98 protein-coding genes, 2 tRNA genes and 2 pseudogenes (1 of these 102 cut by a window edge) are annotated in these 177,194 nt (G+C 66.7%); 54 read left to right on the top strand and 48 right to left on the bottom strand.

The features are described 5' to 3' along the window. The first annotated feature begins 225 nt into the window (after window positions 1-225). The 7 genes from ABZ827_RS21150 to ABZ827_RS21120 all read left to right on the top strand — a co-directional run bounded on the left by ABZ827_RS21150 (window position 226) and on the right by ABZ827_RS21120 (window position 7,486). Window positions 226-1,191, top strand: coding sequence for a UTP--glucose-1-phosphate uridylyltransferase (locus ABZ827_RS21150; RefSeq protein ID WP_357238981.1), 966 nt, complete (start codon window positions 226-228; stop codon window positions 1,189-1,191). A 37-nt stretch (window positions 1,192-1,228) separates the two neighbouring features. Next, window positions 1,229-2,488 (top strand): gephyrin-like molybdotransferase Glp, encoded by a 1,260-nt coding sequence (glp, locus tag ABZ827_RS21145; RefSeq protein WP_357238979.1) that lies wholly within the window; start codon window positions 1,229-1,231, stop codon window positions 2,486-2,488. Between the two features lie 11 nt (window positions 2,489-2,499). Beyond that, a complete protein-coding gene (locus tag ABZ827_RS21140; protein WP_357238977.1) occupies window positions 2,500-3,150 on the top strand; it encodes a GNAT family protein in 651 nt (216 codons plus the stop codon). A 262-nt stretch (window positions 3,151-3,412) separates the two neighbouring features. Beyond that, complete coding sequence (gene glpR / locus ABZ827_RS21135) at window positions 3,413-4,438, top strand: gephyrin-like molybdotransferase receptor GlpR (protein WP_357238975.1); 1,026 nt, start codon at window positions 3,413-3,415, stop codon at window positions 4,436-4,438. A 122-nt stretch (window positions 4,439-4,560) separates the two neighbouring features. Further along, window positions 4,561-4,633, top strand: a tRNA-Ala gene (locus tag ABZ827_RS21130). Window positions 4,634-5,050: 417 nt separating this feature from the next. Continuing rightward, the gene (locus ABZ827_RS21125; protein ID WP_357238973.1) at window positions 5,051-6,757 is read left to right on the top strand and encodes a hypothetical protein; all 1,707 of its coding nucleotides are present in this window, start codon (window positions 5,051-5,053) and stop codon (window positions 6,755-6,757) included. Window positions 6,758-7,015: 258 nt separating this feature from the next. Further along, a complete protein-coding gene (locus tag ABZ827_RS21120; protein ID WP_357238971.1) occupies window positions 7,016-7,486 on the top strand; it encodes a DUF4254 domain-containing protein in 471 nt (156 codons plus the stop codon). A gap of 44 nt (window positions 7,487-7,530) precedes the next feature. Here the strand turns inward: ABZ827_RS21120 and ABZ827_RS21115 are convergent, their stop codons facing one another. The 6 genes from ABZ827_RS21115 to ABZ827_RS21090 form a co-directional block, all read right to left on the bottom strand. Further along, window positions 7,531-8,658, bottom strand: a complete 1,128-nt coding sequence (locus ABZ827_RS21115) for a glycosyltransferase (RefSeq protein ID WP_357238969.1) — start codon at window positions 8,656-8,658, stop codon at window positions 7,531-7,533. A 90-nt stretch (window positions 8,659-8,748) separates the two neighbouring features. Next, window positions 8,749-10,584, bottom strand: coding sequence for a bifunctional diguanylate cyclase/phosphodiesterase (locus tag ABZ827_RS21110; protein WP_357238967.1), 1,836 nt, complete (start codon window positions 10,582-10,584; stop codon window positions 8,749-8,751). A gap of 43 nt (window positions 10,585-10,627) precedes the next feature. Beyond that, a complete protein-coding gene (locus ABZ827_RS21105) occupies window positions 10,628-12,772 on the bottom strand; it encodes an Rv1355c family protein (protein WP_357238965.1) in 2,145 nt (714 codons plus the stop codon). After that, complete coding sequence (locus tag ABZ827_RS21100) at window positions 12,762-13,538, bottom strand: hypothetical protein (protein WP_357238964.1); 777 nt, start codon at window positions 13,536-13,538, stop codon at window positions 12,762-12,764. Before ABZ827_RS21100 ends, ABZ827_RS21105 begins: the two co-directional genes overlap by 11 nt. Window positions 13,539-13,811: 273 nt before the next feature. After that, on the bottom strand, window positions 13,812-14,267 hold the full coding sequence (locus tag ABZ827_RS21095; RefSeq protein WP_357238962.1) for an effector binding domain-containing protein: 456 nt from the start codon (window positions 14,265-14,267) through the stop codon (window positions 13,812-13,814). Next, window positions 14,264-14,707, bottom strand: a complete 444-nt coding sequence (locus ABZ827_RS21090) for a GyrI-like domain-containing protein (protein WP_357238960.1) — start codon at window positions 14,705-14,707, stop codon at window positions 14,264-14,266. The genes ABZ827_RS21095 and ABZ827_RS21090 overlap by 4 nt, the downstream gene beginning before the upstream one ends. A gap of 489 nt (window positions 14,708-15,196) precedes the next feature. On the opposite strand from ABZ827_RS21090, the gene ABZ827_RS21085 reads away from it, so the two are divergent. Further along, the gene (locus tag ABZ827_RS21085; protein WP_357238959.1) at window positions 15,197-17,389 is read left to right on the top strand and encodes a hypothetical protein; all 2,193 of its coding nucleotides are present in this window, start codon (window positions 15,197-15,199) and stop codon (window positions 17,387-17,389) included. Window positions 17,390-17,486: 97 nt separating this feature from the next. Beyond that, window positions 17,487-18,401, top strand: coding sequence for an SDR family oxidoreductase (locus ABZ827_RS21080; protein ID WP_357238957.1), 915 nt, complete (start codon window positions 17,487-17,489; stop codon window positions 18,399-18,401). Here the strand turns inward: ABZ827_RS21080 and soxR are convergent. Continuing rightward, a complete protein-coding gene (soxR, locus tag ABZ827_RS21075; protein ID WP_357238955.1) occupies window positions 18,322-18,897 on the bottom strand; it encodes a redox-sensitive transcriptional activator SoxR in 576 nt (191 codons plus the stop codon). The genes ABZ827_RS21080 and soxR overlap by 80 nt on opposite strands. A 130-nt stretch (window positions 18,898-19,027) precedes the next feature. On the opposite strand from soxR, the gene arcA reads away from it, so the two are divergent. Continuing rightward, a complete protein-coding gene (gene arcA / locus ABZ827_RS21070) occupies window positions 19,028-20,311 on the top strand; it encodes an arginine deiminase (RefSeq protein ID WP_357238953.1) in 1,284 nt (427 codons plus the stop codon). A gap of 88 nt (window positions 20,312-20,399) precedes the next feature. Further along, window positions 20,400-20,759 (top strand): GntR family transcriptional regulator, encoded by a 360-nt coding sequence (locus ABZ827_RS21065; protein WP_357239002.1) that lies wholly within the window; start codon window positions 20,400-20,402, stop codon window positions 20,757-20,759. Window positions 20,760-21,176: 417 nt separating this feature from the next. Here the strand turns inward: ABZ827_RS21065 and ABZ827_RS21060 are convergent, their stop codons facing one another. Then, window positions 21,177-22,796: a phospholipid carrier-dependent glycosyltransferase gene (locus ABZ827_RS21060; RefSeq protein WP_357238951.1), complete on the bottom strand. Its 1,620-nt coding sequence runs from the start codon at window positions 22,794-22,796 to the stop codon at window positions 21,177-21,179. 220 nt (window positions 22,797-23,016) lie between these two features. On the opposite strand from ABZ827_RS21060, the gene rsmI reads away from it, so the two are divergent. Continuing rightward, a complete protein-coding gene (gene rsmI / locus ABZ827_RS21055; protein ID WP_357238950.1) occupies window positions 23,017-23,862 on the top strand; it encodes a 16S rRNA (cytidine(1402)-2'-O)-methyltransferase in 846 nt (281 codons plus the stop codon). 19 nt (window positions 23,863-23,881) lie between these two features. Here rsmI and metG read toward each other — a convergent pair whose 3' ends face one another. Then, the gene (gene metG / locus ABZ827_RS21050; protein ID WP_357238948.1) at window positions 23,882-25,447 is read right to left on the bottom strand and encodes a methionine--tRNA ligase; all 1,566 of its coding nucleotides are present in this window, start codon (window positions 25,445-25,447) and stop codon (window positions 23,882-23,884) included. A 266-nt stretch (window positions 25,448-25,713) separates the two neighbouring features. On the opposite strand from metG, the gene ABZ827_RS21045 reads away from it, so the two are divergent. From ABZ827_RS21045 to rsmA, 3 genes are all read left to right on the top strand, one after another. Further along, the gene (locus tag ABZ827_RS21045) at window positions 25,714-26,547 is read left to right on the top strand and encodes a TatD family hydrolase (RefSeq protein ID WP_357238946.1); all 834 of its coding nucleotides are present in this window, start codon (window positions 25,714-25,716) and stop codon (window positions 26,545-26,547) included. 151 nt (window positions 26,548-26,698) lie between these two features. Next, window positions 26,699-26,887 carry a hypothetical protein gene (locus ABZ827_RS21040; RefSeq protein WP_357238944.1) on the top strand — a complete coding sequence of 63 codons (189 nt, stop codon included), beginning with the start codon at window positions 26,699-26,701 and terminating at the stop codon, window positions 26,885-26,887. Between the two features lie 415 nt (window positions 26,888-27,302). Then, window positions 27,303-28,205 (top strand): 16S rRNA (adenine(1518)-N(6)/adenine(1519)-N(6))-dimethyltransferase RsmA, encoded by a 903-nt coding sequence (rsmA, locus tag ABZ827_RS21035; protein ID WP_357238942.1) that lies wholly within the window; start codon window positions 27,303-27,305, stop codon window positions 28,203-28,205. Here the strand turns inward: rsmA and ABZ827_RS21030 are convergent. Then, window positions 28,187-28,396, bottom strand: a complete 210-nt coding sequence (locus ABZ827_RS21030; protein WP_357238940.1) for a copper ion binding protein — start codon at window positions 28,394-28,396, stop codon at window positions 28,187-28,189. The genes rsmA and ABZ827_RS21030 overlap by 19 nt on opposite strands. Before the next feature lie 166 nt (window positions 28,397-28,562). Here ABZ827_RS21030 and ABZ827_RS21025 point away from each other — a divergent pair, with 166 nt between their 5' ends. After that, window positions 28,563-29,534, top strand: a complete 972-nt coding sequence (locus ABZ827_RS21025; protein ID WP_357238938.1) for a 4-(cytidine 5'-diphospho)-2-C-methyl-D-erythritol kinase — start codon at window positions 28,563-28,565, stop codon at window positions 29,532-29,534. Window positions 29,535-29,664: 130 nt separating this feature from the next. Continuing rightward, the gene (locus ABZ827_RS21020; protein WP_357238936.1) at window positions 29,665-31,476 is read left to right on the top strand and encodes an ABC-F family ATP-binding cassette domain-containing protein; all 1,812 of its coding nucleotides are present in this window, start codon (window positions 29,665-29,667) and stop codon (window positions 31,474-31,476) included. Window positions 31,477-31,529: 53 nt separating this feature from the next. Here the strand turns inward: ABZ827_RS21020 and ABZ827_RS21015 are convergent, their stop codons facing one another. After that, the gene (locus tag ABZ827_RS21015; RefSeq protein ID WP_357238934.1) at window positions 31,530-32,345 is read right to left on the bottom strand and encodes an Abi-alpha family protein; all 816 of its coding nucleotides are present in this window, start codon (window positions 32,343-32,345) and stop codon (window positions 31,530-31,532) included. Continuing rightward, entirely contained in the window at window positions 32,336-33,658 is a 1,323-nt protein-coding gene (locus ABZ827_RS21010) for a hypothetical protein (RefSeq protein ID WP_357238932.1), read from the bottom strand. The genes ABZ827_RS21015 and ABZ827_RS21010 overlap by 10 nt, the downstream gene beginning before the upstream one ends. Before the next feature lie 225 nt (window positions 33,659-33,883). Here ABZ827_RS21010 and ABZ827_RS21005 point away from each other — a divergent pair, with 225 nt between their 5' ends. Both ABZ827_RS21005 and ABZ827_RS21000 read left to right on the top strand, forming a co-directional pair. Continuing rightward, window positions 33,884-34,867 (top strand): Abi-alpha family protein, encoded by a 984-nt coding sequence (locus ABZ827_RS21005; protein WP_357238930.1) that lies wholly within the window; start codon window positions 33,884-33,886, stop codon window positions 34,865-34,867. A gap of 384 nt (window positions 34,868-35,251) precedes the next feature. Further along, window positions 35,252-35,707, top strand: a pseudogene (locus ABZ827_RS21000) (nuclear transport factor 2 family protein); the annotation flags it as partial. A 178-nt stretch (window positions 35,708-35,885) separates the two neighbouring features. Here ABZ827_RS21000 and ABZ827_RS20995 read toward each other — a convergent pair. Then, window positions 35,886-37,529, bottom strand: a complete 1,644-nt coding sequence (locus tag ABZ827_RS20995; RefSeq protein WP_357238928.1) for a peptide chain release factor 3 — start codon at window positions 37,527-37,529, stop codon at window positions 35,886-35,888. Between the two features lie 297 nt (window positions 37,530-37,826). Between ABZ827_RS20995 and ABZ827_RS20990 the strand changes: the two genes are divergently transcribed. The 4 genes from ABZ827_RS20990 to ABZ827_RS20975 all read left to right on the top strand — a co-directional run bounded on the left by ABZ827_RS20990 (window position 37,827) and on the right by ABZ827_RS20975 (window position 39,629). Beyond that, entirely contained in the window at window positions 37,827-38,423 is a 597-nt protein-coding gene (locus ABZ827_RS20990) for a 50S ribosomal protein L25/general stress protein Ctc (RefSeq protein WP_357238926.1), read from the top strand. 19 nt (window positions 38,424-38,442) lie between these two features. Further along, on the top strand, window positions 38,443-39,018 hold the full coding sequence (pth, locus tag ABZ827_RS20985) for an aminoacyl-tRNA hydrolase (RefSeq protein WP_357238924.1): 576 nt from the start codon (window positions 38,443-38,445) through the stop codon (window positions 39,016-39,018). A gap of 69 nt (window positions 39,019-39,087) precedes the next feature. Then, on the top strand, window positions 39,088-39,312 hold the full coding sequence (locus ABZ827_RS20980; protein WP_357238923.1) for a hypothetical protein: 225 nt from the start codon (window positions 39,088-39,090) through the stop codon (window positions 39,310-39,312). Continuing rightward, window positions 39,309-39,629 (top strand): type II toxin-antitoxin system PemK/MazF family toxin, encoded by a 321-nt coding sequence (locus ABZ827_RS20975; protein WP_357238921.1) that lies wholly within the window; start codon window positions 39,309-39,311, stop codon window positions 39,627-39,629. The genes ABZ827_RS20980 and ABZ827_RS20975 overlap by 4 nt, the downstream gene beginning before the upstream one ends. Window positions 39,630-39,638: 9 nt before the next feature. On the opposite strand, the gene egtD is transcribed toward ABZ827_RS20975, so the two are convergent. From egtD to egtA, 4 genes are all read right to left on the bottom strand, one after another. After that, the gene (gene egtD, locus ABZ827_RS20970) at window positions 39,639-40,610 is read right to left on the bottom strand and encodes an L-histidine N(alpha)-methyltransferase (protein WP_357238919.1); all 972 of its coding nucleotides are present in this window, start codon (window positions 40,608-40,610) and stop codon (window positions 39,639-39,641) included. Next, window positions 40,610-41,437, bottom strand: coding sequence for an ergothioneine biosynthesis protein EgtC (egtC, locus tag ABZ827_RS20965; RefSeq protein WP_357238917.1), 828 nt, complete (start codon window positions 41,435-41,437; stop codon window positions 40,610-40,612). The genes egtD and egtC overlap by 1 nt, the downstream gene beginning before the upstream one ends. Further along, entirely contained in the window at window positions 41,437-42,774 is a 1,338-nt protein-coding gene (egtB, locus tag ABZ827_RS20960; protein ID WP_357238915.1) for an ergothioneine biosynthesis protein EgtB, read from the bottom strand. The genes egtC and egtB overlap by 1 nt, the downstream gene beginning before the upstream one ends. Before the next feature lie 117 nt (window positions 42,775-42,891). Next, entirely contained in the window at window positions 42,892-44,229 is a 1,338-nt protein-coding gene (gene egtA / locus ABZ827_RS20955) for an ergothioneine biosynthesis glutamate--cysteine ligase EgtA (RefSeq protein WP_357238914.1), read from the bottom strand. 201 nt (window positions 44,230-44,430) lie between these two features. Here egtA and ABZ827_RS20950 point away from each other — a divergent pair, with 201 nt between their 5' ends. Further along, window positions 44,431-45,603 (top strand): aminotransferase class V-fold PLP-dependent enzyme, encoded by a 1,173-nt coding sequence (locus ABZ827_RS20950; protein ID WP_357238912.1) that lies wholly within the window; start codon window positions 44,431-44,433, stop codon window positions 45,601-45,603. A gap of 96 nt (window positions 45,604-45,699) precedes the next feature. Here ABZ827_RS20950 and ABZ827_RS20945 read toward each other — a convergent pair whose 3' ends face one another. Beyond that, window positions 45,700-46,611 (bottom strand): NADP-dependent oxidoreductase, encoded by a 912-nt coding sequence (locus tag ABZ827_RS20945; RefSeq protein ID WP_357238910.1) that lies wholly within the window; start codon window positions 46,609-46,611, stop codon window positions 45,700-45,702. Between the two features lie 114 nt (window positions 46,612-46,725). On the opposite strand from ABZ827_RS20945, the gene ABZ827_RS20940 reads away from it, so the two are divergent. Continuing rightward, complete coding sequence (locus tag ABZ827_RS20940; protein ID WP_357238908.1) at window positions 46,726-47,175, top strand: helix-turn-helix domain-containing protein; 450 nt, start codon at window positions 46,726-46,728, stop codon at window positions 47,173-47,175. A gap of 20 nt (window positions 47,176-47,195) precedes the next feature. Here ABZ827_RS20940 and ABZ827_RS20935 read toward each other — a convergent pair whose 3' ends face one another. The 9 genes from ABZ827_RS20935 to ABZ827_RS20895 form a co-directional block, all read right to left on the bottom strand. Further along, a complete protein-coding gene (locus ABZ827_RS20935) occupies window positions 47,196-47,720 on the bottom strand; it encodes a bleomycin resistance protein (RefSeq protein WP_357238906.1) in 525 nt (174 codons plus the stop codon). Window positions 47,721-47,829: 109 nt separating this feature from the next. Then, on the bottom strand, window positions 47,830-48,591 hold the full coding sequence (locus tag ABZ827_RS20930; RefSeq protein ID WP_357238904.1) for a thioredoxin domain-containing protein: 762 nt from the start codon (window positions 48,589-48,591) through the stop codon (window positions 47,830-47,832). Between the two features lie 106 nt (window positions 48,592-48,697). Continuing rightward, a complete protein-coding gene (locus ABZ827_RS20925; protein WP_357238902.1) occupies window positions 48,698-49,615 on the bottom strand; it encodes a ribonuclease Z in 918 nt (305 codons plus the stop codon). Window positions 49,616-49,721: 106 nt separating this feature from the next. Further along, window positions 49,722-50,903: a hypothetical protein gene (locus ABZ827_RS20920; RefSeq protein ID WP_357238901.1), complete on the bottom strand. Its 1,182-nt coding sequence runs from the start codon at window positions 50,901-50,903 to the stop codon at window positions 49,722-49,724. Between the two features lie 63 nt (window positions 50,904-50,966). Then, on the bottom strand, window positions 50,967-51,215 hold the full coding sequence (locus ABZ827_RS20915; protein WP_357238899.1) for a hypothetical protein: 249 nt from the start codon (window positions 51,213-51,215) through the stop codon (window positions 50,967-50,969). A 143-nt stretch (window positions 51,216-51,358) separates the two neighbouring features. Continuing rightward, entirely contained in the window at window positions 51,359-52,339 is a 981-nt protein-coding gene (locus tag ABZ827_RS20910; RefSeq protein WP_357238897.1) for a ribose-phosphate diphosphokinase, read from the bottom strand. Further along, on the bottom strand, window positions 52,339-53,826 hold the full coding sequence (glmU, locus tag ABZ827_RS20905) for a bifunctional UDP-N-acetylglucosamine diphosphorylase/glucosamine-1-phosphate N-acetyltransferase GlmU (RefSeq protein ID WP_357238895.1): 1,488 nt from the start codon (window positions 53,824-53,826) through the stop codon (window positions 52,339-52,341). Before glmU ends, ABZ827_RS20910 begins: the two co-directional genes overlap by 1 nt. Before the next feature lie 247 nt (window positions 53,827-54,073). Continuing rightward, window positions 54,074-54,643, bottom strand: coding sequence for a hypothetical protein (locus ABZ827_RS20900; protein ID WP_357238894.1), 570 nt, complete (start codon window positions 54,641-54,643; stop codon window positions 54,074-54,076). A 204-nt stretch (window positions 54,644-54,847) separates the two neighbouring features. Then, a tRNA-Gln gene (locus ABZ827_RS20895) sits at window positions 54,848-54,918 on the bottom strand. A 360-nt stretch (window positions 54,919-55,278) separates the two neighbouring features. Here ABZ827_RS20895 and ABZ827_RS20890 point away from each other — a divergent pair. The 4 genes from ABZ827_RS20890 to ABZ827_RS20875 all read left to right on the top strand — a co-directional run bounded on the left by ABZ827_RS20890 (window position 55,279) and on the right by ABZ827_RS20875 (window position 61,276). Beyond that, a complete protein-coding gene (locus ABZ827_RS20890) occupies window positions 55,279-55,941 on the top strand; it encodes a TetR/AcrR family transcriptional regulator (protein WP_357238999.1) in 663 nt (220 codons plus the stop codon). 162 nt (window positions 55,942-56,103) lie between these two features. Continuing rightward, window positions 56,104-56,751: a TetR/AcrR family transcriptional regulator gene (locus ABZ827_RS20885; protein ID WP_357238892.1), complete on the top strand. Its 648-nt coding sequence runs from the start codon at window positions 56,104-56,106 to the stop codon at window positions 56,749-56,751. 56 nt (window positions 56,752-56,807) lie between these two features. Beyond that, the gene (gene mfd, locus ABZ827_RS20880) at window positions 56,808-60,422 is read left to right on the top strand and encodes a transcription-repair coupling factor (RefSeq protein ID WP_357238890.1); all 3,615 of its coding nucleotides are present in this window, start codon (window positions 56,808-56,810) and stop codon (window positions 60,420-60,422) included. Window positions 60,423-60,622: 200 nt separating this feature from the next. Then, on the top strand, window positions 60,623-61,276 hold the full coding sequence (locus ABZ827_RS20875) for a MazG family protein (RefSeq protein ID WP_357238996.1): 654 nt from the start codon (window positions 60,623-60,625) through the stop codon (window positions 61,274-61,276). Window positions 61,277-61,426: 150 nt separating this feature from the next. On the opposite strand, the gene ABZ827_RS20870 is transcribed toward ABZ827_RS20875, so the two are convergent. From ABZ827_RS20870 to ABZ827_RS20815, 12 genes are all read right to left on the bottom strand, one after another. Next, complete coding sequence (locus ABZ827_RS20870) at window positions 61,427-61,774, bottom strand: hypothetical protein (protein ID WP_357238888.1); 348 nt, start codon at window positions 61,772-61,774, stop codon at window positions 61,427-61,429. A gap of 24 nt (window positions 61,775-61,798) precedes the next feature. Then, window positions 61,799-62,797, bottom strand: coding sequence for a WXG100 family type VII secretion target (locus tag ABZ827_RS20865; RefSeq protein WP_357238886.1), 999 nt, complete (start codon window positions 62,795-62,797; stop codon window positions 61,799-61,801). A 36-nt stretch (window positions 62,798-62,833) separates the two neighbouring features. Further along, window positions 62,834-63,157, bottom strand: coding sequence for a hypothetical protein (locus ABZ827_RS20860; RefSeq protein ID WP_357238884.1), 324 nt, complete (start codon window positions 63,155-63,157; stop codon window positions 62,834-62,836). A gap of 167 nt (window positions 63,158-63,324) precedes the next feature. Further along, window positions 63,325-63,900 (bottom strand): TerD family protein, encoded by a 576-nt coding sequence (locus tag ABZ827_RS20855; protein ID WP_357238883.1) that lies wholly within the window; start codon window positions 63,898-63,900, stop codon window positions 63,325-63,327. A 56-nt stretch (window positions 63,901-63,956) separates the two neighbouring features. Next, window positions 63,957-64,442, bottom strand: coding sequence for a pyridoxamine 5'-phosphate oxidase family protein (locus tag ABZ827_RS20850; RefSeq protein WP_357238881.1), 486 nt, complete (start codon window positions 64,440-64,442; stop codon window positions 63,957-63,959). Between the two features lie 202 nt (window positions 64,443-64,644). Further along, entirely contained in the window at window positions 64,645-65,100 is a 456-nt protein-coding gene (locus tag ABZ827_RS20845) for a flavodoxin domain-containing protein (RefSeq protein ID WP_357238879.1), read from the bottom strand. Between the two features lie 37 nt (window positions 65,101-65,137). Next, window positions 65,138-66,541 (bottom strand): MATE family efflux transporter, encoded by a 1,404-nt coding sequence (locus tag ABZ827_RS20840; RefSeq protein ID WP_357238877.1) that lies wholly within the window; start codon window positions 66,539-66,541, stop codon window positions 65,138-65,140. Continuing rightward, the gene (locus tag ABZ827_RS20835) at window positions 66,538-67,683 is read right to left on the bottom strand and encodes a cysteine synthase family protein (protein ID WP_357238875.1); all 1,146 of its coding nucleotides are present in this window, start codon (window positions 67,681-67,683) and stop codon (window positions 66,538-66,540) included. The genes ABZ827_RS20840 and ABZ827_RS20835 overlap by 4 nt, the downstream gene beginning before the upstream one ends. 62 nt (window positions 67,684-67,745) lie before the next feature. Beyond that, the gene (locus ABZ827_RS20830) at window positions 67,746-69,122 is read right to left on the bottom strand and encodes an alanine racemase (protein WP_357238873.1); all 1,377 of its coding nucleotides are present in this window, start codon (window positions 69,120-69,122) and stop codon (window positions 67,746-67,748) included. Beyond that, window positions 69,113-70,123 (bottom strand): ornithine cyclodeaminase family protein, encoded by a 1,011-nt coding sequence (locus tag ABZ827_RS20825; RefSeq protein ID WP_357238871.1) that lies wholly within the window; start codon window positions 70,121-70,123, stop codon window positions 69,113-69,115. Before ABZ827_RS20825 ends, ABZ827_RS20830 begins: the two co-directional genes overlap by 10 nt. Continuing rightward, window positions 70,095-71,273 (bottom strand): TauD/TfdA family dioxygenase, encoded by a 1,179-nt coding sequence (locus tag ABZ827_RS20820; protein WP_357238869.1) that lies wholly within the window; start codon window positions 71,271-71,273, stop codon window positions 70,095-70,097. The genes ABZ827_RS20825 and ABZ827_RS20820 overlap by 29 nt, the downstream gene beginning before the upstream one ends. 302 nt (window positions 71,274-71,575) lie before the next feature. Continuing rightward, the gene (locus ABZ827_RS20815; protein ID WP_357238867.1) at window positions 71,576-72,784 is read right to left on the bottom strand and encodes a hypothetical protein; all 1,209 of its coding nucleotides are present in this window, start codon (window positions 72,782-72,784) and stop codon (window positions 71,576-71,578) included. Window positions 72,785-72,927: 143 nt separating this feature from the next. Here ABZ827_RS20815 and ABZ827_RS20810 point away from each other — a divergent pair, with 143 nt between their 5' ends. After that, window positions 72,928-74,523: an FHA domain-containing protein gene (locus ABZ827_RS20810; protein WP_357238865.1), complete on the top strand. Its 1,596-nt coding sequence runs from the start codon at window positions 72,928-72,930 to the stop codon at window positions 74,521-74,523. A 726-nt stretch (window positions 74,524-75,249) separates the two neighbouring features. Here the strand turns inward: ABZ827_RS20810 and ABZ827_RS20805 are convergent. Then, complete coding sequence (locus ABZ827_RS20805; RefSeq protein ID WP_357238863.1) at window positions 75,250-76,683, bottom strand: metallopeptidase; 1,434 nt, start codon at window positions 76,681-76,683, stop codon at window positions 75,250-75,252. Between the two features lie 114 nt (window positions 76,684-76,797). Here ABZ827_RS20805 and ABZ827_RS20800 point away from each other — a divergent pair, with 114 nt between their 5' ends. The 11 genes and pseudogenes from ABZ827_RS20800 to ABZ827_RS20750 all read left to right on the top strand — a co-directional run. Further along, window positions 76,798-79,467 (top strand): FHA domain-containing protein, encoded by a 2,670-nt coding sequence (locus ABZ827_RS20800; RefSeq protein WP_357238861.1) that lies wholly within the window; start codon window positions 76,798-76,800, stop codon window positions 79,465-79,467. 91 nt (window positions 79,468-79,558) lie between these two features. Next, the gene (locus tag ABZ827_RS20795) at window positions 79,559-81,310 is read left to right on the top strand and encodes a hypothetical protein (protein ID WP_357238994.1); all 1,752 of its coding nucleotides are present in this window, start codon (window positions 79,559-79,561) and stop codon (window positions 81,308-81,310) included. Window positions 81,311-81,461: 151 nt separating this feature from the next. Beyond that, complete coding sequence (rplM, locus tag ABZ827_RS20790; protein WP_357238859.1) at window positions 81,462-81,905, top strand: 50S ribosomal protein L13; 444 nt, start codon at window positions 81,462-81,464, stop codon at window positions 81,903-81,905. Window positions 81,906-81,967: 62 nt separating this feature from the next. Beyond that, a complete protein-coding gene (rpsI, locus tag ABZ827_RS20785) occupies window positions 81,968-82,414 on the top strand; it encodes a 30S ribosomal protein S9 (RefSeq protein ID WP_357238991.1) in 447 nt (148 codons plus the stop codon). Window positions 82,415-82,609: 195 nt separating this feature from the next. Continuing rightward, entirely contained in the window at window positions 82,610-83,995 is a 1,386-nt protein-coding gene (gene glmM, locus ABZ827_RS20780; protein ID WP_357238858.1) for a phosphoglucosamine mutase, read from the top strand. Between the two features lie 140 nt (window positions 83,996-84,135). Further along, window positions 84,136-84,327 carry a PspC domain-containing protein gene (locus ABZ827_RS20775; RefSeq protein ID WP_357238856.1) on the top strand — a complete coding sequence of 64 codons (192 nt, stop codon included), beginning with the start codon at window positions 84,136-84,138 and terminating at the stop codon, window positions 84,325-84,327. A 165-nt stretch (window positions 84,328-84,492) separates the two neighbouring features. Further along, window positions 84,493-84,801: a DUF6802 family protein gene (locus ABZ827_RS20770; RefSeq protein WP_357238854.1), complete on the top strand. Its 309-nt coding sequence runs from the start codon at window positions 84,493-84,495 to the stop codon at window positions 84,799-84,801. A 130-nt stretch (window positions 84,802-84,931) separates the two neighbouring features. Continuing rightward, window positions 84,932-85,249 carry a hypothetical protein gene (locus ABZ827_RS20765; protein WP_357238853.1) on the top strand — a complete coding sequence of 106 codons (318 nt, stop codon included), beginning with the start codon at window positions 84,932-84,934 and terminating at the stop codon, window positions 85,247-85,249. A gap of 2 nt (window positions 85,250-85,251) precedes the next feature. Beyond that, window positions 85,252-87,003 carry a hypothetical protein gene (locus tag ABZ827_RS20760; protein ID WP_357238851.1) on the top strand — a complete coding sequence of 584 codons (1,752 nt, stop codon included), beginning with the start codon at window positions 85,252-85,254 and terminating at the stop codon, window positions 87,001-87,003. A 52-nt stretch (window positions 87,004-87,055) separates the two neighbouring features. Beyond that, the gene (locus tag ABZ827_RS20755; RefSeq protein ID WP_357238849.1) at window positions 87,056-87,568 is read left to right on the top strand and encodes a hypothetical protein; all 513 of its coding nucleotides are present in this window, start codon (window positions 87,056-87,058) and stop codon (window positions 87,566-87,568) included. Window positions 87,569-87,989: 421 nt separating this feature from the next. Then, window positions 87,990-88,169, top strand: a pseudogene (locus tag ABZ827_RS20750) (type II toxin-antitoxin system Phd/YefM family antitoxin); the annotation flags it as partial. 40 nt (window positions 88,170-88,209) lie between these two features. Here ABZ827_RS20750 and ABZ827_RS20745 read toward each other — a convergent pair. After that, complete coding sequence (locus ABZ827_RS20745) at window positions 88,210-88,344, bottom strand: hypothetical protein (protein ID WP_357239005.1); 135 nt, start codon at window positions 88,342-88,344, stop codon at window positions 88,210-88,212. 202 nt (window positions 88,345-88,546) lie between these two features. Between ABZ827_RS20745 and ABZ827_RS20740 the strand changes: the two genes are divergently transcribed. The 4 genes from ABZ827_RS20740 to ABZ827_RS20725 all read left to right on the top strand — a co-directional run bounded on the left by ABZ827_RS20740 (window position 88,547) and on the right by ABZ827_RS20725 (window position 158,710). Then, a complete protein-coding gene (locus tag ABZ827_RS20740; RefSeq protein WP_357238847.1) occupies window positions 88,547-90,064 on the top strand; it encodes a hypothetical protein in 1,518 nt (505 codons plus the stop codon). 12 nt (window positions 90,065-90,076) lie between these two features. After that, a complete protein-coding gene (locus tag ABZ827_RS20735; RefSeq protein ID WP_357238845.1) occupies window positions 90,077-90,445 on the top strand; it encodes a hypothetical protein in 369 nt (122 codons plus the stop codon). 4 nt (window positions 90,446-90,449) lie between these two features. Beyond that, window positions 90,450-90,977: a YbaB/EbfC family nucleoid-associated protein gene (locus ABZ827_RS20730; RefSeq protein WP_357238843.1), complete on the top strand. Its 528-nt coding sequence runs from the start codon at window positions 90,450-90,452 to the stop codon at window positions 90,975-90,977. A gap of 104 nt (window positions 90,978-91,081) precedes the next feature. Beyond that, complete coding sequence (locus ABZ827_RS20725; protein WP_357238841.1) at window positions 91,082-158,710, top strand: LuxR C-terminal-related transcriptional regulator; 67,629 nt, start codon at window positions 91,082-91,084, stop codon at window positions 158,708-158,710. A 175-nt stretch (window positions 158,711-158,885) separates the two neighbouring features. Here the strand turns inward: ABZ827_RS20725 and ABZ827_RS20720 are convergent, their stop codons facing one another. Next, window positions 158,886-159,641 (bottom strand): IclR family transcriptional regulator, encoded by a 756-nt coding sequence (locus tag ABZ827_RS20720; RefSeq protein WP_357238839.1) that lies wholly within the window; start codon window positions 159,639-159,641, stop codon window positions 158,886-158,888. A 270-nt stretch (window positions 159,642-159,911) separates the two neighbouring features. Between ABZ827_RS20720 and ABZ827_RS20715 the strand changes: the two genes are divergently transcribed. The 8 genes from ABZ827_RS20715 to ABZ827_RS20680 are packed head-to-tail and all read left to right on the top strand — an operon-like array spanning window position 159,912 to window position 167,578. Beyond that, entirely contained in the window at window positions 159,912-160,970 is a 1,059-nt protein-coding gene (locus ABZ827_RS20715; RefSeq protein ID WP_357238837.1) for an NrtA/SsuA/CpmA family ABC transporter substrate-binding protein, read from the top strand. Window position 160,971: 1 nt separating this feature from the next. Next, complete coding sequence (locus tag ABZ827_RS20710) at window positions 160,972-161,835, top strand: ABC transporter permease (RefSeq protein ID WP_357238835.1); 864 nt, start codon at window positions 160,972-160,974, stop codon at window positions 161,833-161,835. Further along, window positions 161,832-162,629 carry an ABC transporter ATP-binding protein gene (locus ABZ827_RS20705; protein ID WP_357238833.1) on the top strand — a complete coding sequence of 266 codons (798 nt, stop codon included), beginning with the start codon at window positions 161,832-161,834 and terminating at the stop codon, window positions 162,627-162,629. The genes ABZ827_RS20710 and ABZ827_RS20705 overlap by 4 nt, the downstream gene beginning before the upstream one ends. An 11-nt stretch (window positions 162,630-162,640) precedes the next feature. Then, window positions 162,641-163,690 (top strand): ABC transporter substrate-binding protein, encoded by a 1,050-nt coding sequence (locus ABZ827_RS20700; protein ID WP_357238832.1) that lies wholly within the window; start codon window positions 162,641-162,643, stop codon window positions 163,688-163,690. Continuing rightward, on the top strand, window positions 163,687-164,733 hold the full coding sequence (locus tag ABZ827_RS20695) for an LLM class flavin-dependent oxidoreductase (RefSeq protein WP_357238830.1): 1,047 nt from the start codon (window positions 163,687-163,689) through the stop codon (window positions 164,731-164,733). Before ABZ827_RS20700 ends, ABZ827_RS20695 begins: the two co-directional genes overlap by 4 nt. Continuing rightward, window positions 164,730-165,887, top strand: coding sequence for an LLM class flavin-dependent oxidoreductase (locus ABZ827_RS20690; RefSeq protein ID WP_357238828.1), 1,158 nt, complete (start codon window positions 164,730-164,732; stop codon window positions 165,885-165,887). The genes ABZ827_RS20695 and ABZ827_RS20690 overlap by 4 nt, the downstream gene beginning before the upstream one ends. 10 nt (window positions 165,888-165,897) lie before the next feature. Next, window positions 165,898-166,605 carry a class II aldolase/adducin family protein gene (locus ABZ827_RS20685; RefSeq protein ID WP_357238826.1) on the top strand — a complete coding sequence of 236 codons (708 nt, stop codon included), beginning with the start codon at window positions 165,898-165,900 and terminating at the stop codon, window positions 166,603-166,605. A 25-nt stretch (window positions 166,606-166,630) separates the two neighbouring features. Then, a complete protein-coding gene (locus ABZ827_RS20680; RefSeq protein ID WP_357238824.1) occupies window positions 166,631-167,578 on the top strand; it encodes an ABC transporter substrate-binding protein in 948 nt (315 codons plus the stop codon). A 170-nt stretch (window positions 167,579-167,748) separates the two neighbouring features. Here the strand turns inward: ABZ827_RS20680 and ABZ827_RS20675 are convergent, their stop codons facing one another. From ABZ827_RS20675 to ABZ827_RS20655, 5 genes are all read right to left on the bottom strand, one after another. Then, window positions 167,749-168,750, bottom strand: a complete 1,002-nt coding sequence (locus ABZ827_RS20675) for a formamidase (protein WP_357238822.1) — start codon at window positions 168,748-168,750, stop codon at window positions 167,749-167,751. Further along, window positions 168,747-170,243 carry an amidase gene (locus tag ABZ827_RS20670; RefSeq protein ID WP_357238820.1) on the bottom strand — a complete coding sequence of 499 codons (1,497 nt, stop codon included), beginning with the start codon at window positions 170,241-170,243 and terminating at the stop codon, window positions 168,747-168,749. The genes ABZ827_RS20675 and ABZ827_RS20670 overlap by 4 nt, the downstream gene beginning before the upstream one ends. Beyond that, window positions 170,240-171,592, bottom strand: coding sequence for a cytosine permease (locus tag ABZ827_RS20665; protein ID WP_357238818.1), 1,353 nt, complete (start codon window positions 171,590-171,592; stop codon window positions 170,240-170,242). Before ABZ827_RS20665 ends, ABZ827_RS20670 begins: the two co-directional genes overlap by 4 nt. Window positions 171,593-171,669: 77 nt before the next feature. Further along, complete coding sequence (locus ABZ827_RS20660) at window positions 171,670-173,835, bottom strand: amidase family protein (RefSeq protein WP_357238816.1); 2,166 nt, start codon at window positions 173,833-173,835, stop codon at window positions 171,670-171,672. A gap of 347 nt (window positions 173,836-174,182) precedes the next feature. Beyond that, window positions 174,183-175,067, bottom strand: coding sequence for a hypothetical protein (locus ABZ827_RS20655; RefSeq protein WP_357238814.1), 885 nt, complete (start codon window positions 175,065-175,067; stop codon window positions 174,183-174,185). A gap of 36 nt (window positions 175,068-175,103) precedes the next feature. On the opposite strand from ABZ827_RS20655, the gene glmS reads away from it, so the two are divergent. Continuing rightward, a complete protein-coding gene (glmS, locus tag ABZ827_RS20650) occupies window positions 175,104-176,987 on the top strand; it encodes a glutamine--fructose-6-phosphate transaminase (isomerizing) (RefSeq protein ID WP_357238812.1) in 1,884 nt (627 codons plus the stop codon). Between the two features lie 64 nt (window positions 176,988-177,051). Here glmS and ABZ827_RS20645 read toward each other — a convergent pair whose 3' ends face one another. Further along, a protein-coding gene (locus ABZ827_RS20645; protein WP_357238810.1) for a plastocyanin/azurin family copper-binding protein crosses the window boundary here: on the bottom strand, window positions 177,052-177,194 show its 3' portion. Its footprint extends 259 nt past the window's final position; 143 of the gene's 402 nt are visible here — the last part of the coding sequence; its start codon lies off the right edge, out of view; the stop codon is at window positions 177,052-177,054.

Below are 177,194 nucleotides of genomic sequence, written 5' to 3'. Positions count from 1 at the left end.
AGAGCGAAGGAGCGCAGCGACTGAGCGCCGGGAGTGAAGAACGAGACCAAGGGGGCCCCGAACCCGCGCCGCCGCAGGCGGCGCCAAAAACACAGCACCTTCACGAATGGCCTCGCTTCCCCCACCTCCACGGCCCACCCCGCAAACCCGAGACCCAACCTCCCCCCCCCGGACCCCCGGACACACCACAGTTTGAACACAGGTTCAGGTGGCTAGGGTGTGTATATGACAGCAGAGGCCGCAGAACAGGGTATCGGGGGAGTCCATCCGTCGGGACCGGATTTCCGGACAGCCGTAGTACCCGCGGCCGGGCTCGGAACCAGGTTCCTGCCCGCCACCAAGACCGTCCCCAAGGAATTGCTGCCCGTGGTCGACACCCCGGGTATCGAACTCGTCGCCAGCGAGGCCGCCGGATCCGGTGCCCAGCGGCTGGTGATCGTGACCTCCCCGGGCAAGGACGGCGTCGTCGCCCATTTCGTCGAGGATCTGGTGCTCGAGAGCACGCTGGCCGAGCGCGGAAAGTTCGCGCTCCTGGAGAAAGTACGTAAAGCGCCGGGCCTGCTCGATGTCACCTCCGTCGTCCAGGAGGAGCCGCTGGGGCTCGGGCACGCGGTCGCCCAGGCCGAGGCCGTGCTCGACCCGGACGAGGAAACCATCGCCGTTCTGCTGCCCGACGATCTGGTGCTGCCCTGCGGAGTGCTGGATGTGATGAACCGGGTGCGGCGAAAACGCGGTGGTTCCGTGCTCTGCGCCATCGACGTACCCAAAGATCAGGTGAGCGCTTACGGGGTTTTCGATGTGGCCCCGGTTCCCGATGCCGTCAATCCGAATGTGCTGCGCGTGAAAGGAATGGTCGAGAAGCCGAGTTTGGCCGAGGCCCCGTCGACCTATACCGCGGCCGGCCGTTACCTGCTCGATCGTGCGATCTTCGACGCGCTCCGGCGGATCGGTCCCGGTGCCGGTGGGGAACTGCAACTCACCGACGCGATTTCGCTGCTGATCGACGAAGGACATCCGGTACATGTGGTTGTCCACCGTGGGTCGCGCCACGATCTGGGTAACCCGGGCGGCTATCTTCGTGCTGCGGTGGATTTCGCGTTGGAGCGTGACGAGTACGGTCCCGCGTTGCGCGAGTGGCTCCAGCACCGGCTGAGTCCGGACTGGGATCCGCAACTCACCGTGGACGAATGAGGTCGCCTGTTCCGGCGAGGACATCGGGAAGGGCTGGATGCGCTCTGTCGAGGATCAGCAGATCAAAGTGACGGCCGCGGCCGTCGCGCCGCGGCCGGTGCGGGTCGCGATATCGGAGGCTCACGGGCTGTTGTGCGCCGAGGACGTCGTGACCGAGCGTCCGCTGCCCGGTTTCGATCAGGCCGCGATCGACGGATATGCCGTGCGCAGTGTGGATGTCGCTTCCGCGGGCGCCGATATCCGCGATGAGGACGGCGATCTGGTCGATCTGACGCTGCCGGTGGTCGGTGAGGTACTCGCCGGTTCCCGCCAGCCGATCCGGTTGCAGCCGAGGCAGACGGTGCGGGTGGTGACGGGGGCGCCGCTACCGACTCTCGCGGACGCCGTGCTGCCGTTGGATTTCACCGACGGCGGCCGCGGCCGGCTCAAAGTGTACGAACCGGTGCGTTCCGGCGACTATGTGCGCCGCGCCGGTGACGATGTGCAGCCGGGGGATGTGGCGGTGCGCGCGGGCACGATCATCGGGCCTGCTCAGGTGGGGTTGCTGGCCGCGGTCGGGCAGGACAAGGTGCTGGTGCATCCGCGGCCGCGGCTCTCGGTGATCTCCATCGGAGAAGAGCTGGTCGATATCGATCGGACACCCGGGCCGGGGCAGGTCTACGACGTGAACTCTTACGCGCTGGCCGCTGCCGCGCGCGATGCCGGTGCGGATGTGAACCGGGTCGGTATCGTCGACGCCGACCCCCGCCGGCTGCGTGATGTGGTCGAGGGCCAGTTGGTGCGGGCCGAGGTGGTGGTGATCGCCGGCGCGGTCGGCGGCTGGGCTTCCGAGCAGGTGTCCGAGGCTTTGGCCGGGCTCGGCGATCTGGAGATCGCCCGGGTCGCCATGCATCCGGGGTCGGTGCAGGGGTTCGGCCGGCTCGGCCGCGACGAGGTGCCGACCTTCTTGTTGCCGTCGAACCCGGTGGGCGCCCTGGTGGTTTTCGAGGTGATGGTGCGTCCGCTGATCCGGATCGCGCTGGGCAGGCGGCAGCCGATGCGCCGTATCGTGCGCGCGCGGACGATAACGCCCATCCAGTCGATGGCCGGGCGTAAGGGTTATCTGCGGGCTCAGTTGATGCGAGACGAGGCCACCGGTGAGTATCTGGTGCAGGCCCTGGGGAATACCGCGGGCGCTTCGTCACATCTGCTGGCCGCCATGTCGGAGGCCAACAGCCTGATCGTGGTCGAAGCGGATGACACCGAAATTCGCACCGGCGACAAGGTTCGGGTCGCGTTCCTGGCGCAGCGCGGCTAGAAGTGGAGTCCATGAACGTTTTCCGGGCCGCGCAGCATCCCGGGTGGCCCGCGCACCTGGGTCCGGTGCGGGTGGCGGCCGGGGAGGTGACGCTGCGGCCGGTGCGGTTGCGGGACGCGGCGGCGTGGAGCCGGATCCGGTTGCGGGATCAGGACCATCTGGAGCCGTGGGAGCCGACGGGGCGTGGTTCGTGGGATGCGCGTAATCACGCGTCGAACTGGCCGCCGCTGTGGTCGAGCCTGAAGGCCGAGGCTCGCCGCGGTGTCATGATTCCGCTCGTCATCGAGGTCGACGGTGCGTTCGGCGGCCAGCTCACGGTGGGCAATATCGTGCGCGGGGCGTTGCGTTCGGCGTGGATCGGGTACTGGGTGACCCGGGATCTCGGCGGACAGGGTGTGGCGACGGCGGCGCTGGCGCTGGGACTCGATCACTGTTTCGGGCCGGTGGGGTTGCATCGGGTGGAGGCCACGGTCCGGCCGGAGAATCTGGCGAGTCAGGCGGTGCTGCGCAACGTCGGCTTCCGTGAAGAGGGTTTGCTGCGTAGGTATCTCGATGTGGACGGTGCCTGGCGTGATCATCTGCTGGTCGCCATGACGGCGGAAGAGTTGTCCGGCAGGGTTATCGATCGGCTGGCCCGGGAAGGGCGGTTGACGCTGCGCTGACAGGCCGCTGGGAAGCGGCCTGTTCGAGCCGGTATTGGTGGAAATGTGACTCATGTGGCGTATGTGCACGGCGCGCCTGCCGTGTCGTACCCCTACTCGGAATTAACCTACGGACGTCGGTGGTGCGCCTCGCGTCACCGATCGGAAGCTCGTACCACGATCTGCGAGACGTACCCGCGGGGAAGGAACTCCGGCGTCGGGACGCCTACGGTCATGGCGTGGGCTTGGACGACGACCATGCCGGACGGAGGTGCTGACGACGATGCCGAACTCGATCCTGTGGATCGGTCTGGTCGTGCTCTGGGTCTTCGTCCTGTTCCCTATCCTCGCCGACCGGCATCCGAGAATTCGCCGGACGACCGACACCGCACTGGCTACGCGGGTGCTGCATCGTGGAGATTCCAAACGGCGCAAGGGAAGTGGGTATGTCCGCAAGAAGCGGTCCGGCCGGTCCCACCGGAAGCGTCACCACGGCAACGATGCGGAGGATCGCATGACGACAACAGCCGAGGAGACCGTCGCCGAGACCGAAGAGGAGCACCTGGACACCGGTGCCGGCGACCACGGACCCGACGACGAGGGGTTCGACGATATCGGCGACACCGGCGACACCGGGTTCGCGGAAACCGCTGACGACACCGGAGTCGATTCCGGCGGCGATATCGCGGCCGATAACGAGACCGCGCCGTCGTTCGAGGACGCCGCGCCCGCGCGGATTCCGCCGGTACGAGTGAACGCGCGGCGCGCGCCGGCGCCCGAAACGGCAGCCGACGAGTCCGAATTCGTTCCCAGCCGGCGGGGTCGCGGCGGCTACGACCCCGAGGCCGATGCCATCGCCCGCGCCGCGCGCTACACCTTCCGGCAGCGGGCCGTGGTCGCGCTGATTCTCGGTGCGGTGCTGTGCGGCGGACTCGCGGTGGCGATCAGCCCCCTGCTCTGGTGGGGGTGTGGCGGCGCCGCACTGTCGCTGATCGCATATCTGGTCTACCTGCGCAAACAGGTGCGCATCGAACAGGAGATCCGGCGGCGGCGCAGTGCGCGGCTGGCCGACCGCGACCAGATGCCGGCCGCGGAGTCCGCCGATTCGGATGAAACAGGCCAGGTGCCCGCCGCCCGCCCGGGTATGGACCGCGATACCGCTCGCGCTCTGCGCCGCCGCTCCCAGTTGCTCGAACGGGATGACGAAGATCCGGCCTTCGAGCATCTGGACGCCTACGACGCGACAATTGCCCGGACGGTGCGACACCGGGCCAGCGGTGGAGATGTCCGGCGGGCAGCCGGGGCGTGACCGGGCCCGGACGATGTCGTCCGGCCGGGGCTTCTCTGGGGATAACCGCAGGTCAACACCCCGATTCGGTGTACGGCAACCCGGTTTGCTAGAGTGACACAGCGCGGTTCACCGAGCCGCACGGGGCTATAGCGCAGTTGGTAGCGCGTCTCGTTCGCATCGAGAAGGTCGGGAGTTCGATTCTCCCTAGCTCCACCCTGGAAGACTTGCCGGAACACAGGGCGTTCGGGTTCCTGGATTCGTCGTTACCTATAGCTGCGGGACCGTCGCCTGATTCGGGCGCGGTCCCGTTCGCTTCGGCGGGTCCGGTACCGGCCCGGACACCCGGGAACCCTCATCTCGCCCTTCGGGGCGGCGTGGATGTTGTCGATCCCGTGCGAAGCCTGGCTCTGTATCTCGGTCGGTATGGCGGTGTCATAGCCGGACGGTCCCATATGCGGGTGGCCGGTGGCCGGTATCGACCGAGGGGCGCGGGGAGGGTGCCAATACAAGGGGCACAAGGTGTTTCGCTGCTCCGTTTGCATTCTGCTGCCGGAATCGGCAGGCTGGCCGATCGTGCGGTGCGTCGATTTCGGACGGCCGCGCGAGCACGATCGGGCGGAGGGTGTTGCGGTGCTGACGGCGGATCTGCCGGCTGTGGTCGAGGTTTCGGAGGGGGTGCCGCAGCGTCGTGGCCGGTCGTGGCCGGCTCCGACGGCAGCGGTGCTGGGCGGCGCCGCACTGCTGGGATGGCGCGCGGCCGAGTACGGCAACTGGATAGTCGACGATGCGGGCATCACCTTCGCATACGCGCGCAGTGCCGCCGAGGGGCTGGGGCCGGTGCTGCAGCCCGGCGCGGAGCCGGTTGAAGGATTCTCCAACCCGACCTGGCTCTTCGTGCTGATGGTGGGCAGATGGTGTGGTCTTTTCGACCGGGGAGCTCTCTTCGGTATCCCCGACTATGCCCTTTATCCGAAGGCGGTCGCGCTGATCTGCTGTATGGGGATCCTGGCCGCGTGCTACGCCGCCGCACGCCGGGTATCACGGTGGCCCGCGCTGGTGACCTTCGCGACGGGCGCGACCCTGGCCGCGATCCCCTCGTTCGTGATCTGGTGTTTTTCCGGCCTGGAGAACGCGTTGTTCGCCCTGGTGGTGTGCGTTCTGGCCGTCCACTTGTTTCTGGCTGTGCTGGATGAGCGGTTGTGGACGCCGTTGACAGCCGTGACAGCCGGTGCGCTGGCGGCGTTTGCCGCGTTGACCCGTCCGGACGGCCTGATCTACCTGGCCGCTTACCCTGTGGTTTCGGTGATACTGGTGCGCCGGGCCACGTTACCCGCCGCTGTTCGGTGCGGACTGTATTCAGGAATCGCGTTCGCGATTCCCTTCGGGACCTATCTGCTGTGGCGGATCATCGAGTTCGGCAGGTTTGTGCCGAATACCGCCGTCGCCAAACATCAGGCGCCGCCGACCGTGTACGACCTGGCCAGGGCGCGCGAGCTGGTGCACTACGCGGGCGCGCCCGCGGTGATCGCGGCCCTCGCGGTGATCGGGCTCGCGCTGTGGCCGCCGAGCAAATGGCGTGACGGCGCTGCCGCGCTGTTGGTACCGCTGGCGTTGGCGGTGACCGCCTACTGTGTCCTGGAGCCGGACTGGATGGCGCAATTCCGGTTCGCTACTCCGGCATGGGCTCTCGGTGCGGTTGTTCTCGTGTTCTCGACCGGGCAGGTGCTGGCGAGGTTGCGCAAATACGGCCGGACCGTGGTCGTGCTGGTGCTGGCCGTCGCTCTGATCCCGTCCGGCGCCGCGTTCGCCGAAGCATCCGAGTCGTATCGCGCCGACGAGGATGTACCGGTGTGCTGGATCGCCCTGCGGTTCGGACGCCTGTTCAACGGCTACGCGGACATTCTCGGTTTACAGCACGGCACATTGCTCACCCCCGATATGGGCGGAAGCTCGCTGACATCCCGCTTACAGATGATCGATATGGCGGGCCTCACTCATACCCGGATGGCAGACATCATCGCCGGCAACGACCACACCACCTTCGGCGACTATGTGTTCGAGGAGCTCCGGCCCACCTTCGTGCATACGCACGGACCGTGGCTGGAGAACAACATCACCACCGACGCGCGGATCAGGCGCGACTACTACGTACTACAACAATCCCAGGACCCGGCTGTGCCGGACGAGGACTGGGTCCGCAAAGACGTTGTGCGCGACCGGCACCAACTCGAGCGACTTCGCGACTACGCGGGCACAGCCATCCCTCCCCTTGTGGAGGTTCAGCAGACAGAGGGTTGCGGGCCGACGCTGCGTACGGGGCAAACTCTCGCGGGCTGAGATGCCTCGCGACACCGGATAACTTCCTGGGTCCCTGCTGGATTCGCGCAGGTACCGCCCTCGGCCGAGATCGGCACGGGTCGTTTGCTGCTGCGCGGCGGCGGGATTGGGCAAATTTTACTCCAAAACGCGAACGCAATAGTGCGTTTCTACAGCGAGCGGTGATGTAGATCAACTATTGTCAGCGACTGAACAAAACCTGTCCGATGTGCGGTACGACCGAATCGAGAGCCGATCATGTTTGAACAGAGTGTGATGGTGCCAGGCGACGTTCGAGTGGGGAGGCAGGTCGCGCCCCAACGGGGCATTCTGCCGACAGCGACACAGTTGCTGTGTAGTTTCCAGGGGACCAAGTTCGCCGATCACGATCTGCTGCGGTCGGCTCATGCCCTCGCCGCGCTGCACGCGCGCCGGGCGACGATGCGCGACGCACGCCTGGTGGTCGAGGTCGACCACCGCCGCCGGGAACTAGTCGAGGATATCGACGACTGGATCATCGAACGAGCACCATTACGTCACGAAGGATTGATCCATACCGAAACGCTGGGCGCGGTGATCGACCGTATGGCCTCGGGGTGGGTCGATGCCAACCAGGTGGTCGAAACTGACGGATCCCGCGACCATCACGCCCGGAAACGCTGGCACCGCCTCGCCGAATTGATCGACGGTTACACCGAACTGATCACCGAGATCGTCGGTGGCCGCCGGCGGCTTCCGGCCCGGGCCTGACCCGGCCGCCGGTGCCCGGCCGCAACGGGGCGGGGCACCGGCGATCAGCGGTCCAGGACCGCCAGCATTCCCGAGACAGCCGCCGGCCAGGTGAACTGTTCGGCTCGCCGGCGGGCCGCACCGCGCCGTAACGCCGCCGGCCGGGCGAGAACATCGGTGACAGCGTCGGCGAACGCCGCCGGGTCGTCGGCGGCTACGGCGCCGCAGTCGGCGGTGACGATATCGGCGAGCGCCGAAGATCGGCTGGCCACCACCGGTGTACCCGCGGCCAGGGCCTCCAGCGCGGCCAGCCCGAAGGTTTCGTGCGGGCCGGGCGCGAGCGAGATATCCGCTGTCGCCAGAAGTGTCGCCACCGCCGCACGGTCGGTGATGAACCCGGTGAAATGGACGGCGGGCAACCCACCGGGCAGTGCGGGTACCGTCCGAGCCCGGCGTTCGAGGGCATCCCGGCGGGGGCCGTCGCCCGCGACCACCAGTCGTGCCTCGACCCCGGCCCGGCGTAGTTCGGCCACTGCTTCGATACTGCGGTCGACGCGTTTCTCCACCGACAGCCGGCCGCAGTGCACCAGGAACGGGTGTCCGGGAAGTCCGAGGTCGGCGCGGAGGCCGTGATCGTGCCGTCGCGGGCTGAAGAGGTCCAGATCGACTCCCAGCGGCACCATTTCCACATTCGGCGCGGCGATCCGGCGGAATTCCGCCTGCGCGAATTCCGTGGTGCACACGACCATGTCGTACTCGGCGGCGGTGCGCCGGTTGGCGATATCGGCGAAACGGCGGGCGTACCGGCCGGGCATGATCTGGCCCAGCAGCCGGTCCAGCCGCTCATGGGAGATCATCACGCCCGCTACATCCCGGCGCCGGGCCCAGCGCCCGAAGCCGCGCAACGTCAGCCGGTCGGATACCTCGAGCGCGTCGGGTCGCAATCCCGTCAGGGTGTCGGCGACTCGCCGGGGGTCGGCGGCACGGTAGCCGCCGGTCCCCGGGATCGGCAGCGCGGGCAGGGTGATCCGTACGACCCCGTTCGGCAGGGTTTCCTCGCAGCGGCGTGAACCCGGGACGATCAGTACGACCTCGTGCCCGGCCGCCACGTATCCCTCACCGAGATGATGCAACGCAGTACGCAATCCCCCCGAACGAGGTCCGTAGAAGTTCGCCAATTGCACAATGCGCACGCCGCCGATCGTCGCCGGGCCCGGGTGACCGATGGAACCGTGCCGTTGAATTCGTGGTTAAGGCCTGGTGTTATTTGCGCGCCCGGCCCGCTACGAGGCGGGCAGGGCGCCGCCGACCCGCGGCAGATCGAGATTCAGCGGAATCCGGCCCACATGCAGGTGTTCGCTGACCTCCTCGGCCGGTAGCGGCCGGGCGATGAGAAACCCCTGTGCCCGGTAGCAGCCCAGTCCGACCAGGGTGCGGGCGGCGACCGGGGTTTCCACACCCTCGCCGACCACGCCGAGGCCGAACGACCCCGCCAGCCCGATGATCGATTTCACGATCGCGAGGTCGTCGGTGCTGGCGCCGAGCCGCTGCACGAAACCGCGGTCGATTTTCACCGCGTCCACCGGGAGCGCCTTCAGATGGGAGAGCGAGGAGTAGCCGGTGCCGAAATCGTCTATCGCGATCTGGACACCCATCCGTTTGAGACCGCGCAGCGTGACCTGCGTGCGGGCCAGATCCTGTACCACCACGTGTTCGGTGATCTCCAGGCAGATCGAGCTGCCGTCGATCCCGAACTGGCGCAGAATGTCCTCGATCCGCTCCACGAAGTCCAGGCTCACCAGCTGTACCGGTGACACGTTGATCCGCATGACCATATTCGCCGCCAGGCCCTGCCGCCGCCATTGCGCGAACTGGGAGCAGGCGGTGCGGATAACCCAGCGGCCCAGTTCACCGGCCAGATTCGTGGCTTCCGCCACGGTGACGAACGCCCCGGGCGGGAGCAGGCCGCGGGTGGGGTGCAGCCAGCGGACCAGGGCTTCCATCGCGACGATACGGCCGGTGCGCAGATCTACCTCGGGCTGATAGTGCAGGATCAGCGAGCCGTCGGATACGGCGGTGCGCAGATTGAGCTCGACATCGTCCTGCAGTTCGAACTGGGCGCGCATGGCATCGGTGAACAGCGCGACGCCGTTGCCGCCGCCGGATTTGGCCGACAGCAGGGCGTGGTCTGCGCGCCGCAGCACATCGGCGACCGTGGTTTCGCCCGGTATTCCGACGGCCACGCCGACACTGGCGCCGCGGCTCACCGATTCACCGCCGACGGTCACCCGGCGGCTGATGAGTTCCTGGATCCGGGACGCCTCGTGTTCGGCGGCGACGGTATCCATCGGTTTGGCGGGAACGATCACGAACTCGTCACCGCCGAGGCGGGCGATCATATCGTTGGGATCGAGATTGTCCTGGAGTCGCTCGGACAGGGTGCGGATGAACTTGTCACCGGCGGTATGGCCGAGGAAGTCGTTGAGTGCCTTGAGCCGGTCCAGGTCGAGGAAGAACGCCGCGACCGGGCCGGGACTGCCGGCCCGCAGCCGGTGTTCCATATGTTCGAGCAGCGCCCGGCGGTTCGACAGGCCGGTCAGATCGTCGTGCAGGGCGATGAACCGCAGCTTCTCCTCGGCCTCCACCCGGGCCTGCAGCTGGGCGAAGAGGGTGGCGATCGCCTTGAGCACATTGAGCTCGCGGTTGCTCCAGTCCCGGTCGCCGACCTTGACGAAACCCAGCAGTCCGGTGGATTTGCCGCGCGATACCAGCGGTACCGCCGCGGAGCTGATATCGCCGAGTCCGGACGCGGAGTGGATGGTCTGCTGATAGTCGGCGGCGCTGGCCGGGATCAGGAACGGCTCGGTGGCGTGCTCGAGCGACCGGAACACCGAATCGGCCTGGTCGAAGTACACGATCCGGAGCGGATCGGGGTCGGGGACGTCCTGCCGGGGCGGCCACTCGGCCACCAGTACCGTCGACCGGTTCCTGGGGTCGTTGTGGCGTAGATAGCTGAAGTCCACATCGAAGTAGTCGATCAGCATCGCCAGTACCTGCTCGGTCGCCGACACCATGGTCGCCGAATCGACGCCCATCAGCTCCGCGGCGACCTCAGTCACCAGCGAGTCGAGTGTCCGCCGAGGCACCTGATCTCCGATCACACTAACTGCGGGGGTCCCCGCCCGGTATCGGGCGACGTCGGCTCCGCACGCTGGCAGCTGCCGCGTAACTCAGGCGTAGTACCAGCGCCACGCTTTCTTTTTCCGGCACTTCCAGTACTTCCAGGAAACGACCCTGAAGTCTGGACAGTCTATCCGCGTATGCCGGAGAAAGGGCATCCAGATCGGTACGGTTTTCAGAAAACAGGAAGACCGGGGACATCGGCTGCACGGCCAGCCCCGACCGTTCGGCCTGGATCCAGAGCCGCGCGACCGCCGCTCCGGCCCGGGCGTAGCCGCTCAATCCGCCGCCGTCGGCGCCGGGTTCCGGGCCGAAGGTGACCGCCACGACGGCGGAACTCGAACGCACCCTGTCGCGGGCGTAGTCGCCGAGCGCGGCCCCGGCCGACCAGCTGTGCAATTGGGCCATCACATCGGCGCGCCGCCCGATCTGCAGGGCCACGCGTTCGTCGGGGGCCAGTTCGAGCGATTGTGTATCGATACCGTCGGTGAGGTCGTCCCCGGACCAGCGCATCTCCGCGAACATCTCCCGGTGCAGCTGCGGGGTGAGATAGCGGATTCGGTCCGATTCGGCGAGGACCACGGCCAGCTCGCGCAGGGCGCGCGAATCGGTGGCGGCCCGCATCTGTGCTCCCTCGGCCGCCGCCGCGGTGGCCAGCCCGGCCAGTATCGGCGCCGGTATCTCCCCGCCGTAACCGAGCCGCCGATTGGTCTCCCGGGCGAGCGCGTACGGATAGTCGGCGGCGAGATCGGGGTCGGTGCCGGTACCGTGCCGCAGCACCGCGGTCAGCGGGGCGCCGGAGTCTTCGACGAAATCGTGACCGCCGAGAATATCGTGGGCCGCGGCCGCGACACGGGCGTTGTACAGCGCGGCGCCGACCGCGACGGCGCTGCCCCGATAGCCGATATCCATAGTGGTGGTGTACCGCGGGTCCAGGGCGATCCGGATCTCTCGTGCAGTGGTGTGCAATGACCAGGGCTGGATATTTCCGCCCGAGGGTGCGCGCTGGGCACATTCGAGGACCCGGTCGAGCGGCGCGGTGGCCGGGGGATCCGCCTCGATATCCGCCGTATCGTCGTCGATATCGATATCCGGGTCCGCCAGCGCGTCCAGGGCCTGTTCGATATCGAGGCGCGTTCGTCCCGAGCGCAGCGGCCGGCCCAGCCCGATCCGGCGGACCGCCGTGGCGACACTGGCCGCGCCGAGCATCACATCGCCACCCAGTTGGGGCCAGCTGTTCAGTGTTTCGCCCACCTCGACCAGGCTGCCCGCCATCCGGGCCGACAGATCTCGGGCGCCCAGCAGTCCGACGACATAGGGGGCCTTGTCCCGGGTGGACAGGCCGCGCAGCTGGGCGGCCGCGGTATCGCCGAGCAGGCCGTGGAACGGCGGGCGGTCCGGTTCGAGGTCGAAGCGCTCGACGTCGAGCAGACCGCGGTCGCTGGTCTCCATGATCAACGGCAACTTCCGGCGCCGGGCCGCTTCCCGGACGAGCAGTTTGACATCGAGGGAATCGCATTCCTCCACAACGATGCCGATACCGTCGACGAATTCGTCGACCGTATCGGCATCGACCCCGCCGCCGCGCACCTCCACCGGCAGGTACGGATCGAGTTCGGCGATTCGGCGGGCCGTGACGATCGCCTTGTTCACCCCGATATCGAACAGTGTGGCGGGCACCCGGTTGAGATTGGACAGTTCGAGCTCGTCGAAATCGGCGAGGCGGAGGGCGCCGCACACCCCCTCCTGCGCCAGCGTGTACGCGATGGCATGTCCCACACTCTGCCCGACGATCCCGACCGTCTGGGTGCTCAGCCGCTCCTGTTCGGCGCGGGTGAGCTTGTTGCGGTTGCGGTCCAGCCGGATCGCGCGGAAGGTCCGCGGGCCGGGCACGACGATTACGCTGCGCCGCCACGGGTAGTACACCCAGCGGTCGTCCGCCGGGCCCTCGGCGGTATCGGGTGGGTCATTGAGCCGGCCGAATTCGGCGGCCAGCAAACCGCGCAGATCGTTGAATTCGATATACGGTATGCCGCGAAGGCCGGCGAGGGCCCTCTCGTCTTCGGGATCCCCTGGATCCAGGACCAGCGGCCGGTATTCCACCCCGAGATCTGCTTCACCGACCATATGCCCGGCGTTCCTCCCCACCGTGGCGCAGCGGCCGGATGGACCGCCGCGACCTCGGTTCAGCTAATCCCATAGCGCGAAGTTCACCACGCATCAATAGATACTGCAACTTATCGGCAAATACGCGATAAGTCCGGGTATCCCACCAAATCGGCACGGTGCGGTAGCGCTCGTCCGGGTACGGCACCGGCGGGATCGCCTGCGCGACCACGGCGCCGCTCGCGCGGTGCCGATCGGCGGTGAAGGAGGCGACCGTCGCGAACCCGTAGCGGGCGTTGAGCAGATGGGGAGCATGGGCCATACAGCGGGAAATAGCGGCGGCGAGCTCGTCGCGGTGCGGCACGTCGCGGGCGACCCACAGCGCCCGGGATTCGACCACACCGCGTGGGATACGCCGCGCCATCATGAGACCCAGGTCCGCCGCGCCCGGCCGGCCGATCCACGGTGTGAGGGAGGAAACCTCCGACACCCAGGTGTACGGCCCCTGTACCCGGAGACCGCCGACCACTTCGCCGGACGGGTCGGTGGCGGCGAAGAAGAGTGTGGTCGAGGCGCCGTCCACCACCGCGTCGTATTCCAGAGCCTGCTCGTTGCCGAAGTGCCGGTAGGCCATCCGCGCACCGGCGAGGTAGCGATGCCAGAGTTCGGGGGATCGATCCGGGGTAGTGGCGCAGATTTCATAGCCGGAGAGGTTGTCGCGAAAACCCGCAGCGCGGCCGTCGCACGGGTGATCTTCCTGGCCGACTGCGATCGTTTCGACAGTCATGCAGTTCCTACTCTATCGCCCGTACGCCCGGTAGGCGCGCGGGATTATTTGTCCAGCAGCTCGTCCGACGCCCCGGCTCGTCGGCGTGCCCAGTGCAGTATCCGCCATCGAAACACAATTAACCAGAACTCTGGTTACTCTTCCGAAAACTCACCGCGGGCCGAACTATTATCGCAGGTCAACCCGGGTGATTCGATAATCACCGGTTACCACCAGACCGGTTGGTTCTGAGATGGTTATCGACCGGCAACGAAACTGTGCCGGCCGGAGCGCTCACGCGGTGATCGAAATGAAGAGCTCCACCGACTCCGACCCGTGCCAGATCTCTATCTCCTCGCGGTAGGCGCGGGTTATCTCGGCCGATGCGGTGGCATCGTCGACCTGGGCCCATACATCCTCGACCGGATCGTGGTAGTCACCGTTGGGGACGAATCGCGCGTAGACACCCCGCGGGACGCGAACCAGGATGTCGCCCACCGGTGCGCCGTAGGGCTCCTGGTACTCGAAACACACCAGCGCGTTGTAGGTTCCGGTCGGTGTGCGGACGTACACGGTGTACATGGGCCGCTCGGCGTCGGCCGAGCCGGCGAACTCCGCTACCCGTTCGCTCAACCGGTCTTTGAGGAACTCGATGAGCTCGCTGTTGCTCACCTTGAAGCTGGGCCGGACCTTCGGGACGACCAGGCCGGCATACACCGACTCCCCGCGCACCACGATCGTGTAGCTCATCGCGGCTCGACCGCCAGATACAGGTCGATCTTGTAGGCGTGCGGATAGAACTCGAAATCACCGGTGAAGGTCCGGTTGATCTGATGATGCTCCTCGGCATACGAGATCTGGGTCCACAGGCTCGTCATGATCTGCGGGAAGTTGCCCACCGAGGAGAATTTCGCATAGGTGCCGCGGGGGAGCCGGGCCACCATATGGCCGCGGGTGACCTCGTCGAAGGAGTCGCATCGGTAGCCGACGATCTGCGTGTTGTAGGTGCCCAGGTCGGGTGAGTAGTCCGTATACGCCGTGGCCAGCGGCCCACCGAGTTCATGATGGAGTACCGACGACCAGGCGCCCTCGAGATCGCGGTCGCGTAGTTCGCCGAGTGCGCGTTTGGGGCTGCGTACCGGAAGTCCGGCCACCCATGTCTCGTCCCGCTCGACTATTTCGAACTGCATACCAACGGCTCTTCCGAGGTGTCTCCAGGTGGGCAAGCCGACCGGATGGTCGGCCGGATTCGCCATGCTATCAACCGGGGGCGGTGCCGGTGGTTTGCCCGCATCCGGCTCGCCGGGCCGGACCCCGGGCATCGGTCGCCGGCGTTTCGTGCGATCCCGGCCGTGTTCGGTGGGTAAACCCGCCATCATTCATCGGAATCGGCGAACCTGCCACCGATGGGCAACGGGTGAGTAATTCCCCGATCCGGTCCGGAATATGACTTGCCCGCAGTGTAATTCGCGCATTCTAGCGGTATTCTCAGCACTGGGTATGTAACGGTATATTCCTTCTCAATTCACCGTCGCGGGCACGATAAGCCACTGTCAGTTCAGCTGAACTTCATTCCGCGGGATTACCAATGCGAGCATGATCGGCAGAGCAGACCGGCGGGCGCTGCCCGCGAATCCCGGGCCCGCGATACCCACGGCACAGTAACCGGATCGATTACTGTGCGCATTCTCGGCAGCCGCGCAAGGGGCGCATCACGAGCGCGCCGGCGCTTCCTGTGCTTCGTCGCGCTGTTGCTGACGTTCACGGTTTTCCCGGGGACCGTGGGCGCGGTCGCGGTCGCGCAGGACGGATCGGATACGACCGGGCTGAGGCGGATGGACGGTGTCGCCTGGATGAATATCCGGGATTCCGCCGGAGTGAACCTCGCCGACTACATGTTCGTGAGCGATCACGGCGGCCTGGCCGATCCCGGGGGGTCAGTTGTGTGGGCGCTGATCGGCCTGGAATTCGTCGGATACATGATCATCGTGGCCACCGCGACCTGGTTCGTCGGTTTCGTCCTGCGCATGGCCTGGCTCGACCTGTTCGCCGACGCGCTGCGTGGAATCGCCGATGCCCTCGCCGCGCAGATCGCGACGCCGGCCGTGCTGGTGACAGCCGCTGCCATCGGGGCCTTCTTCGTGGCCTGGTTCACGGCGCGCGGTTTCCACGGCCGGGCCGTCGTGCAGACGGTGACCATGCTCGCCGTGGCGGTCCTGGGGCCGCTGTTCCTGGCTGCGCCGCTGGCCGGTGCGCTGAGCTCCGACGGTCTACTGGCCCGCGGCCGCGATGTGGGTATGGAGATCGCCGCCGGACTGAACGGATCGGACGACCGGAATCCGGACCGGATGGTGAGCACGCTGCAGGCGGAGATGGCCGATAACTTCGCGCGGCGGCCGGTGCAGGTATGGAACTTCGGGCATATCGTCGACGATCGCTCCGCCTGCGCCGAGGCGTGGTCGGCGGGGATGACCGCGGGTGATGCCGAGCGGACCCAGCGCGCGCTCGGAGCATGCGGTGATACCGACGCGGCGGCGGCTGCCGCGCATCCACAGATGGGTCAGCTCGGCACCGGATTGCTGCTGCTGGTCTCGGCGGCGGTCCTGCTGCTGTTCGCGGCGGTGCTGGCGATGCGGTTGATCCGGGCCGCGCTCGATGCTGTCTACCAGGCATTCATGGCGATATTCGGTTTCGCCGCAGGCGGTTTCGTTTTCGGCCCGACCCAGACGTTTCTGGTCCGGAACCTGGTGAACTCGGGTATCGCGGCGATCCGGATGTGCGCGTACACCGTGTTCGTCGGTGTCTACCTGCTCTTCCTGGGCAATCTGTTCCAGCAGGCGCGAGGCCGGGTGATCGCGGTGGTCGTGATCGCGGCGTTCGTGGAAATCGTCGCGATCCTGCAATTCGGTCAACTATCCAGGGGTCTGACTCGTGGTTCGAGCTGGGTCGCCAACCGTTTCTCGCTCACGATCCAGGGGGCGTCACCCGGCGCCGGCGGTACCGCGCTCGGAATGGCCGGCGGGGGCAAAGGATCCAGCGGCTCGGGCCTGGGTGTGCTCGGGGGCCTGGCCGCTCTCAACACGATCAACGCCTCGCCGGTGCCCGCCTGGCTGACCCGCACAGTGAACCCGCTGACCCCACTGGCACTGGGCCGGATGCACAACGAACGGGTGAATATGGCCACCGCGGCCAGTCGGCAGGAGTCCGCGCAGTGGGGTGCGCTGGGCCGGCAGAACTGGCGGCTGCTGGCCCGCCGCGAAGCCGACGCATGGGGCGGTATCGCCACCGAACTCGGTCTCTCCCGCGCCCTGAGATATCTCGACAACAACCGGGTGCCGGCCCGGTACACCGCGGCCGTGCTGCTGGACGCGGGAGCCGACCACGACCGGATCGCCAACCATCTGCGCGCCCGGAAGGTCCGCGACGACACCAGGGTCCGAAGTCCCTACGGTTTCCCGCCGCTGCAGAAGGCCGTTGCCGCCGGGTACGCGGTGATCAACCATGCCGGATCCGATGCGGAGATGGCGTTCGCGGCCCAGGCCGTCACCGACGCCGACGGCCTGGCCCGCCACACCCTCGCGCCCGTTCCCGGAGCTGAGCTCGATCAGGGGTTCATCGCCCGGGTGCGCGAACACTGGGACTCCGACCGGGCGCTACGCGCGAATATCAGTCCCGGCGAATGGAACGGGGTCGGCCGCGATACGCGTACCGCGATCGCGCACCAGGTGGCTACCGAGCACTACTCGATCGCTCGTGCCTACTGCGACGACCCCACCCCGGCGAATCGCGACCGGTTCGAGCTCTCGGTCAAGCGGCTGTCCAATCTGGACCACACCGTCCCCGAACTCGGGCAGGACCCCTGGGACCTGTGACCCGGCCGCGCGGCGCGGCGCTTTCACTGTGCCGCCGGGGTCGCGGCTCGGTACGCTTCAGCCCGACAGTGCAGTCGCCAGGATCGGGAGTTTCAGCATGGGGCGGGTCAACCGCAGAAAATCGGTGGCGGATGCGAAGACGCTGGTCACCGGAGCTGCCAGTGGTATCGGAAAAGCGACCGCGCTGGCCGCGGCCGCGTACGGGGCGCGCCTGGTGCTGACCGATATCGATGCCGACGGGCTGGCCGCTACGGTCGCGGAGGTCGAACAGGCCGGTGGGACCGTGCTGATCTCGCGGGCACTGGATATCTCCGACTACGACGCGGTCGCGGAGTTCGCCGCCGCCGTGCACGAGGCGTTCGGCAGCGTCGATGTGGTGATGAATGTGGCCGGCACCTCGGTCTGGGGGACCGTCGACAGCCTGGAGATCCGGCATTGGCGTCGGATGATCGATATCAATCTGCTCGGGCCGATCAATGTGATCGAAAGATTCGTTCCGCCCATGGTCAAGTCGGGCCGGCCCGGCGCGCTGGTGAACGTTTCCTCGGCGGCGGGGCTGCTGGCCTTGCCGTGGCATGCCGCCTACAGCGCCAGCAAGTACGGGCTGCGCGGTTTGTCGGAGGTGCTGCGGTTCGAGCTCGCCGAACACGGGATCTCGGTGCATCTGGTTACGCCGGGCGCTGTGGCCACGCCGCTGGTGCGGTCCTTCGATCTGGTCGGTGTGGACAAGGAACATCCGCGGGTCCAGCGGGTCACTTCATTGTTCACCCGTCACGCGGTGCCGCCGGAGAAGGTCGCCGCGGCGATATTGAAGGGGATCGAACGCAATCGGTTCCTGGTGTACAGCTCGTTCGATATCCGGTTCGGTTACTGGTGGAAGCGTAAGTTCGCCTTCCCCTACGAACTGCTGATGCGCCAGGCAAACCACCAGTTCAGCACACTGAAGCGGTCGGTGAATCAGGATCGGACAGCGGGGAACACGCTGAGCTCTGAGTCTCCGGAAGCACACTGACCGGATCGCCGGGGTCGCAGGCTCCCGGTTCCGGGCAGTTCAAGTGGACATCGAGGACGCGGGCGCCCGGGCCTTCGGCGCCCAGCCGGTCGTATTCGTTGACGAGTTTGCAGCTACCCAGTGACAGGCAGCCGCAACCGATACATCCGGTGAGGTTGTCCCGCAACCGGACCAGCTGGGTTATCCGGTCCTCCAGGTCCGCACGCCACGCCGTGGACAGGGTCTCCCAGTCGCGGCGGGTGGGTGTGCGACCTTCGGGCAAACGGTCCAGGGCCTCGCGGATATCGCTCAGCGGGATACCGACGCGCTGGGAGATCCGGATGAACGCCACCCGACGCAGCGTCTCCCGCGTGTAGCGGCGTTGATTTCCGCTGGTCCGACGGCTGGAGATGAGACCTTCGCGTTCGTAGAAGTGCAACGCGGACACGGCGACTCCGCTACGCTCGGAGAGCTGACCCGGGGTCAGCTCCTTGGTTTTCCAATCCGCTGTCGGCATCTGCCCTCCTCCATCACTCTCAACCATACTTCAGGTTGCTGGTCGCTGTGGGTGGAATCGCGGCAAATATGCCGCGAACCCGATGGTCGCCCGTGTGCCCCGAGGCGGGCCGGCGCACTACTGTCGGGACATGGGACCAGACGCCGTATCCGATACCCGGCACGCGAACCACCCGGCCCCGGCCCACGGGGTGACCAGCGAAGTCGGCAACCTGCGTGCGGTCCTGCTGCACCGGCCCGGTGACGAACTGCGCCGGCTCACCCCGCGTAACAACGACCAACTCCTCTTCGACGCGATCCCCTGGGTGGAACGTGCCCAACAGGAACACGACGCCTTCGCGGAGGTACTGCGCCGGCGCGGAGTCGAGGTGCTGCTGGTCGCCGACCTGCTGGCCGAAACACTCGCGGTCAGCGGCGCGGCCCGCATCCAAGGTATTTCCGCGGCCGTCCACGCACGCCGCCTCGGCCACGTGCTGGCCGGCGAACTGGCCGCCCATCTGCGCAAAACACCCGCACCCGAGCTCGCGCGAATCCTGATGGCGGGTATGACCTTCGACGAGCTACCCTTCGCCGCGGACGACACCTCGCTGGTCCGCCGCATGCACCACGGCGGTGATTTCGTTATCGACCCACTGCCGAACCTGCTGTTCACCCGCGACTCCTCGTTCTGGGTGGGACCCAAGGTCGCCATCACCGCGCTGGCGCTGCCCGCCCGGGCGCGGGAAACCTCGCTGACCGACCTGATCTACGCCTTCCACCCGCGGTTCCTCGGCGTGCGGCGCGCCTACGAATCGCATACCGCCCCGATCGAGGGCGGTGACGTACTGCTGCTGGCTCCCGGTGTGGTGGCGGTAGGAGTCGGTGAGCGCACCTCCCCGGCCGGTGCGGAAGCACTGGCCCGCAGCCTGTTCGACGACGGGCTCGCGCATACGGTGCTGGTGGTCCCGATCGCGCAGAATCGCGCCACCATGCACCTGGACACCGTATGCACCATGGTCGACACGGACGCCGTGGTCATGTATCCCGGAGTTCGCGAAACCCTCACCGCGTACACGATCCGGCGCGCCGACAACGGCGACGGCTGCCTGGTGAGCGGCCCCGAACCGTTCCTGCCCGCGGCCGCGGACGCTATGGGGATCGGGAAACTGCGCGTGATCGACACCGGACTCGACGGGGTCACCGCCGAACGCGAACAGTGGGACGACGGGAACAACACCCTCGCGCTGCGCCCCGGCGTCGTGGTCGCCTACGAACGCAACGAGATGACCAACGCCCGGCTCGAGGACTCCGGTATCGAAGTACTGCGGATACCCGGCTCGGAACTCGGCTCGGGCCGCGGCGGGCCACGCTGCCTGTCCTGCCCGCTCGCCAGGGACGCTGTGTCTATCGGCGCGCCTCCGGCGCGCGGGGGTTGAGGCCTCGCTGGACTCCGCGGTCGGTTTTCCGGTCGCGTGATGGCGCGTTTTCGGATGGCAGGGATGCCGGATGCGGTATGAACGAGCCATGCTCGAGATCACGGTGTCGCACGATTCGGGCGTCCCACCCTACGAACAGCTACGCCTCGCCGTTATCGCAAAGGTCCGCTCGGGTGAGCTCCCCGCGGGGACCAAGATCCCGACGGTGCGCGCTCTGGCAGCCCAATTGGGCCTGGCACCCAACACGGTCGCGCGGGCCTACCGGGAACTGGAACAGGACGGAGTCCTCGAAACCAGCGGCCGCCGGGGCACATTCATAGCCTCCTCCGGCGACCCCACCGCCGACGCCGCCGGCCGCGCCGCCACCGAATACGTCGCCACCCTCCGCCGCCTCGGCCTCGACAACGCCGCCGCCCTCCACTACATAAAGATCGCCCTCACCAGCTGACCCCCGCATAGCTCACCTTTGCGGGCGGGGCCCGCCCGGTTCTGGAGCGACCAGAGGAAGGGAGCGCAGCGACCGCCCGGCGGGAGTGAAGAACCGGGTTAACAGGGCCCCGCCCTCGAGCCGCGGAGCGGCTCCAATAACACAGCCCGCCCCTTCACGGATGGTCCACGCCGAGAGCCTCTTCGCCATGGTCCACGGCGAGAGCCCTTCACTGAAGGTCTACGCCGAGAGCAGGGTTGAGACCACGCCCGACCCCGCGACCCCGAAGGCGGCGCAATAGATACAACGCCCCGCCCTCGAGCCGCCGAGCAGCTCCGAATAACACAGCGCGCCCTCCACGGATGGTCTACGCCGAGACCACGGTTAACAGGGCCCGACCCGCGCCCCCCCCGGAGACGGCGCACTAGATACATCTCATTACCTCCAGCTCGGCAGCCAGAGGTGATCCTGCCAGGTGCCCGTGGTGATGGGCAGAGCCGTCAGAATCGGCCACAGCCAGATGAAATTCGCGATGACCAGAGCCATATACAGGCATACCGCGAGTAGGCCCAGACTGTGTCGTTCGCTGGGTTCGGCCGGGAGGAACGTACCGCCCGGAGCCCGGGCCACCCGTCTCCGGGCGGTGCCCAGTACATCGCCGAGCACCAGCGCCACCGCCATCACCAGGAACGGGGCCAGGGTGACCGCGTAGAAGTAGTACATCTGCCGGTCCAGTGTCAGGAACCAGGGCAGCAGCCCCGCGCCGTATCCGGTGAGAGCCGCCGCGTAACGCCAGTCGCGGCGCACCACACAGCGCCACAGCCCCCACGCCAGTACCGGGAGCGCGACCCACCACAGCGCCGGCGTGCCGATCAGCATGACGGCTTTCACGCATTCGGTCTGCCCGCACCCGGTGACCCCGTCGTCGGCGTAGTAGTAGAGCATCGGCCGTAGCCCCATGGGCCAGGTCCACGGTTTGGATTCCCACGGGTGATGGTTGCCGGCCGAATTGGTGAGTTCGGAATGGAACGTGAGCGTGCGGGAGTGGAAGTACCACAGCGAACGCATCGCGTCGGGCACCAGATGGGACCAGAAACCGCCCGTGCCGATCCCGTCCTCGGGAGCCGACGGGTTACCCGCCATATAGCGGTAGACGGCGGTTTCGCCGCGGAACCAGGCGGCGTAACTGGCCAGGTACACCCCCAGCGGGATCAGTACCAGCGCGTACAGCGCCGGGCCGATATCGCGGACGGCCGTCCCGAGCAGCGGTTTGCGTACACCGTAGGTGCGGCGGGCCGAGAGATCGAACAGCACACTCATCAGGCCGAAAGCGGCGATGAAGTAGAGACCCGACCATTTGGTCCCGCACGCCAGCCCCAGCAGGATCCCGGCGCCGAACCGCCACCAGCGCACACCGAGCCGCGGCCCCCACGGAGTCTCACCGGCCCGGCCCTCGGCATCGGCTCTGGCCAGCCGGGCCCGGACCTCGTCACGATCCACGATCAGGCAACCGAAGGCGGCGGTGACGAAGAAGGTGATGAAAATATCCAGCATCCCGATCCGTGCCGAGACGAAGCTCGCCCCGTCGGCGATCAGCAGGATCCCGGCGAACGCGCCGAGCAGGGTGGAACGGGTCATCCGGCGGACGATCCGGATCACCAGGAGCACCAGCAGAGTGCCGAGCAGTGCCGCGGTGAATCGCCAGCCCCAGCCGTTGTAGCCGAACAGGGCTTCGCCGATCGCGATCATCTGTTTACCGACCGGCGGATGCACCACCAGCCCGTAACCGGGATTGTCCTCGATACCGCCGGTCAGCATCTGCCATCCCTGCGGCGCGTAGTGCTTCTCGTCGAAAACCGGGGTGCCGGCGTCGGTGGGGTAGTTGAGCATGGTGAACCGCGTGATTGCCGCGATCGCCGTCAGGAACAGGCTGACCACCCAGCCGCGCACGGTATCGGTGGGACCGAAATCGGGCGCGGGCCGCAGCGGTGCCGGGCTGGACCACGTGCGCGGAGACCGCCACGACGAACTCGGGCGCGATTGGGTCACCTGTGTCACGGCGTCGAGTCTATTGTTGTGCCTTTCGGTGCGGTCTGCGGTGTCGCGGGTGGGGTCTCGAGGAGGGCTGCGGTCCGTCTGGGGAGACAGGTTTACTGTCCTTCACGAACCGCCCCGCCTATCACCTTTTCCAACAGGCCGCCCTCGACCGGCGTGATCCACTCACTACGTAGGCTGAATCGGGGCGGGCCCGGATGTGCTGGGCCGGGTGAGGAGTGTGGTGACACAGGGTCGGCTGGTTCTCGCGGCGACACCGCTGGGGCAGATCGGGGATGCTTCCGCGCGGCTGCGGGAGGCGCTCGGTTCCGCCGATATCGTCGCGGCGGAGGACACCCGGCGCACTCGGTCGCTGGCGGCTGCGCTCGAGGTGGAGATTTCCGGGCGGGTGGTGAGTTTCTACGACCACGTCGAATCCACGCGAGTGCCCGCTCTGCTGGACGAGATCACTGCCGGGCGGACCGTGTTGCTGGTTACCGATGCGGGGATGCCGTCGGTGAGCGATCCGGGGTACCGACTGGTGGCGGCGTGTGCCGAGCAGGGGCTGCCGGTGACCTGCCTGCCCGGCCCGTCCGCGGTGACGACTGCGCTCGCGCTTTCGGCGCTACCGGTGGACCGCTTCTGTTTCGACGGTTTCGCGCCCCGTAAGTCCGGGCGGCGCAAGGAGTGGCTGGGCACGCTGATTTCCGAGCGGCGGGCCTGTGTGTTCTTCGAGGCACCGCATCGGCTGGCCGAATGTTTGACCGACGCCGTCGAGATCCTGGGTGGAGACCGCCGGGCGGCAGTATGCCGGGAGCTGACCAAGACCTATGAGGAGGTCGTGCGGGGCACCCTCGCCGAGCTGGCGGAATGGGCGGCGGACGGTGCCCGCGGTGAGATCACCGTGGTGCTGGAGGGTGCGAGCGCCACCGTTGCCGATCCGGAGGATCTGGTGGCGCAGGTGGAGGAGCGAGCCGCGGCCGGATTGCGTTTGAAGGACGCCAGCGCGGAGATCGCCGAGGTCGCCGGGGTGTCCCGGCGTGAACTCTATGACGCTGTGCTGGCGGCCCGCCGCGCCACGGTGGACTGAACGCGGCGGGTGCCGGACCTCACTCTTCCGTCTTGGGCTCCACATAGCGCGGGTACACCGGTTCCGGGGCGGGCAGTGGGGTGCCCGGCGTCAGCGGGGTGGCGATATCGGCGAAATCGCGGCCCTGCTGGGCGAGCAGGTCCAGGATCTTCGCCGCTGAACCCGGCATCGCGGGCTGCGCCAGGATCGCCACGATCCGGATCACCTCGAGGGTGACGTAGAGGACCGTCGCCATCCGTGCGAGATCCGCTTCGGTACCGGATTTGCGCAGCGTCCAGGGGGCCTGGGCGGTGAAGTACCGGTTGGTTTCGCCGAGAGTGAGCCAGATCTGCTCCAGCGCCAGATGAATCTGCTGGCTGTCGAATTCGGTGCGGCAGCGTTCCAGCAGTCCGTTCGCGCGGTCGAGCAGTGCGCGGTCGTCCGCGGTGAATTCACCCGGCGTGGGAACCGCCGCGCCGCAGTTCTTGGCGACCATGGTGAGGCTGCGCTGGACCAGGTTGCCGAACTCGTTGGCCAGATCGGCGTTGATCCGGGAGACGATCGCCTCGTGGCTGTAGCTGCCGTCCTGGCCGTAGGAGATCTCGCGCAGCAGGAAGAAACGGACGGCGTCGAGCCCGTAGGTGTCGACGAGTTCCAGCGGGTCGACGACATTGCCGACCGATTTCGACATCTTCTCGCCCTTGTTGTACAGGAATCCGTGGACGAAGACCCGCCGCGGCAGTTCGATACCGGCCGACATCAGGAAGGCGGGCCAGTACACCGTGTGGAATCGGGTGATGTCCTTGCCGATGATGTGGACATCGGCCGGCCAGAACTTCCCGAACGCGGCGGAATCGGTATCCGGGAAGCCGACTCCGGTGAGGTAGTTGGTGAGCGCGTCCACCCAGACGTACATCACGTGATCGGGGTGATCGGGAACGGGCACACCCCAGTCGAAGGTGGTCCGGGAGATCGACAGATCTTTGAGCCCGGCCTTGACGTAGCTGACGATCTCGTTGCGCCGGGTCGCCGGGGCGATGAATTCCGGATGTTCGTCGTAGAGCGCGAGCAGTTTGTCCTGGTAGGCGGAGAGCCGGAAGAAGAAATTGGATTCCTCGGTCCAGGTGACCGGGGTTTTCGTTTCGGTCGAGATACGGCTGCCGTCGTCGAGCAGCGTGGTCTCCTCCTCGGTGTAGAACGCTTCGTCGCGCACCGAGTACCAGCCGGAGTAGTTGTCCAGGTAGATATCGCCGTTGTCCAGCATCCGCTGCCAGATCGCCGCGCTGGCGGCCTGGTGATCGGCGTCGGTGGTGCGGATGAAGCGGTCGAAGGAGACGTCGAGGGCTTTGTCCATCCGTTCGAACACATCGGAGTTGCGTGCCGCCAGTTCCTCCACCGGAACGTTCTCGGCGGCGGCGGTCTGCTGCATCTTCTGGCCGTGTTCGTCGGTTCCGGTCATGAAGAACACGTCGTACCCGTCGAGCCGCTTGAACCGGGCGAGCGCATCCGAGGAGATGTACTCGTAGGCATGCCCGATATGCGGCGCACCGTTCGGGTACGCGATGGCCGTGGTGATATAGAAGGCGGGGCGATCGACTGCGCTCATGGTGCGTCGATTCCATCATGAGGACCGGAGTGAACCCGACTCGACTGCGTGTTCATGCCATCAGAGGTTACTGGCCCGGGTTCGGGCACCGGAATCGAATTCGGCGGCGTAGCGCGTCCGGGCGCTGTCCGGGATACAGCGGTGCTGTTCCGGAGCGTGTTCTCTACTGTGGTGCGCGTGCCTTTCCTCGACCGTGTGCGTATGCCCCGTCCCGCCCGCGTCGCGGGCCCTGTCCTGCGTGTCCGGCCGCGACGGGTTGTGGCCCGGTGAGCGCGAAACGTCCCGCACCCCCGCTGCCCGAACCGCTGGCGCCCCTGGTGGACGCGCACACACATCTCGACGCCTGTGGTGCGACCGACGCGGCCTCGGTCGCGGAGATGGTCGACCGGGCGGCAGCGGCCGGAGTGGGCCGGGTGGTGACAGTCGCCGACGATCTGGCCGCCGCCCGCTGGGCTGTGCGGGCGGCGCACTGGGACGACCGGGTGTACGCGGCCGTGGCATTGCATCCGACCCGGGCGAACGCGCTAGACGATGCCGCGCGGGCGGAGATCGAGAAATTGGCCGCTGATCCCCGGGTGGTGGCGGTCGGCGAGACCGGGCTCGACTACTACTGGCCGGGCAAACTCGACGGTTGCGCCGATATCGAAACCCAGATCGAGGGGTTCCGCTGGCATATCGATCTGGCCAAGCGGATCGGTAAACCGCTGATGATCCACAACCGGGAAGCCGACCACGATCTGCTGACCGTCCTGCTGGACGAGGGCGCCCCGGAGACGGTGATCTTCCATTGCTTCTCGTCGGACGCGAATATGGCGCTGTCCTGTGTCGCGGAAGGGTATGTGCTGAGCTTTTCGGGCACCGCGAGTTTCAAGAACGCCCACGAGTTACGGGAAGCGGTCCGGGTGGTACCGGACGAGCAGTTGCTGGTCGAAACGGATGCGCCCTACCTGACGCCGCATCCGTACCGGGGCGCCCCCAACGAGCCGTATTGCCTGCCTTACACGGTGCGGGCGGTGGCGGAACTGCGTGCGCAGGACCCGGCCGAACTGGCAGAGATCAGTACGGCGAACGCGCGCCGCGTGTACGGATTCGCTCCGTGAAACACGATCCGGCGAAAAGTGATTTAAATCACAGTTTCATCGGTTGCCGTTTCGTCTAGCAGGCCCTGACCGTGGTTCTCGAGATATCGAACCGCCACGCCGATCCGCTGCGGTTGTCCTCTCCTCCGGGCTTCGTTATCGTCCCGTGACCGTGTCACCCTTTGCGAGGATCAACTCCTCACGCTCGCCTCTGCTCTACGTAGCGATCGCCGCCGTACTGCTGGCTCTGATCGCCAGTGCCGGCGCGGCCATCGCGCACAATTCGCACAGCGACCGCGCCCATTCGGCCCCGGCCGGAATCTCCTACCAACTGCCGCCGCAGCAGCCCGCACTCGTCTAGCTGTGCAGGCGGTCTCTGCCGACCGGTAGGCGCGGCGATCAACCGCCGGAACACCGGCCCGAGGGTCATCGCCCCTGGGTGGGGCCCGCCCCTGGTCTGCAGCGACGGAGCGAGGGAGCGCAGCGACCGAGCGCAGGAGTGAAGACCAGGGGTTAATAGGGCCCCACCCTCGAGCCGCGGAGCGGCTCCAAAATTACAGCCCGCCCCTTCGCGGAAGGTGTACCCCGAGTCACCGAATAGAACGTCCGGCCCGGGATCCGGCCCTCCAGCGTCGAGAGAATCGACGCCGCCGACCACATACCGCGGGCGACCGTGCGCGGAAACGCGGAAGGTACCCCCGGGCCCGGGCATCAGCAGGGCCCCGACTCCGCAACGCAAGAGGCGGCACCGATAACCCAGTTGGTAAGTTCACCCGGTGTCGGATGCCGAGATGATTGCGCGTGGCGAGGCAGCTCTGCTCGGCCCCGCGCAGGTACGGGAGCTCGCCGAGCGGCTCGGTGTCCGCCCCACCAAACAGCTCGGGCAGAACTTCGTCCACGACGCCAACACCGTCCGGCGGATTGTGAGCGCGGCCGGCGTCGGGCGCGCGGATACCGTGCTCGAGGTGGGCCCCGGTCTCGGTTCACTGACCCTGGCGCTTCTCGATGTGGTCGATTCGGTCCTCGCGGTGGAGATCGACCCCCTGCTGGCGCGGCAGTTGCCCGATACGGTGCGCGAGCGGGCCGGCGCGCTGGCCGGCCGGCTGACGGTGGTGCCCGGTGACGCGTTGCGGATCCGCCCCGATATGTTGCCGGCGGCACCGACCGCCCTGGTCGCGAATCTTCCCTACAACGTCGCCGTTCCGGTGTTGCTGCATCTGCTGGCCGAATTCCCGAGTATCCGCACGGCATTGGTGATGGTGCAGGCCGAGGTCGCGGATCGGCTCGCGGCCCGGCCGGGTGGCCGGGTGTACGGCGTGCCGAGTGTGAAGGCGGGCTTCTTCGGGACGGTGGCCAAGGCCGGTTCGGTGGGCCGGCAGGTGTTCTGGCCGGTGCCGCAGGTGGAATCGGGTCTGGTGCGGGTGGATCGGTTCGCCGAACCGCCGTGGCCGCTCGACGAGTCACATCGGAAACGTGTTTTCGAGGTGATCGATCTGGCGTTCGCGCAACGCCGTAAAACGCTGCGGGCCGCGCTCGCGGGCTGGGCGGGTGGCCCCGCGGAGGCGGAGCGGCGGCTGCTCGCCGCCGGAATCGCGCCGACCGCCCGCGGGGAAACCCTGGAAACAGCGGCTTTCGTGAATCTCGCCGCGCAGTCGGGGCGTCAGCCGGCGATTTCGTAGCCGGCTTCGTCCACCGCGGCGGCGATATCGGTCGCGGCGATATCGGTGCCGGAGGTGACCGCGACCCGGCCCGTGGCGAGATCGATATCGACGCCGGTGACACCGTCGATTTTGCCGATTTCGGTTTTGACGGCCTGGACGCAATGGTCGCAGGTCATGCCGGTGACGGTATAGGTGCTGGTGGCGGACATGGTGTCTCCTTCGCGCTCGTGTCCCGGCGGGACGCCGACGAATATACCCCCCTGGGGTAACAGGCGACAAGGGTTCCGGCTGCCGGGACAGCGGCGTCACAGTGTGCCGCCCGATCCCGGTCTTCGGATGGGCTTCCCCCAACGGCGCCCATTAGGCTAGGGCACCGTGCTGTCCGTTGTGCCCAGTCCCGTCACCGTGCGGGCGCCCTCGAAGGTCAACCTCCATCTGGGAGTGGGTGACCTGCGCGCAGACGGCTACCACGAGCTCACCACCGTTTTCCAGGCGCTGTCCCTGGCCGACGATCTGGAACTCGCGGCCGCCAACTCGCTCACGCTGCGGGTCACCGGAGAAGGCGCCGCGGAAGTACCCACCGACCGGACCAATCTGGTGTGGAAAGCCGCGGTCCGCCTCGCTCAGCTCGCCGGTCGCGCACCACTGGTGGAGATCACCATCGACAAAGGTATTCCGGTGGCCGGGGGGATGGCGGGCGGCAGTGCCGATGCGGCCGCCGCGCTGGTCGGCCTGAACGAACTCTGGGAACTGGGTATGCACCGCGACGAACTCGTCGCGGTGGCGGCCGAACTCGGTAGCGATGTGCCGTTCGCCCTGCACGGCGGCACCGCACTCGGGACGGGTCGCGGTGAACGATTGCTACCGGTGCTGTCGCGCAACGCCTTTCATTGGGTCCTGGCCCTGGCCAAGGGTGGGCTGTCGACTCCTGAGGTGTTCACCGAACTCGACAGGCTCCGCGTTCAGGGCGCCCCGCCCCGGCTGGGTGAACCACAGCAGCTCATGCAGGCGCTGGCGTCCGGGGACGCGGAACAGCTCGCACCGTTACTCGGCAACGATCTGCAGGCCGCGGCGGTATCGCTGCGGCCGGATCTGCGCCGCACATTGCGCGCGGGAGTGGAGGCGGGGGCGCTGGCCGGTCTCGTCTCGGGGTCCGGTCCGACCTGTGCGTTTCTCTGCGGGTCCGCGGAATCGGCTGTGGCGGTCGCGGCGGAGCTCTCGGGGGCGGGGGTGGCTCGTAGCGTGCGGACGGCGACCGGGCCCGTTCCCGGTGCGCGGGTGACGAGTCAGGGGGAGCCGCACAACCCGATGCCGGAGCCGCCGGAACCCGGTCCGCGGCGGGCCTGAGGGGGACGGGGACTGGGCTGTAGGTGGGCTCACACGAAGTGCGGCCGTGGTCGGCGGGTTTCTCGGGGGTCGATAGGCTGATCAGGGGTCGCGTATCGGTGCGGTCCGGTAGCCGGAGGCGGAAGGATTCATGTCCAACCTGATCAATCTCGAACAGGTCAGCAAGAGTTTCGGGATCAAACCGCTGCTCGACGGTGTTTCGCTCGGTGTACATGCCGGCGAACGGATCGGGGTGGTGGGTCTCAACGGCGGCGGTAAGACCACGCTGCTGGAGGTACTGACCGGTATCGAGGAGCCCGACAGCGGCCGGGTGAGCCGGCTCGGCGGGCTGCGGATGGCCGTGGTCACCCAGCGTGGAGTGCTACCGCAGGGCGCGACCGTGGGGGAGGTGGTCCTGGCCGGGTTGGCCGAGGACGCTCCGACCGGGGACCTCGCGGAACACGAATGGGCCGCCGATCCCCGGATCCGCTCGGTACTCGAGGGAATCGGGATCGCCGGGCTGGGCCTGGACACCTCGGTGACGAACCTCTCCGGCGGGGAACGCCGCCGGGTCGCGCTGGCCGCCGCCCTGGTGCGCGAACTGGACCTGCTGGTGCTGGACGAACCGACCAACCATCTCGATGTCGAGGGTGTGCAGTGGCTGGCCGAGCATCTGCTGGCCCGCCGCAGCGCGCTGGTCGTGGTCACGCACGATCGCTGGTTCCTGGATACCGTCGCGACCCGCACCTGGGAAGTAGTGGGTGGCCGGGTGGAGACCTATGAGGGCGGATACGGCGATTGGATTTTCGCCCGCGCCGAACGAGCCCGGCAGGCCGATGCCACCGAGGCCAGGCGGCGGAACCTGGCACGAAAGGAACTGGCCTGGCTGCGGCGGGGGCCGCAGGCGCGCACGTCCAAACCGCGCTATCGGATCGAAGCCGCCGAGGCGCTGATCGCCGATGTACCGCCGCCGCGGGACAGCGTTTCGCTCAGCTCGTTCGCGAAGAAGCGGCTGGGACGAGTGGTGGTGGAACTCGAGGACGCCACCCTCACCACACCCGACGGCCGGGAACTCGTGCACGATCTGACCTGGCGGCTGGCGCCCGGCGAGCGGGTCGGTCTGGTGGGGGTGAACGGATCGGGTAAGACCACCCTGCTGCGGGCCCTGGCCGGGGATATCGCGCCGGATCCGGGGAAGCGGGTACAGGGTCAAACCGTCCGGATCGGCTGGCTGCGGCAGGAACTCGATGATCTGCCCGTCGATATGCGAGTGCTCGAGGCGGTCCAGGAGATCGCCATGCGCATCACCTTGGGTGAGGGCAGCAAAGCGCTGGAACTATCCGCCGGTCAGCTCGCCGAGCGGCTCGGATTCACGCCGGCCCGTCAGCGCACGCCGGTCCGGGATCTATCGGGTGGCGAACGCCGCCGCCTGCAGCTGACCCGGATCCTGATGTCCGAGCCGAATGTGCTGCTGCTGGACGAGCCCACCAACGATCTCGATATCGACACTCTGCAGCAGTTGGAGGATCTGCTGGACAACTGGGCCGGGACACTGGTGGTGATCAGCCACGACCGCTATCTGATCGAGCGGATCTGCGATACCACCTGGGCCCTGTTCGGTGACGGCGCACTCACCAACCTGCCCGGCGGGATCGAGCAGTATCTGCGCCGCCGCGCCGAATCCGGGGCCGGTGAATCCGCCGGCCGCAAGCCCGCGGCCGGTGACCGGACCGCGGTGCCGCAATCCGATTCCGCCGCCTACCGGGCGGCCCGCAAGGAACTCACCCGCCTGGAACGCGCCGTCGAGAAACTCGGCGAGCGCGAAGCGGCCCTGCACACCGCACTGGCCGCCGCGGCCACCGAGCCCGACAAACTGGTCACGCTGGGCGCCGAATTGAAGGATGTGCAGGCACAGAAGGAGACCGCCGAGGAACGCTGGATGGAACTCGCCGAGCAGGTGTGAGCCGTGCGGTGCATCCGCACCTGATGCCCGGCTCACACAGGGGTGGCGGGCGATCAGCGGGTTTCGGCGGCCGGTCCGTCCTCACCCTGGATGGGCAGGCTCGCTTGTACGAACTCGCCACCGAATGTGGTGAGGGTGATTCCGCGATGCTGGAGTTTGCCGCGGCCACCGCTCTGCTTCAGCAGTTCGGCCACCGCCGACTGAGCCTCCAGTAGTTGATAGCGCTCCGGGGTGCCCACCGGTTCGCGCAGTATTTCGATCAGGCCGATCCGGCGCAGATTGGTCAGATAGCGCTGCACGCGGTCGGGATACCGGAGCCCGGCGCGTTCGCCGATCATGCTCACGCCGAGATCGTCCGGTCCGGTCGCCGGTTCGGTTTGTCTGCGGCTGCGTCGGGACGAGCGGCCCCCGCGCACGGTGACGGTCGGCTGCGGCCCTTCGAGTCGTAACAATCGCAAGATGCGGGCCTCGTCGGAGGTGAGTTCGGCGAGGATCCGGGCGAAGGCGGGATGTCCCTCGTCGGGCGCCCGGGTGCTGGCGGCCAGCCGCAGCAGTGCCGCGCCCTGTTCTCGTAGCGACCGCTCGGTCGGGGATGTGGTGGCGGATGGTTCGGCGGCCGTGACCCCGAGCGCCAGGCGCAGCGCCTCTCGGACCTGCCCGATCGCTTCCGTGCGGATCTCGGCCTGCGGGGCTCCGGCCAGGCTGCCGCGCACCACCGTCTCGGTGACGTCCAGCGCGGTGTGCACGCCCCAGCGTGCCGTGCCGGACACCACCGACGCCGTCACCCGTGCGATCCCGCCGACGGCACGGACCGCCGCGACAGGGCCGATGGGCCTGCCGGACTCGTGCGGTTCCTCGTTCACAGCCACGTCGTTGCCACCCCCGTTCCGAAGACCAGGATATGCGCGTATCCCGCGAACAGGCCGAGAACGCCGCCGTGCACGAACAGCAGCCACTCGTCCTGCTTGATCGCCGCGCGCAGCATATCGACGAAATCGTTCGGCGACAGCTCCGACATCTGCTTGGCGATATAGGCGCCGATCTGTTTACCCTGCCGCTCGTTGAAATCCGCGTCGGCGAACGCCAGCGGCGCGATGGCCATCGCCTCCGAGGTCAGGGTCTGGGTCAGTGACTGATAATCGCGATTGCCGAGTACCAGTTTCACCGCGCCGCGGGCCGGGCCGAGAGCGCGGTCGGCGGCGGGACGCAGGGTGTCCTCCAGCATCTGCAGGGTGCGATCGGATTTGGGTCCGTTGAGCAGTTCGTCGCCGATATTGGCGACCGTCATCACCTGGGTGGAGACGAGCTCGGCATAACCGTCGGTGATCTCGTTCTGCCGTTTGATCAGCAGACCCTGCCGCCACGGGCACCACCATTTCGGCTGGGCGGGCGCGAAGATCATATTGAGGCCCACCCAGTTGACCACCCAGCCGATGATCACCCCGCCGATCGGCAGAACCGCCAGCGTCGGCCACCCGGTCACGTGCAGGATCCCGACCAGGACGACACCCATCGGCGCACCGAAATAGAGACCGAAATTCTGCATGAACCGCAATTCTTTGGCACCCAGCACCTGGAACAGCTGATTCAGCAACTGCGGGCGGGCCTGGAAATAGCGGATGACCATTTGTTTGACATCGAGCAGCTGGTCGATGTTTGCGCCCAGTTCATCGGTGAGTTCGCGCAGGATATCCGGCAACTGCTGGCGCACCCGTTCGTGCACCATCTCCCGGACCTGGGTGGGCAGGTTGTACCAGAGCTGCGGATGGTCGCGGCGCAGAATATTCTCGACGATATCGCGGATCTGGGTTTCGGCGGTCAGGGCGAGATGTTCGGCGAGCGCGTCCGGTTCCAGTTCCCGATAGAAATCGGCGACACTGCCGAGCTTCGAAAGCCCTTTGTCCACCGCGATACTGGCCATCTTGTCGGCCCGCGAGGGCACGATGCCCTGCCAGCCGAACCGGCCGTCGTGGCTGAGCAGCGGCAGGATCTGGATCCGTTTGGGTAGGTACGGGTACAGGTACCGCAGGCCCGGTACCCGGATTCCGTGAAAAGCGATCGGCCGGAACAGCATCAGGACGCCGGTCCAGTTGGTGATGTAGCCGATGACTCCGGTGAACAGCGGAATGGTCAGTAATTCCAGGAGGATCGTCGGGTGTATCCCGAACACACTCTCCAACACGACACACCCTCCTGCTCCGGTGATCGCCGCCTCACCGGGACCTCGAAATTAGCACCACTGCCGATCGCCCAGCGCTCGGCGGCGGACATCCACCGGCAGCGCGACCGGGCGCGACACATTAGTGTCTCAGACGTGAGCCGGATCCATGGTCCGGCGCCGGGCAATCACCGTCGATGGGCAATAATCGGTGGGCGGATTCGTTCATCTGGCGATATCGGAGTAAACGTGGCAGACGACAGGACCGGACAGGAGTTCCCCCGGACCGGTTCCCGAGCCGTGCAGTGGAGTACCCCGCCGAGTACCGGCCGCGACGCGGAACCGGGCACCACGACCGACCCCGCGGCCGGTGTCGTGCGCCGGCCGCCGGCGGCTGTCGAGCGCAGCTCCGATGTCGAGCAACGGCAGATCAGCAATGAGGCCCGGCTCATCCGCGGGGTGTTCCGGGCGGCCGGTCTCGCGGCGGGCAGTGTGGTGCGCGGCAGCCAATGGGCGGTCAACACCTCCTACGAGGTGACCCGGGAGATCACCCAGGCCGCCCTCGACGGTGAGTCCTCCGCCGAGATCGCCGAACGCACCGGTAACGCCCTGCGGTCCATCGCGCGCAGCGCCCTCGGAGTCACCGAGGGATCGGTGCGCGAGATCGTCAGCTATGTGCCCACCGGGCAGACATCCGCCCAGCAGACGGTCGCGGTGGGCTCGTATATGCGGTCGGCCACGGTCGCCGAATTGCGTAAACGCGGTGATGCGTTGCTGGCCCGTTCGGCCGATGTCTACTTCACCGAAGAGGTGCATCCCGCCTACGACCGGATTCTCGACGAAATCGCCCCCGACGAGGCCCGCATCCTGCGCTATATGGCCCTCAACGGTCCGCAGCCGACGGTCGACGTGCGCACCAACCGTCCGCTGGGTATCGGGTCGGAGCTGATCGCCGGCGGCTTGACCTCGGTCCCGGAACAGGCCGGGGTGCGCTACATCGACCGGGCCCGCTCGTATCTGATCAACCTCAGCCGGCTGGGACTGACCCATAATTCCGACGATCCCGTTGTCCTGAGCCGGTATATGGTGCTGGAAGTCCAGCCGATCGTGGAGGACGCTTTGAAAAAGGCGGGCCGAGCTCCGAAAATCGTCCGCAAAAGCCTGCGGCTGACGGAGTTCGGCGAGGATTTCTGCCGTACCTGCTTCACCATGGGCAACGGCGAGCGGCCCTGATATCGCACCGGCCGCATACCCCGTCCGACCTGCCCGGACAGGCGATATCAGCCGCTGACCGGCGTGAATCCCGCCCCCGTAATAACGCCGACGCAGGATAGCAATCCGATACAGATCTGAATATCCTCCCTATTTGTCCATTTCAGGTGGGATGGTGGAGTTATGGACCAGGGCGAGGAGCGCAACGATCCCGGGCCACACCCGGGTGGATTTCCGCGGCGGCCGGGCCAGAGCAGTGAAACCATGGCCTTCTCGGGCGCCGCGCTCGCCGCGGCGCTGGGAGCCGGGCTGGACGTATCCCTTCCGCCACGGCTCGAGCCCGAGACGGACGTACCGCTGACGATGGGGCCGGTACGTCCGGACACCTCACTTCCCGCACCCCCGGTGGCGTCCGAGGACGTGCTGGAGATCCATCGCCTCAAATTCCGCTATATCCGCGCGCTGGACACCAAATTCTGGGAAGACTTCACCGAAACGATGATCCCGGAGGCCACGGCCACCTACAGCGAATATCTGCAGTTCGAATCCCGGGAAGCATTCCTGACGTTCATGCGCAATACCCTGGGCCCGCATGTGATCACCGAACACCGCTGCGATCACCCGGAGATCGACGTGAACGGCGATCGGGCCACCGGGATCTGGTATCTCTCCGATACGGTGCTGATCCCGGAGAACAATATGCTGCTGCGCGGTGCCGCCTTCTACAACGACGAATACGTGCGGTGCGACGACGGCCGCTGGCGGATATCGCATACCGGCTACCAGCGCACCTACGAGGTGGTGCTCTCGCTCAGCGACCTGCCCAGCCTGCGACTGACCGCGAACCGTTGGGGGCTGATCCAGCAGGCGAGCGGGGTCGAGTCGGTCGAGCGGGACCCGCGCGTGGACGAGGCGAACCGCGAGACCACGGCGAACGCGCAGACTCCGCCCGAGGCCGAGCCCGGGCCGGAGAGCGAATATCCGGGCCCCGACTATCCGGGTTCCGAGGAACGGGCCGCGGGCTGAACGAACGGCCGGATCAGTCGGCCGCGGCGACCAGCGGTTCCAGGGTGAGCTCCGGCATTTCCTTCTGGATGTACTGCAGCCGCCACTTATCGCTGAACACCGCCAGGATCGCGCCGTCACTGCGGGTGAACACCTCGACTCCGCGCTGGCGATCCAGCTCGGGCGCCGAGGCGGCATCGGTGCGGCGGGCGATTGTGTAGGCGAGGTGGTCCAGCTGGGTCTCGACGCCGAACTCACCCTGCATCCGGGCCGTCACCACCTCGAACTGCATCGGGCCGACCGCGGCGAGCACCGGTGAGGCGTCACCGCGGGCGTCGTTGCGCAGCACCTGCACCACACCCTCGGAATCGAGCTGGTCGATCGCCTTGCGGAACTGTTTGTACTTACCCGCGCTCTGCGCCCGCAGGGCGGCGAAATGTTCGGGCGCGAAGGACGGTATCGGCGGGAACTCGACCTTCTTGTCGACGAAAAGGGTGTGGCCGGGGGCGAGTGCGGTCGCGTTGACCAGGCCCACCACATCCCCCGGATAGGCGGTATCGACGGTGGCGCGTTCCCGGCCGAAGACGGTGAGCGCGTACTTGGTCGCGAACGGACGGCCGGTCTGCGCGTGCGTGACCACCATGCCGCGTTCGAACTCCCCGGATACGATCCGCATGAACGCGAGCCGGTCGCGGTGCGCGGTGTCCATACCCGCCTGCACCTTGAACACGACCGCGCTGAACGGCTCCTGCGGTTCCCGCGGGCTACCGCCGATATCGGCGCGCGCGGCCGGGGCGGGTGCCAGAGCCACCAGGGTTTCCAGCAGCTGCCGGACACCGAAGTTCAGCATGGCCGACGCGTAGATCACCGGGGAGGTCTGGCCGGCCAGGAAAAGCTCCTGGTCGTGATCGGCGCCGGTGGCGGACAGCAGTTCGCTCTCCTCCGCGGCGGTCGTCCACGGTTCGCCCTCGCGAGCCTCGGCGGATTCGGGGGTCAGGGATTCTTCCGGCGCGATGGTGGCACCACCGGCGGTCCGGGTGAAGTGGATGTATTCGTCCGCCGCGCCGTCGGCCCCGCGGCGCAGCAGTCCGCGGAAATCTCCCGCGATGCCCACCGGCAGGAACAGCGGGGTCGGGGTGAGACCGATCCGTTCCTCGATTTCGTCGAGCAGCTCCAGCGGGGCGCGGCCGGGCCGGTCCCATTTGTTGATGACGGTGATCACCGGTATCCCGCGGTGGCGGCACACCTGGAACAGTTTCAAGGTCTGCGGCTCGAGCCCCTTCGCGGCGTCGATCAGCATGACCGCGGCATCCACCGCGGTGAGTACCCGGTAGGTGTCCTCGGAGAAATCGGAGTGGCCCGGCGTATCGACCAGATTGATCACATTGTCGATCTCGGACCCGGCGGCCCGGTAGTTGAACTGCAGCGCGGTGGAGCTCACCGAGATACCGCGCGCCTTCTCCATCTCCATCCAGTCCGAGACGGTGGATTTACGGCCCGCCTTGCCGTGAATGGCACCCGCCTCGGAGATTTTGCGAGCGTGCAACGCCAAGGCTTCGGTGAGCGTCGATTTACCGGCGTCGGGGTGGGAGATCACGGCGAAGGTGCGCCGCCGCGACACCTCGGCGGCCAACCCGCGCGCGGCGGGCGCGACGGAGCCCTCAGGAGAGGCGGTCAACGGATCGAACCTTTCGGCGGAAAAACGGGCGGGTGGCAACCTGTCCAGAGTACGTGACAGTTCTGACCAGCCGACTACGTGCCGCTTACCACCCGATTCCGGACTTTTGCGGCCGCTGAGTTACAGTATTCAGGTTGTCTCGGCGAGGGTTCGCAGATTTTGCGGCACCGTGATCGACGCGGCGCGGCTTCCGGCCGCCTCCGATCGGTCTTCGCCTGACGAGCAGACCACCGACCAGGGGCGCGATTTCCCTGGCACCGCCCACCAGCCCGGTAGAGCCGTAGGAGTTATCCAGTCATGTCCGACGTCAACCTTCTCGAAGCGAAGATCCGCACCGAGTTCGGCAAGGGTGCCGCGCGCCGTACCCGCCGCGCGGGCAACGTTCCGGCGGTCCTGTACGGGCATCAGTCCGATCCGCAGCATCTGTCGCTGGACGCCCTGTCCTTCGCCGCGATCCTGCGCCAGCACGGCACCAACGCCGTGCTGAACCTGAACATCGAGGGCAAGAAGCAGCTCGCGCTGACCAAATCGGTCGTGGTGCATCCCATCCACCGCTACATCGAGCACGCCGATCTGCTGATCGTGGCGCGCGGTGAAGAGGTCGGCGCCGATGTGCCGATCACGCTGGTCGGTGAGGCCGGCCCCGGCACCCTGGTCACCCAGGAGGCCACCACCATCGCCGTTTCGGCGGACGCGCTGAACATTCCCGAGTCCATCGAGGTCTCGATCGCGAACGCCGAGGTCGGTACCCAGATCACCGCCGGCTCCGTGACCCTGCCCAAGGGTGTCAGCCTGTCCGGTGATCCCGAGCTGCTGCTGGTCAACATCGTCGAGGCCCGCGCCACCACCGAGCCGGAGGCCGAGGGCGAGGCCGAGGGCGAGACCGCCGAATAAGAACGGGTCACCGCAGCCGATGGCCGATACCGCGCCGGCGCTCGTCGTCGGCCTGGGCAATCCGGGTCCCGATTATGAACGTACCCGGCACAATGTGGGCTTCCTGGTCGCCGATTCGCTCGCGCAGCGGATCGGCGGCCGTTTCACTGTCCACAAGAAGTCGGGTACCGATCTGCTGCAGGCCCGGCTCGACGGCCGGCAGGTACTGATCGCGAAACCGCGGTCGTATATGAATCTGTCCGGGCGGCCGGTATCCGCGCTGGCCCGGTTCTTCTCGGTCCCGCCGACCGAGGTCATCGTGGTCCACGATGAGCTGGATCTCCCCTTCGGGGCGATCCGGTTGAAACGCGGCGGCGGCGAGGGCGGGCACAACGGTCTGCGCTCCATATCCGGTGCCCTGACCACGAAGGACTACCTGCGCACCCGGATCGGCATCGGACGCCCACCCGGACGCCAGGACCCGGCCGATTATGTGCTCAAACCGTTCGCGTCGGCCGAGCGCAAGGAACTCCCGGTCGTGGTCGAGCAGGCGGCCGACGCGGTGGAACTGCTGCTGCGCGTGGGTTTGGAAACGGCGCAGAATCAGCTGCATTGATATCGAGGTGCGAGAAACCGGCGAGGTCCGCTCGATATCCTGTGACACAATTTGTGTTACATTTGATTTATGGGAACGCTCAACGTACGGACTGACGAGGCGATGGAAACCGCGTTGGCCGAACTGACCTCTGGTACCAACCGAACCCGGTCGGAAGCGGTTCGTTACGCGCTCTTGCACACCTATAAGGAACTCGTCCTGCAACAGGCGTCCGCCGACGCGGAACGTCTCGCCGAGGACCCGGACGATCAGGCCGAGATGCTGGCGATCCAGCGCTTCATGGGCGTGGCGTGATCTTCCGGGGGGCGATTTACGAAATCAAGGCCATACCCGGCGCCCGGGGGCACGAACAGCAGGGGCGCCGGTGCGCCGTCATCATCCAGTCGGACCGATTCCCTTCCAGCACAGTTGTCGTCGCTCTGACGTCGACCAGCGCCGGCCCCGCCATCTACCGGCCCGAAATCGAACTGGCCGGCACTCGAACCCGCATACTCGCTGACCAGATCTACACCGTCGCGCCGGAACGGCTGGGAGATTTCAAAGGCAGCCTCAGCGGTAGAGAACTGGCCGCATTGGACCGTGCCCTGATGCTGAAGCTAGGCCTCTTCTGACGTTTGCGGTCAGACGCGGGCGGCGAGGACCAGGGCGAAGCGGTTGTCCGGATCGGTCCAGGTGTGTTCCAGTACGAAGCCCGCGGCACGGAGTTCGGCGTCCAGGCCGGTCGGGCGGAATTTCGCGGAGATCTCGGTACGCAGTTGTTCGCCGCGGGTGAAGTGCACCGTCAAGCCGAGATCGGCGAGGGTGACGTCCATCTCCGCGGTGGCTTCCAGTCGCATTTCGATCCATTCGTTGGCCGCGTCCCAGTGCGCGATATGGCGGAATGCCTCGGGTTCGAAGTCGGCGCCGAGCCGGGAATTGAGGACGTGCAGGACATTCCGGTTGAATTCGGCGGTGACGCCGGCGGCGTCGTCGTAGGCGGGGATCAGGATCGCCGGGTCGACCACCAGGCCCGCGCCCAGCAGCAACTGTTCACCGGGTTCGAGGACATCGTGGATACCGCCGAGGAATTCGGCGCGTTCGCCGGGGGTCATATTGCCGAGTGTGCCGCCGAGGAAGGCGATCATCCGGCGGCCGCCGCGCGGCAGGGTCGCGAGGGTGTCGGTGAAATCGCTGACCACCCCGTGTACGGCCAGGCCGGGGAAATCGATCGCCACCTCAGCTGCCGACGCGTGTAGTGCCGAGGCGGAAACATCCTGCGGTACATAGGTTTTCAACGGCCCCTCGGCGGTGAGGGCGGTGAGCAGAATGCGGGTCTTCGCGGCCGACCCCGACCCCAGTTCGACCAGCACCTCCGCCTGCGCGGTGCGGGCGATCGCTCCCGCGACCTTTTCCAGCAGCGCCCGTTCCGTGCGGGTGGGGTAGTACTCCGGCAGCGCGGTGATCTGCTCGAACAGTTCGCTGCCGCGCGCATCGTAGAACCATTTGGGGGGCAGCCATTTCGGGCTGTCGGTGAGCCCCTGCCGGGCGTCGGCGCGAAGTGCCGCGGTGAGATCGGCATCGGTGAGATGGACTTCCACGGTCGGTTCGTTCATCAGGGCACCTTTACGGTCGCGGGGGCTTCGGCGAGTTCCAGGGGTTCGACGCTCAACCAGCCGGGTTCGGCACGGACGAGACTGCGGTCGGGCAGCGACTGCCACCGGGGGTCGTCGTCGTACGGTTCGGACGACAGGATCGCGAACTCGTCGGTGACGAGCGCGGACAGGGAGTGATAGCAGGTGGTGGCCCATAGGGCGGTGCCATCGCCGATCAGCAGGTTCACCCGGGCGTCGGGGGCGTGGTTCAGCACCGTGGTGACGAGCAGACGCAGTGCGGTACCCGGGTTTTCGGCGAGGCCCGCCGGGGTGTCGGGGTCGAGCAGGCGGCGCAGCAGGACCCATAGGGCGGCCGAATCCGTCGGTGCCTCCGCTTCGAGTAGATGGCTGGTTTCGTAACGGCGGGTCATACCGGCGCGGGTCGCGGCGACATCGAGATCGGACAGTACGGCGGTGAGCACCGTCCGCCACTGCGGTATCACCCCGTTATGGCTGAACGCCCAGCGATCCCACAGGAACGGCGCACAGGACGACCGCTGGACCGGCATCCCGACGGTGGCCGACCGGACCACCCCGAGGACAGCGTGGGAGGTGAGTTGCGGCAGCACCTCCTCTACCGCTGGATCCGTCCAGATCGGGTCCGGATTGCGGTAGCGGGTGACCGGCCCCGGCCCCCACCAGGCGACCCCGAATCCGTCGGCGTTGATGGTTCCGCCGCCCCGCATCTCCCGCGGCGCCCAGGATTGGGTGCGCAGCGAATGCGGACCGCGCAGCAGTATTTCGCCCACAGACACCGGTGGGCCCACGTAACCCAGATGGCGGCACATCACGTCTCCCGTGGGTCGAGGGTGCGGGCCAGCCGGAACCCGGAGAAGATCTGCCGGCGGATCGGATGGTCCCAATTGCGGAAGGTGCCCCGGCACGCGACGGGGTCGGTACCGAACGACCCGCCCCGCAGCATCCGGTAGTCGCCGCCGAAGAAGACCTCCGAATATTCGCGGTAGGGGAACGCGCGGAAACCGGGGTAGGGATGGAAACCCGAGGACGTCCACTCCCACACATCGCCCATGAGCTGGTGCACCCCGGCCGGTGAGGCTCCCGCCGGGTAGGCGCCGATATCGGCCGGTTCCAGATGCCGCTGGCCGAGATTGGCGGTGGCCGGGCCGGGGTCGGCATCGCCCCACGGGTACGCCCGGGTGCGGCCGGTGGCGGGGTCGTAGCGCGCGGCTTTCTCCCATTCCGCCTCGGTGGGCAGGCGTTTGCCCGCCCAGTTGGCGTACGCCTGCGCTTCGTACCAGCACACATGCACCACCGGCTGCTGCGGTCGCAGGGGCCGGCGCACGCCGAACACCCGACGCCACCACTGGCCGCCGGAATCCTGTTCCCAGAACTGCGGTGCGGTGAGCCCCGCCTCCTGCCGATGCGACCAACCGCGTTCGGACCACAACTCGGGCCGGTCGTAACCGCCGTCGGCGAGGAATTCGAGATACTGCGCGTTGCTGACCGGGGCGGCGTCGATGGCGTATGCCGGCAGGTGCACCCGGTGCGCCGGGCGTTCGTTGTCCAGCGCCCAAGGGTCGGTGGAGGTGCCCATGGTGAATTCGCCCGCCGGTATCACCACCTCGCCGCGCACCGCGGCCGTGGCCGCCGGTGGGGCGGGCGCGGACAGTGCCGGGCGTCCGGACCGCAACTGATGGGTTGCCAGCATCGTTTCGCCGTGCTGCTGTTCGTGCTGGGCGATCATGCCGAAAGCGAAACCGCCGTCGACGAGTTCGCCGCCCCGTAACGGACTGCGATCGAGCACATCCCACACCTTGTCCCGGACGGTGGCCACGTAGCCGCGGGCCTCTCCCGGGTCGAGTAGCGGCAGCTGCGGACGATCGGGCCGGGGGTGCTTGAACGCGTCGTAGAGCTCGTCGATATCGGCGCGCACCGGATCCCGGCCGCCGACATCACGCACCAGCCACAGCTCCTCCTGGTTTCCGATATGGGCCAGATCCCAGACCAGCGGGCTCATCAGCCGGGAATGCTGGGCCACGAGTTCGGCCTCGTCCACGCAGTCGGTGAGCGCGGTGGTGCGTTGCCGGGCCCGGCGCAGCGTGGTCGCGATCTGCTCGCGGAGCCGCTCGGTACCGGATCGGTCGGTGTGGTGCTGGACGGTCACGAGATTGCTCCGCTCGACGGCATGAACAAGGTGGGCGGCCGGGGAACGGCCGGACGGCGGGCGATAGCGCCCAGCGGGATCGGCGGTGATCCGGGCGGGCGGTACACGCGGGACGGATCACCGTGCGGATTCATGACGGTCCTCGGCGCGGGGCGGTTCGCCCGCCGCGCAACGGCGCACGGCGGCGTGCAGCTCCGGCCCGGGTGCCTCACTGTGCGCCACGGCAGCTTCCAGCACGGCCACGGCCGCGGCTCGCAACTGCGGGTCGGCGAGGCCGTGGCGGGCGGCGTCGCGCCACCGGTCCGCCGTATTCGCGGTGGCCGCGGTCGCGTCGGCGACAGCTGCCGGCGTGGACAGCAGAGTGTGGATCACCGCGATCGGTAGTTTCCAGCCCTCACCCGGCTGGGCGTCGAGATAGCGGATCTCGAAGTATCCCGCCGGCCGTACGGGCGGGAACAGCGTGGTCAGGTGATATCGGAGGTCACCGATATCGGGCCGGCGGCCGATTTCGGTATCCAGACCACCCGATAACCAATCGCTGAACGTGGCGCCGGGCGGAGCCTGCCACGCCACCGATCGGCCGGGAGGAACGGATTCGGGCCGCCGTACACACAGCAGCGGCGCCTCGAGAGCCCAGCGGGCGTAGCCGGTGACGGGGTCGGACCAGTCGGCGACAGGTGGGCAGGCGCGCGCCGGGTCCAGATGCAACCAGGTGCGCATGCGTTGCGAGGCCCAATCACCTGCCGGGGCGCCACGCAGGACCGGTGAGCACGCGAACGCGGCGATCAGTGCCGGACCGAGAGCGTGCAGTGCTGTCCAGCGTGCGGTGAGCTCGGCCGTATCGGCACCGATATCGACGCTGATCTGGGTGGCCGCGGTATTGCTCATCATGAGCCGGCCGAACGGCCCGATCCGGCCGAAATAATCCTCCATCGCCTGGTAGCGCGGCAATCGCAGCTGACATCGGGGCGCGCGGGCCGGATCAGCGGCGGCGGAGATCATCCGGATGGACTGGGTATCGAGGAGGTCGCGCAGACTCCGGTAGTCCGTACTCAGCCGGGCGCACAGGTCGGCGGCGTCGGTGACGGCGGCGCTGGAGAGTTCGATCTGCCCGCCGGGTTCGACGGTGACCCGGCTGCCGCCGGACAGCGGCTCGGCGGGGGAATCGGGGGCGATCGAGCGGGGTGCGTGCGGGCCGAGGGCCTGCGCGAGTAGAGCTGCAGTGGGACGGCGGCCGGTGAACGAGGCGTGCTCCGCCGGATTCCGGCCTTTCCGCGGTACCGAAGTACCCGGACGGTACACGGTGAACCATTCCAATTCGGCGCCGATGAGTGCCGGCGGCCCGAGTTTGAAGCAGACGCCGCCGAGATAGGCTTCGGCCGCCGCGCGGCTGGTCAGTGCCGGGTGTGGGGTCGAGTCGCTGGTCGATTCCGGATGTTCGAGGGTGACCGCCATACCAACCTCCATGCGGCTACTCACTGGTTCGTTCTCACGTACTCGGTCGCCGGTGCAGTCCGGGCTCGTATTCCGTTGTCGAATCCGGTCCAAGCGTTACAGCGGCCACCGGTGCGGCCGCGCGTGAAATCCAGAGTAGCGACGGGGGCAGACACGTTTTGGGCGCGAACGTGTCACGGATCCGGCACTAGGGTCGGAGGAATGGTGGATGAGCAGCGCGTACGTGCCGATACGCCGGGCGTCGGAACCGGCGCCGTTTTTCTGGACAGTGCGGGGTCGTCGCTCCCGCCGCGGGTCGTGACCGAAACTGTTATCGGTCATCTGCGCCGGGAGGCCGAGATCGGCGGGTACCGGGCCGCGAACGAACGGCTCGACGATCTGGCCGGGGTCAAGGAGGCGATCGCGACCCTGCTGAACACGACTCCGGACACCATCGCGCTCAGCGACAGCGCCACCCGTTCCTGGTCCGATTTCTTCTACGCGGTGCCGTTGCGTCCCGGCGACCGGATCCTGATCTCGGGCGCTGACTACGCGAGTAACGCCATCGCGGCGCTCCAACGGGCCCGAGCCACTGGAGCCCGGGTGGAGCAGATCCCCGACGACGACACCGGTCGCCTGGACCTCGAGGCCCTCGCCGCGATGATGGACGATCGGGTGCGGCTGGTATCGCTGCTGCACGTGCCCACCAACGGGGGCTTGGTGAACCCGGTGGCCGAAGCCGCGCGGATCGCCCGGGCCGCCGGAGCGCTGGTCGTACTGGACGCCTGCCAGTCGGCCGGGCAACTCCCGCTGGACGTCGCCGAACTCGGTGTGGACGCGTTGTCGGCCACCGGACGCAAATGGTTGCGCGGACCTCGCGGCACCGGGTTCCTGTACCTGCGGCCGGAGCTGGCGGCATCGATGGAACCCGCCCGCCTCGATCTGCACAGCGCCGCGTGGACGGGCCCGGACGAGTACCGGATGGCTTCGGACGCTTCCCGTTTCGAATTCTGGGAACACGATGTGGCAGCCCGGCTCGGGCTCGGTGCGGCCGTGCGCTATCTTCTCGATCTCGGACCCGATCAGGTCTATGCCGCGATCGCCGAGCGCGCCGATCATCTGCGGGGCGCGCTCGGCGAATTGCCGGGAGTCGCGGTGCGGGATCGCGGTATCGAGCACAGTGGAATCGTGTCCTTCACGGCCGCGGGCGCGACCCCGGTCGAGGTCCGGGACCGGTTGCGGGACAAGGACATCACGGTCACTGTCAGCCATGCGAGTTCGACACTTCTCGATATGTCGGCCCGCGGCCTCGACTCGGTTGTTCGGGCCTCCCCCCACTGCTTCGTCGGCCGCACGGAACTGGACCGCTTCGTCGCCGCCGTCGCAGCGCTGTAGCGACGCCGGCGCGCCCGACTGGTCACTGCGGTCGATCACACCCGTCCGCTACCGGGCGGGTGTAATTCTCCGATCGCCTCGCCGGAAGCCCGCGTATCAGGGTTGGAGGACGTACCTGCCGCGGACGCCGCCGCGCGCGACCGCCCGGTGCGCCGCGGCGACCTGGTCCAGCGGGACGAGCGCGTGGACACGCGCCGGGAGTCGGCCGGTCGCGGTGTCTTCGAGTATCTCGGCCAGCCGTGCGCTGTCGGGCCGGACCGAAACCGAATATGTGGTGGTGCCACGCTCGGCGGGCGGTTCCGCTCCCGGCCGGACGCCCACGAACACACCGCCGTCGCGGACCAGTGCGAGGCCCTTCTCCTGGAAGGCGGCGGTATCGGCCACCGCGTCCCAGCCCGGAGTCGCCGCGGCGGTGAAATCGGCGCCCAGGGTCCGCACGAATTCCTCGTCGGCGGGCCGGGCCAGTCCGGTGACCCGCCAGCCGCGGTCCTGGGCGAATGTGAGGACATATCCGCCGACCGCACCGGCGGCCCCGGTCACCAGCAGGCTGCGGCCTGCGCCGTCGCCCAGCAGGTCGACTATTTGCGCCGCCGTGAGACTGTTGAGCGGGACGGTAGCGGCCGTCGCCAGGTCGAGGCCTTCGGGGACCACGGCAATATCGGTGGCCGAGATAACCAATTTTTCGGCGTAGGTGCCGAAATCGCGATCGAATCCCTCGACGATCCCCGCCACCCGGGTACCGACCGGGATATCCATCACGTCCGGGCCGGCGGCGTCGACGATGCCCGCGAAATCCATGCCGAGGCCGGTGTGGTGAGGCTGATCTATGATCCCGATTCCGTGGAAGAAGCCGTCGGTAACGGCCAGGTCGGCGGGGTTGACGGTGGCTCCGGCGATATCCACCCGGACCTGTCCCGGACCGGGCTCGACGACGGGGACTTCGATGATCTCGATGGAATCGGGCCCGTTCGGGGTGCGGACGACGGCGGTGCGGAAAGTTGCGGACATCGGTGCCTCCTCTGGAGTTCTCGCTGCTGTTACTCCACAATGAATGGGTAACTCTCTATCAGGAAGTAGGCACTTGAAAGTGCGTAACCCACCGGCAGGTAGGAAGGAGTGGTCATGCCGACGATGACCGCGGCACAGCAGCGAACCCAGCAGAAGATCGATTACGACGCGTTCTTCGCGGGCTGCCCCAGCCGGCAACTCCTCGACCGGATCTCCGGCAAATGGGTGGCCCTGGTACTGGCAGCCCTGGGCAGCGACGGTCCGAACCCCGGTGGGGACTGCGGCGGGGAGCCACGTCCGATGCGCTACTCCGAACTATCGCGCCGACTGGCCGGGGTCAGCCAGAAAATGCTCACCCAGACCCTGCGCTCTCTCGAACGCGACGGCTTGGTGACCCGCACGGTGACGCCCACCGTGCCGGTCACCGTCACCTACCAGCTGACCGACCTGGGCCTCTCACTCCACCAGGTCATGCGTGGCATCAAATGGTGGGCCGAAGCTCATATGGACGAGGTACTCGCCCACCGGGACAGATTCGACAGCGAATCGACCGGCCCGGTGTAGCCCGGGGCGGCTCGGACTCGCTACCGCGGCGGCCGCAGCTCTCGCATAGCCCGGCATATGGTCGCGTGGATCATCGACTCCTCGCTCGCCGAATCGGGGTCCCAGACCGGTTCGGGCGCGCCTTCGATCGCGGGCCCGAACAGCCACCACACATTGCTCCACGGATCGATGAACCGCGCGAGGGTCGAACCGCCGTAGAACGGGGTGGTCTCGGTGATGATGTCGGCCCCGTGTGCCGCCGCCCGCCGCAGCACCTCGTCACAATCGGTGACATTGACCTGCAGCAGTGCCGGTGTGAAAGCCCAATCGGGCTTGGAGTCCACCACCATCAGGCACGAATCGCCGATCCGCACCTCGGAATGGATCAGCAGGCCGTCGGTATCGTCCGCGTGCGCCTCCGGAGTCTCGCGCCCGTCGAAGACTCGACCGAGGAATTCGATGAACGCCCGAGCGCCGCCCGGCCCCTTGACCGCGGCGAACGCGTTGAGGCTGCCGTATCCGTTGCCGAGTTCGGCGCCGGGCCGGATAAGAGATGAGGATGTCATGCGGCGAGCATGGCATCGCTTCCGGCCGGTTCTTGTCCGCTACATCGAAGCGACCGCGTGGCGGCGGGATGTCTGCCTGGTGCCGTTCGGATCCGAATCGGTGGTCGGCTCAGCGGGCGGCGGATATCACCGGGGCGAGGCCGTTTTCGCCCAGGATCGTGGCGGCGTCGGAGATTTCCTCGTCGTTGACGTAGACGGTGGGGGTTCCGTTCACGCCGGAGTCGAGTACCTCATCGGTTTTCGTGCCCAGGTAGGTGTCGTAGTGGCGGTCGGTAATGCATTGGGCCACAGCCGGTTCGGTATAGCCGGCGGATTCGGCGATATCGATCAGTTCACTGTCGGGCAGGCCGTCGCCGCCCTCCGCGGGTTGCCGGGCGAACATTTCGGACAGCCAGGGCTGATAGTTGTCCACACCGGAGTCCGCGACGCAGAACGACGCGTTCCCGGCTCGGGACGAGTACTCGGTTGTGCTGGCGCGGTCCAGGAAAGAGATAACGCTGTATTCGACCGCGGCGGTGCCGTCGCGGACCGCGCCTTCCAGTACCGCGCCGTTGGCCTCCTCGAACGCCTTGCAGACCGGACACTGCAGGTCCATGACGACCCGGACGGTCACCTTCGCGTCCGGCTCGCCGATCCGGACCGCACCATCGGCCAGGACGTTCGCGGGTGCCGAGCCGCCGGTGGCCGCCATTGCCGTCCCCGCGATCTCCTTCGTCATCGCAGTGCGAGTCAGCAGCCCGACACCGATCGCGGCGGCGACCACCAGCAGCACCACGAAGGGAGCCAGTACGACGAGAAGTTTGCGGTTCGGCCCCGGGGTCTGCGGCGGCGGGTACCCGCCCGGATAGGTGCTCAATTCATACGCTTCCACTCGCCGGACATTGCGTCGTCAGCCTAATGGGCCGCACCCTGCCTTGGTGCGTGGCTCCGCTCGCCACATCGGCGGGTCGACGAGCCGGCATGCCGGGCCGTCTGGGTCAACGGCGGGGCGGCAGGGGGATTCGGGCCAGGTCGGATGCGATCACCACCTCCCCGTCGAACTCCCGGTGTGCCTCGGCGAGGTGAGTGTCGAGTACGCGGTAGCGCTGCGAGAAATGCGTCAGGACAAGGGTTCGCGCTCCGGCCTCGGCGGCGATGCGGGCGGCCTGGCCGGCGGTGAGATGACCGTGTTCTTCGGCGAGGGCGGCGTCGGCGTCGGTGAAGGTGGCCTCGATGACCAGCATGTCCACTCCGGCCGCGAGTTCGTGGGCGCCGGCGCAGACGCGGGTATCCATGACGAAGGCGAAGCTCTGCCCGCGCCGGACCGTGCTCACTTCTTCGAGTCGTACCGTGCGGCCCCGCCAGGTGATTTCGCCTTCGCGTTGCAGGCGGCCGACGAGTGGTCCGGACAGGCCCAGTTCGGTGAGCCGGTCCGGCAGTATCGCGCGATAGTCGGGTTCGGTGAGCCGGTAGCCGAAAGCCTCCACGGGATGGTCGAGCCGAGCCGTTGCGAGCCGGAAGGGTGCGCCGGGAGCCTGGAGAGGGCCCGGTTCCGAGATCGGGTGCGTGCGGAGTTCGACCGTTCGGTGGTAGGCGGTGGCGTCACACAGGTTGTCGAAATACCGCTGACCCGACGACGGATAGTAGGCGTCGATCGGGTGCGGCACGCGGTCCAGGTTGATCCGTTGCACGACCCCGGCCAGCCCGAGACTGTGGTCGCCGTGGAAATGGGTTACCGCGATCCGGCTCAGATCGGTCGCGGAGATCCCGGCATGGATCATCTGCCGCTGAGTGCCTTCGCCGGGGTCGAACAGGATCGCCTCGCCGCCCCAGCGCAGGACGTACCCGTTGTGGTTGCGGTGGGCGGTCGGTACCTGACTCGCGGTGCCGAGCACCACGAGTTCTCGCTGCGACATCTATCCGCCCCGCTGCCCAGCGACCGCCGGCCCTGGTCGGCACTTGTCCTCGATCGGCATGGTGCGAAGAATATCTGTTCCGGGCGGCCACCTCGGATGAGCGAAGTCACGGTGCGGATTCGTTGGGCACCATATCCATTCCGGAGAGGGTCAACGCCAGGATCACTCCGACAACGAGGCATACGGCGGCCGCGATCGCGGCCCATTTCCCGAGTGTTTCGCCGCGGATATGCCCGACCACGCCGAGAATGATGCCCGCCGCACCGAAGACGATCGGGCAGAACAGCAGGGATACCGCCGCGCAGACGAAGCCGATGATGGAAAGGACCTGCGGTCCGGAGCGTTGCGGTTGCTGGGTGGCGCCGTAGGGCTGGTATTGCTGCTGCTGTGGATAGGCCGGATAGCCGCCCGGTGGTTGCTGTCCGCCGCCCCAGCCCGGTTGCCCGGCCGGGGTGCCGCCCCAGCCCGGTTGCCCACCCTGTGCGCCCCAGCTGGGTTGCGCACCGGGTGCGCCGCCCCAGCCGGGCTGATCGCCCGGCGCGCCCGGTTGCCCGCCGTACCCGCCGGGCGGGGGATAAGGCGTGCCACCCTGCGGATAGCCGGGTTGCTGCCCGGGCGATTGCGGCTGCCACGCCTGCCCCGGCGACTGCTCTTCGGGACGGGCCGACCACGCCTGGGGCGGTACTTCGCCGACCGGATAGTCACCCGATTGCTGTTCCGGTGAACCGGGCTGCCATCCGTGGGCGTAGGCCGCGCTCCCTTTGTCCAGCCGTGGTGTTCCGGTACCGGAATCGCCGGGTGCTCCCTGCTGCTCCTGCTGTTTCGGCATCAGGTGGGTGGGGTGGTCGTCCGCCGGGGGGCCCGCCTGCCCCGGTTGAGCGCTCTCGGATGTGCCCCCGGTGTCCCCGGAACGGCTCGAACCTGAATCGCGTTGCAGCAGTTTCGGGAGATATTCGGTGGGAGGGTCGTCGGAACCGGCCGGTTTTCCGCTGTCGGGCGGTCGCTGCGATCCGGTATGTCCCGGTTCTTCGCGCCCGGTGTGCGGTGGCGGCTGCGGGGCGCCCGCCGCGGGACCGGATTCCTCCGGAGGCTGCGGTACGTGGCGGGGAGTCTGGGTTTCATCCGGCGGCTGCGGGGCGCCGGGGGCGACGACCGGTTCATCCGGCGATCGCCCACCGGTTGCTGGTTCGTGGGGCCCGGGCCCGCTGTCGCCGGTGTTGTCGTCCTCCGGCGATTCGCCGTGACGTGGCGTCTCGCGGGGGTTTCGCGGGTCCTGCGGTGTGCTCATCACGTCTCCTCGTTCGGATCGTCGAGGGCTCGTAGTCGGTACCGCGGTGGGGCGAGCGTGCTGTCAGCTGTCGGGTTCGTTCTCGATATGTATGGCGGCGGATTCGGCCGGACGGTTGTCCTCCTCGGCCCGGTCGCGGCGGTCCGGGTCCTGCTCCAGCGACTCCTTTATCCCGAGACGGCCGTCGTCATCGCCTTCCCGGTTACGGATCCGCAGGTCGGCCGGCGGGTCCTCGATATAGCGTTCGTAGGCGCGCACCTCGTCCTCTTGGTCGTCGTCGCCCATATCGGGCTCTCGTGGTTCGCGATCCATACCACCCAGTATGCGCCGCCGCGCGGTTCCGTCGAGAGACCGCGACCAGCGATGGCGAGCCATCCGGTCGTCACGAGGCGAGCCATCCGGGAAATGCGGCGGCCCCCGGACCAGAAGGTCCGGGGGCCGCCGCGTGCGGTAGATCAGGCGTTGCCGTTGAACAGTCCGGTCACCGATCCGTTCTCGAATACCTCGCGGATCGTCCGGGCCAGCAGCGGTGCGATGGAAAGCACCGTGAGCTGCGGGAACTTCTTGTCTTCGGTGATCGGCAGCGTATTGGTCACCACAACCTCCCGGGCACCGCAGGAGGCCAGGCGCTCGGCCGCCGGGGCGCTGAGCACGCCGTGGGTGGCCGCGATCACCACATCGCCGGCACCGGCCTCGCGCAGGACGTTCACCGCGCCGGCGATGGTGCCGCCGGTGTCGATCATATCGTCGATGAGGATGCAGGTGCGGCCCTCGACGGTGCCCACCACCCGGTTCGACTTCACCTGGTTGGGGACCAGCGGGTCACGAGTTTTGTGGATGAAGGCCAGCGGTGCGCCGTCCAGCGAATCCGCCCACTTCTCCGCCACCCGGACGCGACCGGAATCGGGGGAGACCACGGTGATGTTGTCGAGGCTGTAGTTGGTGCGGACATACTCGGCGAGCTGCAGCTGCGCGTGCATATGGTCGACCGGGCCGTCGAAGAAACCCTGGATCTGATCGGTGTGCAGGTCGACCGTCACGATCCGGTCGGCGCCGGCGGTCTTGAGCAGATCGGCGACCAGCCGGGCGGAGATCGGCTCGCGACCGCGGTGCTTCTTGTCCTGGCGGGCATAGGGGTAGAACGGCAGAATCGCGGTGATCCGCTTGGCCGAACCGCGCTTGAGCGCGTCGATCATGATGAGCTGTTCCATCAGCCACTGGTTCAGCGGCCCCGGAAAGCTCTGCAGAACGAAGGCGTCGGAACCGCGTACCGATTCCTCGAACCGGACGAAGATCTCCCCGTTCGCGAAATCACGCGCGGTCTGCGGGGTGACGTGGACATCTAGTTCCTTGGCCACCTGCTCGGCCAGTTCTGGGTGCGACCGTCCGGCGAAGAGCATCAGGTTCTTCTGGTTGTCGATCCATGACGCGGTCACTACTGGTTGCCATCCTTAAGCTCTGTTGCCCGATCCGGTGTTTCATCGGCCGCGAGTGCCTTCGCCGCCGCATTCGCTGCAGCGGTACCTGGACGTTTCCGCTGCACCCAGTTATCGATATTTCGCTGCGTACCCCCGGACACGGCCAGCGCGCCCGGCGGGACGTCTTCCCGCAGCACAGTACCCGCTCCGGTATAGGCGCCGTCACCCACGGTCACCGGCGCGATGAACATCGTATCGCTGCCGGTGCGCACATGTGACCCCACGACCGTGCGATGCTTGCTCACCCCGTCGTAGTTCACGAACACGCTGGATGCTCCGATGTTGCTGTGCTCGCCGATGGTCGCGTCGCCGACATAGGTGAGGTGCGGGACCTTGGTGTGCCGGCCGATCTCGACGTTCTTGGTCTCGACGAATGCCCCGATCTTGCCCGATTCGCCCAGTACCGTGCCCGGACGCAGATAACTGAACGGCCCGACTGTCGCATATGCGCCGACCTCCGCGCCTTCGCCGTGGGTGCGGATCACCCGGGCGCCGTCGCCGACGATCGAATTGGTGAGGGTGGTGTCCGGCCCGATCTCCGCGTCCGCACCGACGACCGTGGTGCCCAGTAACTGGACCCCCGGACGGACCACGGTGTCGCGGCCGATCTCGACATTGGTGTCGATCCAGGTGGTGGCCGGATCGACGATCGTCACCCCGGCCCGCATATGCCGTTCCAGGATGTAGCGGTTGAGAGTGCGCGCGGCCATCGACAGCTGCACCCGGTCGTTGACGCCGGTGACCTTGGCCGAATCGACCAGCCGCGCCCCCTGCACCGGGTGCCCGGCCTCGCGGGCGAGTCTCAGCACATCCGTCAGGTACAGCTCGTGCTGGGCGTTGGCGGTGGACAGCCGGCCGAGCATGGTGCGCAGCACCGCGACGTCGAAGGCGTACACACCGGAGTTCACCTCGGTGAGCGCGGCCTGCTCGGGGGTCGCGTCGGCGTGCTCGACGATTTCGGCGACCTCGCCGTCGGCGTCGCGCACGATTCGCCCGTAGCCGTTCGGATCGTCCGGGACGAAGGTGAGCACGGTGACGGCGGGTCGTTCCGGATAGCTGCGGTGCTCGTCCAGCAGCGCCGCGAGGGTGTGGCCGTCCAGCAGCGGGACATCTCCGGAGGTGACGATGACGTCACCGGTGAACTCGGCGGGTAGCCCGGTCAGGCCCACCTGCACCGCGTGCCCGGTACCGAGCTGTCGGTCCTGGACGACCGGGACGATGGTGCGGCCCAGTTCGAGCGCCACGGCCGCGGCCTCGGCACCCACCTGTTCCCGGTCGTGCCCGACGACGGTCACCAGATGGTGTGGGTCGATGGCGTGCGCGGCATACAGCGCGTGTGCCAGCATGCTGCGCCCGGCCAGCGGATGCAGCACCTTGGGCTTCTTCGACCGCATTCTCGTACCGGCACCTGCGGCTAGCACGATAACGGCGGTCTGCTCCTGCATGAATCTCCCTCGGGCCGACGATGGTCATCGTGCACGCGAGCCGCTCCGCCGCCGGGACCCGAACCTGCCCAGGTCGGATCGGGACCGAGCGATGGGATTTCCCGGGCATACGAAGAGGCCGCCATGGGTAGGGGTTACCCAATTCGATGACGGCCCCTTGTCGCGCTACACGGGGGATGAGCGTATCAGCCTCGCGGGGGCCGGGCCCGATGATGACGACGGCGCAGGATCCGGGCGCCCGCGTCCGTCACGACAGTGAAAATTCCGGCGGCAGGCTGGAGTACTGAATATTCGAACTGGTGATGCCCACGAGGGTTGCGGTGCCGTCGCCGTTCGGCCGATACACCGGTCCGCCGGAGTCGCCGATCCGAATGCCCGTGTAACCGTCACAGCGCGTCCCACTTCTCTGCCCCCACCTGCACAGGTCCCCCTCGGGCGCACCGACGGCCGTCAGTCGCTCACCGCTCGGGAGGTTGTTATGGGTCGGGGTGCCGGGAAGTAAGGGGATCATGGCCCAGTCCTCGTCGGGTAGGCGGATCACCCCGAACAGTCCGAGCGTGCAGTGCCCGGCGGTGAGTGCGACCGGCCGCCCGTCCGCGTATCCCGTCGCCGTGATCGAACACAGACCGAGTGACGTGCCCGGTCCCACGGCGAACTCTGCCGATAGCGAGCCGGACCCCGACGAGCCGGACCCGTCGCCGGACCCCGACGAACCGGACCCCTCGCCGGACTGTGCCGCTGCCTGTCCGGCGGAGAGGACCGCGGCGGCGAGGGCGGCAGTGGCGATCAGGGGAAGTGCCTTCAGTGTCCTGGACATGGCATTCCTCGGCGGGAGATGTCGAGCTGCGGCGGGCCTTGACAGTCTGCACCGACGGTATAGAGGTCGAGGTGGACCGACACGCACCTTCGGCCCAGCGAGGGGCACCCGACCCGCGACGCCGCCGACTTGCTGTTGTGAGTGACGGGATCCGGGCGCACCCGCCGTGTCGAGTAGTTGTAATCCCAGGTCAGGGATTTATTGCTCCGCCGCCAGGACTCGAACCTGAACTATCTGAACCAAAATCAGAGGTGCTGCCATTACACTACGGCGGACTGTCACACCGGTGGGTTGTCGGTCGACCCGCCACTGTGCCCAGGCACGGCAACGATAATCGCATGCGCCCCCGGTATTCGTCGAACCGTGGGCCCCGCGACACGGCAGATGAGTCTCCGTCTCGTCGTACCCGTGCCCACGGATCTTCGGTGTGCCCGGGTGAACACGGTAACGGCGGGTCTGGGACAGTTGATCTCGATGGTTTTGGTCGCTGGTCCGGATCCAGCTGTCCGGCGGCGGCCTCCGGTAACCAGGGAGGCGGGAACGTGTCGTCGGGAGAGCCGCGAGCGGTCGAGGATTCACCGGCCGGTGCGGCGGCGAAAGAGCCGGCCGAGCAGGTACCACCGGTTCGGCAGCGGATGACCGGTACCCAACGGCGGCAGCAATTGATCGAGATCGGGCGGGCGCTGTTCGCCGAACGCGGTTACGACGCCACGTCCATCGAGGAGATCGCCCAGCGGGCTCAGGTCTCCAAGCCCGTCGTCTACGAGCATTTCGGCGGTAAAGAGGGCCTGTACGCCGTGGTGGTCGACCGGGAGATGTCGATGTTGCTCGATATGATCACCTCCTCGCTCACGAACAACCGGTCCCGGGTCCGGCTGGAACAGGTGGCGCTGGCGCTGCTCACCTATATCGAGCAGCGCACCGACGGCTTCCGCATCCTGGTGCGCGATCAGCCGGTCTCCTCGACCGACGGCCGGTACTCGAGCCTGCTCAACGAAGCGGTCAACCAGGTGGCGCATCTGCTGGGCGGTGATTTCGAGCGCCGCGGTTTCGATATCAGCCTGGCCGGCCTGTACGCGCAGGCACTGGTCGGAATGGTGGCCACGACCGCGACCTGGTGGCTGGACGTGCGTAGTCCCTCCAAAGAGGTTGTGGCCGCCCACCTGGTCAATCTGTGCTGGAACGGGCTCAGTCACCTCGAGGCCGACCCGCAACTCAGCTCGGAATGGCCCGCCGTTCCCGGGGCCCTGCTGGCGAACTCGCCCGGCGGGCAGCAGAGTTCGGATAACCGCGAATGAACTGCCCGCGAACTCCGGTGGGCCGGCGAATCGAGAACCGTAGCCGGGGCGGATGGTACGGTTCACCCATCCTTTGGGTGCTGTTCGGGCGGTAAGTCGGTCTACTTCGACAATGTCGGTCTACTTCAGGATGGCTGGTTATTGGGATGACAGGCGGAGCTGATGGCTAGGCAAGCGCGCGCGGAGATCACCCGCGATTCCGTCCTGGCGGGCGCTGCCGATGTCTTTCTGCGCTTGGGCTACGCCAATGCGAGCCTCAGCGAGATCATCGCGCAGTCCAATGTGACCAAGGGCGCCTTGTACTTTCACTTCGGGTCCAAGGAAGAACTGGCCCGCGCGGTGGTCGATCAGGGGCAGGAACGGCTGGTCGCGTCCTGTAAGGGGTTCTTCGACTCCCGGGTGCCGGCGCTGGAGGCGGCGATCGGTATCACCTATGTGGTCGCGGATCTGTCGATGAACGATCCGATGGTCGGCGCGATGCTCAAACTGACGCATCAGATCGGCGACTACCGCGGCGCCAACGGCGACAATATCGCCAAAACCTGGGGCGAGACGTACAAGCTGCTGGCCGAGCGCGCGATCACCCAGGGCGATCTACTGCCCGATCTCGACCCCGAGACGATCGGCCTGCTGCTGTACGGGCTCACCACCGGTATGCATATCGTCGCGGTCGGCACGGATTCCATGGATCAGATGGCGTCGCGAATGGAACGGGCATGGTACTTCCTGCTCCCCTCCATCGTCCCCGATGACAAGGTGTCGTATTTCCGCGAGTTCGCGTCCCGCCGACTGCGCCGATACGTTCCCTGATTCGGAAAACGCAACCCCGAGACCTCGCGCACCTGGGCGCGCCATAAACTCGGTCCATGTCTGCCCCACGTCCACCACTGGCAGGACTGGCTGCGGCGGCCGGTGCGGATACCGCACTGCGGACCGTCTCCGGAATGCTCGGGAAATCGTCGGTCGAGTTGGTGGCGCCGGCGGCGGCGCGTTCGTTCGTCGCCGCGACCGTGGCCGCCGACCGGCCCGTTGTCGTGGTGACCGCGACCGGCCGGGAAGCCGATGATCTGACCCTCGAGCTCACCGAGATGCTGGGCCCGGCGGTCGCGCAGTTCCCCTCCTGGGAGACCCTGCCGCACGAGCGGCTGTCGCCGGGCGCCGATACCGTCGGGCGCAGGCTCGAGGTGCTGCGCCGGCTGGCGCATCCCGATGATCCGGTATTCGCCGAACCGCTGCGTGTCGTGGTGACCACGGTGCGTTCGCTGATGCAGCCCATGGCGGCCGGTTTGGGGGATATCGAACCGATCGTGCTGCGTATCGGCGGCGAAGCCGATTTCGACGAATTGGTTTCGCGGCTGGTCGAATTCGCTTACACCCGGGTGGATATGGTCGGTAAGCGCGGGGAGTTCGCGGTACGCGGCGGCATCCTCGATCTGTTCCCGCCCACCGCGGACCATCCGGTGCGCGTGGAGTTCTGGGGTGACGAGATCACCGAACTCCGGTCGTTCTCGGTGGCCGATCAGCGGTCCCTCGGGGAAACCTCGCTCACCACTGTGGTGGCGGCGCCGTGCCGGGAACTGTTGCTCACCGGAGCGGTGCGGGAGCGTGCCGCGGCGGTGGCGGCGGCCAATTCCGCGGATGCCGCGCTGGTGGAGATGCTGGAGAAACTGGCCGAGGGGATCGCCGTCGAGGGGATGGAGGCGCTGCTGCCGGTGCTGCAACCGGGGCAGCTGCAATTGCTCACCGAGCAGTTGCCCGCTGACACCCATCTGCTGGTGTGTGATCCGGAGAAGGTCCGCACCCGCGCCGCCGACCTCGTGCGTACCGGTGAGGAGTTCCTGGAGGCGTCGTGGACCGCGGCCTCGTTCGGGAGTGACGCCCCGCTGGGCGCGCACGGCCTGGATCTGGCGGCGTCGGCGTATCGCCCGTTGACCGAGATCCGCGACAGCGCCGAGCAGCGGGAACTGTCCTGGTGGACGTTGAGCCCGTTGGCGTCGGGTGATCCGGCCGAGGTGGAGCTGCCGGTGCAGGCCGGACCCACGGCGCGCGGGTCCGATGAACTGGTCGCGACGATTTTCGCCTCGCTGCGGGCCCATGTCATGACGGGTGGGCGCGCGGTCGTCGTGCTGGCCGGGCACGGGACGGCGCAGCGCACCCTGGAGCGCCTCGGGGAGGCCGAGGTACCGGCCGCGCAACTGCCGGCCGGCGAGGAACCGGCGCCGGGTGTGGTGGGTGTGCTGTGCGGTTCACTGCACGACGGGGTGATCTTCGGCGACGCCGGCCTCGTGGTGGTCGCCGAATCCGATCTCACCGGTAACCGGGTGACCGCGCCGGGCGACGGGAAGCGCCTGCCCGCCAAACGCCGCAATCAGGTGGATCCGCTGGCGTTGAACGCCGGCGATATGGTCGTGCACGATCAGCACGGTATCGGCCGGTTCGTGGAGATGATCGAACGTACGGTCGGCGGTGCCCGGCGCGAATATCTGGTGATCGAATACGCGCCGAGTAAACGCGGCCAGCCCGGCGACCGCCTGTTCGTGCCGATGGAATCGCTGGACCAGCTGTCCAGGTATGTGGGCGGGGAGCTGCCCAGCCTGTCGAAGCTGGGCGGTGCCGACTGGGCGAATACGAAACGTAAGGCGCGCAAGGCGGTCCGGGAGATCGCGGGTGAACTGGTACAGCTCTACGCCGCTCGGCAGGCCGCGCCCGGACATGCCTTCGGCCCGGATACCCCGTGGCAGCGGGAGATGGAGGACGCGTTCGTCTTCACCGAGACCGTCGATCAGCTCACCGCCATCTCCGATGTGAAAGCGGATATGGAGAAAGCGGTGCCGATGGACCGGGTGGTCTGCGGTGATGTCGGGTACGGCAAAACCGAGATCGCGGTGCGGGCGGCGTTCAAGGCGGTGCAGGACGGTAAACAGGTCGTGGTCCTGGTGCCGACCACGCTGCTCGCGCAGCAGCATCTGCAGACCTTCACCGAAAGGCTCGCGGGCTTCCCGGTCAGCGTGAAGGGTTTGTCCCGGTTCACCGACCCCGCGGAGTCGCGTGAGGTGATGACCGGCATGGCCGAGGGCGAGGTCGATATCGTCGTCGGCACCCACCGGTTGTTGCAGACCGGGGTCCGCTGGAAGAACCTCGGTCTGGTGATCGTGGACGAGGAACAGCGCTTCGGGGTGGAGCACAAGGAGCACATCAAGGCGCTGCGCACCCATGTGGACGTGCTGACCATGTCGGCCACCCCGATTCCGCGCACCCTGGAGATGAGCCTGGCGGGTATCCGGGAGATGTCGACCATCCTCACCCCGCCGGAGGAGCGCCATCCCGTACTGACCTACGTCGGCGGCTACAACGATAAGCAGGTCACCGCGGCGATCCGGCGCGAACTGCTGCGGGACGGCCAGGTGTTCTACGTGCACAACCGGGTGTCGTCGATCGAGAAGGCGGCCCGCCGGATCCGGGAACTGGTACCCGAGGCGCGCGTGGTGGTGGCTCACGGGCAGATGAACGAGGACACGCTGGAACGTACCGTGCAGGGGTTCTGGCAGCGCGAATACGACGTGCTGGTGTGCACCACGATCATCGAGACCGGGCTCGACATCTCCAATGCCAACACACTGATCGTGGAACGGGCCGACGCACTCGGACTTTCGCAGCTGCATCAGTTACGCGGCCGGGTCGGTCGCAGCCGGGAACGCGGTTATGCCTATTTCCTGTACCCGGCGGAGAAACCGCTCACCGAAACCGCCTACGACCGGCTCGCGACCATCGCGCAGAATTCCGATCTCGGCGCCGGTATGGCAGTGGCCATGAAGGACCTCGAAATCCGCGGCGCCGGCAATGTTCTCGGTGCCGAACAGTCCGGGCATGTGGCCGGTGTCGGTTTCGATCTGTATGTACGGCTGGTCGGGGAGGCGGTCGAGGCCTACCGGGCGGCCGCCGACGGGAAGCCGATCACCACCGAAGAGACCAAAGAGGTCCGGATCGATCTGCCGGTGGACGCGCATATCCCGCCCGACTACATTGCCAGCGACCGCCTGCGCCTGGAGGCCTACCGCAAACTGGCGGCCGCCCACGATGATCCGGCGCTGGCCGCGGTCGTCGAGGAACTCGTCGACCGATACGGCCCACTCCCGGTGGAGGTGGGCCGGCTCGTCTCGGTGGCCAAGCTCCGGCTGCTCGCCCGCGAATACGAGGTCAGCGAGATCGCGGTGACCGGAACCACGGTCAAGATCTCGCCGCTGTCGCTGCCCGATTCGAAACAGATGCGGCTCAAGCGGATATATCCGAGCGCGGCCTACCGTGCCGCGAGCGGGACCGTGCAACTGCCGTTGCCGCGGGTACAGGACAGTGTGGGAGCCGACCGGCTCCGCGATGTCGCACTACTGCAGTATCTCGCGGATCTGCTGCTGGCTCTGGACGGTAAAGCAGCCGGCGCGGTGGACCTCACCGTCGCGACCGAGGTGTCACCGGCGCGATGACCCCCGACCCCGGTTCCGGCCGCGATCCCCAGCCCGGGCAATCCACTGCCGCGCCGTCGCGGCGGGAACAGTCCGCCGCCGCATCGCACCCGCCCGGGCAATCCGTGGTACCCGATGCGCATTCGGCGCGTCCGGCACCAGGCGTTCTCGAAGCCGAAACAGCTACTGTCGCAGCCGGGTTGGCCGAAGCCGTCGATGTGATGGACCGGTTGTGGCGGTTCGGCGGCTGGGAGGTCACCCAGACCCACGATTCGCTGCGGCCGTATCTGCTCGAGGAAACCTACGAACTCCTCGACGCAATCCAGGAGCAGGACCCCGGCACCATCCGTGAGGAACTCGGCGACCTCCTGCTGCAGGTCCTTTTCCACTCCCGGATCGCCGAAGCGGCAGGCGAATTCACCATCGATGATGTCGCCGCCGCACTGGTGGCCAAATTGGTGAACCGCAGCCCCCACCTCGCCGACCCGGCGGCACCCGGTTTCGACCCGCACGCCTCCGTGACCGAGAAGGTGGCCGCTCAGGAAAAGGCCTGGGAGGAACGTAAATCCGCGGAGAAGGCCCGCCGTTCCTGCCTCGACGGTATCGCCATGGCCCAGCCGGCCCTGGCCCTCGCGGAGAAGATCCGCTCCCGCAGCGCCCGCGCCGGGCTACCGGACGAACTGATTCCGGATGACCTGCGCGTTGTCGGACTGGGCGGCCCGGAGAGCGCGGAAGAACGGTTACGTCAAGCAACCCTGGCCTTCGCCGCCGCCATCCGCCGAGCCGAGGACACCGCCGAAGCTGCCCGGGGCACTCGCTCACCCCTGTCAGCAGAAGACTGGCACAGGTACTGGCCGGTCGAGAGCCAGAAGTAGTTTTCAGCATTCCGGTCGACCACGCCGTTCGACGGACCGGTCCCGCTGTTGTTCGCCCACCTCGGGGCATGACCGGCGGTACTCCCGGTAGATGAAACCAGGGCGGGTGTTGCCGCCACCTCGGTCCCGCCGGCCGGCCCGTTCTTGCTGCTACTCGACTACGTTGGGCGCGGGTTCGGCCGCGATTTTCCCCCTGAGTTCTCCACCGTATCGGGCTGCATTCGTATCCATAGTGGGAAAGAGCAGAGCGGAGTTCGCCGAACGGCCGGACAACAATGAGTCCCAGGTTTCCGCTCCACCGGCGACCAACCCGGCTGCCTGTTTCATTTCGGCCCCGAGCTCACCGGACTCCGCCAATTCCTGCAGTTGGCGAGCCTCGTCGGGGGTGGTCACATTTGCTTGGGCGAGGCTTTCCACATCACGCCTCAAATTATCCAGTGCCGTAGTGAGCTCGGCCAAGATGGAACCGAATTGGTCCCCCTTGTTCGCGATGGCCACAACCATCCTCCTGTTTTCGAGATGTTACGCCTGCGGCGGCTTGGGCAGGGACTCGCGGCTGAATTCGCCGACGGCGGCCACCAACAGGTCCTTGATCGTGCGCAGGAGGGTGAAGAATATGTTCAGCACTGTAACGACGTTCTTGTACAGCTTGAACGCTTCCCATCCTTTCTTGGCCAGATACGCCTGGCCGTAGATCGGTATCGACGCCTTTGTAAAGGCAGCAACGAGCACGCTGACGATCAGCACGAAAGTGTCGGTGGCGACTTGAGCCAGATCCACCGCCTGCTTGGCCGCATCATCGAGTGATTGGGAAGTTCTTTTCATAATCGACTCGACTTGTTCGAATTTCGTATCCCACGACCGGAAGTGCCCGGCCGCTGCCGAGGACGCATCGCCTGTCCAGGTCTTCGATATCGATGTTTGCCCACTCGAGAGATTGCCCTGCACACCACCCACGAACTCGGCCAGCATTCGCCAGGCGTCCGCCTGGCCGGTGGCCTTCGGAATATCCCCCGCCAGCTTCGTCGCTACCGTCTCGCGGGGATCGGACGCCCCCAATGTCACCAGCAGATCGCATACCCTGTCCCATGCGATACCGAACGATACCTCCGGCATTTTCTGGTCACCGCGCTTGGGATCCTTCAAGTGTTCTGTGGGAGCGGACAGATCACCGAATCCGTCGGCGACTCCATCGTCGATAACACTGACTCCAGCGTTTCCATCCAACCCGGCGAGCGATCCAGCGATCTGCCGATCGACATCGACATAATCGTTGGCCGTCGTCTCCAGTACGATCTTCGCCCTGTCCATGTTCTGCCCGGCTGCGAGCAGCATATCGTGCAGAGCGGGAAGGAGTTTCTCGTAATCACCCTTGATGAGGTCCATAATTCGCCCGAAATCCGGGTCATTGATATTCCGGGTAGCATAATTATGACCCTCCAGGAGATGGCCGCCGGAGCGCCCTACCTGCCCGTACCAACCTCTGAGATCGCTTATTTCGACCGCGATTTCCGACGCCAAGGTTCTTCCTTCCCCGTGCTGGGCGTCCGGCGGGTGTCAGACCTGATCGAAGATTCGCCCATGAACGACCAGCAATATGCCATTGAATGCCAAGACGCCGATCGAAAACAACCACTGCAGTTGCCATTTCCTGCGCATCCCGACGAAGGACGCGACGATGCCCGAGCCGCCGGCGACACAGTATCCGATCTGCCAGGCGAGGCTTTCCGAACTGAGGCCGACCACGATCGTCAAAGATGAGAAGAGAACGGCGCCCACCATGAGTTCGCGGCGCAAGAGCCCCTCAGCAAGCAGAGCTCCCAGTTTGGCAGCGCCAGAGCCTGTTCCGCCCGAATCCCGTGATCGGCGCGCGCCCCCCATAGCATCCCTTCCTTCCCGCCGCGCCGATACATCGACGGCCCAGCAATCCGGCCGGCCCATTCAAACACGGCCTCGGTACACGGGCAAGGGTCGCGTACAGACCGCTGCGAGGAATCCGGGCTCAGCCGGCGGCCCCACCTTTCGTCCGAGGGCGAGCCACCCGGCGTCTAAACGTTCACGCCGTAGTCGCGGGCGATCCCCGCCAGCCCCGACGCGTACCCCTGGCCGATCGCCCGGAATTTCCATTCGCCGCTACGGCGGTACAGCTCACCGAACACCATCGCCGTTTCGGTGGAGGCATCCTCGGAGAGATCGTAGCGGGCCAGTTCCGAGCCGGTGCTCAGATCCACGATGCGGATATAGGCGTTGCGGACCTGGCCGAACGACTGGCCCCGCGCGTCGGCGTCGTGGATGGAGACCGGGAAGAAGATATTGGTGATCGATTCCGGCGTATTGGCCAGATCGATATTGATCACCTCGTCGTCGCCGTCACCTTCACCGGTGAGGTTGTCGCCGGTGTGTTCGATGGAGCCTTCCGGCGAACGGAGGTTGTTGTAGAAGACGAAATGCTCATCCGAGAGGACCTTCATACTCGGGCCCGTGGCGAGGGCGCTGGCATCCAGGTCGTAGTCGGCGCCCATGGTGGTGCGTACATCCCAGCCGAGGCCGACAGCGATCTTGGTCAGATTGGGGGCCTGTTTGGACAGCGAGACATTGCCGCCCTTGGCCAGAGTGACGCTCATGATCTCCTTCCCCGCGGCGCAGGTGCGCCGGATATGGTGGCGCGGCGCGCCCGATCTCAGTTCTGTTCTTCGTTCTCCGCCCAGGATTTCAAGGTGGCCACCCGGTGTTCCAGGTAGCGCAGCTCGGAGGAATCGTCGAGGATGGTGCGCTGAATACCCTGGGCGACCGCGAAGGCCCCCTGCCGGTGGTCGTCGATGACATCCACGTCCAGGCGAACCGCCACATAGTCGTCGGCGCCGGGCATTTCCTCGGCGATGACCTTGGCCGAGCCCCGCGCGCACAGCGCCACATCGCCGCCGCCGAGGATCAGCAGCGCCACCTGCGGGCGTTCGCGTAACCGGGCCAGCGAGCCCCGGTCGAATTTGAGGCTCAGCAGGATTCGCCGGTCGCCGGCGCGGACGGGCCACGATACCGGGATTGCGTGGGGTGCCGGATCGGTGGTGACCAGGACGGCGATGGTTTCCTGTGGCCAGTGCGGCAGCGCTTCCAGCTCCGGATGGTCGGTTGCTGGATGTTGCGCTGAGCTGACTCCGGCTGCCATATCGTCCCCTCCTGGATCGACGTGCTGCGGCGGAGGAAGTGCCGCACCGGCCACCAGTCTAGAGGCCGCCGCCGCCACGTGCCGGGGAAGTATCGGCTCCGACCTGCACCGGAACGTCGTGCTGCCGACCGGAATCCGCCTTCCGCGGGGCAAGGCGAACCTCAGAAATGGAGGTCAGCACGGCCTTTCGCGCCGGGGGCGATCAGGCGCCGGCGAGGGCCGAGTCGAGCGGGAGGGTGTGTACCCAGTCGCGGGCCATCGCGGTGGGTTTCGTCTCGCCGGATGCGTCGTGCCGGGCGTGTTCGCCGAGCTGGGTGCCGCCGAGGGCGGTGAGTTTCGCGGCGGCGATCTCCCCGCCGCGATTGAACGTGTTGTCGTAGACCGAATCGCCGAGGCCGAACACCGCGAAGCGCAGGCCGGTCAGGTCGGGGCGGTGCGCGTCCAGGGCTTCGAACAGGGGTTCGGCGCCGGTCGGCAGATCGCCTTCTCCGTATGTGGAGCACACGATGATGTGGAAGAGGCGCGGGTCCAGTTCGGTGACGTCGAACTCGGACATATCGGAAACCGAGACCTCGTATCCGGTCATTTCCTCGGCTATCGCCTCGGCGACCTTCTCCGCTGTGCCCATTTCCGAACCGAACAGGATCACAACACGCACCGCGCCACTCCTTCCAGTGAACTTTGGAGAGGCAATCCTAACTTACGGGCTCCCGGTGCCGGGGAGCCACCACCGATTCGTGCTCGTCGAGCAGGCTGAAGTATTTGCGAAGCATCAGCGCGGCCGTAGCGGCCAGCCCCGCCGTCAGCCCCCACCACACGCCCGCGGCGCCGAGCCCGGCCGGGAATGCCAGCAGCAGAGCCGCGGGCAGGCCGACGATCCAGTAACCGACCACGGACAGCCGGAACCCCGCGTTCGTCGCTTGCAGACCGCGTAGCAACCCGGTCCCGATGTTCTGCGCCGCGTCGAAGAACTGCAGCACGATACCGATCAGCAGCAGCGACCGGGCCACCTCGACGGTCGCGGAATCGTCCAGGTCGAGGAACGGGCGCAGGACCAGATCGGGGACGAGGACATAGGCCAGTCCGGTGATCAGCGCGACCGCTCCGGCGAACTGCAGCGAAAGCCAGGCCAGACCGCGGGCGTGCGTGGTTTCGTCACGGGCGACACTGTGGCTGACCAGGATCGAGGCGCCGTGCGAGATACCGATGGCGATCTGGAAGACGATATAGATCACCTGGTACACGACATTGTGCGCGGCCAGCGCGGCCGGGCCCAGGGCGCCCATGACCAGCGCGAGTACCGAGAACATCCCCGCCTCGGATCCGTAGGTGAGGGCGATGGGCGTACCCAGCCGCAGTTCGGCGCGCAGAGTCGCCGATTTCACCGGCCACGGACGTATCGGCAGCGTGCGACCCAGTTCGGCGTCGCGGCGCACCATCGTCCAGAAGACCGCGAACATGAGCAGGAAGACCAGGGAGGTCGCGACGCCCACACCGGTGAGGCCCAGCGCCGGCAGCCCCGCCCAGCCGTGGATCAGGCTCGACGCCAGCACCAGGTTGACAGCGACGGAACCGAGGGTCACCAGAAGTAGTGCCTGTGGCCGCTGCATACCGACGGTGTACTGGCGCAGTACCTGGAACCACAGGCAGGGCAGCAGCCCTGGAGCCAGCGCGACCATGAGCGGACGCGCCTGTTCCAGAACGCCGGTGTCCTGGCCGAGCCATTGCAGCGACCAGCCCAGGCCGATGAGGATCGCGCCGCCCAGTAGTCCGGCGGCCGTGGCGATCAGGAAACTCGACCGCACCACATCGCGGACCTCGGGGTCGGGATCGGTACCGCGTTTACCCGCGGCGCCCACGGCGGCGGCGATCTGATTCCCGCTACCGGTGATCAGCCCGACACACATGGTGCGGATCTGGTTGAACAGCACCAGCGCCAGACCGCCGGCCGCCACCGCCGTGACACCGAGACTGCCCATCAGCGCGATATTGGTGGTGGATACCGCGACCTGAGCGAGTTGTGTGAGAGCGATGGGAGTGGCCAGGGCGGCGAGCCGCCGGGCGTCCGGGGTATATCGCGACAGCGGTGTGCTGATCACCGGGCCCGCACCATGGTGTCCGAATCCTCCGTGTGGTCGTCGTGGTCGTGCTCCCGCGGCCGGTCGGCGCGGGCGGTCGTAGCGTTCGCCGCGGCGGGATCGCTCAGGACGGCGTCGCCCACCGGTTGCGCACCTCGGCCCGCGGGAGCATATCGGGTCAGCAGGGCGTGGACGGTGCGTTCGGCGCCGGTGTCGAGCAGATCGCGTTCGGCCATCCAGTCGTCGTCGAATACCGTGTCGAGGTACTTCTCGCCGCCGTCGCAGACGATGGTGACCACGGTCGACCCGGCCGGGAATTCGTCGAGCCTGGTCAGCGCGGCGTGGACGGAGCCGCCGGCCGAACCGCCGAGCATCAGGCCGAGCTGCCGCGATACCGCGCGGCAGGTGGCGAACGCGTCCCGGTCCGAAACCTTGACCCCCTCGTCGAGCAGTTCGTAATCCACGGCGGTGCCGATGGTGGCACCGGGCGGGGTGCCGGTGCCGGACTGCCAGTAGGGCCCGCCGGGCCCGCCGAACGCGATGGACCCGACCGGTTCCACCCCGATCACCCGCGGAATACAGCCCAGTTGCCGTAATCGGGTCGCGGTGCCGAAGAGGGAACCGCCGGTGCCGACTGCGGAAAGCAGGATATCGACCCGATCCACCTCGGCCAGTAATTCCTCGGCCACCGCGTAATAACCGACGGCGTTGGCATCGTTGTTGTGCTGTTCGGTGAAATACGCGTCGGGCTGCTGTGCCGCCATGGCCTCGGCGTGATCCTCGCGCGCCGACGTGGCCAGCGCATCGTCACCATCGTCGGCGACGAATACCAGATCAGCGCCCATGGCTCGCATTGCCCGTAATTTATCCCTGCTCGCGTGATGGTCGACCACCGCGGTGAACCGATAGCCGCGTTCGGCGGCCACCACCGCGAGGCCGAGCCCGGTATTTCCGGACGTGGATTCGATGATATGCCCGCCCTCGGGCAATAGACCCCGGCGCTCCGCGTCGAGCACCATTTCGCGCGCCATCCGTATCTTCGCGGCGCCCGTCGGGTTGAACTGTTCGAGTTTGAGCAGTAACCGGGTACCGGACCGGGTTGTCGCCAATTCGAAGAGGGGGGTGCGGCCGATCAGGTCCGTCACGCGGGTGACGAGGGGCATGGCAGAACTCCTGGGCGTCGATTGCGGTCGGTGCGATGCGGCCGGAGCTGACGGCCGCATGGTCAGAATTGGTCGAGGGCCCAGCGAAACCGGCCGCCCGGTGCCTGTGAAAGCACGACCTTCGGCGGTATGGGTAACTCGTGAAAGGGCGATTCGTTGGAATCCATCTGATATCCGGCGGTATTCGGGTAAACCAGCAGATCGCCGGTAACGCCTGCCCGGGGCAGCGGAATCCGCCGCCAGCTGAGCATGTCCGATTCGAGGCAGGTCGTGGCACCGGCGACGGTGGGTGTCGGTGTTCCGGGTCCGGCGGGCCAGAGCACGGGGTCAGGGAGGTATTCGCTGTCGAACCACTGCTCCGACAGGCTCAGGCTGGTTCCGTCCACGGTCAGCACCCGGTACGGCTGCCCGTGCTCGTGCCGGGTCTTATGACCCTGAACGCGGAAAACCGTGCTTCCCGCTCGATCGAGCAGCGCGCGACCCGGTTCGACGGCCAGCGTGGTATCGGTTCGCCGTAACTTCCCGGCGAGGTCGTCGCGTTCCAGGACCGCGGCCAGCATGGCCGGGCCGGCGTCGGGAAAGGAATACGGGTAATACGATTCGAAGGTTTTTCCGGAATGGAACCAGCGCCGGTTCACCTCGTCCCGGAAGGCGGACCAGTGTCCGGCGGGGACGTAGTCGACGCCGAATCCGCCACCGATGGAGATCATCGTGGCGGGATGTCCCTGTGCTCGTGCCGCACGGATGCGGTCCAGCAACTGGACGGCCAGATCGGCGCGGGGTATCGGGTCGTAACCGGAAAGGTGAAAACTGAAACCCGCCAGCGAAATCGAGGGATGTTCGGCGGCCGCTGTAACGGCCTGATCGAGTTCGTCCGCCGGCATACCGAACCGGCTGGCCGAAGCCGCCGGCAACGCGCGCAGCAGTATCCGGACCGGAATATCCAGCGCGGCCAGCCGTTTCAACTCACCGAGACTGTCCACCGCCACCAGGCATCCGTGCCGAGCGGCCAGCCAATGCAATTCGTCGGCTTTCTCGGGGCCGGTGATCAGGAGATCCGCACCGCGAATTCCCTGACCCAGGGCGGCCACGAGTTCGCCTGTGCTGGAAACGTCGATCCCCGCACCCGCGGTGGCGCAGGCGCGGGCGACGCAGGCGGCTTTGTTCGCCTTCTTGCCGTAGAAAATCTCACCGGAAATTCCGGCGGCGGTGATCACCTGCCGAAATGCACTGATATTCGCCGCGACGCGCGGCGGGTACATCAGATGGAACGGGCCCCCGATCGCGAACGCGATATCACCGAGCAGACGAGGATCGTCGAGAACGTCCTGTTCCCAGCGATCACGGTGCGCGGGAAGCGGTGCGGCCACCGTCCCCGCGTGCTCACCGCGAGAGCCCGGACCGGTTCCCGCGGGGGCATCGGCGCCGGTCAATCCCATAGCGAGACCTCCGTGCCGCGGCCCTCGGCGATGGCCTGTTCGGCCAGGGTATGGGCCACCGCGATATCGGTGAGTACCAGGCCGCTGTTGTAGACGAAGATCCGTTCGTCGGGTCGGCGGCGGGCGATAGCGCGCCGGCTCAGGATCTGTGGCAGTTCGGCGTCCACCGGGCGCAGTTTGCCGTGCTCGTCGGCCATATCGGTCCCGGTCACCGCCATCTGCTCGGCGCTGGTGGCGATCACCCGGTCGGCGTCGCCCAGGGTCGAGGGTGCCAGGCCGTAGCCGACCAGCACCACCACCGAACCCGGTTTCAGGTGTTCGGATTCGATCGCGACCTCGGTCCCCGGGCCGGCGGTGGCCAGCACCACATCCGCCGTCCGGGCCGCGGCGTAGGGATCCTCGACGTTTTCCAATAGCGCGTGCGGGGCGTACTCGGCGAGCTTCCGGTGCACCGCCTCGATACCCTCGGGGTGGGTGCCGTAGAGCATCAGTTTGCGCAGTTGGGGATTGGCGGCCAGCAGATGTGGTAGCGCATTGCGACCCTGGGTGCCGGTACCGATCAGCAGTACCGAATCCGCTTCCCGGCTCAGCGTTTCCCGCACCAGCAGTGCGGAGACCGCCGGTGTGCGCAGGGCCCCGACCCGCGAGCAGTCCATCATCGCGATGGGTGCGCCCGTGGTGTCGTCGTAGAGCGTGATGGTCGTGTAATAGCGCTTGGTGGTGCGGTCGTGGCCGGGATCGAATTTGTAGGACGTCTTCATGGCCACCACCCGGCGCCGGCCGTCCCGGCCCAGCATCGCGTAGGCGACCGACCACCCGTCCGGGTTGGCGACGCTGAGCTTGCGCGGATTATCGGAATCCCCGGCGGCCAGAGCGATATAAGCTTCCTCCACCGCACGCACCACCTCGGCCGGGGCGACCGGCACATCGGCCAGATCGCCGCGGCTCAGGATGCGCAGTGGAGTTATTCGGTCACGTATGCCCAATGGATCCTCGATCATCTATTGCACCGTTCCGCTCTGCACGCACCCCTGGCGCCGCCGGCGTTCGGTTCTGCGCCGTCGGCGGGAAGGGTGCGACGATCTGCTGACCGTATCCATTCTCCCTGGATTCGGCTGCGCGGCGCGGGCGTTCAGGTAGCCGGATATTCACTCGTTTGAGCCAGCGATCGGTGCCGTCGTAGCGGGCGGTGAACGGTACCCGGCCGTGGACGGCGATATCGTTGTCCACCAGCAGCAGTTCACCGGGCCGGAGCGCGGCCACCAGGCACACTCGTTCGAGTTCGCGTTCCAGCTGCGCGTAGGCCTCCCGGAAGTCCGTGCCGGCGTCGTCGAGGGGGGTGTAGGCGGGGTCGAATCGCATTGTGAGCGAACCGGCGTCGCCATCGAACCCGGGCTCGTTCCACAGCGTGGGGACCGCGACCGCGGTGGCGCGGTCGACCGCCGACCCGTAGGAGACGTCCGGCAGGATCGGCAGGGTCGGGGTGCGCAAGGTGTCCTGTTGCGCTCCGCTCAACCGCACCCGGCGTACAGATGACACGGTGGTTCCGACCAGATCGGGATTGCGCAGGCAGAGCAGCATCAGCAGATTCGCGCGTTGCGGGTGGAAGGCGTCCTCGGTGTGCGGGCTGAGCAGGACGGTGCTGCTGGCGCCGGACTGTTCGAGTTCGTGTCCGGCCGCCGGGACGATGTTGTTGACCAGCCGTCCGTCCTGTTGTCCGGCCCAACCGAACGGTTCGCCTGTCGCCGCGGCCAGTAGCAGCATGGCGATATCCAGTTCGAACGAGCAACCGGGGCGTTCCGCGTCGATGCTCCATTGCGCCGCGGTCTGCCAATCCGGTGGGGTGGGCCCGATTTCGTTGTCGTACAAAGGCAACCGGCGGACGATACAGGCCCCGGTGGCGGTATCCGGCGGACGGAAAACCGCGCGGACCTCGGCGGGAAGCTCCCCGGCCCGGTCGGCGATCCGGGCCAGGAGCGCGGGGTCGGACAGGGGAGGGGTCGCCCGGCCGGGTTCCCGGGTCGATGTGAGAGCTATCTCAGCGGCCAGTTCACGTACCGCCCGTCCGGCGGTCTCGGGTAACTCACGGTGCTCGATATCGTCGATATTGGGTGGGTGAAGCGCATTACGTTCGGGGAGAACGCTTTTCACCAAAGTTTCCCTTCTCGGAATCGTGGATCGCGGTACCGGTGCGGACGAGTCGATGTGCGAAGTTAGTGTGTGACCGCGCCCGTGGCAAGGGTTACCTAACTGCGGCATGTGATAGCGATTGTGAATAATTGGCTCAACGTACAGGTGGGTGGGTATTCGGTCGTCGGGTGTGGCCGCTGCGGTGAGACGCAGAACACGGTAAGGGTAGCCTGGCCTTGCGGAAAAATCGGGTCGACGCGCCGGTGATGAGAACGTGCGCACCACAACGATTTACGGCCCGGACGACCGCACTCGGATCCGGATTACAGACTGTTCGCCAGCAGTGCGTACTGCGCCGCGGTCTTCTGCCGGATCTCGGCGTCGCTATCGCTGGACACCACGCCCACATACCGCTTGTACGGTACGAAACAGCGATACCGGTACTGGCGTTCCGGATCGCCTTTATCGTTGAGCTCCAGGCATTTCGCGCCGGGCACATCCGCGGGCGCCGCCAGCGGATCGTAGGCGTCGCCGGCCGATTCGATGAAACCGTCCACCAGGATCGGCGCGCCCGCCGCGTCCCGGACCCGGGCCACCGAACTTCCATCGGCGTACGCGGTGCTCTCGAAACCGGATTCGTCGAGGAGCCGGGCCCGGGTGTTCTGGTCATCGGCGGAATTGATCAGATAGTTCCGGCCGTATACGGCGAACTTGTCCGGATCGGGGACCTGACCGGAACGGTCGGCGACCACCACCCGCGACAGCAGGTTCTCGGGATCGACCGCCAGATCGGCGATATCGGCCGTCGGTGTCGGCTCGAACCGGTCCAGCTGGGCGAGCTCGGCCGTGAAAGCTTTGTCCACCCAGGACACCAGATCGGCGTGATCGGGCGTCGGGCGCTGCACGAACAGGGATATGACGAACTCCTCGTGCGCCAGAAAAGCGCCGATATTCGCGACTCCGGGCCGCCAGTGCAGCAACGCCTGCGGGTATTTCGCCGAACTCAGCTTCCGGTTCTCGGGTGAGACCGCGATATCGGCGCTCTCCAACTCCGTCGCCGCCTTGGTAGCGCTATCGGAATCGGGGAAACGCAGAGCCACCACCGTGAGTGCGGTGGCGTCGGTAGTCGGCCGGGTCTGGCCCTCCGGATCGTCGCGATCGGCACCGCTGGCCGCATAACCGACCACCAGCTTGCGGTTCTTCAAGATCGGTTCGGAGACATTGGCCAGGAAATCGATCGCGGTCGCCGGATCCGGGAGCACTTTCGACCCGCGCCCGAACTTCAGTGACGGATCGACCTGGCTGCTGGTCACCACGGCCTCCGACATCCGGATACCCTCCAGCATCGGACCGTCCGCCCCCGCGTCCTGCGAATAGCTGAACCGGTCGACCGGGAAAGCGCCCACGTCGAGGGTGCGCACATCGATCTCGCCGGGGACCGGCATCCCCGGTACCGATCCGCATCCGGACAATCCGGCAACAAGAAGAGCGACGAGCACGGTGACGGTGCCGCCGCGCGCTATCCGAACCATGGGCGGGCCCCTCGTTCCGATCGAAGATGCACTGTCGAAGTTACCCGACGGGCGGATATCTCGGCGAGGCCGCCGCCGGCCGTGCAATACCCTGGTGTGGTGGCAGACAACCCGGGGCAGCACTCAGGCGGAGACTGATCCGCATGCGGGACCAGCAGGTCGAGGTGGTGCCCGGGTCGCATGCCGCGGCCCGGGTCGCGGGCGCGGTGGTGCTCGTCGCGCATCGTGGGCCGGGCCGGCCCACCGAGAACTCGCCGGCTGTCCGGGCGCTGGTGGCCCTGGTTGCCCTGGTCTACGAGGCCGCCGCGCGGCAACCCGACGGCCCCGGCCCGGCCATCGCCCAGGAAGCGACCAGATGGCTCATGGCCAGAGCCGAGCGGACAGGTCCGGAGAACTCGGTCGACTTCGGGATCCTGTCCGCCGCGGCGCCCGGTCAGGTCGCGATATTCCTGCACGGCGGCATCACAGCGGTGGTGGCCGGTGCGGACACCGAGTACTTCCACGGCCGCGACGCGGTCTTCACCGTCGACCGGGCCGCGGCCGTCCCGTCCCGCGCGATGGCACTGTTCGTCGACGACCCACCGGTTGCCGACGGCGACGATTCCCGTCCCGAGCTGCCGGTCGCCCGGGGTATCGGCCGGCTGGTCGAGGGAATCGCCGAAGCCGGCGGAGTGATCGCCTGGTCGCCGTCGAACCGGCACCCCTCCCCGGCCACCGGAACGGACCGGGCCGGCGGGGTCGTGCTCGGGAAGGCGGTGCCCGCCGCGGACGAGACCGCACGGAACGGCGAGGATTCCGAATCGCCGGAGCCCGATGCGGACGACAGGCCGGCTGCCGGGACCGACGATGATCGCGAATCGTCGTCGCGACGGCCCGAGCCGGGGGAGGCGGTGACCGCCGCCGCCGAGACACCGGTGAACAGTGTCCAACTCTCCGAACGGGAGACCCTCGTCTCCGGCAGCGATGACAGTGGCACGGCGGGGCGTGGCGGCACGGACGGCTCACGGCCTCCCGAAACCGACCCCCACCGCGCGCAGACCGAGATCAGTGGACGGCAACGCTCGGCGGCAGGCGGAGACCACCGGCCCGACGAGGGCACCGACGAGACGGCGGACTCCCGGCCGCGCCACCCCTCGGTGCACCCCACCCCGCGCACGGATCTGCCGGTACCACAGCACGGTCCCCCGGAACGCGCAACGCCGCCGATGGACGCCGAACTGCGGCGCCGCACCGAGGACACCGCGAAAGGTAAGGCGCTGACGGTGAAGGTCAGGGGGTTCAAATGCGCGCGCGCCCATCCGACGGACCCGCGCTCGGCTTTCTGCAGTGTCTGCGGGATGCCGGTGGATCAAACCCAGCCGCTCATCGAAGTGGTGCGCCCCCCTCTCGGCATCCTGGTACTCGACGACGGGGCCACCTACCTGCTCGAATCCGATTCGGTCCTCGGCCGTGACCCGGAGAAATCCGAGCAGGTGCGGCGCGGGCTCATTCCGCTGAAGGTCAGTGACAATTCGGGCGGAATGTCGCGCGCGCATGTGGATCTGCTGCTGGTGGATTGGGATGTGACATTGGTCGACAGGGGGTCGACGAACGGAACTCGTACGCGCGTCGCCGGGTACCGGGAATGGGTACGGGTGCCGCCGCACCAGCCGGTGGTGCTGGTCGCGGGGACGGAGATTCTGATCGGGAACCGGGTGGTGCGGTTCGAATCCGCGGCGCCGCCGCCGTTCGGGACATGAAGGGTTCTCGGCGTCGGGGGGCGGCTCGAGGGCTTGGATCTTGCGGTGTGCCGGACCGGTAAGGTGCGGGGTGGACGGGGTTGTGAAGGTGGTAAGCGGGGCCGTTCGTGGAGGTTCTGTGTTTTTGGCGTCGCCTCCGGCGCCGCGGGGTTCGGGGCCCCCTTGGTCTCGTTCTTCACTCCCGCCGGTCGGTCGCTGCGCTCCCTTCCTCTGGTCGCTCCAGAACGAGACGGGTCCCGAACCACCAAGGTTGACCGGCCGCATGCGGGAAAACGGGGTGGGGATGGGTGTGGACGGACTGGCGGTAGTGGATCAAACGCGCCCAGGGGGGCGGCGGCGGTCCGGCTGGTCGGCGAGGTTCGGCGCGGTGGTCACCGATCTTGCGGGCTCAGGTTCGCGTAGCGCGGTTGGGCGGTGTCGCGGGTTGGGTGCGGGCTATGCGGATGCTGGAATTGGGGTTCTTCTTCCTCCTCCGCATGGCTCACCTTTGCGGGCGGGGCCCGCCCGGTTCTGGAGCGACAGAGCGAAGGAGCGCAGCGACTGAGCGCCGGAGTGAAGAACCGGGTTAATAGGGCCCCGCCCTCGAGCCGCGGAGCGGCTCCAAATAACACAGCCCGCCCCTTCACGGATGGTCTACGTCGAGACCACGGTTACCTTCACGGAAGGTATACGCCGAGAGCCGGCCCAACAGGGCCCCCGCCCTCGAGCCGCGGAGCGGCTCCAAAATTACTGGTATCGGGCGGTGCAGGTTTGTTCGCCGCCGAGGACGCCGGCGCGGAAGGCGTCGACGCGGGAGAATCCGCTCGGGACGGTTTTGCCCTCCACATCGCTGGCGGCCAGGCCGTCGGTGAGAAGTCCGGATACCGCTTCGTCCAGGTCGCCGGCGGCCAGTGTTATATCGCCTTCGGCGCGGCCGGTGTCGGCGAGCTTGCCGGTTGCCACGCCGGAGAGGCAGGCGGCGCGGAGGCCGGTTTTCGCGCCGACAAGTTCCTGGTCGCGGCTTCGTTGCACCGCCAGGGTGTAGCGGGAGATGAATACCACGTAGCCGTTGTAGTCGCCCGTGACCTTCACCGGTAGTGAGGCATCGGCATCATCGGCCGGCGCGCCGCGGTCGGAGAGTCCTTCGACATTCGTCGCGATCGTATTGTTCGCCGGGCAATAGGTCACCGGCTCGGTGGAGACACCGTCGCTGCAGTCGATTTCGGCGCCGTCGTAGCGGTATTTCGGCTCGTCGGGCGTCGGCAGGATCACCGACAGGGCCTTGCCCAGTTCGACCAGGCTCTGCTCGGTGATCTCGAATTCCCCGGATTCGCCGTCGAAGCTCTGCGGCAGATCACCGCGGCGCTGCTCGATCTCGTCCATATCGATTCCCTTGCAGGCCTTGGCGCCGTCGGTGAAACCGAGCTGCACCGCGGTGACCCGTTCGAAGGCCGAGCCGTGCACGCTTTCGGGGTCGTCGGGATCGGAGTCGCGGATCGCGACCGTGGCGGCCAGTACCGAGTTCAGGCCGTCGGAGGTGTTGATGGTGAAGTAATCCGATTTACCCTCCGCCACCCAGCGCATGTACGCGCCGGCGAAACAGTCGGCCTGTTGTTCTTTGACGATCACCGGATCATCGCGGTCGACGAGATCGGCGTTGTTCTGGATCGCATGACCGTATTCGTGCGCGATCACCATCACCACTGCCATCTGGCCGAATGTCTCGGACATCGTGGGCAGCAGCATCGCCCGGTCCCAGCCGATGGAGTTGTCGAGCCGGCAGTAGGCGGCGTTGACCATCCGATAGGTGGATTCGTCGCAGAACTCCACGGATTTGCTCCGGGAATCGCGGGCGCTCCAGGAGGTCAGTTTGTCCACCGGTGCGAACTCGCCCTCGAACTCGGCGTCGAAGTGTTCGTCCCAGTAGGCCTGGACATCGGTGACCGCGTTGAGCGCCAGGGTGTCGATCTCGCCCCCGTCGCTGTTGTCGGCGCTCAGGTCGCTGGGGGGAACGTTTTCGCGTGGCCCGCTCGGCCCGCTCGTGGTCGGCAGACCGGCGACCTGGAACGGGTTGTCGTAGATGGAGACCGCCCGGCCGTCCACTCCCCGGGTACACCCGGTGACCAGCAGCAGCGTGCACAGCGTCGCCACGGCGAGTGCGACGGCACGAAGTTTCGGCATGGATCCTCCCCCATTTTCGGCCGGTTCGGGTGCTGGTAATTCCCGTTGGAGCGGGGAGATCACCCCCCAACGGGGGCATCTCCGATGCCCGGGTAATGGCATAGTATCCGCTGCATGTCTGCACCGGGGGTGCGCACTATCACGGTGCGCCATGATGGAACCGAACGTGTCTTCGATTCGAATCAGCAGATCACCCTGGGCCGTGCGCCCGAGGTGACGCTGTTCGTCGACAGTCCGCTGGTTTCGCGGGTCCACGCGATACTGGCCTGGCAGTCGGGAGCCTGGGTGCTCACCGACAACGGCAGCACCAACGGTGTGTTCGTCGACGCTCGCCGGCTCGGGGGGCCCGTCCCGGTCGACCGGCCCACGCAGGTCCGGCTCGGCGACGCGATCAGCGGGCCGTTGCTCTGGCTGGTTCCGTCCGGAGTTCCACAGCAACAGCAGCCCCAAGCGCAACAGCCCCCAGCGCAGCAGCCCCCGGCCCAGCGGCCGCCCGTTCCGCAACAGCCGTATCCGTCGGGCCAGCAGCAGTATCCGTCCGGACAGCAGTGGCAACCGCCGCAACAGCCACCGCAGCGACCGCAGTCCGCCCCGCAGGCCCAGGTTCCGCCGGTCGGAATACCCAGCCGGTCGAGTGCCGAGCAGCCGCCCGCGCAGCGCCCGCCGCACCAGCCGCAACAGCAGTGGCCGCCGAGCGGAGGACAGCCCGGATGGTCGCCACCCGGCGCAGCCGGTCAGCAGCCACAACCGGCGAATGTGAATATGACCGCGAAGGCGAGCGTGGCGGCCGTACCGCCGGTTCGGCACCGGGTCAGCGAGGGGCCGGTGGCTCGTGCCGACCGGATCCCGCCGGGTGGTCTGGCCATCGGGCGCACCTCGGACAACCAGATCGTGGTCAACGATCCGCTGGCTTCGCGTAAACATGCCCGTCTCGTCGGCGGCTCCGAGGGCCTGGTCCTCGAGGATCTCGGCTCGGCCAACGGAACCTTCGTCAACGGTGTCCGCCAGCAGCGCACGGTTCTGCGCGAACGCGACATCATCACCATCGCCAATATCGATTTCGAGGTTCAGCAGGGCGCCCTGGTCCACCGGCAGCGCCCCGTCGCCGAACAAGGGCTGACCGTGCACGGGGTCGGGTTCACCGTCGAAGGCAACAAGCAGTTGCTCGTCGATGTGAACATGCAGGCGGGGCGCGGGTCCCTCACCGCGCTGATCGGACCCTCCGGTGCCGGGAAGTCCACGCTGTCCCGGCTGATCGCCGGCAGCACCCAGCCGTCGGGCGGGCGGGTCACCTTCGAGGGCCGCGATCTGCACGGCGAGTACGAGGCGCTGCGTTCACGAATCGGCATGGTTCCGCAGGACGACGTCCTGCACCGGCAGCTCACCGTGCGCCAGGCGCTCGGCTTCGCGGCCGAACTGCGGCTGCCGCCGGACTCTTCGAAAGCCGATCGCCGGCAGGTCATCGACGGGGTGCTGCGGGAACTGTCGCTCACCGAGCACGCGGATACCCGGGTGGACCGGCTCTCGGGTGGTCAGCGCAAACGGGCCTCGGTGGCGCTGGAACTGCTCACCGGTCCCTCGCTGCTGATCCTGGACGAACCGACCTCCGGCCTGGATCCGGCGCTGGACCGGCAGGTCATGATGATGTTGCGCGAACTGGCCGACGCCGGGCGCGTGGTCATCGTGGTCACTCATTCGGTGGCCTGCCTGGATATGTGCGATCAGGTGGTGCTGCTGGCCCCCGGCGGGAAGACCGCCTACGCGGGTAACCCGGCAGGTGTCGAATCCGCCCTCGGAACCAGCGATTGGGCCAAGATCTTCGCCGATGTCGCGGCCAACCCGGATGCGGCGTTCGCCCACTATCGATCCCGGCAGGCCGCGCTACCGCCGCCGCCACCCCCCGTGGCCCGCCAGAGTGGCGGGGGTTCGCCGCCGCAGTCGGGCGCCTGGAAACAGTTCTCCACGCTGGCCCGGCGGCAGCTGCGGTTGATCCTCGCCGACCGCGGTTACCTGACCTTCCTGCTGTTGCTGCCGTTCGTACTCGGCGGCTTGTCCCTGCTGGTACCCGGTAGCAACGGATTCGGGCGGCCACCATTGGTCCAGCTCGAGGACGGGTCTTTCGTACCCAACGGTGATTCGGAACCGCAGATGCTGCTGGTGGTCCTCATCCTGGGGGCCTGTTTCATGGGCTCCACGCTGACCGTGCGAGATCTGGTCGGGGAACGCACGATCTTCATCCGGGAACGCGCTGTCGGGCTGCGGTCCGGTGCCTATCTGAGTTCGAAGGTCATGGTGTTCGGCCTTGCCGCGCTGCTGCAGTCGGCGGTACTGGTCGGCTTCGTACTGCTGGGCAAGAAGCGGCCGCAGGAGGGGTCGGTTCTGGCGCTGGGCGGCGCCGAGCTGTACATCGATATCGCGGCCACCGCGGTGTCCTGTGTGGTGCTCGGGTTGCTGCTGTCGAGTCTGGCCCGCTCCAGCGAGCAGGTGATGCCGTTGCTCGCGGTGGCGATCATGGGCCTGCTGGTGATGGCCGGCGGGATGATCCCGGTCACCGATCGGATGGGCCTGGAACAGGCCACCTGGATTTTTCCGTCGCGGTGGGGCTATGCCGCGGCCGCGTCCACGGTGGATGTCCGGGAACTGTTCTTACAGGCGCAACAGGACGGGTTCTGGGAACATACGCGTGGTGCCTGGTTCCTGGACATCGGCATGGTGGTGGTCCTCACAGTGGTGATCGCCTTGCTCACCTGGACCCGCTTGCGGCTCAAGAAGTCCGCGAGATGAGACCGTTGACCGGCCGCATCCGCCCCCTGCGCCGCTGGTCGCCGGGGGCGGCGAGCGCGACGACCGCACACCAGGCACACTGATGCCTGTGATGGTGCGAGTTGGTGCGGTACACCTCGGGTGGGATGTGGTGTCCGTGGCTGCGGGCGGATCCGGCGTGCCCATCCGCCCGGTACAGGTCGAGGGAAGCTACAACCCACCCGCCTATTTGCTGGCCGATGCTTCGGGCAAGCTCTTCACGGCCGGAGCGGGTAGGCAACGGCCCGATCTGGGGATGGCTATCCCCGATGTCCGGGAGATACTCGGTCACCCCCAGATCGTGATCGCCGGGGCCACCTGGCCCGCGGAGCTGGTCTTCCGGGCCCGCCTCTACAACCCGCTGGCCGCGATCGGGTCCCATCTGCGCGGCAAGCCCGATGTGGTGGCGCTGCCGTATCCGGATGATTGGCCGGAGCCGAAGATCGAGGCCTATGCCCGGCTGGTCGAGCAACTCGACGTCGAGGTCGAGCCGATCCCGGAATCCATCGCCCTGTCCGGCTATGTGCGCGCCCTGGGCCTGGTCCGCGCGCCCGATCATCGGCTGCCCGACGGGCTGGGCGCGACCGCGGTCCATTTCGACGGCCAGGTGGTCGACGGTCGCGCCGATATCCTGGTCGTCGCGGTACACGGTGACGAGGAACGGCCCACGGAATCGGTATATGTGCCGATCGACCCGGAATCCACCCGCGACCCGCGGGTCGCCGACGATACGGTGATCGAGGTGATGGCCGCGGCACGCGCGATCGGCGCGGACAATTCGACGGTGCTGCTGGCCGGGCAGGTGGTGTTCAACGAAACACTGCGGTTCGCGTTCCGCAACCACCTCGGACAGCGGCTGAAAAAGGCCGAGCATCCCATGCACGCCCTCGTTCTCGGCGCCACGCATCTGCTGGTCAGCGAGAACGAGGACGACGAGGAGGAAGATCCGGGGCCGTATCCGCATCCCGCACCGCCCACCGGTGGAGGGGGGCCGAACTACGCGGCACCCAGCCGAAGGGACGAGTCCGGTCCGGCCCGGAATCCGGCACCGGCGCCCACGCAGAATCCTTCCGCGGGTGGTCGTGGTCCGCACCCGTCCGCAGGTCCCGACCGGGCGATGACGAATCCGCCGGTACCGCCTCCGGCGCGGCCGGGTCAGGAACCGCCGCGGCCCGGGCAGTTCCGTCCCGGCGACGCCCGCGGTGAACTGCCACCCCCGATCAGCGGCCCGCCCGGCCGGTTCAACCGCGCGCCCGACCCGCACACCGGCAGCCAGCCGGCGCCGCAGTCACCACCCGTCGGACAGCCGGGTCCGCGTCCGCACCCGGCCGGGCCCGCGGACGGTGGATCCCGGCCCGAGGCCGAGCCGGACGACGACCGGGGCAAGGGCAAGATCTGGAACAAGATGAAGGACAACCTGTTCGGCGCGCATGCCGTGGTCGGTCTGGCGGCGCTCGTCGCCGCCGCGACCTGGGCCGCCGGCGGGGCGGGGACCGCGCAGGCGCATCCCGGCCCGGCCGGTGTCGTCGTCCGATCGGTGACACAGAGTCCCGAGGCGGCGGCGGTATCGCACAGTGCCGCGGCTTGTGTGCCGATGCCCCGCGTCCTGGTGGAGCCCCCTGCCGCGGCCGGACCCGGCACCGAGCTTCCGGGTCAGCCGCTCTATGCCCGCGAGCCGGCCCCCGAGGCGGGCGAGTCAGGGCAGGCTCCGGAATCTTCCGAGCCGGGTGCCGGCGAATGCGGCCGGTCGGGGATCGACACCTTGCGCTACCTGGTGCCCGGCCTGCCCGGGGTCACCGACCCCGGTCCGCCGATCGATATCTGAGCCGGTCACCGGCGGTTTCCGGTTGCCGCCGCCCGGCTGGTATCGTGGTCCGCTGGTGTGCGGAACACCGAGGCCCGGGTCTCAACCGGCCGCCGGGAACACCTCGACCGCATACTTGGCCGGCAGCATCGACGACAGACAGGGAAAAACTGTGCCGACGTACAGCCCGAAGGCGGGTGACGTGACCCGTAAGTGGTACGTCATCGACGCCACTGACGTAGTGCTCGGCCGTCTTGCCGTTCAAGCAGCGACTCTGCTGCGTGGCAAGCACAAGCCGACCTACGCTCCGCATATGGACGGTGGCGATTTCGTCATCATCATCAACGCCGACAAGGTTGCCATCAGCGGTAACAAGCGCGACGGCAAGCGCATCTACCACCACTCCGGGCATCCCGGTGGCCTCAAGTCCCGCACTGTCGGTGAGGTGCTGGATACCCGCCCCGACCGTCTGGTGGAGAAGGCGATCAAGGGCATGATCCCCAAGAACAAGCTCGGCAATGCCATCGCCGGCAAGCTGAAGGTGTACGCGGGCCCGAATCATCCGCACGCCGCCCAGCAGCCCGTTCCGTTCGAGATCAAGCAGGTGGCCCAGTGACCGCTCCCGAGGAATTCACCGAATACGACGAGGCCGTCGTCGAAGATGCTGCCGCCGAGGTTCTGGACGAAGGTGTGGTCTACGAAGACGACGCCGAATTCGTCGAGTTCGCGGCCCCGCTGGACCGCCCGGTCCAGACCGTCGGCCGTCGTAAAGAGGCCGTGGTCCGGGTTCGCCTGGTGCCTGGCACCGGCAACTTCGTGCTGAACGGCCGCACGATCGAGGACTACTTCCCGAACAAGGTGCACCAGCAGCTGGTGAAGTCCGCGCAGGTCACCGTCGAGCGCCTCGAATCCTTCGATGTGTTCGCGCGTCTGCACGGCGGCGGCCCCTCCGGGCAGGCCGGCGCCCTGCGCCTGGCCATCGCCCGCGCGTTGATCGTCGCGAACCCCGACGACCGTCCCGCGCTCAAGCGTGCCGGGTTCCTCACCCGTGACCCGCGTGCCACCGAGCGCAAGAAGTACGGCCTCAAGAAGGCCCGTAAAGCGCCGCAGTACTCGAAGCGCTGATATCACCGATACCGGCCGTCTGCTCGCGGTATGCGGGTGGGCGGGCCGGTGTCGATATCGAGAGCAGGCAGCCAGCCGCAGTCTGGTGGCCTGCTCTCGTGCTATATGTACCGCGGTGTTCGTCGGCCGGCCGTCTCGAAGGTGTTTCCGGCAGGGTTCGTCGCACGCTGTGGACTCACTGATGAGGGGCAAGGTATGGGACGTTTGTTCGGCACCGACGGAGTACGCGGGCTGGCCAATGATTCGTTGAGCCCGGAACTGGCGTTGCGGATCGCGGGGGCGGCCGCGCAGGTATTGGGTACCGAGGTTCGGTCCGGTCGCCGCAATGTCGCGGTGGTGGGCCGGGACCCGCGCGCCAGCGGCGAAATGCTGGAGGCCGCGGTGACCGCGGGGCTCACCGCCGCCGGGATGGATGTGTTACCGGTCGGTGTGCTGCCGACACCGGCTGTCGCGTATCTGACCGCCCTCTATGACGCCAGCCTCGGCGTCATGATCTCCGCCTCGCACAATCCCATGCCGGACAACGGGATCAAGATCTTCGCCGCGGGCGGGCACAAACTCGAGGACGCCGTCGAGGACCGTATCGAGGCCAAGGCCACCTCCGGCGACTTCACCCGGCCGACCGGTGCCGGTATCGGGCGGGTACTCGGCGCATCGGGTTCCCGGCAGCCCGGGTTCGATATGCCCGATCAGTTCAGTGTCGGCGGGACCCACGAACGCTATATCGAGCATCTGACCGAGGTCACCGGCCGCGACCTCAACGGTCTGACCGTGGTCGTGGACTGCGCTCACGGCGCCGCGTCGGAGGTCGGGCCGGCCGCCTACCGGGAGGCCGGTGCGCAGGTCATCGCGATCAACGCCGAACCCGACGGGCTGAATATCAACGACGGGGTGGGGTCCACCCATATCGAACAGGTGCAGCGCGCGGTCCGCGAGCACGGCGCGGATCTGGGCCTCGCCCACGACGGCGACGCCGATCGCTGCCTGGCCGTGGACGCCGACGGCAATCCCGTCGACGGTGACGCGATCATGGCGATTCTCGCCCTCGGTATGCACGAAGCCGGAACGCTGGCCGAGAGCACCCTCGTCGCCACCGTGATGAGCAACCTCGGACTGCATATCGCCATGCGCGCGGCCGGTATCACCGTGCGCACCACCGGTGTCGGCGACCGCTACGTACTGGAAGAACTGCGCAGCGGCGGCTACACACTGGGTGGTGAACAATCCGGCCACGTGGTCTTCCCGGGCTTCGGCACCACCGGCGACGGAATCCTGACCGGTCTGCAACTGATGGCCCGGATGTCCGCGACCGGAAAACCGCTGGCGGAGTTGGCGAATGTGGTGCAGAAGGTGCCGCAGGTGCTGGTGAACGTACCGGTCCTGGACAAGGCCGCCGTCACCGCCGATACCGGAATCCTCGAAGCGGTGCGTGCGGCCGAGGTTCTGCTCGGTGACACCGGTCGAATCCTGCTGCGCCCCAGCGGGACCGAACAGCTGGTCCGGGTCATGGTGGAAGCCACCGACAACGACCAGGCCCAGAAACTCGCCGACGACCTCGCGAAACTGGTCGCCGCGGTCTGATCACAACTCCCCGGCTCAGGGTCCGACCCTGAGCCGGGAGCGGTGAAAGATCAGGGTCGGGGTCGGTATCGCTACCGATGCGGGGTTCTCCCGGTGTGCGGATAGTGGACTGTGTAGTCCCCGTTACCGAAAGGACCACCATGACCGCCCCCGCACGCCGCTTCACTCGCTCCACCACCGACAAGTGGGTCGGCGGAGTCTGCGGCGGTATCGCCGAATACCTGGGCTGGAGCTCCGGAATCGTCCGCCTGCTCTTCGTCCTGTCCTGCATCCTGCCTGGCCCGCAGTTCGTGATCTACCTGGTGCTGTGGCTGATGATGCCGAAACGCTGATCGCGCCCGGCAAACTTCCGGCTTTCCACGAGCCGCTACCAGGCCCCGTTCCCGTATGGGAACGGGGCCGCGCTGTGTCGTCCCGGGGGCTGCGTTCTGTCGGCCGGGATGGAAAGATGGGCGAAAACCTGTATCGCCGCCGACTTATGGAACTCAGGAGGACCCATGCCGACATCCGGAGAGTTCCCAGGTCTCGGAATGCCGGGCTTCGACACCACCTCGTCGCTGGACGACCTCGGCGCGGTGGAGATGGAACCCCCCACCCAGGACCTGGACGGCGACGGCATCCTCGACACGTTCACCACCTCGAGTTCGGACTCGATGAGCGTCTGGACGGACTCCGATCTCGACGGCTACGCCGACCAACTGAGTGTGGTGGAGAACGACGGCGACTACGCTGCCTGGGAGTACCACCGCAACCCGGACGGCACCGGCGAATGGCGGCAGACGGATCAGGGGACAGTGGGGGAATAGGCAAGTACGGAACGTTCGGGGTCGGGTGGAACCGGAACTCGGGCGGGCGCGTCGAATCAGATAGCAGCAGAGCGCCGCAGGGCCGATCGGGGAGCTCCCGGGAGGGGCGGGCAGGACGGAGGGGAGACCCATGAGTACGGGTGATCAGTCGGTCGGGATGGATGGCCCCGCCCTGACGAAGATGGCAAATGATATGCGTACCAGCGCCGGTGTGGTCAAAGGGCAGGTCGGGAGCGTCGTCGACCATATGGTCGGATCCGCCGACACCGGGTTCGCGTACAAGACGCAAGGCGATAACATCCACGCCGGACTAGAGACTGTGCAGGCTTGGTTGAACGATTGGTCCGAGGCCACCCAACTCTCCGGTGACGCGATGGGACAGACGGTACTGGAGATATCGACTGTGGACCAGGAAAATGCCGTCGGCACTCAGCAGGCTGCGAGCTGACCGTGCAGACTTGGACATGTACCGAAATCCTCGAGTTCGGATCGCGGGCACTGCGGTATTTCGAGATCCTCGAGGTGCGCTATCTACGGTGGGTCGGTGACGCGAAGCCGCCTGAATTCAAGTCGTACAATGAACTCCATTCACTTTTTTATCAGCAGAATGGTTTGAAAGATCAGCCGTTCCGCGACTCCGCGGATGCATTGAAGGCTGTACTGGAGAAGGTCGCCAACGAGCTCAACCAGCAGACTACATTTGCGAATAACCTACCCTCGGTGTGGTGGGGCGAGGCAGCGACCAAGGCCTCGACTATGCTTGCGACGCAAACCCGGTTGGCGCAGGCCGATCTCGCCATTGTGCGTAGGGTCTATGAGAATATGGATTCTGCACAGCAAGCCCTGCGCGAGGCGGTTTCAATAAAATCTGAAGCCGCCAAAGGGATTTTGACAGGTGAAGAAATAGAGGTCGACGGTAAGACCCCTGACGATATCGACAGTATAATAACCTTCGCCAAAGGCTTCGATAAGACCACCACCGATTGGTTCGGGGACTCTTTGCTGGACAAGGTCAACAGAATATTTCCCGAATGTAAGTTCACTGCCTCCTCGCTCGAGTGGTCCGATGTGACGGGAGAAGGGCTCGACTCGTCCGGGGGAGCGGGGAAAGACGGGGACTCCCGGCACGCTAACGACGTAGACCTTCATAATAAGGCCGTCAAAATGAGGAATCGCTGTATCGAATGGCTCAATAACCCATTCAGGACAGAGTACGAATCGAATATCACCGAATTCGTGAATGCGTGCAACGAATCCAATAAGCAGGTGGGACATATCTATGACGAGCTGGTGAAGGCATTCCAGGGTTTGAACGCGACCAAGTATCCCTGCCCAAAGGTTGGGCAGACACCGCAGACCACTAACCCGGCCGGGACCACAACCGGGCAGCCCACCGGTACCGGAACCCCCACGACCCCGGGGACTCCATCGACCCCAGGGACTCCGTCGACTCCGGGGACTCCATCGACACCCACCACACCGTCGACAACCACTCCCAGCGCCGACAACCCACTGTCAACGGTTGCCGCGTTGGGTACACAGCTTGCTTCGTCGGGTATAGGCACCCAGTTGACCGAAGGGCTGAACGGTTTGGTGAGTTCGGCGAGTCAGCAGATCACCAGCACGCTCGAACAACTCCGGGAACAAGCCGAGAACGTCCTCGATCCTGATGGCGACGATGAGCCCGACAAGGATCTGGACGGTGACGGGGTCCCGGACCAGGACGCCGACGGTGACGGCGAGCCCGACAAGGATCTCGATGGTGACGGCAAACCGGATAAAGACGCGGACGGTGACGGCAAACCGGATGCCGACAGTGACAAGGGTGTCGAGTTCAACGGTCAGAACTACAAACTCGAAGTGGGTTCCGACGGTCAGTTGAAACTTGTGGTGGACAGTCCCGATGGTGAGCCGGTGACCTACAAGGTCGAAATCGGCCCGGACGGTAAGCCGTCCATCGTCGGCGAGAACCCAACCGGCGAGGCGCCACCGGAAACCGAGAACCAGCAGCCCGCCGGTCAACCCGCCGGAGTTCCGGGCGCTCCGGCCGGGAGGCCGCAGGAAGACGGAGAGCATCAGCCGCAGAACTATCCGCCGCCACCGGAACCGGAAGACGAGTCCCTCGATCCAGAGGCGCCGGCTCCTCCTCCCGCGCCACCGGTGGACACCGGTGCCCAATTGGCCGAGGCAGGTCCGCTGTGATCACCGGGCAGGAATACGGTAATGGCTCCCGGGCGCGATCGGTGAGGTAGATATGGCGAGCGAAGTCGAACGGATCGGCGAGGAATGCCGTCGGTACTCCGAGCAGATGGTGGCGCGGATGACGGAGGCGAAGGCTCAGCGCGAAGCGCGGAGTCGCGAGCGAGCCGAGCAGGTAGCGGCCGAAATGCGACAGTTTCAGCAAGAGATGGCGGAGCGCGCGGCCGAGGAGGGCCGACAGGGCAATGAGCAGGCGTCCCCGACCGGGCGACAGCACGAGGTGGAGTCGTTCCGACTGCGGGAGAACGAGATTCAGCGGCTGCGGAACGAGGAATTGCGCAGGCAGCACGACGCGGCTCCGCCGCAGGCTGGAGGCGGCGGAATACCCGTGCAACCGGGTGATGGGGGTGGGTTCCCAGCCCAGCCGGTGCCAGTCGGCGAACTGGATACACGCGAAGCAATCGCGCGCTCCGCGGCCGCCCGTCGCAGGAACAATATCGTCGCACCGATAGACGACGATGGTGACGACGAGGCCGACTACTACCGGCGCAATAGCTGGCTGGTTTGATGTGTTTCGGGCGCACCCGAGCGTCGCGCGAGGGATTCGGTAGGTAGTGTGTCGCCGCGCTTCCCGGGCTCGCTCGCGCGGCCCTTGCCCACGATCTCGCGTACGCGAGTCTCCGGTTGATCGGAACTGCAGTTCACCTTCCGGTAGAACGCGCGTGCGACTGTCAGGGGGCGCTGGAGGTCGCGCAGTACGGTCGGGCGTTCGATGTGTTGGCGAACGAGTCGGTGACAGGCCGCAGTGCCCGGGAGCTGATCGCGACTGCGATCGCACGCCGCGCCGACGGCCGTTGGCCGGACGGTCAGACTTCGGGTTCGGCCCCCGCCGCAGCGCCTCGATCGCCCGGCCGCGACCCCTCAGGTTTTCCGTACGGGATTCTGTACGGAATGTGTAGGACGGTGGTGGCTGCTGACAAGGAGATCCAATGCGTGCAAGGAACGCCACCGAGGCTCGGGACAACTTCGCGGCGGTCCTCGATGCCGCTACCGAGGACGATGACGAAGTCATCATCACGCGATCCGGAGGTCGAGAACCCGCGGTCGTGATCAGCCTGCGCGAATACGAAGCCTTGAAGGAGACCGCCTACCTCCTGTCGTCGCGTGCCAATGCGCGGCCGGCCCCGGCGGTGGTTGGCGGTGTGGGACCTAGTACTCGAAGGTCACCTGGTCCGGCCAGATCCCGTCCGTGCTGTTGCGCCGCCGGACGGCGGCGATTCGTTCCAGCAGACCGCGGTTGTGCCAGATCTGCGGTCGAGGAAGATACCGCGTGATGCTTCGCACTGCTCGAGCAGTCAGTGACAGGCTGCGACGCGCGGGGTCTGATAACGGTCGCGATCGTGCGCCGAGGCTGCGGCGGTCAGTCGATCGCTTCAAGCGACCGGTGACTGTGCGTCCGAGTTCTGGGCTTCCCACAAGTGGGATGTCGTCGTGAGGGTGTCAAAATTCAAGGCGAACGCAATTCGGGGATCGGTGGAAGTGGACTGTGAGCGACCAGAGCAGCGGAAAGCCCGGTGCGGGCAACGACGATGACAAGGCGCCCGATATCGGGTTCAGTCTGTCGCCGGACGGTCCTGCCGAACCCGAAAGTGCCGCTGAACTGGGCGAGGACACCGTTGCCGAGAGCCGGGACAGGGTGCTGGCGCGCGGGATCGCCGATGCGCTGGGCGAGGTCGGCCCGTCCGGATGGCAGCAGCTCGACGCGGTATTCGTACTGACCACGTCGACCGGGATCGCCGAGGTCGTCTATACCGGTGAGGGCCGGACCATGCGGACCGAACCGCCGGCGCCGGTGCTGGAACAGGTGCGCGAGCAGCGGGCGCTGGTCGCGGAGCTCGACGGTGAGCCGTGGTGGCGGTTGCTGGTGCGGTTGAGTTCCGCGGGTGAGTTCGAGGTCGACTACGACTTCGGTGACGAACCGTTCCCGGAGGGGCAGCTGTTCGACCCGCAGGCCTATCGCGCCGACCTGGAGGAATATCCGCGCGAAACGCTGCCGGTGTGGCTGGCCGCCTATATCGGTCACGGCGATCGCCAGACCCGGACCCCGCAGGACGCCGCCACCGCCGCGCGGGCGGATAAGGCCGCGAAGGTATGGCCGGTGCTGGCGGAGAACGAGTTCCCCGATTTTCCGGAGATGTGGGCGCGGTGGGCAGTCGTTTCCGCGGCGTTCGTGGCCGCGGGATCGGACTGGGGGCCGCGTGTGCTGCCGTCGATGGGGTGGTTCGAGAGTTCGCGGCGTGGTGGTAGCACCCTGTATTCGCTTCCGGGTGGCAAGGCGGTGCTGTCCGGTGGCGTGTGGGAGTCGCCGAATCTGGACGCCGCCTATAACGACGGTGCCGCGATGCCGGACTTCTACGCGGGTGCCCCGGAATGGGTTGCCAACCCCGTGCTGAATCCGCGTGCGGCGACCGGCTTGATGTCGTTCGTCTACTGGTGGGAGGGCGGCCGCTGGTATCGGGCCGAATCGCCGGCCGCCGAGCAGTGCGCGACCGCTGTCCCCGGTGTGTGGACCGCGGATACCGTGGTCGGTATCGTCGCCGGATTGGCCGCGCAGCCGCCGAGCGCCGAACAGCGTGCTGCCGCCGCGGCTCTGGTGTCGGCCGCCGAGGTCGGTGTGGTCACCAGGGAAACCCTGGAGGTGCTGTTCGCGGACGACCGATTCGATATCGACGGTGCGATGTACCAGCTCACCCTGGCCGGTGTGGTGGCCTCGCTGCCGCAGGAGATGCCGGAGGAAGAGGCCGTCTTCCGGGTCCGCACCTATGTCGAGAGTCGTGGTCTGGACACCACCGGGTACCCGTTGGACCAATTGGTCGCCGACCGTTTCAGCTGTGGCTGGATGGTGTACGTGCCGGTGCCGCGCGGAGAGATCGCGATCGGGCGCGCCATCTTCTACATCGCGGACGACGGAGTGCTGGAACATTCGTCATCGTCGGTTGCTCCCACCACCTTCGTGAAGGGGTTCGAGCAGCGTTTCCAGGAGCGCCAGGGAGCGACAGCATGACGGTGACACCGCATGAAGGTCTACGAGGGCGGTAACGCAATGTCTGGAGAAACACGAAAAGTTCAAGCCGATCTCGACGGCTTGGAGTCGGCAGCCCGGCTACTCGACGATCTCCGCCGTGATTTCGGCAAGATCGGCGATCGCTCGGCGGATATCATGGGCAACCTCACCACGGCATGCGGTGACGACCACTTCGGGCACCAGTTCACAGACGGTGACCGGGGTTTCAAGAAGAAGTGCGTCTCGGCCGGTGAGGCTGTCCACACCGTATCCGTATCGTTCGATCGGTATAGCGAAGGGATCGGCGGAAGCAGGGGCGCGAGCACCGCGTTGCGCGGAACCGATCACACGTCCAGCGAGAATTTCCGGCGATCGGTCTGAGTCGATGACCTCGCAACAATCCGCTGCGGAAGCCGCGGCGATCGAGAGTTACCAGCGGCAGATGAAGCTGGTCGCGCAACTACAACAGGAGCGTGCCCGGCTGACCGCGACCGCATCGGTGCGGGACAAGAAGGTGACCGTCACCGTGAACGCGAACAGCGTGGTGATCAAGACGGAGTTCGCCGACGACATCGCTGAATTGAGCTACGGCGAGATCGCCGAGGCGATGACCGAGGCTGCACAGAAAGCGTCCGAAGCGGTCAACCGCCGAGCGCAGGAGTTGGCGCAGCCGTTACTCGGTGAGCGAGCCGAACGGCCCAAGCTGTCGGATATGTTCGAGGGGATGCCCGAATTCGAGATGCCCGTGGCTCCGGAAGTATCCAGTGCCGCACCGGGTTCGGCCGAACGTGAAGCGTTCGACGCGCAGGTCGAGAATACGGCGGCCGAAGAACCGGAGATGACGTTCACCGACGTCGAGCAACGTGAGAAATCCTCCGGTCGTAGTGCTGAGGTCACCGAATCCACTTGGTGACCTTGCGACTGTACGGCGTGACCGTTGAACAATCGCCGAACCGGGTGAGTGCCGGTCCGGCGATGGCTGTGTGCGCGGTGCCGGAACGGTCGTCGTGAGCTGATATGGCCATTGATTTTCCCCCCGACGAGCTCGCCTACCTACTCGGTTTTGTTGCGGGTTCGGAAATCCCGATCGGCAATGAGGATGTCGCCGAGGTCATGCGGGAGGGGTACCAGGATCTGCGTAAGCAGATCATGGATGAAGAACTGCCGAAGATCGACGCTGCCATTGGCCGGATCCAAGAGGCCTACCCGCACGGAGCCGGTGGTTCGGAGATCCTCAAGGGTCTGAAAGATCTTCACAACCAGGCCGAAGCGGCGGCCGACAACTTCAATGACCTCGCGACCGGGATCCACGAATTCGGCGGTCAGATCGTCTCCGCGAAACTGAATGCCAACATCAGTTTGGCGTGGTTGGGCGCGGAACTCGCGTGGGCGGTATTGATGGGACCGGTCGGCCCCGAAATCCAGATCGCGGCGATTTCCTATACCCAGATGACGTTCCGGCTCATCGGCACGCGGCTGACCTCATGGATCGAAGGGAAGCTGGGTCGCTTCATCTCCAACGCCGTGGTGAAAGAATTCCTCGCCAAAACTGCCTACGAGATGGGGCAGGAAGGCGTCGTCGAAATCTTCCAGGGCACCAGCCAGGAAGTCGCGGTGCAGGGGTGGCTGCAGGCGGATGGCTATCAAAAGGGCTGGGATGGCGGCGCACTCTGGAACAACGCCTGGATATCCGGTCTCGCCGGTGCGGGCGGTGGCGCCGGTGGCGCCTTCTTCCACCGCTACGCGGAAAGGCTGCCGTGGCGCCCCAACCGCATGGGTGGTCTGGGCCGTGGAGCCATCGTCGGTGCCGGCGCCGGTTTGGCGGGTGCCATCACGGCCTGGGGAGCAACCGGAGTAAGTAGCGGGAACTGGGAACTGGACCCGCGATCGCTCACCGGCGGTGTGCTCGGTGGTATCGGGCCCAGTATGTATTACGGCTGGCACGGTGGATCGGATTACTCCGGTAGGCCGATGCGCGACTCGGACTACATGCTCATCGGCCACCAGGATTCGGGCGCCGGTGATGGGACCACGCCCCCTCCGGGGTCTGGCGAGGGCGCGAGTACGCGGGGTGAACCGGATACGCAAGATGGCTCGGATGCGGGCGCGCAGGCTGGTGCGGGACCCGCTGCGGATACGCAGCCCGGTGCTGGGGTACAGGCTGGTGCGAATACGCAGGCCGCTGCGGGTCAGCAGGCCGGTGCGGACACACAGGATGCGAATGCCCAGGGCAGTACCGCTACCGGTGACGCCGATGCATCGGGTCACGGGGAGTCAGAAGCGACGGGTCAGGAACCGGCCGGACAGAATCCCGGTAGTCCTGATGTGCAGGAAAAGAGTGAATCCGAGGGTGCAACCCGCACCGGGGGCGGCGATGGGGGGACCGATTCGGCCGGGGCCGGCGCGGATACGTCAGGCGTTACGGCGGCCGATTCCGCGGCGGGGGTCGCGAACCCGGATGGAGTAGCCGATACCGCTGCTACCGATGCGGGTACGAACGAGGGGTCCGATGCGTCGGACGCGACGATATCCACTGATCCTGATTCGGCCACCGGTGCGGACAAGGCTGATCCGGGCGACTTCGCCGGTTCGAGCGGTACTTCGGCCGGTGCCGGCACTGCCGCGTCCGGTGCCGGCGGCTCACCGGCCTCGGCCGGCAGTGCCCCAGCCGGTCCGAACAGTTCGTCGGCCGCGTCCGGCCGGTCGCGTGATCCGGGGGCGCCGCGCGGCGCAGCGAGTCCGGGCACCACACCTGGCGCGTCGAGTGCCCGGCGCCCGGCTTCGTCATCGGGTTCGGAACCTCCGGGACAGACGACACCGGGACAGCCGGGAGATCCGGCCGCTCCGGGTGCGCCGGACTCGGAAAGTACGGGTACGGCACCGCAGACACCGCAGGTGGGCGACGGTGGGCAGGTACAGGCGGGTCCCACGAGCGGGGTGGCACCGGTCGCCGATACGACCGGCATCAACCCTGATGTCGACCGGGCCGGAGTCCCGGAAGGTGAGAGCACCGGCCGGGCGGCGACTCCCGAAGGAGAGAACACCGGTCCGGCGGTGAATCCGGAACGGGAGAGCACCAGCGGGGCGGTGAACCCGGAAGGGGAGAACAGCGATCCGGATTCGGCTGACGATGACGCGTCTGTGCCGGACGGTGATCATTCGCCCGCTCCGGACAATGACGACGGTGCGCCTGCTACGAATGATGATGCCGCGAGTGCCTCGAGTGATGCCCCCGGAAGCGTTGATCCGCAGGCCGATCCGGATCCAGCCCCGGACCTGACCGATCAGTGCGCTCCGCAGACCGCAGCCGTTGTGATCAACCGACACCCCGATGCGGGAATTCAGCCGATGGGGAATGTGGGGCTCGGCGGGATTTCCTCGACGAAGTTCCAGAACCACTTCGGTGGCAAGCTGGTGCGGGCGGGTAGCGATCGCGGTGTTTCGCCGGCGCAGGAATCGATGCGGCTGCGGCTGGCTGCCCAGATGGAATACGAGCGCAACGCCGGCATGGGCCACCAGGTGGCGGGTGAGGCCGAGAAGCGGGCCAAGAAGCGGATGAAGCGGGTGGAGAAGGCCCGCGGCCGGGTGGTGGAACTGCAAAGTCGGCTGCTGCAGCCGGGGCAGGATACGGATACGGCGATTCAGGACCTGCGGACGCAGCTGACCCAGCCGGACAATGCGGATCCGGCGGTGCAGGCGGAGTTGCGGCAGCGCATCGATCGGCTGCGGAATCTGCAGGCGCGACTCGACCGGCTCGACGTGGTACCGCAGACGCGGTTGGCCGCGGAACGGGAGGCGGCCGCTGAACAAGCGCAGCACCTGCAGCAGACCGCCGAGTCCGAGCGGGCCCGGTTGCAAGATTTGGCGGCCGACCGCAAACAGCTGGTCAAGAAGACCTGGAAGAAGGTGGCTCAGCACGCGAAGCTCGCTGAACATGTAGAAGAACTCGGCGAACACGGAACGTTGGTCGTGGTCTATTCCTTGACCACGGAGAACGAGGAAGGAGTGGGCCTCGGCCACTCCTGCGCGATGTACCTGGACAACGGCGTCGTAATGATCGACGACCCGGTGAACGGTCCGCCGAAAGCTTTCGATCCGGACAATGTGCCTGAGCATATGAAGCAGATCTGGATCATGGGTATCCGCCACGACGGTTCCCAGGTGAACCCGTTGGCGGCGGGGTCGGGGTCGAACGAGGATCCCACCGATGAAGAGCGTGCCTCCGCGTTCACCTTCTTCCAGGAAGAACAGGCCCGGCGGGCACAGCAGTTGCTCGACCAGGGTTCGGCCGCCCTACGTGCCGAGTACCGCAGCGCGCTCGACGAGTTGGCCGATGCGGCGAGTGCCGGCCGGGTCACCCCGGCGGATCTGGACCGGCTCCGCGATCCGGCCCGATACGCCGAGACGTTGAACCAGTTCACCGCGCCCGCGGTCGACGATATGTCGGCCGACGAGATGGAGCAGGTCATCGCCGCCCGCGAAAAGCTGCGGGAGGTGGTGCCGCGGGTCCACGAACTCGGCCAGGGGTTGGCGACTTTCGCCGAACTGTATTCGCAGTCCGATCCGGCGCAGCAGTTGCGGACCATGCAGGCGTACGCGCACGCCGATGCCATTTCGCAATGGTCCGGATCGCTGAGCGATGTACGGAATTTTGCCGGGAAGAGCGGCCTGGAAGCTGGTCTCGGGCAGTTGTTGTCGCAGGATTTCCAAGCGGAATTGACCCGGTTGCGCGAGGCGGACGTGGATGCGGCGACGCTGCAGCGGCTGGAAGCTGTTGTCCGGCGACACCATGTGCTGGTCGAGAACATGCGCGCGGCCGCCGAACAGCTGACCCGGGTTCCGGACCCGGCCACACGCTCCACGGCGGACCAGGAGATCTCGCGCCACCGTGCGCACGCACGACAGCAGTTGGCCACGACGCTGACACAGCTGAACACCCAATTGGATACAGCGCGCCGGGAGATGGAAGAAGCGGCCGCGCGGCTCGCGCGCGCCGATCCTGCGGACCCTGCTGAGCCGGTAGCCCCCGCCGCAGTTCTCCTGGCGTTGTCGTCGCCGGATTTCGAAGCCGAGCTGGCGCGGCTGCAGGTTGGGTCGCCGGAATTGCAGGTGCTGCAGGCGAATACACACCTCTACCACGAAATGGCCGCAATCGTCGACCAGTGCACCAACCTGCTCGCCCAAGTCGAGTCCGGTGGCCCGCACTCCGTGGCCTGGCTGAGCGCGGCCGCGCAGCACGCTGCTCTGACCGCGCGATGCGCGGCCGCGTTGCGCGCGGCCCGGGACGGGACTTTGTCCCCGGATTCGGATCCCGAGACTGCCGCCCAGACCATGCGCGACGCGGTTCGCGATGTATTCGACTGGACCGATTCGCTGGAGCGCAACTGGGAGGTCCTCGGCCGGGACACGCTGGACCGAGGTTCGGTCGTGGGAACGAGTGATCGGGGACCACAGCAGGGCGCGAACCAGGATGCGATGGCCGGCGGCGTCATAGTCGTAGACGGACGCGCGGTCCGCTTTGCCATAACTGCCGGCGGGGTCCCGGATTCGATCGATGGTCACCGTGCCGCCGGAGTAGCGACCGCGGCTGCGGAGGCGAACCTGCGCTATGCGTTGCAGCGACATGAGCCCGGTATCCCGATCACCGAAGAGATCCGGGCGCGGATGGTGCGTGACGCCATCGACGCGGCGCAGGCGGCGGTGCTGAAACTGGTCGACGACGAGTACACCCGCGAGCGCGACCGCGCACAACGGGGGATCGACGCGGGGGCCCAGTTCGTCGTCCTGCCGCCGCAGACGTCTATCGCGGTGGTAGTGGTGGATCCGGGTCGCGACGGTGAGCCGGGGAATTACACCGCGGGCTGGGTCGGCGACACTCGGGTCGACGTGATCGACCCTGCCGATCCGGATGCCGCGTTCACGGTGACGTTCGACCATTCGGCGATCGGGAATTCCATGCGGGAGGCCGCGGCGGCGGCCGGGGATACCGCCGCGGGCGGGGCCGCGCGTGTGGTCGACGGGAGCGAAGCGGACGCGGAAGTCGCCGCGGATACGGCCCGGGAGCGCGGGCCTCGCGCCGCCCGGAAACTCGAGTACGCGCTCGGCTTCGGCGCGCAGGCCGATTCGGCCACAGCGGTCGATGTCACGATCGGCGGTCCACCGGCGGATGCCGGTCGCTACATCACTACCGGCGAGGTTTCCGGCACCCAGATTCTGCTGGCCCGCACCGCCGGTCTGGGCGACACCAACCGCCGAGCCCCGGCACTCGCGCAGGGTTTTGCCGACAATCCGGGCAACCTTCCCGCAGCGCTGGCCGGCCTGGCCGATAGCGCGCGAGCCGCCGGGGCGACCGGCACCGTCACCGGTGTCGCGGTACTGACCACTACGACCGAGCCCGATCCTGCCGAGCCCGCTGCGGCGGTCGTGCCGCAACCGGCGCCCTCGACACCTGGGCCGGCGCGTCCCGACGCGGCGCGGCCGTCGATGAGTCCGGATGATCTGCCTCCGCCGCCCGAGCGGATTCCGGTCGAGTTCCGGCGTCACTACCGGGTGCTGGCCGCCGAATTCGCGCGCGCCCGAGCCGAGCTGTGGCGGTTGGCCGGGCAGGCGGGGGTGAACCCGGAACGTCTCGCGTCACCGGACCGATTCCTCGCCGTGATACATGGCTTGGGCGACGATCTCGCCGTGGAGCGGTTGGAGTCCGCGGCACGGCACTTCCATGCGTTCGACGAACAGCTGGCCAGGTTCCGGCAGTGGCTCGATAGGCTCGAGGGCCGGCCGCAGGGCCAGTGGATCGCGGACGACGCGAGGTATCTGGTCGCACTGTCCGATTTGTCGGTGACGCTGCGAGAATCGCGGGAAGCGACGCAGGTTGCCATCGACGAAGCGTGGGAGAACGAGGATTCCGGCCAGTCGGCGGTGCTGCGCGAGCAGCCCAACTCGGGGCTCGCCGTGGCCGTGCGCGATCCGGATGTGGTGGCCGCGGCGCGGCGTTACGCGGATTCGCTGGCTGAAGTCCAGCGGACTGAAAGGGCGCTCGACGGAAGATCGAGGATCCCGGCCGGGTTGCGGAGCCAGTACCGCGGGCTCGTGGCCGAACTGCGGAGGGCGCGCACAGACCTCGCTCATTTCATCGGCTCGTTGCCGGTCACTGCGGCGGATCTGGTGGGCGAGGACTACCGCAGCACACTCGACGCCTTGGGGCAGATGGCGAGCGAGGCATCCGGCAACCAGGATGTATTGCGGCAGCTGATAGCCGAGGCGTCGGGTGAACGGGATGCGCTGCAGCAGTCGATGGCCGAGGCGGCCGGCGACGAGGCTGCGCTGCGGCTGCTCACCAGGGACCTGGCCGAGACCGAGCAGACACTGCGGAAGCTCGCCGACGACCTGGCCAGAAGTGAGGAATTGGGACGCCGGATCGCTTGGGTGGTCCACTCGACTCGCCGATTCCATCTGGCCGTCGACCGGGTGCGAGCGCTGGAACAGCGCATCAGTACGCATGGCGACGGTATGGCAGCACAGGACAGCCGGCCACGACCGCTGGTGTCCGAGGAGGTGCTGGCGGCCGAGCGCGCGCTCACCGACCGGCAGCGTGATGAGCTGCGGACGCGGGCGGTGCGACGCTGGCGGACCATCCAGATGTTCGCGGAAGCGCCCGCCGATTTCCAGTTCATGTGGGCGATGACCGACCATGCGACGCAGCGGGCGCTGATGCAGGTGAATCCGGAGTTGCTCGCTCGAACCGAGGGACTTCCGCGGGAGGTCCGGGACGAGGCGGCGCGGTTGAACGTGCACCGCGCCCGGGAACGGGGGCGGCAGCTGACCGATGCGGACCCGCGGCAGTCGGCGCTGGTGAACTTGCGGGCGGATCTGGTGACCGCGGCCGAGCGGTGGACGGCACAGGTGCCGGGGCATCCCGCGGTACAGATGACCGGTCGCGCCGGATCGCTGTTGGTGATCGGTGATCTGGAGGCCGCGCAAGAGGTTCACTACCACGCGGTCGACCGCAACAGCCAGGATGTCGTAGCGACGATGATGCAGGCGGCGGCGGCCGCGGTGGACGGTGTCGCCGGGGCTGGACGGCCCGCCGCAGCGGTGGTGTGGCTCGGGCCGGACGGTTCCGCCCTGGCCGGTGAAGTCGCGGCACTGTTGAAAGAGCGCGATGATACCGGGCTTTCGCAGCCGGATGTGGTTCTGGTGGGGCATGACGACCCCGCCACGACCGGGCCGCGTACCGATGGGACGCCTCGGGCCGACCCGGACCTGGTGCTGCACGCGTGGGACGACGACCTATTGGCCACGTATCAGGACCGTATCGAGATCGACGCGCCGGATCCGGGTGTGGCGCACTGGGAACCGTCCCATCGGCTGGAAGGTACGGCCAACAACTGTTTCCAGGAAGCGGCCGAGGCCGGGTTGGCGCGCATGCTGGCCGAGCTGGAACGCAATCCCGACGCCGATCCCGCGGTGATCGACGATCTGCGCGACAAGTTGAGTTTGGTGCGGCTGTTCGGCACGCCGGAGAACGGGATCGATGGTGCGATGGCCGCGCATCTGATCGGCGCGGACTGGGAGCCGGACGGGTTCGCGGATTTCGACGCGATGGCCGAGGCGGTGCCCGAGGGCGGGGTGATGATCGGTGCGGTGGCATTCGACGGCTTCCAGCAAGAAGGTGTGGTCGGTGCGCACGCGGTGATGCTCTACCGCGCGAACGGTCAGGTCTGGGTACGGGACGGTGATCGGCCCGCGGTCACCTTCGAGACGTGGCGGGCAGGGCTGACCGGTGTGGTCGGGTGGCACGGCATCGTCATCGATGCCGACGGGTCACCGGCTGTCGCGCTCGATGAGAACCGCCGGTCCACGGGGATGGCCGGTACCGCGTTCCCGATCGCGAATATCGGTGGCCTGCCGGGTACTGCCGACTTCGGTGCGGCCGCCCACCTCGGTGTTCCACCTGTCCCGTCTCCCGGTCCACCACTGACGCCCGAACGTACGCGGACCCGGTTGCACGCGGCGCTGGACGACCTGGAAACGCGTCTCGACGACGCGCATCGGGAGCTGGACACCGCGATGGACGCGCTGGACGTGGTGCGGGGCGACGAGAATTCCCGTACCGCGCTGCGTAACTCGGAGGTGTTCGCCACTGAACTCAACCGTCTGGCCGGTCTGACGACCGAACCGCGGACCGGGCGGCCCGAAAGTGTCCCGGCCGATCAACCGGACAGGCCGGTGGACGGCCCGGCGCAGGACCCGCCGCCCGGATGGCGCGAGCTGGCCGCGCACGCGAACCACTACCACGAACTCGCCGGTAGAGCGGCCCAGGTGAGAGCGCTCCTCGACGAGCTGGGGAAGCCTGACATCGGGGCGTCCGCAGCGGGAGAACAGCGCCGGCACTCACCGCAGTGGCTTGCCGCGGCGACACGTTACGCCGCCGCACTGCCGGCCTGGGCTCCCACCGTGGGGGCCGTGCGCGACGCGGTGTTGAATCACATCGATCCGGCCGAGGGGCGTGCACTCATCCGCCGGGTGAGCGCCGCCGGTGACATGCTGCAGGAGACGTGGGCGCAACTCTCCAGGGAAACAATCAATCTGCCGCATCGAACCGGGGGAGATTCGGAAGGTACCCAGCCGCGCCCGGCCCTCCGGGAGGACCCCGGGTACGGCAGCCGGGAGCAGCAGACCCGGGCGGCGCAGCGGTGGGACGATATCCGGTCGTGGGCGCGAACCCCGCAGGATTACGCGATCGCCTGGGAATGGACCGACCCGGGCGACCCCGCCGGTACGGGCAAGAGGTTCGACGGTACTCAGGCGGCGATGATCCAGGTGACGCCCGAAGCTGTCGCCGGCACCGAGGGGTTCCCCCGTGCGGCCCGCGATGAGGCGAGGCGGTTGATATTGCGCCGCCGCTCGGAAGCGTTGTCGATGCGCGGCATCTCGACCCTCGAGCAGCAGCACAGTCGCCGGCTGCTGAATTCGCAGCTGGATCTGCTGAACGCCACCGAACGGTGGGTTGCGCAGGTACCCGGGCATCCGGCGGTCGAGATGATCGGTACCACCGGCAGGGTACTGGTGATCGGCGATCCGGATACCGCCGAAAGTATCAGTTTCCATGCGGTGGACGGGAATTGCCGTTCACGGGACGAGGCACTGATGCGGGCCTCGGCTGCTGCGGTCGCTGATGTCGCGGCGTCCGAGGAACCGGCAGCGGCGGTGGTATGGATCGGGCCGGAACCCGGTACCGATGCGCAGCGTGCACAAGCCGCGATCTTGGCGCGGGCGGTTGCCGATACGCTGGCCGACCGTCCCGAAGGGCAGCCGGCGCCGGCGGTGTGTCTGGTCGGACACCACGACGCGATCACCGCTGACGAAACTGTGCCCGATACCGTGGATCCGGATCTGGTGTTCGACGCTCGCGCCGACGAAGCGCTGGCGGGACAGCGAAATCAGATCGTCGCCGAGCTCCCGGACGAGGCTGTCCTGGCGTGGCTGCCCTCGCATCGGGTGGCAGGTATTGCCAACAACTGCTTCCCGGACGCGGCCCGGTTCGCGCTGGACCGCGCCTTGCGGTCCCGGTTGCGGGACCCGCGCGTGGACCCCGATACCGACGCCGTGGTCGCCGGCTTGCGTCGTCGGATACAGCGGCTCGAGACGATGTCCGCGTGGGACACCGGCGTATCCGGCCAGTTCGGTGCGATGCTCGTGGGGGCGGACTGGGATCCGGAAGGGTTCGCGGATTTCGACGCGATGGAGGCGGCCGTACCCGAGGACGGGGTGATGATCGGGGCGGTGGCGTACGACGGTTACCAACGCGAAGGTGTTGTCGGTGCGCACGCGGTGGCGATATACCGGGAGAACGGCCGCGTTATGGTCCGCGACGGGAACCGCAGGCCGGTGACCTTCGAGCAGTGGCGCAGCACCCAGGCCGGTGTGGTCGGATGGCACGGTATCGTGTTCCGTTCCGGCGGGACGGCGGCTGTTCCGCTCGGTCCGGGGCAGTGGTCGGCGGCCGAGCCGGGTAGGGCGTTCGCGGTCTCGAATATGGGCAGTTCGCAGAGGCCTCGGGCCCCGGGCGGCACCGTCGTGTCGGAGGAGGGGGCGGTCGATCTCGGACCCGGCCTGACCCGGATGATGCGCGAATCTATCAACACGGCACCGGGTTTGGCGGCAGCGGTCGGTGAAAATCTGCAGGTACGTCGAGCGGAGTTGCTTGCGCAGGGGGTGCGGGTGGATCCGCGTGTGCTGCTGTCGCCGGATTCGCGGGCGCACGCGGGTTCGGTTGCGGGGGCATGGGTTGATCCGCGTGAGCTGGTGGCGCCGGCTTCCGGGGCACGTGCCGGCTGGAACACCGAATTCGCGGCGGTACGAGAGCGGTTGGCCGATCAGCTCGGGATATCGCCCTCGGTGCTGGCCGACGATGTGCTGGTCGCTCAGGAACTGGCCGACCTGCGCGAGTGGACCGATAAACCCCCGGGACTCGACGCGGCGGAGCAGGAATTCCTGTGGCGATACGAGATCACGCGGCTGCTGCAGCGCATCGACCGAATCGAAATGCGGGCAAGTCGGCTCGCAGAACTGCAGCAGCGGTTGCAGGCTGCGGCCCGCGGCGGCGATACCGAGGTCTACCGCCGGTTGAGTGCCCAGGTGACCCGGCTCGAGGAACTGGCCGGCGACCGGGACCGGCTGGATGCCGAGCCGGCCGCGCGTGGGATCCATCTGAGCCGGGCCGCGCAGCAGGAACTACGTGCGACTCTGGGAAGTCACTACCACAACACCGGCATGCTGTTGGCCGCGCTTCTGGATACCGACACCCCACCGGATCTGCTGCCTCGCGCGCAGCTGGAAGAGCTCGCGCAGTTACCGGCCGGGCGTGAATCCCACACGGGTGATGAGGAGTTCGCGGCCGGCCGGGCGAGGCTGGCAAGGGAATTCCTGGAGCTCCGCGACCAGCTCGACTGGGACCGCGAACTCGACGGAAATGCCACGACTGCCCGGGTACTGGACGAGTTGCTCGACAGCGGACTCGCCGACGCTCTCCGCGGCCCGCAGCGGACACCGGTCCGGCGTCGCGGTGTGGTGGGGCCGGAGCTGGTCCGCGCCCGGCGGGCGGCCGCGACCGAACGCCTGCGTTACCGCCAGAACCGGATCGCGGAACCCGGGACACCTGATTTCACCGGCATAGGTCCCGAGCAGCTGGCGGCGCTGCGGGCCGAACGCTCTCGGATGGCCGCACCACTGGAACCATTGCTGCGCGCCCTGGACGTGCCCATCCCGACCGCGGCCGAGCTGCGGCGCGGTTTCGGTGAGTGGGAGCAGCGGATACGTGCGGCGGCGGGGGACCGGCCACTCGGAGCGGACGAACAAACCCGGTGGATCGAGCGCGAGCTGCAACATCTGCGGGCCCTGCGCGACCACGACATGGCGGTGAGCGAACTCGAACGGTTCCTCGCCGCCGGCACCCGGATCGGCCGGATCGAAGCCGTGTCCGAGGCACTGCGCCGAGCCCGGATCGAAGATTCCGGCGCACGGAAGAATTTCGACGACCAGGCGCGCATCGCGGCAGCCGACCCTTCGGCAGAACTCGCCGAAATCATCGGCATCGAGCGGGACTGGGCGAATCAGCGGTGGCGGCGCGACTTGCGAAGGCAGGGGGTGTTACTCGGCAGGGCCCGGTCGGATCCGGAGCGGCTGCGGATATCCCGCATCCTGCTCGGCCTCGCCGATGCCGCCGATGCGCGCGCGGACTGGGCGCGCAGGTCGGTCGCCCTCGACGGGCGTATGCGAGGCCTCGAGAACGCGGCCGGGCTGCTGCGCCGGGCGCAGGACCTGGCCGCCACCGTAGGACACGGTCTCGATGTGCAGGCCACCATGGACCGTCGCCGTGAATTGTCCGAGCAGGTATCCGAATTGGATGCGGCGCTGACCGAGGCACTGGATGAGGCCGGCGCCTATATAGAACAAGAGCTCACCGGTCCTCCGGACGGCAGCGACGGGGTTCGCGACCCGGCCGGTGGCATACCTCGCTGGCCGGGAGCACACGCCCGCCTGTCGACCGAGGCGGGTGCTGCCCCCGTGCTCCCCGGGCTACCGGACGTCCCGTTCGGCCGGACCGGTCAGGCGTCCTCGACGGATGGGCGCCCGGCCGGCCGGCACGCTCGCCCGGTGGAATCACGCCCTGACGGCCGGGAGGACACACTCGCCGACCGTTCAGTGCGCGCCGACGGCACGGCTGCCCCGCAGCGCCCGACCGCGCCACAGCTGATGCACCTGTTCGGCAACACTCCGCAACTGTGTGCGGGCGAGAGCTTCTGGTTCGGTGAGAAGGTGCTCGGCCTGCCGGTGCGCGCGCCGTCCTTGCAGGACCGCACCCTGCAGCTGGAGGGTATGAGCCCGCTCGATGCCGCGCTGCGGGCGGGGGCGAAATGGCAACCGGGCGGTTTCGGATCGCTGGATGAGATGTATGCGATCGCAGAACGGGGCGGCACGGTATTCGGGGCTGTCGATTTCGGTGCTGCCGGCGCGCATATGTTCGTGGTGTACCAGGGCAGCGACGGTGAAGTCCGGGTGCACGAACTGGTGGGGTACTCGGAGGGCGGCGTGGTCGTCAACCGGGTGAACGATATGCGGTTCGACGATTGGGACAAGCCTGAAGGCCCGCTGTACGGCATCGTTTTCGACGAGAACAAACAACCACTGCACAAGCTGGCGCCGGGCGAAACACCTCCCGACAATCCAGGCGCCGATCACCCGGAACGAAATTTGGGCCGCCGCTCCTATTTCCACGGCCCGGACAGGAATCCGGACGCTCACGACAGCCCGGGCCCACAGGGTAAGGGCGAACAGGGTGTCCTCTGGCGTGATAACGCGGTCGCCTCCGCTTTATCGACTCCTGAAGCGGTGCGGAGTCGGCAGGGAATGAACGCCGACGCGGTGTTCGCCGGCACCGACACCGTGGACGGCACTGCTTTCCGGGTCCGAGTCGACGGTGTCGAAAACGCGATGGCCGGACCGGCTCCGGCGGTGTCGGTGAGCATGACGCTGGAACTCGACGGTGGTGGTTCGGCGCGAATTGTCCTGCAACTGTCCGAAAGTGGCGCGCGGATTCAGCGGTTCGACCCCGGTACCGATGCCGCGCGCGTCGCCCCCGCCGTGCGGCGTCTGCACGAGCGGCTCACCGGCTGGCTGGTGGCATCGAATGTGGAGTGGGCGCAGGACAGCGCCGCGGCGCCGAGCGAGATCAGGGTGGATCCGGATGCCTGGCCCGAGGGAGGATCCGGGGTTTCGCTGTGTGCTGCTGAAACCCTCGTTCCCGGGGAAAGCCGTCGCGCGCATGCGGCGGTGTCGGCCCAGCTCGCCGAACAGTTGTTCGGGTGGTCGCCGTGGGACGCGGACCGCGCGACCAAAGTAACCAACTCCATTTTCGGGAATATGATCGCAACCACCGGCAGACCTGTTCAGGTCCGTGTGGAGACGGTGGACGGCCTGGTCCGGGTGACCCTGTCGGACAGCGGCAGCGACCTTGCCGGCCCACCGGAACCAGCTACGAACCTGCGCCCTTGGTATCGGTCCGGAGCACGGCGGACGGAGTCGGGGCGTGAAGTGTGGTTCGAGCTATCCGCCGACGCGCCGGAACTCATTCCCATGGTGCAGGATGCCCTGCGCGAGGCAGACGTGCGCACCGTCGACGAGCTGCTGCCGCCGATCGAAGAGTGGCGGCTCGATATCGCGTTGGCGCGGACTGTCGGCCGAGTCCTCACGCGGCTGTGGCGGGCCGCGGACGACGCCGGCCTGTCCGCGGACCTGAACGCCAGGCATCCGCAGTTGCGGAAGGCTATCGGCGTACTGCCCGCCGATGTACTGGACCCGCTGGTGCGGCAGGAGCTGAGGGAGCGGCTGGCGTCCCTTCGGGGCCGGGACGAGAGCACGTTCGGCGAGCCGCTGCAACGGAGGCTGCGCCAGTTCTCGGCGGTCGAAAAGGATTTCGTGCCGAAGGTGCCGGAGGCGCTGCGCCGGGCGGTTCCCGATGTGCCGGTTCAGTTGTTGTCGGCCGAGGACCTTCAGGATGTGGACCAGGACGGCCTTCAGGCACCGATAGGCGGTCGCCATCAGCTTCGTCTCGGTGTCGGAGATATCGCCTACGCCGACACCTTGATCTGGTTCCAGGCCGGCGCGGTATCCGATCAGGAAGGGATCAGGCAGGCCGCCGCGGAGGCGGCCGAGATCCTGCGTAACCAGCAGAAGCCCGGATCCACCGTCGCAATGATCATGACGGCCGACTACGACTTCAGCACCGTCGAAGGCGCGCCCGGCCGCTGGGACGCCGTTCTCGATGCCCGGCAGAGACGGGATGCCCAGCAGCTGGTGCAACACGTCGCGATGGCGGACGCGGCCTACGAGACTCGGCACGGCAAGCGCCGGCCGAACGTGGTGCTGGCCGGCCGTCGCGGTGGCAGCGATGTGATCGAGGCCGCGGCCCCGGGCCTGGAGGGGCAGTTCCAGGTGAAGGACGTCGACGAACCGTGGGATCCGCGCCGCGTCTTGCGGCAGATCGCTCTGGACCCCACGATCGACGATGAAACATTGGCCGCCGCGCGCCAGTTGGCCGAGGCGATACGCGCGCGGGGGCCCGTCCCCTCGGCATGGGAGCTCATGTCGGTGCTGGCCGATCGGGATCTCGACCCGAACGTGCTGAAGTACGTAGCCTTTATCGCTCCTGACCTGGTCGCGAACCTGCCGGGTGCGCCGATTTCCGCCCGCCGTATCGCCACCATGGACCGGTATGACGAACAGCTGCGGCAGGCATCCGATCGGGTGCGGCAGCAGGAACACGATTCCGGCGAGGCAACTGTCGAAGCGCGGCAGCAACTGGACCGGCTGCTGTCCAGGCATAACTCGTTGCAGCGGTTCTTACGTTCGATCGAGCGACTGCCCGGGTCGCCCGACGTCTCGGTGGTGGAATCGGACGGTCCGACGGTTGCCGTCGGTAATACGGAGGATGCCGAGCGCTACCGGATCTACGTCCAGGTCGGCAGCGGCTTCTCACTGGACGACGCACTGCAGTGGACGGCCAGGGAACATCACGAGCACCTCGCGAAGGGCGACGGGCTGGTGACAATGCTGAGTGCGGGTGACGATCTGGAAGGTCTGCTCGGTGCGATCACTCCGATTTTCGAAGCGCAGGCGGTGAAATCGCGCCTGACGAACGCCAGTTACCCACCCGTTGTGGTGGGGCCCGGACCCGATAGGCGGGAGCCGCTGTTCGCCCGGAGGCTGGTATCGGCAGCCGTGTCGACTGCTCGGCTGCGCGCCATCACTATCCGCGACCTGTACGCGGCCGCCACGTTCGTGGGGATGACAGGCGATGATCTGGTGCATCCGGGATCGGGTCGCGAAGAGCTGAGGTCACGGATAAGCACCGCGCGAGATGAGTTCGCTGAGGTTCTGGCTCATCGCAAACTCGGCGACGATGTCCCGCGGCTGTTCATCGAAGAGGAAAAGCTGGCCGAGGCGGCGGTACTGGCCGACCCGCTGCTGGCGCAACAGGAATTGAACGATCCCTCCTGGTTGCTGGCGGGTGGGGAACAGGCAGAGGCACGTGCGAAATTCCGTCGCTACCACCGGGCTTCAATGCTGCTCGCGCGTATCGAACGCTGCGAGACGCAGCTGCGGCAACTCGTCGGCCTGGACCGGGCGCTGTCGCGAATGCAATCGGAGGTATCCGAAAACCGCGACACCGGCCACGAATTGACACAGCTCGCCGAGCAGACCAGTGAACTGGCTGTGCTCAGGGAGAAACTCCAGGAAGCAGAGAATCGCCGACCGGAGCCGGGAGAACCGGCAGGCCAGGCCGAGACCACCGCCTATCTGTTGCGCGAATTGTTCGACAGCCGGTTGGCCGATATCACCCGGCAGCTCGAGGGGCGGCCGGCCGCGCCGAAGCGGATCCAATTGGCGGCCAACCTGCGCGCCTTGCATGCCGTCGGCCGGGACGCGGGTGCACGGGGGAAACCGCATCCGCGGAAGCTGGACGGACTGCCGGAAGCGCCTACTACGGATCCCGACACACTCCGGGCCCGGCAGATCGGAAAACTGCATACCCTGCTGGAAGAGGTGCAGGACCGGCTACACGACACCAAGCGGCGGTTCTTCCACGAGTTGGAACAGCTGGTGAAGCACTCTCCCGCAGACGCCGAATATGTGCACTGGGGACGACCGGACACCCGGCAACAGTTGGAGGCCCGGCTAACTGTCGACACCGGGACACCGCGCGGGCAGTCCTGGCGACTCGGCCAGCTCGACGCGCTGATCGACTACCACCAGACCCACATACGGCTAAAGGAGCAGCTCAACCTGCTGGCCGAGGAGAATCGCCGGCTGGACACCAAGGCGGGCGACCTCGCCATCGCCCGCGCCGATGCGGATGCCGACGCCGTAGCCCTACTCGGCCGGCGTTTCGACAGAGCTCTGGCACAGACCCTCTCGACTCCGGCCGACGAGCCGGTCGCGCGCCGCGCGCAGGCTTCGCAGATGCCCACCGATGGGTTCCGGGATGTGCCGGCCACACCGGTGCCGGTCGGTCGGGCAGCCGATTCGCGGGCGGATATTTCCGACGGTTACGTGGAATGGGACGGGTTCCCGAGCGATGCGCAGCAGCACCTGGCCGGGGCGCCGAAGATCTGCGCCTCGGATTCGATGTGGTTCGTCTCGGAAGTTCTCGGTGTCGAAGGTATCGACCCACCGCCGTTATCCGACCGGGAGATCTACACCCAGGGCATGCTGCCCTCCGAGATCGCGAAACGTTCCGGCGCCAAATGGCTGGAGTACGGGTTCGACGGACTCGACGATATGCGTGAGCGCGCCGCGCGTGGCGAGGTCGTCATGGGCACTGTTACGTACGGCGTTGTGGGTGCGCATATGTTCGTGCTGTATCGCGATGCGAGCGGCACGGTCTGGGTGCACGAACGCAAGGGCCACGAGGTCATCGATACGCCGTTCGCGAACTGGGAGGACAAGCCGAGCGGGCGGCGGTTCCACGGCATCGTCTTCCGCGTCGATCCCGACGATCCCGAGGGCGGCCTGAAACCACTGGACAAGCTGGGCGAGGGGGAGTCGCCGGGGCTGGTCTGGCGGGATATGCCGGGGTTCGAGGATGCCGAGGGCCGGTTCGTCGAGGCGCTGGTGGCCGGGGATCCGGACGAAGAGCGGGCGCGGCAGGAGCGCCGCGATGGTATTCAGGCTGCGGCGCGCGCCGCGGGCCTCGTGGACGTGGAGGAGTTGATACCGGACGGGTCCACCGTCGATATCGGTGTCACCCGGGCGGTGGCGCGCGGTGCCGTCGCATTCTGGGATCACGCCACCTCCGACCATATGGAAGGCGATATCCGCCAAGCCTTCGCGCAGGAATATACGAAGGTTTTCGCTACCGCCGAAGTTGTGCCCAGCGGTCCACAGACCCTGACCCAACGTGCGGAAATGGCAGAAGAACTCCTGAGGCTGGAGGATCTGGCACTCGCGCAGAAGCTGGATCCTGACCAGTTGGCCTGGTACGAGAAACTGTCCGAGATCGACAAGGCGGTGGGGATCGCCGAGACCCGTGGCAAAAGGATGGGCGTGCCGGTGCACGTGGTGTCCTACCGCGACGGGGTGTTGATCATCGAATTCGGCGACCGTAAAGCCGCTGCGCAACACCAGGTGTGGGACATAGCCCCCTGTGCTGCCCGAGCTCATGAGCTGAGCACGCGGGTGAAGGATGCTGCTGATACCGCACAGCTGGAGAACCATACCCACCGGGTCACCTCCACGATTGCGGTGATGCCCTACGGCCCCGAGGGGAATGCGGCGGAGACCGTCGAGGCACTTCGCGAGAATTTGGTGCACCGGATCGTTTCGAATCAGGCGATATGGGAGGTTCGGGCCCCGGAGGAGGCGCTGCCGACGGTCGAGGTCGTCTGCCACGGAGACGGCGCTCTGGTGTGGAATGCCGACGCGAGCCGCCGCGTGCCATATGCCGGATTCGGCCTCGATGATTTCGAGGTCAGGGGCAAGCAGTGGGCGAAGGCGCTCCCCGATTCACCGGCGTTCGAGCTGCGCTCGGCGGGATCCGCGAACTACGCCACCATCGGCGATCCGCGCGAGGCCGACCAGGTTGTGGTGCTGGTGAACGGGCAGCAGAGTGAGCTGTCGTTCCGCGAAAGTCTGCGGGACGCGTTCGATGTGTACGCCGAAGAACTCCGGGTAGAACCGGGCCGGAAAGTGGCGGTCGTGGTGGCGCAGACCACCGATTCGGGCAGCCTGGCCGCCGATCTCGCGAACCTCGCGGCCGAACATCCTGCGGCGAACCGGATCCTGCTACTTGCCGACCGCCGCGACGACACGCTCGTACGGGACGCGCGGCGCGATGAGCGGCTGGCCGGACACCGCGAGAGCTTCACCCGGCGGGAGTCGCTCGCCGCTCGTCGGCGTAGGTATCGGCTCGCTGATTCGCTGGAGGCCGAGGCTCGGTCGCACGGGATTTTGGGCAACCGGTCGACCCGGACCGATACGGCCGCGCCCGCGGTCGGCCGATTCTTTCTGGACCAGATGAGTCTGAAAATGCGGGCGGTTCTGCGCCGGCTCTCGCCGAAGTTCGATATCTGGTTGGACCGGGTGCCGGGAATGGCGCGTGATGTGCGGGCGGCTCTCGACGACGGCCGCCCCGTGCCCACCACCGACAGCCCGGCGATGGGCGCATTGGCGCAGATGTTCGTACAGCAGTGCGTCGACCTGTACGTCCAGCTCGAGAACGAGTCCATCGACTTCGACAGGATCCACCCACATATCGTGGAACTGGCGAGACGCCGCGATATCCGCCGCGGACAGGCAGAGGAACTGGCGCGGGTCTCGGGTATTCCGGTGTCACGACTCGACCCGGCTCGGGTAGCGCAGCTGGCCGATCGGTTCGCGGCCCAGCACGACTTCGAGCGCACTATGGCGGCGTCGGCCTGCCGGGCCACGGATTTCGATATCGCGACGCAGGAGCAGGTCGTCGCGGTCGCGGAGCGGGCTCGTCAGCTGCGCATCCTGGATGCGGCCCTGGAACAGGCACGGCAACGTGCTGATACGGCTGCCGGGCGACAGGACGACGAGCAGCGGGAGGCCGCGGATACCCAGCTGCGCCGATTGGAAGCACATATCGCGCGCCTCGAAGTGCTCGCGGGGGAGCGGGTTCGGGTACAGGATGAGCTCTTCCTGGCCGGTACCGCAGCGTCGCCCGACGTCGGTATCACCGCCGAACAGCAGGCCGTCATCAAAGAGGTAACTGAACAGTTGTCTCGCATCGACAAGGAGATCGATGCCGCGCTCGGTACGGAACTGCCTGTGCAGCGCACCGTTACTCGCCCCGAGGACATCGTCGACTACAAGCTTCCGGACACCGCCGAGCGTCCGGGTGAGGCTGTTCGGGCGCATCTGAGCGGCGCAGATATCGCCGGCAATCAGCCGCGGGGCACCTGTTTGGTGGATGCGACAGACACTGCCTACCGGATACTCGGCAAACCACCGCCCGCCCGGTCCGTCGATCCCTCCGAGCTGGCGGGGACAGATGCCAGGCTGGCCCCGCAGATCGTCGGAGCCGATTGGGAAGAAGGCGGTTTCGACTCGTTCCAGGCGCTGCACAAACGGGTGCGTTCGACCGGGGACGTGGTGGTCGCGGTGCTCGGATATCGCGGTTTCGACAACCCGGATGAGATCGGATCGCACGCCGTCACCGTGTACCGGGACGGCGATACCGTGCTGGTGAACGACGGCGGCAAGGTGTCCACGTTCGAGGACTGGGCGTCGCGCCAGCACGGTGTGGACCACCTGGCCGGTATGGCGTTGAAAGCCGAAGACGGGACCGCGGTCACGCCGCTCGGCCGCGGTGGTGTCTCGCGGGCGGTCGCGGGCCTCGACTTCAAGAACGTTCGTATCGGTGCCCACAGGGACGAGTTACCGGGGTACGTGCCGCCGCATCCAGGGTTACCGGCCTTCACACCCATCGACCCCGCGTTCGTCGACACCTACCGACGCGGGGCGCAGCAAGGGTGGCGGAGTCTGTTGCGGCAGGCCGATGCGCTGGTCGCGGCTGCCGAGGCCGAGGGCAGGTTCGATCCGATAGAACTCACCGCCCGCGCAGACGCCCGCCGCGCCATGCGTCTGAAACAGATCGAACAGCGTTGGAACGCAGACGGATTCGCGGAATCCCGAACAGCGATCCTGCACACCATGGTCGATGAGCTGGCCGGCCGGGATCTGCCGGACTCGGTGCGCGACGAGGTGAACCGGGCGAAGCTGGTGCACGAACGCAACGACCTGCGCGCCGTCGAACACCCCACCCCGCAGGATGTGGCCCGGCTCGCGGAACTCGACAGCTGGGCCGACCGGCTGACTGTCGCAGACCGCTGGGCCGCGCAACTGCCCGCGGATCTGCCGGTGCGACTGCTGGAGTTCCCGGGTGCGGATGAGCCGAGGATGGCGATGCTCGCCGTCGGCGAGGCGCAGATGTCGTGGGATCAGTTGCACGACACCATGGACGCCGCGGCCCGCACCTCGGAGGACCTCGACCGGGTGATCGCCTCCGCCGTGGCGTGGGCCGGAATCGTCGATCTCGCGGAACTACTGGTGCCGCCGGGCGCCGATCTGGGCGAGATACGCCATCGTGCCGCGGGTAACGATCGGCTCTGGCGCACCTGGACACCGGACGAGCGCCGCATCCTGCTGGAACGGCGGCCGGACATCCTGGCCGAGGCTCCTGGTCTGCCGGTCGCGGTGCGCGCCGCGGCCCATGAAGCGGTCCGGAACGCGGCACTCGATTCGCCGCGGGCTGATGAATCGCCTTGGGTTCCACGTGGTCATCGAGATATCGACGATGCGCTGCAGGCGATGCCGGTAGGCGAAATACCGCAGGTGCTGTCGCGCAGTGTGGATGATGACACCTGGGAAACAGAACTCACCGTTACCTTCGGCGACCCCGATAAGGCGAAGCGAGTGCAGTGGGCGGTTTTCGACGAGGCCGAGCTGCGCACGGGGCTGCTCGCGGCCGCCGATATGTTCGATGAGATCACCGATCCCGATACCGCGCTGGTGGTGGTGGTTCACGGCCATGGGCGCAACCCGGTCACCTTCGCCGAGGAACGGGCCGCCCACACCGCGAGAAAACTGGAACGCCTGATCGCGGAGCGTAATGCGGCGCGCCGCGCACAGGACCCGTACGGCCGACGACCGGAAAACCACCTCGTCGATACCTCCGACGCGGTCACCTCGGTGCGGATGGACGGCAACCCGGCCGCCGATATCGACTCGGCGCCGAGTCGATCGCATCGGGAGATCCGGGACCGGCTCGAACTGGCACGCGACGTCCGCGCCGATGCCGTCGCTCGTCTCGGCGAATTGGTGGGCAACCTGCGGATCGATGGGAAGCCCGTCGCGGTGGATCCCGCCGACCTCTCGCCCACCAAGGTGCTGGAAACGGTTCGTGACCTGTCGGCGACTCTCACCGATCTCGACCATCTGGGCATCTTGGCGGATCTGTCCGATGTTGCCGTGGGTCTCGTTCTCGCGGATGGCGACGTGCGCCGGTTCGAGCAATACTTGGCTGCCGCCGGCGCCCTGCCGGCATCGGAGACCGAGGCGATACGGGGACTTGTTGCCGCACAGGCTCGTCGCCTGATCGCGCATCGGCGGATTGCCGAGAGCATCGAAGGTATGACTGCCGAGGTGAACCGGCACCGGGGTGGGCCCGATAGCGCGGAGCTGGCCGACCCGAGTGTGGGTCTGCCTCCGGATCGGCTGGCCGATATCCTCACGTCTATCCTGACGCGGCCGATATCGGACGGCGACCTGAGCGGGACCACGCAATTCATCGAAGCCCACCTGGATCTGGCCATAGCCAATGCCGACATAGCGCATTACCAGGGGCGGACCCGCAGCGAAGGTATCGCCTCCCTACCAGAGCAGGTGAGCCGGGCGATCGAGGACCGCGAACGTGCGCGGCGGGGTCTCATCGAATACGGCATCGCCCCCGAGACGCTGGATCCTGCCGCCGCGTTGCGCCGGGCCAGGGAGCGGCGTGCCGAACTCCTGCGGGACCTTGCCGACCGTCTCGGCAGGCCGGTTCGGGCCTTGACCGACAGGTACCTGGCTGCCCGGCGACAGGACCCCGGCCTGGCCGGCGCGCAGGATGTGCTGCGGCGCTACGAAGAACAGCGGAACAGGACCGCGGCGATCGAAGCCTATCTACGGGCGGACCGCCGCTACGACGAGCTGATGAAGCAGGCGCGGCAGCTCGTCGCGCTGGCCGAGGAGCGCACTGACGATGCCGATGACGAAATGCATGTCCTCGTATCCGATATCGCCGGGCAGTTCGAGCAGGTCGATCCGACGGAGATCGTGCCGGACCTTCCGGTCCATGAGGTCAGACCGAACTGCGCTCCGGTGTCGGTGCGGCGCCTCCTGCAATTCCGGGTGCGCCGCGGTGGGATCGACGAGATGCCCGAGACCGTGCTGCCCTATGTTCCGCTGGCCGGGGTGTCGGAGGATGCGGTCGCGGAAGAAGCCGATGCCGACTGGCAGCGCTTCACGTCGCTCGACCAGGTGATCGACCATGTGCAACGACATGGTGGCGCGATCGCGGGGGCGATGACCTTCCGGCACGGCCGGCGCGTGGGCGGGCATATGTTCGAGGTGGAACTGGACGACGACGGACACGTAGTGCTGCACGAATGGGTCGACGGACACTACGAATGGGTCGACGGGAAACGCGCATGGGTCGAAGCGCACGAAGAGATCTACCGCGACGGCCAGGTGCTGGACTGGCTCGAGAAACGTAAGAAGCTGAATATCCTGCGGGTACACGGCATCGTCGCCGACGCGGACGGTAACGCCGCGATCCCCTACGTGGAACGGCAGCGGTTCGCGCGGGAAGACGATAAACCGAACGTCGCACTCGCCGGTCTACCGAACGACGCGCGTGGTCCGCCGGACGATTCCATCCCACGAGACTCCCGGAACCGGCAGGAGCTGATAGACGAAAATCCTGACCCGAGCGACGAGGTGCGTTGGGCCGAGCTCGAAGCTGTTGTCGAGGTCGTGAAGGACACCGAGCGCGCGGGTGCCGAACAGGGCACCGGACCATTGCGGCTACTGGATTACCACCGCGCCGGCGCGGCCGACGGCCGCGGCCGGATCATGCTCCAATCCGGCAATGCGGCCACCGCGGATATCGTGATCGGGTATGTGGCCGAAACGGCGACCGACCTCTATACGCTGTCGCAGCAGGCACAACGACTCGTCGCCTACATCGCGCGGCAGCAGCAGGCGCGGGGCTCGGTGGCGATCATCGTGGAGCTCCGCTACGACGACGATCTCGAGGCCGGGGGCCGCGCCTCGCATACCGTCGATCTCGACGCCGCCGATACGGATGCGCTCACCCGGGAGTTGAGCCACGTGCGCGACCGCCGCGCCGCGTGGGGTGCACCCGCAATCGAAATCGTCGGTAGTGGCGACGGTTTCGCGGTAGCTGAGGCGGTGCACGATCGGCTCGGCGATTCGAGCGGCGGTGTGTGGGAAATACCGGGCGCGCCGCAGACGCCCGCCTTCGATTTATCGGAGTATCGAACGCGCCCGGTCTTGCCGGCCGAGGACATCGAAGCGCTCGAAGGCGCTGAGGAGTTGCCGGAGAATCTTCCGGACCTCATCCTCGCCGCCGACCTCGCCGAGCGGACCGGCATGGGGGACAGCAATCGGGTGGCTGCCTGGATGCATTGGCTCGCACTGACGGTGAACCAGCAGCGGGACGCCGGGGCCACGGCAGACCTCACGCGGCTGCACGCACTGCTCGCGTGCCTGAACCGAGCCGGTCGATTGATGACCGCCATGCAAGAGGAATGGATTGCCGAGGGCGATCCGGCTGTCCGTGTCCGTCCATTGGCGCTGCCGGTTGTCGAAAACCGAACTGCCAGATCCTTCGTGACGATGGGAATCGATGCCCCGGAGGAGATCACGGTATGCGTTACCGCCACCGAACCCACCCCGGAGGCGTTGCGGACCGGGCTACACGGTGCCCGCCGCCGGCTCGACGACCAGGGAGCGTACGGGGAGCGCGGGACGCAGGCCGTGGCGGTCTGGCAGGGAACCGACCCGCGGCGGCTCGCCCAGGACCTGGCCGACCTGGCCGCGGCCCACCCCGGCGATGTAGCGATTCGACTCGTTACCCCTGCGCCCGCCGACAGGGATCTGGTCAATGCCATGGTCGCAGATCCGCGTGCCGCGCATGACGAGAACGTCACGGTCGACGGGGGGCGGCAAGTCGCCGACGACGGTTCCGCCGATACCGCGGTCGACGAGCCCGCTGACCCCTTCGAGCCGATCGAATTCGATCTAGATATCGGCGAGCCGCAGTTCACCGGTGCCGTCCCGGACTCCCACCGCGTACAGCCACGACCGGTGCTGCCCGAGCTGCCGATAGCTCCGAATGCGGATGTCCTTGCCCGTACGCTGTGGCTGCAGCTGTTCGATGCCCGCACCTTGATCGACGTCGACCACTTCCAGTCGGTCTGGGCAGGGCTGAGCCAGGACCAGCGCTGGCTGCTGGCGCAGTGGGCGCCCGAGAAGATCGCCGAACGACCGGGGGTTCCCGCGCGGTGGCGCGACCGTGCCAACCGGATGCTGCTCGCCCGGCGGCTCGACGTTCTGATCAAAGAGCAGATATTCGGCGTGATCGACCAAATCCCCGGTCATGCCGAAGAACTGAAACTCCTGCAAGACCGGTTGTTTGCCTTGGAAACCGCTGCGCGCCGCGCCACGACCTTGCCGGGCCACCCCCCGGTGCACGTGCTGATGCTGGGTATGGATATACCGGAGCTGGGCTTGGTCGGCGACGGGCGTCCCGAACGCATGATCGCCACGTTCAACGATATCGATACCGCACACAGGATCAAGGTGTCCGTTGCGGGGCGACTCGGAGAGCTGGCGCCGGTGGCGGGAATCGATGCGGCCGCGGATGCCTTCGAGTCGAATGGACCACAAACCCCGAGCAGTTCCCTGGCGACACTGGGGTATCTCGGTGCGCTCGCGCCGGCCCAGGACGCAGGCCTGGAATTGGTCTACGACCTGGAAAACATCATGGAGGAGCAACTCCACACTCGCTCGGAACTCGGCGCCGCCGGGCTCGAGGTGTCCGCGTTGCCCGCCGGACAGGACATCGTCGACTCCGCGAAAAACTTCGCGGTACTGCTGCCGGGCGAGATCAATATCGAGTTCGAGGGGCAATATCTCGCTTCGGAAGGCAGCGACGGCGTAGCCGGGCATCGAGCGCCGGACACCATCGACTTGACGATGTTGGAGGAGGTGCTGGAGGGTCCGTCGGCCAATTGCACCACCCACGTCTCCAATTCCCAGCGCGAAAGGTGGCCGCATCTGCGCCTGCCGGTGGCGCGCGACGCCGGCCCCGACGGCCGGTCGGCCGACGAGCTGAGCTACCTCCTGCAAGCCGGCTGGCACCCCGAGTCCTTCGGTAAAGAGCTGATCGGCGGGCTCACCGCGCACGACCGGATCGCCGCACATCTGCGGACGATGGGCCCCGGAGCCACTGCCGTCGTCGTCGACGAGAACGCGCACTTCGATCCGGAGAACCCCACAAAGGTCGGTGCGCACGCCTACGAGATGTACCTCGACGACAAATATGTCGTCCGAGTGCGTGACTGGAAGCCGGCCCCCCGCACCGACCGCCACATCATCGATCCCCCTGCAACCACCCGTACCGACGATCCCTATACCCCCGTCGACGGAGAACCCAAGGAAGGCATCCCCCAGGAAGGCGTCCTCGATGCGGGCGTCGAGGAAACCTTCGTCATCTTCCGACAGGCCGATGGCACCCCGACCGAGGCCTGGGACCGGGCCGCGGAGGTTCCCAAGCCGAAGACCCGCATCGGCCGGGCCACGTCGGTTGCCCGAGCCAGGAGCACATTCGACCTCGCCCGGCACGAGATCCCGTGGGTCGGTGACGGTGCGGCCGCGGACCCACCGTCGACCACCCTCCCGTCCGGTGATTACGACGCTTCGCGCAAGCCCACCGGGCGGCGGACCCGTATCGGTGACAACGAAGTGGCCGGCCGCCGGGCACTGGAGCGCGAGAACGAGGCGGCCGAACTGCTGGCGCAACTCGGTTTCGATATCGAGCAGAACCCGGATGTTCCCGGCATCAAGAACCCCGATTACCGCATCGAAGGCCGGATCTTCGACCATTACGCACCCAGCACCCGCAATCTCGGCAGCCTCACGCGCCGGGTATGGGAGAAGGTGACCGAGGAACAAGCCGACCGGATCGTCGTCAACTTGTCCGATACCACGATCAACGCGGAGCAGATCGGTGACAAGTTGCGGCGCTGGCCGATTCGCGGCCTGCGTGAGCTGATCGTGATCGATCAGGACCACGTCGTCCATATCGACCCGAAGGCACCGCACGCGGGCAGCGACGGCGCGCGTCCTTCGATGCGACCGCCGGCCGGGTGGGTTCCGAAACGGGCCGGATTCGCCAGCACCCTCTCTGCGGACCCCGACACCTCGATGATCGCCAAGCCGGAAACCAGGCCGGCGCATCACCATCTGGAGGGCACGGGCCCGTTGAACTGTGGCCCGGTAGCGCTGCACTTCGGGCAGCGGCAGCTGGGCCATCGCGTGGACCCGCCCCCCATCGACGATCCACGAATCGCAACCTCCGGGATGGGATGGGGTGAGTTCGCCGAGGCCGCGCATGCCGACTGGCACGAACCCGGATTCGAATCCGTGGCCGCGATCGGCAAGTACGTCGAAGACAATGGCGGGACGGTATACGCCGCGTTCCAGTACGCCGGGCGCCGGCGGAAGCGGCGGGTCGGCGGGCATATTGCCACTGTCTACGAAGCCGCCGACGGCGAGGTGATGGTTTACGAGGAAATCAACGGCGAGGTCGTCCACTGCGCCTTCAAGGACTGGGATCAGCCACAGGGGGTGATCAGTGCCGACGGCGTCATCATCCGCCGCGACAAGACCGCAAAGTACCCGCTGGCCGACGGCGAGAAGTCGGTTGTGGCCGTGCGCCGGCGCTTCAACAAACGCGGGAACCTGGGTGCCCGGGAACCGGGTGACCTGGACGCGTCGATCCGGGGCGAAGTCCGTAGTGAGCTGGAGCGGCTGGAATCTCCGGGGCGGCCGGCCCCACCCGAGGATGTGCAACGCGCTGTCGAACTACGCGCAGCGGACCTTACTTTCCACGCGTTGGATGATCGGCTCGAAGACAACCGTGTGACCACGCCGGCATATGTGCGGTCCGTCGAGGACGGCGGCCGCGGGCAGATCGTGGTCCGGCTCGGCGATCCCGCCACTGCGGAGACCGTTTTCGGCTACGTCACGGACACCGCGAACAACGACGGCGAGATCTTCGCGAGCGCCGAATCCGTCGTCGATTTCTTTACCTTCGAACAGGCATGGCGCGGGCCGGTGGCCATGGTCGCGATCTTGCGTATCGACCATGATGACGCCGCCCACGGCCGAGTGCCCTACACCGTCGACCTGGAGGGTCTCGACGAGGACGCACTGGTGGGTCACCTGACCGAGGCGGTCGGTGACCGACAGCCGCAGGTAGTGCTGGTCGGCCAGGGCGACGGGTTCCATGTCGTGCACGGGGCGCAGCGGCGGTTGGAAGAGGTCGTCACCGTCGAAGACGGAGTCACCGTCGTCGAGGATCTGCGTGCCGTCGACCCGGAGCTGCCGGAGTTCGGTCTGCCAGAGACCGAACCGGACGATCTGGCTCCGACCGATCTGCTGCGGGTGGCGTTCGCGAAACTCGGTGCTACGCCGGAGGAAGCCGCGGCACTGTGGCAGGACCTGCAGCCCGAGCAGCGCCGCGCACTCGCCTATGCCGCGGCGGATCTGGTCACGGAGACCGACGGCATCGTGGACACCTTTCGCGCGAAAGCGGTGCTGCGGAAACTCGCGCGCGCGGCGGACACCGCGGACGACGGACTCGACTGGCAGCAGGCGGCCCGGTTGCGCGCGCTGACGGCGGCGTTGAACCGGGCGCACCGATCGACCGGCGGGTACCCGCGGATCCTGCCACTCGCGCTGCCCGTGGGTGAATCGAATTCGGAGCAAAGGTCTTTCGTATCGGTCGGCGAGGTGACGGCAGCCGAGGAGATCACCGTATTCGTCACGGCGGGGGAGCCGACTCCCGACGCCCTCCGCACCGGCCTGCACCGTGCGAATCATCAGCTCGTCGAAGCGAAGGGGCTGTACCAGGCTCGCGCCGGACATATCCCGCGCGCCGCCGTGGCATGGCAGGGGGCCGACCCCGAGCGGCTGGCCCGCGACCTGGCGGCATTGGTGCAGGACCGCCGGGTTCGCGCGGCCCGAGAGGGGGTCGCTGAGCCGCAGATCCGCATCGTCGTCGTGGACGACGCCGATAAAGCCCTGATGCGCGCCGCCCTCGCCCACGAGCGGTTCGACGGATACCGTGCGGAATTCGAGCAGGAAACTCACCGGAGAATCGACGGGTACCTGCGTCCGCGGCGCACTATCGATGATCAGCGGGAGGAAGCCGCTGATTCCGAGGGGGCGGGGCGTGCGGATGACCTCTCTGCCGGTGCGTCCGATCCGGCGCAGCCGATTCCGAGGCGGCCATCTGGTCACCCCGGCGTGCGGGCTGTCAGCGTACGTGCGATAGCCGGGGTGGACTCGACAGCAATCCGAAACAAGATCAAGAGATTGCTCCAGGATCTGCGGATCGCGGGCACCACTCCCTCACTGCCTGCACAGGCCTTGGAGCCCGGCAGGATCGAGCAGACGCTGCAGGAGCTCGCCGCTCTCGCCGACCATTCCGGTATCGGCGACCAAGAAGAGACGACTGCGGCGGCCAATGCGGAGATTCTCGACGAATGCGCCGCGCTTGCGCACCACTTGTCAGCTGCTGCGGCCGTGCACGAGCGTCTCGAGCAGTATCAGAATTCGGAACGTAATGCGAAGTTCTGGGCCGGGTTGGACAGCCGGCAGGAGATCCGGGAAGCGGTGGGCGCGTTGGCCCGGCGTCAGGCGCTGGCCGTCCGGATGGCCGAGGTGATACGGGAAGCGTTCGCCGCGGGCGATATGACCGTTATCGATCCCGAGCAGTATCCGGACGTCGATTCCTGGCCGCTGGGGCCGTCCGACGACCCGGATCTGCGGCAGGCCCGGCATTGGCGAATGTTGGATGTGCGCCCGGTTACACCACGAGGCCGGGCGCAGTTTGCCGAATTGATCGGCTTTGCTGCCGAATTGACCGTGCTCGATATCGAAATCGAGTACCTGCAGTCCCGGACTCAGGGCGCGGAGGAAATAGCGACCCTGAAGAAAATGGCGCAGGCCATGTCGCGTGCCTATCAGGATCGCGACGAATTCCTCTCGGACTTGGAAGGCCCCTGCTCTGACCTCGACTTGACCCCGGATATCGGGACCGATCCGGAGCAGGTGCGCAGGCGGCATATCGAAGTGCGGCGGAAGCTGGCCGACGGGCTGGGGTTGGACCTGGCGAAGCTGACGCCGCCACGAATAGCGGACGAGATCGGCAAGCGGACAGGCCCGGACGCAGACTCGCTGCAGGAGTTGGAAAACCGGCGCCGCGGTCTGAAAGCATTGTCCGTTCTTTCACGGAAGTACGCCGGAGCCGAATCGCAGCTGCGGGGTTTGCTGCAGCGGGCCGACCTGCTGGCCGCCCTGGCCGAAGCCGCCGCACCTGCCACCGACGTCGAGGCCGACGACGAGCAGGATCGCTTCGCCGCCGCCATGGGCGTCCCTGTGGACGAGTGGGCGCAGGACCAGCTGGCCGACGTACTGCGCGAGACCGCCGAAGAATGCACACCCGTACCGCTCGCCCCGCCACCCGTACCACCCACAGCGCAATCGAACGCCACACCCGAATCCGAACCGGCGACCGCTGCGTACAGCTTCGATGACAACCATCCACCGGAGCGGCTGTGTGCCCCACGGGTGGAGCACGTGGTCGTGGTCGGTGCCGGGGAGCAGAGCGCTGGAATGACGCCCTCCTCGGTCGATGATCGGACGATCGCGACGGAGGGTTTGGCCGGTTCGAGATTCGCGAAAGACCTGGACTCCAACTGGGATTCGGAGCAGTCACCGGTGGGCCGTGCTGGGCTGGCCGATGTGGTACGGCTGGTGCGTACACCCGGCAATGACATCGGCATGATCGCGGCGGCATTGGACGTCAGCGGTCAGGGCTTCGCGCACGCGGTGGCGGTTGTGCGGGTGAATGCCGAGTTGGCGGCGGAGTTCCCGGATCAGTTGGGGGGCCACGTCGGCGAACTCGCCGTATTCGACGACGCCTATGACGAGACCGACGGCGGCTGGATCGTCGGTGATTCCGCGATAGCGCGGTGGGTGGATCGGTCCGGTCCAGGTGTGCAGAAGGTGCATCGGCTCGTGTTCCGTGACAACGGCGCACCGAAGGAGCGGTTGGGCGTCGATGGGCAACCGTCGCCGTTGCACGGTCCGGATAAACCGCTCGGCGTTCGGATGGTCAGGCCGGTGCTCGACGAGTCAGGCGAACTCGGGGTGAAGCTGGCCGAGTTGCCGGGCGGCAGCACGTTCATTCGTGACGCCACCGACGTGTTGCAGGCTGCCTATACGGCGGTAGGCAACGAATATACGTGGGCAGCGGCAGAAGTGGTCAAGGCAGCGGCCCGGGTGGACGCCGATGTGGATGAGCTGAGGTCGGACCGGCGCGAGCAGGAGCTGACAGCCGTACAGGGACGTCTCGACGAACAACGGGTTCAGCACGCAGAACGCTATATCGCCGAACTCCGGGCGGCGGTTGATCGTGAGAGTGAACTCGCTGCGATGGTCGGCCGGCTCAACGAGTTGACGACGGTGTCGAATACTTCGACTCCGTGGCGATACCGCCTCTTGATCGAACACGCTGAGGCAGTGATCTATCGGTTCCGGGCGTCGGAGGAGCTTCGGGAGGCGGCCTCGGCGGGCGCTGATCTGGCGGCGCTGGATCGGCGGTTCCAGGCGTCCACAGAGCGGGTTCGGTCGCTGGAGGATGCCCTTGTAGAGCATCAGGCTGTAGTGGAAAGCCGCATCGGCACAGTGGATCTGAGTGATCCTCACCTAGAGGAAATTCGGCGGCATCTGTCCAGTGGTGATCGAGAACTGACCATAACGATCGTCTGGGGTTGCGAAGGAGGAGTGGAAAAGGTTGCGGCCCTCCTAGGGGATGTGCTGCGGGAACAGGGTTGGCGAGACGCGGAGAAGATCGCGGCGGCGACGGAGCTCGTTCGTAGCGCGGGTCTGGACGCATTGCGGTTCATCACAGACTTCCCCGCAAAATCGGAACTGGACCTCGAGGGCCGGCACTTCCGGCTGAGCGGCACACTCTCCGCCTCTCGGCCCGGGTATGCCCGCGAGGACGTGGGTGTGTTGGACATGCTGGAGCCGAAGGTCGACCTGACGGTGCGACTGCCCGTCGGGGGTGACGTCCGATCCCTGCAACTGGCGGTCGAATGCGATCAGTACCGGCCGATGGGGCCGGTGTGGTCGCCCGTGGGGTATGCGGTTCCGCAGCACAGCGCGGCCGCGGTCGGTGATGATGTCCGGCGGTCATTGCGGGCCGCCACCCGGTCGGATATCGATCAGCACGGTGAAGTGTGGGCATGTTTCGAGGAGTCGCGTAGTGCGGGTGAGCCCCCGGGAAATTCCGACGATAGTGCCGTGCCGGCTGCCTCTCTTGACCCGACAAGCGAGTGGACGGCCAAAAAACGGATTGTCGATAAGGCGTACGACGATGACCATATTCGGTTCATCGGATGGGAGGCCGACGATATCCGGGCGGACAAGCTGGCGTCCGCAGCGCGCGTGCTGCACGACAGGGTCCGGGAATACAACGGCCGAAACGGCCTTCGAGAAGTTCATTTCGTCGAACAAGCTCGACTATGGCATGACGGCCGGATTGCCGCGGGCCTGGCGAGTGCTCGCGGAACTCGATTCGACGACGGGTACGAGAATTTCTACACGGTCCTCGAGATCGACCGGCGAGTACTGACCGACGAGGAGTGGTCCGAGGAGCTCCTGCGGGTGAACGAGGAACAGCGCTGGTTGGGCTGGTCGGGAGACCTCGTGTCATACATCCTGTACCACGAATTCGTCCATGTGGTGGACCTGTTCCACCGGATCAGCGACGGGCACTACGACCTCATACATCATGGGCTGTTCCTGGCCCACAGCATCTATCGAGACCACTCGTTGATGTCGCAAGACAGTGCCTCCAGTTGGTTGGAGGAGTTGCTGCCGCTCTATCCACAAAAGAATGTGAATGCCCAGGGCGAGCAGTACAGCGACTGGAAGAAGAAAGAGGCTCTGGCCGAGGGGGCCGCGTCCGGGGGGCTCGATACGACGTTGCCCCTGACCCATCCATCGCGGGTGATGCACGCCATGTCGCATCGATTGGACGTGGAGGTATTCGCGAGGACCATGGTCGCGTGGGAGCTGGCGCGCCGGCGCAACCAGAAGCAGGTCGCAGCCGCCAGGGCCGAACAGGAGCAGGTCGACGCTGCCGGGAACCGCGGATTGCTGCGACGGTTGTTCTCGAAGGTGCGCGGCCGGGGTGACGGAACGTCCGAGCCCCTGGCGAACATCAGTGCTCAGGATGACGGCGCGTCGGAGACCTCCGAGAACGTCAGGTGGCCGCACCAGGACAACCAGTGTCTTCCATTGACCTTGCAGGACATCGGTGCAGTGACGGGCCGTGACGATCTGGGTGGTTTCACCGCCGGTCTCGGCGGTATGCAGGTCAAACCCGTCGAGAAGGCGATGGGCGGACGTAAACAGAAATTCGCGGATATCGACGAGGCCGTCGGCCGTTTGAAGGCGTGGGGCTTGCGCGTCGACGCGGAGAATCAGGGCATCGACCCGGACGGTGATCTCAGCGCAGTCCGCCCCGAGGCAGAGGTCGGCCTGCTGGTCTTCGAGCCGACGCATGGCGACAGTGATGGCGAGCGCGGGGAAATCGGGCACGCGTATTGGCTGGTTCGTAAGGTGGACCCGGACGGGACTGTTCGGATCGAGAAGCGTGATCCGGGCATGGGGGTATTGCAGCCCAATATCGTGCCGTCGCCGGAAGCGGCTGGGCATCGGGTATACGGCATATTCCTCGACACCGATGGTCAGCGGGTGGAAGTCGCCGACGCCGACGGTGTGGTGCGGTCCAGCCGCCGCAACTTCTCAGTCGGTGCGTCCGATCCAGCGGCACCGAGTTCCGCCGCGAACTTGCTGGGCGAACACCTTGCCGAGATGCGGCGCAGGTCCGTCGGCCAGGCGAACGCCTTGCGTAATGAGGTAAGAGATGACTTCGCCCGACCTGGCAGCGCCGGAGACGCCGCCGAAATCCTGACGTTCGGGTCCCCGTCGTGGGCGGAATTCTATGCCGAACTCGACCGACGGCGTGTTGTTCTGGCCGCCGTGATGGAGATCTCGCCGGAGCGATTGATCGGCGAGCTCGAGGTCGAACAACAGGTCGGGAATCTGCGGGCACAGCAGGACAAGACAGAGAGTCTGAATCTCGCGGAATTCCGGTTCATCAGCCAGTATCGAGTGGCCGAGAAGGTCGGGCGCATTCACCAACTCGAGCTGCGGGTCCAGCGGATTCGTGCGCTGGAGGAGGCGCTGTACGAGGCTGCCGTACGAACTGAGCAGGGTGTGGGATCGCCCGACGAATACCGCTTGTTGACCGTCCAGGCTGCTCAGCTCGACGCGTTGGCGCACGAGGTACAGGAAGCAGAAGTCGAGATCGTTCTCTGGCCGGCTGACGATATCCGTGGTAACTGGACCAGCCTCCGGCAGAAATACGGGGTGCGCACCGATGGCACGCGGAAGGCCGAGCAATCCGTGCTCCAGAGCGAGCAGACCGTCCGGCGTTGGCGCGAGATGCACGACCGGGCCGGCGAGCAGCTGCACGCGCTGACCGGAGAAGATCCATCCGAGCTGTCGGATGCGCACCTGGCCGCTCTCGCGTCCGAATATGTCGAATCGACGGACGACCGGGCCGGTCTGGATGCACACCAGAGCCGGAATTACGAAATAGCTGAATGGGCACTCGAGTTCGTAGAGACGCGACTGCTGCTCGATACCGAAAGTAAGAGGATCTACCGGGACACTCGGCGCCAGTTCGCCAACCGGCTCTTCGATGACCTGGTCGCGGAGGCCGTCGAGGATTCCTCGAGCGTTGATCGAGTGGATGACAATGATGTGCTCGGCCCCGAGCTGTCCAGGTTCGGTCATGAGGCGGTACACCGGCGTGGTTTCGCTCGTAATGAGCTGATAAAAGGTCATTCCGAGGTTCCTGTCGATCTCGACAACGCCCGCGCTGAACTCGAACGATTGCGGCCACTGCAGCGGTCCGCTATTGCAGCGACAGCGACCCTGCTGAAGCGGGACCCAGTGGAGCTGACCTGGAAGCAGCTCGAGAACCTGTCCTGGGACTTCGATGCTCTCGATGAGCCGATGCGTCGTGCCGCGGGGAACTGCGCACGTCTTGTGAAGGCGGTCGACCGGCTGGAAGTCATGATCGCCGCGGACAGCCGGACGCGGAATGTCGATGCGGCGGAGCCGGCCGCGCGTCGAGCGCAGGCGAAATACACGATCGCTTCCATCAGGTTCGGCGATATCCGACGCGAACATCTCGCGCTGTCCGGGCGGAATATCGAGCCGGGTAACCCTGGGCTGCGTGAGTTGAACCGAGCTGCCGCGGAACTGGCGCAGCTGACCGCCCGGATCGCGGACTCGCGCGAATTGGCCGCGAAGTTCTACAGGGTCAGGAGCAGGCTGGGGGTCGCGAACCTGCAGATCGACAACCTGGGTCGGGCCAACTCGATGAGGGCGGCGGATCTGGTAGGGCTCGAGTGGACACCACAGCGGGTGCATCCGTTCCGCGAACGAGCTCGGCAGGAACTGTCGGAGGTTCTGGGGCCCGACGGCGTCATAAGGCTGCCCGGGGGCCCGGATGACGTCGTCACGGTGCAAGTCGACAGCATCGCTGCCGACCAAGTGCAACAGCTACTGCTTCAGCTGCACGACGAGCGCCGCCCCGAGCATGACCCGTTGCTCCAAGCGGTCGAAAAACTGCACCGTTTCGACGAAATGATGACTCTCGCGGCCGAATGTGTCGAACTCCAGGCACAGATGGTCACGCACGAATCCGATCTCGACACCCGTCTCGCGACGCTGACCACAAGCGCTGCGGTAGACACGGTCGCTGACGGGCGAGCACGGTACGAACCCCCCGACTCCGCCGATGACTCGACGGCTGCGGAACAAAGCGGGACCGGCTCGGATCATCCGGCCGCCACGATGCCGACAGACAGCCAAGAGGCGTGGTTGATCCGCCGGTTCGGCGATCTGGAACAGCTGCGCGAATTGCCGACCACGCAAGAGGAACCCGACGTCGCGGCCTACGCGATCCCGGTGCGTGGTGAGGTGCCGGAGTTCTCGCGTGGCGGGCCGAAGAATTGTTTGCCGGTGGCGGGCCGGGATGCGTGGGTAGCGGCGGGTCGTCCGATGCCGGAGGGATTGGCCGGTTTCGATGCGGGACTCGATGGGGTTCTGCTGAGGGATGCGCCCGGTGTGGTGGGTGTCGGATTCGACGAGGGCATCAGGTCGTTGGTGGGTGCGCGTGACCGGGTGGCGGCCGAGGGGGGTGCGGTTGTTGCGGTGTTGGTGTACGAGGGGGTGGATGGGCGGCCGCCGGAGTGGGGGCATGCGGTGAATATCAAGCGTGGTTCCGATGGTGTGGTGCGGGTGTTCGAGGAGGGGATGCCGGGCGAGGGGGTTGCGTTCGATGAGTGGAAGCCGCCGGAAGGTGTGATCCTCGGCGCCGACGGGGAGCCGTCGGTACTGGCGATGCGGGTGGCGACCTTGCGTGCTGAGGATTCTGATGGTGTGTTGCCTTCTTGGGCAAGGGAATTCGAGAGTGTGCGGGTCGGTGTGCGGGCAGAGGTCGGCGCAGTGCCGTTCAACGAGCGGCTGAGCATGGCATACAGGTCTGGTGAGCCGGTCGTCACTGTGCTCGGCGAGTCAGGCGATATCAGGGTGGAGTTGGCCGAGTTCCCGGACGGCAGCAAGTTCATTCGCGATGCCACCGACAGCGAGGACTTGTCCGGCGCGCACCTCGCGAACCGCATCGAGCAAAAGGCGGCGGGCGCGGTTGCGCGGATGCTGGAAACCAGTCGGGAAGACCCGGATCTCACCCCCTGGGCTGAGGCGGCGCGCGCAATGGCCGACGCCGCCGCTGACACCAGGGTATGGGGTCCTCCCCCTTGGAGATTTGCGGATCCGAGCTTCTACAAGGGTATGGAGCTCTACCGGGATATGGACGAGGCGGAGTACCGTCGTCGCCTGGCCGCAGATCCGCCCGAGCCTGATTCGCCGGCTGGGTTGCTGCGCGGCCTGGTGGACGTTGTGACCGGAGCCGCGGACAGTCGTTACACCGCCCGGTTCCGTGCCGATACCGCGAGCGGCGAAGAATGGTTGGACCACGGTGTCCCGCGCCGGCTCGTCGCCGAGATGTGGCGGTATGTGGCAGCCCTGCGGCACGAGTTCTTGGACCAATGCCCGCCGGATTCCGAAATCGAGATGGCAAGGTACCTCGCATACCAGCGGGCCATGACCACTTTCCAGCAGCTGGAGCGACATGGTCCGCAGACCCCCGAGGAAGCACTGGCCTCGGCGCATTTCCTCGCCGAACCCCAGGCGCGTGAGCGCCGTATCGCGGAGCTGGTAGGAAACCACCCCGAACTTGCGCCGCTTGCCGGCCAACGGCTCGAGCACGAGGTCAGCGCGGCGCTCGGCGAGGAATTCGACGGTGTACACGCCGCCGTCGAACGGCTCGAGCGAGAGGAGGGTCGGACTTACCCGCCTGCGGACCCTGCCGAACGGGACCGATTCATCGCCCATCCTCGCGAGCGCGAGCGCATGATGGTGGATCTGGCTCGCCGGGACCCTGTTTTGGCTGCCGAAGCCAAAGCAACCCTGGTCCGAGAGTTTTACGGGGAACTCCCGCGACCGTACCCGGATCTGACGATCACTGGCCATGAGTACGCCGATGTCGATGTCGGCGCGGTCCGTGACGCCTTGCGCGGCTTGGCGACGATGCTCGCGCGGCTCCCCGATCTAACCGGCCATCCCCTGAAGATGTGCTTCGAGTACCCGTCGATATTGCGTCGACATGGTGAGGCCCAACCTCTCGAGGATGGGTCGTACGTCATCAGGCTCGACAGGTGGGATGCGGCCCACCCGGATGAGTTTGCCGGCAAGGCCCGTGGAAGTGCCGAGACCGGTTTTCACGGCTATGGCACGGGACGCAATTTCTACAACATCGTCCTGCACGAGGCGACCCACGTGCTCGACTTCATCTGGGGCAAGGCTTTGGGGCTGGATTTCGGTCTGAGCCACGATCTGGAGGATGTGCTGATCGCGGTGCACTCGATCGTGGAGAAACGCACGGGAATATCGCGCTTGGACTGGTTCTCGCTGCTGTCCGGATATTCCTTCACTATCGCTTTCGATCCGGATTCGAAAACCCTGACCTTCATCAACATCCTCAATCCTCGCGAGGCGCTCGCCGAGGGCATGGAACAGGGGGAGACGTTCGGTGGGATGGTGGGTTCCCCGCAATGGGCGATTCGCGAGTATGCCGCCACCGGGCGTGTCCCCCACATTCCCGACGATGTGCCGATTCATTTGCCGCCGCATCCGCTGGATTCGCCGCTCGTCGGCTCGCCCGCCCGAGTCGCAGAGGTTCTGCGCGCCCAATACTGGCGCGATGTACTGGACCCGATATCGGTCGGCGATGCCGAGACCCTGCGTGACCTCATATCCGCGGCTTCCGCCGCGGATAACACCCGGTTGCGTCACCGGCAAGCAGTGGCCCAAGAGCTTCGCGATCTAGGTCCCGGCGCGTCCGCACTGGTCGCGGACGTGAGTTATACCTATGGACGCGTCGGCTTCCGATCCGAAATCTATGTAATGCGCAACATTGCCAACAAGATCTATCGAAGCTTGGAATCCGGTGAACTGCAACAGCTTTCCGAAGCGGAATCCTCCCTGGTCGAGCTCGAGGAAGAACAGCGACGGCCGGGCGTATATCAGACGCGGTCGATAGTCTACGACCCCCGCGGTGAGATCGTCCCGCCGCGGCGGCGTTTGGTGGTGCCCAGCCCCATCCCGCCGGAACGCATCCGGACACGCGGCATGGATTCCGCTCCGGACCGTTCAGTCCCGCCTGTCGAGGGCGGGCGGCCTTTGCGCGGCACACCGGACTCCCACGCTTCGCCGGGAATGCGTCCTGCCAGGCCTGCCGCGGTGCTCGCCGAAGCGTTCATCGCGCTGACCGGAACCGCCGAATCAGACCCCGTTGTCGCATTCATTGCGAACCTGTCGAACGCTGCCTACACCCGCGCTCTGCAGTCACTGACACCGATCCAACGCGAAGCTCTTGCCACACACGTTATTGCGGGCCGGACGCTAGTGGAGACCGGCCGAATCCTGTATGGGTCGGGTTATGCGGCGAGACCGCGCGGGGAAACCATGGTGCGAACCACCGTGTCGGGTGCCCTACGTCGCTTCGCTCGCTCGGTCGCCGAGGAGCATCGGCTGCCCGGTTATCGCCCGCATCTCACCGGGCGGGAGATTCGCGTCTTGGCGGGCATCGCCGATGGCCTGCAACCCGTCGATATCGCGGCCGTCGAGGTGGTATCGAAGCCTACGGTCACCAACACCACCAGGAGGATCGCGCAGAAACTGGGAGTCAAGGGGCAGGCCGCCTCGATTGCCGAAGCAGTCCGGCAAGGATTTGTCGATATCACCGGTCTCGGGCCCACCACCGATTCCGAGACGGTGGGGCTGTCTGCCGACCAGGTGACCCTGCTGACCCTGGTTGCCATGGGGCTGAGCGATGAGCAGATCGGTCCCCCTCTGAAGATGACCGAATCGCAGGTGAAGAATCACTTGGACAGCATCGGCGAGCTGCTCGGCATCCGTGATCGTGCGGCAATGGTGGCGATCGGTATCGGCATCGGTGCGGTCGACGTCAATGCCGGCGACTGGGCAACCTATGCCGGGCTGCGGCCTGCCGGAAATATGCTGTCTGCGCGCGAGCGATCCGTCCTGGAACTCATGGCACAGGGCATGTCGAATTCGGATATCGCACAAGACCTGGATATATCGATCGACACCGTAGAGACCTACGCCAAGCGGGTCTTCGCCAAGCTCCGGGTATCGAGTCGTGCCGAGGCGGTCCGGGTGGCTGAAGACCAGCTCGGCGACGGTAGCGCAATCGGCGTCGCCGATCGGGGTGCGGTTCCGCCCAGCAGCGACGGCCTCGATACGCACGGTCGGCCGCGGATGGTGGATATTCCGCCCCAACCTGGGTCTGTGGACAGCCGTCGCTGGTGGGGACTCGGCCCGAAACCCGGCGCGCTGCCCGACCCGATGCCGCCGCTCGCGGAGCTCGGGTATCAGGGGCAGCCGTTGCGTGGCGACCCCGATCGGCTCGACGATGCCGTGGGACCCGACCGGGTCGACTTGATCACGTATCTCGGCCGGCCCCTCGCGGTGGCCAAGACTCGCCGGGAGAGCAGGCAGGATGGGACCAACCGCAGAGCCCGTATCGCGTGGGAATTCGATCGAATGGCTCAGCTGGGAGTCGTGCCCGAAGTTCGTGAATGGGAAGGCAAGTACGGCCCGGCGCTTCTGGTGGAGTACGTGCCGAACGAGGGTGACCACAGTGCGGAGAACCTCGAGGCCCTGGACATCTCGGAACTCTGGCTGGACCCGGTCGCTGTGCTGCACATCGTGTTGGCGGAAAGCGACGGGATGTCTCCCAACACGCCGCTGGTGCTGAACCGGGACGCGCCCGAGGACGCGCCGGACCACGAGCGGCGGGGGATCATCAGTTACGACCACGAGGGAATCCTCGAGGGGCTGGATCCGTCCGAGCGAGCCGCCGAGGGTTTGCCGGACGACGATCCGAGCATCTGCTCGCCGGTGGTGCTGGCGGTGATCGGCAAGCGGATCAACGAAGGGCTGTTGGAGCGGCTTCGCGCGATCGACCTCGAGGATTTCCGCCACTTCGTTCAGGGGTACGGATTCTCGGAGACGGTCGCGCGCGGCGCGGTCGGCCGATTGGCGGAAATTCAGCGGTATGGCCGCATCACCGGCGAGAGCTGGCCGTATCCCATCTCGGGGAACTCCCTCGGTGACGAGCTCGGCGAAAAGCCCAGCGACGCCTATCTCGCGCTGGAGAAGGCGATGCGCCGCCTATCGGACGAGCTGGCGGGATACGGGGTGTCGACGGACGGCCTCGGTGACGACGAGCTGGCCGCCTTGATCGACAGCGAAACCGACGAATTCCGGCTCGGCGCGCTCGTCGCGTACCGGGGCGTCACCGGCCGTTTCCGGATAGAGGCGGAGAAGCTCGACCATCGGCGAGCGCACGCGGCCTGGTCGGAGCGCGAGCGCGCCGCGACACAGGAGCAGGGCCAGGCCGTCGGGCCTGTTGTGTCCGTGGAGTCTGCGCTGGCGGGTCTCGAGCGGGCGGGTGTGCGGGTCGATGATTCGGTATCGGATACGCAGCTGTCCGGCGAGGCTGTGACCGAGCTCGCGGATGCGTTGCGCACGGCCGAGATCGGCGCGATGTTCCCGAATCTCTCCTTGACGGTGCGGGAGACTGCCGATGGTGGGCCGTTCGAGATCCTCCGCGACGGCGAGCAGGTGCGGGGGCTCGCGGTACATCCAGACGTCCTGACCCCTGGCGAAGAGTCGCCGCTGCTCCCGAACGCCATATGGGGCGATCACCTCGAATTGTTCGAGGGTCGACCGGTCTATTGTGCGACGCTGGAGGTGTTCGGACGGCTGCTGGCGGGCCGTGTCGCACCGGGTCGGCTGCTCGAAGAGCTGCAACGCGGCTACGACGGGTTCTCCAAATCCCGCAGTACCGTACCGGATTTCGCAGCCTGGGCGGGACCGATTCCGGTCGGCGAGCTGGACCAGGATGCGGCGCTGGGCGTCGCCTTCGCCGTGAGCTTCCAGGATCTGCTCCGGCCGCGTCGCCCGCTGGGTATCGCATACACCCTGATATCGGAAGCCGTCACGGGTGGCGGTGACGGCACCGATCCGTCGCGACACCCGCAGGGCGACCGACGCGGCGCTGAGGATCAGGGGAAGTTCTTCGCGTTCGACGAGCAGTTGAATCCGGACGCATGGGCCGTGCGGCACGCTGCGTTGCTCGATGACCCGGCCGGGGTCGAGGATGTGCTGGGAGAACTCGCGGGCAGGTCGAGGCAGATATCGCCGCCTCGGCCATACGGTCAGGACACGTGGTTCTGGGCGGACCCGAATCTTCCCGGGGCCGGTGCGTACGCGTTCGGGCCACGCGATCCGGGCGCGGCCGGTATCCCGGGGATCGAGAGCCTCGCCGGGACGCTTCATCCCCATACGAGTGAGGCCGCCCGGGCCGGCTTCGGTCGTACAACGACCGAACCCGAGGTCGCAGGGAAGGGGCAGGAGGCCACGCCACCGGCCGAAGGTGACGGTGTCGTGCAGTGGTTGAACGTCGAAGACGACAAGCGGGACGGTTCCCGTGGACTCTTCAACTGTGGTCCGCTGGTGCAGTGGTTCGTGCGTGATGCCGCACCGGGTGATGCGGGTGTATCGATGCGTCCGAAGGATACGCGCGACCGGTCGATCGCTGTGTCGGGTATGGACAAGGTCGAATTCGTCGACGATATGAATATCGGCTGGGCTGAAGAGCATTTCGGTCACGGAGCCACCGGTCTGAAGAAGATGTACAAGCATGTCCACGACCACGGTGGTGTGTTGGTCGGTGGTGTGGATCGGTCGGGTAAGGGTCTCGGTCACGCTTTTGCTGTCGCGAGGGTGGATGAGGATTTCGCCAGGAAGTTGAACGCGTTGCCTCCCGAGGTGCGCGGGCCCGACTTCGAGATCGGTGAAGTGGTCGTCTTCGACAATGCCGCCGGTGGTTTGCTACGCGGTGATGTGGTCGACGAATGGCTGGCGTCGGGCTGGGCGGGGTCTGCGGAAGTGCATGTGGCGGGGCTGGACGTCAACGGTCGCGTGGCTCTGGTGGATGCCGATGAGCTCGCCACTGAAGTGCAGCGGAAGCGCGGTCCGGCGAGCAGGGTTGGTGTAGGACCGGAGGAGTCGCCGGATCCCGCGGATGTCGGGCTCTCCGACGGCCCGTTATCGGATCAGCGGGCCGACGGTCCACGCGCTGGACCACGTATTCCGCCCAAGTTGAGCGGGTCGTTGGTACAGCATTCGGCGAAGGAGTTCGCGGCCCTCGCGCGATTCAAGCCGTTCAGCGACGATCCCACCGGTCTGGTGATCGGTGTCGGACCGGACGGGGGTGATGCCACGGTCATTACGGAGGAGACGACAGCCGAGGGCAGGCAGCAGGCGTCACTGCAGGTGCATGTGCTCGAGAAGCTCGGAGTCCTGCCCGAGGATATGCATCGGGAGTTGGGGCTTCCCGGCTCGTTCCGGATCAGCTACGGGGATCTGGTTGTCGATGTCACGGCCGCCAGCTATCGCGTCATGCCGGACTCCGACATCGTCAGCGTTTATATCGCCTACCGGGATGTGGATCGTGGGCATCCGGATTTCCGTCGTTTGCGTCGAATGATCATCGATCCGATTGTCGAGCGCTTTCCTGGGCGAGTTCTCGATGTCGCGGAGTTGGTCGAGTCGGAGGCAACCCAGCCCAGCAGTCGAAAGGTCTACCCACTCGAGCCGATTGCGAAGGCCTCTGATTGGACTCTGGTCGGTGACGATTTGTGGCGCAGTGAGTTGACTCTGGGTGGGGAGGGCCTTTCGGCTTCGCAGCGTGTGGATGGGCTGAAAGTTCTGGGCACGTGGTTGGTCGAGGCGCTGCAGGACTGGGGTCTGCTGGCTGGTGATCAGTTGGGCGCGGCATGGCTTGCGGCCGGGGATCTGGTGTCGGAGTCTGTGGAGGAAACCACTGGTCCGGTGCGTATCTCGGTGGTGGTATCGCAGCGTTCGGGGGCGGTGCGGGTCGAGGTGTTCGACGGCGGCAGCGCAGAGCGAACCCCGGCCGTACCGAGTGGCATCGATGAATCCGGGACGAGAGTTCTGGCCGACGGCTCGGGTCGGTCGAGCTGGTTCGTGCTGCGTCCGGACGAACGGGCGCCGGGATCGGATTCGGCGCAGTCGCAGAGTGATGGGCGCACCGCTGCCATGCCCGCCGGTCCTGAGTCCTTCGACGCAGCCTCAGACGAGGTGATTGATGCGGTCAAGTGGTTGTGCATGTACTGGAGATTCACCAACCACGGTGTTTACGATCTCAGCCCGGACCCCCGCGACTCTTCGCGAGATCCACTGCCGACCACGCTTATCCAACCCGGGGAGCGGAGCAACAAGGAGGCAGCCGCCGCTGATCCTGTGCTGGCCGCGTTGTATCGGGCCTACCGGATCTATAGCAAACGCGATATGTCGGTTCGGCCGTCCTTCGGTGCGGTGCTGCAGAACACGGGTGACGGACCGGAGCAGATTGCGGTACCTGAGGGAGACGCGGACCTGTACGAGAGAGACGGCGTCGGGTTGCCGTTCAATGCCCCGGCGGAGGCCGTGCGGAAGGTTCTGGAATTGGTTCACCCCGGTCGGTTGACTGCTTTGGCGGCCGTGTCTCATACCGAGCGCCCGTCGTGGGCGGATGAGCACACGGAGGTTGCCAGGATCCTGGCCGGCCTCCCCGGTGATTCGGGTTTCCTCGGCGAGGCGTTGCGGGCTCCCTACCCCGGCACTTTGACCTGGCCGGTTCCGAAAATCGGCCCCCGAGTGGAATTCACTGAGCGGCAGATCGAGGTCGCGCTCGACTTGTCCGGTGGCGAGCCTGCCGTTACGGAGACGGCGCGGGCCGAGGCGTCGGAGGCGCGGCCGGTTCCCTCCGATTCGCCGGAGAACCAGCCGGTGCCGGCTGACGAGCCTGCCCGGATACCGGCACCGGCGGACGTGCCGATGTTCGCGAAGCCGATGGAGACGGTCGGTGATCCGGCGTCGCTTCTCAATGCCGGACGCAACGCACCGGCCCAGGTCTCCGACATACCCACGTCACGGCCGGACTCCACTCCTGATACGTCGCATGAGTCGCCCGAACCTGCGCAGCAGAGCGACGATGTGCCGGAGGAGGCCACCGCGATCGTTGATGATCATCCGCCGATCGCGACCGACGTATCGGGGCCCGCCCGTGGCGCTGCCCTGGAGGTAGTCGAGCTCGCGGCCTTCGGTGCGGACGAGAAGACCCAGGCCGCGCTCTGGGCCGCCGTGGGCCGGCTGGATTCCGAGGGGCAGCGGTGGGCGATGCGGCTGTGGTTCGGCCGAACAGAGCAGGCGAGGTCGACAATCCCGCAGATCGCGGACGAAATGTCCACAAGTCCCGAGGCGGTCGCGGGCATGCTGACGCGAGCCGTTCGTCAGGTGGCGGAGTGGCTGACTACCGGACCGTTGCCCAGTACCCTCGAAACTTCGCAAGCCGACGAAGCCACCCCGTCCGAGTCGCATCGATCGGAGCGGGTCGAGCCGGAACGACCGGCGCAGCCGCGCACTGCCGACGCGTCCCCGCACTCTCCGGTTCCCAGCCCGCGCGACGTGCGCCGACTCCAGGAACAGGCGGCGGCGAGGCAGGCAGCCGGGGTTCGGGGACACCAGGCCGTTGATGGGGTCGCGGAGAAGCCCATCAGTGGTGATCCCTCGGCCACGGCGGTTGAGCCGCGGCTCGCCCGTGCCGCCGCGCTGGAGGTGGTGAAGCTTGCGGCGTTCGGGGACGAGGAGGCCAAGGCAGAGTTCTGGGATGCCGTGGCCGGCTTGGATTCTGTGCGGCAGCAGCGGGTGATGAAGCTTCGGTTCGGTTGGGAGGGCCAGCCGGAGTGGACGATGGCCCAGATCGCGGACGTAATGTCGCTGAGCCCGCAGACGATCCGGGGTTTGCAGCGGGAAGGTGTTCGTCTGGTCGCGGAGAAGCTCACCGGTGGGCCGCTGCCCGCCGCGCCCGGAAGTTCGCAAACTCCTGCCGGCGCAGAGTCGACGGAGGTCGGCCACGATAAGCCGGTCGATGGCGAGGGCACCGTGGCTGTGCCCGGATACGACCTGCTGGTTCCCGGCCGTCCCGTTCCACCGCATCGTTCGACAGCTACGGGGTTCCGTTTCCGAGTGGTCCGCGATCGGCAGTTTGCTGATGGACGCCGCGGTACGGCGTTCCTACGGCCGGACGGCAGGCCACACACCACCGCCAGTGAGATGGCGGGCGACCCGATCATCCTCGGGCAGAACCCGCAGGACTACTACACCGCCGACCACGCCGACCCGGCTAGTTACGCCACTCACGCCGACGCATACGCCAACTATCTGTGGCAAGGCAACGGGCCCGGTGTCGCGGCTGCCGCGACGGCATGGTTCGACGAGGGACGGCTCACCACCGTCGACCCCATGGCCGGAGTGTTGACAAGTGTGTGCGCCGACCCGAAGAACGCCGCGACCCTCCTCTTCGATTTGGTCGAGGCCGGCGTAGATTTCGATACCGCCGAATTCGATCCGATGGATTATGCGCCGCAGGGTTTGCTGTGGCGGGATGAGTTCGCGGCGGTGTCCTTCGACCAGGTGCTCGCGGGGCGCGGCCGTGATATCGCGAGGTTGCTCATCGGCTACGGCCGGGGCTTCTCGGTAGACCTCATCAATATGGAAACGTCCGGGGATGGCCTCGAGGTGACACTGAAACTCGACCCGGTCCGCGGCGAGCACGGCCGGGTCACGGTGGTGCTGCGACAGGTGGCCGGTGTCGCGACGGTCGAGCTCCGCGATGTCGATCTGGGTGCGGATCCGGATCGCGTTGCCGCCGTACTGAGTGAGTTGCGGCAGCGACTGACCGCGTGGATGACGGAATCGGGCGCCGTGTGGTTCGAGGCCGGCGAAGTACCGCCGACCTCGAACCAGACGGCGCCCGCGGCCTCGACCGCACCCGCCGCGGACGGATCGACCCACCGCGCGCAGCGTGTCGTGCGACGTGCGGCCGGCACCCTCGACCACCGGGCGTCGACGGCGGCGTCGGTGTCCTGGCTGGCAGAGCAGCTGGCCGGCTGGCCGCAGTCGGAGATCGAACACGCCGGGGCCGTGCTGGGAACACTGGTGGAGAACGCGCTGCGGCATACCGACGATAAAGTGCAGGTCGCGGTGGAGACGACCGGTGGCCTGCTGCGCGTCGCCGTGTTCGATGAGAAAACGGTTCTCGATACGGAAAAGGATCTGCCTCCCGTGCCGGGCCGGGTCGACGGGACCGGTGAGCCATGGATGCGGTCGGGTGTCGATCTGCTGCGGCACGACGAGGGGAATTGGCAGAAGCGGGTTTGGTTCGAGCTCTATCGGTCTGATCGGGTCGAGCCGGATCGACCGGCGCAATCGGGCAATGCCGACGTGTCCCCGCCCTCGCGATTTCCCACCCCGCACGACGTGCGCCGGCTGCAAGAACAGGCGGCAAGGAGGGCTGCGGCAACCCCGACTCGGGGACAGCAGGATCCGGCTGTCACCGATAAGAAGTCCAGCGGTGCCACTGACGCTTTCACCGGTGTGAACGATTGTGTGCCGGTGGCGTTCGAGGAGCTGAAGGAGGTGCAAGGCGATGGGTTGGTGAATTGGGATGAGCTCGGGGTGGTGGGGCCGGATGGCGCGTCCGGCGGCCGGATTGTCGCCGCGCTGAGGGAGCGACGACCGACCGGTTTCACCGATAGGGATGCGGTTGTTCGAGAGCTGGCCCGCCGCGGTAAGGATGCTGCCGCGGTGCTGTTCGAGGTGTATGACGACTCCGGTATGGGGCATGCGGCGTTGTTGGTGCACAAGGGCGGCGGCCGGGTTGTGGTGCGTCCGGGTCATGGACGCGAAGAGCAGGATTTCGACAAGTGGGTGGGGGAGCGTGATGAGCAGGGTCAGGTGCGTGCGGTACCGACCGGGGTGTGGGCGGTGGTGGTCGAGAACCAGGAGATAGTGGAGGTGCCCGGCGATGATCTGGCGCCGGAGTTCCCGGACGATCGAGCCTTCGGACGCGATCCCGATGGTGACGGTCCGAGGCCGGCCGAGCGTCCTCGGAAGTTACTTGGACCCTATGCACATCGGCTCGGGTTGTCGGAGCCGCCGGAGGTGCCTCGCGCACCGGTCGGTTCGACCGATTCCGCCCCCCGCACCGGATGGCAGCTGCGCTGGACCGATGTCGAGCTGGGGCGGTATCTGAACCAGCAACCGGAGCTGAAGGCGATAGCGGCAAAGATATTGGATCGGATATGGGCTGTCGACGAACGCCTGCATCCGACCGCGACCGAGGCGCAGCGGCGCGCCGCATTCGGCGCGATTCAGCGGCTGCGATGGGGCGGCGTCGTCTCGGACGAGGTGCCGCTGTCCGAGCTGAAGCGCGAGGGGAACCTGCGCGAATTGTGGTCCGCCGCGCAGAATGCGCTGATCCGAAATGCCGAACTGGAGGAGCAGGACCGTGCGGGGACCACGGTGCTGGAGGGTATCGCGCGGATACTCGATCAGCCCGACTGGAGAGCCGCCGCGGCCGCGGCAGGGCTGAATGTCGCATCGCTCGAGCCCGTGGTCGCGGCAATCCGCAATGACAAACCCGGCGAGACGATCACCGCCGAGGATCTCCTTCTGGTCGAATACCTCCGTGCGCGCGATCCCATCGCCGACGCCGTGTTCGAAGGCGAGTACGTTTCACGCCACCTCTTCGCACCTGTGCGCAATCAGACCGAGCAACGTCGCCGGCAGCTCACACCGCGGGAATTCGAGCTGCTGGGTAAAAAGCTCTCACCGAGAGAATTCGCGGCATTCTCCGGAACGATGAACGTACTGGTCATCAAGAAGATCGCGCCACACTCGGGGATTCCCCGCCGTCCTGACGGGAGCATCGACGAGCAGGCGTTGGATTTCATATTGCAGCGCGATCCCAGCGTTCAGTACTGCAAGGCCATTTATGTGCGTGACGAGCACGGCGGGTACCCGTTGGACAGCAACGGGCACCGTATCGTCGACACGATCCAGGTGTATCACCGTGTCGACGAGGTCACTCCGGAGGAAGCCGCGCAGCTCGATTCGTCCGAATACATCGTTGAACTGCCACTCCGACCGGGAATGGCATATGCCGGACTGAATCCGGAAAACCCTCAGTATCACGAGTTGGTGCTGGGGCGTGGACTGTCGAGTATCACAGGCGTCTCCGGTACCGCGACCCGGCTGTGGCGCTATCTCGAATGGATAGGGCTGGATGTGCCCGCACGGGACCTCATCGCCTCGATGATGGGTCTTATGCTCCCGGAGCACCATACGACGTATGAGTTCTTCCGGGGCTTGGATATGGCCGGTGTCCACCTCTTCGACGAATCGGTCTACCACAGCCCGGGGGCACGTGATCTCTACCGCGCCGTTTCGCATAACTTCGGCCCCCCGCCGCACGGGAGCGAAGCATCCCACGACACGGCGACGACTCCAGCAGCCGACGGGGCGATCTCAACTGTGATCGACGAGCGGTTCAGGGCCTTGGGAGTGGACAGCGCGGCAGAGCGTCTTCTGGTGGCCAGCTTGACTACACCGCCGGCCGTAGTGTCCATGGCCGTTATCGCAGGCCACCCTCAGGCCGAATCGGTGCGCGGCCCAGAGATGTTGGCGGAGGATCTCGGTGCCCGCCTCTGTGCCGCGGAATATCAGGAACTGACCGTGGATTTCCTGGTCGACTTGCACAAGAAGCTGACCGAATTCACGACTCCGGAACGAGGCGGGGATCTCACTCCCGCACCAGAGGTATCGGGTGCCCGGGACACGCGGGGCGAGGAAGGGGACGACCCCGCGGTCGAAATTTGGACACTGGGGACCAAGGGGGTCGACAGCGCGATATCGGGGGTCCGGGTTTTCACCACCGCGGCCGAGGTTCGCGCGGAACTGCAACGATCGGTGTGCGATTGGTACAACGCTGCACGCCGGACCGAACGTGATCCCTATCGGCTCGCCGCGGAATTGAAACGCCGGTTCGATACGGTGCGGCCTTTCGACGGCGGCCGGATCGACGACAACGAACGGGTTTCCCGGGCCCTGATGAACTGGGCGCTGGAGATCAGTGGTAGGTCGCCGATCATATTCGAAAAGTTCGAATACGGGCCCTCTGTCGAATCGGTCGAGAAGGGCAGCCTGCTGTATGGCGAGCGGGCGGAAATGCTCAGGCGGAGCGGCGTGGGGATCGACCCGGTCGATCTGTTCGATCTGGATGACCAGCGCCGAAAATTCCGTCTGCGTGGTCATGCTTTCACGTTGGACGATTTGCGTGATGAATACAAATGTTGGCAGATGCTCAATTCTCTGAAGGAGCAGCCTGGAGGTCGCTCGGCGGCCCAGCTCAGAATCGCCACCAGAGATGCCGATGAAGTCGTAGACGAGGAATCCTCCAGGCCACACCGGGCAGTGCGCTTCGGTAACAGCCTTCTTCTCGGGACCGTGCATTACAGCAACCCTGAACATGTGCATTCACGAGCGTTCATCAACACCGTGGACAGCGAGATCGACAAGATCCGTGAAATGTCCGCACCGGACGTGGTGTTCCTGTTCGAGGGGCGAGTCCCGGACGTCAGTCTGTATGATAGCGCGATCGAGGCGATGAAAGGCCCACGGAACGAGTTGGCCTACCCGGCTCACCGTGCCCATGCACTCCGTGCCGAAATCGGTGCGGAACATATCGCACTGGACACATTGGAGGAAGGGGTCGAAAGCCAGGCTCCGAAATTGATCGACAGCATCCGCGACCTTATCTATGAAGGTAGGAAACTCTCGTATCGAGAACGGCGGGAATTGGCTTTCCTGTATTATGTGTTGCGTATGATGCCGCAGGGATTGCGGGCAAAAACAGATGTGAATATGGACGAGCATCTGGCGGAAGCGGTCACCCTGTACAAGTTCCTTCTGCCTACCGATGTCCTCCTGTCCAAGAACGTCGAAGACCATGTGGCCGAATTCCACAGGCTGCTCGTTGTCTGGGGATACCGCGCAGAAGGGAGAACCGGTCCTTTCAATCAGTCGGATGAGGACTGGTTACTGCGGGAAACGGTGGATGTACTCGAAGGGGTCGAGCCGGAGACTCCGGTTCAGCACATCGCCAAGGCATGCCACCAACGTCGGCAAGCGTTCGCAGCACAAAAGATCAGCGATCTCATCGCGGCCGGAAAAACGGTCGTCGCCGCCTTCGGTGAGCCTCATCTCGATCATGTTCTGCCGCACACGCCGTTCGCGGGCTCCCCTGTTTTCGTGGTCACGGTGGATGTCGAGAACGGTACCGCTGCCCATCCGGACGGTTCCGCACACGGGGACGGCGATGTGCGTGCGGAAGCCGCCCCCGGAACACCTTCGGACCCGGTGGGTGATGCCCGGAATCGGGGTGTGCCGGCGCAGCCGGCGGGCGACCCGATGGGTCGCCGCGGTGCGGGGGTGGATGTCGATGGTGTCGGCGGGTATGTGGAGCCGGCTGATGCGACCGGTGCGCAGCAGGAGGGGCATGTTCGACATGAGTGTGCTCGGTTGGTGTTGGAGCAGTGTGGGTGGGTGAACGCGGACGAGTTGGCTGCGTTCTTGCCACAGGATTTTCCGGCTCGCGGTCTGCCGTTGCGGGCGGTGTTGACTATTGCGGCGTTGCCTCGAGTAAACAACGGTCTGGTGCCGGAGGGAGAAGTTCGGAGGGTAGGCCTGGGCGCGGAGGGCCCGTATGTGGGTGCGGTACGCGAGTTCGAGCGACTGGCCGAATCGAAGGAAGAGTTGGGGCGCGAGGGCGCATCGATGCTGGTTGCGGTGCGGACTCCCGGTGGTGGACCGGTTCCTGGCCATGTGTTCCGGGTGGTGCGTCGTGGTGATGCGGTGGTGGTCGAGGATCCCGGGTTGTCGGGTTCGGCCTCGCCGGAGGTCGACCTGAATGCGCCCGTGCCGGCGGAGTTGAACGGTGCGGAGGTCGCGTATGTGGTGGCATTCGCGGATGGGCAGGGCACACTGGTTGCCGATCTGCCGGGGGTAGCGCCACCGCGGGAGGAGTTGGAGTTCCGGGTCGGCACCTCCCGAGATCCAGACCCGGAGGTCGTCGCCGCCGCCATCCAAAGCGCGCTGGAGGAAGAGCTTGCCGGAAACCCGGGTGGTGAGCAGCTCACCGGTCGGGTCGTCTGGTTCCCGGAGCAGAACCAGCTGTTCGTGGTGGCGCGGCGTGACCAGCATGTCGCGGCGTTGAACGAATTGATGAGCGAGCATGGGGAATTCGCCGATGCCCTGTGGCGGCCCGGATTGGCGATCCGCTACGTGCGAGCCACACCACGGCCGAACGGCAGCGTAGACCTGGACCCGATCACCCGAGATGAGGCGGAGGGGCCGTATCGCCGTCCGACATGGGAGGAAGCCTGCGCGGCCTTGCTCGCCGGGTATGTGCAAGCCAGAAAAGCAGGCACCACCGCGGACCCCCTCGAGGACTGGTTACAGCTGCTCGGCGACGATGCCTTCTACCAGAGGAGGGATACACCGAGCCGGTTCCGCAAGGGTGCGTACGACCCGAAGAAGCCGGAATACGATGCGCTCCGCCACGATCCCACCGCGATCAACCATGTCAACGACGAGTCGACGGCCGACCTTCACGACCGGCACGATATCGTCGCCGGTCGGCTCCGCGGCAATATCATGGGCATCGGCTACCGGATGGCGGAGACAGACCCGATGGTGGGGCCGGGGCATCCCGCGGAGATACTGCAGCGACTCTATCTGCGTCAGATACCACTGCCCGAGGTGACTCGGCCAGGGTTCCGGCGTGACCAGGAGCTGACGCTCCACGTGCCCGCCCTCGGGAACCCCAGGGTCGCGATCAGTAAGGAATTCAGCGGCCTCAAGGTGCGTGTTTCCGATCGACAGAATGCTTTGTCCGCGTTCCTTGCTCGTGAAATGGTCTTTTCGGACGACTATTACTCGGATGTGATGTCCAGGATCAACGCGGCGCTGGAAGGCGCTACCGATGACCTGCCCGCGCGCCGCCGCGCGGTCGCGCCACCACCGAGCGAAGCGCCCGCGCTGCCCGCCCCAGCCGAACCGCGGTCGCCCGCACCGACCGAGTCGATCGGAGAAAAGGCCTGTAGCCAGGTTATCGACGCCGAGATCAGTAGCCGCCTCCGCCGAAACGATGGCTGGAACAAGAACCGCAGACTCAGCCCCCAAGTCGTGTCCTATGACGGAATCGGGCTTCTGTATGTGGTAGCCGCCGAGAAGGGGAAGCATCTCGAGGCGGTCACCGAACTGGCCCTGGTCAGCGACTACTACCGCGACCTGCTGTGGCGTCCCGGCACCTACATCCAGTACCTGGAAGTGACCGCACACCCGGACGGCGTCGTGCATTCTCGGCCGATCAGCCGAGATGAGGCGGAGGGGCCGTATCGCCGCCCGACATGGGACGACGCGGTCGCCGGGCTGATATCGCAGTACCTGACGATGTGCTGGACCCTGCGGCAGGACGGTAAGGCTCCGCCCCGCTGGAGCAAGTGGCTGGGTCAGCTCGGCACGGACGCGTTCTACACCGAAACCGACGAGGCGCGGCGCAGGCAGCGCAACGAAGCGGAGTTCAACGAGCAGAAGGAGAAATACGAAGCGGCTCGCCGCGACCCGTCGGCGCTGAACCACATGAACGAATCGTGGCAATCCGATCTCCCGTTCTGGGACGAGGTCGTCGCGGGCCGGTTACGCGCCGATATTCTCGATTTCGGCTACCAGCTGGCACGAGACAACCCTGAGCTGCGGCGGCCGGATAATCCCGCGGGCGTGCTCTACAGCATGGCGATTCGGGAGCGACCGCTGCCGCTCTGGACGGACCACTCGGCCGTGCCGGACGCAGAAGAGGTAGCCGGCGACACCCGATATCCGGTCGCGATCCCCGGCCTCGGCGAGGGAATCGCCCTGGCGATGGATACCGACCAGGGTCGGTATCGGGTTTCGCGTGTTCAACCCGGGACGTCACGCGGTGCCGCGGTGCCCAACGTCTTGGCGCAGTGGTTTTCGGGGATGGACCACGAGAAACCGCAGAGCCTGGCGCGCAAAATCGGCAAGGCTGTGGGCAAGCCCCGAAGCAGGGACCTGTCCTACGGTGGATCTGGTGATCTGGATGCCGCGACGGCCGTTGCGCGCCTGGTCGGCGTTCCCGTCGATTTCGATCATGGCGTCCTGGAGCAACAACTGGATGTCGCGCACCAAGAATACGGGGATCTGGTCGCGTGGGCACAGAGCGAATGTCTCGTCGTCGAGGACGGTATCGCACGGTTGCGGACACTGGTCGAACGCGCCTCGGTCGAGCTGGACGCGCACCGTGTCGGTGTGGCATTCCCGGTCGAAGAGATGATCCGCACCGGACGTCAGTTGAACGCCATCGTGCGGAGTCTGGCTTTTGGACTGTTCGAGTACAGAACGCTTCCGGAAGGCGCGAATCGGCAGCTGGTGGAGACGCTGGTGGCAAAGCTACCCATCGGGGCGAATACCGTCCTGGATCTTCTCGACGCGCTGTCGGAGCAAGCACCCGGAGTGGACTTGCCGGAGTGGCCCGGTCATGAGCGACAAGGTGCTGTGCGGGATCTCCGTCGGATCGCCGGGCGGGTGTCCGAGGCCCTTACGCTCGCGGATCCCGTCAAGGCGGCGAATAGGTGGTGGTGGGGGCCGCGTGCACTGATGGAGAAGAAACTACTCGCGATACTCCTCAGGCCGGGCGCCGGGGGCCGGACCTGGGCGCAGAATGCCGACGCGCAGCTGGTCGCCTACCGGGAAGAAAACGGCGCCGACGTGGATCCGAAGAACGGCACCGCTGCGCATCCGGACCGTTCGTCACCGCAGATGTCGAAGGCGCCGCCGACTGGTGAACTTTCCGAGGTGCCGGCGAAGTCTGCGTTGAGTTCGTTGATCGAATCCATGGGGAGGTCACCGAGTTTCGCTGCGCAGGCGGTGCCGGAGGTCGGTGACGGCGGCGTGCCAGAAGGAGCCGCGGTGGTCCCCGGGCGGAGATCGGGGCATGCGAACAATGAGTCTGTGCCCGAGGGGGCGACCGGTGAGCGGGCGGCGGGGCATACTGCCAACCAATGTGGCCGGTTGGTGTTGGAGCTGCTGAATTGGGAGCTTGCGGAGGAGATACCGGCCGTCGGCGCGGGCGGCATGTTCGTGAAGGATCTGGTGCGTATTGCGGGCAGGAGCCTGGAGGACGTCCGGAAGTTCGAGGTTGATCCTGTTCGTCCGCATCGGCGTGTTGTGGACGCGCTGTCGGCCCTGCCGGCGGATCAACGTGAGGGTGCGTCGGTGCTGGTTTTCCACGGCTTCGACAAAGCTGATGAGCATGGTGTTGCCGGGCATGTGTTCCGGTTGGTGTGGCGGGGCGGCGGGATCGAAATCGAGGATCCGGGTAAGGGGGTGTTCGGGCCGTTCGACGATGTGATGGCCCCGGAGGACCTGGCGGATCTGAAGGGCGTGTGGGCGGTCGGGTTCGATGCTGCGGGTCGACCGCTGAATTTGGCCGGGGATGAGGCGGATCCAGCCGATCTCGAGTTCGCGGTGGGTTTGTCACACGACGTTATCGCTGATCAGGTGGTGGCGATGGTGGCCGAAGCCGGGCCGGAATGGGCGGAATCGCTGGTGCCCACTGTCAAGACTCGCCATGTACCGTATCTGCTGGATGCGAACGGTGAATTCAGGCCCAAGGATCTAACGAGGTACATCCTGGCGTCGGATCGTGAGCACCTTTCCCAGGCGATCGACTTGATTCACGAAAACCAGCACGCCGCAGATTTCCTTGCAAGCAGTCTTGTGAACCGATTCACGATGTCGCTCGATGAATATGTCGATGCTGTTTTACATCACGAAGCAAAGGCTTTCGCCACACAGTCCTTGTATATCAGGGCAATGATGGCGCGAGGCTATGAAGTCAGCCCCCGGAGAAGCTTCCCGGTCTTCACCAACGCCTATGACACCGCTGTCGCGGCTATGCGAAAGGTCTCGCCAAACCTTCCCGAATCGCAACTCGAGGCTGTTGGCTACCGGGCCGGTGTTCGGGCCCTGAAAAAATTCCTGGCAATGCCCGACGCGGACGGGACACCTGCAGACTATGTGGTAAGAGCCAAGGCGCAATGGCACAGTAGCCGGACCGAAGTCGATCGGGCGAACCTGCATACTCCCAGCACACCGGAGAGAGCGGCAGAGATCCGGCGATTGGTGCTGGCCAGAACTGCCGCCGACCGGGATCTCGCAGCGGTGGAACGCGCGATCGAGCGGCACGGCACCGTTCAGCCCACCGGTACGTCGCCTGCGGATTCTCGCCGACGGGCACATTCAGATCTGCTGCTGCGTGATCTGGTCGCATGGCGGAATGCAGCGGCGCGGGATGCGGCCGAGACCCACGCCGCAGTCGATGCGGCGGCCGCGCGCGATGTGCTGACCGTGGTGCTCCAGCACGAGCCCGGCATGCTGCTGACCGATCATATCGCGGTGATCGGCGGCAATCGGCCGCGCTTGCTCGTCGTGGCCGGTGAGCACGAACATCTTCGCCTGCGCGACAAAGCGATTGCCGCGCATCCCGAACTCACGGATTTGTCCGGTATGAGCTGTGAGTACCGCTCGGTCCACAGCGACGTGGATGCTGTGGTGCAGGTGGAGCCGATCCGGGATCCGGAACCACGCCCGGAGCTCCGACTGCCTGACGTTCCCTGGCTGAACCTGGCCGAACAGGCTGCGGAACGGCGGCTGCGCCGGGTCCGGCAGATGATGTGTGAGACCGAGATCGGCCGGTGGGCCGATAACCTGCTGCGCGAAAACGGTATTCACCTGCTCCTGGAGGCGCACGCCGACGACAGGTTGTACCCGTTCCGGAAGGCCTTGGTACTCGATATCGGTGGCTCCGATGCCGAATTGGCCGCCGCCATGGTCGCGGGTGCCGTTCACGTCTATCAGGACTTGGATCGCCCGGACGGCAGCGCCGTACGCGACCTGATGCACTCGGACCGGGAAAAATACGTGGCCGTACGGCTCGAGGAGGAGGCGGTAGCGCAGGCCGGCCGGGCCGAGGCGATGCGGCAACTGCGCGAAGTCGAAGACAAGCGACCACCCGCCGGATTCCGCCGCGAATACATCGGGCCACCCGATGCCCTGGAACTCGCCTACACGAACGCATACCGGCAGGCTCTCCACGCTTCGGCCCGCGGACGCACACCATCGGCAGCTGAACACGCATTGGCGAACCAAGCCGGTATCGCCGCTGTGGAACCGCTGCTGAAGCAGGTGGGGCCACGACTGGCCGGGCTGACGTATGCCGACTTCTACCGATCGGTGTGGAACGACGCAAACGGGGAGGTCGTCTCGACGCAAGGCGTGGAACCCGCCGCCGGTTCCGAGCCGCGGACCGAGCTCGATATCCACGGGCTGCTGACCGCGCTGGTCCAGGAACGGGACGAGGCTCGGCAGCATCGAGATCAGGCGCGCGCCGAACTGGCGATGTTCACGGACGAAGAACTCGCCGATCTGGGACCCGCATCCGCAGAACTGGAATTGATACGGCAGGCCACTGATCCGCGGAATCGTGCCATCGTCGCGGCGATCGACACCTACCGCCGGTGGGATCCGCGTATCGGCCCACTCCAGGCGGCGATCGATGCCTACGTAGAAGCCGACCGCCAGCGGGCAACCTGCGATCTTCTCGCCTTCGAACAGTCGCTCGATCCAGCACACACGCGTCCGGGTACGCCGTTGATGAGTGACCTGGCCCAGCAGCGAGATCAGGCGATCGACGCACTGGCCCGATTCCTGGGTATCGCACCCGCTCAGCTGAACGCCGACCAGGCATACAACCTCTTGGGCCAGGCCCAGCAGCAACAGCAGTCCCGGGGCCCGGTGGACGATCGCGTCGACCAGTTGGCCGCGATGTGTGAACGGTTCCTGGCCGTGGAACCGATCGTTCGGGCCGTCGAATTGCTGGGGGAACGGGAGGCGCAGGCCCGCCGACTCGACGAGCAGGCCCGCCCCGCCGTGGCGGACCGGCCGAAATCCCCGGAGGCCCTTATAACCGAAGCGCTCGCCCGGATACCGAATCTCGGCATCGACGGCCGGGCCGCCGTCACCGCCGTGCTTGCCACCACGTTGGAGCGCGAGGGGACGCAGCTCTGGCCGGTGGAGCACTGGGGCAGGGGCCACCGTATCCAGGTTCGCGACGCCGACGGTAGCCCGCTCCTGGATATCGAGATGGCCGAGGGCACGGTACGGGTACAAGCGCAGTTGAATCGGCTGCGGCCGGCCCGGGTCTTACAAGCGGAGCTGCTGCTGCCACAGCTGATGACCGGCTGGACCGACCCTGATCAGGTCACTCGGGCGTTCACGACCGTCGTCGAGCAGATATCCGGCAACGGCCCGCGCCCCACTGCTTGTCTCACCGACGGCAACGGCGTATTCACCCTGGAGCTGTCCGGGGTCCGGGGAGCGCGGAAACTCGATATCACCGTCGCATCCGACCGCGGCAACCTAGCGTTGTATTTCGATGAGGAGGAAAATGATCCGGGAGGGGGTGGCGGCGGAAGCGGCGTGCCGCCGCGACCGCGATCACCGAATAAGACAACATCAGCCACCGACGCCGGCGATCGATCGGGTTCGGCCCCTTCACGTTCGGCGTCGCTACGCGGATCTGTTTCCGGCCGGCAAGCGAAGATAGGGCTGACCGACCTCGCCGATCAGGCGGTGGCGTACCACCACAACGCCGGGGACGATCCGTTCGACCCCCGGCCGTGGGGCAACGACAAAGGCCGACTCACACCGGACAAAACACCCCGGACCTCCGGAAAGACCGATACCGATACCGGTCGAGGGCTCTCGGCTCAGCGGCAGGCCGAAGGCTTCCCCGAGCTGACCGACGAGGAATTCCACAACCGAGACGATGATCTCGAACGGCACGCCGGTGCGAATGCGGCCCCGACCGCAACCCAGCCGAACGACCAGTTGATCGGCGAGATCTACCGGACAGTCGGTGATATCCGCACCGCCCGATCCATAGTCGCCCGAGCGGCCGAACAGTCCGGTGCCTCGACAAAACAGCTGAGGGCTGCTGCCAATAGGCTTGCAATACCACATGTTCGTTTCAGCCGCTGGCGTCAGGGAGTGCTGATCGATCTTGTCGAGAAGGCCGACCCCATGCCCGGCGCCATGGCACCGCGACTGCCCATCTCGCAAGCGTGGCTCGAATCTGTCGAGCAGGCCACTCGCGACCAATGGGACCGCGGCTTGGCCGCACTCGACCCCGAACAGGCCGAATGGCTGACCCGCACCTATTGGTTTGGGCAGAGCGCCCCCGATCCGTACTACGGCTTCGGAGATGAGGTGCTGATGCGTTTCGCTGCGGCGGTGCACGATTGCCGTTCGGCCGATGCCGGCACCGCGCCTGTGGTGGTGACCACGTCGACATACGAAAATTCGGAACCCGACAGTTCCGCAGCACAACCGATTCCAGGTCTGCGCCCGATAGATGATTACTGCTTCCTCGGCGGTGACACCGGAATCGAACTCGACGAGGACCTTGCACGGCGCATGATCGCCACCGCACTGGACAACCTGCCCGATGCGCTGGTCGGCAGCTGGAATCTCAATATTCCGGTGGGTGACCGGGAAACCGGCCGCTTCATGGTCCGGATCGCGAAATCCAGTGGTGACGGTATGGATACTCGCGTTGCCGCGGAATGGCGGATCCTGGAATTACTGGCTCGATACGGGGTGAAGAATGTTCCCCGGGTGTACAAGGTGCTGCACAATGTGGAACTTCCCGACGGGACCCGTGCCACGGTCCAGATTCATAACTTCTTCGAGGACACCGTCACGGTCGCGGACCTACCCGATGATGGCGATCTCGTCGCTCGTCTGAACGAGGGAATCAGGGAGATTCAGCGTGAGCTGAGCAGGGTCCCTGTCGGCGAGGGTGATCCCGGGCAGTTCATCCGCAAGCTCGTGGCGGAGAAACGGCGGCTGTGGGAGTCGCTGCAAGGGGAATTCGGGTCGATCTTCGCTCGGCTCGGCGTGCCGGACGATCCGTTCGAGTTCATCGTGGCGAATTCGAATGATCTGGATTCGGTGCGGTTCCAGGTCGTGCACGGCGATCTGCACGAAGGGAATCTGCTGTTCACCCTCGTCGACGGCCGGTTGGTGATCTCGGAAACCGAGACCCGAGTGGTGGATTGGGAGATGGCCCGTTTCGGTGATCCGGCCTACGACGGGGAGTGGACCAACCACATCGCCGGCGAACCGCTGATCGACTCATTGCCACGCGGGCTGATCTATCAGCGATACTTCGATGTGCAGCGGGTCATTCACGACACCGTGCGCCTGGCGCGGGCCGCGGCATTCGGGCAGCTCACCGTGGCACAGATCAGATTCATCCACTCCGAGTTCCACGACGCGTTGGTTCTGGCAACGTGCGGCTGGAGGTACGGTCTGCTCGGTATGCCGGAACCGGTCGGCTCGCTCAATCCCATGCCCCGTCTCTTGCCTGCCATCGATGCGACGAATCCACCCGCGGCACAGTGGCAGGCTCCCTCGGTCCAACCAGCACCTCTCGGCGGCGCCGAGGTACCAACCTCGGAATTCGATCCCGCCGACAGCGGATTGAACATCCAGCCGCCCATCGACTTCCACGTCCCACCGGCGCCGATCTCCCCCCTTGTGCACCAGTGGCTTGCCGGAGTACGCGACCTCCCGTTCGAGGATTTACTCAGCCGAATCCGGGATCTGCCCGAAGTGCGGGCGCACGCACTGCTGGATGGCCTGACCGCGGCGGTCACTACGCATCTGCACACCCTCCGCACCGGAGACTCCGGTGCGGGAAGTGATCTGATCGATGCGCTGCGCTCCCTTTCCGCGCTCGACCACCAGTTGTGGTTCCGGTTCGACGCGCCGGACCCGATCCCCGATAACACATCCCTCTTCCGCACTGCCCGGCAGCTCGTGGACCGGTTACCGCTGTTGCGGTCCATGGTTGTCGCGACGGACGCCTTGATCGACGGACTGGGGGCGCTGAGTGCTCCAGAAGTCCACGAGGGTGAGATCGGCGGCTTGAAAGACTTCATCATGCGGACGCGTCGGACGTGCGACCGGGTACAGCGATTGCTCACCCAGCTGCCCTGGGATATGGCGGCCACTGTTCCAGGAGATGCCGCGCCGTCCACGGACCATCACGATTCGGTCGTCGCGGTCGGTGCGCATCTCGCGCTGACCGAGCAGACGCGAGTTCTTCTCGCCAGTGGCGCCGCGCACCTGGATACCCGGCTCCTGAGGGCCACTGATGAGGCGCCGGGCCGGGATCTTGCCATGGCGTTCCGCGAATACAATCTGCTGACAGCGGAATTCGAACGCGCCCGTTCCGGCACCGATGCCGAGTTCGCCGCTGCGGCCGCATCCCATCTGGCCGGCATGATCAAGATCGCGCGGTATTACCTCACCAAAACTCCCGACAGCGGCGCCGGGGTCGAACTGATCTACCGGCTGCACGGCGAGCTGGCGTCCGTCGCCGCGCGGTTCCCGCACCGGCATATCGAGGAGACCATGGAGCTCGTCGGCAAGCTGCATACGGTCTTGTCCGACGAGCACAATACGCAGACGAGTTACTCCCGGCCTATGTGGATCGGGATCGTCGCCATAGAGCAGTTATCGCCCGGTGCCGACGTCTATGAAGCGTTGGAACGCACCTTGGCAGATCTGCGCGTCGTCGGCGGGCTACTGCCTACCGATCCGAGCGTTGATACCGCAGCCGCAGCGGAACCGGTCACCCCACCCGCTCCGATTCCTGATCCCCATCCGGCGACCGTCGGCATCGCGGAAACCAGCCTCGACCAGCTGTGGGATCGTTTCGCGGAGCTGGCCGACGCAGAGGCGGGCGCGGTACTCGACCAGGTTCGTATCCGGCTCGACGATCACCTCGCGGCCGTCCACCGCGGCGAGGCGCCACCGATTGCGGAAATGGCTGATCTGACCCGAGCGCTGCTCGTACTCATCGAAGAGCTGCAGCTGCGAGTCTGGGAACTGGGCCGCGAAATCCCGGATTACGCCAGTTTGTTCGAACTGGCCGCGGATCTCACGGCCTGGTCCGGGACGATCGCCGCTATCGCGTCCGCAGCGATTACCGCGCACAACTGCGCCGCCATCATTACCGAAGGTCAAGCCGACCTGTCGGACCTGACTTCCTTCACCGGAAAAGGCGTCCAGATCGCCGCAAGTGTCGATCGCCTCACGCAATCTCTGCGCGCTATCGCACTGCTGCCGAACGCTGACCGTGGTACCGGAGCTCTCGACGGTGAACCGACTGTCGAACACCGGCGGGATGCCACGTCTCTGCTGCGGGCGATCGACGAATGGGCTCTGACCAGATCCGATATCGACGAACAACTGCGTGTGCACCGAAACAACATCCCGGCCTCCGTCGAACTGTTCGCCACCGCGAATCGGGTCACTGCCGCCTTCGAATGGTTCGATACCGAGGCAGCGCAATCGGTGCCGGACAGCGAGTTCGCAGCGCGCATACGCGAGCACCTGCTGGCAACCGTGGAGATCGCGGCCGAGATGGCCAGGCACAGCTATCACAATGACGCGGCATGGGAACTTATCCGGCATATCGCCGTCATACTGGACCGGGCCGTTCATCGGCTGCCTCGCCTGGCCGGTCTGCTCGAAATCCAGCGCGCGCTTTCGGATGCTGTGCAAACGGAAGTCGGCTCCGGACCCGTCACCCGACAAGCCGCCAGCTTTCTCTCCTCCGGACTGTTCAGCATCGAGTCGCAGTTCGGCAAAGCACTGTACGAGCTGCGCTATGTAGACCACCCATCGCCACCGCCGGAGACCCTTCCTGCGTATCGCGGGCAGTTCCCGGACGTATGGAAGGAGATGCGACACACGCTGGATGAGCAGCCATTGTTCGTGTCCTCCTCGGCGGTGGTCGATCGCCGCGCGGACGATATGGAAGACGATTACTTCGTCACAGACGACGAGGAATATTTCGTCGTCGGCCAGACGACGGGTTTCGATAGCGGAGCAACTCTTCCTCCCGCGCCGGGCCGGGCCGATGGGGCCGCTGATCCGGGGAGGCGGTCGGACGCCACCCTCCGCGCTTTCGCCGGTGTGAATGATTGTGTGCCGGTGGCTTTCGGTCGGGTGGACGCGGAGCAGGGGCTGCAGCTGGTGGCGGCCTTGGACGAGGTCAGCTCGGCGGGTGTGTCCGGTGCGCGGATCGTGAAGGCGTTCAAGCATCGTCCTGAGGAGTTTGCGGATCGGGATGCGGTGGCGGGTGTGTTGCGGGGTCGTGCGGTGGGGGCGATGGCGGTGGTGTTCGAGGAGTACGACGGTTTGGATATGGGTCATGCCGTGGTGATGGTGAATCGGGGTGATGGTCGGGTCGAGGTGATGGACGGGGTTCGTGTCGAGGTTTTTGAGGACGGTCAGCAGCCCGCGGGGGTGACGGGGTTGTGGGCGGTGGTGATCGAGGCTGGCGTGGTGGTGAAGGGGTTGGGCGACCGTAAGCTGCGTGCTTTCCCGGACGACAAAGTTTTCGGGCGGGATCCGCGGCAGGCCGAAGGGGTGCCGGAGGCGAAAACGCCCGAGACCGCCAACCCCCCTTCGCTCGAGCTGACGGACGCGGAGATCGAAGTGCTCTTCTGGACCGCTCGGGGTCTATCACAGAAGGCAATCGCGAAAGAACTGGATATAACTATCGGTGCTGTGAGAAAGCGCGATCGCGCAATCTACTGGAAAATCGGTTCCAGGAATATCCCCAATACCGTTGCTGCCGGATTGGTCCTCGACCACATCGCTTTCGATACGACCCAGAGACGCAAAGACAGCGAGCTGTCCGCAGACGATCGAAGACTCCTCACCGCAGTTGCGAACGGCAATTCCTACGAAGAATTGTCGAATTCGGAAATTCCCCTCGAGAAGGTACAGCAGCACGCCGCAGATCTGCTCTGGCGACTCGGTGCTACCAATATGGCTCAGGCACTGACCATGACACCGGGCGACTGGCATCTCGACCCCAACAGCCTTTCCGAACCGGCCGACCCCGTGCTGACAGCACTCGAGCGCACGATAATCAATTCGACCTCCATCGGTAGGAAGCGGGCACAGATCGCCCAGGACCTGAATATTCCCCCCGGGGCGGTGAGGTATCACCTCGAGCGGATCTGTTTGAAGCTGGGTGTCAGCACCAGCGCGCAAGCGGTGGCGGCTTTCCGACGGCAAGGAGAACCAGAGTCTGCCACTCCCAGCTCCATCGTCGATCCGGCAAAGGCCGGTGCGTCCGGAAAAGACGATCACCATGGCCCACGAGACAGTTCGAGTATTGCCCCTGGCACCCCGCCCGTGCAGGCAGCTGAGGCACCGTACGCCGCCGCGGCCGCCGCCACTGCCGCCGCCGATGACGATGTTGCCGACACTGCCGAGGATGCCGCTGCTGAGATAGCCACTGACGCCGGTGACTTCACCGACGCCGACGTGGTGACGCCACGGATCTCGTGGCAAGATGGTCCGGCCTATCGACAGTTGCGAAACCGGTACGGGCTCCAGATCTACCGGCACATCCTCTTCCTCATGGGCGCGCAGCCGGGCAGGCGGATACCCGAGCCGGTCAAGAGGCGTGCGCAGCAGATCAACGAGGCCGTATTCCGATTCGCCGAGGCCCGCCGCTGGCGGGTTCCGGGGCAGCAGGGCCCCGTCGACTGGCTGCAAGGAATCGCCCGCGACGAGCTCGCACGTAAACGGGCCGACCGCCGTGAAGCCGGTGACCTGGCCGCCGCCTTCCACTCCGCCGAGGGCTCGGCCGCGGAGCAACTTCGCCGAAGTCTCGGGATAGACGACGGATCCAGCGCCGATACCACTCCGGGACAGCCCACCACATCCTCCGAACAACTCGAACCACCCGGCGACGGCACCTCTGCATATACGGCATATACCCAGCTCACCGCTCCCGCCGGGGTGCCCGAACTGCTCGGGCCCATCGGCCGGCATTTCCGGTTCGACGAGCGGGGCCGGACCACATTCATCCCCGGCGACGGCATGCTGCAGGCCGGGCTGGAAGCGGTCCGGCAGCGGTTCGTCACACTGCGGCCACGGCTTGCGGCGCTCGGTGCCGGCGACTGGTACGCCGCGATGCTGGACCAAATCGATGCGGCCGCGTCGACCACGCCGGCAGTCCGGCCGAGAAGGGACCGAGTCGTCCTGCCGCCGGACGGTGGACAGCCGCCGCGGAGATACCAGGAGGGGACCGATGCCACGGTCCGAGGCGGTGGCCCTTCGGAGGGCGGCGGCGAACTCGCGAAGCGCCGGTTACCCCAACGCACCATCGCCTATGAACGAGCCCGTGCCGGCGCCACCCAGGATCTCACGACCGCGACCGCCAACTATGTCACGGACCTGGTCACCGTCGCGCGCCAGGAGATTCTCGAAACGGGCGATACGCCGGCAGGTCTCGATCATCTGGCCGCGGCCGCCGACGCTTTCGGGCGCGCGGCCGCGCACCGGCCGGATCACCCCGCGATTGCCGAAGCGGCCGCGGTGCTGCGCCGATTCCACCAGCGACTCACGGTGGCCGGTACCGCGCAGGGCGGTTACCTCGCGCAGGCACTGGCCGAGGGCTCCGCACTGCACAACACCGTCACCGACGCCCTATTCCTGCTGCGCGCCATCGGTTGTATTTCCCACGCCGCAACCACGATGTGGGCCTACGGGAACACCGACGGAACTATTCCCGCCGACAACTTCACCGACCCGGACAGTCTCGAAACCGCCATCAACGCCCGGCTGCGACCCGTTCCCCGCGGTACCGACCCGATCGCGAAGATCATGCGCGAACTCCGTGCAAAGGACGGCAATACCGCAGTCGTCGCCGCTACGGACGAGGACATAGGCCACGTCTGGGTCATCACAAATATCAAAGGCGAGCTGTTCGTCACCGACCCCCTCATCGAATCCGACTCCGATATCCCCCGCACCCGCCACATCGACGATTGGCATCACGCCCACGACACCACTACGGACAAATTCTTCGCGGCCCACTTCACCAGCGAAACCGGCGGGCTGACCGCGAAGCCCGAATATGCCTGGAGCACCGAGCAAGAGCCCGGCCTCCCGGGCAAATTCGAGGGACCCCCCGCTGAGCGCGATGGCGGGAACTCGGCCGAACATACTGCCGCACACCCCGAGCCTCAGCGTGATCCGATGGATGCGCCGGCCGCGGAAAATCGGGAGCAGGCCGGAAATACGGCGAGTCAGCCACCTGGCCGCCCCACTCCTACCGGACGTCATATCGGTTTCCGGCGTGCCGTCGAGAACGCAGCGCAGGGTGTCCAGCGGCAGGCTGTTGCCGATGCGAGCAACGATGAATTCCGCAATGCGGTGGCCGCGCTTCATCCTCGTCAACAGCGGCTACTGAAGTTGCGGTACATGGCAGGAGTGTCGGTCGAGGAAGCCGCCAGGTTGACGCGTCAGCCGCCCCATCAGGTGCGTGCGGCGGTGCCCGAGATCGTGCAGCGGCTGGTGCGCAAACTCGGTGCGCCCGTGAACGAATCGGTTGATCTGCCCATGAGCGGGGAAGGGCTGGCGGAAGTGCTCGCGGGCCGCGGTGTGAAACTCGCGTGGTCAGGGCGGAAGCTGGAACCGGAGATCGCGGTATTGCGGGCGGTGCGCCCTGAGCAGATCGATGTGTTGCGGCAGCTTGTCGAACAGTTGAGTTCGAAACAAAGGAAGGTATTCGTCTGGTGGTACATCGGGCTTCCAGCCGCCGGGATCGCCGCACGACTCAGCCTGAGCGAAGATGCCATACGCGAGAACGGATCCCAGGCGATTCGCCAGGTTGCCGAACAGCTTCCCGGCGCGGTGGCGAAGGCTGAGCGGATCGCGGCCGCACTGAACGCCTTGGCCGGTAAGCAGGATCTGGGAGCTGCGCTGGCGTTCGGCGGTGTGGATCTCGCGTTGTCGGAAGGGCCGCAGGCATCGGCGATTGCCGCTGTGCGGAACGCGAGCGTCGAACACCTCGATGCACTGGTTTTCGTGGTCGAGCAGTTGGCGTTCCGGCGTGGCGAGATGTTCGTTCGTTGGTTCATGGGCCAGTCCGTGCCGGAGATCGCCGCCGCATCCGGACTCGCCGGAAAAACCGTGCAATCCCGTCTTCCCCGGATTATCAGCGATGTTGCCGAACGGCTTTCGAGTGAAATGGGTCTCCGGCTAGCGGGCGAGGAGGCGCGGAGGCGTCGGGAGGAGGAGCGGAGGCGTCGGGAGGAGGAGCGGAAGCGTCGGGAGGAGGCGCGGAAGCGTCGGGAGGAGGCGCAGAAGCGTCGGGAGGAGGCGCAGAAGCGTCGGGAAGAGGAACAGAAGCGCCGGGAAGAGGAACAGAAGCGCCGGGAAGAGGAGGAACGTCGAGAAGACGAGCAGGAGCATTGGACATCGGCGGTGGTACTGGCGGGTGTGGGTGGGCAGGCGTTGGCGGATGCGCTTGCCCTCGGCAACGTAAATATTGCTGCGCCGGAGAAGAGTGCGCCGGCTGATATTGCGGTGTTGCAGCGGGCTCGTACCGAGCAGCTCGATGCGTTGTGTGTGTTGATCGGGCAGTTGCCTTCTCAACATCGGGAGACATTTGTCCGGTGGTTCACCGGGCAGCCCATGGCGGATATCGCCGAAGTATGCGGCCTTGATCCTGGTGCCGTTGATAGGTCGGTCCGTGAGGCGATTTCTACCGTTGTCGAGCAGCTTCGGGTTGCCGCGAAACGGCGGAGGGCCGCGCTACTGGCGGCTGCGGCCGCGGGTGGGCAGGCATTGGCCGATGTGCTCGAGGCCGGCGGTGGGGAGAATCTCGCTTTATCGAAGCGCGGGCTGGCGTCCGAGAGCGAAGTATTGCGCTGGGCGGGCGTCGAGCATCCCCGCAGGTTGCGGGAATTGGTCGAGCAGTTGGCGCCGGGGCGCCGGGATACCTTCGTCCTGTGGTTCGCCGGAGAATCGGTGGCCGACATAGCCGAGGTACGCCGTACGAACTCGAACAACGTTCGCTCGAATCTACGCGCGGCGATCGCGGCGCTGGTGAAACAGCTGCCGGCTGTGGGTGAGCAGGCGCGTTCGGAAGTTGAGGAGCAGGAACACCGGCTGGCGGCCTCGGCCGCGGTGGTGGCCGCCGACTCGGGCGGGCAAGCGTTGTTGGATGTGCTCATGGCCGGTGGTGGAGGCCTCGCTTTCTCGGAGGAGGAAGAGATGGCGCCTGCTATTGCTGTGCTGCGGGCGGCGCGCGATAACCATCCCGATGTGTTGCGCCGGTTGGTCGAGGATATGCATCCCGTGCGCCGAGGGACGTTTATCCGGTGGTTCGTCGGCCGATCGGTATTCGATATCGCGCAGGAGACCGGCAATCGCTACGTCGCCACCACCGGTCAGTATCTGCGCAGAACTATTTCCATCCTGGCCCGGAAAGTGTCGATTGCGATGGAGGAAGCACGGCAGTCCGCGACCTCGTTTTGACGGTCAGAACTCGAGTTCGGACCAGGGGATGTTTATGGGGAAGGGGTGTTCGGCCTCGATGGCCGTGGTGTTCACGGGGGTCCACTCGTCGGCCAGGAGATAGTTGGTCTGGTGTAGCGGTCGGACGCCCTCGTAGATCTGCCCCGGGGCGGGTTTCGCGGAGCGGGTCCGATGCTCAGTGCAGGGCGCCCGCGATTTTGCGGGCGGTGACCTTCGCGAGGTCGACGAAGAACGGAATCCGTTCGTCGGTCATCAGCTCGAGGGGCCCGCGCAGGCCGAGGGCGAACCGGACCTGGCCCGGCTCATCGCCAATCGGGACGCCTATGGTCCGGAAGCCGTCCACGAGCTCTTCGTCGTTGAAGGCGTACCCGCGTTCCCGGGTGTGGGCGAGTTCCTTTCCGAGTTCCACCGGCCCGGAAATCGACCGCGCGGTGCCGCTGTCGTACGGCAACCGGGTGAGCTCGTCCTCGCCGGCCCGCGCCCAGGCCAGGAGTACCTTGCCGAGTGCGCTCGCGTGCAAGGGAAGCCGGAGACCCTGCAGTTCGTGCCCCTCCGCTTCGCGCCAGCTGCTGGTTCCCAGCAGAACGGCGTCGTCGCCGTGCCGCGTCGCGATGGACGCTTTCGCGCCTGTGATCGTCGCCAGCTCCTCGAGGTGCGGCTCGGCCAGGTGGATGCGGTGCTGTCGATAGGCGATCTGACCGTATTCGGCGAGCGCGGTCCCCAGCCGGTACCGGCTGGGTGAGTCCACCTTGTCCAGGAAGCCTGCCTCGACGAGGGCGGAGAGCAGGCGATGGGTCGTGCTCACCGGCAGGTCCAGCCGCCGGGCGATCTCGGAGACGCCGAGGTCCGCGCCGTCGCGGAAACAGGCGAGTACGGACAGGGCGCGCGTGACGGACTGGAGTCCGCCATGGGCTGGGGACGTGGGCTCCACGTGGTGACGCTAGCACGGGGGGCGCCTGTGCGGCCTGTCAGCTTTCCGTTATGTGGAAAATGTGGATATAGCTAGGGGTAAGACCCCAGGCTCCTTTCTCGCGCGGTTATCCGGTGGGTTGTGCACGACTTCACGTCCTGGGACGAACAAACACACAGTCGGATATCGAGTCAAGCTTTCCGGTCAACGGAAAAGTAAGGGTGGGCACCTCGAGGGATGCGGCATAGCTTCCACGGGTACGCCGATATCTCACTGCTAGGAGCAACACCGATGCGTCCCCACCGCCGACTACCTCGAGTGCGCGCTGCTCTCGCGATCCTCCCCGTCGTTGCGCTGGTGGCCGCCGCGTGCGGTTCCGGCGGAAATTCGGATGCGTCCGGAGCGGGTGGTGAACCTGCCTTCGTCCTGAAGGTCACCGACGAAGGGAATTCCGGTCCGCTCGCAGTTGCCAAGCGCGACGGTACTTTCGACGAAGCGCTCGCCCCGTTGGGTGCGAAGATCGAGTGGGTCAACGCTCCGCCGTCGTTCAGCGCGAACCTCGAGTTGTTCAATGCCGGCGAGCTCGATGTCTCCGGTGGCGCCTACAGCCCGGTTGTCGGAGCGCTGTCCAAGGATGTCGGCGTCCGGATCATCGCGGTCGCCGACCCGGTGGATCAGGATCAGGCCGGCATCATCGCCTCACCGGACTCGGGCGTCAGGGAGGTCAAGGATCTCGTCGGCAAGCGGATCGCCGTCAATCCGGCGGGTAAGGGTGAGTACATCACGCTGAAAGCGCTGGAGCAGGCGGGGATTCCGGCCGACCGGGTCGAACGGGTTCCGCTGCAGATATCGGACGCCGCATCCGCCTTCTCCACCGGGCAGGTCGACGCATGGGCTTCGTTCAATGATCCGTACGCGGAAGCCAAGGCCCGCGGAGCCGTCGAGATCGCGACCGAGGCCACCGTCGGCTCGACGGACAATACGATCGTCGCGTTCCGCACCGAGGTGCTCGAGAAGCGGCCCGATGTCGCCGCGAAGTATCTCGAGACGCTGCAGCAACTGGTCGAGCGGCAACGGGCGAACCCGGAAGACTTCGAGAACGTGTTCGAGAAGGCCGGGCCGCGCGCGCTGTCCGGTGACCGGCTCCAGCGCGCGATCGATCTCGGGCGCCGGGCGTCGGTGCCGCACTACCCGACTGCCGAAGACGCAGCCGACCTGCAGGGAGTGGCGGATCTGTTCTACGAGAACGGGGTGATCACCCGGGCCGTCACCGCGGCGGATGTCTTCTATCCGCTCGAGGAAAAGCTCGCCGCCGCAGGGAACCAGCCTGCACCGGCGCCGGGGAAATGACATGGCCATCGTGACGACGCCGCGCGCGAAGGGCGGCCCCGGGCAGCGTCGCGGGGAACCCGACCTCGAGGTGCCGCGGTACCGGGCCGGTCGGCGCCGGCCCCGGTGGGTGTCGATCCCGCTGCGGTTTCTCGTACCCGCCCTGCTCGTTGCGGTGTGGTGGATCGGGTCGGCGAGCGGGGCGATTCCCGAGGAGATCCTGGCCGGGCCACCGAAGGTATGGACGGCGTTCGCGGAGTTGTACGAGACCGGGCAGCTCGTCGACTACTCGATCGCCTCGTTCCATCGTGCCGCGCTCGGTGTGTTGTTCGGGGTCGTGACGGGATTGATCCTCGGTGTGCTCTCCGGATTGTCCAGCCTCGGTGAGGAACTCGTGGATTCCACGATGCAGATCAACCGGGCGGTTCCGTTCCTCGCGCTGGTTCCCCTGTTCATCGCCTGGTTCGGTATCGACGAGACGTTCAAGGTGCTGCTGATCGCGTTCGCCACGGTCGGGCCCATGTATGCCTACACCTATCTCGGCGTCCGCAATGTCGATCGCAAGGTGGTCGAAGCGGCGCGGAGCTTCGGAGCGCGCGGCCCGCGCCTGGTGATCGAGGTGATCCTCCCCTCGGCACTTCCCGGAGTGCTGATGGCGCTGCGGATATGCCTTTCCATCGCGATCACCGGCCTGATCGCGGCGGAGCAGGTGGGAACCCGGGAAGGGATCGGCTATCTGGTGACCCTCGCACAGGAGTACAACCGGACCGACTACATGGTGCTGTGTGTGGTGCTGTACGCGGTACTGGGCCTGATCTTCGACGGAGTGGTCCGGATCATCGAACGGTTCGCGATGCCGTGGCGCGGTCAGGTGGCGGCCCGATGAGTCCCGAAGCGCCGTTACCGCCGCTGTCCACTCGCCCGCAGAGCCCTGCGTCGGCAACCGCCCGCCGAGAAGGCGAACCGATTGCGGTGTCGATCACCGGCCTGCACAAGAAGTTCGGCGACAAGACCGTTCTCGACGGGATCGACCTCGAGATCCGCCGGGGCGAGTTCGTCGTCCTGCTCGGCCCGTCCGGAACCGGGAAGACCACCCTGCTCCGGCTCCTGACCGGTCTCGAGAAGCCGGACGGCGGAGAGATTCTCGTACCCGCCCGCCGGACGACCGTCTACCAGGAGCCGCGACTGATCCCGTCGAAGCGGGTGCTCGGCAATGTCACCATCGGGCAGCGCCGCACCGCCGAGACGAAGGAGCGCGCGACCCGTGCGCTGGCCGAGGTCAACCTCGACGGGAAGGCGCGGCAGTGGCCCGCGACCCTGTCGGGCGGCGAGGCACAGCGGGTCGCGCTGGCCCGGGCGCTGGTCCGCGAACCGGAACTGCTGCTGCTCGACGAGCCCTTCGCGGCTCTGGACGCGCTGACCCGGCTGCAGATGCAGGATCTGGTCGGTGACCTCGTCGCCCGGCACCGGCCGGCGGTGCTGCTGGTGACCCACGACGTCGACGAAGCGGTCCGGCTGGCCGACCGGGTACTGATCCTCAACGAGGGCCGGTTCGCCGTCGATACCGATATCGACCTCGCCCGCCCGCGGGACCGCACCGATCCGGAGTCCCTGCGCTACCGCGCGGCTTTCCTGGCCGAGCTGGGTGTCGGCCGCACACCTTCCCCCACGACCACCTGAAGGAGCACGCCATGACCGCTGCCGCCGACACCGTCCTCGACACTCTCTGGTACACACGCTGCCCCGTGCCCACCGCCAGCGGATTGGCCCATAGTCTCGGCTGGCTGGGCGAGACCGCCGCCGCGGCGGGGATAGGCCTGGGAGTGTTGCAGGACGCCGGGCCCGAACTGGCGCCGCGACATTTCGACCATCAGCTGCTGGGCCTGATCCGCGAGGGCGGCAATGTGCCCGCACTCGCCGCACGAGCCGAGGGCTCACCCACCAGGCTGATCGGCCTGACCTGGATCGACGAAGCACAAGCGATCCTGGTGGCACCCGATTCACCCGTTTCCGGACCGAAGGATCTGGCCGGGCTGCGGATCGCGGTCCCGGCATGGGCGCAGGACCGGGCCCGCAGCTTCCCCCGGGCGATGGCTCTGCACGGGTTCGCGAGTGCGCTCGCGCTCGGCGGGCTCACCTTCGCGGACGTCCGGCCCGTCGAGGTCGCGGTCGAACGCAATCCGCAGGTCCGGGGTGAGAACGCTGCGGGCCGCCGGATCACCACCTGGGGTGTGGAGGCGCTGCTCGCCGGTGACGTCGACGCGATCTACGTCAAGGGCGCTCGCGCTCAGGAGGTCGCCCGCGAACACGGCCTGCGTACCGCGGTGGACCTGGATGCCACCGAGTCGAAGCGCTCGCGCGTCAACAACGGCACCCCGCGCCCGATCACCGTGCACGCGGACCTGCTGGAGTCGCGCCCCGACTTGGTCGTCGGGTTCCTCACCCAGACATTGCGGGCCGCGAACTGGGCCGCGGACAACCTCGACGAGGTCCGCGCCGTACTCGCCCGGGAAACCTTCTCCGGCGCGGCGGGCGTCGAGGCCGCGTACGGCGGCACATTCCACCGCGGCCTGCACCCGACGCTGTCCGACGAGCGGATCGAACTGCTCGACATACAGAAGCGGTTCCTCTACACCCACGGCTTCCTCGCCACCGATTTCGATCTCGCCTCGTGGGTCGCCCCGGAGCCGCTGCAGCAGGCGAGTGCGCGGCTGGCCGCCGAACGAGAGGTGTCGGCGTGACCGAGTTCCGCTGGGAACTGCCCACTCGCGGAGATGGTCGCCACGTCGGCTCCGTCTCCGCTCATCGCGGCGGATTCGAGTTCCTCGACCAGGTCGTCCTCGCCGCCGAACTGTCCGGACTCGACGGCATCGTCGCCCCGTACGACCCGGCGGGGGAGGAGTCGTGGGTGGTCGCCGGTTCGGCCCTGCGGCAGACACGGCACCTGCGGGTCGGCGTCGAATTCCATCCCGCGTTCGGGACACCCGTGTACGCGGCCAAGCTGTCGGCAACCCTGCAACGGCTCTCGAACGGCCGGCTCGACTGGCGGTTGCGCGTCGACACCGAAGCCGCCGATGCCGCGGCGCGCGGTGACCGGGTCACCGGCGTCGATCGTTACCGGCGGGCAGCCGAATTCCTCACGGTCGCACGGGGAGTGTGGAACGAGGAACAGGTGCTGCCCGGCCGGTTCGGAGGTACCGGTTTCGAGTTCGCCGGCGAATACTACGACGTCATCGATGGCGGATTCCGTGGCATTCTGTCGGGTCTGCCGTTTCCCGTCGTCCACCTGTCGGGCAATTCGCCCGAGGCGATCGAACTGTCGGCCGGGCACGGCGACGTGCACGTATTCGACGAGACCACCGGCAACGTCGATGATGCGGTGGCGTCCTTGCGGGATGCGGCGAGACAGTCCGGGCGCACCGTGCGCGCCGGGCTCGCCCTGCCGGTTATCGCGCGGGAGACCGAGGACGAGGCGTGGGCACGAGTACTGCGCCAGTGGCGGGAGGTGCATCCGGAAGCAGATGCCGCCGAGGTCCGGGCGCTCGCACTCGACGGCGCGCGCTGGTCGGGCTTCGACCGCATCGGGTACACCCGCCCGATCGGCCTGATCGGCAGTTATGAACGAGTGGCGCAGGCACTTTCGGATTACCGGACGCGCGGTATCGAGATATTCGAACTGGCCGGGCATCCGCATATCGAGGAACTGCACCGAACCGGAGAGCACCTGCTGCACCTCGCCGACCCGGCCGGCCGCACCCTCGCAGGGCAGGAGAACAAGTCGTGAGCACGGACTTCTACTGGCGCATCGGGATGGAGGGTGACCATGCGTCGTTGCGCACCCCCCGTCGCTACAACCGCGGGCATGCCGGCGGCCACGGTCCGGGCAATATCGCGCCCGCGATCCGCGGCGGCAGACTGGACGGATACAGCTATATCGACCATATGGCCGCGGTGGTGAAGGCGTCGGAGTCCGCGGGATTCGTCGGTGGGCTGTTGCCCTCCTTCCCGATCACCGAGGACCCGTGGGCCACCGCGTCCGCGCTCGCCCGGGAAAGCGATACCTACCGCTTCATGGTGGCGTTCCAGCCGGGATTCCTGCACCCGCTCCAGGCCGCCCGGATGTCCGCGAGCCTGCAACGCGCCACCGGAGGACGCCTGGTCTACAACATCATCAGTGGCGGCGGTGGCGCACCGCAGCTGTGGTGGGGCGACAAGGTGGCGCACGACGACCGCTACGCGCGGACCTCGGAGTTCCTCGACGTGCTGCGCGGCGTATGGGAGGGCACGCCCTTCGACTACGACGGGCGGTTCTTCCGGACCGAGGGTGCGGCGCTGCCACCGCTGCTGACGGGGCAGCCCTTCCCGGAGGTGTACTTCTCCGGGTCGTCCGGTGCCGCCGTGGACGCCGCGGGCAGGCACGCCGACTACTACCTGTCCTGGCTCGAACCGTTCGCCGACCTGCGGGCGAAGTTCGACGGCGTCCGGGCACATTCCGAGAGGTCGGGTCGCACACCGAAGTTCGCGGTCCGGATCGACATTGTTGCCAGGCATACCGAACAGGCCGCATGGGCGGAGATCGAGAAGGGCTGGGCATTCGTCGACCGCGCGGCCGCGAACCGCGCCGCCCAGGGCGACTCCGTCGGTGCCGCCCGGATCAAAGGGTGGGTGCCGGAGACCATCACCGGTTACCGCGACCTCGAAGTCCAACCCAACGTGTGGTGCGGGTTCAGCCTCATCCGCGGCGGACCGGCATTCGGGCTCGTGGGCAGCTACGAACAGATCGCCGAACGCCTCGACCAACTGATCGACCTCGGCGTGGATGCGTTCATCCTCGCCGGAAATCCCCACCTCGAAGAGGCATACCGCGTGGGTGAAGAAGTGCTGCCGCTGCTCCGGCGCACCACGCCCACCCGGGTCCGCACCCTTTCCACCCGATAGGAGAAACGTCATGACCAGCACCGAAGCCCGCGTCACCCCCGCGGTCGAGGCTTTCGTCGACGACGCGCGCCGCGCCGCCGACACCGCCTTCCGCGTATTCCGCGAGACCGGCACCGTTTCCGCCAACGGCACCGTGAACTTCGTCGAACGGGTCCCCGGCGAAGAACTGGCCGTCGCGCTCAACGAGCCCGGCCCGTGGGCCGAGGACCGCAGCGCGCAGCCGATCCTCGCGACGTTCGACGGAGAGGTATTGGCCGGCGACGGCCGGGCCGGGTTCGTCACCGGTTACGCCGAGGTGTTCCGCAAACACCTCGAGATCACCTCGATCGTGCACGTCCACACACCGTGGCTGGGTGGGTGGGCACAGACCCACCGCACCCTGCGTATCAAGTACGCGGCCTCGCAGCGCCTGACCCTCTCCCGGGACATCCCCGCCCATATCGACCGCAGCCAGGCCCCCGGCGACTTCATCCTCGACCGCCTCGCCGACGATCCGGACCTCGTCGCCATCTTCGAGGCCAACGGTGGCGTCAACGTGATCGGCCGGTCCGGCCTGCTCGAGCTCGCCAAATTCGTGGTCCTGCTCGAAGAGGGCGCCCAGTACCAGGCGCTCGGTGAACTCGTCGGCGGCTCCGTCGACTTCGACCCGACGAACCTCGTGGCGCAGTGGGGTCGCAGTGGATTGCTCGCCGAGGCCCGCCGCCGCGGGCTGGTCTGAGAAACAGCCGAAAAGGAGCCTTCCCATGACTGTTCGTATCGGCTACTTCCCGAACAACAATTCCTTGTTCGTGCTGCGCCACAACGGCCTGCTCGAACCCCACCTCCGGGACGTCGAGTGGGTGGACCTGCGCGAGCTACCGGCTCCGCCGCGCGTCGATCCCCGGGCGGGCCTGCCGACGCTGCATTCGGACTGGTTGTTCGCCGAGGGCGGCTACGACTTCATCGGCACCGGGTTCACCCCGCCGATCACCGGCCTGGGGCAGGGGCGTGATCTGGTGTATGTCGGGATCTCGGGGCCCCGCGTCGAAAACGGGCGGCTGGTGAGCCTCGCGAACTCCGGTATCCGCACCGTCGCCGATCTGCGCGGTAAGCGGGTCGGGATCGCGCACGGCTCGTGGCAGACCACGCTGGCGCTGCTCGCGCTCGACCGCGAGGGGCTGCGCTGGTCCGATATCGTGCCGGTCGATATCGACGTGAACGACGGTGGTGCCGCGTTGCTGCGCGGCGATCTCGACGCATGGGTCGGTGCCTACCCGGTACTGGCCGAGGTCGAGGCCACCGCGCCGGTACACACCCTCGTCGACACCGACGGTCTCTTCAGCCACCCGTCGTTGTGGTTCGTCCGGCGCGAGTTCGCCGAGAATCATCGCCCGGAACTCGAAGCGATCATCACGGCGCTGCAGGAATCGGATGCGTGGATCGTCGCCAACCCGCGCGAAGCGGCACGTTTCTTCGTCGACGATGCCGAACGGCGTGGCGGCACCGCTGATCTCGATCGCTGGGAGGCGGCCTTGCGTGGACGCCCCTTCGGGATCGGCTCGGTCACCGATGAGTTCCTCGATGAGCAGCAGCGTTCGGCAGACCTGTTGCACGCCAACGGTCTGCTGCCACGAACCGTGAAGGTTCGTGACGCGGTCCTGCCGTGGATCGGTGCGGTCGTCGAGGCACATCGTTCGGTGCCGGCAGTCTGAGCGCACGAGAGCCACGGCCGGAAGTGCAGACCTGGGCGGAACTGCCGGGGTTCGTTGCCGGGCGGTCGCCACGGGAGCGCCCGATATAGCCCGGCCCGATGAGGGGGCCGGGGTGGCGGCAGCACAGCAACGGCGCGGTCAGGGCCGGGCGGGATACCACTCTGCCCGGCTCATCGCGCCCGCACCTCGGCAGGCACACTCCAGCCCGCGCCCGTGCCGTCCACATGGTGGACCTCGGATTCCCACGGCACCCGGTACGTGCCCGCCATCAGGTCCTGCATGAATGTGTACGGGCAGTCCCGTGCGCCGCCCTCCACGGCCGAGTAGCCGCGGTGACCGAGTTGGTAGATGTTGTTCTCGACTCCCCAGGTCTGCCTGGCCTGGTCCGCCCGCGCCGGGACGACCTCCGCCGTGACCACCCGATCAGGCGTCCCGTCCCCCTGCGCCAGGACGGTGCCGTCGATATCGCAGACCATGGCCTCGCCCTGCGACCAGATATTGTTCTGGTCCGAGCCGGCGAGGGCCACCGAGACCGTGTAGGCCAGATTCTGGAAGGCGTTCGCCTGATTGGTGATCTGCCAGGCCTGCCGGATCGGGTAGGTATAGCCCGCGGTCCGCAGAATGACATTCGCGCCCTTGTAGGCGGCCTCGCGCGCCATCTCGGGCAGCATGCCGTCGTGGCAGATGATCAGTGCGAGCTTGGACCCGGACGGTCCGTCGCATACCGGGATGCCGAGGTCGCCCGGCGCCCACGGTTCGGCGGGGACCCAGGGATGCATTTTGCGGTAGTAGAGACGTTCACGGCCTTCGTTGTCGAAGATGATCCCGCTGTTCCACGGCGCGCCGTCCGGATTCCGTTCCATGATCGAGAAGCAGCCCCATACCTGGGCTTCGCGGCAGGCGTCGGCCAGCACCGTCATCTCCGGGCCGTCCCGGTCGCACAGTAAGGCGTTGTCCAGCCAGTTCTCCGGGTCCAGCCCGTTGATGCTGTACTCCGGCACGAGCATCAGATCGATGGTGGGCATGCCTTTTTTGGCGCGTTTCACTATGTCCGCGAGCCGCTCCGCGGTGGCCTTCAGATCGCCGGGTTCGTGGATGGTGGGTACCTGTGCCTGCACCAATCCCACCACCAGTGCACCCGGTGTCGGGTTGAGTCCGTCGAGTCCGGTCATCGTGTGCGGTACTCCTCTCGTGTTCCGTCGATGGTCGACTCCCCGAGTTCGGGCCACCGGGAGTGCCACGGCCGTTCCTGTTCGAAGAGTGCGGCCGCCGCGAGTACTTCGCCGTCGCCGAGGTGCGGTCCGGCGATCTGCAGTCCGACGGGCAATCCGGCGGAGGTGAATCCCGCCGGGACCGATATCGCGGGTTGACCGGTCCAGTTGAAAATATTCAGGAAGCCCAGCCAGCTGCCGGAATCCACCATGCGGCCGTCGATCAATTCGGGCCCCTGGATGCCGATCGGAAACGCGGGTACGGCCAGGCTCGGCGTGACCAGCAGGTCGTAGTTCTGCATGAACCGCCACATCTGGTTGACCACTCGCTTGCGCATCATCTGCGCGGTGGTGAATTCCTCTGCTGTCCAAGGGTGTTCGATCAGCTCGACCAGATGGGGTGACATCCGATCCCGGTGCTGCGCCACGAGTCCGCGCATGCCCACGAGATCGCTGTCGGCCATGACGATCGGCCAGATGTAGGGGCGCGGGTCGTCGATTCCGGGGTCCGCCTCGACCACCGTCGCACCCAGTTTCTCGAAGGACTCGACCGCTGCCGCGACAATCGATCGGACCTGGGGGTCGACCGGAAGATAGCCGAGGTCCGCCGAGTAGGCGATTCGCTTGCCGGCCAGACTCCGCGCCGGATCAGCGGAAACCGATCCGCGCCAATCGACGTCGCCGGCCGGGAGCGAATGCCGGTCTCGTGGATCCGGACCCGCGAGCACCGACATCAGCAGTGCCGTATCCGCGACGGTGCGCGTCATCGGCCCGATATGTTCGATCGTCTCCCAGCTCGACATACCGGGGAATCGCTCATCCCGGCATCCGGGGTAGAGCGGGACCCGGCCCATCGACGCCTTGAAGCCGACCAGCCCGCACAGGGACGCGGGTATCCGGACGGACCCACCGCCGTCGCTGCCCAGGGCGAGCGGCGCCATACCGGTGGCCACCGCCACCGCGGAACCGGCCGACGATCCACCGGGCGTCAACTCCGGGTTCCACGGGTTGCGCGCCGGCGGCGACACCGGATTGTGGCCGACCGCGCTGTAACCGAACTCCGGCACGGTCGTCTTGCCCAGGATCACCGCTCCGGCGTTCTTGACCCGTTCCACGACGATATCGTCTTCGTCGGGGATCCAATCCCCGTAGACGACCGTCCCGTTCCGGGTGGGCACCCCCGCGGTCGCTATCAGATCCTTGACGGCGATCGGAACACCTGCCAGTGGTCCCGGATCGTCACCACGGGCGAAGGCGGCGTCCACCTCGGTCGCTTGGGCCCGCGCCAGCGCATCGGTGCGTTCGACAAAGGCATGAAGGCTGTCGTCGAGGGCGTCGACCCGGGCGAGCGCGCTCTCGACGACCTCGGCGGCCGTGACCTTCCCGGTGCGGATCAACGAGGCGATCTCGACCGCGGTTGCTCCCGCCAGGCCGGTGTCGGATACGAGTGTCACTGCGCCACCTCGATTCCTGTTGCGCCGACGGCAGTGGTGCGGCTGATCCGGTCCGGGACGACTGCCTCGACGAGGAGGTAGGCGACGGCCGCGCACACCATTCCGACGATCGCTTCGCTGAGTTGCGGCGCCCAGTGGTGCACCGCGTAGGCGCAGGCAGCGCCGATGATCCAGGCGGCGAACGGCTGTACCCGCAACCCCGTGATCGTCCGCGACGCCGCGCGCCGGGTGATCAGCTGATCGACGATGAGCACGGCGCCGATCGAGGGCACGAAGATACCGAGCAGGTTGAGCCAGGTACCGAAATGGCTCCACACGCCGGCGAGCGCGATCACCACGCCGGCGGCACCGAGGATGATGGTCAGCAGCCGCATCTTCGATCCGGTGAGCTGGCTCCACCCGACCGCGCCGTTGTACAGGCAGTGCGCGCATACCGATCCGAGATTGACGAATACGAAGACGACCGCGAGGACGGTGAGCACCGCACCGTGGTCGGTGAGGATCGGCAGGAAGTCACCACCGTTGGCGGCCGGATTCACCGCGGCACCGGCGGCCACCACGATCGCGCCGACGACCATGGCGATCGCGTTCGCGACGGGAAAGGCGCTGAACGTGGCGACGACCGCTTCCTTTCCGTTACGAGACCAGCGGGTGAAGTCGGCGGTCATCGTTCCGGAGTCGACGAATCCGGCGACGACGATCGAGATCGCCGCGCCGATCGAGAGCACCGTCGCGTCGCTCGCGCCTCGATAGGAGGTGATCGCGCCGATGCCGTCGGATCGCGTCGCGATCACCACGGCGACGATGCCGAGAGCGATGAACAACGGTGCCGCGATGAGACCGATGACGGTCAGCGCGCGGATTCCGATGAAGGTGATGCCGATGTACAGGAGTCCGGCGACCAGGGCGAGGAGGGTCGCGTTCCAGCCGAGCGACGTTTCCAGGGTGGCCCCGGTCAAACCGGTTTGGAAGGCGAACCAGCCGATGACGACGGTCGACAGGAAACCCGCCACGATCTTCGCCCCGTTGCGCCCGAACGTTTCGGCCGCGCTGAGCGCGAAGTTCTTACCGGTTGTGCCCGCGAGATAGGACAGCGCGCCGACGTAGGCGAACAGGACGAGATTGCCGATCAGGATGGACAGGATTCCCTTCCAGAAGCCCAGACCGTAGGCGATGGTGCCGCCGAAGATGGCGGAGGTGAGGACCATCGGGAAGCCGAACCACACCGCCGATACCGAGAATACGGAGCGCCGATGTGATCCGGGGACGGGTTCGTTCTCGAATTCCTCTTCGAGCGCCACGTGTTTGCCGTGCTCCACGGCGGGGGGGTCTTGGGTACGCGTTGTCATGCGGGTCCATCCTTTTTCGAAAAGGGTTGTGCGCCCAGGTCACCGTTGACGTGGCGAATCGGTGGTCGATCGGTGGTTCAGGAGGTCAGCGCCGCCGGCCGCCGCGGAGTCGCGGCCAGTTCCCATGCCCGCGCGAAACGGAGCAAGGCGAGCTCCGACAGCGGCCGGCCCAGGACCTCCAGGCCGACCGGCAGCCCGGAATCGGTGAAGCCGGCGGGGATGCTCAGCGCCGGCAGCGAGGTCTGGGAGGCGATCACGGTGTTCGTCGGAAAGTCCAGGGCGGTCCAGCGTTTCGCCTCGAGTTCGGCACGCGTCGGAGCCGGGACCTGAACCGTGGGATATACCAGGAAGTCGACGCGGGCCTGCGCCATCATCGAGACGAGGGTGCGCCGCCACTCCTCCTGGCGCAGCCGTCCGCGCAGGTAGGCCGGGTCGTCATCGGGGTCGTCCGGGCCGGAGACGAGATCGCCGAACAGATCGGTGAGCGGGTGGAAACGTCCGGCCGCGACGATCTCGTCCACCGATCCGGCCGGTGCGCCGGGACGCTGCGCCAGGAACTCGTCGATGTCCTTCTTGGAACAGCGGGTATAGAGGGATGTCTCCTCGATCCACGATTCCAGATTCCCGAGGCGCAGACCTTCGATCACCTCGGTGCCGAGCCGGCCGAGCCGGTCGATCGCCGACCGCACGACGGCGTTCGTCATCTCCTGGTCGGGTCCCGCACCGAATGCGTCCGACAGCACCCCGATCCGGAAGGTACGCAGTGCGTCCGCATTCACGTCACCGAGTGCGGCGGCATAGTTTCCGATATCGGGGTTGCTTGCCGCTATACCGGTGTACGGATCGGTGGGGTCGTATCCGGCGACGACATCGAGGACGGCGGCCAGATCGGTGACCGTGCGTGCCATCGGCCCGGGCGTGTCCTGGAAGTGCAGTAACGGCGAAAAGCCGGTGCGGGGAATGAGCCCGGTGGTGACCCGCAGGCCGAAAAGATTGGTGAAGGAGGCGGGGAGCCGGATCGATCCACCGGTGTCCTCGCCGATACCGACGAGACACAGGTTCGCGGTCACCGCCGCAGCCGTACCGGCGCTGGAACCGCCGGTCTCCCGGTCGGTGTCGTAAGGGTTCTTGGTATGGCCGGTCCGGGACGAGAAGGAGAACCACCCCGCCGCGAAATCACACATCGCGGTTTTACCCAGGATGACCGCGCCCGCCTCCCGGAGGCGTCGCACGACCGCGGCATCGACGTCGGGTACGTAATCGGCGAATACCTCGGATCCGAACGATGTCGGTATACCGCGTGTTTCACCTTGGTCCTTGACCAGGACCGGAACGCCGTGGAGTGGTCCGGCGAGCTTGCCCGTGCGCGCGTACCGCTCGTCCAGTCGCGCGGCGTCACGAAGGGCGGCCGGGTTGACCGTCACCACGGAGTTGAGCCGGAGGCCGTCCGGGTTACCGGCCGAATCGATATCGCCGATTCTCGTCAGGTACCAGCTGGTGAGTTCCGCGCTGGTCGTCTCGCCGCTCTCGATCATGCGGTGGAACGAATCGACCGACAGTTCTTCGTAATTCGTCGTGGCTTCGATATCTGTCCCGTCGGGTGCGCCGAGCGCGCCGACGATGGCCTCCGCGGTGGTTTCGATGTGATGCCGGGTGGCGTCGAGGAGTTCGTCGAGCTTCCGGTCGACCATCAGCCGGTACATATGCTCGTGGTCGCGCCGCGCGTCGTCCAGATTGTCCGGCGCTGTCGCGTAGATCGCCATGTACGGCTGAATGCGGTCCCAGATGTTGTGGATCAGTTCGATGAGGTACCGGCTCTCGGCATATCCGTACAAGGTCTGATGGAACTTGCGATTGAGTTCACGCCAGATATCCGGCGCGATACCGGGATCGCCCATCTCGTCGAGGACCGCGCGCATCGCGGCGATACCGTCGTCGTCGAGACGGATCAGCGCCCATTCCGTGGCCAGCAATTCCAGTGTCAGTCTGATGGCGAACAATTGACGGATCTCGTCCGCGTCGAGTGCCGTGACCGTGACAGCCCGCCGGTCGAACGCGACCAGCCCTTCGAATTGGAGGCGTTTCAGCGCTTCCCGAGTCGGCATGGTCGAAACTCCGGCCGATTGTGCCAGCGTCCGGATCGAAATTCGGGTCCCGGGTTTGATGCGTCCCTCGAGAATCCGGCGGCGGACCTGCTGATACACCGATTCCGCCATTGTCCGTTCCGTCGAATCGACGGTCATGTGATATCACCTCACCTTCACATCCCGGCGTGATCACACTCTGGGAAGTCTGGCGTGGTGCCATGTCATGACTGTTCGGGTTGCGTTACGGCCTGATGACCGAGCCGCAGCGGCCCTGGACAGGTCCCGTGGGAATCGGATGGGAATCGGTGTCGACACCGGCAGCCCCTCGGCCGGGGTCGCCGCTCAGGCATAACGACACGCCGCCATGCGCTTACGAGGGCAGCGGCTACCGGTTCGGATCTCTCGCGGCACACCCGGCAACCGCGCCGAACAGTAGGTTGATTGTTCGGATGAGCGCGTAGAACGTGACGCGGGACCCCGGACCGGTCTCCGGCCGGGGGCTGTTACTTCCGGAGCGTCCGGACCAGCTTGCCCACCGTCGCGGGGTCGGGCGTCGCGGCGGCATTGCGACTCTCCTCTTGGTCCAGGAGTGCGGCCGCCGGGTCGATGACGTGGGTGTGGCGTATCGAGGTGTCCGGATCGGAGAAGGCGGCGTACTTCTTGTCGCCGCGGAGGGTGTGGAGGAGATAGCCCGTGAGTATGGCACGGGTGGCGCGGGCCGTTTTCGGTTCGTGTTTACCGCCGCCCAGAGCCGCGAGGAGCCGGCGGCCTTCGGCGAGACCGTTGCGGCCGGCGCCTTCGAGAGTGCGCAGGATCACCGGCCCCGACCAGGCGGCGGCCAGGGGGACCGCGTTCGAGCTGAGCGAATCGATATCCGACACGCCCGCCAGGATCAGGGCGGGGGTGTCGATATCGGGGGCGACCGATTCGGCGGCGGGGGCGGTGGGGGCGGGGAAGAGAGGAGTGACCGCGGCCACGCGATGCTGGGAGGCGGCGAGGACCGCGGCGCCCGCGCCCATGCCGTGGCCGGCGAGGGCGAGACGTTCGGGGTGCACCGTGAGGGTGCCGTCGCCGAGGCGGACGCCGGTGCAGATATCGAGAGTCGTGAGCAGATCCGTGGCCAGGTTGAGGTGGGAGGCCAGGGGGCCGCGTTCGGTATCGGGGGCGGCGGCGACGATGCCCCAGGACGCGAGGTGTTCCAGCAGGGTGCCGTAGGCGGCGGCGCTGTTCAGCCAGCCGTGGCCGAAGGCGACAGCGGGTAGGTCGCGGCCGGTCTCCGGCGTGTACACCACGCCGGGCTGACCCGCGATGGCCAGGTTCCCGCGGAGCACCCGGTGCGGGCCGCGGCTGGTCAGACTGCTCAGGAGTGATTTCACAGACGCCGACACGACGTAAACGTTAGCCGATAAGTACTCTGGTGACCCATGTGCGGAATCGTGGGGTACGTCGGGTACCGGGACGCGTTGGGCGTCGTCGTCGCTGCCTTGCGCCGCATGGAGTACCGAGGTTACGACTCCGCGGGCGTGGCGATTCTCGACGGCGCCGGGCATGCCGCGATCGAGCGGCGCGCCGGACGGCTGAGCAATCTGGAAGAGGCGCTGGACACCGCGGGCGCCGGTGCGTTCGCCGGCACCACCGGGATGGGGCATACCCGGTGGGCGACGCACGGCGCGCCGAACGACCGCAACGCCCATCCGCACCAGGATGCGAGCGGGAAGGTCGCGGTGGTGCACAACGGCATCATCGAGAACTTCGTCCAGTTGCGGCGTGAGCTCGAGGCCGCCGGGGTCGAGTTGCGCAGTGAAACCGATTCCGAGGTCGCCGTGCACCTGGTGGCCCGGGCCTACGCCGAGGGGCCGACCGCGGGCGATTTCGAGGCCAGCGCACTCTCGGTGCTGCGGCGGCTCGAGGGCGCGTTCACGGTGGTCTTCACCCACGCCGACCATCCGGGCACGATCGTCGCCGCGCGGCATTCGACCCCGCTCGTGGTGGGGGTGGGCGAGAACGAGATGTTCATCGCCTCCGATCTCACCGCGTTCATCGAGCACACCCGCGAAGCCGTCGAACTGGGTGAGGGGCAGGCGGTGGTGATCACCGCCGACGGTTACCGGGTCACCGATTTCCACGGTTCCGCCGAGGGCGTGCAGACCCGCCCGTTCACCATCGACTGGGATCTGGCCGCCGCCGAGAAGGGCGGCCACGACTACTTCATGCTGAAGGAGATCGACGAGCAGCCCGGCGCGGTCGCCGACACACTCATCGGTCACTTCGACCAGAGCCCCAGCCTCGCCGGCCGGATCGTGCTGGACGAGCAGCGCCTCTCCGACCAGGAACTCCGCGATGTGGAGAAGGTCTTCGTGGTCGCCTGCGGTAGCGCTTATCACTCGGGGCTGGTCGCGAAATACGCCATCGAGCACTGGACCCGGCTGCCCGTGGAAGTGGAGCTGGCCAGCGAATTCCGCTACCGGGACCCGGTGCTGGACCGCTCCACCCTGGTGGTCGCGGTCTCGCAGTCGGGTGAGACGGCCGACACACTGGAAGCGGTCCGGCACGCCAAGAGCCAGAAGGCGCGGGTGCTGGCGGTCTGCAATACCAACGGTTCGCAGATCCCGCGCGAAGCCGACGCGGTGCTCTACACCCGGGCCGGGCCGGAGATCGGGGTGGCCTCCACCAAGGCGTTCCTCGCCCAGGTGACGGCGAACCTGCTGGTCGGGCTGGCGCTGGCGCAGGCGCGCGGCACCAAGTACCCGGACGAGGTGGCCCGCGAGTTCGCCGAACTGGAGGCCATGCCGAAGCTGGTGGAGCGGGTGCTGGAAACGGCGCCGCAGGTGCGGGCGATCGCCCGGGAACTGGCGCGCGAGCGGACCATCCTGTTCCTCGGCCGGCATGTGGGCTATCCGGTGGCACTCGAAGGTGCGCTCAAGCTCAAGGAACTGGCATATATGCACGCGGAGGGTTTCGCGGCGGGTGAGCTGAAGCACGGTCCGATCGCGCTGATCGAGGACGGGCTGCCGGTGATCGTGGTGATGCCGTCGCCGAAGGGTCGCGGGGTGCTGCACGCCAAACTGCTCAGCAATATCCGTGAGATCCAGGCACGTGGGGCGCGCACGATCGTGATCGCCGAGGAAGGTGACGATCTGGTCCGGCCGTTCGCCGACGATCTGATCGAGATCCCGTCCGCCCCGACCCTGTACCAGCCGCTGCTGTCGACCGTCCCGCTGCAGATCTTCGCCGCCGAGGTGGCTCAGGCCCGCGGCTACGACGTGGACAAACCGCGCAACCTCGCCAAATCGGTGACAGTCGAGTAAACGAACCTCGGGCTTCGCGCTCCGGCCGCGCGCGGACTGACCGGGTCTGCGCCGACCGGGCCGCCTATGCCTCCGCGACGGTGATCGTCCCGCGCATATCCGGGTGGATCGGGCACAGGTACCGGTATTCGCCCGGCGCGGTGAAGGTGTAGCTCCAATCGCCCACCTCGAACAGCGGACTGTTCAGGCCCATCGACTTATCGCCGA

It is taken from the genome of Nocardia sp. NPDC019395 (assembly GCF_040632335.1).
In the GTDB taxonomy this organism is placed as follows: domain Bacteria; phylum Actinomycetota; class Actinomycetes; order Mycobacteriales; family Mycobacteriaceae; genus Nocardia.
This window is presented reverse-complemented; position numbering and strand designations above follow the sequence as displayed.

Bases quoted from the DNA above. Each gene is read 5' to 3' on its own strand.
- ABZ827_RS20805 (WP_357238863.1), bottom strand. From the start codon at position 76,683: ATGCCGAAACTTCGTGCCGTCGCACTCGCCGTGGCGACGCTGTGCACG.
- ABZ827_RS21030 (WP_357238940.1), bottom strand. From the start codon at position 28,396: ATGTCCGCCACCAGCACCTATACCGTCACCGGCATGACCTGCGACCAT.
- ABZ827_RS20860 (WP_357238884.1), bottom strand. From the start codon at position 63,157: ATGGGGGGCGCGCGCCGATCACGGGATTCGGGCGGAACAGGCTCTGGC.
- ABZ827_RS20875 (WP_357238996.1), top strand. From the start codon at position 60,623: ATGGACCGGTTGTGGCGGTTCGGCGGCTGGGAGGTCACCCAGACCCAC.
- ABZ827_RS20935 (WP_357238906.1), bottom strand. From the start codon at position 47,720: ATGACATCCTCATCTCTTATCCGGCCCGGCGCCGAACTCGGCAACGGA.
- ABZ827_RS20775 (WP_357238856.1), top strand. From the start codon at position 84,136: ATGACCGCCCCCGCACGCCGCTTCACTCGCTCCACCACCGACAAGTGG.
- ABZ827_RS20770 (WP_357238854.1), top strand. From the start codon at position 84,493: ATGCCGACATCCGGAGAGTTCCCAGGTCTCGGAATGCCGGGCTTCGAC.
- ABZ827_RS20735 (WP_357238845.1), top strand. From the start codon at position 90,077: ATGAAGGTCTACGAGGGCGGTAACGCAATGTCTGGAGAAACACGAAAA.
- ABZ827_RS20850 (WP_357238881.1), bottom strand. From the start codon at position 64,442: ATGGCAGCCGGAGTCAGCTCAGCGCAACATCCAGCAACCGACCATCCG.
- ABZ827_RS20945 (WP_357238910.1), bottom strand. From the start codon at position 46,611: ATGTCCGCAACTTTCCGCACCGCCGTCGTCCGCACCCCGAACGGGCCC.
- ABZ827_RS20755 (WP_357238849.1), top strand. From the start codon at position 87,056: ATGGCGAGCGAAGTCGAACGGATCGGCGAGGAATGCCGTCGGTACTCC.
- ABZ827_RS20810 (WP_357238865.1), top strand. From the start codon at position 72,928: ATGCGGGACCAGCAGGTCGAGGTGGTGCCCGGGTCGCATGCCGCGGCC.
- metG (WP_357238948.1), bottom strand. From the start codon at position 25,447: ATGAGCGCAGTCGATCGCCCCGCCTTCTATATCACCACGGCCATCGCG.
- ABZ827_RS20725 (WP_357238841.1), top strand. From the start codon at position 91,082: ATGGCCATTGATTTTCCCCCCGACGAGCTCGCCTACCTACTCGGTTTT.
- glpR (WP_357238975.1), top strand. From the start codon at position 3,413: ATGCCGAACTCGATCCTGTGGATCGGTCTGGTCGTGCTCTGGGTCTTC.
- ABZ827_RS20800 (WP_357238861.1), top strand. From the start codon at position 76,798: ATGTCTGCACCGGGGGTGCGCACTATCACGGTGCGCCATGATGGAACC.
- glp (WP_357238979.1), top strand. From the start codon at position 1,229: ATGCGCTCTGTCGAGGATCAGCAGATCAAAGTGACGGCCGCGGCCGTC.
- ABZ827_RS21090 (WP_357238960.1), bottom strand. From the start codon at position 14,707: ATGCAGTTCGAAATAGTCGAGCGGGACGAGACATGGGTGGCCGGACTT.
- ABZ827_RS21020 (WP_357238936.1), top strand. From the start codon at position 29,665: ATGTCCAACCTGATCAATCTCGAACAGGTCAGCAAGAGTTTCGGGATC.
- ABZ827_RS20815 (WP_357238867.1), bottom strand. From the start codon at position 72,784: ATGGTTCGGATAGCGCGCGGCGGCACCGTCACCGTGCTCGTCGCTCTT.
- ABZ827_RS21095 (WP_357238962.1), bottom strand. From the start codon at position 14,267: ATGAGCTACACGATCGTGGTGCGCGGGGAGTCGGTGTATGCCGGCCTG.
- ABZ827_RS20715 (WP_357238837.1), top strand. From the start codon at position 159,912: ATGCGTCCCCACCGCCGACTACCTCGAGTGCGCGCTGCTCTCGCGATC.
- ABZ827_RS20835 (WP_357238875.1), bottom strand. From the start codon at position 67,683: ATGCCCCTCGTCACCCGCGTGACGGACCTGATCGGCCGCACCCCCCTC.
- ABZ827_RS20705 (WP_357238833.1), top strand. From the start codon at position 161,832: ATGAGTCCCGAAGCGCCGTTACCGCCGCTGTCCACTCGCCCGCAGAGC.
- egtA (WP_357238914.1), bottom strand. From the start codon at position 44,229: ATGGCGGTCACCCTCGAACATCCGGAATCGACCAGCGACTCGACCCCA.
- ABZ827_RS20855 (WP_357238883.1), bottom strand. From the start codon at position 63,900: ATGAGCGTCACTCTGGCCAAGGGCGGCAATGTCTCGCTGTCCAAACAG.
- ABZ827_RS20830 (WP_357238873.1), bottom strand. From the start codon at position 69,122: ATGGGATTGACCGGCGCCGATGCCCCCGCGGGAACCGGTCCGGGCTCT.
- egtD (WP_357238919.1), bottom strand. From the start codon at position 40,610: ATGAACGAACCGACCGTGGAAGTCCATCTCACCGATGCCGATCTCACC.
- egtC (WP_357238917.1), bottom strand. From the start codon at position 41,437: ATGTGCCGCCATCTGGGTTACGTGGGCCCACCGGTGTCTGTGGGCGAA.
- ABZ827_RS20900 (WP_357238894.1), bottom strand. From the start codon at position 54,643: ATGTCCAGGACACTGAAGGCACTTCCCCTGATCGCCACTGCCGCCCTC.
- ABZ827_RS20700 (WP_357238832.1), top strand. From the start codon at position 162,641: ATGACCGCTGCCGCCGACACCGTCCTCGACACTCTCTGGTACACACGC.
- ABZ827_RS20980 (WP_357238923.1), top strand. From the start codon at position 39,088: ATGGGAACGCTCAACGTACGGACTGACGAGGCGATGGAAACCGCGTTG.
- ABZ827_RS20940 (WP_357238908.1), top strand. From the start codon at position 46,726: ATGCCGACGATGACCGCGGCACAGCAGCGAACCCAGCAGAAGATCGAT.
- ABZ827_RS21140 (WP_357238977.1), top strand. From the start codon at position 2,500: ATGAACGTTTTCCGGGCCGCGCAGCATCCCGGGTGGCCCGCGCACCTG.
- glmU (WP_357238895.1), bottom strand. From the start codon at position 53,826: ATGCAGGAGCAGACCGCCGTTATCGTGCTAGCCGCAGGTGCCGGTACG.
- ABZ827_RS20685 (WP_357238826.1), top strand. From the start codon at position 165,898: ATGACCAGCACCGAAGCCCGCGTCACCCCCGCGGTCGAGGCTTTCGTC.
- ABZ827_RS21105 (WP_357238965.1), bottom strand. From the start codon at position 12,772: ATGGTCGGTGAAGCAGATCTCGGGGTGGAATACCGGCCGCTGGTCCTG.
- ABZ827_RS21100 (WP_357238964.1), bottom strand. From the start codon at position 13,538: ATGACTGTCGAAACGATCGCAGTCGGCCAGGAAGATCACCCGTGCGAC.
- arcA (WP_357238953.1), top strand. From the start codon at position 19,028: ATGGGACCAGACGCCGTATCCGATACCCGGCACGCGAACCACCCGGCC.
- pth (WP_357238924.1), top strand. From the start codon at position 38,443: ATGGCCGATACCGCGCCGGCGCTCGTCGTCGGCCTGGGCAATCCGGGT.
- glmS (WP_357238812.1), top strand. From the start codon at position 175,104: ATGTGCGGAATCGTGGGGTACGTCGGGTACCGGGACGCGTTGGGCGTC.
- ABZ827_RS20925 (WP_357238902.1), bottom strand. From the start codon at position 49,615: ATGTCGCAGCGAGAACTCGTGGTGCTCGGCACCGCGAGTCAGGTACCG.
- ABZ827_RS20765 (WP_357238853.1), top strand. From the start codon at position 84,932: ATGAGTACGGGTGATCAGTCGGTCGGGATGGATGGCCCCGCCCTGACG.
- ABZ827_RS20710 (WP_357238835.1), top strand. From the start codon at position 160,972: ATGGCCATCGTGACGACGCCGCGCGCGAAGGGCGGCCCCGGGCAGCGT.
- ABZ827_RS21080 (WP_357238957.1), top strand. From the start codon at position 17,487: ATGGGGCGGGTCAACCGCAGAAAATCGGTGGCGGATGCGAAGACGCTG.
- ABZ827_RS20675 (WP_357238822.1), bottom strand. From the start codon at position 168,750: ATGACCGGACTCGACGGACTCAACCCGACACCGGGTGCACTGGTGGTG.
- ABZ827_RS20730 (WP_357238843.1), top strand. From the start codon at position 90,450: ATGACCTCGCAACAATCCGCTGCGGAAGCCGCGGCGATCGAGAGTTAC.
- glmM (WP_357238858.1), top strand. From the start codon at position 82,610: ATGGGACGTTTGTTCGGCACCGACGGAGTACGCGGGCTGGCCAATGAT.
- ABZ827_RS20990 (WP_357238926.1), top strand. From the start codon at position 37,827: ATGTCCGACGTCAACCTTCTCGAAGCGAAGATCCGCACCGAGTTCGGC.
- ABZ827_RS20950 (WP_357238912.1), top strand. From the start codon at position 44,431: ATGGTGGATGAGCAGCGCGTACGTGCCGATACGCCGGGCGTCGGAACC.
- mfd (WP_357238890.1), top strand. From the start codon at position 56,808: ATGTCTGCCCCACGTCCACCACTGGCAGGACTGGCTGCGGCGGCCGGT.
- ABZ827_RS20890 (WP_357238999.1), top strand. From the start codon at position 55,279: ATGACCGGTACCCAACGGCGGCAGCAATTGATCGAGATCGGGCGGGCG.
- soxR (WP_357238955.1), bottom strand. From the start codon at position 18,897: ATGCCGACAGCGGATTGGAAAACCAAGGAGCTGACCCCGGGTCAGCTC.
- ABZ827_RS20665 (WP_357238818.1), bottom strand. From the start codon at position 171,592: ATGACAACGCGTACCCAAGACCCCCCCGCCGTGGAGCACGGCAAACAC.
- ABZ827_RS21150 (WP_357238981.1), top strand. From the start codon at position 226: ATGACAGCAGAGGCCGCAGAACAGGGTATCGGGGGAGTCCATCCGTCG.
- ABZ827_RS21065 (WP_357239002.1), top strand. From the start codon at position 20,400: ATGCTCGAGATCACGGTGTCGCACGATTCGGGCGTCCCACCCTACGAA.
- ABZ827_RS20680 (WP_357238824.1), top strand. From the start codon at position 166,631: ATGACTGTTCGTATCGGCTACTTCCCGAACAACAATTCCTTGTTCGTG.
- ABZ827_RS20660 (WP_357238816.1), bottom strand. From the start codon at position 173,835: ATGACCGTCGATTCGACGGAACGGACAATGGCGGAATCGGTGTATCAG.
- ABZ827_RS20920 (WP_357238901.1), bottom strand. From the start codon at position 50,903: ATGAGCACACCGCAGGACCCGCGAAACCCCCGCGAGACGCCACGTCAC.
- ABZ827_RS20795 (WP_357238994.1), top strand. From the start codon at position 79,559: ATGGTGCGAGTTGGTGCGGTACACCTCGGGTGGGATGTGGTGTCCGTG.
- ABZ827_RS20915 (WP_357238899.1), bottom strand. From the start codon at position 51,215: ATGGATCGCGAACCACGAGAGCCCGATATGGGCGACGACGACCAAGAG.
- ABZ827_RS20825 (WP_357238871.1), bottom strand. From the start codon at position 70,123: ATGATCGAGGATCCATTGGGCATACGTGACCGAATAACTCCACTGCGC.
- ABZ827_RS20885 (WP_357238892.1), top strand. From the start codon at position 56,104: ATGGCTAGGCAAGCGCGCGCGGAGATCACCCGCGATTCCGTCCTGGCG.